General features: G+C 61.8%; 223 protein-coding genes, 2 tRNA genes and 11 pseudogenes (1 of these 236 cut by a window edge). 127 read left to right on the top strand and 109 right to left on the bottom strand.

What is annotated here, in order from left to right; genetic code table 11:
• Together LB577_RS04980 and LB577_RS04975 are read right to left on the bottom strand one after the other, a co-directional pair.
• Positions 1-34 carry the start of an ABC transporter ATP-binding protein/permease gene (locus tag LB577_RS04980; protein WP_224685784.1) on the bottom strand. 1,790 nt of this gene lie to the left of the window's left edge, so only the first 34 of its 1,824 coding nucleotides appear in the window; the start codon lies at positions 32-34; its stop codon lies beyond the left edge, outside the window.
• Between the two features lie 15 nt (positions 35-49).
• Positions 50-343, bottom strand: coding sequence for a hypothetical protein (locus tag LB577_RS04975; RefSeq protein ID WP_224685783.1), 294 nt, complete (start codon positions 341-343; stop codon positions 50-52).
• A 205-nt stretch (positions 344-548) separates the two neighbouring features.
• Here LB577_RS04975 and LB577_RS04970 point away from each other — a divergent pair, with 205 nt between their 5' ends.
• Entirely contained in the window at positions 549-1,064 is a 516-nt protein-coding gene (locus tag LB577_RS04970) for a Dps family protein (protein WP_224685782.1), read from the top strand.
• A gap of 134 nt (positions 1,065-1,198) precedes the next feature.
• On the opposite strand, the gene LB577_RS04965 is transcribed toward LB577_RS04970, so the two are convergent.
• Positions 1,199-1,825, bottom strand: coding sequence for a sensor histidine kinase (locus LB577_RS04965; RefSeq protein ID WP_224685781.1), 627 nt, complete (start codon positions 1,823-1,825; stop codon positions 1,199-1,201).
• A gap of 363 nt (positions 1,826-2,188) precedes the next feature.
• On the opposite strand from LB577_RS04965, the gene LB577_RS04960 reads away from it, so the two are divergent.
• From LB577_RS04960 to LB577_RS04950, 3 genes are all read left to right on the top strand, one after another.
• Positions 2,189-2,899, top strand: coding sequence for an SDR family NAD(P)-dependent oxidoreductase (locus tag LB577_RS04960; protein ID WP_224685817.1), 711 nt, complete (start codon positions 2,189-2,191; stop codon positions 2,897-2,899).
• Positions 2,900-2,923: 24 nt separating this feature from the next.
• Positions 2,924-3,160 carry a tautomerase family protein gene (locus LB577_RS04955; protein ID WP_224685780.1) on the top strand — a complete coding sequence of 79 codons (237 nt, stop codon included), beginning with the start codon at positions 2,924-2,926 and terminating at the stop codon, positions 3,158-3,160.
• Positions 3,161-3,408: 248 nt separating this feature from the next.
• The gene (locus tag LB577_RS04950; RefSeq protein WP_224685779.1) at positions 3,409-3,864 is read left to right on the top strand and encodes a VOC family protein; all 456 of its coding nucleotides are present in this window, start codon (positions 3,409-3,411) and stop codon (positions 3,862-3,864) included.
• 64 nt (positions 3,865-3,928) lie between these two features.
• On the opposite strand, the gene LB577_RS04945 is transcribed toward LB577_RS04950, so the two are convergent.
• Positions 3,929-4,744: a substrate-binding periplasmic protein gene (locus LB577_RS04945; protein ID WP_224685778.1), complete on the bottom strand. Its 816-nt coding sequence runs from the start codon at positions 4,742-4,744 to the stop codon at positions 3,929-3,931.
• A gap of 139 nt (positions 4,745-4,883) precedes the next feature.
• Between LB577_RS04945 and LB577_RS04940 the strand changes: the two genes are divergently transcribed.
• On the top strand, positions 4,884-6,767 hold the full coding sequence (locus LB577_RS04940) for an ATP-binding protein (RefSeq protein WP_224685777.1): 1,884 nt from the start codon (positions 4,884-4,886) through the stop codon (positions 6,765-6,767).
• Positions 6,768-6,941: 174 nt separating this feature from the next.
• Complete coding sequence (locus LB577_RS04935; protein WP_023777355.1) at positions 6,942-7,535, top strand: SOS response-associated peptidase; 594 nt, start codon at positions 6,942-6,944, stop codon at positions 7,533-7,535.
• 1 nt (position 7,536) lies between these two features.
• Here LB577_RS04935 and LB577_RS04930 read toward each other — a convergent pair whose 3' ends face one another.
• Positions 7,537-7,947, bottom strand: a complete 411-nt coding sequence (locus LB577_RS04930) for a hypothetical protein (RefSeq protein ID WP_224685776.1) — start codon at positions 7,945-7,947, stop codon at positions 7,537-7,539.
• Positions 7,948-8,164: 217 nt separating this feature from the next.
• Between LB577_RS04930 and LB577_RS04925 the strand changes: the two genes are divergently transcribed.
• From LB577_RS04925 to LB577_RS04885, 8 genes and pseudogenes are all read left to right on the top strand, one after another.
• On the top strand, positions 8,165-8,566 hold the full coding sequence (locus LB577_RS04925) for a hypothetical protein (RefSeq protein ID WP_084018490.1): 402 nt from the start codon (positions 8,165-8,167) through the stop codon (positions 8,564-8,566).
• Positions 8,460-10,910, top strand: a pseudogene (gene ligD, locus LB577_RS33425) (DNA ligase D). The gene LB577_RS04925 and the pseudogene ligD overlap by 107 nt, the downstream one beginning before the upstream one ends.
• Positions 10,911-11,085: 175 nt before the next feature.
• Positions 11,086-12,027 carry an ArdC family protein gene (locus tag LB577_RS04910; protein WP_224685773.1) on the top strand — a complete coding sequence of 314 codons (942 nt, stop codon included), beginning with the start codon at positions 11,086-11,088 and terminating at the stop codon, positions 12,025-12,027.
• A 154-nt stretch (positions 12,028-12,181) separates the two neighbouring features.
• Positions 12,182-14,313: pseudogene (locus LB577_RS04905) on the top strand (ParB/RepB/Spo0J family partition protein).
• A 93-nt stretch (positions 14,314-14,406) separates the two neighbouring features.
• Positions 14,407-14,879: pseudogene (locus tag LB577_RS04900) on the top strand (hypothetical protein).
• Between the two features lie 321 nt (positions 14,880-15,200).
• Positions 15,201-19,529, top strand: a complete 4,329-nt coding sequence (locus tag LB577_RS04895; RefSeq protein WP_224685772.1) for a strawberry notch family protein — start codon at positions 15,201-15,203, stop codon at positions 19,527-19,529.
• Positions 19,526-20,536, top strand: a complete 1,011-nt coding sequence (locus LB577_RS04890) for a toprim domain-containing protein (RefSeq protein WP_224685771.1) — start codon at positions 19,526-19,528, stop codon at positions 20,534-20,536. Before LB577_RS04895 ends, LB577_RS04890 begins: the two co-directional genes overlap by 4 nt.
• A 342-nt stretch (positions 20,537-20,878) precedes the next feature.
• Positions 20,879-21,799, top strand: coding sequence for a DUF2493 domain-containing protein (locus tag LB577_RS04885; protein ID WP_224685816.1), 921 nt, complete (start codon positions 20,879-20,881; stop codon positions 21,797-21,799).
• A gap of 337 nt (positions 21,800-22,136) precedes the next feature.
• Here LB577_RS04885 and LB577_RS04880 read toward each other — a convergent pair whose 3' ends face one another.
• Complete coding sequence (locus LB577_RS04880; protein WP_224685770.1) at positions 22,137-23,126, bottom strand: zinc-binding alcohol dehydrogenase family protein; 990 nt, start codon at positions 23,124-23,126, stop codon at positions 22,137-22,139.
• A gap of 17 nt (positions 23,127-23,143) precedes the next feature.
• Positions 23,144-24,793, bottom strand: coding sequence for an ABC transporter substrate-binding protein (locus tag LB577_RS04875; protein WP_224685815.1), 1,650 nt, complete (start codon positions 24,791-24,793; stop codon positions 23,144-23,146).
• Between the two features lie 137 nt (positions 24,794-24,930).
• Here LB577_RS04875 and LB577_RS04870 point away from each other — a divergent pair, with 137 nt between their 5' ends.
• The 30 genes from LB577_RS04870 (at position 24,931) to LB577_RS04725 (ending at position 49,227) form a co-directional block, all read left to right on the top strand.
• Positions 24,931-25,815 (top strand): LysR family transcriptional regulator, encoded by an 885-nt coding sequence (locus LB577_RS04870; RefSeq protein ID WP_023769056.1) that lies wholly within the window; start codon positions 24,931-24,933, stop codon positions 25,813-25,815.
• A gap of 159 nt (positions 25,816-25,974) precedes the next feature.
• Positions 25,975-26,388: an ester cyclase gene (locus tag LB577_RS04865; protein WP_023769057.1), complete on the top strand. Its 414-nt coding sequence runs from the start codon at positions 25,975-25,977 to the stop codon at positions 26,386-26,388.
• A gap of 358 nt (positions 26,389-26,746) precedes the next feature.
• Positions 26,747-26,914: a hypothetical protein gene (locus tag LB577_RS04860; protein ID WP_224685769.1), complete on the top strand. Its 168-nt coding sequence runs from the start codon at positions 26,747-26,749 to the stop codon at positions 26,912-26,914.
• A 134-nt stretch (positions 26,915-27,048) separates the two neighbouring features.
• Positions 27,049-27,489 (top strand): hypothetical protein, encoded by a 441-nt coding sequence (locus tag LB577_RS04855; RefSeq protein WP_224685768.1) that lies wholly within the window; start codon positions 27,049-27,051, stop codon positions 27,487-27,489.
• 604 nt (positions 27,490-28,093) lie between these two features.
• Complete coding sequence (locus tag LB577_RS04850; RefSeq protein ID WP_023731557.1) at positions 28,094-28,420, top strand: DUF736 domain-containing protein; 327 nt, start codon at positions 28,094-28,096, stop codon at positions 28,418-28,420.
• A gap of 179 nt (positions 28,421-28,599) precedes the next feature.
• Positions 28,600-28,860, top strand: a complete 261-nt coding sequence (locus LB577_RS04845; protein WP_224685767.1) for a DNA -binding domain-containing protein — start codon at positions 28,600-28,602, stop codon at positions 28,858-28,860.
• Between the two features lie 133 nt (positions 28,861-28,993).
• Positions 28,994-29,242 (top strand): transcriptional regulator domain-containing protein, encoded by a 249-nt coding sequence (locus tag LB577_RS04840; protein WP_224685766.1) that lies wholly within the window; start codon positions 28,994-28,996, stop codon positions 29,240-29,242.
• Positions 29,214-29,759 (top strand): DUF2285 domain-containing protein, encoded by a 546-nt coding sequence (locus tag LB577_RS04835; RefSeq protein ID WP_224685765.1) that lies wholly within the window; start codon positions 29,214-29,216, stop codon positions 29,757-29,759. The genes LB577_RS04840 and LB577_RS04835 overlap by 29 nt, the downstream gene beginning before the upstream one ends.
• Positions 29,760-29,899: 140 nt before the next feature.
• The gene (locus LB577_RS04830; RefSeq protein WP_008877975.1) at positions 29,900-30,181 is read left to right on the top strand and encodes a helix-turn-helix transcriptional regulator; all 282 of its coding nucleotides are present in this window, start codon (positions 29,900-29,902) and stop codon (positions 30,179-30,181) included.
• Positions 30,182-30,198: 17 nt separating this feature from the next.
• Complete coding sequence (locus tag LB577_RS04825) at positions 30,199-31,359, top strand: replication initiator protein A (protein ID WP_224685764.1); 1,161 nt, start codon at positions 30,199-30,201, stop codon at positions 31,357-31,359.
• Positions 31,356-31,844 carry a DUF2840 domain-containing protein gene (locus tag LB577_RS04820; RefSeq protein ID WP_224685763.1) on the top strand — a complete coding sequence of 163 codons (489 nt, stop codon included), beginning with the start codon at positions 31,356-31,358 and terminating at the stop codon, positions 31,842-31,844. Before LB577_RS04825 ends, LB577_RS04820 begins: the two co-directional genes overlap by 4 nt.
• On the top strand, positions 31,841-32,386 hold the full coding sequence (locus LB577_RS04815; RefSeq protein WP_224685762.1) for a S26 family signal peptidase: 546 nt from the start codon (positions 31,841-31,843) through the stop codon (positions 32,384-32,386). The genes LB577_RS04820 and LB577_RS04815 overlap by 4 nt, the downstream gene beginning before the upstream one ends.
• Before the next feature lie 70 nt (positions 32,387-32,456).
• Complete coding sequence (locus LB577_RS04810; RefSeq protein WP_140562169.1) at positions 32,457-32,792, top strand: DUF736 domain-containing protein; 336 nt, start codon at positions 32,457-32,459, stop codon at positions 32,790-32,792.
• 3 nt (positions 32,793-32,795) lie between these two features.
• Positions 32,796-33,569 (top strand): lytic transglycosylase domain-containing protein, encoded by a 774-nt coding sequence (locus LB577_RS04805; RefSeq protein WP_224685761.1) that lies wholly within the window; start codon positions 32,796-32,798, stop codon positions 33,567-33,569.
• Positions 33,570-33,812: 243 nt separating this feature from the next.
• Complete coding sequence (locus LB577_RS04800; protein ID WP_224685760.1) at positions 33,813-35,552, top strand: relaxase/mobilization nuclease domain-containing protein; 1,740 nt, start codon at positions 33,813-33,815, stop codon at positions 35,550-35,552.
• A gap of 27 nt (positions 35,553-35,579) precedes the next feature.
• Positions 35,580-37,562: a conjugal transfer protein TraG gene (locus tag LB577_RS04795; protein ID WP_224685759.1), complete on the top strand. Its 1,983-nt coding sequence runs from the start codon at positions 35,580-35,582 to the stop codon at positions 37,560-37,562.
• A gap of 7 nt (positions 37,563-37,569) precedes the next feature.
• Positions 37,570-38,025: a ribbon-helix-helix protein, CopG family gene (locus LB577_RS04790; protein WP_224685758.1), complete on the top strand. Its 456-nt coding sequence runs from the start codon at positions 37,570-37,572 to the stop codon at positions 38,023-38,025.
• 385 nt (positions 38,026-38,410) lie between these two features.
• Positions 38,411-38,758 carry a type II toxin-antitoxin system RelE/ParE family toxin gene (locus LB577_RS04785; RefSeq protein ID WP_411969195.1) on the top strand — a complete coding sequence of 116 codons (348 nt, stop codon included), beginning with the start codon at positions 38,411-38,413 and terminating at the stop codon, positions 38,756-38,758.
• On the top strand, positions 38,755-39,072 hold the full coding sequence (locus LB577_RS04780; protein WP_023707464.1) for a helix-turn-helix domain-containing protein: 318 nt from the start codon (positions 38,755-38,757) through the stop codon (positions 39,070-39,072). The genes LB577_RS04785 and LB577_RS04780 overlap by 4 nt, the downstream gene beginning before the upstream one ends.
• Before the next feature lie 215 nt (positions 39,073-39,287).
• The gene (gene trbB, locus LB577_RS04775; protein WP_224685756.1) at positions 39,288-40,304 is read left to right on the top strand and encodes a P-type conjugative transfer ATPase TrbB; all 1,017 of its coding nucleotides are present in this window, start codon (positions 39,288-39,290) and stop codon (positions 40,302-40,304) included.
• A 35-nt stretch (positions 40,305-40,339) separates the two neighbouring features.
• Positions 40,340-40,633: a TrbC/VirB2 family protein gene (locus LB577_RS04770; protein WP_246678489.1), complete on the top strand. Its 294-nt coding sequence runs from the start codon at positions 40,340-40,342 to the stop codon at positions 40,631-40,633.
• Positions 40,633-40,929 (top strand): VirB3 family type IV secretion system protein, encoded by a 297-nt coding sequence (locus LB577_RS04765; RefSeq protein ID WP_057143547.1) that lies wholly within the window; start codon positions 40,633-40,635, stop codon positions 40,927-40,929. Before LB577_RS04770 ends, LB577_RS04765 begins: the two co-directional genes overlap by 1 nt.
• A 12-nt stretch (positions 40,930-40,941) precedes the next feature.
• Positions 40,942-43,395, top strand: a complete 2,454-nt coding sequence (trbE, locus tag LB577_RS04760) for a conjugal transfer protein TrbE (protein WP_224685755.1) — start codon at positions 40,942-40,944, stop codon at positions 43,393-43,395.
• Positions 43,392-44,150, top strand: coding sequence for a P-type conjugative transfer protein TrbJ (trbJ, locus tag LB577_RS04755; protein WP_224685754.1), 759 nt, complete (start codon positions 43,392-43,394; stop codon positions 44,148-44,150). The genes trbE and trbJ overlap by 4 nt, the downstream gene beginning before the upstream one ends.
• 10 nt (positions 44,151-44,160) lie before the next feature.
• Positions 44,161-44,556, top strand: a complete 396-nt coding sequence (trbK-alt, locus tag LB577_RS04750) for a putative entry exclusion protein TrbK-alt (protein WP_224685753.1) — start codon at positions 44,161-44,163, stop codon at positions 44,554-44,556.
• Between the two features lies 1 nt (position 44,557).
• Positions 44,558-45,919, top strand: a complete 1,362-nt coding sequence (trbL, locus tag LB577_RS04745; protein WP_224685752.1) for a P-type conjugative transfer protein TrbL — start codon at positions 44,558-44,560, stop codon at positions 45,917-45,919.
• Positions 45,920-45,921: 2 nt separating this feature from the next.
• Positions 45,922-46,605, top strand: a complete 684-nt coding sequence (gene trbF, locus LB577_RS04740) for a conjugal transfer protein TrbF (protein WP_224685751.1) — start codon at positions 45,922-45,924, stop codon at positions 46,603-46,605.
• Positions 46,602-47,741 (top strand): P-type conjugative transfer protein TrbG, encoded by a 1,140-nt coding sequence (gene trbG / locus LB577_RS04735; RefSeq protein WP_224685750.1) that lies wholly within the window; start codon positions 46,602-46,604, stop codon positions 47,739-47,741. The genes trbF and trbG overlap by 4 nt, the downstream gene beginning before the upstream one ends.
• 68 nt (positions 47,742-47,809) lie before the next feature.
• Positions 47,810-48,985 (top strand): TrbI/VirB10 family protein, encoded by a 1,176-nt coding sequence (locus tag LB577_RS04730; protein WP_224685749.1) that lies wholly within the window; start codon positions 47,810-47,812, stop codon positions 48,983-48,985.
• Between the two features lie 2 nt (positions 48,986-48,987).
• Complete coding sequence (locus LB577_RS04725; protein WP_224685748.1) at positions 48,988-49,227, top strand: DUF2274 domain-containing protein; 240 nt, start codon at positions 48,988-48,990, stop codon at positions 49,225-49,227.
• A gap of 22 nt (positions 49,228-49,249) precedes the next feature.
• Here the strand turns inward: LB577_RS04725 and LB577_RS04720 are convergent, their stop codons facing one another.
• Positions 49,250-50,209 (bottom strand): LysR family transcriptional regulator, encoded by a 960-nt coding sequence (locus tag LB577_RS04720; RefSeq protein WP_224685747.1) that lies wholly within the window; start codon positions 50,207-50,209, stop codon positions 49,250-49,252.
• A gap of 11 nt (positions 50,210-50,220) precedes the next feature.
• On the bottom strand, positions 50,221-51,213 hold the full coding sequence (locus LB577_RS04715; RefSeq protein ID WP_224685746.1) for a class I SAM-dependent methyltransferase: 993 nt from the start codon (positions 51,211-51,213) through the stop codon (positions 50,221-50,223).
• A gap of 277 nt (positions 51,214-51,490) precedes the next feature.
• Here LB577_RS04715 and LB577_RS04710 point away from each other — a divergent pair, with 277 nt between their 5' ends.
• The 5 genes from LB577_RS04710 to scpB all read left to right on the top strand — a co-directional run bounded on the left by LB577_RS04710 (position 51,491) and on the right by scpB (position 56,956).
• Positions 51,491-52,378: a helix-turn-helix transcriptional regulator gene (locus tag LB577_RS04710; RefSeq protein WP_224685745.1), complete on the top strand. Its 888-nt coding sequence runs from the start codon at positions 51,491-51,493 to the stop codon at positions 52,376-52,378.
• Positions 52,379-52,485: 107 nt separating this feature from the next.
• Complete coding sequence (locus LB577_RS04705; protein WP_224685744.1) at positions 52,486-53,691, top strand: MFS transporter; 1,206 nt, start codon at positions 52,486-52,488, stop codon at positions 53,689-53,691.
• 1 nt (position 53,692) lies between these two features.
• Complete coding sequence (locus tag LB577_RS04700; protein ID WP_224685743.1) at positions 53,693-55,093, top strand: hypothetical protein; 1,401 nt, start codon at positions 53,693-53,695, stop codon at positions 55,091-55,093.
• A 184-nt stretch (positions 55,094-55,277) separates the two neighbouring features.
• The gene (locus LB577_RS04695; RefSeq protein WP_224685742.1) at positions 55,278-56,231 is read left to right on the top strand and encodes a DUF1403 family protein; all 954 of its coding nucleotides are present in this window, start codon (positions 55,278-55,280) and stop codon (positions 56,229-56,231) included.
• 2 nt (positions 56,232-56,233) lie between these two features.
• Positions 56,234-56,956 (top strand): SMC-Scp complex subunit ScpB, encoded by a 723-nt coding sequence (gene scpB / locus LB577_RS04690; RefSeq protein ID WP_224685741.1) that lies wholly within the window; start codon positions 56,234-56,236, stop codon positions 56,954-56,956.
• A gap of 38 nt (positions 56,957-56,994) precedes the next feature.
• Here scpB and LB577_RS04685 read toward each other — a convergent pair whose 3' ends face one another.
• Together LB577_RS04685 and LB577_RS04680 are read right to left on the bottom strand one after the other, a co-directional pair.
• A complete protein-coding gene (locus LB577_RS04685; protein WP_224685740.1) occupies positions 56,995-57,519 on the bottom strand; it encodes an RES family NAD+ phosphorylase in 525 nt (174 codons plus the stop codon).
• Entirely contained in the window at positions 57,516-57,902 is a 387-nt protein-coding gene (locus tag LB577_RS04680; RefSeq protein WP_224685739.1) for a hypothetical protein, read from the bottom strand. Before LB577_RS04680 ends, LB577_RS04685 begins: the two co-directional genes overlap by 4 nt.
• A gap of 957 nt (positions 57,903-58,859) precedes the next feature.
• On the opposite strand from LB577_RS04680, the gene LB577_RS04675 reads away from it, so the two are divergent.
• The 4 genes from LB577_RS04675 (at position 58,860) to LB577_RS04660 (ending at position 61,140) form a co-directional block, all read left to right on the top strand.
• Positions 58,860-59,099: a DUF6894 family protein gene (locus tag LB577_RS04675; protein ID WP_224685738.1), complete on the top strand. Its 240-nt coding sequence runs from the start codon at positions 58,860-58,862 to the stop codon at positions 59,097-59,099.
• A 349-nt stretch (positions 59,100-59,448) separates the two neighbouring features.
• Positions 59,449-59,847, top strand: coding sequence for an MAPEG family protein (locus LB577_RS04670; protein ID WP_224685737.1), 399 nt, complete (start codon positions 59,449-59,451; stop codon positions 59,845-59,847).
• A 168-nt stretch (positions 59,848-60,015) separates the two neighbouring features.
• Positions 60,016-60,372: a VOC family protein gene (locus LB577_RS04665; RefSeq protein WP_224685736.1), complete on the top strand. Its 357-nt coding sequence runs from the start codon at positions 60,016-60,018 to the stop codon at positions 60,370-60,372.
• Positions 60,373-60,672: 300 nt separating this feature from the next.
• Positions 60,673-61,140 (top strand): class I SAM-dependent methyltransferase, encoded by a 468-nt coding sequence (locus LB577_RS04660; protein WP_224685735.1) that lies wholly within the window; start codon positions 60,673-60,675, stop codon positions 61,138-61,140.
• 246 nt (positions 61,141-61,386) lie between these two features.
• On the opposite strand, the gene LB577_RS04655 is transcribed toward LB577_RS04660, so the two are convergent.
• Genes LB577_RS04655 through LB577_RS04635 form a run of 5 tightly spaced genes read right to left on the bottom strand, consistent with a single transcriptional unit; the run spans position 61,387 to position 65,503 of the window.
• Complete coding sequence (locus LB577_RS04655) at positions 61,387-62,607, bottom strand: arabinose transporter (RefSeq protein WP_224685734.1); 1,221 nt, start codon at positions 62,605-62,607, stop codon at positions 61,387-61,389.
• A gap of 48 nt (positions 62,608-62,655) precedes the next feature.
• Positions 62,656-63,399 carry an SDR family oxidoreductase gene (locus tag LB577_RS04650; RefSeq protein ID WP_224685733.1) on the bottom strand — a complete coding sequence of 248 codons (744 nt, stop codon included), beginning with the start codon at positions 63,397-63,399 and terminating at the stop codon, positions 62,656-62,658.
• A gap of 31 nt (positions 63,400-63,430) precedes the next feature.
• The gene (locus LB577_RS04645) at positions 63,431-63,826 is read right to left on the bottom strand and encodes a cupin domain-containing protein (protein WP_224685732.1); all 396 of its coding nucleotides are present in this window, start codon (positions 63,824-63,826) and stop codon (positions 63,431-63,433) included.
• Positions 63,827-63,845: 19 nt separating this feature from the next.
• Entirely contained in the window at positions 63,846-64,316 is a 471-nt protein-coding gene (locus LB577_RS04640; RefSeq protein ID WP_224685731.1) for a cyclophilin-like fold protein, read from the bottom strand.
• Positions 64,313-65,503: an MFS transporter gene (locus LB577_RS04635; RefSeq protein WP_224685730.1), complete on the bottom strand. Its 1,191-nt coding sequence runs from the start codon at positions 65,501-65,503 to the stop codon at positions 64,313-64,315. Before LB577_RS04635 ends, LB577_RS04640 begins: the two co-directional genes overlap by 4 nt.
• Positions 65,504-65,653: 150 nt before the next feature.
• Between LB577_RS04635 and LB577_RS04630 the strand changes: the two genes are divergently transcribed.
• The gene (locus LB577_RS04630) at positions 65,654-66,547 is read left to right on the top strand and encodes a LysR family transcriptional regulator (RefSeq protein WP_224685729.1); all 894 of its coding nucleotides are present in this window, start codon (positions 65,654-65,656) and stop codon (positions 66,545-66,547) included.
• Between the two features lie 473 nt (positions 66,548-67,020).
• On the opposite strand, the pseudogene LB577_RS04625 reads toward LB577_RS04630, so the two are convergent.
• The 5 genes and pseudogenes from LB577_RS04625 to LB577_RS04605 all read right to left on the bottom strand — a co-directional run bounded on the left by LB577_RS04625 (position 67,021) and on the right by LB577_RS04605 (position 71,939).
• Positions 67,021-68,212, bottom strand: a pseudogene (locus LB577_RS04625) (IS91 family transposase).
• 2 nt (positions 68,213-68,214) lie between these two features.
• On the bottom strand, positions 68,215-69,123 hold the full coding sequence (locus LB577_RS04620; RefSeq protein ID WP_224685728.1) for a tyrosine-type recombinase/integrase: 909 nt from the start codon (positions 69,121-69,123) through the stop codon (positions 68,215-68,217).
• Between the two features lie 226 nt (positions 69,124-69,349).
• Entirely contained in the window at positions 69,350-69,460 is a 111-nt protein-coding gene (locus tag LB577_RS04615) for a hypothetical protein (RefSeq protein ID WP_224685814.1), read from the bottom strand.
• A 283-nt stretch (positions 69,461-69,743) separates the two neighbouring features.
• Positions 69,744-70,622 (bottom strand): NmrA family NAD(P)-binding protein, encoded by an 879-nt coding sequence (locus LB577_RS04610; RefSeq protein ID WP_224685727.1) that lies wholly within the window; start codon positions 70,620-70,622, stop codon positions 69,744-69,746.
• Positions 70,623-70,655: 33 nt separating this feature from the next.
• Entirely contained in the window at positions 70,656-71,939 is a 1,284-nt protein-coding gene (locus tag LB577_RS04605; RefSeq protein WP_224685726.1) for a serine hydrolase domain-containing protein, read from the bottom strand.
• Positions 71,940-72,125: 186 nt separating this feature from the next.
• Between LB577_RS04605 and LB577_RS04600 the strand changes: the two genes are divergently transcribed.
• A complete protein-coding gene (locus LB577_RS04600) occupies positions 72,126-73,022 on the top strand; it encodes a LysR family transcriptional regulator (protein ID WP_224685725.1) in 897 nt (298 codons plus the stop codon).
• Positions 73,023-73,698: 676 nt separating this feature from the next.
• Complete coding sequence (locus LB577_RS33420; protein ID WP_224685724.1) at positions 73,699-74,118, top strand: peptidoglycan-binding domain-containing protein; 420 nt, start codon at positions 73,699-73,701, stop codon at positions 74,116-74,118.
• 322 nt (positions 74,119-74,440) lie between these two features.
• On the opposite strand, the gene LB577_RS04590 is transcribed toward LB577_RS33420, so the two are convergent.
• The 5 genes from LB577_RS04590 to LB577_RS04570 all read right to left on the bottom strand — a co-directional run bounded on the left by LB577_RS04590 (position 74,441) and on the right by LB577_RS04570 (position 78,380).
• Positions 74,441-74,977: a hypothetical protein gene (locus LB577_RS04590; RefSeq protein ID WP_224685723.1), complete on the bottom strand. Its 537-nt coding sequence runs from the start codon at positions 74,975-74,977 to the stop codon at positions 74,441-74,443.
• A gap of 99 nt (positions 74,978-75,076) precedes the next feature.
• A complete protein-coding gene (locus LB577_RS04585) occupies positions 75,077-76,009 on the bottom strand; it encodes an NAD-dependent epimerase/dehydratase family protein (RefSeq protein ID WP_224685722.1) in 933 nt (310 codons plus the stop codon).
• Positions 76,010-76,364: 355 nt separating this feature from the next.
• A complete protein-coding gene (locus LB577_RS04580; protein WP_224685721.1) occupies positions 76,365-77,105 on the bottom strand; it encodes a DUF4336 domain-containing protein in 741 nt (246 codons plus the stop codon).
• 134 nt (positions 77,106-77,239) lie between these two features.
• Positions 77,240-77,683 carry a DUF3224 domain-containing protein gene (locus LB577_RS04575; protein ID WP_224685720.1) on the bottom strand — a complete coding sequence of 148 codons (444 nt, stop codon included), beginning with the start codon at positions 77,681-77,683 and terminating at the stop codon, positions 77,240-77,242.
• A 31-nt stretch (positions 77,684-77,714) separates the two neighbouring features.
• A complete protein-coding gene (locus LB577_RS04570) occupies positions 77,715-78,380 on the bottom strand; it encodes a carboxymuconolactone decarboxylase family protein (RefSeq protein WP_224685719.1) in 666 nt (221 codons plus the stop codon).
• Positions 78,381-78,628: 248 nt separating this feature from the next.
• On the opposite strand from LB577_RS04570, the gene LB577_RS04565 reads away from it, so the two are divergent.
• From LB577_RS04565 to LB577_RS04550, 4 genes are all read left to right on the top strand, one after another.
• A complete protein-coding gene (locus LB577_RS04565; protein WP_181180447.1) occupies positions 78,629-78,946 on the top strand; it encodes an ArsR/SmtB family transcription factor in 318 nt (105 codons plus the stop codon).
• The gene (locus tag LB577_RS04560) at positions 78,943-79,425 is read left to right on the top strand and encodes an SRPBCC family protein (RefSeq protein ID WP_224685718.1); all 483 of its coding nucleotides are present in this window, start codon (positions 78,943-78,945) and stop codon (positions 79,423-79,425) included. The genes LB577_RS04565 and LB577_RS04560 overlap by 4 nt, the downstream gene beginning before the upstream one ends.
• Positions 79,426-79,446: 21 nt before the next feature.
• A complete protein-coding gene (locus LB577_RS04555) occupies positions 79,447-79,860 on the top strand; it encodes an MAPEG family protein (protein ID WP_224685717.1) in 414 nt (137 codons plus the stop codon).
• A 258-nt stretch (positions 79,861-80,118) separates the two neighbouring features.
• On the top strand, positions 80,119-80,832 hold the full coding sequence (locus LB577_RS04550) for a TetR/AcrR family transcriptional regulator (protein ID WP_224685716.1): 714 nt from the start codon (positions 80,119-80,121) through the stop codon (positions 80,830-80,832).
• 182 nt (positions 80,833-81,014) lie between these two features.
• Here LB577_RS04550 and LB577_RS04545 read toward each other — a convergent pair whose 3' ends face one another.
• The 3 genes and pseudogenes from LB577_RS04545 to LB577_RS04535 all read right to left on the bottom strand — a co-directional run.
• Positions 81,015-82,133, bottom strand: a complete 1,119-nt coding sequence (locus tag LB577_RS04545; protein WP_224685715.1) for a Gfo/Idh/MocA family protein — start codon at positions 82,131-82,133, stop codon at positions 81,015-81,017.
• 417 nt (positions 82,134-82,550) lie between these two features.
• Positions 82,551-84,080, bottom strand: coding sequence for an FAD-binding oxidoreductase (locus tag LB577_RS04540; protein ID WP_224685714.1), 1,530 nt, complete (start codon positions 84,078-84,080; stop codon positions 82,551-82,553).
• A 1,110-nt stretch (positions 84,081-85,190) separates the two neighbouring features.
• A pseudogene (locus LB577_RS04535) lies at positions 85,191-85,462 on the bottom strand (LysR family transcriptional regulator); the annotation flags it as partial.
• A gap of 472 nt (positions 85,463-85,934) precedes the next feature.
• Between LB577_RS04535 and LB577_RS04530 the strand changes: the two are divergent.
• Positions 85,935-86,189: pseudogene (locus LB577_RS04530) on the top strand (TetR/AcrR family transcriptional regulator); the annotation flags it as partial.
• A 54-nt stretch (positions 86,190-86,243) separates the two neighbouring features.
• Here the strand turns inward: LB577_RS04530 and LB577_RS04525 are convergent.
• Positions 86,244-87,140: a LysR family transcriptional regulator gene (locus tag LB577_RS04525; RefSeq protein ID WP_224685713.1), complete on the bottom strand. Its 897-nt coding sequence runs from the start codon at positions 87,138-87,140 to the stop codon at positions 86,244-86,246.
• Positions 87,141-87,285: 145 nt separating this feature from the next.
• On the opposite strand from LB577_RS04525, the pseudogene LB577_RS04520 reads away from it, so the two are divergent.
• Both LB577_RS04520 and LB577_RS04515 read left to right on the top strand, forming a co-directional pair.
• Positions 87,286-88,376: pseudogene (locus LB577_RS04520) on the top strand (NADH:flavin oxidoreductase).
• A gap of 61 nt (positions 88,377-88,437) precedes the next feature.
• Positions 88,438-88,929 (top strand): hypothetical protein, encoded by a 492-nt coding sequence (locus LB577_RS04515; protein WP_224685711.1) that lies wholly within the window; start codon positions 88,438-88,440, stop codon positions 88,927-88,929.
• A 115-nt stretch (positions 88,930-89,044) separates the two neighbouring features.
• On the opposite strand, the gene LB577_RS04510 is transcribed toward LB577_RS04515, so the two are convergent.
• Complete coding sequence (locus tag LB577_RS04510; protein WP_224685710.1) at positions 89,045-89,251, bottom strand: hypothetical protein; 207 nt, start codon at positions 89,249-89,251, stop codon at positions 89,045-89,047.
• 240 nt (positions 89,252-89,491) lie between these two features.
• On the opposite strand from LB577_RS04510, the gene LB577_RS04505 reads away from it, so the two are divergent.
• Complete coding sequence (locus LB577_RS04505; RefSeq protein ID WP_224685709.1) at positions 89,492-90,124, top strand: tyrosine-type recombinase/integrase; 633 nt, start codon at positions 89,492-89,494, stop codon at positions 90,122-90,124.
• A 200-nt stretch (positions 90,125-90,324) separates the two neighbouring features.
• Here the strand turns inward: LB577_RS04505 and LB577_RS04500 are convergent, their stop codons facing one another.
• Genes LB577_RS04500 through LB577_RS04485 form a run of 4 tightly spaced genes read right to left on the bottom strand, consistent with a single transcriptional unit; the run spans position 90,325 to position 92,386 of the window.
• A complete protein-coding gene (locus LB577_RS04500) occupies positions 90,325-90,663 on the bottom strand; it encodes a YnfA family protein (protein WP_224685708.1) in 339 nt (112 codons plus the stop codon).
• Positions 90,664-90,677: 14 nt separating this feature from the next.
• A complete protein-coding gene (locus LB577_RS04495) occupies positions 90,678-91,385 on the bottom strand; it encodes a cytochrome c biogenesis CcdA family protein (RefSeq protein WP_224685707.1) in 708 nt (235 codons plus the stop codon).
• A gap of 1 nt (position 91,386) precedes the next feature.
• Complete coding sequence (locus tag LB577_RS04490) at positions 91,387-91,776, bottom strand: thioredoxin family protein (protein WP_224685706.1); 390 nt, start codon at positions 91,774-91,776, stop codon at positions 91,387-91,389.
• A 1-nt stretch (position 91,777) separates the two neighbouring features.
• Complete coding sequence (locus tag LB577_RS04485) at positions 91,778-92,386, bottom strand: hypothetical protein (protein WP_224685705.1); 609 nt, start codon at positions 92,384-92,386, stop codon at positions 91,778-91,780.
• Positions 92,387-92,462: 76 nt separating this feature from the next.
• Between LB577_RS04485 and LB577_RS04480 the strand changes: the two genes are divergently transcribed.
• Positions 92,463-92,906: a MerR family transcriptional regulator gene (locus LB577_RS04480; protein WP_224685704.1), complete on the top strand. Its 444-nt coding sequence runs from the start codon at positions 92,463-92,465 to the stop codon at positions 92,904-92,906.
• Positions 92,907-92,929: 23 nt separating this feature from the next.
• Here the strand turns inward: LB577_RS04480 and LB577_RS04475 are convergent.
• The 3 genes and pseudogenes from LB577_RS04475 to LB577_RS04465 form a co-directional block, all read right to left on the bottom strand.
• Positions 92,930-93,744, bottom strand: a pseudogene (locus LB577_RS04475) (sulfite exporter TauE/SafE family protein).
• A gap of 50 nt (positions 93,745-93,794) precedes the next feature.
• Positions 93,795-94,376, bottom strand: coding sequence for a cation transporter (locus LB577_RS04470; RefSeq protein ID WP_224685813.1), 582 nt, complete (start codon positions 94,374-94,376; stop codon positions 93,795-93,797).
• Between the two features lie 1,014 nt (positions 94,377-95,390).
• Entirely contained in the window at positions 95,391-95,663 is a 273-nt protein-coding gene (locus tag LB577_RS04465; protein WP_224685703.1) for a hypothetical protein, read from the bottom strand.
• A gap of 32 nt (positions 95,664-95,695) precedes the next feature.
• On the opposite strand from LB577_RS04465, the gene LB577_RS04460 reads away from it, so the two are divergent.
• Positions 95,696-95,908: a hypothetical protein gene (locus LB577_RS04460; RefSeq protein ID WP_224685702.1), complete on the top strand. Its 213-nt coding sequence runs from the start codon at positions 95,696-95,698 to the stop codon at positions 95,906-95,908.
• 365 nt (positions 95,909-96,273) lie between these two features.
• Positions 96,274-96,576 carry a hypothetical protein gene (locus tag LB577_RS04455; protein ID WP_224685701.1) on the top strand — a complete coding sequence of 101 codons (303 nt, stop codon included), beginning with the start codon at positions 96,274-96,276 and terminating at the stop codon, positions 96,574-96,576.
• Between the two features lie 67 nt (positions 96,577-96,643).
• On the opposite strand, the pseudogene LB577_RS04450 reads toward LB577_RS04455, so the two are convergent.
• Positions 96,644-98,130, bottom strand: a pseudogene (locus LB577_RS04450) (MDR family MFS transporter).
• Between the two features lie 170 nt (positions 98,131-98,300).
• Positions 98,301-99,539, bottom strand: a complete 1,239-nt coding sequence (locus LB577_RS04445; RefSeq protein ID WP_224685700.1) for an HlyD family secretion protein — start codon at positions 99,537-99,539, stop codon at positions 98,301-98,303.
• Positions 99,540-100,794: 1,255 nt separating this feature from the next.
• Here LB577_RS04445 and LB577_RS04440 point away from each other — a divergent pair.
• From LB577_RS04440 to LB577_RS04425, 4 genes are read left to right on the top strand one after another with little or no spacing between them, the layout of a single operon-like run.
• Positions 100,795-104,592 carry a PAS domain-containing protein gene (locus LB577_RS04440; protein WP_224685699.1) on the top strand — a complete coding sequence of 1,266 codons (3,798 nt, stop codon included), beginning with the start codon at positions 100,795-100,797 and terminating at the stop codon, positions 104,590-104,592.
• Positions 104,589-105,236: a response regulator transcription factor gene (locus LB577_RS04435; protein WP_023767341.1), complete on the top strand. Its 648-nt coding sequence runs from the start codon at positions 104,589-104,591 to the stop codon at positions 105,234-105,236. The genes LB577_RS04440 and LB577_RS04435 overlap by 4 nt, the downstream gene beginning before the upstream one ends.
• On the top strand, positions 105,233-105,595 hold the full coding sequence (locus LB577_RS04430) for a response regulator (RefSeq protein WP_224685698.1): 363 nt from the start codon (positions 105,233-105,235) through the stop codon (positions 105,593-105,595). The genes LB577_RS04435 and LB577_RS04430 overlap by 4 nt, the downstream gene beginning before the upstream one ends.
• 16 nt (positions 105,596-105,611) lie before the next feature.
• Complete coding sequence (locus tag LB577_RS04425; protein WP_031258038.1) at positions 105,612-106,340, top strand: response regulator transcription factor; 729 nt, start codon at positions 105,612-105,614, stop codon at positions 106,338-106,340.
• A 239-nt stretch (positions 106,341-106,579) separates the two neighbouring features.
• Here the strand turns inward: LB577_RS04425 and LB577_RS04420 are convergent, their stop codons facing one another.
• The gene (locus tag LB577_RS04420) at positions 106,580-107,545 is read right to left on the bottom strand and encodes an alpha/beta fold hydrolase (protein WP_224685697.1); all 966 of its coding nucleotides are present in this window, start codon (positions 107,543-107,545) and stop codon (positions 106,580-106,582) included.
• A 566-nt stretch (positions 107,546-108,111) separates the two neighbouring features.
• Here LB577_RS04420 and LB577_RS04415 point away from each other — a divergent pair.
• Both LB577_RS04415 and LB577_RS04410 read left to right on the top strand, forming a co-directional pair.
• Complete coding sequence (locus tag LB577_RS04415) at positions 108,112-109,089, top strand: alpha/beta hydrolase (protein ID WP_318013411.1); 978 nt, start codon at positions 108,112-108,114, stop codon at positions 109,087-109,089.
• A gap of 176 nt (positions 109,090-109,265) precedes the next feature.
• Positions 109,266-110,015 carry a glucose 1-dehydrogenase gene (locus LB577_RS04410; protein ID WP_013896615.1) on the top strand — a complete coding sequence of 250 codons (750 nt, stop codon included), beginning with the start codon at positions 109,266-109,268 and terminating at the stop codon, positions 110,013-110,015.
• 204 nt (positions 110,016-110,219) lie between these two features.
• Here LB577_RS04410 and LB577_RS04405 read toward each other — a convergent pair whose 3' ends face one another.
• Positions 110,220-110,447, bottom strand: a complete 228-nt coding sequence (locus LB577_RS04405) for a DUF680 domain-containing protein (RefSeq protein ID WP_013896614.1) — start codon at positions 110,445-110,447, stop codon at positions 110,220-110,222.
• Positions 110,448-110,865: 418 nt separating this feature from the next.
• Between LB577_RS04405 and LB577_RS04400 the strand changes: the two genes are divergently transcribed.
• The 8 genes and pseudogenes from LB577_RS04400 to LB577_RS04365 all read left to right on the top strand — a co-directional run.
• Entirely contained in the window at positions 110,866-111,636 is a 771-nt protein-coding gene (locus tag LB577_RS04400) for an alpha/beta fold hydrolase (RefSeq protein WP_085984582.1), read from the top strand.
• 65 nt (positions 111,637-111,701) lie between these two features.
• Positions 111,702-112,460, top strand: a complete 759-nt coding sequence (locus LB577_RS04395) for an SDR family oxidoreductase (protein ID WP_224685696.1) — start codon at positions 111,702-111,704, stop codon at positions 112,458-112,460.
• A 71-nt stretch (positions 112,461-112,531) separates the two neighbouring features.
• A complete protein-coding gene (locus tag LB577_RS04390; protein ID WP_013896611.1) occupies positions 112,532-112,933 on the top strand; it encodes a cupin domain-containing protein in 402 nt (133 codons plus the stop codon).
• A 68-nt stretch (positions 112,934-113,001) separates the two neighbouring features.
• A complete protein-coding gene (locus tag LB577_RS04385) occupies positions 113,002-113,649 on the top strand; it encodes a hypothetical protein (RefSeq protein ID WP_140523156.1) in 648 nt (215 codons plus the stop codon).
• Positions 113,650-113,707: 58 nt separating this feature from the next.
• The gene (locus LB577_RS04380; RefSeq protein WP_013896609.1) at positions 113,708-114,145 is read left to right on the top strand and encodes a CBS domain-containing protein; all 438 of its coding nucleotides are present in this window, start codon (positions 113,708-113,710) and stop codon (positions 114,143-114,145) included.
• 206 nt (positions 114,146-114,351) lie between these two features.
• Positions 114,352-115,086 carry a sensor histidine kinase gene (locus LB577_RS04375; protein WP_224685695.1) on the top strand — a complete coding sequence of 245 codons (735 nt, stop codon included), beginning with the start codon at positions 114,352-114,354 and terminating at the stop codon, positions 115,084-115,086.
• A 51-nt stretch (positions 115,087-115,137) separates the two neighbouring features.
• Complete coding sequence (locus tag LB577_RS04370; protein ID WP_224685694.1) at positions 115,138-115,419, top strand: GNAT family N-acetyltransferase; 282 nt, start codon at positions 115,138-115,140, stop codon at positions 115,417-115,419.
• A gap of 43 nt (positions 115,420-115,462) precedes the next feature.
• Positions 115,463-115,642, top strand: a pseudogene (locus LB577_RS04365) (DUF1810 family protein); the annotation flags it as partial.
• Between the two features lie 44 nt (positions 115,643-115,686).
• On the opposite strand, the gene LB577_RS04360 reads toward LB577_RS04365, so the two are convergent.
• From LB577_RS04360 to petA, 4 genes are all read right to left on the bottom strand, one after another.
• A complete protein-coding gene (locus tag LB577_RS04360) occupies positions 115,687-116,604 on the bottom strand; it encodes a pirin family protein (protein WP_224685693.1) in 918 nt (305 codons plus the stop codon).
• Positions 116,601-118,169 (bottom strand): mechanosensitive ion channel family protein, encoded by a 1,569-nt coding sequence (locus LB577_RS04355; RefSeq protein ID WP_224685692.1) that lies wholly within the window; start codon positions 118,167-118,169, stop codon positions 116,601-116,603. The genes LB577_RS04360 and LB577_RS04355 overlap by 4 nt, the downstream gene beginning before the upstream one ends.
• Positions 118,170-118,273: 104 nt before the next feature.
• The gene (locus tag LB577_RS04350) at positions 118,274-119,623 is read right to left on the bottom strand and encodes a cytochrome b (RefSeq protein ID WP_224685691.1); all 1,350 of its coding nucleotides are present in this window, start codon (positions 119,621-119,623) and stop codon (positions 118,274-118,276) included.
• A 15-nt stretch (positions 119,624-119,638) separates the two neighbouring features.
• Entirely contained in the window at positions 119,639-120,115 is a 477-nt protein-coding gene (gene petA / locus LB577_RS04345) for a ubiquinol-cytochrome c reductase iron-sulfur subunit (RefSeq protein WP_318013410.1), read from the bottom strand.
• A 462-nt stretch (positions 120,116-120,577) separates the two neighbouring features.
• On the opposite strand from petA, the gene LB577_RS04340 reads away from it, so the two are divergent.
• The 3 genes from LB577_RS04340 to LB577_RS04330 all read left to right on the top strand — a co-directional run bounded on the left by LB577_RS04340 (position 120,578) and on the right by LB577_RS04330 (position 123,711).
• Positions 120,578-121,162, top strand: a complete 585-nt coding sequence (locus LB577_RS04340; protein ID WP_013896601.1) for a glutathione binding-like protein — start codon at positions 120,578-120,580, stop codon at positions 121,160-121,162.
• Between the two features lie 383 nt (positions 121,163-121,545).
• Positions 121,546-122,607, top strand: a complete 1,062-nt coding sequence (locus LB577_RS04335) for an alpha/beta fold hydrolase (protein ID WP_224685812.1) — start codon at positions 121,546-121,548, stop codon at positions 122,605-122,607.
• A 123-nt stretch (positions 122,608-122,730) separates the two neighbouring features.
• Positions 122,731-123,711, top strand: a complete 981-nt coding sequence (locus LB577_RS04330) for a Dyp-type peroxidase (RefSeq protein ID WP_224685690.1) — start codon at positions 122,731-122,733, stop codon at positions 123,709-123,711.
• 1,106 nt (positions 123,712-124,817) lie between these two features.
• Here LB577_RS04330 and LB577_RS04325 read toward each other — a convergent pair.
• Positions 124,818-125,180, bottom strand: a complete 363-nt coding sequence (locus LB577_RS04325; protein ID WP_318013408.1) for a multiprotein-bridging factor 1 family protein — start codon at positions 125,178-125,180, stop codon at positions 124,818-124,820.
• Positions 125,181-125,221: 41 nt separating this feature from the next.
• Here LB577_RS04325 and LB577_RS04320 point away from each other — a divergent pair, with 41 nt between their 5' ends.
• A complete protein-coding gene (locus LB577_RS04320) occupies positions 125,222-125,731 on the top strand; it encodes a helix-turn-helix domain-containing protein (RefSeq protein WP_224685689.1) in 510 nt (169 codons plus the stop codon).
• Between the two features lie 16 nt (positions 125,732-125,747).
• Here LB577_RS04320 and LB577_RS04315 read toward each other — a convergent pair whose 3' ends face one another.
• From LB577_RS04315 to LB577_RS04300, 4 genes are all read right to left on the bottom strand, one after another.
• Positions 125,748-127,001 carry a CapA family protein gene (locus LB577_RS04315; RefSeq protein ID WP_224685688.1) on the bottom strand — a complete coding sequence of 418 codons (1,254 nt, stop codon included), beginning with the start codon at positions 126,999-127,001 and terminating at the stop codon, positions 125,748-125,750.
• Between the two features lie 74 nt (positions 127,002-127,075).
• Positions 127,076-127,924 carry a transporter substrate-binding domain-containing protein gene (locus LB577_RS04310; RefSeq protein WP_224685687.1) on the bottom strand — a complete coding sequence of 283 codons (849 nt, stop codon included), beginning with the start codon at positions 127,922-127,924 and terminating at the stop codon, positions 127,076-127,078.
• Positions 127,925-127,975: 51 nt separating this feature from the next.
• Positions 127,976-128,725, bottom strand: a complete 750-nt coding sequence (locus tag LB577_RS04305; RefSeq protein ID WP_224685686.1) for an ABC transporter permease — start codon at positions 128,723-128,725, stop codon at positions 127,976-127,978.
• A 13-nt stretch (positions 128,726-128,738) separates the two neighbouring features.
• Positions 128,739-129,398: an ABC transporter permease subunit gene (locus LB577_RS04300; protein ID WP_224685685.1), complete on the bottom strand. Its 660-nt coding sequence runs from the start codon at positions 129,396-129,398 to the stop codon at positions 128,739-128,741.
• 270 nt (positions 129,399-129,668) lie between these two features.
• Here LB577_RS04300 and LB577_RS04295 point away from each other — a divergent pair, with 270 nt between their 5' ends.
• On the top strand, positions 129,669-130,631 hold the full coding sequence (locus LB577_RS04295) for a LysR family transcriptional regulator (RefSeq protein WP_224685684.1): 963 nt from the start codon (positions 129,669-129,671) through the stop codon (positions 130,629-130,631).
• Between the two features lie 157 nt (positions 130,632-130,788).
• Here LB577_RS04295 and LB577_RS04290 read toward each other — a convergent pair whose 3' ends face one another.
• Positions 130,789-131,883 carry a site-specific integrase gene (locus LB577_RS04290; protein WP_224685683.1) on the bottom strand — a complete coding sequence of 365 codons (1,095 nt, stop codon included), beginning with the start codon at positions 131,881-131,883 and terminating at the stop codon, positions 130,789-130,791.
• Between the two features lie 128 nt (positions 131,884-132,011).
• Between LB577_RS04290 and dusA the strand changes: the two genes are divergently transcribed.
• Positions 132,012-133,004, top strand: a complete 993-nt coding sequence (dusA, locus tag LB577_RS04285) for a tRNA dihydrouridine(20/20a) synthase DusA (RefSeq protein WP_224685682.1) — start codon at positions 132,012-132,014, stop codon at positions 133,002-133,004.
• A 6-nt stretch (positions 133,005-133,010) separates the two neighbouring features.
• Here dusA and LB577_RS04280 read toward each other — a convergent pair whose 3' ends face one another.
• Together LB577_RS04280 and LB577_RS04275 are read right to left on the bottom strand one after the other, a co-directional pair.
• Positions 133,011-133,715: a TIGR02281 family clan AA aspartic protease gene (locus LB577_RS04280; RefSeq protein ID WP_224685681.1), complete on the bottom strand. Its 705-nt coding sequence runs from the start codon at positions 133,713-133,715 to the stop codon at positions 133,011-133,013.
• Between the two features lie 62 nt (positions 133,716-133,777).
• Complete coding sequence (locus tag LB577_RS04275) at positions 133,778-134,008, bottom strand: DUF1289 domain-containing protein (protein ID WP_013895544.1); 231 nt, start codon at positions 134,006-134,008, stop codon at positions 133,778-133,780.
• A 232-nt stretch (positions 134,009-134,240) separates the two neighbouring features.
• Here LB577_RS04275 and LB577_RS04270 point away from each other — a divergent pair, with 232 nt between their 5' ends.
• Complete coding sequence (locus LB577_RS04270) at positions 134,241-135,239, top strand: nicotinate-nucleotide--dimethylbenzimidazole phosphoribosyltransferase (protein ID WP_224685680.1); 999 nt, start codon at positions 134,241-134,243, stop codon at positions 135,237-135,239.
• A gap of 25 nt (positions 135,240-135,264) precedes the next feature.
• Here LB577_RS04270 and LB577_RS04265 read toward each other — a convergent pair whose 3' ends face one another.
• Positions 135,265-136,785: a sensor histidine kinase gene (locus LB577_RS04265; protein WP_023777336.1), complete on the bottom strand. Its 1,521-nt coding sequence runs from the start codon at positions 136,783-136,785 to the stop codon at positions 135,265-135,267.
• A gap of 75 nt (positions 136,786-136,860) precedes the next feature.
• On the opposite strand from LB577_RS04265, the gene LB577_RS04260 reads away from it, so the two are divergent.
• The 4 genes from LB577_RS04260 (at position 136,861) to LB577_RS04245 (ending at position 139,342) form a co-directional block, all read left to right on the top strand.
• Positions 136,861-137,484, top strand: a complete 624-nt coding sequence (locus tag LB577_RS04260; protein WP_224685679.1) for a thermonuclease family protein — start codon at positions 136,861-136,863, stop codon at positions 137,482-137,484.
• 32 nt (positions 137,485-137,516) lie between these two features.
• Positions 137,517-138,128, top strand: coding sequence for a glutathione S-transferase (locus LB577_RS04255; protein WP_224685678.1), 612 nt, complete (start codon positions 137,517-137,519; stop codon positions 138,126-138,128).
• Positions 138,068-138,742: a uracil-DNA glycosylase family protein gene (locus tag LB577_RS04250; protein WP_224685677.1), complete on the top strand. Its 675-nt coding sequence runs from the start codon at positions 138,068-138,070 to the stop codon at positions 138,740-138,742. Before LB577_RS04255 ends, LB577_RS04250 begins: the two co-directional genes overlap by 61 nt.
• A 108-nt stretch (positions 138,743-138,850) precedes the next feature.
• On the top strand, positions 138,851-139,342 hold the full coding sequence (locus tag LB577_RS04245) for an Lrp/AsnC family transcriptional regulator (protein ID WP_006205209.1): 492 nt from the start codon (positions 138,851-138,853) through the stop codon (positions 139,340-139,342).
• Positions 139,343-139,459: 117 nt separating this feature from the next.
• Here LB577_RS04245 and LB577_RS04240 read toward each other — a convergent pair whose 3' ends face one another.
• The 13 genes from LB577_RS04240 to moaA all read right to left on the bottom strand — a co-directional run bounded on the left by LB577_RS04240 (position 139,460) and on the right by moaA (position 149,188).
• Positions 139,460-140,029 (bottom strand): DUF3299 domain-containing protein, encoded by a 570-nt coding sequence (locus tag LB577_RS04240; protein ID WP_224685676.1) that lies wholly within the window; start codon positions 140,027-140,029, stop codon positions 139,460-139,462.
• A 46-nt stretch (positions 140,030-140,075) separates the two neighbouring features.
• A complete protein-coding gene (locus LB577_RS04235) occupies positions 140,076-140,654 on the bottom strand; it encodes a GNAT family N-acetyltransferase (protein WP_224685675.1) in 579 nt (192 codons plus the stop codon).
• A complete protein-coding gene (locus tag LB577_RS04230; RefSeq protein WP_224685674.1) occupies positions 140,614-141,318 on the bottom strand; it encodes a DNA alkylation repair protein in 705 nt (234 codons plus the stop codon). The genes LB577_RS04235 and LB577_RS04230 overlap by 41 nt, the downstream gene beginning before the upstream one ends.
• A 6-nt stretch (positions 141,319-141,324) precedes the next feature.
• Entirely contained in the window at positions 141,325-142,194 is an 870-nt protein-coding gene (locus tag LB577_RS04225; protein ID WP_224685673.1) for an NAD(P)-dependent oxidoreductase, read from the bottom strand.
• A gap of 111 nt (positions 142,195-142,305) precedes the next feature.
• The gene (locus tag LB577_RS04220; protein ID WP_224685672.1) at positions 142,306-143,127 is read right to left on the bottom strand and encodes an ABC transporter permease; all 822 of its coding nucleotides are present in this window, start codon (positions 143,125-143,127) and stop codon (positions 142,306-142,308) included.
• Positions 143,124-143,843: an ABC transporter permease gene (locus LB577_RS04215; RefSeq protein ID WP_023767677.1), complete on the bottom strand. Its 720-nt coding sequence runs from the start codon at positions 143,841-143,843 to the stop codon at positions 143,124-143,126. Before LB577_RS04215 ends, LB577_RS04220 begins: the two co-directional genes overlap by 4 nt.
• 79 nt (positions 143,844-143,922) lie before the next feature.
• Positions 143,923-144,708, bottom strand: coding sequence for an ABC transporter substrate-binding protein (locus LB577_RS04210; protein WP_013895557.1), 786 nt, complete (start codon positions 144,706-144,708; stop codon positions 143,923-143,925).
• Positions 144,709-144,867: 159 nt separating this feature from the next.
• Positions 144,868-145,377, bottom strand: coding sequence for a molybdopterin-guanine dinucleotide biosynthesis protein B (gene mobB, locus LB577_RS04205; protein WP_224685671.1), 510 nt, complete (start codon positions 145,375-145,377; stop codon positions 144,868-144,870).
• Positions 145,374-146,000, bottom strand: coding sequence for a molybdenum cofactor guanylyltransferase MobA (gene mobA, locus LB577_RS04200; protein WP_224685670.1), 627 nt, complete (start codon positions 145,998-146,000; stop codon positions 145,374-145,376). Before mobA ends, mobB begins: the two co-directional genes overlap by 4 nt.
• 86 nt (positions 146,001-146,086) lie before the next feature.
• Positions 146,087-147,007 (bottom strand): DMT family transporter, encoded by a 921-nt coding sequence (locus LB577_RS04195; protein WP_023767680.1) that lies wholly within the window; start codon positions 147,005-147,007, stop codon positions 146,087-146,089.
• Between the two features lie 177 nt (positions 147,008-147,184).
• Positions 147,185-147,544, bottom strand: coding sequence for a hypothetical protein (locus tag LB577_RS04190; RefSeq protein WP_013895561.1), 360 nt, complete (start codon positions 147,542-147,544; stop codon positions 147,185-147,187).
• 117 nt (positions 147,545-147,661) lie between these two features.
• Positions 147,662-148,135, bottom strand: a complete 474-nt coding sequence (locus LB577_RS04185) for a hypothetical protein (protein WP_224685669.1) — start codon at positions 148,133-148,135, stop codon at positions 147,662-147,664.
• 57 nt (positions 148,136-148,192) lie between these two features.
• Complete coding sequence (gene moaA, locus LB577_RS04180; RefSeq protein ID WP_224685668.1) at positions 148,193-149,188, bottom strand: GTP 3',8-cyclase MoaA; 996 nt, start codon at positions 149,186-149,188, stop codon at positions 148,193-148,195.
• 199 nt (positions 149,189-149,387) lie between these two features.
• Here moaA and LB577_RS04175 point away from each other — a divergent pair, with 199 nt between their 5' ends.
• Both LB577_RS04175 and LB577_RS04170 read left to right on the top strand, forming a co-directional pair.
• Entirely contained in the window at positions 149,388-149,741 is a 354-nt protein-coding gene (locus LB577_RS04175; protein WP_023767683.1) for a gamma-butyrobetaine hydroxylase-like domain-containing protein, read from the top strand.
• A 70-nt stretch (positions 149,742-149,811) separates the two neighbouring features.
• Positions 149,812-150,423 carry a pyridoxamine 5'-phosphate oxidase family protein gene (locus LB577_RS04170; protein WP_224685667.1) on the top strand — a complete coding sequence of 204 codons (612 nt, stop codon included), beginning with the start codon at positions 149,812-149,814 and terminating at the stop codon, positions 150,421-150,423.
• Between the two features lie 17 nt (positions 150,424-150,440).
• Here the strand turns inward: LB577_RS04170 and LB577_RS04165 are convergent, their stop codons facing one another.
• On the bottom strand, positions 150,441-150,893 hold the full coding sequence (locus LB577_RS04165) for a MarR family winged helix-turn-helix transcriptional regulator (protein WP_013895566.1): 453 nt from the start codon (positions 150,891-150,893) through the stop codon (positions 150,441-150,443).
• Between the two features lie 47 nt (positions 150,894-150,940).
• Here LB577_RS04165 and LB577_RS04160 point away from each other — a divergent pair, with 47 nt between their 5' ends.
• Complete coding sequence (locus LB577_RS04160; protein ID WP_224685666.1) at positions 150,941-151,846, top strand: alpha/beta hydrolase; 906 nt, start codon at positions 150,941-150,943, stop codon at positions 151,844-151,846.
• A gap of 12 nt (positions 151,847-151,858) precedes the next feature.
• Here the strand turns inward: LB577_RS04160 and LB577_RS04155 are convergent, their stop codons facing one another.
• A complete protein-coding gene (locus LB577_RS04155; RefSeq protein WP_140569755.1) occupies positions 151,859-152,254 on the bottom strand; it encodes a rhodanese-like domain-containing protein in 396 nt (131 codons plus the stop codon).
• Between the two features lie 50 nt (positions 152,255-152,304).
• On the opposite strand from LB577_RS04155, the gene LB577_RS04150 reads away from it, so the two are divergent.
• Together LB577_RS04150 and LB577_RS04145 are read left to right on the top strand one after the other, a co-directional pair.
• Complete coding sequence (locus tag LB577_RS04150; RefSeq protein WP_224685665.1) at positions 152,305-152,454, top strand: hypothetical protein; 150 nt, start codon at positions 152,305-152,307, stop codon at positions 152,452-152,454.
• Positions 152,455-152,661: 207 nt separating this feature from the next.
• Entirely contained in the window at positions 152,662-154,548 is a 1,887-nt protein-coding gene (locus LB577_RS04145) for a murein L,D-transpeptidase (RefSeq protein ID WP_224685664.1), read from the top strand.
• 6 nt (positions 154,549-154,554) lie between these two features.
• On the opposite strand, the gene LB577_RS04140 is transcribed toward LB577_RS04145, so the two are convergent.
• Both LB577_RS04140 and LB577_RS04135 read right to left on the bottom strand, forming a co-directional pair.
• On the bottom strand, positions 154,555-155,037 hold the full coding sequence (locus LB577_RS04140; RefSeq protein ID WP_224685663.1) for a hypothetical protein: 483 nt from the start codon (positions 155,035-155,037) through the stop codon (positions 154,555-154,557).
• 184 nt (positions 155,038-155,221) lie between these two features.
• A complete protein-coding gene (locus LB577_RS04135; RefSeq protein WP_224685662.1) occupies positions 155,222-155,479 on the bottom strand; it encodes a PepSY domain-containing protein in 258 nt (85 codons plus the stop codon).
• Positions 155,480-155,725: 246 nt separating this feature from the next.
• On the opposite strand from LB577_RS04135, the gene LB577_RS04130 reads away from it, so the two are divergent.
• Positions 155,726-157,381: an HNH endonuclease family protein gene (locus tag LB577_RS04130; RefSeq protein WP_224685661.1), complete on the top strand. Its 1,656-nt coding sequence runs from the start codon at positions 155,726-155,728 to the stop codon at positions 157,379-157,381.
• Positions 157,382-157,593: 212 nt separating this feature from the next.
• On the opposite strand, the gene LB577_RS04125 is transcribed toward LB577_RS04130, so the two are convergent.
• Both LB577_RS04125 and LB577_RS04120 read right to left on the bottom strand, forming a co-directional pair.
• A tRNA-Val gene (locus LB577_RS04125) sits at positions 157,594-157,668 on the bottom strand.
• A 141-nt stretch (positions 157,669-157,809) separates the two neighbouring features.
• Positions 157,810-158,493 (bottom strand): phosphoglycolate phosphatase, encoded by a 684-nt coding sequence (locus LB577_RS04120; protein ID WP_023777315.1) that lies wholly within the window; start codon positions 158,491-158,493, stop codon positions 157,810-157,812.
• 171 nt (positions 158,494-158,664) lie between these two features.
• Between LB577_RS04120 and rpiA the strand changes: the two genes are divergently transcribed.
• The 4 genes from rpiA (at position 158,665) to LB577_RS04100 (ending at position 162,723) form a co-directional block, all read left to right on the top strand.
• Entirely contained in the window at positions 158,665-159,396 is a 732-nt protein-coding gene (gene rpiA, locus LB577_RS04115; RefSeq protein ID WP_224685660.1) for a ribose-5-phosphate isomerase RpiA, read from the top strand.
• On the top strand, positions 159,383-159,997 hold the full coding sequence (locus LB577_RS04110; protein ID WP_224685659.1) for a DUF2059 domain-containing protein: 615 nt from the start codon (positions 159,383-159,385) through the stop codon (positions 159,995-159,997). The genes rpiA and LB577_RS04110 overlap by 14 nt, the downstream gene beginning before the upstream one ends.
• 129 nt (positions 159,998-160,126) lie before the next feature.
• The gene (gor, locus tag LB577_RS04105; protein ID WP_224685658.1) at positions 160,127-161,515 is read left to right on the top strand and encodes a glutathione-disulfide reductase; all 1,389 of its coding nucleotides are present in this window, start codon (positions 160,127-160,129) and stop codon (positions 161,513-161,515) included.
• A gap of 44 nt (positions 161,516-161,559) precedes the next feature.
• Entirely contained in the window at positions 161,560-162,723 is a 1,164-nt protein-coding gene (locus LB577_RS04100; RefSeq protein ID WP_224685657.1) for a serine hydrolase domain-containing protein, read from the top strand.
• A gap of 64 nt (positions 162,724-162,787) precedes the next feature.
• On the opposite strand, the gene mgtE is transcribed toward LB577_RS04100, so the two are convergent.
• The 4 genes from mgtE to LB577_RS04080 form a co-directional block, all read right to left on the bottom strand.
• Positions 162,788-164,152: a magnesium transporter gene (mgtE, locus tag LB577_RS04095; RefSeq protein ID WP_140569770.1), complete on the bottom strand. Its 1,365-nt coding sequence runs from the start codon at positions 164,150-164,152 to the stop codon at positions 162,788-162,790.
• A gap of 272 nt (positions 164,153-164,424) precedes the next feature.
• Positions 164,425-166,317, bottom strand: coding sequence for an ABC transporter ATP-binding protein/permease (locus LB577_RS04090; RefSeq protein ID WP_224685656.1), 1,893 nt, complete (start codon positions 166,315-166,317; stop codon positions 164,425-164,427).
• 475 nt (positions 166,318-166,792) lie between these two features.
• Positions 166,793-167,473 carry a DsbA family oxidoreductase gene (locus tag LB577_RS04085; protein ID WP_224685655.1) on the bottom strand — a complete coding sequence of 227 codons (681 nt, stop codon included), beginning with the start codon at positions 167,471-167,473 and terminating at the stop codon, positions 166,793-166,795.
• 16 nt (positions 167,474-167,489) lie between these two features.
• Positions 167,490-169,307 carry an extracellular solute-binding protein gene (locus tag LB577_RS04080; protein ID WP_224685654.1) on the bottom strand — a complete coding sequence of 606 codons (1,818 nt, stop codon included), beginning with the start codon at positions 169,305-169,307 and terminating at the stop codon, positions 167,490-167,492.
• A gap of 233 nt (positions 169,308-169,540) precedes the next feature.
• Between LB577_RS04080 and LB577_RS04075 the strand changes: the two genes are divergently transcribed.
• Complete coding sequence (locus LB577_RS04075; protein WP_013895584.1) at positions 169,541-170,170, top strand: invasion associated locus B family protein; 630 nt, start codon at positions 169,541-169,543, stop codon at positions 170,168-170,170.
• Between the two features lie 91 nt (positions 170,171-170,261).
• Here LB577_RS04075 and hspQ read toward each other — a convergent pair whose 3' ends face one another.
• Positions 170,262-170,585, bottom strand: a complete 324-nt coding sequence (gene hspQ, locus LB577_RS04070; RefSeq protein WP_023767703.1) for a heat shock protein HspQ — start codon at positions 170,583-170,585, stop codon at positions 170,262-170,264.
• A 149-nt stretch (positions 170,586-170,734) separates the two neighbouring features.
• Positions 170,735-171,949 (bottom strand): UbiH/UbiF family hydroxylase, encoded by a 1,215-nt coding sequence (locus LB577_RS04065; RefSeq protein ID WP_224685653.1) that lies wholly within the window; start codon positions 171,947-171,949, stop codon positions 170,735-170,737.
• 70 nt (positions 171,950-172,019) lie between these two features.
• Between LB577_RS04065 and LB577_RS04060 the strand changes: the two genes are divergently transcribed.
• The 8 genes from LB577_RS04060 to LB577_RS04025 all read left to right on the top strand — a co-directional run bounded on the left by LB577_RS04060 (position 172,020) and on the right by LB577_RS04025 (position 180,320).
• On the top strand, positions 172,020-172,949 hold the full coding sequence (locus tag LB577_RS04060; RefSeq protein ID WP_224685652.1) for a DUF2182 domain-containing protein: 930 nt from the start codon (positions 172,020-172,022) through the stop codon (positions 172,947-172,949).
• Positions 172,950-172,963: 14 nt separating this feature from the next.
• Positions 172,964-173,578, top strand: coding sequence for a DUF1326 domain-containing protein (locus LB577_RS04055; protein WP_224685651.1), 615 nt, complete (start codon positions 172,964-172,966; stop codon positions 173,576-173,578).
• Positions 173,575-174,438: a phosphatidylcholine synthase gene (gene pcsA, locus LB577_RS04050; RefSeq protein WP_051410439.1), complete on the top strand. Its 864-nt coding sequence runs from the start codon at positions 173,575-173,577 to the stop codon at positions 174,436-174,438. The genes LB577_RS04055 and pcsA overlap by 4 nt, the downstream gene beginning before the upstream one ends.
• Positions 174,439-174,466: 28 nt before the next feature.
• Positions 174,467-175,444 (top strand): quinone oxidoreductase family protein, encoded by a 978-nt coding sequence (locus LB577_RS04045; protein WP_224685642.1) that lies wholly within the window; start codon positions 174,467-174,469, stop codon positions 175,442-175,444.
• A gap of 133 nt (positions 175,445-175,577) precedes the next feature.
• Positions 175,578-177,155: an ABC transporter ATP-binding protein gene (locus LB577_RS04040; RefSeq protein ID WP_224685641.1), complete on the top strand. Its 1,578-nt coding sequence runs from the start codon at positions 175,578-175,580 to the stop codon at positions 177,153-177,155.
• Entirely contained in the window at positions 177,152-178,282 is a 1,131-nt protein-coding gene (locus tag LB577_RS04035) for an ABC transporter permease (protein ID WP_224685640.1), read from the top strand. The genes LB577_RS04040 and LB577_RS04035 overlap by 4 nt, the downstream gene beginning before the upstream one ends.
• Complete coding sequence (locus LB577_RS04030; protein ID WP_023777300.1) at positions 178,282-179,202, top strand: ABC transporter permease; 921 nt, start codon at positions 178,282-178,284, stop codon at positions 179,200-179,202. Before LB577_RS04035 ends, LB577_RS04030 begins: the two co-directional genes overlap by 1 nt.
• A 50-nt stretch (positions 179,203-179,252) precedes the next feature.
• A complete protein-coding gene (locus LB577_RS04025) occupies positions 179,253-180,320 on the top strand; it encodes a BMP family ABC transporter substrate-binding protein (RefSeq protein ID WP_023767712.1) in 1,068 nt (355 codons plus the stop codon).
• Between the two features lie 47 nt (positions 180,321-180,367).
• Here LB577_RS04025 and LB577_RS04020 read toward each other — a convergent pair whose 3' ends face one another.
• Positions 180,368-181,474: an acyltransferase family protein gene (locus tag LB577_RS04020; protein ID WP_224685639.1), complete on the bottom strand. Its 1,107-nt coding sequence runs from the start codon at positions 181,472-181,474 to the stop codon at positions 180,368-180,370.
• Between the two features lie 88 nt (positions 181,475-181,562).
• On the opposite strand from LB577_RS04020, the gene LB577_RS04015 reads away from it, so the two are divergent.
• Positions 181,563-182,156 (top strand): hypothetical protein, encoded by a 594-nt coding sequence (locus LB577_RS04015; RefSeq protein WP_224685638.1) that lies wholly within the window; start codon positions 181,563-181,565, stop codon positions 182,154-182,156.
• A gap of 58 nt (positions 182,157-182,214) precedes the next feature.
• Here the strand turns inward: LB577_RS04015 and rimO are convergent, their stop codons facing one another.
• The 5 genes from rimO to LB577_RS03990 form a co-directional block, all read right to left on the bottom strand.
• Positions 182,215-183,528, bottom strand: a complete 1,314-nt coding sequence (gene rimO, locus LB577_RS04010; RefSeq protein ID WP_023767715.1) for a 30S ribosomal protein S12 methylthiotransferase RimO — start codon at positions 183,526-183,528, stop codon at positions 182,215-182,217.
• A 185-nt stretch (positions 183,529-183,713) separates the two neighbouring features.
• A complete protein-coding gene (locus LB577_RS04005; protein ID WP_013895598.1) occupies positions 183,714-184,403 on the bottom strand; it encodes a TerC family protein in 690 nt (229 codons plus the stop codon).
• 164 nt (positions 184,404-184,567) lie between these two features.
• Positions 184,568-184,975, bottom strand: a complete 408-nt coding sequence (locus LB577_RS04000; RefSeq protein ID WP_032927719.1) for a DUF930 domain-containing protein — start codon at positions 184,973-184,975, stop codon at positions 184,568-184,570.
• A gap of 56 nt (positions 184,976-185,031) precedes the next feature.
• A complete protein-coding gene (locus LB577_RS03995; RefSeq protein WP_224685637.1) occupies positions 185,032-185,730 on the bottom strand; it encodes a DUF2161 domain-containing phosphodiesterase in 699 nt (232 codons plus the stop codon).
• A 67-nt stretch (positions 185,731-185,797) separates the two neighbouring features.
• Complete coding sequence (locus tag LB577_RS03990) at positions 185,798-186,727, bottom strand: sterol desaturase family protein (RefSeq protein ID WP_224685636.1); 930 nt, start codon at positions 186,725-186,727, stop codon at positions 185,798-185,800.
• 274 nt (positions 186,728-187,001) lie between these two features.
• On the opposite strand from LB577_RS03990, the gene LB577_RS03985 reads away from it, so the two are divergent.
• Entirely contained in the window at positions 187,002-187,235 is a 234-nt protein-coding gene (locus LB577_RS03985) for a hypothetical protein (protein WP_224685635.1), read from the top strand.
• 77 nt (positions 187,236-187,312) lie between these two features.
• Here LB577_RS03985 and LB577_RS03980 read toward each other — a convergent pair whose 3' ends face one another.
• The 3 genes from LB577_RS03980 to LB577_RS03970 form a co-directional block, all read right to left on the bottom strand.
• Positions 187,313-187,852, bottom strand: coding sequence for a DnaJ domain-containing protein (locus tag LB577_RS03980; RefSeq protein WP_023767720.1), 540 nt, complete (start codon positions 187,850-187,852; stop codon positions 187,313-187,315).
• A gap of 294 nt (positions 187,853-188,146) precedes the next feature.
• Complete coding sequence (locus tag LB577_RS03975) at positions 188,147-188,596, bottom strand: hypothetical protein (RefSeq protein ID WP_224685634.1); 450 nt, start codon at positions 188,594-188,596, stop codon at positions 188,147-188,149.
• A gap of 319 nt (positions 188,597-188,915) precedes the next feature.
• Positions 188,916-189,005: transfer RNA gene (locus LB577_RS03970), tRNA-Ser, on the bottom strand.
• Positions 189,006-189,399: 394 nt separating this feature from the next.
• Between LB577_RS03970 and LB577_RS03965 the strand changes: the two genes are divergently transcribed.
• Both LB577_RS03965 and LB577_RS03960 read left to right on the top strand, forming a co-directional pair.
• Positions 189,400-189,660, top strand: a complete 261-nt coding sequence (locus tag LB577_RS03965) for a hypothetical protein (protein WP_023769415.1) — start codon at positions 189,400-189,402, stop codon at positions 189,658-189,660.
• Positions 189,661-189,739: 79 nt separating this feature from the next.
• Positions 189,740-190,000 carry a hypothetical protein gene (locus tag LB577_RS03960; RefSeq protein WP_224685633.1) on the top strand — a complete coding sequence of 87 codons (261 nt, stop codon included), beginning with the start codon at positions 189,740-189,742 and terminating at the stop codon, positions 189,998-190,000.
• A 134-nt stretch (positions 190,001-190,134) separates the two neighbouring features.
• On the opposite strand, the gene LB577_RS03955 is transcribed toward LB577_RS03960, so the two are convergent.
• Positions 190,135-190,293, bottom strand: coding sequence for a hypothetical protein (locus LB577_RS03955; RefSeq protein WP_023769414.1), 159 nt, complete (start codon positions 190,291-190,293; stop codon positions 190,135-190,137).
• Positions 190,294-190,569: 276 nt separating this feature from the next.
• Here LB577_RS03955 and LB577_RS03950 point away from each other — a divergent pair, with 276 nt between their 5' ends.
• From LB577_RS03950 to LB577_RS03920, 7 genes are all read left to right on the top strand, one after another.
• Positions 190,570-191,799, top strand: a complete 1,230-nt coding sequence (locus tag LB577_RS03950) for a septal ring lytic transglycosylase RlpA family protein (protein WP_224685632.1) — start codon at positions 190,570-190,572, stop codon at positions 191,797-191,799.
• 114 nt (positions 191,800-191,913) lie between these two features.
• Complete coding sequence (locus tag LB577_RS03945; protein ID WP_224685631.1) at positions 191,914-193,071, top strand: D-alanyl-D-alanine carboxypeptidase family protein; 1,158 nt, start codon at positions 191,914-191,916, stop codon at positions 193,069-193,071.
• A gap of 82 nt (positions 193,072-193,153) precedes the next feature.
• Positions 193,154-193,828: a dTMP kinase gene (tmk, locus tag LB577_RS03940; protein ID WP_224685630.1), complete on the top strand. Its 675-nt coding sequence runs from the start codon at positions 193,154-193,156 to the stop codon at positions 193,826-193,828.
• Entirely contained in the window at positions 193,825-194,880 is a 1,056-nt protein-coding gene (locus LB577_RS03935; protein ID WP_224685629.1) for a DNA polymerase III subunit delta', read from the top strand. Before tmk ends, LB577_RS03935 begins: the two co-directional genes overlap by 4 nt.
• Positions 194,881-194,963: 83 nt before the next feature.
• Positions 194,964-196,517 carry a methionine--tRNA ligase gene (metG, locus tag LB577_RS03930; RefSeq protein WP_224685628.1) on the top strand — a complete coding sequence of 518 codons (1,554 nt, stop codon included), beginning with the start codon at positions 194,964-194,966 and terminating at the stop codon, positions 196,515-196,517.
• Positions 196,517-197,311 (top strand): TatD family hydrolase, encoded by a 795-nt coding sequence (locus LB577_RS03925; protein WP_224685627.1) that lies wholly within the window; start codon positions 196,517-196,519, stop codon positions 197,309-197,311. Before metG ends, LB577_RS03925 begins: the two co-directional genes overlap by 1 nt.
• A 3-nt stretch (positions 197,312-197,314) precedes the next feature.
• The gene (locus tag LB577_RS03920) at positions 197,315-198,133 is read left to right on the top strand and encodes an MBL fold metallo-hydrolase (protein WP_224685626.1); all 819 of its coding nucleotides are present in this window, start codon (positions 197,315-197,317) and stop codon (positions 198,131-198,133) included.
• A 13-nt stretch (positions 198,134-198,146) separates the two neighbouring features.
• Here LB577_RS03920 and LB577_RS03915 read toward each other — a convergent pair whose 3' ends face one another.
• Entirely contained in the window at positions 198,147-198,941 is a 795-nt protein-coding gene (locus LB577_RS03915) for a GNAT family N-acetyltransferase (protein WP_224685625.1), read from the bottom strand.
• 214 nt (positions 198,942-199,155) lie between these two features.
• On the opposite strand from LB577_RS03915, the gene LB577_RS03910 reads away from it, so the two are divergent.
• Positions 199,156-199,833, top strand: coding sequence for a TrmH family RNA methyltransferase (locus LB577_RS03910; RefSeq protein WP_224685624.1), 678 nt, complete (start codon positions 199,156-199,158; stop codon positions 199,831-199,833).
• Positions 199,834-199,898: 65 nt separating this feature from the next.
• Here LB577_RS03910 and LB577_RS03905 read toward each other — a convergent pair whose 3' ends face one another.
• From LB577_RS03905 to LB577_RS03890, 4 genes are all read right to left on the bottom strand, one after another.
• Complete coding sequence (locus LB577_RS03905) at positions 199,899-200,780, bottom strand: aldose 1-epimerase family protein (RefSeq protein ID WP_224685623.1); 882 nt, start codon at positions 200,778-200,780, stop codon at positions 199,899-199,901.
• A gap of 157 nt (positions 200,781-200,937) precedes the next feature.
• Positions 200,938-201,654: a Bax inhibitor-1/YccA family protein gene (locus LB577_RS03900; protein ID WP_013895621.1), complete on the bottom strand. Its 717-nt coding sequence runs from the start codon at positions 201,652-201,654 to the stop codon at positions 200,938-200,940.
• Positions 201,655-201,677: 23 nt separating this feature from the next.
• The gene (locus tag LB577_RS03895) at positions 201,678-202,454 is read right to left on the bottom strand and encodes an anti-sigma factor family protein (RefSeq protein ID WP_013895622.1); all 777 of its coding nucleotides are present in this window, start codon (positions 202,452-202,454) and stop codon (positions 201,678-201,680) included.
• Positions 202,451-202,984: a sigma-70 family RNA polymerase sigma factor gene (locus tag LB577_RS03890; RefSeq protein WP_041164234.1), complete on the bottom strand. Its 534-nt coding sequence runs from the start codon at positions 202,982-202,984 to the stop codon at positions 202,451-202,453. The genes LB577_RS03895 and LB577_RS03890 overlap by 4 nt, the downstream gene beginning before the upstream one ends.
• 253 nt (positions 202,985-203,237) lie before the next feature.
• Between LB577_RS03890 and LB577_RS03885 the strand changes: the two are divergent.
• Together LB577_RS03885 and mazG are read left to right on the top strand one after the other, a co-directional pair.
• Positions 203,238-204,419: pseudogene (locus LB577_RS03885) on the top strand (aromatic amino acid transaminase); the annotation flags it as partial.
• Between the two features lie 180 nt (positions 204,420-204,599).
• Positions 204,600-205,418: a nucleoside triphosphate pyrophosphohydrolase gene (mazG, locus tag LB577_RS03880; protein WP_224685622.1), complete on the top strand. Its 819-nt coding sequence runs from the start codon at positions 204,600-204,602 to the stop codon at positions 205,416-205,418.
• 11 nt (positions 205,419-205,429) lie between these two features.
• On the opposite strand, the gene hflX is transcribed toward mazG, so the two are convergent.
• From hflX to dusB, 8 genes are all read right to left on the bottom strand, one after another.
• On the bottom strand, positions 205,430-206,836 hold the full coding sequence (hflX, locus tag LB577_RS03875; RefSeq protein WP_224685621.1) for a GTPase HflX: 1,407 nt from the start codon (positions 206,834-206,836) through the stop codon (positions 205,430-205,432).
• Positions 206,837-207,082, bottom strand: a complete 246-nt coding sequence (hfq, locus tag LB577_RS03870) for an RNA chaperone Hfq (RefSeq protein WP_006202172.1) — start codon at positions 207,080-207,082, stop codon at positions 206,837-206,839.
• A gap of 144 nt (positions 207,083-207,226) precedes the next feature.
• Positions 207,227-208,090: a D-amino-acid transaminase gene (locus tag LB577_RS03865; RefSeq protein ID WP_224685620.1), complete on the bottom strand. Its 864-nt coding sequence runs from the start codon at positions 208,088-208,090 to the stop codon at positions 207,227-207,229.
• 168 nt (positions 208,091-208,258) lie between these two features.
• Positions 208,259-209,620: a sigma-54-dependent transcriptional regulator gene (locus LB577_RS03860; RefSeq protein WP_023768848.1), complete on the bottom strand. Its 1,362-nt coding sequence runs from the start codon at positions 209,618-209,620 to the stop codon at positions 208,259-208,261.
• Positions 209,610-211,940, bottom strand: coding sequence for an ATP-binding protein (locus tag LB577_RS03855; protein WP_411969189.1), 2,331 nt, complete (start codon positions 211,938-211,940; stop codon positions 209,610-209,612). Before LB577_RS03855 ends, LB577_RS03860 begins: the two co-directional genes overlap by 11 nt.
• A gap of 82 nt (positions 211,941-212,022) precedes the next feature.
• Positions 212,023-213,483: a nitrogen regulation protein NR(I) gene (gene ntrC / locus LB577_RS03850; protein WP_013895630.1), complete on the bottom strand. Its 1,461-nt coding sequence runs from the start codon at positions 213,481-213,483 to the stop codon at positions 212,023-212,025.
• Entirely contained in the window at positions 213,480-214,622 is a 1,143-nt protein-coding gene (locus LB577_RS03845) for a two-component system sensor histidine kinase NtrB (RefSeq protein ID WP_224685619.1), read from the bottom strand. Before LB577_RS03845 ends, ntrC begins: the two co-directional genes overlap by 4 nt.
• The gene (gene dusB / locus LB577_RS03840) at positions 214,619-215,641 is read right to left on the bottom strand and encodes a tRNA dihydrouridine synthase DusB (protein WP_224685618.1); all 1,023 of its coding nucleotides are present in this window, start codon (positions 215,639-215,641) and stop codon (positions 214,619-214,621) included. The genes LB577_RS03845 and dusB overlap by 4 nt, the downstream gene beginning before the upstream one ends.
• Before the next feature lie 245 nt (positions 215,642-215,886).
• Between dusB and LB577_RS03835 the strand changes: the two genes are divergently transcribed.
• Together LB577_RS03835 and LB577_RS03830 are read left to right on the top strand one after the other, a co-directional pair.
• Positions 215,887-217,110 (top strand): bifunctional 2-C-methyl-D-erythritol 4-phosphate cytidylyltransferase/2-C-methyl-D-erythritol 2,4-cyclodiphosphate synthase, encoded by a 1,224-nt coding sequence (locus tag LB577_RS03835; RefSeq protein WP_224685617.1) that lies wholly within the window; start codon positions 215,887-215,889, stop codon positions 217,108-217,110.
• Positions 217,107-217,595, top strand: coding sequence for a CinA family protein (locus tag LB577_RS03830; protein WP_140569848.1), 489 nt, complete (start codon positions 217,107-217,109; stop codon positions 217,593-217,595). The genes LB577_RS03835 and LB577_RS03830 overlap by 4 nt, the downstream gene beginning before the upstream one ends.
• Here LB577_RS03830 and LB577_RS03825 read toward each other — a convergent pair.
• From LB577_RS03825 to LB577_RS03800, 6 genes are all read right to left on the bottom strand, one after another.
• Positions 217,592-218,050 (bottom strand): type II toxin-antitoxin system RatA family toxin, encoded by a 459-nt coding sequence (locus LB577_RS03825; RefSeq protein WP_224685616.1) that lies wholly within the window; start codon positions 218,048-218,050, stop codon positions 217,592-217,594. The genes LB577_RS03830 and LB577_RS03825 overlap by 4 nt on opposite strands.
• Before the next feature lie 8 nt (positions 218,051-218,058).
• Entirely contained in the window at positions 218,059-219,024 is a 966-nt protein-coding gene (gene lipA, locus LB577_RS03820; RefSeq protein ID WP_013895636.1) for a lipoyl synthase, read from the bottom strand.
• 136 nt (positions 219,025-219,160) lie between these two features.
• A complete protein-coding gene (locus LB577_RS03815) occupies positions 219,161-219,418 on the bottom strand; it encodes a GlsB/YeaQ/YmgE family stress response membrane protein (RefSeq protein WP_013895637.1) in 258 nt (85 codons plus the stop codon).
• A 99-nt stretch (positions 219,419-219,517) separates the two neighbouring features.
• Entirely contained in the window at positions 219,518-220,963 is a 1,446-nt protein-coding gene (lpdA, locus tag LB577_RS03810; RefSeq protein ID WP_224685615.1) for a dihydrolipoyl dehydrogenase, read from the bottom strand.
• Positions 220,964-220,978: 15 nt separating this feature from the next.
• Entirely contained in the window at positions 220,979-221,614 is a 636-nt protein-coding gene (locus LB577_RS03805; RefSeq protein ID WP_224685614.1) for an SGNH/GDSL hydrolase family protein, read from the bottom strand.
• 108 nt (positions 221,615-221,722) lie between these two features.
• A partial coding sequence (locus LB577_RS03800; protein WP_224685613.1) for a 2-oxo acid dehydrogenase subunit E2 occupies positions 221,723-221,911 on the bottom strand: 189 nt, incomplete at its 5' end.

The raw sequence follows: 221,911 nt of genomic DNA, 5'->3' as shown, positions 1-221,911 counted from the left end.
CGGCGGCCGCGTTTGTATCCAGTTCGTCAGCCATGGCCCTGTCCTTGCGTCAACAGCGTTGGTCAAACCAGATGAAGGTGCTTGAAGGCATCCGGCGCTCCAACAGCCCGCGAATACACTCGCCACAGAGAAACCGGGGACGCCGCGCAACCGCAGTTTTCATCATGATGACGTGGGCTTCATCGAGCGAGACGATACTGCGGCGCTTGATGCTTGCCCCAAGCGTTATCGGCGACAGGTCTTCGTCACTTGGACATCGGTTTAACGACGCGTACACGATGCCGGTACTGACTGACACCGTCCATAGCACCTTGGTGTCGGCAAGCAGCTTCAGCGTCACCATTTCAATGCGGTAGCTTTTCGGGGATACGGTTTGACGGTGAACGCGCCAAATCCTCCTCGCGTCAATTCACACGTGAAGCCCAGAGTAAATGCATAGCGTCGCTGCGATCCCCCCACACCTTCGTCTGATTGGATCAGAACACGGCATTTCCTATGTCGTCTATCGAAACGACGCCGGTGCGCGGCCTATAGAGGGAAGTGAGAAAATGACGCAACAGTTGAGCAAGACAGCCGGTTCGGATCGCTTCCTTCGCACTCCGACAGATCTTGGTTCCGAGGCAACCCGCGACATCGCTGCCGGCCTCGCCGGTCTGCTTGCTGACGTGTTCGCCTTGTATCTTAAGACCAAGAATTTCCACTGGCACATCAGCGGTCCGAATTTCCGGGACTATCACCTATTGCTCGATGAACATGGCGACCAAATCTTCGCGATGACCGACGCGATCGCCGAGCGTGCGCGTAAGATCGGCGGAACCACGATCCGTTCGATCTCCGATATCGCGGGACGCCAGCGCATCCTCGACAACAACGCCGATTACGTTGATCCCCAAGACATGCTCGCGGAGCTTCATGGCGACAACAAGCAGTTGGTGGCGGAGCTGCGTCGCGTGCATGAGTTGTGCGACAGCTATTCGGACGTTGCCACCGCAAGCCTGATCGAAGGATGGATCGACGAAAGCGAACGGCGCAGCTGGTTTCTCTACGAGATTTGCCGCGCCTGAGCGAAAAGTGGGCAAGGATGGCGCACTCCGTTCCGTATCGATCCGTATCGGCTCTGGCGCGTGAAATTGGCTCGACTTCCGCCGACATTCCGATGGAACGCAGACCGCGATGCTGGCAGTTTCGTGTGCAGAAGCTAGGACGTGATCAGAGGGAACCGCACACACGCAACCGATCCACGCGGGGTGAATTTCCACTGCGCAGAGCCGCCAATTTCCGCCGTCAGTGCGCGTATCAGCCGCCGCCCGCCTTCCTCTGGCCGATGATAGGCCGCGCATCCGTCGTCGCAGACAACACACCAGACGCTGTTGCCACTCCTGTTCAGTGAGACACGGATTGAACCATGGCTATCCCCCAGGCCGTGGCGTGCTGCGTTCCGGACCAACTCGGAGACAATCAGACCGACGCGCCAGCAGCGCGCGGCGTCGAGCCGGATTTCGTCCGTTGCCACGGTCAGCTGAATGCTTCGCTCGTCGAGGGAGGCGCGTGAAAGGCTGTGACACAGCTTCCCAACATGATCACCGAGGTCGATATATTCCTCAGTGATGGGCACGAGAAGCGATTGATGCGCCTCTGCCATCGTCAGCAGACGGTCCGCTGCGCGCCTTAACGCCGGCGCAGCCTCTCCCACGGAGGCTGCCAGCGACAGAATCGCGATCGCTTCGCCATATTCGTTGATCACCCGATGGCTGATCTCTTCTATAAGATGCGATGCCAGCGGCTGGCACGATGCGGATGATGGATTCGCGCGTCCTGTTAGCATGACCAGATCCTCCACTAACGCCGCCCCGCCTCGGAAACGCCGTTCGCGATGTTCCGGAAAAATCACAGCAGATCGCGCCGAAACATTCTATTGAGCCAAGGTGTCGGCAATACTTTGGGAGATACGCCGTGTGGATCGGCGCTCCGCGTACTGGCGAGCAGTGCTCGCCCCCGTCAATATTCTCGGCTCTGTGGAGGCGCCTGTCGACTACAAAGTATTGTAGATCGTCGTATGAATGCCGATACGAAAGTATATGCGACACCATTGGACGATGGCGACCGGACCCATACTGCACATACATATTGGCTTGAACATGACGGGGCGCAGTCCAGTCGTGAGGGTTCAATCTCGGCGAGGTCTGTCATGGGAACTGGTCAGAAAGTGGTTGTCATCACCGGCGGGTCGCAAGGAATCGGCGCGGCGCTGGTTGAGGCGTATCTCGGCCGGAATTGCCGCGTTGTCGCCACCTCTCGATCTATCCAACCTTCCGACAGATCGGACTTGCTCACGATCGCGGGCGATATCGGCAACCCCGCGACAGGGCCAAGGGTGGTCGAGGAAGCACTGCAGCGTTTCGGGCGGGTCGACACGCTGATAAACAACGCTGGAGTCTTCCTTGCCAGCAGTTTCACGAATTATTCGGCAGAGGATTACGCCCGCGCGGTTGCCACCAACCTGACCGGTTTCTTCTTCGTCACCCAGGCCGTGATAGCCGCAATGGAACGTCGGGGTAGCGGCCATGTCGTCAACGTCACAACCAGCTTGGTGAAGCAGGCCAGTTCGAAGGTGCCATCGGTGCTTGCTTCGCTGACCAAGGGCGGAGTTGATGCAGCGACCCGCAGTCTCGCGATCGAATATGCCCGCAGCGGAATCCGGGTGAACGCCGTGTCTCCTGGCGTCATCAGGACGCCGATGCATGCCCCGGAGACCTACGAGATGCTGGCGGCCTTGCATCCGCTAGGCCGCCTGGGTGAGATTTCCGACATCGTCGGCGCGGTCCTCTACCTGGAGGACGCCTCTTTCGTGACGGGGGAAACGCTTCATGTCGACGGCGGCCAGAGCGCTGGCCACTGAGCCATCAGTCAAGGGAGGCTCTTCATGCCTATTGTTACCGTCCAGCTCACGCGCGAGGGCACCGAGCCCGGTGTGAACCATGTAACTGCGGAGCAGAAAGCAGCCATCTACAAGGGCATGAGCGAGGTGCTGCTCGACGTCCTCGGCAAGCCCCTGGACTGGACCTGGGTCGTGTTTGAGGAAGTGGAGATGGAGAATTGGGGTTGGGGCGGGATGCCCGTCGCCGAATACCGCAAGTTGCTGGCCGCGAAGGGCGTTTGAGCCCTCATCGCGTTTCCCGAAAAGCATACTGGCGCTTCGGCCGAGACGGTTTCGTCTCCGACGTCGGCAGCCATGATGTGTGACACCGTCGAGGTGGAAATGCCCTGTACGTCGCCGGCCACGGCTGAGAGACGGATCGATACCAAAGGCAACTTAAAACCCGTGTCGGCGAAGCCATACTAAAATCTGTCGGCGCGGGCCGGGGCGGCCCGCGAAGGCCTCAAAAACTCTCTCAATAGGAGCCGCGGATGCCCGAAGTACGAGTTGAGGATCACATCTATACAATGCCCCCGCAGCGGGGCTTTACCGTCGCACATTTTCTGACAGTCGCCGACATCGAACGCTCCGCACGATTTTATGAGATGGTCTTCGGGGGCCGCGTCCTGAGCCTGGGCGATAGCAGTGGCGCGCCAGGATACATCCGGATCGCGAACACGTGGCTTATCGTCAACATCGGCGGCGGCCCCACACCTGACAAACCGTCGGTGACGCTCGGTGTTCCCCCAGATCCCGATTCGCTCAGCAGCTTCATGAACATCCGCGTTGCTGACATCCACGACTGCTATCGACGCTGGCAAGGCCGGGGCGCTGAGTTCATCACGGAGCCGATGGAAAAGTATGGCGAGACCCGCTGCTACATTCGCGATCCAGACGGCTACATCATCGAAGTGGGTCAGAGTAAGCCGCATGTCGTTTACGGTTAGTCCTGGAAGCACGCATACCTTGTCCTCGAGCCAGGCCTTGGTCTTGGGTGAGATGCTGAATGGCTCATCGCGGAAAATCGGACGGAGCGCCGTTCGGGAAATATTTTCGGTAAATCGCCTGGAACTTTTCGGTCTGCTTGAAGTGCTTCAAAGCGATCGAGAAGGCGTCGATCAGAGCGGGCGAAACGCGCGCCTTGGTGAAGCAGACATATACATTTTGTTCCGCCACGCCACGGGACAAGATTGGCTCGATCTTTCCGGACAATCTCAATTTTGTGATCTCACTCATCCCGTAGACGAGGCTCGTGACCGCGTAATCGACACGGCTGGCTGCCAGCATGCGCAAGCTGGCGTCGGTGTCGTTTGTTGGGACCATGTTTTTATGCTCGCGCAAGAAATTCCACAGCTCGGGCGACACGGTCGGTTGTTCGGACACGCCGGGGATCGGTCTGCGGACGGCGACGGTGTGTCCAATGAGATCGTCAAGCGACGAAAACTTCAGTCTTCCGATGTCGGCCGTGCGCACGAACAAAACCCACCTATCCCGGATCAGCGGCTCGTCCGGAAAAGAGCAGAACCGCTGTCCCTCGGTTCGCAACGTGGCGAGCATTCCATCGCGCTCGCCGCGGACTACCATCATCCACGCGCGCCTAGCGGGGAAGAATTCGAAGGAGGCGTCCTGTCCCAAGCCAGCAAAGACCTGCCTGAGGACTTCGACCCCGAATCCCGGCGCCTTGTCATCGGCTATGCCCTCGAAAGAACCCAAGAAATCATCATTGACAAACTGCAAACGCTTCGCCGCGGACGCTGGTCCGCCGAGCGTCCCGGCAACAGCGACAATCCCACATAGCAATCGGCTGAAGCCGGCCCATCTCGCCATTTGCGGGTGTCCCTTGCATTCCACATTCGCACGATAGTGTAGGAAGGCGAACTATGCGATGGTACCAGGTCTCCATCTCGCGCGGCCTAGCAGTCTTGCTAACATGAATTGTGCGAGTTTGTCGCCGCAAGGGTGTGTTTTGCAACCTGAATCGACATACGCCAGCACCCGCGGCGGCAAATCCGATCGCGGATCGCCGAAGCTGAGGCGCAGCGCGTCTGTTTGGCGCTTGTTGCCAGACCCTCTCCGCGGCATTGGGGGGCGCCTGCTTGTTCGCGTCTTGATCTTCAGCTCGGTGATCACGCTTCTTCTGACATTGGCGCAGCTCTACCTCGACTATCGTAGCGACGTCCAAGCAATAGATCAAAAGATGTCCGAGATTGACAGCAGCTACCGGCAAAGTCTCAGCGAGGGGCTCTGGGAAATGGACGGGCGCCAGCTTCAATTGCAGGTCGACGGGATTCTTCGCTTGCCTAATATCCGCTACGTCGAACTGCGAGAGACCACGGATCAAGCTGCCCCCCTCGTCGTAACCGCCGGCTCCCGCCAACCCAATCCACCCGAGCGGCACGAACTCAAGATTTATTATTCCAAAGGCGACGCCAGGCAGTTGCTTGGCATTCTCGCGGTCGAAGCCACGTACGATGAAATCTATCGCCAGCTTCTCAACACCGCGGCGACGATCATGGTCGCTCAGGCGATAAAGACGTTCATGGTTTCCTTTTTCATCCTCTTTACGGTCCACCGGCTGGTCACACGTCACATCACGGCGATAGGAACCTCACTCAGGGGATATGATCTTCGTGGTTCGCAAGAACCGCTTCGACTCCAGCGGCGCCCGTCTCGGCCAAGCGACGAGCTTGACTTTCTCGTCGGGGCATTCAACCAGATGTGGAGAGGGCTGCAGCAAGCGTATGACGACCTGCAGCTCCAGGTTGGATTGCTGCAGCGACTTCCGGTATCCGCCTGGACGCTCAAGCCCGATGGGACGCCGGATTTCGTGAACCAAGTCTGGCTCGAGTTTGCGGGTCAGACCCTCGACTTCGCGCGGTCGCATCCCGAGGCCTGGATGACTGCGATCCACCCCGATGATCGGGCGATGGCGGTCAAGAGCTTTTGGGAGGGGGTACATTCGGGGCAGGATTTCGCAATGGAGACCCGATCTTTGCGCGCTCGGGACGGGGCATATCGTTGGCATCTCCAACAAGCCGTGGTCTTGCGCGATTCCGAGGGCAAACTCCTCAGATTCGTCGGTACGACGACCGACATCGACGACCTGAAGCGGGCCGAAGAAGCCTTGCGCCAAGCGCAGGGCGATCTTGCTCGCATTAATCGGGTGACAACCATGGGAGAGCTGGCAGCATCCCTTGCGCATGAAGTCACTCAACCGATCACCGGTGCGCTCACCAATGCCACCGTCTGCCTGCGAGGACTCGATCGAGACCAGCCCGATTACGATCAACTGCGCACGGCCGTCAACAGAATGGTAAGAGATGCGCAACGTGCCGCCGACATTCTGAAACGAATACGCTCACAGTTCGAAAGGGGCAGCCTGGATCGTGAGGTTCTCGATCTAAACGAGATCAATCGAGGAACCGTGGCCCTATTGCGCGACCAGGCAGCGCGATACAAGATATCGGTACGAACGGAGCTGGCGACCGATCTTCCTCGGATCGCTGGAGATCGCGTGCAATTGCAGCAGGTCGCAATGAACCTGATCGTCAACAGCATCGAAGCGATGAAGAGCGTCGATGGGGTAAGAGAGATCGTCGTCAAGTCGCAGCGCGTCGACAACCACATACTTGTTTCTGTCAGCGATACCGGCCCAGGGTTCCCCCAGGACCTCGCGGAACAGATATTCGATCCGTTCTTTACAACAAAGCCAGACGGAACGGGCATGGGACTTCGGGTCGCCCGTTCAATCATCGAGTCGCATGGTGGGCGCATGTGGGCGATCGGTTCCCACGGGCGCGGTGCAACCTTTCACCTAAGTCTACCCTTCGCGATTTCAGTCAATGATTAGCCAGCCGGTGTGCAGCGGTTCGCCCCGGCGAGGGCCTGAAAGAAATCCGCGACGCTAGCAAGCCCTTCATTGAGGCCGCAAAGGAGGCAGACATCTTCTTTGAGCGCTGACACGCTTTTCAACGTGCCCTCGACAGCGTTACCATAGAGAGCCCGCCCAAGTCCGGAGCCTCCCATGTGCAACGATTACGAGCAGCATGTCGCATGGGCCGAATATTGCCGGGTGATGGCGTCGCTGGCGCTCAAAATCCCTAGCCACCAGACCGAACTCGATTTGCCACAGGCGGACGACGTCCGCATCAACGATCCAGCGCCGATAATGCGGGCCGCTGATGACACAATCGAACTGGCGTCAATGACGTTCGGGTTTCCGCCGACCGGACCAAAGGGCGGCCCAGTGTTCAACTTCCGCTCCGAAGGTCGGCAGTTCGGAAACAGCAAACGCTGCCTCGTTCCTGCGTCCGCGTTCTTCGAGTTCACGGGAACGAAATATCCGAAGGCGAAACATCGCTTCACGCTCAACGGCTCTCCCTTCATGGCCATCGCGGGGCTTTGGCGTGAAGCTGTCGGCAACAAGGCGCCCACCTTCACCATGCTGACGACCGATCCCGGGCCGGATGTCGCGCCATATCACAATCGTCAGGTCGTGGTGCTTCAGCCCGAGAATTGGGCGGCCTGGATCAACCTGACGAAGCCCGAGGCTGAGCTTTTGCGGCCGCTTCCAGCCGGCTCAATCTCGGTCGAAACAGTTCGCCCCGAAAGCTCGTGACTTAGCTGCGCAGAATCTCTGGTACGCTGAGCGGACCGAGATCGAGAACCCGCCGGTATTCGCCTGCGCGGCGCCAGACGCCTCGCACCTTTCCATTCTCCCGATCCCGCTTCGGATCAAACCTCAGCCCCTCAAAATGATCCAGAAAGGCCTGTGCGGATTCGGCATCGCTGAAGCAATGGAGCCGATAGTCCCCATCGGCCTCCAGCCAAACTGCGGCGGCCCGGTCCTCGTCCTCGGTAGGCTTGTCGTCTTCTGGGAAGCCTTTGATATCCCACCCTTCCAACGCAAACAGCCCTTCCGCTCCTTGCAAAGTTGTGATGCCAGCGCGTGCAAACACGGCTTCGGCTGCGGCGATGCCTCGTGCGAGCTCTTCGGGAGTTGCGTCCTCGATGTTCAAGCGAAGTTCCATGGTTCGCCTCCTGTGACCAAATCCGGCCAATGTGAACAAAATGAGAACAGAGAGTCAAGCGCACCCTTGACGCGAGAGGAATATGTTCCTTATTTCAGCGTGACTGGAAGCAGCATGGGACCATGGCACGGCGTCAATCGCGCTGGCCGGCGAAGCTATGGCAAAGACAGCGGAAGACAATTTTCGGATCGAGGTCTGGGATCGCGAGGAGCAGGCTTTGGCGGAAACCATTTCGCGTTCCCCCGATTCAACGGTGAGTCAGGCAGCCTGGCAAGCCGCCATCCGGCGCCGGCCGGGCATGTTGCTGATCCACTACAACAGTCGGCATGTGATGGAGAAGATCCTGACGCCGGGCGAGGTGAAGATCCCGCCGCAGACCATCATCGATGGCAGCGTCCATGCCGGCCTCGATGTGGCGCTCGGCGATCTTCGCGAATGGCATGTGTTGCGGGCCTGGTGCAGATCCTGCTCGCACCATGCAACGGTAAAGCCTGCCGGGCTGATCCAACGCTATGGAAAAGCCGCTCTGTTCAGCTCGGTCGAGCGAGCGCTTTTCTGCACGAGCTGTGACAGGGGCGGGCCTGTCCGGCTTGAAATTCACAAGCTGCCACGTAACTGAGCAGAGCCGAAGGGAGCACAACCTGATCGATTCATCAGGCAAACTCGCCGCTGTACCGGCCAATCCTATCGTCGCCGATGCGTGCGAACGATACCGGTCGCATGCATATCCTGAATGCAAACCATGCGGACCGCCGCGGACGGGGACAGTCGGTCCCGCGTCCCGTCCTGCGGCCGGCGCTATGCTGACGCTCCTACGGCTGTCCCGTCCACCGCCCGCGGCGGGGGCGAATTTCCTCCGTCCAGCGCGCGACAATGTCCGCTGTTGCGGACGCGCGCAGGACTGCGGCTTATACGCCGTTCTTCCTTGGAGCGCCGACGGTCGCCGGCGCGTAGATGCTTGGGTATGGAACCGAACCGCGGGGCAGGCTATTGAATCGGACTATGTATCCGAGTTCCGTATGTCGCCTGGAGATGGCATCCTAAGCATCAGCAAAAGGCGCACGCGGCGCAGAGACTCGAAATCTGTCCCTGCATATCCGCTGCCGGGGTTTCGATCGTTCCAGCTCTGCACATTGACAGACCACATACCGGTGGGCAGGGATTGGCTCTTCGAGATGAAGTTCGACGGCTATCGTGCCCAAGTCGCCATCTCCGGCTCGAATGTCGTCGTCTATACGCGCAATGGCCACGACTGGACCCGACAGTTCAAGGTCATCCTGCCGCCGCTTCAGAGACTGACAAAGGGCGCGGCACTGATCGATGGTGAGATCGTCGCCATCGACAGCCAGGGACGTACGAGTTTCTCCATGCTGAAAACCGGCATTGCCGCGGGTTTGCCGCTCAAGTTCTATGCCTTCGATCTGCTTGAATGCGATGGCCAAGATCTGTCGAACCAGCCGCTCCTCAAGCGCAAGGAGCGGCTTGAGTCCCTGCTGGGCACTCGCCTGCCAGACGACTGCCTGCAATTCTCCAGCCACATCGTAGACCAGGGCAAAAGGGTGTTCGACGCCATGTGCGAGGGTGGCCACGAAGGTATCATCGCCAAACGCGCCGACAGCTCCTACGTCGGCGATCGCACCAGGAGTTGGCTCAAGATCAAGTGCACGAAGCGACAGGAATTCGTTGTCGGCGGTTATCGCCCAAGTGACACAGGACATGGTATGGCCTCGCTGATCCTCGGCACTTACGACAATGGCAAGCTCATCTACCGCGGCCGCGTCGGCACTGGGTTCACGGCGGCGATGCGCAAGGACATCCTGGCGAAGCTCGAGAGACGCAGCGTTGAGAAACCGGCTTTCGCATCCGTTCCGAGAGAAATTGCCCGCCGTGCCCGGTGGGTCAAGCCCGAGCTGGTCGCTGAAGTCACCTATGCCGAAGTGACACCGGACGGCAGCTTGCGACATCCAAGCTTTGAGGTCATGCGCGAAGACAAGCCAGCCGACCAGGTCGTGATGGAAATGCCGAAGACGCCGGCAACTCTTGGCCCCGCCAATCTCGACCCGGGAATCGGGAAGGAGATCGCCGCTGCTGTCGGCGTCAAGCTGACGCATCCGGACAAGGTCATGTACCCGGGGACCAAGGTGACCAAGGCCACGTTTGCCGCCTACTACAGCGCAGTCGCCGAGAAGATGCTGCCGCACATCCAGGATCGGCCGCTGTCGCTGGTGCGCGATACCGACGGCGACCTTCAGCAGACCTTTTTTCAGAAGCATAAACTGCCAGGCATGCCCAAGGCCATTCATGACGGCTAGTTGGCGAAGATGTCCGGTAAGGAAAGCCGCATCCTTTGGGTCGGCGACCTGGCGGGGCTGATCGCGGGCGTCCAGATGAATGTGCTCGAATTCCACATTTGGGGGAGCCTGCGCCAGCAGCCGAATCTGCCGCACCGCATGATCTTCGACATCGATCCCGACGAGGGCCTGGGCTTCACCGCCGTCAAGCAGGCAGCCCTCGACATTCGGGGCATTCTTGAAGCGCTTGGACTGCAGTCATGGCCGTTGCTGTCCGGCGGCAAAGGCGTTCACGTGGTCGTGCCGCTCGTCCCGGAGGCAGACTGGGACGAGGTCACGAGCTTCTGCCAAGACTTCGCCGAACTACTGGCCCGCACAGATCCGTCACGCTTCGTTGCCAACATGAGCAAGGCGAAGCGCAAGGGCCGGATGTTTCTCGATTACCTGCGCAATGGCCAGGGCTCCACTGCAATCTGTCCCTGGTCGACTCGGGCTCGCGCAGGGGCGTCGTGCGCGGTGCCGGTCAGCTGGGAGGAGTTGCCCACCTGCGAAAGCGCCAACGGTTTCGATGTTTTCGCGGCCGCCGCGCGGGCTCAGCTGCCCGAAGCCTGGGTGGGTTATTTCGACGTCGAACAAACGCTTACCGACCGCATCCGCCACGCAGTCCGGTAGCAAGATGGTCAGCGACATTTGCCTTTTCGGCGCCCGACGTCTTTGCCCAAAATCGAGAGCGTCCTCCCTTCTGAGAGGACCCCGCAACGCCGTCTAGAGTGAGAGTACGGACCGGTTTGCCGTGACGGGTTGAGAGCTGGAGGAGGGCCTCCGGCGCCCGTCGCGGAGAACCGCGATGTCCAGACAATACGCTCGCGCCGGCGCCGACCGGGCAAGCCTCTATGACGAAATCACCAACAAGATCATCGCCGAGCTGGAGGCTGGGCGCTTTCCCTGGGTGCAGCCCTGGGGCACGACGGCGACGAAAGCTTCTCTGGCCATGCCGGCCAACGCCGCGACCGGGCGCGCCTATTCCGGGATCAATGTGCTGATTTTGTGGGGAGCGGTCGTCGAGCATGGGTTTCCCGTCCATAGCTGGCTGACTTTCCGCCAGGCGCTATCGCTGGGCGGCCATGTCCGCAAGGGCGAACACGGCACCACCGTCGTCTATGCTGACCGCTTCATTCCTGACGATGAGAAGAATCGCGCACGAGAAACCGGCGAACCAGCACAGGCGATGCCGTTCCTGAAACGCTTTAGCGTGTTCAACGTCGGGCAATGCGAAAATCTCCCCGACGATCTGGCCGTGGCTCCGCCTGCACCGGAGCCTGGACTGATAGAGCCGGCAGTCGACGCGCTGATCAAGGCGACCGGGATCGATTTCCGCATCGGTGGCGATCGCGCCTATTACGCTCCGGCGCATGACTATGTTCGGGTGCCGCCGCCGCAGGCGTATTTCGAGACCATCGACTGGCACCGCACCGCCCTGCACGAGCTCGGGCATGCGACCGGCCATGCCTCCCGCGTCGGCCGTGACCTCAGCGGCGCCTTCGGCACCAAGAAATACGCTTTCGAGGAACTGGTCGCTGAGTTGAACGCAGCCTTCTGCTGCGCCTCGCTTGGCATCGTGCCGACCGTGCGCCACGCCGACTACCTGGCCTCCTGGCTTCAGGTTCTGCGCGAAGACAACCGCGCCATCGTGCGTGCCGCCTCCCAGGCGAGCAAGGCGGCCGACTGGCTGCTCTCCTTCCTGCCGCAACCTGACGGCATCCAGGACGGGTCCAGGCGAGGTCGATGAGACCGATATCGACAGGAGGGCGGCGTGATCCTCCTCACGTGCCTCGGATCTTCCGTGCGCGGTGCGGTCCTCAGAGTGAGAGGGCTGCGCCCCGTCTTTGTGACGGGTTTGGAGGTCGGGAGAGTCTCGGCCGCCCGTCGCGGAGATAATCGACATGGCTACCGTCAAGCAGAAGATCACCCTCAATGCCTCGCGTGACATCCCTTTTAACAAGCTGACGCTGAGCCAGTCCAATGTCCGGCGCATCAAGCGCGGGGAAACGATAGAGGACCTCGCCGCCTCGATCGCACGGCGCGGCCTGCTCCAGAGCCTCAACGTCCGGCCAGTGCTGGATGGCGAGGGCAACGAGACCGGCATGTTTGAGGTGCCGGCTGGCGGGCGCCGCTATCGCGCGATGGAATTGCTGGTCAAGCAGAAGCGCATGATCAAGACCGAGCCCGTTCCCTGCGTCGTCACCGATGCTCGCAGCGCTATCCCGATGAGGAGGATTCGCTTGCCGAGAATTTTCAACGCGAAGATTTACATCCGCTCGATATGTTTCGCGCCTTCCAGACCCTGCACGACCAGGGCGCCAGCCACGAGGAGATCGCGGCACGCTTCTTCGTTTCCGCAACGTTCGTGCAGCAACGCCTGCGGCTCGCGAAAGTCTCGCCCAAGCTGCACGACATTTACGAGCAGGACGGAATGAAGCTCGATCAGCTCATTGCCTTTACCGTGACAGACGATCAGGCTCGCCAGGAACAGGTCTGGGAGGCGCTCGAGCATTCGTGGTCGAACGAGCCGCATCAAATCCGGCGCATGCTGACCGAAACCACTGTTCGGGCAAGCGATCGCCGGGCGCAGTTCGTCGGTGTCGAGGCCTATGTCGCAGCCGGCGGCGTGATGCTGCGTGACCTGTTCGAGGCCGACAATGGCGGCTGGCTGCAGGACCCTGTGCGGCTCGACCGCCTGGTTCGCGACAAGCTGAAATCGATCGCAGATGAGATCGCCGCCGAAGGCTGGAAGTGGATCGTGGTCGATATCGATCTGCCCTATGGCCACAATCACGGCCTGAGGGCGCTCGCCGGCACGCCCACCGACCTAACCGAAGCGGAGTGGGCACAACGTGAAGCGCTACGCAAGGAATACGATCGGCTGGAAGCCGAGTATTGCGAAGCCGACGAACTCCCCGACGATGTCGATCAGCGCCTCGGCGAGATCGAGTCCGCGCTCGAGGCCTTCGAGAGCCGGCCGATGAACTACGATGCGGCCGAGATCGCTCGCGCCGGCGTGTTCATCAGCATCGATCATAATGGCGATCTCGTCATCGATCGGGGCCATGTGCGCCCCGAGGATGAAGCCATACAGACGGTCGGCGGCGACTCCGCCCAGCCCTGCGGTGCGAACGGGAGTGAGGATGGCAGTGACGATTTTTCCGTTCGCCGCGCCACCATCACCATCGGTACTCAGGCGTCCGAGCCCGAGGAGGATGAGGGCGACACCATCAAGCCGCTGCCCGAGCGCCTGGTGATCGAACTCACCGCTCATCGCACGTTGGCGTTGCGCAATGCCGTGGCCGAGAACCAGCATGTGGCCATCACGGCGCTCTTGCATCGGCTCGTCCTCGACACATTCGGTCAGCGTTCCGCGACCGGCTGCGTCGAGGCGTTTGTCCGGCATATCCACCTGCCTGCGCAGGACGCCGACCTCAAAGACAGCCCGGCGGCCAAGGCGGTCGATGAGCGCCATGCGGCATGGAAGGGCGACATCCCGCTTGGTGACGACCAGACTCTGTGGGTCTGGCTTGACAGTCTCGATGAAGCCAGTCGGCAGGCGCTGCTAGCGCACTGCGTCAGCTATGGCATCAACGCCCTGTTCGAACGACCCAACCCCTATGGCAGCGGCATTTCCCAGCATGGGCAGGATCAGCGCTTGCGCGAAGCCGATCGCCTGTCTCGCGCGACCGGGCTCGACATGGTGGGTGCGGGTTGGCGCCCTACGGTCGCAAATTATCTCGGCCGGGTCACCAAGTCCCGCATCCTCGAAGCCGTGCGCGAAGGCGCCGGCGAGCAGGCGGCCCAGCTCATCGATCATCTCAAGAAGGGTGACATGGCCAAGGAGGCCGAACGCCTCCTTGCCGATAGTGGCTGGCTGCCCGAACCGCTCCGTCTGACCGCTCAGGACGCACCGGCTGTGCAGCCGGACGAGGGCGAGGAAGCTGACTTGCCCAAGTTCCTCGCCAGCGATGATGAAGACGACTCGGCGGCAACCGACGAGGTCACCGCTCACGCGGTCGCTGCCGAATAGCACCCATAGACAGCGCGGCTCCGGTCGCCACGTTCCCCTTCACCTCACGGCCCGGCTCACAGCCGGGCCATTTTCGTTTCAGGAGACACATCTATGTCCGCCCACATCGTCTATGACAACGCCCCGCTCGGTTCGCTCATCCGCTATTCGGACGGCACGCCGAAGCCGCCAGCGCGCTTCACCCGCAAGCTCGCGGATTGGGAGCGCCGCAACGGTCTCGGCCGGCTGGTCCGCAAGTCACCCCCGCGCGACCGTCCGACCTACAGCGCTCCGGCCTCAATCACGCTCAACGAAGGGAATTTTTCCTCCGGCGGCATCATCCTCGTGACCATTATGCGCACCTACTCGCTCGACAGCGCCCTCAGCTTCGAGATCGTCGAGCGGCCCGCGATCGGCATGGTCCGGGTCCTGCAGCAGATCGGCGACACGACGAGTTGCTGCACCTCGCCGAGAGCCGCGATGCGGCCGAACTCTGGAGGGCCAAGACCGGATACCGCAATGCGCGTCTAGAAGACATCACCGCCGACGAGGTCGGCGCCGATGTCGTCGAAGGACGGGCGGCCTGACCGCGCGGCGTCACACCGCACACCCACAAGCGTCGATCCTTCCACCATCGCGGCCCGGATTCGGACGAGTGCCGAGTGCTTTTCAGGATCAGCACTACGACTGCAATGGTTTCCTTCGGAAGTCGAAGCCTGACGGAGGAACATGATTGAGATCGGTTGATAAACCGGCAAGCGCTCCACCTCATGGCGGGGAGCTTGTTCATTTTGGCGTCGACCGGCGCCTGAGAGGGAGAGATTGGCCGGGATGGGTTTGAATCCGCGCGGTCCAGAGAGAGCCCCGCGCGGCTCGATCCTGTCCCCCGCTCTCCCGAGGTTCACACCATGACCATGATCTCGCCCGCTGCGACGGTTCCCGCTGCCGCGCCGCTGCCGCTCGCCGAAGCCGACGCCGCCGGCGCCATCTTCGCTGCGGCCGGCCTTTTACTTCCCCATCTCGAACGCGGCGAGCGTATCGACGCGCCAAAACTGCGCGCGGCGATGGAAGCCGCGTTCGGGGCTTCCGATGCAGCCGGCGCCTGGGACTGGAAACAGGCTTACGATGCCTGCGAGGCCGCCACGGTCCTGTTCCTTCGCAAGTATGGAAAGGCACTGTTCCGCAAAGCCGCGTCTCCGGCTCTCGGGCTTTCCGCATTGTCGAAGATGGCCGGGCTCATGCCAACGCACACCCGCCGATCCGAAGAGGCGCAGAGCTACCAGCAGTTCTCGACTCCCATCCCGCTCGGCCTGGTCGCGGCCACAGCCGCCGCCATTACGCCGGCCGACCGAGTGCTGGAGCCTTCCGCCGGCACCGGGCTGCTGGCCATCCTGGCCGAGATCGCCGGCGCCTCGCTAGTCCTCAATGAGCTTGCCGAGAGGCGCGCGGCACTTCTCTCCTTCCTCTTTCCGGCCGTCTGCGCCAGCCGCTTCGACGCCGCCCAGATCGACGACCATCTCGATCCCGGCGCCGTGCCGAGCGTGGTGCTGATGAACCCGCGCTTTTCGGTCACGGCTAATGTCGAGGGCCGCATGGCCGAAGCGGCCTGGCGGCATATCGCCTCGGCGCTGGCGCGCCTTGCGCCCGGCGGGCGGCTGGTAACAATCACCGGTGCGAACTTCGCGCCCAACCATCCGGCCTGGACCGCCGCCTTCACGCGCCTGCAGGAACGTGGGCGCGTCGTCTTTTCGGCCGCCATCGACGGCTCGGCCTACGCCAAGCATGGCACGACCTTTCCGACACGCCTCACCGTCATCGACAAGCTCCCCGCGGACGATCCCACCGTCTTCACGGATGCTCCCGGCATTGCTCCGGACGCGGCGACGCTGCTCGCGTGGATTGAGGAGCGCCTTCCCGCGCGGCCGCCGGTCGTAATGCCCGCCGTTTCCAGCGTGGCATCGGCGGTCGTCGCGCCCCGCACGGTGCACGGCTGTCTCAGACGCTCGGCGAGAACCACGCCACGCACATCGATCGCCGAGCCGGAAGCCATCGACCTCGCCTATGAGGCCGTCGACTGGCAGGCGGCCGAGGACGGCCAGATCAGCGACGCCATCTATGAGGCCTACGGGCTTCAGGCGATCCGCATTCCCGGCTCTCGGGCTCACCCCACCCAGCTCGTTCAATCGGCGGCCATGGCCTCGGTGGCGCCACCCAAGCCGAGCTACCGGCCGCGCCTGCCGAACAACGTCCTTGACCTGCTCTCGGACGCGCAGCTCGAGACCGTCATCTATGTCGGCGAGGCTCACACCGAATATCTCGCCGGCGCCTGGACGCTCGACTATACCTTTGACGTGGTTAGCGCCGCGGCCGATGACGCCGCAGGGGCCGTGCGCTTCCGGCAAGGCTTCATGATCGGCGACGGAACGGGTGTAGGCAAGGGCCGCGAGTCCGCCGCCGTAATCCTAGACAATTGGATGCAGGGCCGTCGTAAGGCGGTCTGGATCTCCAAGTCCGACAAGCTCATCGAGGATGCGCAGCGCGACTGGTCGGCGCTCGGCATGGAGCGCTTGCTGGTCACCCCACTCTCCCGCTTCCCGCAGGGCAAGCCGGTCACGCTGGCGGAAGGCATCCTGTTCACCACCTATGCCACGCTGCGCTCCGACGATCGCGGGGGGAAGGTTTCGCGGGTCAAACAAATCGTCGAATGGTTGGGTCCGAATTTCGATGGGGTCATCATTTTCGACGAGGCGCACGCCATGCAAAACGCCGGCGGCGGCAAGGGCGAACGCGGCGACGCCGCTCCCTCCCAGCAAGGCCGTGCCGGCCTGAGGCTCCAGCACGCCCTGCCGAATGCCCGCATCGTCTATGTGTCGGCGACTGGCGCCACCACCGTGCACAATCTCGCCTATGCCCAGCGGCTCGGCCTCTGGGGCGGCGAGCATTTTCCATTCTCGACCCGCGCCGAGTTCGTCGAGGCGATCGAGGCCGGCGGCGTGGCGGCCATGGAGGTGCTGGCACGCGACCTCAGGGCACTCGGCCTCTATACGGCCCGCTCGCTTTCCTTCAACGGCGTCGAATACGAGCTGATCGAGCATGAGCTGACGCCGGAACAGATCCGCATCTATGATGCCTATGCCGACGCCTTCGGCATCATTCATAACAATCTCGATGCGGCCATGCAGGCGGCCAACATCACCGGCAGCACCGGCACGCTCAATGCCCAGGCCAAGTCGGCCGCGCGCAGCGCCTTTGAAAGCGCCAAGCAGCGCTTCTTCGGTCATTTGTTGACCAGCATGAAGACTCCGACCCTGATCCGCTCCATCACCCGCGATCTGGAGGAGGGCCATGCGGCCGTTGTCCAGATCGTCTCGACGGGCGAGGCACTGATGGAACGGCGGCTGGCCGAGCTGCCGACCGAGGAATGGAACGACGTCCGAGTCGACATCACGCCGCGCGAATACGTCCTCGACTATCTCGCCCATTCCTTCCCGGTGCAGCTCTATGAGCCCTTCACCGACTCCGAAGGCAATCTGTCCTCGCGCCCGGTCTACCGCGACGGCCAACCCGTCGAGAGCCGCGAGGCGGTCGCCCGGCGCGACGAGCTGATCGCCAAACTCGCCAGCTTGACGCCTGTCCCCGGCGCGCTCGACCAGATCATCCAGCATTTCGGGGTGGACATCGTGGCTGAGGTCACCGGCCGGTCGCGCCGCATTGTCCGCAAGGGCGAGCGCCTTGTCGTTGAAAACCGTGCCGGGTCAGCCAACCTCGCCGAGACACAGGCCTTCATGGATGACCAGAAACGCGTTCTGGTTTTTTCGGACGCGGGCGGAACGGGGAGGAGCTACCACGCCGACCTCTCGGCCCGGAACACGCGGCTGCGTGTGCATTATCTGCTCGAAGCCGGCTGGAAGGCCGACACCGCCATTCAGGGCCTGGGCCGCACGCATCGCACCAATCAGGCGCAGCCGCCGCTCTTCCGGCCGATCTCGACCAATGAAAAGGCGGAAAAGCGCTTCCTCTCAACGATCGCGCGGAGGCTCGATACGCTGGGTGCAATCACGCGCGGCCAGCGCCAGACCGGCGGCCAGGGCTTGTTCCGGCCAGAGGACAATCTGGAAAGCCACTATGCCCGCGATGCGCTACGGCAACTTTATCTGCTGATCGTACGCGGCAAGGTCGAGGGCTGCTCGCTCGAGCGTTTCGAGGCGGCAACCGGCCTCAAGCTCATGGATGCCAATGGCATCAAGGACGAGTTGCCGCCGATCACCACCTTCCTCAATCGCCTGCTCGCACTGACCATCGCGTTGCAGGGCGTGCTGTTCGGTGCCTTCGAGCAACTGCTGGCGGCGCGCGTCGAGGGCGCGATCGCGTCAGGCACCTACGACGCCGGGCTGGAGACGCTGCAGGCCGAAAACTTCGTCGTCACCGATCGGCAGGTGATCTACACGCATCCGCGCACCGGCGCCGAAAGCCGCCTGCTCACGATCACCGAACGCAAGCGCAATCGCCCTGTCACGCTCAGTGCTGCGCTCGATCATCTCCGCGATCCGCGTGCCGTACTGCTCATCAACGAGCAATCGGGCCGCGCCGCCGTGCAGATCCCGACCCCCAGCGTCATGCTCGACGATGGCGAGGTCGAGCGACGGGTCCGCCTGATCCGGCCGATGGAAGGCCAGAACATGCCGCTCAAGGCCATGGGCGAAACACGCTGGGTCGAGGCCGATCGCGAGGCTTTCTCAACTGCCTGGGCGGCCGAAATCGCCGGGGTGCCGGAATTTTCGGACTCGGTCTTGCACATGGTCACCGGCCTGCTGCTGCCGATCTGGAAGCGCCTGCCCAACGAGTCGACCCGCGTTTATCGACTTCAGACCGACGAGGGCGAGCGCCTCATCGGCCGCCGCGTCTCGCCGGCATGGGCCGCCAACGCCTCTGCACCGAACGTGGTTGCGCTATCGCCGGAGCAGGCTTTTGCGGCTCTGATGGACGGCCGGACCATCCTCGATCTTGCCGAGGATCTCCAGCTTCGCCGCGGCCGCGTCATGGGCGCATGGCGTATCGAATTGTCCGGCTTCACCGACACGATGCGCGAGCGCCTCACCACCTACGGTCTCTTCCACGAGATCATTTCGTGGAAGCTCAGGATGTTCGTGCCGATCGACGCCAACGGGCTCGCCGTGCTGGAGCGCGTGCTCGATCGCTTCCCAATCGAGCGGGTCAGTGAGCGGGAGGCTGCATGATTGCGCGTCACGCTGCATCCGACCTCGCACACCGCCACTACCTCTCCAATGGCCGTCGCCAGGGCACCTATTGGACCGTCGGCGACGTCCGCAATGCGCCGGGCCGCTCGATGTTCGTGCGTCTGCAGCCATCCCCGAAGGGACCGCCAGGCAAATGGACCGACGCCGCCACCGGCGAGCATGGAGATCTGCTCGATGTCATCCGCGAATCCCTCGGACTGGTCAATTTCCGGGACGTCGCCGACGAGGCACGCGCCTTCCTCGCCATGCCGGATGTAGAGTCCGAGCAACGGCCGACGATGAAGCCACCTTCGGCTCGCACCGGTTCTCCGGAAGCGGCTCGCCGACTGGTCGCCATGTCGAAACCCATTATCGGCACCCTCGTGGAAACGTATTTGCGTGGACGTGGCATTACGACTTTGCACGGAACCGCAGCCTTGCAGTTCCATCCACACTGCTACTACCGGCCAGACGATCATGGACCGACCACGACCTTGCCGGCGATGATCGCCGCTGTCACCGACCTTGATGGACATCTGACCGGCGCGCACCGCACCTGGCTCGCATCGGACGGCACCGGCAAGGCACGCGTCAACACACCGCGTCGGGCAATGGGTGACCTTCTCGGTCACGCAGTCCGCTTCGGCGTACCCGGCAGCGTCATGGCGGCAGGCGAAGGCATCGAGACGACGCTATCGCTCAGATGCGCCATGCCCGACATGGCGATGGCTGCTGCACTCTCGGCATCCCATCTCGCCGCCATCCTGTTCCCTCCGAACCTGCGGCGGCTCTATGTCATCCGCGACAGAGATCCGGCCGGCGACGGCGCCAGAGACTGCCTGCTCGAGCGCGCGACGGACGCCGGAATCGAGGCAATCGTGCTCTCGCCGGCGATGGATGACTTCAACGAAGACCTCCGCCATTTCGGACTTGGCGCCTTCCGGGCCTCGATTGCGGACCAGCTCATGCGCAAAGATTGCATCCGCTATCTGACAGAGGCGGCATGAGCCGTGAGGGGAAGCGCGCGGCGCATGGTGCCGGTGCTCCGCATGGATGCGTGGCCCGCCGTCAGAGAACGGCGGCCCGGACTTCAAGAGGGCGATCGGGCCCACGAACTGGCCGGCCAGGCAATGGCGGCGGCCGACTATTTTCCGGCGGCGCACAACTGCTCGCGAATGGCAGCGATTGGTCGCGACGCCTTTCCATCGCGAGGCAAAATAGCCGGCCGCCGCCATCCTCCGCTGCGCTGCGGCCCTCCGCTTCGCTGCGGGTGCCGGACCGTCCCGCCCGTGCGCTCTCGTCGCCATGAAGGCCGCGGGGGTCGCGGTCAAACCGACGGGAGCATCGCAATGAGCGAGCACGACGACACCGAACTGCACCACGCCGCTTCTCCGACCGATCACATCCTCACCGAACTCCAGCTCTATGGCTGGCGCCCATTTGCGGACGAGCCCGATCCGCGACCGCTCCCCGGCGGCGACCAGGTGGCCGGAGCCGTGGCCGACATCTTTGACGCCCTTATCGCCACCTTGGCCGACACGCGCCTCGAACCCGACCTCGATGACCTTCTCTGGTCCGTCACCAATGTCTTCCACCGAGCTATACAACGGATCGAGCGGCAACTGGACGACAACGAGCAGGTCCAGCGCCGCCTGCAGCGCGAACAAGACGGCAGCGAGATCAAGGCGGTTGAACTCGAGACACTCACCGCCCAGGGCCAGACGATGATCGAACGGCGCGACGCCTTCGAGCTTATGCGTGACCAGGCCGCAGACCACTACGATGAGTACACCGGGTCGGCCTGGCGACCGCGCACGGGGTCGATGGTCAACCACCACCATCTCACCGCCGCAATGATCGATAGCCGCGACTTTCTCGCGGCCAGGGGGCGCGTGGAAACCGAGGTCGTGTTACCCGCCGGCCCCAAGATCGCCTTCTCCGGTGGCGATACCGCCGATCACCATTTGATCTGGGCAAAGCTCGACCAAATCCGCGCCAAGCACCCCGACATGGTGCTGATGCACGGCGGATCACCGAAAGGCGCCGAAAAGATCGCCGCTCGCTGGGCCGATCATCGCAAGGTGCCGCAGGTCGCCTTCAAGCCTGACTGGAGCAAGCATGCCAAGGCCGCTCCCTTCAAGCGCAACGACCAGATGTTGGCGGTCATGCCGATCGGCGTCATCATCTTTCCGGGCACCGGCATTCAGGAGAACCTCGCGGACAAGGCCCGCAAGCTCGGCATTGCGGTCTATCGGCTCGGCGGCTCGTGAGCGCCGCCTTTCCCACTCAAAGTCGCAGTCCAGGTTCGGTCAGCGCTATTGCGCAATGTTTTCTTCTCACCGAAGCCGACGTATGCCCCTAGTGACGCGAATGGCCAATTTGCGCCGCATGTCGGCCATTCGACTTCCGTCTTGATGTTCCCAAAACCAGCCGTTCTCGAAGCGCGGACCGCCGGCTGAAATGGCCGCGACGGTGTGGCGGATTGACGGGGCGATTTTTGGATACCAAAGCGCGACCACGGCTCAGCGAGAGGCTCAGGCGTCAAGATGGACGCTGTCGCGCGCCAAAGCTAACCTGCGAGATAGTCGCGTCGCGTATCGGCAGCTTTCAAGAAACCAGCAGGATCCGCCCCTTGATCCCCCTCTGTTCGAGGGCGGCATGGGCACGGGCAGCATCAGATAGTGGCATCGTTGTCCACTGGGGCGTCTGCATAGCGCATTGGGCAGCGAGGCGTGCCAGCGTTGCGACGGCAACTTCAAGTGCCGTCCCGTCAAGGCTCTCGGATGAATAACCGGTCAGCGATACCGGTCGGATCAGGTTCCATAGATCGAACCGGACATCACTACCCCCTACCGCACCAACAAGGGACATCGTCCCGCCAGGTTTCAGGGCGGAGACCGATGTTTCAAACACGGCTGCGCCCACCGTATCGAAAACGCCGTCGAGGCTTTGCGGCTCGACCAGAGACAGTTCACCGGCCTTTGAAGCCAAGACCCGTTCGGCTCCCAACGCGCGAACGTAATCGGCCTGCTCCGGCCGCGAGACGAGGCCCAGCACATGTGCGCCGAGCGCACTGGCAAGCGAAACCGCCGCCGAGCCCACGCCGCCGGCCGCGCCGGTGACCATGACGTGCCGTCCATCGAGCGGTCCGAGGCGTTGCAAGCCCTCGTGGGCGGTGACGCCGGCTAGCCCAATCGCCGCAATAGCCAGCGGATCCGTGCCGGTGGGTAGTTGAGCTGCCGCACTGGCATCGACCGTCACGAACTCGGCATAACCCCCTGGCCGATCTGCCCGGACCCCGCCGAGGCCCTGCATCATCGTGATGACCTGCTGGCCAACAAGTGCACGACCCGCGGAAGACCCCGCCTCAACCACCTCGCCGACGACTTCCACGCCAGGCACGTATGGAAAAGGCTCTGGCTTGCGGATAGGCCAATTGCCGGCCCTTATCTCAAGGTCGGTGTGATTGACCGCGGCGGCGATGGTCCTGATCCTGATCTCCGAGGCGCGTAGCGAAAGGACCGGAACGGTCCTCCACTCAAGGACCTCCGGACCGCCGTAGCGGCTGATGACGATGGATCGCATTTCGCTTTGCATGACAGCTGGTTCCGGATTCAGCCTTCATCCAGCCAGGCATCGAAGTATTCGTGTTCCTGCGTCGGATGGACCCGGACACCCTTGAGGGCTGGGACCCAGTGCTTGTACAGCTTTCGCCAGTAGGGCTGGATCAGAATACCGGCATCCTGCAGCATAGTCTCGATGTCCTTCATCAGAGCTTTGCGCTTCTCGGCATCGGGAATGGCAAGTGCGGCATTGAGCTTGGTATCAAATTCGGGATTTGACCACGCCGTTTCGTTCCAGGCCTCGCCCGTCCGATATGCGACGGCAAGGACCTGGACGCCGAGTGGCCGCATGTTCCAGGTCGTCATCGAAAACGGGTACTTCGTCCAATCGTTCCAGAAGGTTGAACCCGGGAGGACGGTCCGCTTGATCTTGATCTTCGCTTCACGCAGCTGGGCAGCGATAGCGTCGCCCGTGTTGCGGTGAAAGTCCTCGTCGGCCGTGATTAGCTCGAATTCAAAGTCCGTGAGACCGGCCTTCTGAAGCAAGCGGGCGGCCTTGTCGACGTCACGGCTGACTGGGGGCAGTTCGACATACTCGGGATGAATCGGCGAGACATGGTGGTTGTGGGCCACGTCGCCGGCGCCGCTATAGCCAAGATCGAGCACAACCTTGTTGTCAACGGCCAACTGCAGCGCATTGCGCACCCGCTGATCGTCAAAAGGTCTATTGGTGACATTCATTCGAGCCAGCAGAGTCCCCGCGGTCGCCGCCTCACCTTTTACCAGCCCAAGTCCATCCAAGCCTGCCAGCTGGTCTACCGGCGATTCGTAATTCGTGTGGATCTCGTTGGCTTCGAACGCTCCCAAGGTTGCGTTCGGGTCGGACCCGTAGTCAATGAACTCGATACCTTCGAGGTGCGGTTCCCCGCCCCACCATTTTCCATTTGTACGACGTTTCAAAACGACGCGGACGCCAACATCATAGGAAACCAACTCGAACGGTCCGGTGCCGATCGGGCATGCGCTAAAGGTCGCGCCTTTTTCGTCGAAGCTTTTGTGAACCAGCAGGGCCGGATAGCCGGCCAGAGTAGGAATGAACGTAATGTCCGGCTGTTGAAGTGTGATCCGCAGGGTCATGTCATCGAGGCGTTCGATGGCCGTCTCGCGCAACTTGCCGGTTGACTGGTCGATGAGCGTGCCCATCCGCCCGGCCATGGAGTTGCCGGCAGCATCTCGCTCGCACCAACGTCGCAGATTGAAGATAACGTCATCGGCCGTGAACGGATCGCCATTGTTCCAGGTTGCGCCGCGCCGGCAATGCATCACAAACTGAGTCGCATCGGCGTTGACTTCCCAGGATTCGAGCAGGCGGCCTTCAAACGTATAATCGGCGGTATACTTGACGAGCGGCTCGAGCGTCTGGCGCTGTGCATTGGCAATCTCCGACCAGTCCGCGGTCCGCGGGTCCTTCGGATCCTTGACGAACATCGCGACCTTCAAGGTGCCACCGCGTTTGGGCTCCGCCGCGAGGGCCGGCGTCAACGACGCACCGATAAGCCCGTAAGCCATGGGCGCCGATGCGCCGAACGCACTTGCCAGTGCCAGGAATTCGCGGCGATCCAGTTGGCCATTCAGACAAGATGCCACCGAGGCGTAGACGTGTTCAGGAACCTTGTCGGAATTGCTCGTAAACATTGGTATTTGTTTCCCTAAAGCCACAGTTCCGGCGCGCACAGTGATGCGGAATTTCAGACCGAACCGGCCGCGACACTTCCATATGAAACGTATTCGAGATAAGTGGGCGCGAGAGAGCAACACTTGAAACGAATTGTGTTGAAATGGACCGCTTCGCCGGCATGACCGTCTTCGTTAGGGCTGTGGAGCTCGGCTCCTTTTCAGCCGCGGCGGAAGCCATGTCGACCTCGCCGCAGCTCGTCGGAAAATACGTTCGCGCGTTGGAGGATCATCTTGGTGTCCGGCTTCTGAACCGAACCACACGTCGGCAAAGCCTAACGGACTTCGGCCGCGGCTATTATGAGCGAGCCAAGCACATCCTCGCCGAAGTTGAGATGGCTGAGGGATTGGCCGAGGAGACGAAGTCGGTTCCAACCGGCAGGCTGAGGATAAACGCTCCGGTCAGCTTCGGCATACGCAGCCTTAGTCCTAGTCTGCCGGAATACCTGGAGGCCCATCCGCAGATTTCGGTGGAATTGACGCTTTCCAATCGAGCGGTCGATGTAATCGACGAGGGATATGACGCGGTCTTTCGAACCGGCGAACTCGTCGATAGCGGCCTCATCGCCAGACCTTTGGCTCCCTACCGACTGGTTCTGTGCGCCTCGCCTGCATACCTCAAGACACATCCAGCCATCGAGCACCCTCTCGATCTTCAACGGCATGAGTGTCTTGGCTTCTCCTTCACGGAGTTGAGGACGCACTGGACGTTCGACGGACCGGATGGAAGGGTTGTGGTTCCGGTATCTGGCCGTGTGATGGCCGATCACGGCGAGCCCCTGCTATGCGCGGCCGTGGCAGGGATAGGCGTCTTGCTGCAGCCGAGCGAAATCGTGAGCGAGGCCATGGCAAGCGGCGAACTGGTCGGGATCTTGCCGGATTATCGCCCGCCGTCGCGGCCGCTCAATGTGATCTACGCTCCCGATCGCCGCATAACCGCCAAGCTTCGGAGCTTTTTGGATTTCGCCGTAGCCAAATTTGGACGGTAGTGCCGCGATCGCCAGACCCCTGCCTAAGGCCGCGCGGGGTGTAATTGGAGCGAATTTGTTGTAGGTCAGCAACCATTGGCGCGATTTATCCCGCCCTGTTTCCACAATACATCCGTCAGTATCGCCGCTACCGCGGCTGCAGACAATTGGACGTTTGTTATGAGCAGCACCGCCACCTCATTCATGGCCAGGTTCGTCGAATTCATCAACTCGGCGGATCAAAAGCTGGCGAACGAACTCATCTCGCCGAATGCCATCTTTCATGTCCCCGGCAGGCCAGAGCCGATGACCGGACCTGCTGGCTACATGGCGATCGTCGCAATGATGCGAGCAGGCTTTTCCGATATCCAATGGACCTTGGAAGAGGCGGTCGCCGAGGAGAACAAGATAGCGGCCCGCTTCACGATGAACGGCACCCATACCGGACCGTTCATGGGCGTGCCATCAACTCAAAAGACGATCCACGTCCAGGCGCTGAACATTTATCACCTTGAGAATGGCAAGATCGTCAAGGAATACGGTCAGCCCGACCTCCTCGGCCTCTTGATGCAGTTGGGCGCGTTTCCCTCCTAGAAACATCACTGCAGTCCATGCACTTATGAGATTGGGTCGGCTGCGGAATGTCAGCTTACCCAAGTCCTCGGGCCAGAACTGGACAGTCCGTTCACGGCCCCCCAAGTAGACGTCAGGTCATGCGGTTTGTCAGGTGGCTGAAAAGGTCTTGAGCGATCGGGGATACCCCAAGGTTAGCGGCGACGCACACTGAGAGATATCGGCAAGCCCAGGCGTCCAGTAGCGGCGTAATCGAAATTGGAAACGTTCGCGTGCCGCCGCTCCGGCTTCGCCTTCGCGGTGATTGCGGCCATCGGCCGAACACATCGGGCGCCTGTCAGCGGGGGAGGGTCCTCCGCTTCAAACAGGAGCCGGATCGATGTCCTTCGCCGACGCGCATGCCTTCGCCTTCAGCCTCGCCGCCACTCTCATGGTCACCATCGTCATCTTTCGTGCTGGCGACGGCACTCTCTCGGTCGTGCCGGCGAACGAGTATGACGGCGACGACACCGCCATCATCGGCGAAATCGACCTGTTCGCCCCATGACGGGGGACTTCGCGTCGGCCGATGCAAGAACACCGGCGGGTTTCACCCGCGCTTTTCCTTTGCTATGCTGTGCACTGCGCCAGGTGGTGGTGGAAGGCGCCAATCGCCAGAGTCATTCTCTCGGAGACACCACCATGATCATCCTCGGCATTCTCCTTTGCGTCGCGGCCATCGGCATCTTGTGCTGGTTGCTCTTCACGCTTGCTATCGTCGCCCTCCCGTTGTTCGTCGGCATCAACGCAAGTACATGGGCATTCAACACCGGTGCCGGCTGGCCTGGCGCGATCCTTGTCGGTATCCTCGCAGCCGGGTTTACGCTCGGCATCGGCCAAATCCTCCTCGGCGTTATCAGGCCCATGTGGGCGAAGCTGGTGATCGCGATGGTCTTCGTCGCTCCCGCGATGGTTCCCGGCTACCATGCCACCCATGGCATCGCGAAGCACATGATGCCTTCGGAAATCTGGCAGATTGTCTTTTCCGTCATTGGCGCGATCGCGGTCGGCGCCATGGCATATCTGCGGGTCGCGGGCATCGCCGCCGCCGACCAATCCGGTAGGGACATGGTTCAAGCTTAAGCCCGCGGCGGGTGGACCAGACCGACGAAGGCCTAGCCTCCTTGTCATGGGTGGTTGGAGCAATCGGGCTGCATGCCAAGGATCGGGCAATGGCCAAGCCGGCGCGGCCTTGTTGGTGGACTTGGACGTTCTGTCGACGCCGCAAGGCAAGCCGACCAGCCGGTGGCAGGACGGCAGCGCGACCGGTCGCCGCGTCGTTGGAGCTGCGCGCGATCCCATGCCTGGATGTGTAGGCGATGGCAGTGAAGCTCGTAGCGATCTGCCGGCGGCGCGTTGGACGCCGACGTCTCCGATGCCAATCTGTCCCAAGAGCGCTCCAAACGGCCTCTTCAATGGGCTGATCTGGCCGAACGACGGCTGAAGCCTCGACCGCCTAGGCCGCAACGCCGCGTCTCGACTTTCTTCCCCTGCCGGCTCCCACCCCATGCCGCAAGCGCATGGGGACCCCGAGCGCCGCCATTCCTCGCGAGACAAGAAAGTCGTTCCTGCGCCGTCCTCCGCGTTGCTTCGGTCGCAAGCGATGCGTCGTCGCTCGCCTCCGGCCAAGTGATCGCCATCGAGGCCGCGTGGTGCGGGCTCGGGAACAGAAAACGGAGACTTTACAATGGCTACCATCGGCACCTTCAAGAAGTCCGCCTCGAACGAGTTCACCGGTGAAATCGTCACCCTCAGCGTCCAGGCCAAGAACGTGCGCATCGTCCCAGACACCCGCGCCACTGGCGAGAACGCTCCCAGCCACCGCGTCCTGGTCGGTCGCGCCGAGATTGGCGCCGCCTGGTCGAAGACCTCCAACGAGGGCCGCGACTATCTGGGTCTCAAGCTCGACGATCCGAGCTTCAACGCCCCGATCTACGCCAACCTCTTCGATGACGAGGAAGGTGAGGGTTTCTCCCTCATCTGGTCCCGCCCGAACGCGCGGCGGGGTGACTAAGGACCCGCGCAGGCCCCCGCCGGTACGGCGGGGGCCTTCTTGCGCCGACGTCCGGTTCGGTTCACTCAAGCCGAGAGCGATGCTGAAACCGCAACGCCTGATGCCGATCAACCATCCTCAGTCTGGGCTGTTGTTTCTATAAAATGCAGGCTTTCACTCTGAGTAAGACGAGGCAAGCGATGATCGAGCCGTTTGACGAAACCGCGCCGACCGGTGACGAACTCACCGAATACGATCGGGAACACGTCAAGCTCTATGTGCGCCTGCTTGACGCCGCCGACGACGGCGCAGACTGGCGCGAGGTGGTCGAAATCCTCTTCGGAATTGATCTGACGAAGGAGCCAAAACGCGCCCGGCGCATCCACGACAGCCATCTGGCGCGAGCGCGCTGGATGACGCGTGCAGGCTACCGTCATCTCTTGCGTCGACCCGGCAACTAGCACCACAGCGCCTATGGTTCTCGGGTGATGCCGAAACGGCATCACCCGATGCGCGTCAAGGGTCTTCCGCCAATCGCTGCAACCCGGAATCGTTTGGAGCGGGGTCTACGCGTTTCTTGCGAGGAGCTCTTGGATGAGGCCGGATACGTCGCATTGGCGAGACAATGACAGCTATGACTATTTCGACACTTTACCAATCGAAGGGCTCGCCTGGGAGTGTCTGCGGCGTCACGAACCCTATCAACGGCACTACCAAGCGCTCCTGACCACAAGAGCCGAGAAAGCACCCTTCCACCCTGAGACACAGCGGCTGTGGGGGTTGCGATTTCCCGGCCAGGCCGGATTTGTCCGCCTTGGCGCAGGACGTTCTGTGGTCGCCTGACGTCGATCCATCTGTGGTTTCTCTCGTGCCGGCGCCGGAATTCCTGTCGTCGTTGCGATCGCCGCCTTTGACCGGTCTGGGGGCGGTCCACGACAGCCCGGAAGGACGTCACCTTGTCCACAGTGCAGGTGTCGCGACCCAACTTCTCCTTCTGCCCGGCAGTGATCCGCACGGCCACCTGGCGGCGCTGATCCCCTTGGATGAAGAAACGTTGGGACGGATCGAAGCACTCACCCGTTTCTGGCGTTCCTTGCAGGGGCGCCCGACGGCTTCGGACACGCGTATGACCCCACAGCAGCGCCGCCGGTTTCGTCTGATGATGCAGGCCGCTGACGGCCGTGCGAACGGCGCGAGCTACCGCGACATTGCGGTTGTGTTCTACGGGAACAAGCGCATCGCCGCCGATCCTTGGAAGACCTCGGCGTTGCGCGATGCGGTGATCGGCCTGGTCGAAGGCGCCACCGCCCTGATCGGCGGCGGCTATTTGCATATCCTGCGTCATCGCCGTCGATCGTAGCGGTTCTGGCCCCGACGAGGGGGTGGGATTTTTGCCTCCCTCAACTTCCCCATCCCTTGCGAAGTCCATTCTCCGCCACCGTGGTCGCCGTCCACCGCTGAACGCCAGCGGCTGCCCAAAACCCCACGGAGGTCCGACCCATGCGACCCGATATCGCCGTCTTGCCGCCGCGCTTCCTGCGCACCAAGGAAGCCGCGGATTTCCTCAGCCTGTCCGCCCGCACGCTCGAAAAGCACCGCACCTATGGCACTGGTCCTTCCTACCGCAAGCTCGGCGGCCGTGTCGTCTATGCCGTCGACGATCTTCAGGCTTGGGCCGAACGCGGCGCCGTCACCTCTACATCCGACCCGCGTGGATCGGTCCTACCGGCCAAGCGTCACACATCGACGCCGCCGGCGCATGGCGGACGATACGCACGCTGACCGCGCGCGGATTCCAAATGGCAACACGAAACCAATCCCTTTCGGAGCGCGGGCAACTCGACCTGTTCCGGGCGCTGCCTGGCGACTTCGCCCCACGAGACGCGCAGGATCTCATGGCCTATCCGTTCTTCTCCCTTTCCAAGACCCATCGCATCACGCCGATCGATTTTGCCGCGGGCAACGTCACGATCCGGGTCGAAGCCGTACCCGATCATGGGATGGCAAACATCTGGGACGCCGACATCCTGATCTGGGCAGCGAGCCAGATCGTCGAGGCGCGCGACACCGGGCTTCGTACCTCGCGCCTGATGGCCGCCACGCCGTATGAGATTCTCACCTTCGTCGGCCGCGGCAAGAGCCTTCGCGACTATCAACGCCTGAAGGCGGCGCTTGACCGGCTGCAGTCCACCACCGTCTCGACGACGATCCGTCAGCCCGCCGAAGGCCGGCGTCACCGCTTCTCCTGGATCAATGAGTGGCAGGAGCGCATCGATCGCCATGGCAAACCCGCGGGGATCGAGTTGATCGTCCCCGACTGGTTCTACCGGGCAGTCCTCGATGACGCGCTCGTTCTGACGATCGATCGCGCCTATTTCGACCTGACTGGCGGGATGGAGCGCTGGCTCTATCGCCTGGTGCGCAAGCATGGCGGGCGCCAGCGCGACGGCTGGCGCTTCGACTTTCGGCACCTTCACCTGAAATCCGGCAGCCTGTCGCCCTACAAGCGCTTTGCCTTCGAGTTGCGCGACATCATCCGCCGCCAGCCGCTGCCCGGCTACTCGCTCTTCCTCGAAGTGGAGGTGGGCGGCCGGACGCTGCTCGCCTTCGAGCGGATCGCCTCCTGTGGAACGCCTGTGGACGGCCTCGTGCTATCGGGAACCGGACCTGTCGTGCCATCGGGAACCCCAGGCACGTGCTATCAGGAACCCAAACAGGCTCTAACCTCCAGAAAGCAAAGCCGAAGCCGTGCCCTTAACTTAGACTCTAACCCAGAGTCTAACTTTGAAGAGCGCGCGCGCGATGTGCAAAGGCTCATCCGACGAACCAGCGATGCACTCAGTACAGACACCGACAAAGCCTCGAATGCGCCATCGGTTTCTGACGGCAGCAGCACTGCAACCAGCGTTTCCGAAGCCCCGAATCCGCCTCTTGATCCGCGCTCGGGAGCCACCCGATGATCGCCGCCACGGACCACGCTCGCGACGAACTCGTCCATGTCGAACTGACCTGGGTCGAGAAGAAAATTGAGAACTGGATACGCTTCGGCACGCACGCCCATGAACAGATCGTCGATCGTCGCCGGCGCATCCTGTCCTATCGTCCCGGCGCAGTCTTCGCGCTCGTTCGCTGGGCCGCGAACGATTTTGGAACGATCATCTCACGCATAGATATCGTGCGTGCGGTCAGACGTGGCGAAGCCTATCAGACACTGCCCTTCGTGCGCCCCGGCGGCGACATCCTTCTCAAGGTCGAGAGCTGGCCCAAGGTCGAACGCGTGCTGCAGGCGATCGACGCCGTCCAGCGCCTCGACATCGAGCCTGAGTCGGTTTCGCCTGATCATTGGCGGCACATCCAGAACCGGATAACCGCCGGTCAGGAGCCGCGCGCCTATACGCTCGACCAACATCGCGCCTTCCTGCTGCGCAAGAGGACCGAGCCGTGAGCCGCGCCGGGATCATCCTCGCTAGCGTTCTCGCAACCGTGGGCGTCGCCTATCCCGGCCTCACGCCGATGCCCACGAAGCTCATCTGGAATGCGTCGGCTAGCGCGCCGATCGGCTTCTACACGATCGATTTCGATGGACCGTTCGAGGTCACCGATCTTGTCGCCGTCGATGCGCCCGAGCCACTCGCGGCGTTCCTCGCTGATCGCGGTTATCTGCCGAGGGGCGTGCCACTCTTGAAGCGCATCCTTGGCGTTGCCGGGCAGCGTGTATGTCGCTCGAACCTGACCATCACCGTCGACGGCGTCGAGGCGGGTGTGGCGCTCGAGCGTGATCGGGCCGGCCGTGACCTGCCTGTCTGGCAGGGCTGCCGCCGCATCCCGACCGGCGAAGTCTTCCTGATGAACTCGCAGGTCCGCGACAGCCTCGACGGCCGTTACTTCGGCCTAATCTCCACAGCCCAGATCATCGGTCGCGCGGTCCCGTTGTGGACCGACGAGGGGAAAAACGGCCGCTTCGAATGGCGCGCGTCAACGCGGTGAGCGCGCGACCGGCGGGCGCGCGTCGTGCCGCCAGCCATCATCACCGCACCATCGAAAACAGGAGCCTGACATGCAACAGATCGGGGAATTCACGCGCCAGAAGACTGGCTACAGCGGGCGCATCCACACGCTCAGCCTCAACCTCGATATCGCCATCGTGGCGGCAGAGGCGAGCGAAACGGAGAATGCGCCTGACTACCGCGTTCACGCCGGAAGCGAGGACGGCCCCGAGATTGGTGCCGGCTGGAAACGCTCCAGCGAAAAGGCCGGAGACTATGTCTCGATCCAGCTCGACGACCCGACGTTCGCGCAGCCGATACGCGCGAACCTTTTTCGCAATGGCGACGACAAGTCGTCCTGGTCGCTGCACTGGGCGCGACCACGCGACCGCAGCGAGAAGGATTGAACGATGCGCGCTCGCCGTCCGTCGACGAGCCATCGCGGTGCGCCCGGGCCGCTTCGTGCTGCCCGGCGTATGGCTCTCTTCCTCCTTTGCGGCCTGTCCGTTGCGACCGCAATGCCGGCAGCGACAGTGGCGCAGGACTTGGTCCTCGCGCGGTCGTCGCAACGCGATCCGTTCGGCGCGCATATCGCAGAAGCCTCGCACCGCTTCGGCGTTCCGACCGCGTGGATACGCGCCGTCATGCGCAAGGAGAGTGGGGGTGACGCGCGCGCCGTCTCCAGCGCTGGTGCCCGCGGCTTGATGCAGATCATGCCCTGCACATGGGATGATCTACGCGCCCGCTGGTCGCTTGGCCGCGATCCGTTCGATCCTCGCGACAATATCATGGCAGGAACGGCGTATCTGCGCGAACTACACGATCGCTACGGTTCGCCGGGGTTTCTGGCCGCCTACAACGCGGGGCCTGCACGCTACGAAGCTTACCTCGCCGGGCGTCCGTTACCGGCCGAGACCCGCACCTATGTCGCGACGCTCGCCCCGCTGATCGGTGAAAGCGAGGGTAGGGGCCCTTTCGTCGTTATGCCTGTCGAGGCCGTTCCCTGGAAGCACGACTCGCTCTTCGTAGGTCAGCCGGATCGCAACCAAGCTGTCGGTCTCGTGCCGACCGAGCGACCACCAAATGACGTGAGCTCTGCACCCACCGTGCGCGATGTCTCCGCCATCGTGCCGCTGTCCGAGGGCCTCTTCGTGGCGCGACTAGGCGAAGGGACCCAGCGATGAGCGTGTATGGGCGACTTCGCGCAACCGCAAGCTCCAGCGCACCGTGGCGTGGATGGAGGCGCAAGGTGGGAAGAACGACCGGAAGATGGCGAGATAAAAGGCCGCGAGGTGCGGCGCGGATCGGTCGTGTTGTTTCAATAGGTTATGGAGGATTTCCGCGAGGTGCGAGGATTTTGCGCACCTCGCCTGAACACTGTTTTCGACGTGATTTCAAAGCCTTGATACGATGTGCGGATATTCGCAATGAACGGTGAGGATGGTTTCCGTATCCGGCCCGGCCGCATCCGCTCGCCCAGCGCCCAGCGTGCCAGGCCCTTCATCGCGCAGGCGCTTGCGGCCGCCCGGAAGGCCGGCGGCCGCATCTCTCGCTCCGGCCGGATCAGTCCGGGCAATCGCTCGACATTCGGGCGTGGTCGCTCGGCCAGCGTGCGCGCCAATCGTCTCCTGACCGAACGCTCGCGAACCGTGATCATCAAGACACGGCTGGTGCGCCATCACGCGCGCGGCGCCCCGCTTGCCGCCCATCTCACCTACCTGCGCCGCGAGGGCGTCACCCGTGACGGGGAGAAGGCAAGGCTGTTCGGGCCGGAGGCCGATGCGGTGGATGGCGGTGCTTTCGCCGCACGGTGCGGCGATGATCGGCACCACTTCCGCTTCATCATCTCGCCGGAAGATGCCGTTGACATGCCGGACCTCAAATCCTTCGCCCGCGATCTGATGGGGCAGATGGAGATGGACCTCGGCACAAAACTCGATTGGGTGGGCGTCGATCACTGGAACACCGACAACCCGCACCTTCACATCATCCTGCGCGGCCGCACTGATGACGGGCAGGATCTCGTGGTCTCCCGCGATTACATCAAGGAGGGAATGCGCGCCCGCGCGGCCGATCTTGTTACCCAAGAGCTCGGCCCGCGCACCGATCTCGACATCCATCGCAATCTGCAGCGCCAGGTCGAAGCCGAACGCTGGACCCAGCTTGACCGGCAGCTTGTTCGCGACGGCCGCGACACAGGCATCATTGACCTTGCCACCGCTGCGAACGCCCAGCCCGATGAATATCACGTGCTGAAGGTCGGGCGGATGCGCAAGCTCGAAACCCTTGGCCTTGCGGAACAGGTCGGCCCGGGCCAATGGATGATCGACGACAAGGCCGAGGCGACGCTGCGCGAGCTCGGCGAACGCGGCGACATCATCAAGCGGATGCATCGCGCCCTGACCGAACAGGGTATCGAGCGCGGCGCGGCGAACTATGTGCTGGCGGCGGAGCGCCTCGACACGCCGATCGTCGGTCGGCTGGTCGACCGCGGTCTCGATGATGAGCTGAAGGGCAGCGCCTACGCCGTGGTCGATGGCACCGACGGCCGCACACATCACATCAGGCTGTCCGACCTCGACGCCGCGAGCGACAGCGCTCCGGGTTCGATCGTCGAACTGCGCAAGTTCCATGACGTACAGGGACATCCGCGCGCAGCACTTGCTGTCCGTTCCGATCTCGACATTGAGCAGCAGGTTACCGCCGCCGGCGCAACCTGGCTTGACCGTCAGAATATCGCTCGCGAACCGATTGCACTCTCGGAAGGTGGCTTCGGCGCCGAGGTGCGGCGCGCGATGAAGCGCCGTGCCGACCATCTCGTCGAACAGGGTCTCGGCGAGCGGCATGGCCAACGCGTCAGCTTCACGCCCAACCTGATCGGCACGCTGCGTCGCCGCGAGGTGGAGGCGCTCGGGCAAAAGCTCTCGGCCGAAACCGGCCAGCCTTTCAACCGTGCCCGCGGCGGCGAGTTCGTCGCCGGTTCCTACCGGCAGCGCTTCACGTTGGCGTCCGGCCGCTTCGCCATGATCGATGACGGCCTCGGCTTCCAACTGGTGCCTTGGACGCCATCTCTCGAAAAACATCTTGGCCGCCACGTCTCTGGCGTCGCTCGCAATGAGGACGGCATCGACTGGAGTTTTGGTCGCAAGCGTGGGCTCGGCCTCTGATCTCACTGTGAAGAAAGGACCGTTTCTATGTCCGCCACCAAGATACTTTGGGGCCAGATTCTCGCGGTCGTCGCGATCGTACTTTTCACAACCTGGGGCGCAACGGAGTGGGTGGCCTGGCGCCTGGCGTTCCAGCCCGAGCTCGGCAGGCCATGGTTCCGTGTCCTGGGTTTTCCGTTCTACCTTCCGCCGTCCTTCTTCTGGTGGTGGTATGGCTTGGATGCCTACGCGCCGTCGATCTTCGTGGAGGGCGCCTTCATTGCGGCGTCCGGCGGGTTCGCCTGCGTCGCCGTCGCCATCGGCATGTCGGTCTGGCGGGCACGCGAGGCCAAGAAGGTCGAGACCTACGGCTCCGCCCGCTGGGCCGACAAGCAGGAGGTCAAGGCAACTGGCCTTCTCGGCCCCGATGGTGTGGTGCTCGGGCGATATGACAACGACTATCTGCGCCACGACGGGCCTGAGCATGTGCTGTGCTTTGCGCCCACACGTTCGGGCAAGGGTGTCGGTCTCGTCGTCCCGTCACTGCTGACCTGGCCAAGCTCCGCTGTTGTGCACGACATCAAGGGCGAGAACTGGCAACTCACCGCGGGCTTTCGCGCCAGGCATGGCCGCGTTCTGTTGTTCGATCCGACCAATCCGAAATCCTCTTCATACAATCCATTGCTGGAGGTGCGTCGCGGCGAATGGGAAGTCCGCGACGTGCAAAACATCGCCGACATTCTGGTCGATCCGGAAGGCTCGCTCGAGCGGCGAAATCATTGGGAGAAAACCAGCCATGCCCTGCTGGTCGGCGCGATCTTGCATGTCCTCTATGCCGAGCAGGACAAGACGCTCGCCGGCGTTGCCGGTTTCCTCTCCGATCCAAAGCGTCCTATCGAATCGACGCTGTCGGCGATGATGAAAACAGCGCATCTGGGTGAGGGCGGTCCGCACCCGGTCATCGCCAGCGCCGCCCGAGAACTCTTGAACAAATCAGACAACGAGCGCTCTGGGGTGCTCTCCACCGCCATGTCGTTTCTTGGCCTCTATCGCGATCCTGTCGTGGCAGAGGTCACGCGGCGCTGCGACTGGCGCATCACCGATCTTGTCGACGGCAGGCATCCGACGACACTTTACCTCGTCGTGCCGCCGTCCGACATCAACCGGACCAAGCCGCTCATTCGCCTGATCCTCAATCAGATCGGTCGCCGTTTGACCGAAGATCTGCAGGACAGGGCGAAAGGGCACCGGCTGCTCTTGATGCTCGACGAGTTCCCGGCGCTTGGCCGCCTCGACTTCTTCGAGTCGGCGCTCGCCTTCATGGCCGGCTACGGGCTGAAGAGCTTCCTGATCGCTCAATCCCTCAATCAGATCGAGAGGGCGTACGGCGCCAACAACTCAATCCTCGACAATTGCCACGTCCGGGTGAGCTTTGCCACCAACGACGAGCGCACCGCCAAGCGGGTGTCCGACGCGCTTGGAACAGCGACGGAGATGAGGGCCATGAGGAACTATGCCGGCCACCGGCTGTCGCCGTGGCTCGGTCATCTCATGGTTTCCCGCTCCGAGACGGCTCGCCCGCTGCTCACGCCTGGTGAAGTGATGCAGCTTCCGGCCACCGACGAGATTGTCATGGTCTCGGGTGCGCCGCCGATCCGCGCCAAAAAGGCGCGCTATTATGAGGATGCACGCTTCAAGGAGCGTATTTTGCAGCCTCCGGCGTTGGTGGCGGCAGTGGAGGGGAGACCGGACGACTGGACCGGACTGCCTCTGCCATCCCGTCCGCAGATTTCCGAAGCCACCTCAGCGCTGTCGGCCACAGATGACGACACAACTGATTCCGAACGTCGTCGGCAACCCGAGCTCAGCCGCGTCGAGCCGGTCGTGAAGTCTTCGACCGAGAACGAATTCGAGATCGATCACCTCGACGATGTCGAGGACGAGGTTGCCCGCAATCGTCGATTGACGCGCCTCATGCAAGGCATTGCGCGGCAGGCGTCGCTCGACCCCGGCGACGGCGTGGATATGTGAGGCTCCGATGGCAAAGGCACCCCGCAAACAACGCCTGTCCGTCTATCTCGACCCGAAGGTCATGAGCAGGCTAGCCGAACATGCGGCGCGCCGCGATCTTTCACGGTCGCTCGTCGCGGAAGCCGCCATCGAGTCGTTCCTCTCACCCGATGCCGCCGAGCGACAGGAGGCGGCGATCACCAAGCGGCTCGATCAACTCGATCGCCGTACGGCACGCCAGGAGCGCGATCTCGCAATTGCCGTGGAGACACTCGCTGTTTTCGTCCGCTTCTGGCTGGCGACAACGCCAGCGTTGCCCGAGCCCGCGGCACAGGCCGCCCATGCCAAGGCGGGCGAGCGCTATGATGCCTTCGTCACGGCACTCGGCCGGCGCCTGGCGAAAGGTCCAAAGCTTCGACAGGAAATCTCCGAGGACATCGATGGCCGCCTGGACACACTCAAGCCCGGCGGACCCGTGGGCTAATGGACCGGCGGAATGAGATCGTTCCCGCATCGATATTGCTGAAATATCAATGTGTTGGAATGATATGTTGTTGTCATAGATCACGCTTTGCCGACCTGCCAAGTTTGGCAGAAGCCGCAGGGTGGGGTCGCTTTGCACGGGAACCACCTTCAGTCATCGCTGCGGCACCAGCGGGACGCATCTGGCGCGAAATCCGCAATTGAGATCCGTGATTGCATGAAGGACCACGCCCTCAAGAGCTTCTATGATCCCTTGGAAAAAACAGCCGTTTTCATCCGAATGACCTATTTTCGGTGGCTGAGCAGTGTCAGGATTTATCGTTGAAAATTATAGTCTGTATGCTATAAGGCAAGTGAGAATGAAAAACCAAAAGCCCGCTGTATGGATGGGGTCGTCGAAGGCAGACCTGCGCGAGTTTCCAGTCGATGTTCGCCGGTTGATGGGTGTCGCAATCAACGACGCCCAGAATGGTGAGGAGCACCCGACTGTCAAAGCCCTGAAAGGGTTTGGGGGCCGCAGCATCCTCGAGGTGGTCGACGACTTCGACGGAGATACCTACCGGGCCGTCTATGCCGTGCGCTTTGCCGGGGTGATCTACGTGCTTCATTGCTTCCAGAAGAAGTCGAAGAAGGGCAGGGAGACACCCAAGCACGAAATTGATCTCGTGACAGCGCGATTGAAGGCGGCCGAGGCGCACTACCGCGAAAACTATGGGAAAGGAAAAAAGTCATGACGGAAGACATCACCGCCGAAGTGAGCAGCGGCAACGTGTTTGCGGATCTCGGCTTTGACAATCCCGAAGAGGAATTGCTCAAGGCCAAGCTGGCCCGCGAGATCCGCGCCATCATCAAGCGCCGGCGCCTGACCCAGGCGAAATCGGCCGAGCTGCTCGGAATGAAGCAGCCCGACGTCTCCGCGATCGTCACCGGGCGCACGGGCAAGTTTTCAATAGACAGGCTGGTTCGCTGTCTGGACCGCCTCGACTACAAGGTCGACGTGGTGGTTCGCCACAAGCCTCGACGGTCAACTCGTGCTGAAGCCGCTTGATCAGACGGCTTTGCCGACGAGGGCTCAATTGACGGCGAGCGCCTCCCTTGCCTGAGGATCGTCAGCCTTGATCACAGGTCGGCACCGCCAATCTCCTGTATTTGCACGCTACGCCACTACGCCTCGATATAGGTGTTGAAACCACTCGAGATGCGGCTCTTTTAATCATCCCCGTCCAGGGGCCGCCCATGTCCCCGGATCGAAACGGGGACAGGATGGCGACTTCGCAGCACAGTTCAGAAGGCCTCGCGCGCGGCGCACGCATGTTGCGTACAGCGCTGGGATCCGCGATCGCGTGCTACCTCGACGATGCGAGCATCGTCGAGGTGATGCTCAACCCCGATGGGCGTTTGTGGATCGACCGCCTGTCCGAGGGGTTGTCCGACACCGGCGAACGTTTGTCGGCAGCGGACGGCGAGCGCATCGTTCGCTTGGTCGCCCATCACGTCGGCGCTGAGGTCCACGCCGGGAATCCTCGCGTCTCGGCCGAGCTGCCCGAGACGGGCGAGCGGTTCGAGGGGCTTCTTCCTCCCGTCGTCGCGGCACCCGCCTTCGCGATCCGCAAGCCGGCCGTCGCCATCTTCACCCTCGAAGATTACGTCGGGACCGGGATCATGTCGGCGCAGCAGGCGGACGCGTTGCGCCAGGGCGTTGCCCGCCGCGCGAACATTCTGGTCGCAGGCGGCACATCCACGGGCAAGACAACGCTGATCAACGCGCTGCTGGCCGAAGTGGCCATGACCGCCGATCGCGTCGTCATCATCGAGGATACGCGCGAACTGCAATGCGCAGCACCCAATCTCGTGGCGATGCGCACGAAAGACGGCGTCGCGTCGCTCTCGGATCTCGTTCGTTCGTCGCTGCGCCTGCGCCCCGACCGCATTCCGGTCGGCGAAGTGCGCGGAGCCGAGGCGCTCGAACTGCTCAAGGCCTGGGGCACCGGCCACCCCGGCGGCCTCGGCACGATCCACGCCGGCAGCGCCATTGGCGCGCTCCGCCGTATGGAACAGCTCATCCAGGAAGCCGTCGTCACGGTTCCACGCGCGCTGATCGCCGAAACGATCGACCTGGTTGCCGTCCTTTCCGGCCGCGGCTCCGCGCGCCGGCTGTCCGAACTCGCCCGTGTCGATGGCCTGTGCCCGGACGGCGACTACCGGGTCGCGCCAGCCGTCCTCGAGGGCGACGACAGCCCGACCTTGCTCATCCAAAGCCCAGAAGGAGAAAATCCGTGATCCAACGCCTGCGCCTCGCGCGCCATCGTCTCGCCATGACCGTTTCGGTTCCCACGCTCATCCTGGTGATGGCCGCGCCCGCTTTTGCCTCGGGCTCGTCAATGCCGTGGGAACAGCCGCTGCAACAGATACTCCAGTCGATCGAAGGCCCGGTCGCCAAGATCATGGCGGTGATCATCATCATCGTCACCGGCCTGACGCTCGCCTTCGGCGACACGTCGGGCGGCTTCCGCCGGCTCATCCAGATCGTGTTCGGCCTGTCCATCGCTTTCGCGGCGTCGAGCTTCTTCCTGTCGTTCTTCTCGTTCGGCGGCGGGGCGCTGGTCTGATGGCGGGCGCTGTCGAACAGGGCGGCCCAATGCCGGATTATGCAGTGCCGGGCTATACGGTCCTCGTGCACCGCGCGCTGACCGAGCCGATCCTGCTCGGTGGCGCCCCGCGCGCCATTGCCATCATGAACGGGACGCTCGCGGGCGCCGTGGGGCTGGGGCTGCGTCTCTGGCTCGTCGGCCTCGCAATCTGGGCGATCGGCCATGTTGCCGCCGTCTGGGCTGCCAAGCGCGATCCGCTTTTCGTCGACGTCGTTCGCCGGCATCTGCGCATCCCTGCGCATCTCACGGTCTGAGGGGGCCATCGGATGATGAATCTTGCCGAATATCGCAATCGTAGCAGCCGGCTCGCCGATTTCCTGCCCTGGGTGGCATTGGTCGGCGCCGGCGTAGTCCTCAACAAGGACGGCAGCTTCCAGCGCACCGCGCGCTTTCGCGGTCCCGATCTCGACAGCGCCGTTCCGGCCGAATTGGTCGCCGTCGCCGGCAGGCTCAACAATGCCTTGCGCCGTCTCGGGTCCGGCTGGGCGATCTTCGTGGAGGCGCAGCGCCATGCCTCGACCCGCTATCCCGACAGCCACTTTCCGGATGCGGCCTCGACATTGGTCGATGCGGAGCGAAAGGCGGGCTTCGAGGAGGCCGGCGCGCACTTCGAGTCCAGCTACTTCCTGACACTCACCTATCTTGCGCCCGCCGAAGACACTGCGCGCGCGGAAAGCTGGCTCTACGAAGGGCGCGAGAAGAAGGGCCTGGACCCCAATGCGGTGCTGACCGGGTTCGCCGATCGCAGCGACCGCGTCCTGCGCCTTGTCGAAGCCTTCATGCCGGAGTGCCGCTGGCTCGATGACGCCGAGACACTGACTTACCTGCATGGCTGCGTCTCGACCAATCGCCACAATGTCCGCGTTCCCGAAACGCCGATGTATCTCGACGCCATGCTGGCCGACCAGCCGCTGACCGGCGGGCTCGAGCCGCGGCTTGGCCCGTCGCACCTGCGCATTCTCACGGTCACGGGGTTCCCGACCGCGACCACGCCGGGTCTGCTGGACGAACTGAACCGGCTGTCCTTCCCGTATCGCTGGTCGACACGCGCGATCCTGCTCGACAAGACCGATGCGACCAGGCTGCTGACAAGGATCCGGCGTCAATGGTTCGCCAAGCGCAAATCGGTCGCCGCGATCCTCAAGGAAGTGATGACCAACGAGGCGTCCGTCCTCGTGGACACCGACGCCGCAAACAAGGCCGCCGACGCCGACATGGCGCTGCAGGAGCTCGGTGCCGACTATGCCGGCATGGCCTATGTCACCGCGACGGTGACGGTGTGGGACGATGATCCTGGCATCGCTGACGAAAAACTGCGCCGGGTCGAAAAGGTCATCCAGGGCCGCGATTTTACGGCGATGATCGAAACCATCAACGCCGTCGACGCCTGGCTCGGCAGCCTGCCAGGTCACGTTTACGCCAACGTCCGTCAACCTCCCATTTCCACGCTCAATCTCGCCCACATCATCCCGCTTTCCGCGGTGTGGGCGGGGCCGGAACGGGACGAGCATTTTGCAGCGCCCCCTCTGCTCTTCGGCAAGACCGAAGGCTCGACCCCGTTCCGGCTTTCGCTTCACGTCGGCGACGTCGGCCACACGCTGATCGTCGGCCCGACTGGCGCGGGCAAGTCCGTGCTTTTGGCGCTGATGGCGCTGCAGTTCCGCCGCTACGCGGGCTCGCAGGTTTTTGCCTTCGATTTCGGCGGCTCGATCCGCGCGGCCGCACTCGCCATGGGCGGCGACTGGCACGATCTCGGCGGCGACCTCAGCGATGGGGCGATCGACAGCGTCAGCCTTCAGCCGTTCGCCCGCATTCATGATGTCCCTGAGCGCGCCTGGGCCGCCGACTGGATCGTGGCGATCCTGATGCGCGAGAATGTGACGATCACCCCTGAGGTCAAGGAGCATATCTGGACAGCGTTGAGCTCTCTGGCGTCCGCGCCTGTCGAGGAGCGCACCGTCACCGGTCTGGTCGTGCTGCTGCAATCAAATGATCTCAAGCAGGCATTGCGCCCCTATTGCGTCGGAGGCCCCTACGGCCGGTTGCTCGATGCCGAGCGCGAGCATCTCGGATCGGCGTCGGTCCAGGCATTCGAAACCGAAGGGCTGATCGGAACGGGTGCTGCGCCCGCGGTCCTTTCCTATCTCTTCCATCGCATTGAGGACCGCCTTGATGGCTCGCCAACCCTTCTCATCATCGACGAAGGTTGGCTTGCGCTGGACGATGACGGTTTTGCCGGCCAGCTCCGCGAATGGCTGAAGACGCTGCGCAAGAAGAACGCCAGTGTCATCTTCGCCACGCAGTCGCTGAGCGACATTGATGGCTCGGCAATCGCGCCCGCGATCATCGAAAGCTGCCAGACCCGGCTTCTCCTGCCGAACGAGCGCGCCATCGAGCCGCAGATCACGGCGATCTATCGCCGCTTCGGCCTCAACGATCGCCAGATCGAGATCATCGCGCGGGCGATGCCGAAGCGCGATTACTACTGCCAGTCCCGTCGCGGCAACCGGCTGTTCGAGCTCGGTCTGTCGGATGTGGCACTCGCGCTTTGCGCTGTATCCGCAAAGACCGACCAGGCGGCGATCGCCCATATCGTCGCCGAGCATGGCCGCGACGGGTTCCTCGCAGCCTGGCTGACCCACCGCGACGTGGGCTGGGCCGCTGAACTCGTTCCCGCACTAACCAGCCCCGCCCTCACCAACAAGGAGAAGTCCCCATGAAAATGCGCCCTTCACTTGCCATGCGGTTCGCTGCCGCCCTGATTGCCGCTCCCGCCGCGCTCTCGCCGATGCTGGCGACTCCGGCGCACGCCTTCATCGTATTCGATCCCACGAACTATACGCAAAACGTGCTGACGGCAGCGCGCTCGCTCGAGCAGATCACCAACCAGATCACCTCGCTTCAGAACCAAGCGCAGATGCTCATCAACCAGGCCCGCAATCTCGCAGGCCTGCCGTTCTCTTCGCTGCAGCAGCTCCAGCAGTCCGTGCAGCGGACCCAGCAGTTGCTCGGGCAGGCGCAGAATATTGCCTATGACGTCCAGCAGATCGATCAGGCCTTCCAGCAGAAATACGGCAGCGTCTCGCTGTCGGCTTCGGATCAGCAACTCGTCACCGACGCGCGCTCGCGCTGGAGCAACACGGTTGGTGGCCTTCAGGATGCCATGCGTGTGCAGGCGGGCGTCGTTGGCAACATCGATACCAATCGCAACGAGATGTCGGCGCTGGTCGGCCAGAGCCAGGGTGCGACCGGCGCGCTTCAGGCAACACAGGCCGGCAACCAGCTCCTCGCCCTGCAGGCGCAGCAACTCGCCGATCTCACCGCTGTCGTTGCCGCGAACGGTCGGGCGCAGGCATTGCAATCGGCCGAACAGGCCACCGCCGCCGAGCAGGGCAGGGAGCAGCGCCGCCGCTTCCTGACGCAGGGCTCGGGCTACCAGCCCGGCAGTGCGCAGATGTTCTATGGCAAGAACTGAGGACGGCGCGGTGGACGGTAAGATCCTCGCGCGCATCGGCGCGGTCGTCTTCATCGCGGTCGCTTTGACTGTGACCGCGATCGAGATGAGCAGCAAGAATGATGAGCCTGACGCCCCGGCGATGCGGGACCGTTCCATCGCGTCACAAGACCCGCTCGCGTCCGAATTGCGACGCTGTTCGGGGATCGGCGAGGCCAGCCCCCGCGATCCCGGTTGCTTGAGGGCATGGGCAGAAAGCCGGCGCCGGTTTCTCGGTCAACGTGACGCGGCAACCGCGCCTGATCCGGTAGCGCCGACAACGCTGTTTCCGGACGTAGCGGCGTCAGGCGACCGGAAAGAAGGAGAGCGGCCGGATGTGACCGCTCCTGAGACGCAGGTCGAGCCGCCTCGGCCGGAGGCTCGCTGACGTGGGCGGCATGGGCGTAATCGACCATTTCCTCGAAGTCTTCACGCGCTACATCGACGGCGGCTTCGGCCTGCTCGGCGGCGAGGTCGGCTTCATCGCCACGACCCTGATTGTCATAGACGTGACGTTGGCTGCGCTCTTCTGGTCCTGGGGGGCGGACGACGACATCATGGCGCGCCTCGTCAAGAAGACGCTGTTCGTCGGCGTCTTCGCCTATCTCATCTCCAACTGGAACAATCTCGCCCGCATCGTCTTCGAAAGCTTCGCCGGGCTTGGCCTGAAGGCCTCGGGAACGGGTTTTGCCGTCGACGATCTCATGCGCCCGGGCAAGGTGGCGCAGACCGGGCTCGACGCCGGCCGGCCATTGCTGGACTCGATCTCGAACCTGATGGGCTATTGGTCCTTCTTCGAGAACTTCATCCAGATCGCCTGCATGTTCTTCGCCTGGGCGCTGGTGCTGTTGGCCTTCTTCATCCTGGCAATCCAGCTCTTTGTCACCTTGATCGAGTTCAAGCTGACGACGCTCGCCGGTTTCGTGCTGATACCCTTCGGTCTGTTCGGCAAGTCCGCCTTCATGGCCGAGCGGGTGCTCGGCAACGTCATTTCGTCCGGCATCAAGGTGCTGGTGCTCGCCGTCGTCATAGGTATCGGTTCGACTCTTTTCTCCGAGTTCACCGCAGGCTTCAGCGGCAACACACCGTCGATCGACGACGCCATGGCGATCGTCCTGGCCGCGCTGTCGTTGCTCGGCCTTGGCATATTTGGACCTGGCATTGCCAACGGTCTCGTCTCCGGCGGCCCGCAACTCGGCGCGGGCGCGGCGGTCGGCACCGGGCTCGCCGCCGGCGGCATGGCAGCAGTGGGCGCCGCGGCCGCCGGCGCCGTCGTGTCCGGCGGCGCGGCTGTCAGCGGCGGTGCAGCAGCGGCGGCCCGTGGCGGTGCCGCCACCGCGGGCAGGGCATCCACAGCCTACAATCTCGGCGCGGCCGGAGACTCTGGCTTTTCTGGCGTCGCATCCGGGCTCGGCGGTGTCATCAGCGCCGGCGCCCAGGGTGCCATCTCACCGCTCAAGCGCGCAGCCAATAATGCGGCAGGCAGCATGAAGCACAGCTACCAGTCCGGCGCTCGCGCAGCCTTCGAGACGACGGGCGGATCATCCACCGCCGGCACAATCGGCGCGATCGCCGCCGAAGCCGGCTCCGCTCCCGCCGCGTCCTCCGCCACCGAGAGTCAGCCCGCCTGGGCGAAGCGCATGAAGCGCTCGCAACAGATAACGCACGGCGTCCAGGCCGCCGCCCACGCTGTTCGCAGTGGTGACAGCCATGGCGGCGGCTCCTCGATCAACCTCTCTGAACGAGACTAAGCATGTTCAAACGACCGTCCACGCATTACGGCAAACACCCACAACCCGAGACGCCCTACCAGCGCGCTGCCCAGGTCTGGGACGAGCGCATCGGTTCCGCTCGCGTGCAGGCGCGCAACTGGCGTTACATGGCCTTCGGTTGCCTGGCGCTCGCCGCCGGGTTCTCAGCCGCGCTCGTCTGGCAATCCGCCAGCGGCTCAATCGTGCCCTGGGTGGTGCAGGTCGATCGTCTCGGCCAGGCGCAGGCTGTCGCCCCCGCGGTCGGCGACTATCAGCCGAACGATCCGCAGATCGCCTTCTACCTGGCGCACTTCATCGAACAGGTGAGGTCGATCCCCGCCGATCCGGTCATCGTGCGGCAGAACTGGCTGCGCGCTTATGACTTCGCGACGCAGGGCGGGGCGCTGGCTCTCAACGACTATGCGCGCGCCAATGACCCGTTCACCAAGGTCGGCAAACAACAGGTCGCCGTCGACGTGTCGTCGGTCATCCGCGCATCGCCGGTGAGCTTCCGCATCGCCTGGGTCGAGCGCCGCTATCAGGACGGTTCGCTCGCTTCCACGGAGCGCTGGTCTGCGATCCTCACAATTGTCGTGCAGGCCCCGCGCGACGCCGACGCGCTGAGGAAGAACCCGCTCGGCATCTACATCAACGCCATCAACTGGTCGAAGGAGCTTGGACAATGACGCCCGCACTCTTCAAGGCCGCCCACTCGGGGTGTCCAACTTTCCTCATCCAGGCAGTGCCGGCGTTTCGTAGGACAGCCTTTCCAGCACTACTGCTTTTGACCTTGGCGCTTGCGGGCTGTGCCACCAGGCAAAAGCCGCCGGAGATCTCCTATGACGATCCGGTCCCGGCCGTGCAGGCCGTCGATCCGCCCCCGCCCGTCAAGGTGGTGGAGCTATCAAAGCCGCTGCCACTTCCAGGCCAGTTGAAGCCAGTCGGCAAGGACGCAAAGCCCGAGCCGGAACCGACCGATCCGACCGCGCGCGTGAACCTGGCCAACGCGGCCGCGCGCGTCCAGCCTGTGCGCACCGGCTTCATCAACTCCATGCAGGTCTATCCATTCGTCGATGGCGCGCTCTATCAGGTCTATGCATCGCCAGGGCAGATCACCGACATCGCGCTCCAGCCCGGCGAGCAGCTCGTCGGCTCCGGTCCCGTCGCCGCCGGCGACACCGTGCGCTGGATCATCGGCGATACCGAGAGCGGTGCGGGCGGAGCCAAGCAAGTCCACATCCTCGTCAAGCCGACGCGCGCCGAACTCATAACCAATCTCGTCATCAATACCGATCGGCGCACCTATCACATGGAACTGCGCTCGACGCCGTTCACCTATATGGCGTCGGTTTCCTGGCAGTACCCGCAGGACCAACTCATTGCCTTGCGCCGTCAGAACCAGCAGGCCGAAGCTGCACAGCCGGTCTCGACCGGCATCGATCTCTCTCGTGTGAATTTCCGGTACGACGTGACAGGCGATCGCGCGCCATGGCGGCCATTGCGCGCCTTCGACGATGGCAAGCAGGTGTTCATCGAGTTCCCGCGGGGCATCGCCCAGGGCGAGATGCCGCCACTCTTCGTGGTTGGGCCGCAAGGCGACACGTCCGAGCTGGTCAACTATCGCGTGCGCGGCAACTACATGATCGTCGACCGGCTGTTTGCCGCCGCCGAGTTGCGCTTCGGCGCCGGCAAGAACCAGAGGCGCGTCCGGATCTCCCGCACCGATGGGGTAAGGAGCAGTCGATTTTCATGGATGCGTGGGCCTGCTGAGACCCCACCAGCGACGTACCTCCGCACAGACAGGGGAGGGTCGTCATCGTGACCAGCAATTTCGATCCCGGGAAGGAAGAAGGCCGGAGGCCGGCGAATGACGCCCGGCCGGAGGCACCTATGGAGGATGATGACCGGCCATTGACAGGCGAACCGGCCGAGGCCATGCGGCTGCGCGCCGAGCCGCCGCGCGTGTCGCGCCTGTCGCGCAAGGCGCTGGCAGGATTAGGGCTCGCCGCAAGCCTGACTGTCGGCGGGGCGCTGATTTACGCGCTGCAGAACCGCCAGCAAGGCCAGGGACAGGAGCTGTATTCGACCGACAATCGTTCGACACCCGACGGCCTTGCCGGCCTGCCGAAGGACTATGCCGGCGTTCCGAAGCTTGGCCCACCGCTCCCCGGTGATCTCGGCCGCCCGATCCTCAACGCGCAAAATGGCGACCCCGCGCCATCAAGCGGCCTCGTTGGACCGGACCCTGAGCAGCAGCGCCGGGAACAGGAGCTGGAGGCGGCGAGGACCGCGCGACTGTTCGCGTCCACGCAAACACGGTCCGCCAGTGACGCGACTGTCCCTCGAGCCGTGACAGACACCATGCCACAGACCGATCTCGCCAGCCTTGGCCTCGCGCCGCAGCCAGCGCCGCCCTCGGCGCAGGACCGCCAGCGCGCGTTCCTCGATCAGCCGCCGGACAAGCGTACCGTCTCGCCTGACCGCGTCGCGCCGCCGGCGTCGAAGAATGTCCTGCAGGCGGGGGCCGTCATCGCGGCCGCTCTCATCACCGGCATTCGCTCCGACCTGCCGGGTCAGATTACGGCGCAGGTTACCGAGAATGTCTATGACAGCCCCACCGGCCACATTCTTCTCATTCCGCAGGGCGCGCGCCTCATTGGCCAGTATGACAATGGTGTCGGCTTCGGCCAGCGCCGCGTGCTGCTTGTCTGGACCAGGCTGATTTTTCCTGACGGCCGCTCCATCGTTCTTGAACGTGAGCCCGGCGCGGACGCCGAGGGCTATGCTGGCCTCGAGGATGGCGTCGACTATCACTGGGGCGAGTTGTTCAAGGCCGCCGCACTTTCCACGGTCCTGAGTATCGGCGCGCAGGCAGGCTCATCGGGCCAGGAGAGCGACATCATGCGCGCTCTGCGCCAGGGCGGCGCCTCGGACAGCATCAGCCAGACAGGCCAGCAGATCGTCCAGCGGCAGCTCAACGTAGCGCCGACGCTCACCATCCGACCGGGATTCCCGGTGCGCGTCATCGTCACGCGCGATCTCGTGCTCGAACCCTACGGAGGCTGAAAATGGCCAAGCTGAAACTGGGGCCAATCGCCGACGACAAACCCGTCAAGGTCATGGTGGAACTCCCCGCGGCGCTGCACCGTGACCTGACCGCCTATGCCGAGATACTCGGCCGCGACGCGGGGCAAAGGCCCGCCGATGCGCCGCGCCTCATCGTTGCCATGTTGGAGCGGTTCATGGCGACGGATCGGGGCTTTGCCAGGGCAAAGCGTTCCGAGGGTGGTCAGAGGCCAGACGACTGAGGCGGACCGGGTCAGTCGCGCGTCATGGCGTGACTTCAGAAATCGCGCTGCGGCGTTCCGTGCTTCCTGCATTGACAGGGGCATGCCCGGGTCGCGTTGAAGTCACCATGTTTCTTGCGGTCCCAACCAGCCGCAAAAGAGCACGCTTTGGGTTCGATTCCAGCCACACCGCCTTGATCGAACTGATGCTTCTCTGGCCACTGACGGGTTTCCACACCGTGGCATCAATGGCGACCGTCCTGGCAAAACCCTCGCCCGCAAGAGTGACCCCTTGACCGAGTTGCACCTTGAGGATGAGCGTTGCTTCGCTGGCGCGGCATATCTGGACAGTGGGGCCACCGCTCGCGGCGATATGCTCCAGCAAACCCGGATCCTGCGGCGATGCGCCTGAAACCAGCAGGCACGCATCTGCAAGATCTGCCCATGTGACAGCAGGCCTTTCAGCAAGCCGATGGTAACAAGGCAGGAGAACGAACAAGCGCTCGTGTGCAAATATCTCGCTACGGCATAAAGCGGCGTTCTCAAGCCCCTGCGTGAAGACGATATCGAGGCGCCGGCGGCGTATAGCCGCCAGGCACTGTTCGACTGGAACGTCTTCGATCGCGACGCACACGTCCGGATGCAAACGGCCAAAACGATCGATGAGACGCGCCACGAACGTGCGCCCCATCTGGGCGCATAACCCTATCCTGACCGTTTTGGCATCCTGGTGACCGCGGCTACCTCCGGCCATGGCATCGTGCAAGCCTTCATAATGAGCACGGACGAGGTCGACCCAGTCCCGACCCGCCTCGGTCAGCCGAACGCCATGGACGTCGCGGTCAAACAGCTGCATGTCCAGCAATTGCTCGAGAGCAACGATGTTGCGGCTGACACAGGATTCCCTCACCCTGAGAACTCTTGCAGCCTGCCTGAGGCTGCCATGGTCGACAGCTGCAAAGACATGGTCCAAACGGCGGAGCGTGTTGTTGACCTGTCTCAAGGCTCAGGAGCCTATTCTTGCGCGGCGGCGCTAACCGGCAGGGTCGGATACAGGCTGGTTTCGTAGACGTACTCGAGCGGAATGGCTGGAGCGGCCATCTGGGAAAGGTACCGGTTCAGGTTTTCCTCGCTATTGCTCGCAGCGAGGCTACAGAAATTTCCGCTGTTCCACGTCAGGGAGCAGTAGCTGAAATGCGCGCGTATTGCGTCGGCCATCTGTGCCAAAGTCACCTCATTCCCGAACATCGTGTCCAGAACGAGGGTTTGCTTCTTCTCGATTTCGTCCGGGGGAAAATAGCGCGCCTTGAAGCCGAAATCCTTCTGGTATTCGCGACGCCTGTAGTCCGGTTCCTCGACAGCCCGGAACTTCTCGACGAAGACGAAGATGCCGTCCTGCTTGAGGTGCTGGGTCACGAACTCGATCTGGCTTGCCCTGTTTGGCGAGTACATCTGGAAGGTCGTATCTTCCAGAATCATATCGAAGCCGTTGGCGAAATTTGCCAGTCGCGGATCCGAGCTCAGGACGTCCTTTGTCAACTTATGGAAGGGGCCAATGAAGAAGTCGGCGTGCGGTGGTTCGCCATAGGCCATGAAGCTTGTGTAATTCTCCGCGTTCGGGCTGCACGACAGTGTGCGTATCTGTCCCTCGGCCAGTTCCGACAACGTTCTCGCCATCGTGCCTTCCGCCGTTCCAAGGCTGTATAGCGAAAGCGGAGCGCCACGATGGCGGGCATATTTCAGCACTGCGTAGGCCATCCGGCACTCCTCTTCCAATCTGTAGGGAATGCTGCCGTGGTAGTGCTGGTCGAAAAAACCCTGTCGTGCCGCATGCAGGCTGACCAGGCCGCGCAGCAGTTCATCGCTTGGCAGAAGGCGGCCATCGGCGACGGGCTTGCGGATCGGCATCCCGCTCTTTCCGGCGGCGGTCGCCGCGAAAAAGCCGGCGAGTCCGTTGATCCGTGGGCCATTGTCGCACTCAGCCAGAAAGTCGTCGAGTCCACGCATCGCAGTATGCCTCCAGCACCGTTTCCATTGGTGAGATGCCGATACGTCGCTGGGGAAATTCGACTAGGATAAGTGTTTTCTAATATTCACCGCGCTCAAGTATTGGCGGGAGCAACTGGTAGGCCTGCCGGATACTGGCGGCTTTCCCTCGCTTGCCATTTTTTCGCTAAAGTCACATCTTCTACCAATCCAGAGTTATTTGCGTGTTGTTCAGCAACCAATGGTTCGCCACATCACGTAACGACTGGCCACTCGCCAGTAAGGAGACTGTGGATACGTGAATACTCTGGCCCTCGACCCGACCGAAAACCGCCGTTCACAGCACCAATCGCTTGCCCACAAGTATGAGAATTGGGTGAGCGTGCGGGCTGACGTGGTCAAAAGAACCGGGCTTGAGCGCCAGGAGACAAGAATCCTCCGGCCAAACCATGTGTTCCTGATGAACCTGAAGGGCACGGCGAGCCGCGGAGAAGACATTGTGGACGGGCGCCGGATTGCCTTTTCGCCGCGTCGGGCCGGTTCGATAATCTTCATTCCCGCCGGCAGTGAATGGAACGGGTGGGACGAGGGGGATGCGACCGCTTCCTACCTCCTGGTCTCGATTGAAAAAGGGTTCGCCGACGACGTATTTGTGGGAATGGCTCGCAATTGCGCGGCAGTGCTGCCGCCTTCGATCGGATTTCGGGACACCACTGTAGAGTTGGCGTTGCAGAGGATTGTCTTGGAGCTCAAGCAGCCTGACCCCATCAGCGCAACGATGGTGGAGTGCCAGGCCACGCAATTGCTCGGGCAAATGTTCAGGTTGAACGGCGTCCATCAGGAACCGGCCAAAGGCGGTCTGTCATCGTTCGATCTCAAGCGCGCGGTGGGAATGATCGAGGCCTTGTCGGGCGGCAGGCCTACGCTCGCCGATTTGGCAAAAGAGGTTGGGGTTAGCCGGTTCCATTTCTGGAGGGCCTTCAAGCAGTCGACAGGCATGACGCCGCATGCATTCATTGCGCAGCGCCGATTGGAGCATTCCGCGGACATGCTGCGATCGACCAATTTGTCGGCGACGGAGATCGCGATGGAATGCGGTTTCGGCAGTTCGAGCCATTTCACGACCGCCTTTAAGCGGGCCTTCGGCGCGGCCCCCACGGAATTTCGGCGTCAATGCAGAATCTAGGCCGCCGCTGGTCGGTTCTCGGCAAGTATCGGAAAACCCCAACATCACAGTAAAGCAGGCTTGGCGGAAGAAGGTATCCATCGGCGGTCAGCCCGGATGCGCCGTTCATGTCAAACCTGGTTCGAATTCATCATCCCAAAGGGCCGGCCGTTCGGTCCAATCCCCACTTCGGATTCCTGGCCAGCACGCTTTCGGCGGCTGTCGCCCGGAACGGCTACTACATCGCATCCGCCTGGATTCTCGTCGAACGAGGGTACGGAACTGCCGGCGTGGCGACCTTCCTTGCGATCGCAAGCATTGTCGAATTCATCGCGAGCCCTTTGGCCGGCGTAGCGGCGGATCGATTCGACAGGCGGCGCTTGAACGTTGCGGCAGACCTCAGCCGCTTCGTCGTTATGCTGGCGACCGCTTGCGCGCTCCTCTACATGAACGTGTTTCTGATTATCTGCCTGTCGGCGGCCTTGTTTTCGTTTTGCGACCGTGTCGCGCTAACGAGCTCTCAATCAATGATCCCCGTGATAGCTGACGGTCGCGATCTTGTAGCCACGAATTCCGCCGTCTTCTTCGTCATGCAGTCCGGCAACCTCGGCGCAGCTCTGCTTGCGGGGCCTTTGCTGCATGAGCGCTCGCCAGCCCTGCCATTCACCGTTCTTGCAGCCTTCTTCCTATTTTCAGCGGGCTGCCTTGCCTTGATGCGGCTGGAACCGGTTTCGCGCGATGTCCGCATCGCCAAGATCTCTGCGGCACAAATCGATCCGAGCCTGCGTCGTTTGATTGTCGTCTACGCGCTTCTCTATACAGGCGCGGTGCTTGTCAGCGTCATGGGATCAAGTTTCGTCTTCCAGGAGCAGAAGGGTACTGCCGTGGATTTCGCCTACCTCGAGGCCGCATGGTCGGCGGGCTCACTGATCGGCGCCGTCTTTCTATGCCGGATCGAAAGAGCGATGAGTGTCCACGCGCGGCATCTCGTGCTTTTGGGCCTAACGGCGCTGGTACTCATGGCGTTGGCATATCTAAGCTCGCCTTGGACAGTGGTCCTTTTTGCCGCGCTCGGATTTCTATACAATCTTGGACGCGTCAGCGTTGAAGTCACATTGCAGTCGCATGTGTCCGTTTATCTCTTGGGCCGGGTCAAAGGCATTATGCATAGTGTGGCCGTGGCGCTCGGGCTACTCGTCTTCGGCATCGGCGCCGCTGTAGGAGATCGAGCATTTCCTTCGACGATATTCTCCAGCTTCGGAGTGGTGCTCCTCATCGGTATTTCGTTTTTGAACGTCGGTGTCGTCCAGACGCAAGAAAAAGGTGAGTCGTGAGGTGGAAGAGCTAACAGCAGGTGCAGATGCGAAACAGGCAGTCCTGGGGTCGCTGACGGCACTCTACCCCTGGATGAGCCCATATCATTCCCGGCCGATCCGAGACTATGCGTTTCGCCTTTTTGAGGCGCCAGCTTCCAGGTCCGAGCCAGAAATCCGGCTCCGAGCCTTCACCAAACTCCTCGACTTCATCAGGAAGGCAGCGACACGAAACGGACTATCGACTGATGCCGCCTCGAAAATCTGCAGGGATTTCGAAAGGCGCCGTGTGATGCAGACAGGGCCTCATTTGTTTCTCCTGACCGAGCCAGAAGCCTTTTACACGCATATCTTTAGCCTTCTTGGTCTCTCGGCGCATGGCTGTTCGACCTATGTATCCTATGCCGTTTCGACGGTGAACCTCGTCGAAAAGGCACGCAAGGGGCCAGGCTGGCTCACGGTCGACGGGAAGCCGATCAACGTCTTCGGCCTCAGCCGAAGCCGGATGAACGGATACAGCCTATTAGCCGGGCAGGGACCCTATAGGTTCGAGTTATTGCCGACGGAGTCAAACACGGGGGAAGACGCACTCAGGCTGCTTCGCAGCTTTCTGCCGAAGACGCAATTCGAGCGGCCCGCGCATGCCATCAAGGCAGCCAATCAGCTCCTCTGGCCAAAAATGTTCGGAGGCCGCTTTGCCTTCCTGCAGATCGACGACGAAGATGTTGCCGACCTGGTGGCCGATCACCTGTCGGACGAAAATTCCTGGCTGCGCATGAGACTGCTGGAAGACCCGAATTTCGCTTCCAACATCCTTGCCGGCCTCGACGGGCTCGCCTCTGGCCCCTGGAGTGGCTGGCTCGCTCGGGGTACTGATTTCTTCTGGTTCTACGAGAATGGCAAACGCCGTCCGCTGCGTCTGATCGCCGGAGAACTTATCGATCCTGCGACCGGTATGAAGCTGGCATGCTTCACAGCCTCCGACATTCTCGAGCGCCTGGCAAACCGCAGCCTTGTCCCGAATCTCCTGCTGATGTTTCTGGTTTCGTCGATCCTGCCCGGCGTGCGCGCGCTTGGAGGCAGCTATCAGCCGATCTACTACCCCCTGATGCGCTATGTCGTCTGCAGGGCGCTCGAGGCCGCAGGTGTGGACGAAGATCTTCGGCAGGCTCTCGCGACCGACGACGTGCCGGGTGCCTGGGGACATCGGGTCATTGAGTGTGATGATTATCCGCTCGAGCTGTTCCTGAATGGCAGCAACGGCGCGATGAGTGATCTTATCGACCGTTTGGGCGATATTTCCTTCGCCGAGGCATGTGGGAGCATGAAAGGCTTCGTGTCAGACCCGTCGTGGCATGAACTTCACAGACGGCTGCGGCAGGGGCTGGTCACGCCAGCCGATGCGGAATGGGCTTTTTCCTGAAAGGTTTTATACGCTTCCAGACACTAGGTCTTCAGTGCCAATGGAGAGCCCTGACGGACACGATGGCATTCTGGCTAAACGATTGATATTGCAACATTATCGTTCATTATGCTGATCCGACAGGCTGTGCGTTTTGGTGCAAAACTGATGGCGCAAAGCGCACAGCCACTTTACCCTCCAAATCATGATTCGCCTCGATCCCGCGACCGCCATTGCCTCTGCGCCGCCCGCCGTCCCGGCCTGGGCGCTCGCAAACGCCGGCGCGCCGAGCGACGCTGACGCCACCTTCAACGCCGGCGCCGCCCTGGCTTCGCTCGACGGCCTCGCCCGCGCGCAAGCCAGCTGGGCCGGAGCCTGGCGGCAGCGGATGGCGCTTCGCTGTGCCGCCGCCAGCATGCGGCTCGCCGGCCGCTCAGAAGACGAGGCCGCGCTGCGCGATGCCTGGTACCTGCGCCCGGCCGGCGCCGATACCGGCCCCGCCGGCGCGGTTCTTGGTGCCTGGCGGCAGTTGGCCATGCAGCCGTCGGTCGCCGCCCCCGACCGGCTCGAAAAGATCGTCGACCAGCTCGGAGTGCATTGGGACGACGCGGCGCTCGCCGCGCTTTCCGCGGAGATCGAAAAGCTGGCGGCATCGCAGCGGCCGGCGCCGTTCGCCGCCGCGGTGATCGCCGCCCGCGTCGTCACCATGCGTCCCGATGCCGAGCTCTTTGGCTGGTGGCTCGCCGACCTGATACTGGCGCAACGCCTGGGCTGGCCGCGGCCGCTGCCGCTGCTGATGGCTCAGGCATTTGGTCCGGCTTTTCGCGAGGCCGGCGGCGGCCGTCGGATCCGGCCCGGGGACAAGAATTTTGAGCGGGCGGTTTGCGTTGCGCTGGTTCAAGCGGCGGCGGAGTCCTGCCGGTTGGCCGCCGAGTTGTCGCGTCGTGCCGAAAGACTCATCGCCATCGCGCCAAAATTGCGCGCCAAGGGCGCCGGCGAGGTGATCCAAAGACTGCTCGACGAAGACGCCGTTTCGGGCTCGCTGACGACCAAAAACCTGTCCCGCTTTGCGGCGCGGCGCTTGTTTGACCGGCTGCAACAATTGGATGCCGTGCGCGAGCTCTCCGGCCGCACCACTTTTCGGCTGTTTGGATTGTAGGGATGAGCGAAGCGTCCGCCCGCCGAAAGCCAGACGTTCAGCCGGCTTTGCTGGATGTCGAGCTGGAACATCTGCCGGCCGAGCTTCGCTGGCGCGAGTGGATGGGCCGCGTCGAAGCGGTGATTTTTTCCGCCAGCGAACCGGTAACACGTAGTGTCCTCGCGCGGGTGGTGGGAAGAAATTGCAATGTCGAGCTGATCATCGACGACATTCGCGCTGAACTCGCCGGCCGCCCCTACGAGCTGGTCGCGGTCGCCGGCGGCTGGCAGCACCGGACCAAAAAGGTTTTTGGCGACGTGATCCACGCCGCATTCGGTACACCTGCGGGGCAGGGTGCGAAGGAATTGTCGCAATCCGAGGCGCTGGTGTTGATGTGCATTGCCTATTTCCAGCCGATCACCCGCGCAGAGCTGTCGGCCTTCTTCGGCAAGGAAGTGTCGCGCGACCTGATCGGCGTGCTGCGCGCGCAGGAGCTGATCGCCTCGGGACCGCGCAGCCCGCAGCCCGGCGCGCCCTACACCTATGTGACGACCAAAAATTTTCTGTCGCAGTTCGGGCTCGACACGCTGCGCCAGCTGCCGGATTTCGAGTCGCTCGAGGACGCAGGGCTGCTGTCGAAGGAGAAGCTGCTGGCCGGGGATATACCAATCGGTCTTGGCCGGAGAGAGGGCGACGGCGAAGAGGGCGAGCCAACGACATGCGTCGTTGAGGATGAGGCGCTCTGAACTGATCGAAAAACAGGTTGCTTACGACAGCTAGCAACTCAGGGCCAAGATGACTGGTCGTGCGGCAGCCGGTCATCAGGATCGTGAACCGCGACATGGTCGCCGTCGACAAGATTGGCCGGAAAGATCACCAGATTGGTGCCGCCGGCGTGACGTAGCGACGGGAACAGGATGCCGCGAAGCCCGGCCGTGATGATCAGGTCCGCGAGCTTCCACGATGGCGGGATTTTTTTGTCGATGCGAGCGATCTGGCGCCAGGCACAATCCCATTCCTGCCAAGCGCTGTCCAAGATCTCCGGGTCGAATCCCTGCGAAAGGTCGGCCACCTCAGCGAGCGTGATCTTGTAGGCGGCAAGCGTTGCCGGCGGGACGATGCTGGCGCCCTGCTTGTATTCGTCAAGAGCCGTCTGGGTCGAACGGGACAGATAGAGTGCTTCGACGCCTGGCCGGTTGAAGCGACCGCCGTCGATCGCCGCGCCTGCACCGCTGGTGGGCAGGAAGGCCCATTTGGGTGTCAGATAGCGATGGAAGATCTCGTCCGGCCCGACGCGGGTGACCTTCACCCGCGCGCCCCGTTCTCGAGATCCCGGATGAAGGCCAGGACTGCTTCGACTTGGCCGTCCGCGACGAGTTCGGCCGCGGTGCGATGGCCATAGTCGGCGATCGGCTCATTGCGATACCAGTAGATTGCCTTGTCGACGTCGCTGGTGAGCTCCGTCGCGGCCGAGATCACCTTCACCATCTCGCGCATCCGGCCCTGCAGGCGCTCAGATGACGGATTGCGCAGCGTGTTGCGATGGACGCCGGTCAATTGCGCCAGATTGGCCACCTTCACGCCAAGCGCCTGCGACAGGCGTTTCGGCGAGATATAAGGCGTGCGCGGCTCCTGAAGGCTATCGACAAAGCCCGAGATCACCGTGGAATGTGCGAGCTGTGCGTGGGCCATGACAATTCTCCAACCTCTCGTACGCCCAATATATGCACATTTCAATGCATAGCAAGTGAACAGTGACTTGGCGCCTTCCAGCGCCCTGTATGTCCTTCCTCATCCTCGTAGCGGTTGCCAGCTGGCGGCAACAATGCGCCTCATCTCAGTCATAGAGACACATAGTCGTGTTGCCTGGAAGCCGACGTTGCTGTCGATCCCTCGGTCGGCTCGTCCTGCATCAGAGGCGACGCGGGGCTGTGCGCCGCTGGCGGCATGATCCGTTACATCCCAGTTGGAAGCATCGTCTCGGTCCGAGATACCCTTGCCACCGTTCAGTGAGGCGGTCAGCAACGAGCGCGGCGTAGCGCTTGCTTCGCAGGACGCAGAGCGCATAGCTGCGCACGTCCTCAAGCTGTTTATGAATGGCCTGACTGGGGAGGATGAACTGCTCGACGCTCAGAGGAACTGGGCTAGGCGGCCTGACCTGTCGCGACAGCAGGTTCCTGCCAACTCCGCAGACATCAGAGAGGCCGCGTGATTGATGTTCCTCACATGAAGGTGGCGGTCAAGAAAGCAGTTTGCCGGGCCGATAATCATGGGCAGGATTTCTCAGCGACCGGCTTCTGTTTTCGGCGCTTTCTCCCTGATCTCGTTCGAGGATGGACTGTTCCGATCGGTACTTGTGTCGCCAGCACGAGAGAACAGGCGGGCGCCTACCCGATTGGCGTTTAGAGGGCTCGCACCACTTGGGGGTGATGCGAGCCCGGCCAAGGGTTGCCTTTCCTTGACCAGCAGCGCTAGGCGCTGCCACCGCCGGAACGGGTTCTTGAACATGAGGTTCTACAAAGGACAAAAAAAGCGCATGCCATTGTCGACCAATGCACATGATCGACCGCCTTATGGCCGCGCCGCCGCAACGCTTCGCTCCGTAAAATCGTACAGAGAACTTTTTTCGCGATCCGAACTTAGGAGGGAATGCCCCGCTTTTTCTTCGACTTAGCCGATGACGGCGAAATTCACCCCGACACCGAAGGTGTCGACCTTCCCACCTTCGAATCCGTTGAGAACGAAGCGACCAGAGCCCTTCTCGAAATAGTCAAGGACCAGAAGTCGCACGGCTTCAGGGAAGTTGCCTTCCGCGTCCGAGACCAAGCGAGTCAACTATTCATCGTCAAGGTCACATTCGAGCTGTCACGCGAGGTACGCGATGGATGAGGCCCAACTGCAGCTATTCCTGAACGTCGCCCGATGGCGCATTCAGCGGACTTTGGGCCACATAACCGACGCTATTTTGGCAAGTGAAGAGACCCGCCTCACAATCGAGGAATCTCGCAAGCTGCTAGAGCGGATAGCTGACAGAGCGGGAGCTACCCGTAACTGACCGTTTATCAGCGGCTATCATGGAATTGTATTGCGTGGCCTTCAGCCAGTCGGTCCCGAGTCCGCCGTGATGAGCTGGGTGAAGCCGCCTGACCGTTGTTTTGTCAGGAATGACAGACAGGCAAGCTTGCCACTCGCGACAACCTTTGCTTGCCTACCTGTTCCGCAATGAAAGGAGGTAGGCATGGAACGGTATTTCTCGGTGGCTATTGTGACGTTGCTTTGCAGCCTGATGACCTTTGGCATGGCGCTGACAGTCGCCAGAACCCACAAGAAGACGGGGATTCTCGCCCCGACGATGAATGGCGATCCGTTGCTTGAGCGGACAATCCGCGCCCATTCAAACTCAATTGAATGGCTGCCGATCTTTCTGCCGTCGATGTGGCTTTTCGCAGTCTACTGGAGCGCGCCATGGGCGGCTGCACTGGGACTCCTTTGGATAGCCGGAAGGATAGCCTATTTCATCGGTTATCTGTCCGCGCCGCTGAGGCGGTACCCCGGCTTCTTTATTCAAGCTCTCGCCGCATTTGCCCTTCTCTTCGGAGCGCTTGGCAGGATCATATTCTTGATGATGCAGGGATAGGTCTGGCGCCTTGTGACGTCAGCCTCTGCTATCGAACGGATTAACGCATTCAGGTAGCTGACCACGGGAGAGTGACTTTGCCGCATCGATCCCTACCCGGCGCTCCGCGCGTGGAACCGAACCAAGCGTTCTCCCATTACAGGTCAGGCGACTGGAAGGACGCGCACAATGGAAATCCAAGGAATATACGCCGCGCTCGCGACATCGAGCATGGGCGATGCAGAGAAGTTCTATACTCACCTGTTCGGCCGGGGGCCGGATGATCGTCCCATGCAAGGGTTGATCCAATGGCGTGGCGTGGCAGGCGCTAACATCCAGATCTTCCAAGACAAAGAGAATGCAGGGTCAGGTAGACTGACCATTGTCGTGCCCAGAATAGATGATGCCCGCAAATCGCTCGAAGAAATTGGAGTGAGGCTGACCGCCGAATCGGAGGGTGACTACGGAAGGATCGCTCAGTTTGCAGACCCTGACGGAAATCGCATCACTCTTGCGGAGCCACCCTCGAGGCCCTTCAAAACATAACAAGCCGAAGCGCGCCCTCTCATGGCAACGCATCAGCATCGCGCGTTCCGGCGTGGTGACCCACTCTTGCGAGAGGTGCTTTCACAGGACTGATCGCAAACGGAGTTGCCCGTGGCAGAGGAACCGCCCTATGATCCGGCGCGGGGTGGGATTGGATGACGCCAAGGTTCATAGCCAAACAGCTTTCGTGGCCGACTGGGATCGGTGGTTGGCTTGTCCGGGCAGGCATGAACCGCGGCAATGCCCGGCTGAACACTTACGCCGTCGATCAATTGCACTTGGGTTCCGGAAGATCGTGCCGTGGAAGTCGGATTCGGCGGTGGGACGGTGCTGTCGCGACTTCTTGAGGGCGCAGTATTCGTCTGCGGTGTTGATCGCTCTGAGAGCGTCGTGGACGCCGCCGCGCGTCGGTTCGCTGATGCAGTCAATGCCGGGCGAGCCGAGTTTCGGGTCGGCACGGTCGAGAGCCTGCCCTTGCCGGATGCAACATTCGACAAGGCACTCAGCGTCCACACAGTGTATTTCTGGCAAAGCCTCAAAGCTGGGTCCGCGGAACTCGGGCGTGTACTCAAGCCAGGCGGGCGAGTCGTGCTTGGCCTCCTTCCGAAGGTACATATGGATCGGATGAACATGCCGGCCGACATCTTCACAGCACGCGAGCCGGACGAGGTCATTGCCGCATTGCAAGATGCAGGGTTCAGCGACACCGAGGTGCGGAGACCGAGCTCGGAAACCGCGTGGCTCGTTGCGACGGGTGTGCGGAGATAATTTGAGATCGCCTGTTGATCACAAGTTGTCGCTACCTCTCCTTCCGCTCATCTGCATCTCACGCCGAAGCGGACGTTCGCTCCCGGCCTCCAAGCTATCGGACGGCAATGCGCCTCAAGCCGGACCTAGAGGCCAACTTTGCCTGTTCCGAAAGCCGGCGTTGCAGGCGACCGCTCGTGAGGTCGCCGTCGCATCGCCCGCGGTCATTTTCAACGTTGCGATTGAATGGCTACTACTTTGGCCGGTTTAGCGGACGTGGTTAGCCGTGCGCCTGTTGGCCTGATGCGCGTTGTAAGCTAAATGCAAAGCAATGGCGGTTGTACAAAAGGTGACACCGGCGCTGATAAAGAACACCACGCTCAAACCTGCTCGATCGGCAGCCCACCCCAGCGCCGGGCTTCCTGGAGCCATCGCGACATCCAGAAAGGCCGTGTAGATGCCCATTGCCAAGCCGCGGTTTTGCGGGGATGTGCCACCAACCGCCTCCACGCCAAGCCCGGGGTAGACCAGGGAGTAACCCAGGCCCGCCAGCGCGGCTCCGAAGGAAGCAAGCACACTGCTTCGTGCCAACCCGATGAGCAGAAGCCCGGCGGACTGCACCAGCACGAACAGCAGGGCGATCTTTGCACCGCCGTACCTGTCAGGCAAATGACCGCAGACCACACGCGCTGCGATCAGCGCAGCTCCAAACGCCGTAAATCCAACCCAGACCGGTCGCCAATGATTGTCGGCATACAGAAGGGAGCTGAAGGCAAGGATTGAGCAGTAGCCGACACTGGCGAGTGCCGCACCAACGCCTGGCAGCCATACGTCGCGAAAAACCGCTCTCACGTCGGATTTTCTCTGCCGCAGTTGTATCCGAGGGTTTGGCGCTCGCATGAGTGATCCCAGGACGAGCAACGGCAATAGTGTGGTCAGCAGCCCTATCGCCGCAAAGCCGTAGGCTGTGAACAATATGGTTCCGAAAGGTCCGCTGAAGGCCAATGCCGCGAACATCGCAGTGCCGACCCATGCAATCACTTTTCCCGAGTGCTCCGTATCCACGAGCGCCAGGCCCCAGGCCACGCCACCTGTGATGATAAAGCTCTCGGCACCGCCCAGCACCGCGCGTCCGACGACAAGGATCGAGACGGAGAGAACGGGCGAACGCGCGACGGCAATGGACAGAAGATAGAACAGCCCGGCAGCCGCTGCGGTAACCAGGCCCAGCAGAACGGCTCGTTTTCCTCCGTTCACGTCGGCAAAGGAACCCGACCATACGCGTGAAACCAGGGACGCCGCGAACTGCGTTCCTGCCACCATGCCGACAATGACGCTACCGAATCCCAGATTGTGGCTGACGTGCAGCGGAAGAACAGGCAATGCTGCGCCGATGACAACAAACCCGGCCAACACCGCTGCCATGGGGGCCAGCAGGCTAACCGCGACCGAACGCAATGGTGTTGACGATGTCGGCAGGTGTGTCATTCGTCGAAGCAATCTGATGACGTTAGTTGGCGGAGGCTTCGGTTCGGATCACCAAGGTTGGCTGGCGGGCCCGACCGTGAACTCGTTGATCGTGGTGTCTTCAGGTGCGTCGATGGCGAACGCAACCACGTCAGCAATCCGATCGGGCGAGATTCCGTATTTGTCATAGGTATTCTGCATCGCGGCGGCCGTGCCTTCGTCGCTGATCGTTTCAAGCAGTTCCGTGTTGATCGCGGCCGGATAGATGGTCGCGGTGCGGATGTTCGTCCCTTCCATGGCGGACTCCATGCGCAGCACTTCCATGAAGTCGCGCACGAACCATTTCGTGCCTCCATAGACCGCGCCGTTCGGGTAGGCCTTGAGCCCGGCAACCGAAGAGGTCGCGATGATGTGTCCGGATTTGCGTGCGAGGAACTCCGGCAGCACCGCGGCGACGCCGTTCAGGACACCCTTGACGTTCACGTCGACCATCTTGTGCCAGTCGTCGGTCTTAAGTGCCGATAGTGGCGAGATCGGCATGAGGCCGGCATTCAGGAACATGACATCGACGCGACCGAACGCCTTCCTGGCCAGCTCGACGATAGCGTCATTGTCGGACTGCTTCGTCACGTCCACTTCCTTGTAGGCCGCCTGACCGCCGTTGTTGGCGATCTCGTCGACGATTCGCTTCAGCTTGTCAGCGCGCCGCGCGCCAAGGACGACTTTGGCGCCTTTGCTCGCGAGCAGCTTCGCGGTTGCCTCACCGATGCCCGATGAAGCTCCGGTGATGATTACGACCTTGTCCTTGATCATGGCAGTTCTCCAAAGTTGATGGTTTGGTTTCTCAGGCGCCGTATTGTGCGTCCGTCACATGTTCCATCCAGTCGACGACCTTCCCGTCCTTGACTTCCTGGAGCGCGATATGGCTCATGGCTGTCTCGGGCGACGCCCCATGCCAGTGCTTCTCTCCCGGCGCGAACCAGACGACGTCGCCGGGCCTAATCTCCTCGACCGGGCCTCCCTCGCGCTGCACACGGCCTCGGCCGGAGGAGACGATCAGGGTCTGCCCCAGCGGATGCGTGTGCCAGGCCGTACGGGCGCCCGGCTCGAAGGTCACCTGAGCGCCTTGGACTCGCGCGGCGTCGAAGGGGTTGAAGAGCGGATCGATCCGCACCGTGCCGGTGAACCAGTCAGCCGGTCCCTTGCCGGAAGGCCTGCTGCCTGCGCGAAGAATGTCCATCATGATCTCCTTTGCGTCCTCAGATGCGTTCGATGTGAAGCGGGAACTCGCCGCGCACATGCAGGGCCTGCTCGCCCCCGTCGAAGCGGCCGAGCCTGATCAGCCCTGGATGGCGGTAGTCCTCGTAGAACATCGCCAGGTTGCCCCAGGGCATGAAGTAGCAGAGGTCATGGGGCTGCTCGTTGGCGAACGGACCGCGTCCCTCTTCCGTCAGCTTGCGCGGCAGATAGGCGATCTTCTCGTTATGCGCGTAGTCCTCGATCTTGAGGTCCAGCGGCAGCATGGAGAAGAAATCGCGCGCCGACGGATTGTCGTAGAGCGTGGCGGTCATGGTGCGGTCGTTGAAAGTCATCCTTATCTTCATGTCGGTGGGCTCCTGGCTGGCTGGGGCCTTGCCCTCTTGGCTGGCGGCTGCGCGCGGCAAGACCGCCACCGCGAGCGCGGCGCCGAGCAATGTCCGGCGGCTGAGCGTCGCATGCTCGATGATCATTGCGAGGATCTCCGGGCCATATGCGATGCGGCGAAGGCGGCGAATCCTGATCCGCAGAGCAACACCGAGCCAAAAGTGAACGCTCCCCACCAGCCGACCGTATCGAAGAGCGTGCCGCCGATCGCGGCGCCGCCGGTGATGGCGAGCTGGATGACGGCGACCTGCAGCCCGCCGCCGGCCTCCGCGTCGTCCGGCAACGTGCGGCTGAGCCACGTGCCCCAGCCAACGGGCGCGGCGGTGCCGAAGAAGCCCCAGGCAATGAGCAGCAGCGCTGTAGGGATCGGCGACGCGCCGAGGGCGATGAGCGCTATCGCCAACGCGGCCATGACCAGCGGGATGACGATGAGAATGCTGAACAGGCGTGTGCGCAAAAGCCGGCCGATGCACCAGGTGCCGGCCACACCTGCCAGCCCCATCGCCAGCAGGATCGCCGAAAGCGCTGTGATGTCGAGGCGGGTAACGCTCTCGAGGAAGGGGCGCAGATAGGTGAAAAGCGCGAACTGGCCCATGAACAGCAGCATGATCGACGCCATGCCGATGGCAACAGGAAGACGGCCGAGCAGCCCCAGCGGATTGCCCGGAGGTTTCCTTTGGCGCGGGGGCAGCGCCGGCACGCTGATCCACTGCCAGACCAAAGCCAGCAGCCCGAGCGGCACGACGAGAAAGAATGCGCCGCGCCAGCCGATATAGGCGCCAAGAAAGCTACCCACCGGTGCGGCAATCGTGGCCGCGATCGCATTGCCGGCGTTCAGCATGGCGAGGCCCTTTGGAACCTTGTCTTGCGGCATCAGGCGCATGACGATGGCGGTCGACATCGACCAGAAGCCGCCGATCGCGACGCCGAGCAGCGCGCGGCCAACCATGAGGAGAGTGTAATTCGGCGCAAAGGTGACGGCGAGCCCGGAGACAATGAGGAGAACCGTAAAGCCTGTGACCACCAGCCGGCGGTCAATTCGCCGGGTGAGGTTGGCGACAAGCAGGCTGGTCACGACGGCAAAAGCCCCCGAAATCGATATCGCCTGTCCGGTGCGGCCGGCGGTGATGCCGAGATCGGCCGCGATCGGGGAGAGCAGGCTGACCGGCATGAATTCCGACGCGATAAGCACGAAGACGCACAGCGACATCGAAAGCACCGGGCCGCATGCGGAGCGGGCTTCGACGAACCTTGTGTCGTAGGTCGTTTCCATAATTGGCATCCTTGCAAGTCGACCGGGGCGGATCAGCCGCCATCCCCGTCGCCATGCCGGAATATATCGATGCAGAACCCATTCTATTAGACCGAGTAATTCGCATGGACTTATCCATTCATGATATAAATACCCGTGAGGAGGTGACCTATGCAGCGCGATGGCATGAAGGATCTGCTATGGTTCGTGGCGGTCGCCCGGGAGCGCAGCTTCACCAAGGCGGCGGCCAAACTCGGGACCTCGCAATCGACTCTAAGCTCGACAATCAAGGATCTGGAAGCTCGCCTTGGTGTCCGTCTGCTGACGCGCACCACGCGGAGTGTCGCCCCAACCGAGGCCGGCGAGCGGCTTTTCCAATCCCTTGTTCCTCGCTTCGAGGAAATCCAAGCCGACCTTGCAAGCCTGGTGGCCTTTCGCGACAAACCCTCCGGAACGGTCCGCATCACGCTGTCCGACCATGCGCTTCAGACGACCGTCTGGCCGAAGCTGCAGCCCGTGCTCAGCGACTATCCCGACGTGCGCGTCGAGCTCTATAGCGACAACGGCATGAGGAACATTGTGGAGGAGCGCTTCGACGCAGGCGTGCGGCTCGGCGAGAGCATCGACAGGGATATGATCGCAGTGCGGATCGGTCCGGACTGGAGGCTCGTGGCCGTGGCTTCGCCGGAGTACTTTTCCCGCCATCCGGTTCCGGCGGCCCCCCAGGATCTGGTCGATCACGACTGCATAAACATGCGGCAGACGACGTTCGGCGGATTGTATGCCTGGGAATTCGCCAGGGATGGCCGCGACCTTCGTGTGCGGGTGGAAGGACAACTCACCTTCAATTCGTCCATACCCATGATCGAGGCTGCGATACGCGGTTGCGGGATCGCCTATGTCCCGGAAAATCTCGTAAGCCACCACATCGCCAGCGGACGCCTCAGGCTGGTGCTTGACGACTGGAGCCCGCCATTTGCGGGCTATCACCTTTATTACCCGAGCAGGCGGCAGCTCTCGCCTGCGATGGCGGTGATCGTCGAGGCGCTCCGTCATCGCATCTGACCCCAGCCAAGCCACGCCTTGCGCTGATTTGGTGAGGGGACGACGTTCCTCCGCAGATCGCGGAGGTCTTCACCGTTCAGATCTTGCGACAGCAACGATCATCACCCAGCCATTTTGAGGTTGTTGCGATGGCTGCTCCAGGCAGTTTCACCCTGACACCGGACAGTCCGCTCCCGTGAAGAGTTTCGGGCGCCGGCAGGCGTACGAAAGTCCCCGAGGAAGGAACCCGCGGGCCACAGGCGATGGCTATGGGGATTTCGATGTTCGGCAGATGTCGGCGATGGCGCGACCGCCGCCGGGAAGCGGCGGGTTTGATGCGGACGGACCGCTTCGTTGCGCCTCCGCGCGGTGTTGTCGGAACGGTGGGCGGCTCAGCTCGGCTCTGTCGGCCTCGATGATCTCCATGGACGCGCATCGATCCGTTGCCGGAGGCTGAGTGCCTGCGGCTGAAGGCTGGACCATACCATGCCGGGTCATGGACAGCTCCCCCGGTCCGGTCCCGATGCGTTCGGCGGTCCGCGCGGCTGCCTCCACCGTTCGAACACCTCGATGACGATCATGCGGCCGCCGCAGCAGGGGCATGGCGGCCGGAAGTCGTCTGGTTCCGCGGCAGGATCGTTCGTGGCGGGAGGCGCGACCGCGAGCAGCTCGCGGGCGAGTGCGAGGCAGTCCTTGCGGGAGCCGCTTGCGAGCAAGCCGTAGTGCCGGATTCGATGTAAGCCACGCGGCAAGACATGGAGCAGGAAACGGCGGATGAACTCGTCGGTTGCGAGGGTCATGACCTGCTGCCGGTCGGCGCCGTTGCGACGATAGTCCTTGTAGCGGAAGGTGACGCCGCTCTCGTCGAAACGGATGAGGCGGCTGTTCGAGATCGCGACCCGGTGGGTATAGCGCGACAGGTAGGCGAGCACCGCTTCCGGGCCGGCGAAGGGCGCCTTGGCGTAGATCACCCAGCGCTTCTTCCGGACCAGTGACAGGTGGCGCAGGAATGCCCGCCGTTCCGCGAGATGAGCAATTGCGCCGAAGAAGGCGAGCCGGCCAGCGTCGTGCAGCGCGACCAACCGAGAGAGGAACAGGCGGCGGAACAGCTTGCCGAGCACGCGCACCGGCAGCAGGAAGGCCGGCCGCGACGACACCCAGCGCTTCCCGTCCGGCGAGATGCCACCGCCCGGCACGATCATGTGCACGTGCGGATGGTGTGTCATCGCCGAGCCCCAGGTGTGGAGCACTGCGGTGATGCCGATGCGCGCGCCGAGATGCTTCGGATCTGCCGCGATCGTCAGCATCGTCTCCGATGCCGCACGGAATAGCAGGTCGTAGACCGCCGCCTTGTTGTGGAAGGCGATGTCGGCGACCTCGGCCGGCAGCGTGAACGACGTGGAAGTAGCCGACCGGCAGCAGGTCGGCCTCGCGCCCGGCAAGCCATGTCCGCGCGGCGGCACCCTGGCACTTCGGACAGTGCCGGTTGCGGCAGGAGTTGTAGGCGATGCGCCACTGGCCGCAGTCCTCGCAGGCCTCGACGTGACCGCCAAGGGCCGCGGTGCGGCAGTGCTCGATCGCCGACATGACCTTGAGCTGGGCGAGGCTCAGGTGCCCGGTATGGGCGGCCCGGTAGGCGGACCCGGCGGCACGGAAGATGTCGGCGACCTCGACCGAGGCGCGCACGCTCAGCCGTCGGGTGAGATCTCTTCCGGCTTGAACAGGCCAAGCTTGTCGAGCGAGCTCGTGACGGTGCGCACCGTGCGGGTTGCAACCTTGGTGTAGAAGGCGGTGCTATTCAGCTTGGCGTGCCCGAGCAGGACCTGGATGATCCGGATGTCGGTGCCGTCCTCCAGCAGGTGGGTGGCGAAGCTGTGACGCAGCGTGTGCGGCCCGACCCGCTTGGCGATGTCGGCGGCCTGCGCTGCCTCGACGACCACGCGATAGAGCTGGCGGGTGCTGATCGGCTTCATCGCATGCTGCCCCGGAAACAGCCAGCCGTCGCGATGCATCACCCCCTGCTGGCGTCCGACCTTCCACCACTGGCGTAGCAACAAGAGCAGATCTTGCGACAGCATGGCGTTCCGATATCGCCCGCCCTTGCCGCGCTCGACACGCAGCAGCATGCGCTCGCTGTCGACGTCGGCAACCTTCAGCGTCGAGACCTCCGCCACGCGCAAGCCTGCGCCATAGGCGACCGACAGCGCGGCCTGGTGCTTGAGGCAGGTGGTGGCGTTGAGCAGCCGGGCGACCTCGTCGCGGCTCAGCACCACCGGTAGCTTGCGCGGATGCGCCAGACGCACGAGCTTGCGCGCCAGATCGGGGCGATCGACCGTATGCGTGAAGAAGAAGCGCAGCGCCGACACGATGCTGTTCATCGTCGGCACGGGAAGGCCGTCGTCCTGCTGCTCGATCTGGAACCGGCGCAGGTCGTCGGTTGTCGCTGTATCCGGCGACCGGCCGAGGAACGTCGCCAGGCGTCCGATGTCGCGGAGATAGTTGCGCTGAGTCTCCCGTGAGAAACGCCGCATGTTCATGTCGTCGATCAGCCGCTGACGAAGTGGACTGATAGGTGCATCAAGAACAGGATAGGGCATGGTCAGGCTCCTTGTTGAAGAAGCCCGTGATGCTCTGCCGCTGCCGAACCCCGCTCAACGCAGGCGCAACGACTGGTTCTTGATCTCTACCTCAACCGCGAGCGCCCATCCCGCGCAGCGGGTTCGTTCTGCGGCCCAATGCTGCCCGGCGGTAATGCGCCTCGCGGGCCAGCCCTTCTTTCCTTCAGTTCGGTGATCGCTTCCACCGTCGCGCCCATCCGCATGTTCACCGACGGCGAATGGACTGAAAGAGATCAACATGGTCGAGACGAAGCTTGCCGAGGCTGGCATCGAACGATCGGCGCAGGGCGTCGGGGGCGAGCTTGTCGTGCCAGATCTTGGTGGTGACGAAGAGATCCGCGCGTTTTTATGCCGGAAGTGGCGAGTGCGGTCCCGACGGCGGCTTCGTTGTCGTACATGGCTGCCGTATCGAGACCCGAGGGCAAGCCCGCTTTCGACCACGGATCGGGCGGCATCGCCCGGCATCCGGTATGTACCAAGCCCCAGACGTGGGATGGCGACGCCTTGAGTTTCAACCGTCTCCATGATCATTCCTTTCAAGTTGCGAGGGACGCGGCGGCAGAGGCAGAAGCCGTCCGCCGCCCGTTCTCCCGGCGGGCTCAGGCGGTCTCGCTCGCGGCCTGCCGGACCAGCGTTTCGATCACCTGCTCAAGTGATGTCGTGCCCATGGCACGGTTTTCGCCGGCTGTTTTGAAGTCGATCCAGCCTTTGTTGAAGCCGTCGAGCATGCGCATGCGCGGCTGTGGGTTACGCGTACCTTGGGCACGGAACAGGCCCTCCCAGCATTCCCGCGGGACGATCTCCACCCGCACCGGATGCCCGAGTGCCGACGCGAAGGCATTGGCGAGATCGTTGGGCGAGACCCGTGCGGGACCTTCCAGTTCTACGACCCGCTTGCCGATCCATTGCTCTCGGATCAGATCTGAGGCAAGCCGGCCGATATCCTGCGTCGCCACCATGGCGAAGGTTTTGTCGGCAGGCTGAAGAAAGCTGTGCAGCACGCCTTCGTCGCGGGCCGACGCGACGTCCCAGGCTGCATTTTCCATGAACCAGCCGGGCCGCAGGAAGGTGACCGGAAGATCGAGCTCGCCGAGGGCTTCTTCCAGCATCGTCCGCTGGCTCAACAGATTGTCCACTTCCGCGTCGGCGCCGATGGTGGAGAGGCAGACGACCCTTTCCGGGCGGGCAGCAAGGAGAGCGGTCGTCAGCACCTCATTCTGCTTCGCCGCTTCCGGATAGCCGGGCGCCGGGTCGAATTCCGACGGCGGCAGGATGAACACGCCAGTGGCGCCCTTGAAGGCGGCAGCAAGCTGCGCGGCCTCCTCCATCTCGGCAAAGGCGATTTCGCAACCTCTCTTGCGCCAGATTTCCGCCTTGGCGGGGTCGCGCAGCACCGCGCGGACCGGTTCTCCGGCATCGATCAGGGCTTTCGCCAGCGCGCCGCCGACCTTGCCAGTAATTCCTGTAATCGCATACATGATATGTCTCCTGGTGTTGAGGTCGGGAGTTGATCAGGCGAGGCTGTCGTAGAGGCCGCGCTCGAATGTGCCGTAGAGCTTCACGACCTTCTGGTCGTAGAAGGGCAGAAGCTGGGTGAAGATGGCGCCGGTGACCTTCCTGACCGGGTCGAGCCAGAAATAGCAGTTGAGCAGGCCGGCCCAGGAAATGCTGCCTGCCGACCGACCATTCGGACCGGGCAGCGTGTTGATGTCGAACGAGTATCCCCACTTGTGGGGCTCGCCGGGAAACTGGTCGAAGCTCTGCGAATAGGCAGGCTGGGCGGTCCTCATGGCAAGGACGTCGAGGTCGCCGATCTGGTTGCGCATCATCGACGCGACCGTTTCCGGCTTCAGCACCCGTACGCCTTTATGAGTGCCTCCGTTCAGCAGCATCCGCAGGAAGGCCATGTAGTCGCGCGGCGTACTGAAGCCGCCGCCGCCGCCCATGAAGAATTCCGGCCGTTGGGGCATTTCGAAGGGCGCGGGCGTCAGGCCGCCGTCTTCGCGTCGGTTATGGAAGGTGGCGACCCTGGCCTTCTGCTTGCTTCCGATCAGGAAGCCTGAATCGGTCATGCCGAGCGGGGCGAAGATGTTCTCGCGGAAATACACTTCCAGTGACTGGTCGCTGACCGCTTCCACCAGCTTTCCGACCCAGTCCATGCTGATGCCGTATTGCCAGTGTTCGCCGGGGTCAAATTCGAGCGGGGCCAGGAAGGCGCCGTTCTTGCACGTGGCGATGTCCGGCATGCCGGTGACGTTCTCGTAGCGGGTTAGTGCATCGCTCCAGATCGAATAGGTATAGCCGGAGGTGTGTGTGAGCAGGTGACGCACCTTGATGGCCCGCTTGGCCGGACGCAGGCGCGGCTGGCCGTCGCCATCGAAACCCTCCAACACCATCGGATTGGCGAGTTGTGGCAGATATTTCGCCGCATCGTCCTCGGCATCGATCCTGCCCTGCTCGATTAGCTGCATGCAGGCCGTAGCGGTGAAGGCCTTCGTCATGGACAACAGCCAGAATACCGTATCGGGGCGCATCGTTGCTCCGGTGACGGTATTGGCCTTTCCGAAGGTTCCTTCGTAGATAATGCTGTCTGGTCCTGCCGCGGTGGCAACCACGCCGGCGACAGTACCGTCCCGCACCGCCTGTTCCATGGCCATGTCGATGGACTTGAAGTTGCCGGACCGCGCTTGCGGTTTGGCCGCCAGTGCGTGGACCGGCGTGTTCACGGCGGCGGCGCCCGCCGCCAGCAAAAGGCCGCCACGTGCCAACAGGCTTCTGCGTGAGATCGCATTCATGGATGAATTCCTTCTCGCAAGGCCGGAGACTTCCGCGGTCCGGTGTGCCGCTGCGCCGTCCGGGCGCTCAAAAATCATCTATGGGAAGCGATGCGATGATTCACGCGCAATAAAATCAAAGATAAGATGACTCAAAATCATGATGATGGGACGGTTGAGACCACCGACCTGCAAAGGAGAGAGGGCATGAGTTTCGACACGCGGTTGTTGACCGGGGTCGGCATTTTCGGGGCGGTGATGGAAGCGGGCAATTTCGTGCGGGCCGCGGATGTTCTCGGTCTCACGCCATCGGGGGTCAGCCGTGCGGTGGCGAGGCTCGAACAACGCGTCGGTGTCAGGTTGTTCGACCGCAATCCGCGCGAGGTCACGCTGACGGAGGAGGGCGCGCGCTTCCATGCCCGGATAATGCCGCTGCTGGCCGGACTCGAGGAGGCGGCCTCCGAAGCCGCCGGTTCGGCGGCATTCGTCGGCGGACGGCTCAGGGTTTCGATCGATCCCTGGTTCGCGCGAACGGTGCTGGCGCCGAGGATCGGTGAATTCCTGGCACGCTACCCCGCACTGTCACTCGATCTGACCACCAGCAACTATCGCGGAGAGATGATGAGCGGCGCGGATGTCGCCGTGCGCTTCGGTCCGCCGGACGAATCCTCGCTGATCGCTCGCAAACTGCTGGACGTACCAGTCCTGACCTGTGCCGCCCCAAGCTATCTCGACCGTCACGGCATTCCAGCCACGCCCCACGACCTGATGCACCACGATTGCATCCTATTTCGCGACCCACAGACCGGGCGGCCGTTCACCTGGGAATTCCGAGGGGATAACGGGGCCATCGAGATCAAGGCGTCGGGGCGGTTGGTCATGGACGATCCCTCTGCCGCCGTCGCGGCCGGTCTCGCGGGGCAAGGCATATTCCAGAGCCTTGCCATCGGCCTCGACGAGTGGCTTGAAAGCGGGGCGCTCACGACGATCCTGGCGGAATGGTCCGACGAGCAGTTTCCGCTTTACGCCTATCATCCGTCACGCCACATGCCGCCGGCAAAAGTGCGGGCTTTTCTGGATTTTGTTCAAGGGATCGCGGCGTAGCGCGGGGCATTCTTGCCGCGCACGGCCCTGGCTGTCCGCCGGCAGAAATGCTTGCCGTCTCGCATGATGGTGTTGCATATCGGTCATATGAGCCGACGGGGAGCCGGTCACGCCATGCATCGAGCGGCCGATGCAATCAGCGACTCAGCCGCTGGATATCATCGCCTGGCGGCGGGTGACGCATGCTACAGCTTTGACGACGGGCACATGGTCGAGCAACTCGGCGACCGCCTTGGAACGCGGGGGACATTTGCGCCCAGGCAATTGCCTCTTGTTTTGGACAGGGTGTGAGCTTTTCGTAAGACAACGGCGCGTCATCATTGAAAAGCTGCGCCGCTGTTGCCTTGCAGCCCGCAGCAACTTGAATAAATAGGCTTTTGGGTCGATCCGGCGTTAGGCGTCTCGGCAGCGTCGGAAGCGGTGGTTGAAGACACCTATCGCTTAACGGCAGGAAACTGATCCTCGGCGCACGAAACCAGACCGTCCGAAAGCGGCCACAAGGGGGCCGTCATCGCAAGTGATTGCTTGAGCAAGGTTCGCTTTGACGGTCAGTAAAAGACGGCAGTCAAATACGCCACTAAACGTCCGCTCCCGCTCGAACTGGAAATACTTCTGGGCGAGTTCTCAAAAGAACTCATCCCAGCTATGCTCAGGACCGAAGGGCGGGGCAAACGGGATGAGGCTGCCATTTCATTTGACGGTGGCTGTCGCCTTGGCGACAGTGCTAAGCGTTTCAGACACCGCAATTGCACAGAAATCCCGATATTCTGCGCGGCAGGTTCAACAGGCACTTGCTGAACATGGGTACGATCTCGGGACCGCTGACGGGATTTGGGGACGTCGGTCCATCAGTGCACTCAAGGCTTTCCAGAAAGCGAGCAATCTTCCTCAGACCGGTACTTTGAACGAAGCGACGTCAGCCGCACTTTTTCCGCAACCCCAGGTGACGCGTGGCCCGTTAACGCCCATAGGCACGGATGAGCACCTGTCGCCTTTGGAGCAGCCTGGTGTTCCGACGAAGACAACTCCACAGACAAGTTACGGGGAAGCCAGGCAAGCTGGTGGTGATGTCCACCAGGCGCCGCCTTTTACTTGATGCGCTGCGGAACTACCGTGCTGTTCGATTTTCCCTTAGCTAGTCTAATCGACCGCCGGCTCGGCGTCAGCTTTGCGCCCAAACCTGGACGTCTGGTCAAACTTTGCCGCCGCTCATAAGCCGACGCACTGCTGGGGACGGCCAAGGGCCATCTGATTTCGCCGACTATCGCCGAGTTACAGAAGCAGCATTACCGGTTGAGCAGTTGATTCGGATTTGATGGGGTTATTGGTTCCGATAGTCGAATACAGATCAACCGTCGAAAGAACCCTTCATAAGTTCCGATAACTTGTGCTGGACGCTAATTGATTGGTCCGCACCGTCAGCCCTTTCCGAGCACGTAGCGCCTTCCAAGCAAGACCAGCGGTATCGAGCCAACGGCAGCTGCCACGACGGTGATGACAGCCTCGACTAGGCCAAACTGGGCAGCCATCATCAGGACTGAAATCACGTTGATCAGGGCACGCAGATTGTTGCCCCTTGCCAGCCGCACTCGTTGTTGCAGGAGCTCTGCGGCATCGATATTCTTCGGGTTGCCCACCCAATTATAGATCGGCTGGTTGATGATCTTGGATGCCGCTGAACCGACAAACCAAGCGACCAAACCTGCCACAAACCAGCCATGGCTCAGGCCAAAAAAATAGAAGTAGGGCACTGCGGCGATGATCGGCAGCGTGCCGACGGTGACGAGAATTGGTTCCATCATGGCATTTCGGACCAAGCTGGTCAGGAAACTCTTGAAGCTTGGCGGGCGCATTTGGTCCATGATCGGTTGAAGAACACGAGCGATGAAAACCAACGTTCCAGCGCTCATGGCATTGATGGTCAGGATGAGTACTTCGGCATCTGTCTGGTTCATCGCCGGTCTCCAAATTCGTGCTCTCACCAGGATCCAGTCAGCGCCCGGAGTCGAAGCTTTCAGCGCAACGGGCCGTTGCCGAGCAAAATGGCAAGGCCTTCATACTTGCTTCTCGTCAGCAATTGCCGCCTCGATCGCGGCGGGTAATCCCTCTGCAACGCTTGTGGCAGCCGGCGACCAGTTGGTGACAGACTTTAGCTTAGCGTTGCTTGTTCTTGTCGATCGGATCAGGGCGTCTCCGACGACACCCATCAGCTTTGCTGTCCACGCAGGAAGCATGCGCGGAGGCCGCACGTGCAATGTCTTTGCAATCACCGCAAAAAACTCTTCCCGTGTGACGGGTCGATCGTCCGACACATTGTAGGCTCCTGAAGGTGCATCTAGGGACGCAACGACAGCTGTGGCGGCATCATCATGCGAGACCGATGAAATGTAGCTATTGCGAGCGCCAGGAAGTGGCGCCCAGCCCATTCGAACCGAACGCGCCATTATCTTCGTCTGGTTGGCATCCGGGCCATAGAATGCGGCAAAACGCAACGCGACGCCTCGGCCTTTTCGAGCCGCGAAGTCCGCAACCGAGGCTTCGGCATCAAGCACGCTCTTGGCGTTCTTAGGGGGCCTGAGAGCAGTGGACTCGTCTATCCATTCTGCGCCCGATGATGGATAAGCAAGGCCGACCGACTCCTGGATCAAAGTTTTGACACCGACCGCGGCGGCAGCGTTCGCAACGGTGCGTGAGCCAACGCTTCGAATGCGGTCGTTCTCTTGCCATGCCGACCGGAACAATGCTGAAAACATGGAGCTTGGAATGTGCGTCGCGAGATTGATGACAGCTTCGTGTCCAGTAAAAGCAGCCATCAGTTGATCACGGTCGAATAAACTCGCCTTTACCGTTTGCGCTTCTGCCGGCAAGGCATGCAAACGACCCGGTTCCCTCCTCACCACCGCGGTGACCTGATGGCCCGCGGCAAGCAGCAGCGGAACAGTTCGCCGGCCGATCACTCCCGTAGCTCCGGTCACCGCAATTCGCATGTCAAGCTCCATGTTACAACCAGAAGCGACTTCCTCCGGGCGAGTGTCCTCGGTTTAGGGCAGAACGTAGGTCAATGTCTCCGCAAGCTGGGACACTCGAAAGACCGTCAGTCCATTTAGCAGACCATCGGTCTATTTCAATGCTGAGGCTGCTGTTGAGCGGGCTCCGGACGGATTTTTTCATGACTCTCGGCCCAACTTGCACAACCGCAACTGAAGCTGATGAGGATGATCACATGCGAGTTTCTCATTTACCTCTAGTCGGCCTCGGGGGCTTGTTGTCGCGCCCTCTAGCGCACCAGCGTTGGAACTTCAGCGCATATGGACCCGGTCGCCATAGCTTTCCTCCGACCTCCTAAAGCCAGCGGAACGCTCGCTTGAGCTCCTGCCAGCCATCCCGTTCGTAACAACGCCCATGGGCGAGCAGAATTCGGTCTGGTCTCCAAGCGATCATACGATCGATCGCAACGCGGTTATGCTGTCGATTTGCCCTGAAATGTCTCCGCAGTTCCCATGGCAGCATCCCATCGGGATCATTGGAACCCGCCGCCCAGGTCACCAGGCGATAGAAGATCGACTTAAAACGCTTGAGATCGAGATTTTCGATTGCGTCGGTCAGCATCAATATGCGGCTCGGCTCGTGGAAAAAATCCACTTCTGTGACCGGCCCGCCTGATATCCGCTGTTGCTTGAACGCTCCTTGCCATTCGTGAGGTGGGGCGTCGTCCGACAGCCGTCGGTGAGCCGGCAGTCGCGCCAAAACTTGCTGGGTCATTCCGGGTGCGGTCCAGAGGCGGGCGTTGCCGAACGCATGTGACCAGATCGACGTCCAAGTATAGTGAAGATTGCTGGGCGCCACGATGTCCGTTACGGGCCCCAGTTCTCCAATCTGCGCGACCAGCTTTGGTTGCAAAGCGATCGGTGAATGAAGCCACAGTCCGCCATCCGGCAATCGAACGACGATCATTCTTGTAGGAAATGGCATGCGTAGCGGGCCGAGGCGCATCCGGATTTCACCACCGTCCGCGATCCAGACATCTCGAACGATCGGCTTCAAAACGAACAGCGGCTCATAGAGGCGATATCCCAAGCTCATCGAGCACTCCAGGGAACTAGATGGTCAGTCGACGTAACAGGCCCGTGGTCTTGCAAAACCGCATCGGCATTGTCAGCTCTCGACCGCGGCGCCAATGACGAACAGTTTTGCCAAGCCAATGCGCATGCCCGTGACTATTCAAACCAGTAGGTCAGCGTTGTCTGGGCCGACCAGCCGCTCCTGGATCGTCCATCGCGCTTCGCCATGAAGGCGGCGTAGCCTTGAATGCCTTCCAAATCGCCTGTCCCCGAGTGGGCAATAATCTCCCACCTGCCATGGACATACCCGTTCGCGTCCATGCGGCCTGATGCCTCCAGCAGAAATGATCCTCTGCGGTCATCAACGGCTCCGTCGATGCGCTCATAACAAATCAGGGTCCCGGAGCCGTCCCTTCGTTCGAGGCGGACATGTTTTGCTGTTCCGACCGCCTCCAGTCCGCCCGAAAACTTCTCTTCGAGCAATGTCTCGACGATTGCCAGCTCACTGGAGGACGTCTGATCAATCACGTTGCGATCATATTTGATCACCTCGACGTCACTCTGGATCGTCTTGTGGTCGGAGGTCTTTGCTTGCAGCATTGTCAAGTCCTCTGATTGTGGACACCGGGATTCACACTTGTCTGAGTGCTTCGGCCGCCTGCCACGCGCGTGGAAGAGAGAACTCGGAGAGGATCTCAATCATCCCGCCCAACTCCTCATCGCTGAGACCGGCCTCTCGCGCAATTGCGACGTGCGCCGCAAAGGGCGAACCCAAAGTTCCCCCCACCACGTCGATTGCCAGCATTGCAAGCGCACGTTCCCGATGACCCAGTATATCGCGGTCCCACAGCTCAGCTGATATGCGCGAAACGGTACCAGCCAGACCCGGATTTGCCGACCGTAGACTTGCCAAGTCCGTCTCGCGGTACGGGGCAGCTTTACTGCCTGCCTGGTGTCTCGCGGCATCACTTCGGGTGTCGAAACCCGATTTGTGAGCGATATCGATCATCCGCTCAAAGGCCATCGAAGTGATGTTCAAGCCCGCATACGGGGCGATGTGTCGAAGAGCTTCTCTTAGCTCTTCAACGGACATATGCGCTCGTTCCAGTGCCATCACGATATGCAGCTCGAACGGGAGGCCCAGTTCGGGAATCCGAACATCGGACGCGATCAGCAAGATACACTTTTCTCGCGGCCTCAGCTTGGAGTCTGACCATATCGCGCGCCCGGCTTCGAGACCCATGGAGCCGAAGACTGGATCCAAACGTGCAACTCGATCTTCCGACAACAGTTCCATAGGCGCCTCCGGGGCTATCGCTTAAACCGTTAGTCTGATAAACCGACTGATGGTCTAATTGTTCCGAAAAAAGAAATGCGACGGTGTTTGGCACCAGAGGGCTCAGGCTAAGTTGCTCATCCCAGGCCACCACATATCTGTCAAAATCCTACTGAATCGAAGCGTGCCGATTGCCGAGGCGGCACGAGGAGATCCCTTTCCACCGAACCAAATTGACAGTGAGAACAGTTTTATGTAGGTTCGCGTTAGTGGAGACTAACGCGAATAGCTGGACGGCGCTCGGTGACCCAACCCGGCGCACGATCTTCGAACTGCTGGTCGAGCACCCGTGTTCCGTTGGCGAATTGGCTCGTGTACTTCCCGTCACCCGGCCAGCGGTCTCTCAGCACCTTAAGGTGCTTAGGGATGCTGGGCTTGTGGCCAACACGCGGTTGGGCAAGCAACGCATCTACCGCGTCGATCCGGAAGGGCTGGCTAGCTTGCGCGCCGAAGTCGACCGCTTCTGGATCAAGACCCTGGCGGCCTACAAAGTGACCGTTGAACAATCATCGAAGGGGCAGGAATGAACACAAATCAAGCACTCCCGCCGGTGAGGCATTCCGTCGTCGTGGAGGCTCCGATCGCTCGTGCCTTCAAGGTCTTCACCGAGGACTTCGGGCGGTTCAAACCCCGCGAGCACAATCTGCTGGCGGTCCCGCTCGCCGAGACCGTCTTCGAGCCTCGAGTTGGCGGTCACGTGTATGACCGGGGCGTTGACGGCAGCGAGTGCCATTGGGCGAGGGTGCTGGCCTACGAGCCGCCCAACCGTGTGCTTCTGAGTTGGGACATCAATCCGCAATGGCAGATCGAAACCGATCCCGAGCGGGCCAGCGAGTGGGAAGTCCGGTTCACGGCGGAGACGGACAACCGGACCCGGATCGATCTCGAGCACCGGAAATTCGAGAGGCACGGCGAAGGATGGAAAAATGTGCGCAACGGCGTCGGCAGTGATCAGGGCTGGCCACTTTACCTCCAGCGTTTTCGCGACCTGTTGACTGATGGGTAAGCTGTAGCGACGGAGGAAAGAATGGCCGCTTATTGGCTCAGCATCATCGGGGTGCTCGCACTGTGCCTACTGTCGGTCGCGCTTGCGGTCTACTCGGGCTTTTCCAAGGGTCGCCGGGGCGTGCTTTCAGGCCCGATAGTCCCTGCTGACGATGATAACCTGCTCTACAGGATCGACCGCGTTCACATGAATTCGGTGGAGGCGTTGGCGCCTTTTGTCGTCCCGGCCCTGCTGGCGATGATGGTCGGCGTCGCACCAGCCGCGTTGGCGGTTCTCGTTGGGCTGCATCTGGCGATCCGACTGGTTCACTGTGGAATCTACATTCGCGGCGGCAACGCCGCCAAGGGCGGCAGCATCAGGACAATCCTTTATGTCTCGGGAGCCCTCGTTACGGCTGTCCTCATCGTCGTGACCGGCTGTGCGGTGATTCGCTGACGGACGCGCCCGACCGCTTCAACACCAAGCATTGAAGCACAGGGCCGCACCCGGTATCGGCTATGGGCGCGGGCTCCGTGTCCCTGGTCGCGCACCTCAAACTCGTGAGCGCGTTGCGGTCACGAACAAATGCCCATATAGTGCTGAGGAATAGACCGTCGGTCTATTTAATTGAATATCGGTCTGTCACCGCTTCGACGGGAATGGAATGACGACAACAAGAAGCGGCAGGGATGGTCGAACACAGACGGAATTCGAATGCCGCGCGTAATTAAGCACCCGGAGATTCGGCGCGCGGAAATCCTTGATGCAGCGTTCGCGATGTTCATCGAGCGTGGCTACGACAATGTTAGCTTGAACGATATCATCGACGGGGCTGGGCTTTCCAAGGGCATGCTTTACCACCACTTCGCCTCGAAGGAGGCCTTGTTGGAAGCTCTCTTCGACAGGATAACCGAGAAAACCTATGAGGTGCTCGCGCCGATCATTGCCGCCAAGGATGTGGACCCGAAAAGGCGGCTTGAGCAGCTTTTGACAGCCAGCAGGGAGGATCGGCTCCGGTCCGTCGAGTTCAGCCGGAGCGTGTTCGTGTCACTGCTTCGACCGGAGAGCAGAGACCTTTATCATCGAATTGAAGCCGCATGGGCAAAGCGGATGCGCCCGATTCTCACGCAGTTGGTCTGGGAAGGCGTCAAAGCTGGCTCGTTCAAAACGGACGATCCGGAAGGCGCTGGTGATTTGATTCTCCAGGTACAGATGGCGGCGAAGTATCTGGTGGAGCAGGGCGCGACCGCTCGCACTTCGCGTGAGAGAGACGCGGCGGCGTCTGCCCTGGAGAAAAGGATCGAGTTCCACGCAAAGGTGATTTCGGACGCACTCGGTCTGAAACGGACCCTCACATTCGGTCCCCCAGATTTCGCGCGCAAATTCATCAAAGCGCTGAACCCTGTCGGACGAGCGCGCAAGGCATAGCTGTGCCGCTTCTAACTCGCCGATGGAAACCTCGCCACCTGACAGCTTGCGCGAGCTAGGCCACGAGCAGCAGCCGACCCAGCGCCGCGGCGCAACACCGCGGCGGTTTTCGTCTTTGACGAAGCGATGGCGTTGCGTATCGACAAGCCTTCATTGAGACGTCTTTCCTTCCCTCGGACGTTTCAGATGAGCCTGACCCGACATCCACCTTCGGCCGCGGTCTCGATCGCTTCGATGATCTGGTGCACCGCTACCGCGTCTTCGAAACTTGGCGCTGAGCAGGTACCTTCTCGCAGATCACGGCCCATCCTGGCATAGAGGCGCGCTACGTTCCTCGATTCCACATCCTTGGGCCAGCCGGCGCGGTATGATGAGGGAACCTCCAGCGGTCGGAACGCCCTTTCCTCGCCGCGCGCGCCCTCAAGGGAAAGCTGAACCATTTGTGTGTGGCCCGACGGACCCAACACACGGATATCGCCTTGCGTGCCATGGATCTCCCAGAACAGGCCGTCCCCGCCCCGCCCTTCGCCGCCACGATAGTGGAGAGAGATGGGAACGCCGGAGGCGAATGTACCGCTGATTAGCACTTGGTCCGGGGCCGTGACTGGGAGTAGTTCGCCCGTATCGAGGGCGAGCGCCGAAGGCCGCCGGACAGCCAAGACCGAAGAAACTTCTGCGAAGTCACCGAACACGTCCCGCAGAACGGCCAGAGTGTGGCCCACCGGAATCGTGAGCAAGGTAGCCCCATTGGAGCGGTCCAGCAGATATGCCCACGTCTTCTTGTCGGGGATGCTGCCACCACCCCCCAAAGCGCCGCCCCGTCCCACGAACGTGGTCGATAGCAGGTCTCCGACGTACCCCCCTGTGATCAGCTCCCGCAAATATTCGACCTCCGGAGCGACCCGCGCCTGAGTTCCGATCACACCCCGTACGCCTCTTGCTAGCGCGAGCGCCGCCATTTCCCTGGCTTCGGCCAGGCTTTTTCCAAGCGTCCATTCGCAATAGACGTGCTTGCCCGCCACAATTGCGGTCTTCACTATGTCCAGGTGAGGCGGGACCTTCACCGCAACGGTGACGATGTCGACCTCCGGGGCCGCGACCAGTTCGGCAACGTCGGCAAATGCCCGCGGCAGCCCAGTCGCTGCGGCGGCAGCCTCCGCGCTTGCTTTGCTGGTGTTGGCGACGCCGACGATCTCGAAGGTCTCCGACAGCGCGCGTAACGCAGGAATGTGGCTTCGCGCCGCCCAACTCCTGCCCGGCTCAATACCAACAATCCCCACCCCGAAGCGCCGTTTCGACATAGTGTGCTGTTCTCCTTCGTATCCTATCGCCGACCGCTTTCAGTGAACACAAAGTCTCCGCTCCTTGGGTTCCGTCCGGCGCGGCGCGGGATGATCATATTTACTCTTGCGCGGATCTTTGAAGACGCGGCTACCTGTTTTGCAGTTGCCTTTCCAAGCGCGAAAAGGCTGGAACAGCCGCGCTCAGTTAGGGCGGCAATCGGCATCGGAAAGACCATCAGTCTGTTATATGGACCATCGGTTTGTACTTCAAGAGGCACGTGCGGCACGCGAGCCGGCGTGGAAGACTTCACCGGGTTGAACAGGAGCAACCATTTCGGGCTTCGAGGGTTCACCCCCACTGCGGCCGGGCCTCGCCGGATAGCGTCTTCAACGCCACATTTGGATCGCCAGCTCACCAGTGGGCGCCACCGCCACTCAGTGGCTTGCGTCCGACCCGCCGAGACCCAGAGCGCCCGGGTTCATCAATCCCTGCGGATCGATGGCCGCTTTGAGGCGGCTTAGCAGGCGGTAGGCCTTAGGGTCCATTACCTCACGGAAGGGATAGTCGCGCGCCACCTGCCAACTGACGCCGCCGCGACCGGCGAAGAGCTTCTGCACGCCACGCCGCAGGCTGACCACCGCCTCGCGGGCGGCAAGGTCGGCCGGGCGGCCCCGCCAGGGCGCGACCACGTCGTCGCCCAGGGTGCGCACATGCAGTGGGGTGATCTCGTCCAGCCAGTAAAAGGACGGCTCCAGGAAGAAGGCGTGGCCGACCGTCATGGTCATCAGCGAATGACGAATCCCGTGAGACTGCATGAGGGCGGCGTGCGCGGCGAGGAAGGCCTGGCTGGCCTGGCAGATATCGAGAGCCTGCGAGATCGGAAAGAGCCCGTGCACCGGCACCCAGCGCTCTCCGTTTCGACCGAGGATCCCGCGCAGCAGGCCGAAGGGATGGGCGCGCAGGCCGTTGGCCACGGCCGGGTCAATTTCGACCCCCTCTCGGCCGGCCGCGGTGCGAACGGCGGCCATGGTGGCCTCAAGCTCGTCCGCCGAGCCCGTCTCGACGGAGAGATGCAGGCAGAACGCCTGGTCCTGCAGGGCCGGGGCGGCCCCGGCAATGCCCCCGAAGGAGGCTGACTGCTCGATCTTCGCGCTGTCGATCCCAAAGATCTCGGAGATGCCCGCCACGCTTGCAAGGGCCGCCTGGGCGCGCACGCCCGCGGCCACCGACGCGAAGCCGAACGACAGCCCGCGCCCGTGCTGCGGCCGGGGTGCGAGCCGTAGCGTCGCGGCGACCTTGAAGCCCAGCGCGCCGTTGTCGCCCACGAAGAGGCCGGTCATGTCGGGGCCGCCATCGCGCGTGAAGGGCGCGGCTCCGCGGTGGGCAGCGGAGCCGGTGGTCACCTGCTCGCCGTCCGGCAGCACGACGGTGAGGCCGAGGATGCTATCGCCTGCCGACCCGTGAGCTGCCGAGCCGTAGAACGCCCCGTTTTGGGCCAGGGTCCCGCCGACAGTCGCCCGGCTTCCGGAGAGAGGTCCCCAGAAAGCCGCCCGCCAGCCGGACCCCTTGAGCGCGGCCTCAATGTCGGCCCAAGTGCAACCCGCCTCAACAGTGATGTAGGCGTCGGAGAGGTTCACCTCGATGATCCGGGTCAGCCGGGTGGCCTCCACGACGATCGACCTGGTCGTGGCCGGGAGGCAGCCCTTCGTGTAGGACGTGCCGCCACCGCGCGGGATCACGGCCAAGCCCGCGTCGCAGACGAGCCGGATCGCCTCGACCGCCTCGCCGGGCGTGGCCGGACAGACGATGGCGTCCGGCAGCACGCCCGGCTGCCAGAAGATGTCATCGGCATAGAAGGCGCGGCTCACAGGATCATCCAGCACCGCACCGTCGCCAAGCGCGCCGCGCAAGTGCGTCAGGAGTTGCGGAACGGGGTCGGCGGGGCGGGGGACGAGGTGCGGCATGGGGCGGTCTCCAGTCTGTCGCTTGGAGGCGAGCGGGGGCGCGGTAGGGGCCTGAAGAGGTTCCGGCGGCTGCGAAAAAGCCGCGGGTCTGTATGACAGACCATCAGTCTGTAAAACTCAGCCGCGCAGCATTTGTTCCTGCGGTGTCCGAAGTCCTTTTAATGAGAGTGTTCCGGCGCAGCGTCAACCGAACTGAAAAACCTCTTCACCGGCCTACGCCGCTCCTTCCGGAATCCTAGCGGCTCCGTTGGCGAGAACTCGCCAGTGTCGCAAGGGAGGGTCGTCTGGTGGGAGCCACGGCCGGGTCCCTGTTTTCGGCGCATGCGAGCAGGTCGGTTCGGCTGCCAGTGGCTATTTCGTTGCAGTACCTATGCATCCGTGAAACGAGGACCGTGTGCGAACGCATGCGGTGGGCCACTCTGTATTTTTAACGAGGATCGTGTCCCGTGGCGTGGTCTAGCTGGTTGCATTGGTCGCAGTGCTGTCCGGCATGGGCCGGGCTGATCAGCGCGCCACGGCCGGCAGGCTGATGAGAGGATCAGCGCTCATTTGGCTGAACGTTTCCAGGATCATGTATCTGGCGCGTTGCACGGCCCATTCATCGTTCCGTTCGAGTACACCGCGAGCTGCGCATCCTGAAGCTTAGCTATGCCGTCGGTCATCGGTGGTCCTTCCGAAATGGGTTGGCGTCAACAACCAAACCCTGCCGATGACCACCGACACGCCGCTCCCTCGTCACAGCGCTACTTACGGCCCGCTCGCGAGCGGCTCCGTAACCGCCGAGCTACACCACCTGATGGTGCGGCGTAAGGGCAAACGCTCATCCTCATTCGGGAGTTAAATTCTCCTGCTTGTTAACACCAGCAACACGTGGTGCAGATGATCTTACTCTGAAAGATCTGCGAGTGATGAGTGCGGTGATCGGCGGCAACGACGTGCGAATAGGCGGTTTCGACTGGACACAGATCTCCATTTCTGGCGAACGGCGGCTTTGCGCCTCAATCCCGGCCGTTCCGAATCAGACCGGTCTCTCCCAGAAGCTGTCATTCGTCCATCTAGCCCACTGAGCCTGCCGTCGAAGCCAGGATCAACAGTGCGTATCGACCACAACGTCGGCGCAAAGGCTGGATGGCTTGGGCGAACCTCACCCTCGCTGGCCCACTCCGGGATGCCATGGACGCTTATAACGATGCACCGGTTGGGGTCTGTCACACCCGCACGCCATGCGGCCAACCGTTCGCGGGAGATGTAGACGCCGCCGAACAGCTCCGGTCCCTTCAGCCCGTGAAGATTGAGCGGAAGAGTCTTGCGGTCGTAGACGACGCGGATCGCGACGTCTACGACGACCAGTAGGTCAGGTTTGCCAGCTCGCCGGACGACACCCTCGGATCCCGGCTCGGTCAGGAGGCAAGGCTTAGGCAGGAGATTCCGGTAGAAGGAGAAACCGGATCATTGGGAGGAAATCGCCAGCACAACGGTGATAGTTCCTCCCGGTGACGCCAGACAGCAGCAACACATTGCCTTCGTTGTTTCGCCAAAGACCTCATGAAGGTGACAAGCCGGATCAATCGCCCGGAACAAGGCGACCAGTCGCGCGGCTCGAGTAAACCGCGTTGACGATCGTTCCATCCGGCGCGAGCACAAACCCTGTTGTCTCCAGAAAATGTCCCCGCTGCGGAGCCTGCATGTCGTAGGCCCCGGTCGCGGTAACCACCGCTTCGACCTTGGCGATGCCCCATCTTGAACGGAACAATGCTTTTCGAGGCTTTGCGTCTGTGGTGCGACGCGATCATCACCGCGAACCGAGCCCGCGGTGTCGGAGGATGTCCGCTGGGCTAGCTCGCCAATGAACTCGCCACCCATTCCGACGAGGCTCGACACCAGCTTGACCAGAGCTTTGCAGCCTGGGGCTTGGTCATCGAGAAAGGCCTATGCCGCATGAGGGAACGAGGACAGATCAAGCCCGGCGCCAATCCGAAAGCAATCTCCGTGGCGGTATTGGCCGCGATCCAGGGCGGTATTCTGCTGTCAAAGACGGCGCGCAACTCGCAGCCGTTGGAATTGGCGTTAGACATGGCGCTCAGCCACATTGAGAGCTTCGCGGCGTAGACGTCACCCGCCTCGCCCCCGCCTCTCATCCGTGGGGTGGCCCGGTTTTGCGCCTCATGGGCGGCCCTGCATCAGCGGCAGCAAACAGCGATCTCGCAACGCGTCGATGAACGCCCGCACCCGGGCGGGCATGTGCGTGCGGGTCGGGAAAACGGTCCATATCCCGACCTCGCGCGGTTCGACATCAGTGAGGACGATGCGCTGCAATTCTCCGCGCGCGACCTGCTCGTGCACATCCCAATAGGTCAGCATGGCGATGCCCACGCCCGCGATGCAGGCAGCGCGCACCGCGTCGACGGTGCTGGCCGAAAAGGGGCCAGTGATCCGAACCCGGTGCAACTCACCGCCCCGCGTGAATGGCCATGTGTTCATCGCATGAAGTTTGATACAGGGGTGGCTCACAAGGTCTTCCGCCGTGACGGGTTGCCCGAAGCGCGCGATATAACCCGGCGATGCGATCAGGATGAAGGGATTGTCGGCTACCCGTGTCGCGATCATGTCAGACGGCGTCATCTCTGCCACGCGAACGGCTACATCCAGCCCCGCCGTCGCGATATCAACGAAACTGTCGCTCAGAGTAAGATCGACGCGGAGCCCGGGGTTGTCAGCGATCAAGCGGGCGACGACGGGGACCACGACTGAATGGCCGATGACGTTCGGCGCCGTAATCTTCAACACACCCGAGAGGCCGGAGCCTCCGGACGCGACCGCGTCGAGCGCAGAATCGCGCGCGTCTATGAGGGCGACGGCGTGCGGCAAAAAGGCCTCCCCCTCGGGTGTCAGGGATAGCGATCGTGTCGTGCGGTGGAAAAGGCGCGTGCCCAGCTCGGCCTCGAGCCCTGCCAACCTGCGGCTGACCTGCATCGACGTCGCCCCCATCTGTCGCGCTGCGGCGGACAGGCTGCCCACCGACGCGATGATGCGAAATAGAGCCACATCTGCAAGGTCCATATTCTAACGCTAGGCGATATAGTGCTTATCGTCCATCCCATCTTCTGCGCTCCACCGGCAACAGATAGATCTGACCACAGCAAGCAAATGTTCGTTGGCTTCCATGCTGACAACGCCCCATTTAATGGTTTTGGAGATCTAGACGATGGATATCGATACCCGCGCGCTTTTCGCGCCAATCGTTATAAACGGCCATTGGGTGAAGAACCGCCTCTCTGTCGCACCGATGACGCGCATCTCGGCAACCGAGGACGGCCGGGCCACCGAAACGATGACCCGCTATTACGAGCGCTTCGCCCGTGGCGGCTTCGGGGCGATCATCACCGAAGGCATCTACACCGATCAGGCATTCTCGCAGGGTTATGTCCATCAGCCCGGCATGACGGACGACGCACAGGCCAACGCATGGAAGCCGGTCGTCCGCGGCATCAAGGCGCAAGGTGCGTTCGCCATCGCCCAGATCATGCATGCCGGCGCAATCAGCCAAGGCAATCGCTTCCGAGACACCACGGTCGGGCCGTCTGCGGTTCAGCCGAAGGGCGAACAGATGACGTTCTACCATGGCAGGGGCGCCTACGCTCTGCCCCGCGCGATGACAGAGGCGCAGATCGCCGACGCCATCCACGGCTTTGCCGGGTCGGCAAAGCGCGCCATCGAGATCGCCGGCTTCGATGCGGTCGAGATCCATGGCGCCAATGGCTATCTTCTCGACCAGTTCGCGACCGACTACACCAACACCAGAACCGATCGCTGGGGCGGCTCCACGCAGAACCGCCTGCGCTTGATCCTCGAAACGGTCAAGGCGGTACGGACGTTGGTCGGCGCCAAGGTTCCGCTGGGTATCCGCGTCTCGCAGGGCAAGGTGAACGACTATCATCACAAATGGGCCGATGCGGAGCGCGATGCGGAAATCATCTTCGGCAGCCTCGCCGATGCTGGTGCCGACTTCATCCATGTGACCGAGTTCGAGGCGTGGAAGCCGGCCTTCGGCCCGGGTGGTTCATCATTGATGCAACTCGCCCGGCGCTATGCGCCCAAGGCCGCGACATTGCCAATGGCAGTCTGCACGATATCGAGCATGCGGTGGCCGCGCTGGACGACGGCGCCGATATCGTCGCCGTCGCCCGTGGAGCGCTGGCCAATCCCGACCTGCCAAAGCGCTGGTCCGATCAAGGGGTACTGAACCACTTCGACCACACGATTCTCGGACCTGTTGCCAACATCAAGGACGCTTAGCTGGCGATGTGAGGACATTTCGCTCGAGAATCTCCGACAACATAGATGGGAAACGTTAGAAATGGATAACGTCGCAATATTCTGGCTGCAGCTTTTGGTGAGCTGCGTCGTCTTCGGTATCATCGCAACATGGTACGTGTGGCCGTCACTGGCCAAGCTGCCGCGCAATGCCGCTCTCGTTCCGCTGCTCTGGGTTCATGTCTTCCGCTATGTGGGGATGACCTTGCTCGTCGCGGGCATGGTCGATCCGAAGCTGCCCCGCGAGTTCACGTCCAGTGTGGCCTACGGCGATCTCTTGGAGGCGGCGCTGGCGCTCACGTCCATCTTTGCCTTGCGGGGCAACTGGCGCGGCGCTACTCCTCTCGTCTGGATCACCAACACATGGGGGTTCATTGACCTGCTGAACGGCGTGCGTGGTGTCTTGCAGTTGAACGTCCCGAGCTTCAACCTGGCGACGCTCTGGTACATCTATACGTTCTACGCGCCGCTGGTGGTCGTTTCGCATTTGATGATCTTCGGGGTTCTGATCAAATCGAGGTCTTGGAAGAAATAGGTTTCGAGATCCTCAGGAGGAACAGGCGCGCGCCATTTCAGGCGCGCGCAGCGCCTGCAGACCCGCGATATGGTCGAGCCCATGGGCGGGCCGCGCGCCCGTTTCCTCCGGCGTTTTATTCAGCAAGCGCGCAGGCAAGGGTGCGCCGCAGAGACAAGCGCCGCAATTTCGAGCCGCGGCTGGCGTTCGTCTTCGCGACTAGGGCGGCGATGCCTGCGAGGAGGACACCATAAAGTTTCTCCAGAAAATCCAAGGGCTGGTCGGCCTTGATTTCAAGACTGGCGAGAAATTCGCATGGGCGAACCTTCCTGGTGAGCGTCATTTCGGTCAGGATTGGCGTCAGCTGCGTGAGTGGGTTGATATGGCGAATATGAAGGCCGCCAAGCAGGGCAGCGGGTTGCCGCCATCTCCCTGATTACTCCGGCTGCACCTAGCCCAGTACCGAAGTCAAGAAGGGCGGCTTTCTCAAGTTGGTTGCCGGGCAGCTGCCAGTCCGCAACCGGCCCCTCAACCGTCTACCGGCGTTTCTCCGGTGGCCAATCATGGCCGAAGGAGAAACGAAATGGGACACTCGTGCTACGACCTCATCGCCTCCGATCGCCGGGCATGGAATGCAGGCAAGAAGGTCGGAACGAAACGCCCTCTGAAACCTCGACAGATATGGGCGATACGCTTCTTTCTCGATCGGGAACGGCGTCTTCGAGACAGAGCGCTCTTCGATTTGGCGATCGACAGCAAATTGCGCGGCTGCGATCTCGTCAAAATCAAAATCGGCAGCCTGGTTGTAGGGCAGGAAATCCGAACTCGCGCGATGGTCATTCAGCAGAAAACCGGCAGACCTGTTCAGTTCGAGTTGATGAGCGACGCACGCTCCAGCCTTCTCGTATGGCTGGAACGACGCGGCGGGACAGTGAATGATTACGCATTTCCAAGCAGGATTGATCCAAGCGCTCACATGAGCACAAGGCAGTATGCCCGCCTCGTCGATGAATGGGTCGAGGCGATCGGGCTTCGACCAGAGGAATACGGCACCCATTCACTGCGTCGCACCAAGGCTTCGATTATCTACAAAGCGACGGGAAATCTGCGAGCCATCCAAATTTTGCTCGGTCATACCAAGATAGAGAATACGGTCCGCTATCTGGGAGTCGATGTAGAAGATGCTCTCGAACTTGCTCAGGCAACTGAGGTTTGATCAAGAGCGGCTCCACTTCACGAGTGGAGCCGTGAACAATTTGCGCCCAATGTCGGCCGTGCAGGCACGCTCTGTCGTCGCCTGAAAGCCGACATCGCTCGTGACCATGATGGAGGTCGCCCCTTGGAACTCCCGCCAAGCGGACCGGCGTCTGCTTGCGAACGCTCCAGGACGGTGGGACGGCGATCTGCGGGCGAGACTCATGCGCTTCGAGGTGCGAACAGAATAATCCCCACCGCGAGCAAGGCCACAGCACCACCCACAAGGTCCCAGGTATCTGGTCGATGTCCTTCGGCCAGCCACAACCAGAGCAGCGACGCCGAGATGTAGACGCCGCCATAGGCCGCGTAGGCGCGACCGGCATAGTCGCTTGGGATGAGCGTCAGCAGATAGGCGAACAGCACCAGAGAGGCGATGCCCGGCACCAGCCACAGGATTGATTTCCCCTGCCTCAGCCAAACCCAGAAGGCAAAGCAGCCGGCGATCTCGGCGAGCGCAGCAGATGCAAACGTCAGGAACGTGCTCAGTAGAATAGGCATGCGGTCTGAATTTCTCACAAGCGCGTGGTGATAGCCACCAGCCAGTCCGGCAAAGTCTGTTCAAGGCCGACTTGTATAGTTCGGTCAAACCCCGACAGGGTCATGACTCCGGCCACGACAAGCAGCGCGCCGAGGGCCATTTTGATGCCACTGGACGCGCCGAGCATTCGACCCCGCCAGCGGAGCAACGCTTCGCGGGACATCAGAGCTAGAGCCAGCAGCGGCAATGATGTGCCGATGCCGAAAGCCAGCATCGTCAGCACCACCATGCCAAGGTTCTCACCCCGCGCAGCCATGATGGACGCGGCGCCGAGAGTCGGTCCGACGCAAGGCGTCCATACCGCGCCGAGAAGCAATCCAACGCCGAATTGACCAGAGATGCCGGACGTCGAGAACCCGCCGAAACGGGTCTGCGTCCAGTTGCTTACCGGACCGGCCGCCGTCGCGAACTGCGTCTGGAACCGAGGGACGAGCAGCACCGCGCCAACCAGTATCAACAGCACAGCGGCAGCGGTGCGAAACACGGTCATGTCGAGGCCGATTGAAAAGCCGATGGTGGCGACGAACACGCCTATCGCGGTGAAAGAGACGGCGACGCCTGCGGCCAGGGCCAATGGTGCCAGCCGGTGTTCGGCCACCGCCCCAGTCAGGACGACCGGAAGCAGCGGCAGCACACAGGGCGAGAGGATCGACAGGACGCCAGCAAGGAGCGCAAGCAGCATGCTACAGCGCCTCGCGCAGCAGGGCCTCGATGACCGCCGGATCGGTCTGGCCAGTCTGTCGGTCGACTTCCTTGCCACCCTTGTAGACGATCATCGTGCTTTGCATCTGCACGCGATAGCGAGCCAGGATTTCCTTTTGCGTGTCGAAGTCGACATCGAACTTCTTCATGCTCTTGAAGTCAGGCGACGCCAGCAGCGACGCCACGATTGGCTTTTGCGCCTGACAGACCTCGCACCACGGCGCCGTGATATGGATCATTACAGGGCCGCCTGCCTTGAGGGCTTCGTCGAAGCCAGGAATGGTTTCGTCGCCATTGTGGGCCAGCGCCGGCCAGACAACGGCCGCGATGCTGGCGGCAGCCGAGAGGATCAGAAAGTGACGACGTTGCATGTTATGCGATCTCCTTGAGGTTCGATGCAGCGAGTTCAGGGGCAAAGTGGTCGAACAACAGGTCGGCTGCATCGGCCGCTGCCTGTGGTGCGATGATGGTGAGAACAACGGCGCGCGGGCTCGTCTTCAGGTCAAAGGTCAGGAATGAGCAGCAAGTCTGCTCTTTGCGCATCAGCTCAGTGACCTCTTCCAGCGCTTCCCGCCCATAGGTGAGCTTGAGCGACAGCGCCGTGCGCTCGGCGTGATGCAGGGAGCGACGGGCCAACGCGCGGATACCGGCAACACGCTCCTTGAAATCGGAGGCGCCAAGTGTGCAGGCGATGGACAGAGCGTCGTTGTCGGCCGCCGAGGCACAGGACGGGCCGCAGCCACACTCGTCTTGTGCCATCAATGACTGAAACCTGGCGTTGGGCGCTGCCTTCCGGCGCGAGAGAAGATAAAGCCCTCCGACAGGGACGGCGAGCGCGAGGAGGCCAAGGCCCCAGGTACACGCGGCACCGGCGATAGCTGCCAGGCCCGTGCCGACCAGAGCTGACGGCACCACCGCTATGGCGCAGCAGGCCGCGCAAGCGGCAGTGACGGCACCGGCCCATTTCGGGGTGTTCTTCATCAAAAGACTCCTTTCGAGCTCTACCTTTGCAATGGTGTACTCCTTCAAGTAACTTGAGGTTCAAGGAGTATTTTCGATGAACCTTCACATCCGCGTGTTCACCATAGGGGCGCTGGCCAAAGCGGCGGGCGTAACGACTCCCACAATCCGCTATTACGAGGAGATTGGATTGCTGCCTCCCGCGCCGCGAACGGCCGGAGGTCAGCGGACTTATGACGACGACGATTTGGGGCGGTTGACTTTCATCAAGCAATGCCGGGACTTCGGCTTTGGCATCGATCAAGTGCGGGTATTGCTCGACCTCTCCATCAGCACCGACCGCGATTGCGTGGAAACCCGAGACATTGCCCAAGGACATCTTGACGAGGTGCGCCAGAAACTCGCCGAGCTGCGCTTGCTCGAACGCCGGCTAGAGGGCTTTGTGACCCGCTGCAACGTCGCTTGTGCGGGTGGACCTGGCCAAGACTGCGTGATCTTCAAGGATATGGCGGCGCCAGCCAAGGGCGGCTGCTGCGGTTGAAATCTAGGCGTGCACCGAACCGGTTAGCGGTGCTTCCAAATCTTCACCGCCGAGATCACCAGGATCGCAGCAAGGGCCGGCAGCAGGAATGGGCTGGGCACCACACCAAGCAGCAGGCCACCGACCAGCGTGCCGGCGATGGAGCCCGCCGCCATGACAAGCAAGAAGGTCTTGTTGAGGCCGAGGACGGAAAAGCTTTGGTCCCGGCTATAGCGGGTGAACCCCACCAGCATGGTCGGCAGGCTTACCGCGAGGGAGAGGCTGCCAGCCAGTTTGATGTCGGCACCGAACAGCAGCACCAATGTCGGGATCAGCAGTTCACCTCCGGCCACCCCAAGCAGCGACGCCACGACGCCGATGACAAATCCAGCGGCAATGCCTGCCACCGCTTGCGCAGCCCCGTTCAAAAGGGGTGCACCCGACCTCGCATCGTGGCCGAACATCAGAACCGCAGCGATCACGACAAGAAGCACGGCGATCACGCGGTAGAGATTTTCCGACTTGAGGCGTGTTGCCCATCCTGCCCCGAGCCAAGCCCCGAGCAGGCTTCCGGCCAGCAAGTTCAGGATTATGGTCCAATGGCAGCGATTTCGGAAAACGGCACCGTGCGGGCGCGGAAGGGCAGCGCAGATGCCACCACCACGAGGCTCATGGCCTTGTTGAGGATCACGGCTTCCAATGCCGCAAACCAAAACACGCCGATCAGAAGCGGCAACCGAAATTCTGCACCGCCAAGACCGATCAATCCGCCAAGTGCGCCAATGATCGTCCCGTCACCAAATGCCAACGCCCTGCTTTGTGCCGCGCGCAATTCCTGTCGTTTTGGGCAACATGGCATAGGCCGCAATATTCGACCATACATATCGGTTTTGGCATGAAAGGCGCGAATTATGCTTCGGCCCGGTGTTCCTCACGCGCCGCTTCCCACACTTCGCGCGCCGCATCCGCATTCATCGCTGCGATGCCCAGCCCCACGAACAGATCCGGCCACGCCGACTGCCACAACAAGGCCGTCACCAGGCCGGCAGCAATAATGGCGATGTTGGCGAATGCGTCGTTGCGGGCCGACAGGAAGGCTGCCTTTGTGAGGCTGCCGCCGTGATGACGGTAGGCGGCCAACATGTAGGCGCAGGAGAGGTTGACGGCGAGAGCGCCCAGGCCCGCCAGAGTCAAGGCGATCGGCTGCGGCGGCGCGGGCATGTTGAACTTCTCCCATGCCGTCCAGAGCGTAGCCAGACCCGGCACGAGCAGGATGAGGGCCAGTGCCATCCCCACACGTGCGCGAGAGCGCAACGACCAGCCGAGCGCGAGCAGGATAAGGAGATTTACGGATGCATCTTCCAGAAAGTCGATGCTGTCGGCGAAAAGAGACACTGATCCGATGGTGAGCGCTACCGCGAACTCGATCCCGAAATAGGCGAGGTTGAGCAGCGCGACAATGAGGACAACGCGACGGAGTGCTAGATTCATCGTCTGAAAGTAGACGAGACCGGTGTGTTGGGCCATCGGCTTTGCGATGTCTTTCGACAACCGGCGGACAGCCTGATTGTCCGCTCTGACGCACCCCAGACCTAAAGCCAACAGTCTGCAAACGGCCCCCTTCCGGTCATTCACAAGCCGGCCGATAGCCGAAGTTGGCCAGTACTGTTGACGTCGAAAACACATAGGCCGCGACTACATGTTCGCCTTTTGTGCTTCGAAAGTCGCATAAATGGCAGTGTGGTGTGACGTCCGGAATTATTTGGCATTTCACGGGGTTTACCAGTCCGGAATTATGCGTCGCTTGTGGGTGGCCTATGCGATTGAAAACAGGGATGTTTTCTGGCTGAGGGTAGGGGTTTCCGATCAAAGACCAAGTATACCAATGGCCTCAATGACAGTTAATTCTGGATTGGCATTAAGTGATTGGATTTGCGTAGAATATAGCCGCCCTTATTGGTAAACCCGCTCACGGTCGACAACGGATTGGTCAACCCAAGACGACAGGATTGGTAAACCTGAGCACCGAGGTTCAGCTCTATACTTCCTCCACAATCGCTTGAGACTTGAGCCAGATGGCGTCAGTATCTCAGCGTTGGCGCTTGCGCACGACGGCGACGGCCTGATTAATTCCGGACAGCGACAGATAATTCTGGACGGCACACCGTGCGGAGGCACTTCGCTTTGCGGGTGTTCCCAAACCATCACTTCTCAACCAAGCTGTTGCTCTGGCTACGAGGGCTGTGAGGTGCAGACCTGTGATTTGTCAAATGCAGGAATCCCTCGCTATTACTTGTCCCCGATGTGCAAGGAAGGCCTGCTCGTGAAGGTCGGCTACGGGCAGTATCGCGCCGCAGTGGTCGATGCGCCTGCTGCTTCAAGGGCCTCACGCATCTTGTCGACACCGCTGACCCGAGCATCTTTGCCGGCCTCAAAACGTTCCCTCCAACTCCGGGCCGCCTTGACTAGGCGAGAGTGCTCCTAAGCGCGTCATGCGCTTGCGATCTACATCGCTTTGGGGTCATGTCCTTCGACGCGAATGCAAAGCTTGCTGCGCCATATTCGTCCTTGACGCCACAGCTCATGAACGAGCGACGCCAAATGCAGGAGCAGACGCCTCAGAGTTTGGCCAGCGTAGCCAGCATCGCGATGGTCCGCAATGTGGTTGTCGACGCGAGGGAGTGAGGCCGCAGCCTCCACCTCGTGGCCCTTACGCTGCAGTTTCTTGACGGTGCGCGCTCTTATGTAACGTGAGCCGCCAATGACCACAATTTTCATGTTGCGTCTCCTTGCCAGCATTGAAACCAAACATGCTCGCCATCGTGCGTGCCGTTCTCGGTCAGCGTTTCGCCACTATCCTTTGCCGAGATCGTAAGGAAGTCGTGACCGGAAGCCATTCGTTTCGTCTGGAGGTCTATCGCCCGCGCTGGAAGGAAGCGCCGGCCCTCCTCAAGCGCCATGTGGTCAGCCAAACTGCAGGCGAAGGAACTGTAGTAGAGTTTCACGATATTTCTCTTGTCTGAATGCAGATGACGTTTCCGCAAATGGAGGGGCAGGAGCCCGTTCGGCCACTTGGCGCCGGTCGTTCCGGATAGCGCGTTGGAAGCCTCGCACTTGGCAGGAAAGACGGCTACGATGCAGACAGGTAGGTATGCCTATGCCGAGGTGTGAGCGCGCCGAGACAATTGTTCTTGATGCCGCGCGAGCCAAGCCTGGCGTGAGAAATTGTCGCCGGAAGAGCCAGGACCTCCTGTCGCCGCATGGCGTTCTCGGTTATCAGGCCAATCCTTCGCTGAGGAATTAATAAGCGAAAGTATCGGGCGCACACACTGTTGGCACAATGACTGATATCCCGCCTCGGCCCCCATGGTGCCACTTGAGCAAAAAGATGACCACGGCCGCAGACATGTGCTCGATTGCCGCCGGTGCGATGAAGCACTTTCCAGCAACAGAGACCTTCATCATGAGCAATCCTGGCGAACCCGAAAGACGGCCCGCCGAGCTGGTGTTATCTGTTGAAGACCTTGCTACGGTCGAGGTCGATTTCTCTTCGCTGGTGCCCGGCCCATCTGCGGTCGCGCAATGGCGCGGCAACGGGTGTGAGCATCGTCAGCGCTTGGCGCAGCACCTATCACGGCTCGCGAATTCACACTGCATCCTAGTGCGGCCATGCCAAAGCCGCGTCCTATGAAGCCTACTGGCCCTGGAGCTCGAACCAGCGAATTGGAGTCCAGTGGCGTTCCGGCTTCCCCAGTAGGTTAGTGGGCGCCGCCGGCTGCTATATGACCGGCTTCTTCAGCAACAGGACAGCCGCCAACGCGATCGTCAGACTGACGCCAAGCAGGAAGAAAGTGTCGTTGAAGGCCATTACGTAGGCCTGCTGGCGGGCTCTCAGCGCGATCGCAACGATCGCCTTTTGTGCGGCGAGCGCCTGGTCGTTGATGCCATGCGAGTGGAAGTAGGCGGTCAGCCGCGCGATGCGGACGCGGGTTGCCTCCTCAAACACCGATACCGACTGAACCAGCACGTTCGAATGGTACTGCTCGCGCTTGGTGAGGAAGGTCTGCAGCAGCGCGATTCCGACGGCGCCGCCGAGGTTGCGGGTCATGTTGAATAGCGCCGATGCCGAGCCGGCATTCTCATTCTCGATGCCTGATGTGGCGATCGCCGAAAGCGGCGCCAGTATAAGGGCCTGGCCGATGGCGCGTACGATGTTCGGCAAGAACAGCTGGTCGCTGGCATATGCTGCGCTCATATGGATGTTCATGAAATTAGAGGCGGCAAACAGGGCAAAGCCGATCGCGATGACGAGACGGATGTCGAAGCGCTGCATAAGGCCAGGCACCAGTGGGATCAGAAGGAGTTGCGGCAGGCCAGTCCAGGCAAGCACCCTGCCGATCTGTTCGGCATTGTAGCCCTGAATACGGGCGAGATAGACGGGCACGATGAAGACCGAGCCGTAAAGCGCGATGCCAAGCAGGAAGTTAGCGAGGGTGCCGAAGCCGAAGTTGCGGCGGACCAGCAGCCTGAGGTTCAGCAGCGGATGGCTCGAAGTCAGCTCGATCCAGACGAACAGGGTCAGCGACACGGCGGCGACGATTGCCAGCCGCGCGATAAAGGGCGAGCCGAACCAGTCGTCCTTGTTGCCTTCCTCAAGTACGGTCTGTAGGGCCGCGAGTCCGATGGCCATGGTGACAATGCCCGGCCAGTCGCCTTTGGCGAGCAGGCCAAGCCGCATCGGCTGGCGGTCGAGCGAAAACCACAGCATGCCGACCATCAGCGCGCCCGGCACCAGGTTGACGTAGAAGATGTATTGCCAGCCCCAGTTCTCGGTGAGATAGCCGCCGATGGTCGGGCCTATCGCTGGCGCGAAGGTGGCCGACAGTGCGAACAGGGCCAGGCCGATCGGCTGCTTGGCTTTCGGCAACAGCGTGATGACAATGGTGAAGGCGAGCGGGATGAGCACGCCGCCGGTAAAACCCTGGATCGCTCTTAGGACAATCATCTGACCTAGATTGGCCGCGAAGGCGCAGGCTACCGAAAAGACGAGGAACAGCACCGCGTTGGTGATCAGATAGATGCGCAGCGAGAAGACCTGAGACAGCCAGCCGGTCAGCGGGATCACCACAATCTCCGCTATGAGGTAGGACGTCGAGATCCAGCCACCGTCATCGATGCCAGCCCCAATCGCCCCCTGGATGTCGGCAAGCGAGGCATTGACGATCTGGATATTGAGCACGGCCATGAATGCGCCGAGGGCAGAGCCAACCACCGCCACCCACACCCGCAGCGAATTGGCGGCACCAGCAGATCCTGCCGCGTTCTGGACGTCGCCGACCGACGTCGGAAGCGAAGAGACGGCGGTTGTCATTGCTGCAACTCCTCGAGCGTCGGTAAGAACGGCGCCAGCGTCAGTCATCGCGAAACTGTGGAACGACCGTCGGCCAGCACGGCCGCTTTGGTGTTAATGGTCGGCTCGACGGACATGCCGGACCTGAGCAGCCCGCCGAACTTGTGATTGTCGATGGCGATCCTCACCGGGATACGCTGGACGATCTTGGTGAAGTTGCCGGTCGCGTTGTCGGGCGGCAGCAATGCGAATTCCAGGCCGCTCGCCGGCGACAGGCTGTCGACGTGACCAGTCAATTCGACGCCAGGGAAGCCGTCGACGGCGACGCGCACCGGCTGCCCGGGACGCACATGAGCGAGCTGCGTCTCCTTGAAGTTGGCGACGACATAGATGGCATCCAGCGGCACCACAGCCATCAACTGCGTGCCTGATGCCACATATTGTCCGACCCTGAGCGTGCGCGCGCCGACCGTGCCGTCGACCGGTGCCGTGATCGTGGCATAGGAAAGGTTCAGTCGGGCCTGATCGGAAGCTGCCTCGGCGCGATCCGTTTGGGCAACGGCACTGTTGCGCTCGGTGGCGAGTACGTCAAGCTTAGCCTTTGCGGCGGCTAGGGAAGCCTGGTCGCGCTGCAACCCGGCGATGAGTTGATCGGCCTGGGCGCGGCTTGCTTCGGCTTTCTGCGCAGTACCGGTGCCACTCCTTGCCAACGTCGCATAGCGGTCGGCGTCGGTGCTGGCGAACGTCAGCGAAGCTTGCGTTGCGGCGACTGTCGCCTTTGCCTGCAGGATTAGCGACTGCTGGAGCGCGATCTGTGCGTCGAGATTACGGACGGCCGCCTCGGCGGCCTCGACCTCGGCATCAGCCTGGGCGAGCGCGGCACGGAAGTCGCGGTCATCGATGCGGGCGAGAACCTGCCCGGTCTCGACAGTCTGGTTGTCATGCACCAGCACATTGGCAATGTAGCCCGAGACCTTCGGCGCGACCGTCGTGTAGTCGGCCTTCAAATAAGCGTCGTCGGTAGACTCCAGATACCGGCCTGCGGTCCAGTAGCTATAGCCCCAATCACCTCCCGCGGCTGCGCAAATCAGAAACGTCGCCGCGAATGCGATCCGCTTGAGGCGGCGGCCCCTAGATACCGCCGCAGTGACGTCGCGGGGAGTAGCTTCCGTACCAACCGGCAAGGCACTCGGCTCTTCCGCCGAGGGCCGAGCTGGCTGCTCGACGAAGGCAGCCGGCCGCGGCTGAGGCACGGCCGCGCCGGGTGCGTTGGAGAAGTTGGTGGTCGCGGGCATCTCGGACATCTCATTCGTCCTGACGTTCATGGTGCTTTGCGCAAGAGCGGAATGCCCCTGTGCTCAAAAATCGGAAGCCGGACAGGTAAGACGCTCGCCTGCCTCTTCGTTGGCTGCAGAGAGAAACCGGAAAGACCCCTGCATTCGTCATCCCCGTCTCGTCCGGTTGACACGGCTCGAAGTACAATTGAGAGAACCGAACCGAAAATCATCTGCTCTAACGTATAGGGAGAGGGCTGCGATAGGAGCGATGAAGACGGTCGTTCTGATCGTTGTCTTGCTCCTGTTTGTGAGGGGGATTGCCTGCCGGCGGGAGCGGCAGCCAGACTGGGCTCTTGCCGGGAGGAGGCGGCGCGAGCCTATGACCTGACTAGGGTGAGCAGGTCAGGATTTGATAGTGCCGGCCTGCGTCATGCACATGCCGTGCGGAAATTTCTCATAGACCTTGAGTGTTGCTCGCTTCAGTGTTCGCGAGAGCAGCGCCGAGTCATGGATCGGAACGATCTAGTCGTCGTCGCCATGCATCACGAACGGAGACAAGTCGATTGACTTGGAGGTCTTCGGTGAGAGGAGGTCTCCGAAAAGGCCTTGATGAATTGAATCTGGGCATTGGCGGCGTCCATCATGTGTGAACGACGCTCGAAATGGCTTCGCGTCCGATCGGTTGAACCCTTAGAACGGGCCGGTCGCAAAAATCGAGATAGAACTGCGCCCGACTTGCAGCGCTTGGCTCAGCCCGTCAAAAACTTCGATAGGCAAAAACACTTCGATTGGCAGGCGTCTCAAGATCGGCGGCACCGCCGGAGGCCGGCATCGCGATCACCGTGAAGCCGGCATTGCCATACACGCTGTGGATCGCCGATCTTAGCAGCTTGGAGCCGAGCGGGCATTTGGCCGTTGCCCCGAGTGTTGCGGCAAACATTACGAAAATACGGGCATGGCGAAGATGAATTTCACGGGGGAGCTCCGGGGACTGCTCAGCGTAGTTGAGGCGGGGCCCGAGGCTTTTTGTATGTCGGCGAAGGCGTGCGTTTTTAACGGCTAGGTTTATCGATTTCTCCGCGTGAGAGGCTATAGCTTCAATCGTGACGTGTAGGTGCCTCACCCGAGGTTGGTCACTCACATCTCATGGATTTCCATGAGGTGCGGCTGCGGCGTGGTCCGGTTAAGATCATGAAGCAATTCGCGAGCCCAGATGGTCAACGATGAGAGTTAAAGAAGGCGCCGATAGTCTCCGCCTTTCATTGTCCGGTAGGAGAAGACAATGACGACAGCGTTAAACTCGCTTGGCGAACCCGACGCGGAAGCGTTGCGGGCGGCTCGGCTCATCGAAAGCGTAGTCGGCAATGGGTGGGCGACAGACGGGGCGGGCAGATTCAGCTATGTTACTCCCAGCACGCTATCGCTTCTCGGCGCGACGCTGGAGGAGTTCAACACTTCGTCAGAAGGTGGCCCCGCGGGTTGGAAACGGCTAATCCACCCAGACGACTATGACCGAGCCGTGGCCGAGTGGCGTCGCTGCCTGCAGACAGGTGAGCACTACAATGTGGAGCACCGCATCTTGCGCGCGAGCGGTGCTTACGGTTGGAGCCGAATCTCGGGACAGCCGCTGTGCGATAGCGAAGGTAACGCCGTTGCATGGTATGGCACATTGATTGAAGGCGTTTCGCCGTCCGCAGCCACAGAGCGATTCGCTGACGTGGTCATTGCTGCACTCGAGAAGGAAGCCGCCTCTGACGCTCACCATTCTCTGAGTCTGGTCCATCCGGATGACCGGACAGCGGCGGCGCACGCAGTCGCCCGCGCCTTTTGGACGGGTGTCCCCCAAGTAACGAGGCACAGGCAACTGCAGGCCGACGGAAGTTATCGCTGGAACGAGACCCGATCGGAGCCCGGCTACAGTGTCAGTCTGGACATTGATGATCTGGTGACAGACGGGGAGCCGCTTTCCGGGGCGGACCTGGATCTCTTGGTTGAGAACGATGCCGGGCCAATTCGGTCGGCGAAAATCGTTGAGAGCATATTCGGGAACGGATGGGCGTTCGATGCGGCGGGTAGATGGATCTACCTGCATCCGTTCGCGCTGAGCTCCCTCGGGGTGACGCTGGAGGATCTGAACGCTCCATTGAACGAGGGGTACACCGCCTGGAAGCGTCTGCTTCATCCAGATGACTATGAGCAGATCGCGGTTGCCTGGCGCCATTGTCTGAGGACCGGCGACCATTTCAACGTCGAGTTTCGCTTTCGGCGCGCAAACGGCACCTACGTATGGGCCCGAACCGCCGCGCGGCCTGCGCTCGACGGCCAGGGTCGTATCACAGGATGGTACGGAATCGCGCTCGACAACGATGTCTACAAGAAAACCGTGGCGGAGCTACGCGGTCGGGAGGGGGAACTTTCTCAGCTCGTCGACATGGTCCCAGTCCAGATCAGACGGCTGACACCTGAAGGCGAGCCGACCTTCTTCAACAGACGTTTGCTTGACTTCTTCGGTCTCGATGGTGTGACGGATCTGGACAAGCCGGGGATGAGCCGGCAGGCGGCGGCCATAGAGTCCCTTGTCTATCCCGAAGATGCGGCACGCCTCCTGGAGACCGTCCGCCACTCTCTGGCTACCGGCGAACCGTACTCCATGAAGTATCGAATGCGCCGTGCTGACGGAGCATACCGCTGGGTGGATGGACGCGGCGAGCCGCTGCGTGATCACAGCGGCGCGATTGTTCAGTGGTATGTGATCTCTATCGACATCGACGACGAGATGCGCGCACAGGAAGCGTTGCGCGACCGGGAGCGGGAACTCTCGCAACTGGTCGACATGGTGCCGAGCTTCCTCTGGCGCCTGTCTGCGTCGGGCGAGCCGGTCTTCTTCAGCAAGCGAATGGTTGAGTATCTGGGCCTCGGCGTAGGAGGATACGAGAATGTAGGAGGAAATGGCCTGAAGGCGGCCATTGCGGCTGTCGTACATCCCGATGACGCCGCCAAGCTGGAAGCTGCGATCAACCATTCGGTCTCCACCGGCGAGAGCTTCTCCCTGAACTATCGCCTGCGTCGTGCTGACGGCGTCTTCCGATGGATGTCGGGCCGTGCGGAACCGATGCGAGACGAGTGTGGGACTGTCGTCCAGTGGTACGGTCTTTCGCACGACGTCGACGACCAGGTGAGGGCAGAAGAAGCGCTGCGGAAAGCTAACCGGCAACTGGAGCAGATGATTGACGCCGTGCCCGTGAATCTCCTGAGCTTTGCCCCTTCAGGCAGGATCACCTACACCAGCAAGCGATACCTGGAGAAGGTCGGTTCGCCACCGACGCACATCAATGACTTCGATGCCCTGGCCCGGGACCTGGCCCATCCTGAAGACTTTCCGACAATGTTTCGGAGGGCTTCGAATGGCTTCGCGTCCGGCCAGCCTTTCGTGAACCGCTTTCGTCGACGCGAGAAGGATGGGGTCTACCGCTGGATAGAAGCACGAGCGCAACCGTTAAGGGATACCGATGGCACGATCGTTCAATGGTATATGGCTTCAATCGACATTGAAGATGAGATGCGGGCGCAGGAGGCATTGCGCGAAAGAGAGCGCGAGCTTCAGCAGCTTGTCGATGCCTTGCCGGTCCACATCTGGAGCTGGACGCCCGATGGCAAGCTTGCGTACGTCAATAGGCGGTCTTTGGAGGAACTCGGCATCTCCGGGGCAAACTTCGAAGACTTCACGAGGGTGGCTCGAGATCTGATTCATCCCGAAGACGCTCTCGAGGTGCTCAATAGGTCAGCCAGCTGCCTCAAAACTGGCGACTCCTTCATCATGCGGTATCGCCGGCGTTGGAAAGACGGCAGCTATCGTTGGATAGAAGGGCGTTGCGAGCCTCTGCGCGATCGGGACGGAGCCATCGTTCACTGGTACCAGGTCTCCATCGACATCGACGAGGAGATGCGCGCACAGGTGGCGCTGCGCGAGAGAGAACGTTCGCTGTGGCAGCTGGTTGAAACGCTGCCGGTGATGATCGATTGCGCCGCACCGAATGGTGAGCCGATATATCGAAGCCGTCAGCTCCGCGAGTTCCTCGGATATGAGTTGGAGTTATTGGACGGTAAGGGAAAATCCCGCCTGTCCGGGACACTCGACGAAGGCGTTCATCCTGACGACCTGGCGGGCGTCAAAGCGAACTATGCTCATTCGTTGGCCACTGGCGAACCGTATGCGCGCAGGCACCGTCTGCGTCGCTTCGATGGCGAATATTGCTGGGTCGATACGCGCGCGGCACCGATGCGCAATGCAGAAGGGGCGATTGTTCAGTGGAACGTCGTCTGTCTGGACATCGACGGCGAAGTTCGCACGCAAGAAGAGCTGCGCCTGGCGCAAGAGAGACTTGCACGCGCGAGCCAGGCGGCGAGTCTCGCCGAGCTTTCAGCCTCTATAGCGCATGAGGTGAACCAGCCTCTGGCGGCTGTTGTCGCCAATTCATATGCCTGCCAGCGTTGGCTCACGGCCGATCCGCCAAATATCGAGCGGGCGCAGAAGACTGTGGAGCGTATTATCCGTGATGCCAACTCAGCTGCGGATGTCGTCAGCCGTATCCGCGCCTTATTCAAGCAATCGGCAGACGCGATGGCTTACACAGCACTCGACAGCGTCATCGCGGAGGCGCGCGACCTCATCGCCGAGGAGGCGGTGCGGCGCCGTGTTCGTCTGGATATCGATGTCGAAAGCGACCTTCCTATTGTCGCGCTCGATCGGGTGCAGATCCAGCAGGTTCTGGTGAACCTCATCCGCAATGGGATCGAGGCGATGGACTCTGTTACCGGTGACAAGGTTCTTGGACTTCGCGTGGGCCGTATAGGGGACGCGATCCAGATCGAGATCAGCGATTGTGGCCCGGGCATTGAGTTTCCTGACCGGATATTCGAGCCGTTCTTTACGACGAAAGAGCATGGCATGGGCATGGGACTCGCGATCTGCCGTTCGATCGTCGAGTCCCATGGCGGACGGTTATGGGTGGAGAAGAACGATCCGCACGGAACGGCGTTCGTCTTCACGATGCCAGTTGAAATGAAAGCGGCAGCATGACGCCCCACGATCAAATGGTCTTCATCGTCGATGACGACGTGCGTATTCGGGAAGCGCTTGGTGAGCTTCTGGAGTCCCATGGCATGCGCGCCGTAGCGTTCGGATCGGCCGGCGACTATGTCCTTGCCGACAAGCCGGACGTCCCCGCCTGCCTGATCCTCGATGTGGAATTGCCTGACATCAACGGTCTAGATCTGCAGAAGCAGATCGCCGAGGGCGATCATCCGCCGATCGTCTTCATAACGGGGCATGGCGACATCCCGTCCTCTGTGCGTGCGATCAAGCACGGCGCTGTGGACTTCCTGACAAAGCCTTTCAGCGATACGGACCTCATGGTCGCGATCCGGGCAGCGATCGCCCAGGACCGGGAAAGGCGATCAGAGCGCGCCGAACTCACCGTGTTGAGGCAACGCTATCAAGAGCTCACGCAGCGAGAACGCGAGGTGCTGCCGCTCGTTGTGAGTGGCCTGCTCAACAAACAGGCCGCGGCTGAGTTGGGGATCAGCGAGGTCACGCTGCAAATCCATAGACGGAACGTGATGCAGAAAATGGTTGCGGCATCACTCGCTGATCTCGTGCGCATGGCGGAGCGGTTGGAGATACCGATCAGCCACTCTCGACGAACGGGAGGGAACGGAGTGTGAGCAAGGTGCGACCTGTCGTGGCGATTGTCGATGACGACCCAAGATTGCTCGAGTCGCTCGAGAACCTTTTGGAGTCTGCGGGCTATGCTGCCCGCATCTTCTCGTCGGCGGGATCACTGCTCGTCAGCGGGCTGTCTGACGTGGACTTGCTCATTACCGATATCGGGATGCCTGGTACGGACGGCTTTGAACTTCGTGACTTGGTCAAGAAGACGCGTGCGGACCTGCCGGTGTTCCTGATCACCGGTCGTCACGAGATAGCCGATCAGCACCGCGCCAAAGGCATCAGCGGGTTTTTCCGAAAGCCCTTCGATGGCCAGGCCCTGCTTGCGGCTGTGAGCGACGCTTTACGCAACTAAGAACCGAGGGATGAACATGAGAGTTGACCAACCGCTCTTGCAGAGATCGACGCCGGTGTCACGGCAGCGGAACGCCGAGCCGCAGCAGCCGCTCGTCATCATTGTCGATGACGATGCGTCTGTTCGGGAGGCACTGTCGGAGTTGATACTGTCGATGGGCTTTGAACCGGTCTGCTTCGCTTCGACCCGAGAATTGCTGGACGCTGACGTCTTGGACAGCCCCGGTTGCTTGATCCTCGACGTCCGCATGCCAGGGGCAAGCGGCCTGGATCTACAGCACCATCTTGCGTCAAACGGCAATCCCAAGCCCATCATCTTCCTGACTGGGCATGGCGACATACCGATGACTGTCCAGGCGATGAAGGCGGGCGCCGTGGATTTTCTCACCAAACCGGTGCGCGACCAAACACTCCTTGACGCCGTGATCGCGGGCATTGCGGTGGATGCCAAGCGGCGGGCGGATGCGGTGGTCGTCAAGCGCAACATCGAGCGTGTCGAGACGCTGACCCCGCGCGAGCGCGAGGTGCTGCATGAAGTGGCGCGTGGGCGCCTCAACAAACAGATCGCTTTCGACCTCGGCATCAGTGAAGTGACCGTCAAGCTTCACCGCGGCAATGTCATGCGCAAGATGGAAGCAGCTTCCATCGGAGAGCTGATCCGGGCCTGGGAAACGCTGCCCCCGGCGATGCGCGAGGCCGGCGCGGCCAGGACTTTCGAAAGGGTGAACCTCGCCTCCGTCCGATAGGATCGCCCAGCGGCTGGCGCTTCTCCGTTAAGAGTAGCCTGCCCAGGACGATCCGGACTCAGACAAATTTTTATGAAGTTTAGAGCGATGATCGCCGCGTGTAACCTGGTGTTGAGGCTACACTGCCAAGCTCTTGCCGCGCATCGCCAGCTAACGGCGGCGCATTGGGAAAGCTTTGGAGCGGCGCATCTCCATCACGGCGACTATCGCTAATGTTGTGCTTCAGCCAGCCGCGAAGCTTAGTATGCTGGTGGCAGGAATTCGATCAGAGCCCTTGTGACGGCGGCCGGCTGCTCCTCCGGAACCCAATGGCCTGAGCCTTCGACTACTACGGCCCGTACGTTTTCGGCGACGTGGCGGAGATGGCCTTCGTACATCGATGCCAGGCCACCCGAACCGCTTATACCGAGTACCGGCATCGTCAGCTTGTGTTTTGCAAAGGCTTTGTTCTGTTCTTCGTCACGCGGGAAAGCCCGGTAGTACTCGAAGCCTGCGCGCAATGCGCCAGGCTGGGCATAAGAACGGCCGTAGACTTCGTCGGCTTCGGTGTCGAACGCGCGAGTATTTACCCCCTCTGCATTGTGAAACCACTTTAAATACTCAAGCTCGCGACCGGCAATGAGCATTTCCGGCACGTCGCGTACGGAGTGGAAGCGAAAATGCCAAGTGCGAGGGCCTTGGATCAATTCGTTCCACGGTTCGATGCCTGGCAGCGGGACGTCAACGATTGCCAGTGTGGTGACTTCCCCCGGGTGCTGAGCCGCATAGGAATAAGCGACCATGCCACCCATATCGTGACCGACGAGATTGACGACCGGACCAAGGTTCAGCTGATTGACAAGTGCTCGAATATCCTCGGCAATCGCCGCCTTTTCGTAGCCGGCCGCAGGCTTGGCGGTGTCCCCCAAACCGCGCAAATCGGGCGCAAGTACCGTGTAACCGCGCGCCACCAGTTGCGGCATTACAAAGCGCCACATGTATGAGGTCGTGCCCCAACCATGCAACATCACCACGGTTTTCGGGCCGCCTGCTGCCAGCAAATAGTGATAGGCCACACCGTTAACGTCGGCCTTGCCGTCGACGATACGTGCCGACAGGTCGGTCGATTGCCCGAGCGGCACGCCGGAGCGCGGTGCGCTGGCAGAAGTCGATGGCCCGGCAGCAAGAACCGCAATGAGGAAACCAGAAAGAAAGCTAAGGCGCATAAAGCACTCCGGGGTTGTGAGGTCCAAAGTGCTCCAAGAGCGGCAAATGCCGTGCAATTTCTATAAGGCGAAAGCGTTAAAGCCTTTGTCGTTATAATAACGCGTTGTACACCTAAGCATATTGCGCTCTGGCCGGCGGTGAGTTGATTACTCAACATGAGGACCACGTAGGCGAAACCTATCGCGGTCCGTTCGGGCGGTGACTTGCTCGCGATCAGCCGCTCCTCGTTTTGAGAAGAATCCTCATACGGCTTGATAGGTCGTGGTTGTGACAGCCGCACGCGGCACGTCGCGCACGAACCAACGTCATCGCATCATTTGCCCCATCTCAGCGACAGTTCCAGCACCTCGGCGTACCTACCCTGCACCTTGGCATCGTATGACAGATGCTTGCGTAGAATAGGTTCGCGGGGCGGATCGGCGCATCTTCTCCCTCGCAAGCCATCACGATCATCGGGCGTCGCCGCTCCTTCGCCCGCTCCTCCCCCCGAAAGCGACGGTGCAGGTCGACCCGGTGATCGTGATGGTGAGCCGACCCGAGAAGCCGCTCACCAAGGATGGACACGATGAGTATGGATGGACTTTTCACCCTCGGTGCAACCCGCCGCGACGTCTTGTTGGCCAGTTTTTCAGCGGCGGTCATAGCCGGACTGCCAGTCGCTTCGTCATCCGGCGCCCAGCAAAACCCACATATTTCCACCCCTCAATCAGGACGCAAAACAATGAGCACCATCACAACCAAGGACGGTACGGAAATCTATTACAAGGACTGGGGTAGGGGTCCGCCAATAACCTTCTCACACGGCTGGCCGCTGAATTCCGACGCCTGGGATGCACAGATGCTCTTTCTGGCCCATAATGGCTTCCGCGTGGTTGCTCATGACCGGCGGGGCCATGGCCGCTCCAGCCAGGCCACCTCCGGCAACGACATGGATGGCTACGCGGACGATCTTGCAGCCGTGATCGAGGCGCTGGATCTCCGGGACGCCACGCTGGTCGGGCATTCAACCGGGGGAGGCGAGGTCGCTCGCTATATCGGACGGCACGGGACGGAACGCGTGGCCAAGGCTGTTCTTATCGCCGCTGTTCCGCCGATCATGGTGAAAACGCCGGCCAATCCGGAAGGTCTGCCGATCGAAGTGTTCGACGGCATAAGGGCTGGCCTCCTCAAGGATCGCTCGCAGCACTATCTGGACCTCGCACAGTCGTTTTATGGTGCAAACAGGCCAGGCGCCACGGTCTCCCAGGGGGTTCTGAATCAGTTCTGGCTCTGGAGCATGCAGGTCGGTCTCGTGAATGCATATGAATGCGTCAAAGCGTTCTCCGAAACCGACTTCACCGAGGACCTCAAGAAATTCGATATACCGACCTTGATCCTGCATGGCGAGGACGACCAGATCGTCCCGGTCAAGGATTCGTCAGTCAAGTCGGAGCGGCTGATCAAGGGCGCAAAGGCCATATATTACCCCGGCGCGCCCCACGGGATCACGGCCACACACCAGGACCAGGTGAACGCCGATCTGCTCGCCTTCATCAAGGGCTAGTGCTCTCAAGCGGCGCTCATGGCTGGCCGCACAACACCGGTGCGGCCAGCCTGACTATGAAAACTCAGCATCGATGGCTCCTGGAGATGCTTCTGGTCTCAGCCGTCCGAGTTCACGCTGAGAACTGCGGTGGGCAACTGCGGCGGCTCTCGTGAAAATCATCAGAGGCAATGCAAATGGGTATACTTTCAGGAAAGACCGCGTTGATCACCGGGGGAAACAGTGGGATTGGGCTATTCGCCGCGAAAGCTTTCGCGTCGGAGGGGGCGCAGGTCGTAATCACCGGCCGGAGACAGCGTGCCGTCGAGGAGGCAGTCTCCGAGATCGGAGCCGGCGCACTGGGCATTCAGGGTGATGTAGCCGACGTGGCGCACCACGAGGATGTCGCGCGACAGATCCATCAGAGGTTTGGGGCGTTCGATATCTATATGGCGAACGCCGGCGTGAACACCATCACGCATTCGTCGGCAGTTTCCGAAGACGAGTACGATGCGCAGTTCTCTATCAATGCGCGCGGCGTCTTCTTTGGTGTGCAGAAACTGATCCCGCTGATGCGCGATGGCGGCGCAGTCATACTTACGGGATCAATCGCCAGCGAGAAGGTCTTGGAAGGCCATGCCGTTTATGCAGGCTCCAAGGCAGCCATCGGCGCCTTCGCGCGCAGTTGGGCGATAGAACTGAAATCGCGTCGCATACGCGTCAACGTGCTCAGCCCCGGCCCCGTGGATACGGCTATTCTCGACAAACTGGGTGTCCCGGCCGAAATGCGAGCATCCTTCGAGAAGTCCATGGCCGAAGCAATTCCCCTTGGTCGAATGGGCCAGCCGGAAGAACTGGCAAAAGCCGCTCTGTTCCTGGCATCGGACGCAAGCAGTTTTGTCACCGGTGTCAATCTGCGGGTCGACGGCGGAATGGCATTGCTTTGAGCTGGGGTAGCCAAGTCGCTGCCGTTTGACGGTCGAGCGTCGATCGCCATACCACCCGGCCAGATCCAAGGTGAAAGGTGGTTTTATAGCTCCCCGGTCTCAGAACCTGTGTCAGGGTCCCCACGCACTTTCAAGGTCCTTTGGAAAGCGTGAAGAGGACCGGGGCGACGCCCCGGTCCTTCCAGGTTCTACAATTTTCGGGTGCTAGTGACCCCAGATGCCCTGGCCCGGGTCCTTGCTGGGAGCAATCGGCTTGCGCACGGTCTCCTGCACGCCGGCATCGTTGCCCGTCTTCCTGATCGAGGAGGTGTGCATGCTCTCGGAAGAAGTTGCGGGTTGCTGGACCGAGTTTGATCCGTAGTGATCGCTTCCGGCGACGGCGTTTCCTGCTGCAACAAGAAGGATTGCGGCAGCAAGAGATGTGTTCTTCATTTTGGTAACTCCATGGCCAATTTTGGATCGTATTCACAATGACAATATAAATTCTGCGTCATTGCGGAACGATCAGACGATGTGGCTGTTTGATCCATACGAAAGCATGGGCTGTGAAGGCCTAAGGTCAGGGGCAATGTCGTTCGCGGTGGGAGTCTTGCCGTTACGCCGGGGCGGCAGTGGTGTTTGGAGGCAGCAGCTCCATGGATTTGTATTGGTCACGAACTCCTGCGCTGCCGGCGATCCGCGTGCGAAATACCCAGGTCACCTGATCGCAGCGATGACCCACCCTGCACCTTGGCATCGTATGACCGACCATTCCGCACAATAGGTCGGCGCCCCGGATCGGCGCATCCTTCTCCACATTGGTCAAACGGAAGGCCGACAAAGGAGAAAGCAAATGCGAAATGTCACTGGAATCCTGGCGCTGGCCGCCGCGCTTGCCGTCGCGGGTGGCGCAACGGCGCAGGCGGCCGGAGCGAAGCCCAAGCCGACGATCGTGCTGGTGCACGGGGCCTTCGCCGAATCGTCGAGTTGGGACGCGGTCATAACCAAACTCGGCAGGGACGGCTATGTGGCGAAGGCGGCAGCCAATCCCCTCCGCAGCGTCGCCAGCGATGCCGCGGCGGTCTCGGCCATCATCCGGTCGGTTCCCGGACCGATCGTGCTGGTGGGGCATTCCTACGGCGGACCCGTGATCACCGAAGCCGCCAACGGCAATCCCAATGTGAAGGCCTTGGTATACGTGGCCGGATTCGCGCCGGATAACGGCGAATCGAGCGCCACCTTGTCCAGCATGTTTCCCGGCAGCACTTTGGCAAGCGCGCTTGCTCCAGTCGCGTCGCCGAACGGCGGCCAGGATCTCTTCATCCAGCCGGACAAATTCCGAGCCCAGTTCGCGGCCGACGTTCCCGAAGAGCAGTCGTCGCTGATGGCCGCCACCCAACGCCCGATCGCGCAGGCAGCCCTGGCCGAGCCCTCGGGCGTAGCTTCATGGAAAACGCTGCCGTCCTACATGATCTACGGCACCGATGACCGAAATATCCCGGCAGCCGTCATGAGCTTCATGGCCAAGCGCGCGCACGCCGTGAAGACGGTCGTCATCGAGGGTGCTTCCCACGCGCTCATGGTCTCGCACCCCGACGAGGTCACCTCACTTATCGAGGACGCCGCATCGGCCAGCGAGTAGCTCGCCGGAAAGCCGACATTCGACCAACACCCGCAAATCAACACCCTCAACAAAGGAGATTGGAAATGAAGATCGTCGTCATCGGCGGAACCGGGCTGATCGGTTCCAAGACTGTGGAAAGACTGCGCAGGAAGGGACACGACGTGCTTGCGGCCTCACCGAATTCGGGAGTGAACACCGTCACCGGAGAAGGGCTGGCCGTCGCTCTTGCCGGGGCACAAGTCGTCGTCGATCTCGCGAACTCACCGTCATTCGAGGAAAACGCCGCGCTCGAATTTTTCGCGGCATCCGGGCGTAATCTTCTTGCAGCCGAAGCGGCCGCCGGCGTCCGCCATCACGTCGCGCTGTCTGTGGTCGGCACCGACCGGCTGCAGGACATGGGGTATTTCCGCGGCAAACTGCTTCAGGAAAAGCTGATCAAGGAGTCCGCTATCCCCTACACGATCGTGCACGCCACACAGTTCTTCGAGTTCACCGCCGCCATCGCAAACACCGGCGCCGTAGGGGATACCGTCCACATGTCACCGGCGTACTTCCAACCAATGGCAGCCGACGACGTTGCCGATGCGATGGCGGACGTCGCCCTAGCAGCGCCAGTGAACGGCACGATCGAAATTGCCGGCCCCGATCGCGTTCGTATGAGCGAGCTCGTCGGTCGCTTTCTAAAGGCCACCAACGATCCGCGTAAAATCGTCTCGGATCCTGGCGCTCTCTACTACGGTCAAGTGGCAATCGACGATCAAACGCTTGTCCCCGGCGAGAGCGCGCGTATCGGCGCCGTCCACTTCGACGACTGGCTCAGCCGATACACGCCACCGGCGTAAGTACTGAACGCCGGTTTCGCGACCCATCAGACCAGCATTCCCTAGCTCTCATTCCAACAAGGATATCGGACATGATCAGGAAACTCCTCTGTGCAGCGCTCGCCGCCGCATCCGTCACCGCAGCAATGGCCAAAGACGCGGACAGCGTGAAGCTCGTCTACGACCACGCCCTTCCAAATGTGCCCGGCAAGAGCTTGAAAGCCGTGCTCGTCGAGTACGGGCCGGGCGGGACATCGCCGGCGCATACCCATCCCAGTTCCGCGTTCATCTATGCCACGGTGCTGGAGGGGGCGATCCGAAGCCAGGTCAACGGTGGGCCCGTGAAGACGTACCGTGCAGGCGAAAGCTTCTCGGAATTTCCGGGCGACCATCACGCCGTCAGTGAAAACGCCAGCAAGACGGAACGCGCTCGCCTGCTTGCGGTCTTCGTCGTCGATACCAACGAGACCAACCTGACGACCTACGCGAAATGAACTGGTGACGCCCTTGCCAAGGTAAGGGCGTCAAACCGACACACAATCGGCGAAGGAAAGGCACTGACATGGATGCGATCGCCAGGCGCACGCTTGCAGGGGTTTCGGTCCCCGATACGCCGCTTGTCGGCCGGGCGATCGAACATGCCCGCCAGCTATGTGAACCGTATTTGTTCAACCACGTGGTTCGATCATGGCTTTTCGCCGTCCGCATCGCACAGGTCCAGAACATCGAGCACGACGGTGAAGTTGTTGCCGTCGGAACCCTGTTGCACGACGTCACGCTCAACGAGACCTTCGCCGGGCCGCGCCGTTTCGAGGTGGAAGGCGCCGATCTGGCTCGCGCCTTCGTCCGGCAAGGCGGCTTCGACGAGCGTCGTGCTCAGCTGATATGGGACAGCGTCGCACTCAACTCGACGCCGTCGATCGGCCTCTACAAGGAGGCCGAGGTGGCGCTGTGCACAGCCGGCATCTGCCTTGATGTCGTGGGCCTGCAATACAGTTTCATCTCTTCCGCCGAGATAGCCAGGATCGTCGGCGAATTTCCGCGTCTTCAAATGAAGCGGCGGATGACGCGATGCTTTTGTCACATCGCCAAGGTGAACCCGGAAACGACCTACGACAACTTTGCCCGGGATTTCGGTGAGCGCTTTGTGGCCGGCTACAAGGCGCCGTCTTCCGTCGATTTTGTGATGAACACTCCCTTCGAAGAGTAAGCGAAACCTCGAACCTGATCTCTCCGGCCGCGGCCGCGAGACACCTCAGGAGGGCACCATGCGAATTGACAGTCTACATCCAGAAACATCGGCGCGCCTTGCGGCGGTCGACCTCGACACGTCGCTGCGGGCAGCTGCGCTATGGCTGTCCAAGCCGGCCATAGGCCTGGTTGTCGTATGCCATGGCAGTGGCGAGGCGGCAGGCGTGCTGAGCAAGTCCGACCTTGTTCGTCATCTGGCGAATTCGGGACCGGCGGAAGCGCCGGTATCCACGCTGATGAGCCGGTCTTTCGTATCCTGTGGGCCCGATGACGACCTGCATTCGGTCTGGCAGACCATGACAACACAGCGGCTCCAGAACCTACCGGTGCTCGGCGCCGGCGCTAAGCCGATAGGCGTCCTTGATATCCGCGACGCGATGAAGGCGCTCTTCCAACAGGAAGAACTCCAGGAGCGGCTGCTCGCCAACTATATCGGGGGCATTGGCTACCAATAGAGGAGAATCTCGCGACGGTGCGATGAGCACGAAAGAGGGAGATCCGTCTCGCGAGATGTTGGTCCCGCACTGGCGATGGTCCGCAGATCGCGGGACATATACTGAAGTATGGTTCGGCTTCTTACTCGATCTAATCGACAACTCCCGTCCTCTATTGTACTATATTCAAGCAACTGAATTCTGCCTGAGCAAACATGAGGGTTATAATGTCTCGTCCGGAAGTGAAAGTGCATGTCTTCGACATCGCGCCCGAGATTCCCCGAGATGGCCTGCCCATCCAGATGGCGACCGCCGGCATCGTTCATGACCTTGGCAACCTCATCCAGGTCGCGTCGGCGGCGTTGAATCACCTGGCCCGTGACCCGAGCGTCTCAGCGGCTCCAACGCTTGGGCTTGCAATTTCGGGCGCCAGAACGGCCTTGGAACGAGCTGGCGCGCTTGTCCGCCAGAGTATCAGTTCCGCCCGAGAGAGCCGCAGAGAAAGCGAATATGCAAATGTCGGCGCCTGCCTGGCTGAAATCGAGACCCTCATTCGAAGCGCGTGGGACCCCAAGATTCGTCTCGAGGTTCGAGTGAGGCCGGACTTGCCGTCAGTGAGGTGCAACCGCCTGGGTTTGCAGAACGCGATTCTGAACCTGGTATTCAACGCGCGCGATGCATCCCCCAATGGGGGCCTGATCTCGATAGATACCGCAGTGGTCTTTGATGGCACCTCAGCCACTCAGGTGGATATCACCACCGCCGACAACGGTGTGGGGATGACCGCCGAGACGATTGCCTTCGCATTCGATCCCTTCTTCACCACAAAAACGGAGGGCCTCGGCGGCGTCGGCCTGCCGATGGTGAAGCGCTTTGCCGAAGAGTCAGGCGGAAGCATCGACATTCAGAGCGCGCCCGGGACAGGCACCACCGTCAGGCTACGTTTGCCCGCGATGCGATAGTGATCGGGCAAGCTACGTCCAGCCTCACGCAACGCACATCGAGAGATAGAGATGGATGCAAAGGTCACAGAGAACATTCGGCAGCATCGGTTCGAGCTCCCGATCATCGGTCAAGCCTTCGCAGTGGCCTACTATACGCTCCAAGACGGCAAGGTTGCACTGATACATACCGAAGTGCCTTCGGAATTCTCCGGACAGGGGATCGCGTCGCGGTTGGCGCAAGGCACCTTCGAACTGCTCCGCAAAACGGGCCGCAAAGCGGTCTTGAAGTGTCCCTTCATGAGCGGCTTCGTCGCCAGGCATCCGGAATACACCGATGTCGTTGCAGGGTGATCAGGCACGAATACAGCTGTTTGCAAAAAAGGTCTGAGTCGAGATGAACGACCAATATAATTTGCAGAGGTTCGTCAGCGCTCAGGATCCGGTGTACGGCGACGCGCTGGCTATGCTGCGTCGAGGCATGATGTGTACTCCATACATGGAGTTGATCTTCCCGACGTTGACTACCGGGCGAAGCGACACTGGAGCCGATCCGTACGCGATCACATCACTCGACGAGGCAGGCGCTTCGACCCGCCGATGTGGCCGCCGCCGAAACCGTCACCACTTTGTTTCTTCCTGCGGCAGAGGCATCAACCCGTGTTCCTCTGGTACGCCCGGGAAGCGGCCTTCACGCCAGTCCGCCTTTGCCTGCTCAATCCGTTCGACTGAGGAGGAGACGAAGTTCCAATGGACATAGCGTGGTTCGGAAAGAGGCTCGCCGCCGATCAGCATCAGCCGCGCGGCATGGAAGGCAGGCGCCCCGAGCACGATCTCAGCGCCGGGCGCCAGCATGATCAATTCGCCTTCACCGAACGTGCCAAGTTGGCCCATGACTTCAATCTCGCCGGCGACAACATAGATCGCACGCTCGCGATATCCGGGTTTCACCTGATATCGCGCACTGCCCGTGAGCACGATTTCGGCGCAGACTAGGTCGGAGTACGTCTTTGCAGGAGAGACCAACCCGTCGGACGTCCCTCCGATCAAAGTGAACTCGATCCCGTCGGCACAGATCCGTGGGATTTCGACAGCGTCATAGTGCGCAAAGTGGGCGGCAACTTCTTCGTGCCGGGACGGGAGGGCCACCCACGCCTGAACGCCGAAGAGATTGCTTCCCCGCGCTCGGGCTTCTGGCGACGTGCGTTCGGAATGGACGATGCCCGACCCGGCCGTCATCCAGTTGACCTCGCCGGGGCGGATGGCCTGCACTTCACCGAGATTGTCGCGATGGATGATCTCCCCGTCGAACAGGTAGGTCACGGCCGCGATCCCGATATGCGGATGCGGCCCCATGTCGAAACCACGACCCGCGTCGAATACCACGGGGCCGAAATGGTCGAACAGGATGAAGGGGCCGATCATCAGGCGGTTCGAGGAGGGCAATACGCGCCGTACCTTCAAACCGTCGGCAAAATCACGCATAGCAGGCTGCCTGACTGGATCGATGCCTATGATGTCGCTTTGGCGGATGGTCATGAATCTCTGTCCTTTCGAATGCCTGGTCGACCACGTGCTCGAGCGTGCTCCGATGGGGCGGTGTGGAAGACAGCCTGAATGGCTTTCAGGAGCGCGAATTTGGAGCTATCTTGCTGCTGGCCGGGGATGCCGGTTTCGCCGTAAGCCGAAGTCCCCCTCGACAGGGTTGCCACAAGATCATCGGCCATCTCGGGCCTGTCGAGTAGGAGCGGCGCGAAGCTCTGCTGGTCTATCTGGTAGACCACGACGTGGGTCATTGCCCGCAATGTCGACGTCTCGCCAATACCTGCGAGCAGGCCGGTCTCGCCGAAGAAGTCGCCAGGTGCAAGCCGGCCAACCTCCTGCACTTTAGCATTGCTTTGGCCATGTTGCCGGACGATGACGCCCTTCCGGACAATCATGAGGGATGCCAGCATCTCTCCTTGTTCTGCAATGACGTCGCCCTTGCGATAACTGCGAACCGAGGTCGTCGCGGCAAGCGCCTCCTGCTCGGCATCCGTTAGCGTCGAGAAGATCGGTATGGCCTTGATCAGGTCGATCGCGGCGAAGCCTTGGGAGGTCGGCGTCCCGTCGATTGGCGGGGAGGTGACTGCAATCGAAGCCGAAAGTGGCGCTGCCAGCAGCACCCCGACCGACCTTGAGTGGCGATAGACAAGATCGAAAATTTCGTTCCGAGCTGTAATCCGCTGATCAAGGCTGGCGACGCGAAATGACAGCTCGATCTCGATTGCCGCCCCATCCAGGCTTGTGATGGCTACCACGGGCGAGGGGTCCTGGAGGATCGAGTTGCAGCTCAGCAGGACCATGCGCATCGTGTCTATGATGATAGCCGGCGTCTTCGTCAGAGACATCTTTACCGTCACGGCAAGTCCATGGCTCTCGTCTGGGCCGCTAAGGTTTGTTACCCCGATTTTGGCGACAAGGCTGTTCGGAAGTGCGATGACGTTGTGGGCCGGGGTGAGGAGTTGGGTCGAGCGCCAATTGGTCTCGACGACGCGGCCTTCGGTTCCGTCGTTCAGAATGATCCAGTTTCCAAGCACATAAGGGCGGCCGAGGTTAAGTGCGATTCCCGAAAATACATCACCAAGCGTATTCTGGAGCGCCAGACCCAGCATGACGGCAAAAACGCCCGACGTGGCGATGAGCGTTCCGACCGGCACGGCAAAGACGAATGCGAGGATCGAAAGGAGCGTTCCCGTATAAACGACGCCGACCACGACATCCTGCAAGAGGCGTGCCTCGTGCGGCTTTCGCTCGAACACGACATAGATGCGGACAAACCCGATTAGCGCCCAAGCAAGATGTACCCACCACAGCAGCTTGACCAATCCGATGAGGATCGCTCCGCTGGTTGTCTCATCGCCTCGTGCGGGCTCGTACGGGACGACCCGCAGTTCAAGAACCATGATCGACATTGCAAGGAAAAAGACCAGTTGGACGATCAACCTCGCATTGGCGAAGCGTGCCGGAACGAGGTTCCAAACGACAATTCCGGCGAGGCCGAGCGACACGATGTAGATCAGCGGTGAGTTCCACGAATTCATCGCCGGACCCAGATCGACCATGATCGCAATCCCTGTTTTTCAGCTTCGGAAGCAGCGTGGTTCCTGGCGCGCGACATGAAGTTGTCTCGTCGCCTGAACGCAACGGCTCGGCCCAAAGTGTGTTGCTATCGGCGACTTTCGAGGCCGGCTGGCGAGACACGATCATCGCCTCTTCTCATCAACGTTTGGTCTCCGGCCGCCGCGATCGCGCCTTTGCCGCCGGCGATCTTGTTCTTCTCCAGAACAGCTTCGGTGATTGAGTTGGGCAGCCGCCGTGGCTTCTCGATCAAGCCCAGCACCGGCAGTGCGATCAGGAAGAAGGCGAAGTAGTAAAGCGTCGCCAACTGAGACATGACGACGTAGTTCCCTTCGGCCGGCCGCGAACCAAGCCAGCCGAGAAACAGGCCGTTGGCGACGAAGAGCCAAAAGAACACTCTGTACCAGGGCCTGTAAACGGCCGAGCGAACCTTGGACCTGTCGAGCCACGGCACGACGAAAAGCACCACGATCGAGCCGAACATGGCGAGCACACCACCAAGTTTGGAATCGATCGGCCCAACATTGAAGGTGATGGCGCGCAGGATCGCGTAGAAGGGCAGGAAGTACCATTCCGGCACGATATGGGCCGGCGTCTTGAGCGGATTGGCGATGGTGTTGTTGTCAGGATGGCCGAGATAGTTCGGCAGGTAGAAGACGAAATAGGCGAAGAAGAACAGGAACACGACGATGCCGAACGCGTCCTTGACGGTGGCGTAGGGTGTGAAGTCCACGACATCGGTTTTTGATTTCACATCAATGCCGGCTGGATTGTTCTGCCCGACGACGTGAAGCGCCCAGACATGCAAGGTCACCACGCCTGCAAGCACGAACGGCAGCAGGTAATGCAGCGCAAAGAAGCGGTTCAGCGTCGGATTGCCGACCGCGAACCCGCCGAGAAGGAGCTGCTGGAACCAGCCGCCGACCAATGGGATGGCCGTGAAAAAGTTGGTAATGACGGTGGCTCCCCAGAACGACATCTGTCCCCAAGGCAGCACATAGCCTATGAAGGCGATCGCCATCATCAGCAAGAGGTTGGTGCAACCGAGCACCCACAGCAGCTCACGCGGCGCCTTGTAAGAGCCGTAGTAGAGCCCGCGGCAGATATGGGTGTAGGCGGCAATGAAGAAGAAGGAGGCGCCGTTCGCATGAAGAGAGCGCAGCAGCCATCCCGAATTCACGTCACGCATGATCTTCTCGACTGAATCGAAAGCCAGCCCAGTATCCGGAGCATAATGCATGGCCAGCACGATCCCGGTCAGGATCTGCGAAACCAGCATGACCGTGAGAATGCCGCCGAACGTATAGGCATAGTTCAAATTGCGCGGGACGGGATAGACGATGAAGCTATCGTGCACCAACCTCGGCAGCGGCAGGCGGGCGTCGAACCAGCGTTCGATACCGGTCTTGGGCGTATAGGTCGAATGTTTGTCGCTCATCGAAATGCCCCCCTCTCAGCTGATCCGGATCCTGGTGTCGGAAATGAACCGGAACACGGGTATCGCCATGTTCTCGGGCGCTGGGCCTTTGCGGATGCGGCCGGCAGTATCGTATTGCGAGCCGTGGCACGGGCAGAGCCAGCCCCCGAACTCGCCTTGCTGACCAACCGGGATGCAGCCGCTATGCGTGCAGACCTGGACCATCACGATCCAGGCTTCCTTGCCCGGAGCAGTACGGTTGGCGTCGATTCCCGGCGCATCGGCCGGCAGATTGGCGTTACGGGCGATCGGGTCCTTGAGCCCGGCCAAGCTTACAGCTTTGCCGTCCTCAATTTCCTTCTCGGTGCGGTTGCGAACGACGACGGGTTTGCCGCGCCACTGCACGACCAGCGACATTCCCGGCATCAGCGAGGAGACGTCGACTTCGACCGTGGCCAGTGCCTCGGCGGGCAATGCGGCGGTGCCTGTTTCGGTTTGGGAAAGCTCGGTCATGATGATGACGACTCCTCTGATTGGAAAGCTGCTTCAGTGCGTCGGCGTGCAGTTGGGAAACCCGGCTGCGGCCTCTCGCCTTTCGCGTTTGCTCATTTCGGATTGAACTATGCCGGCCGTGGCGGGATGTGGGCCATCGTGCCAAGGGCACGTGCGTCCAATACTTTCGTTTATGATTCCTGAGCGAAGGAGTGCCGGACTGTCGAGGACACCAGGCGTGGTGGTTATGAATCCTTGGCTGTTGCCGTTCCGTACTTGAGTGGGATTCCGGCGTTGCACGCGGCAATCGCAGAACGATTGCTTAGCTTGATCATACCTCGGCATAGGCACGCCTACCTGTCGGTGTCGTAGCCTTCCTCCCCGGCAAGTGGGAGTTTCTAAGGATAATCGGTGCGCAGAGCTAGGCGGGCTTCCGCCCGACGAATTTGCGAACTGCGTTCGGATTCAGACAAGGGAAAAACCGTGAAACTGTATTATAGCCCGCTCGCCTGCAGCCTGGCCGACCACATCGCACTGGAGGAGGCGGGTGCAGCCTTCGAGCGCGAAACGGTCAATCTCAAGACCAAGCGAACGGGCTCCGGCGATGATTTCACCACTGTCACGCGCAAGGGGTATGTTCCCGCCCTCGTGCTGGATAGCGGGGAAACGCTGACAGAAAATGTCGCCGTCCTCGATTGGATAGCGGCGCAATACCCCGCACTCGGCGTGGAAGGGCCGATGGGTCGTACGCGCGTTCTCGAAGCGCTGACCTATGTCTCAACTGAAATACACCGAAGCTTCAAACCCATGTGGCACCAAGGCAGCGATGCTGAAAAGGCCAAGGCGCGCAGGACGATTACGTCGCAACTCGATCTCTTCGCGAACGGTCTCAAGACTGATTATCTGTTCGGCGAGAAACCCAGCGTCGCGGACTTTTACCTTTTCGTGATGCTGCTTTGGGCAGCCCGCTTCCAAGTCCCTGTTCCGGCTCCTTTAGAAGCGCTGCGCGCCCGAATTGCGGCCCGTCCGGCCGTTCGCGTCGCAATGAAGCGTGAGGGCCTTGTCTAAGTGCGAGACCGGCCGCGTGTCGTGTCACCCTTGAGCCACGACACATTGAGTTTGTCCATGCTTCCGTTGCTGCAGATCCTCCACCTGATCGCTGCCAAGCGCGGCGACGGGTTACGCCCCGAATTTCTAAGGATGCAAAGCGAGGCGGCACAAAGCGTGACCTTCCCGCGTGTTCAAACGCAACTTTCTACACTGCCCGGCAATCGCGTCATTCCAGCTCAATGTATTTCTGAACTTCAGTCGGTGGAGCCACCGACCTCTCGCCGTCCAAGGGGGTTGTCGAGGCACACAGGCTGGGAACGCCAAGCCGATGAATGAAGGTGATGCCAGTGCTGTGCCAAAAACAGGTGGCGTCCGATGGTGCCGCGAAAGGGGTTGCAAGAATGGAAAATACAAGACCGCCGGGAGAAATTGATCGCTATCGCAGGGCCTTTGTCGGCGTTGCCGCAATGGGTCTGGCTGCTACCCAGTTCACGACAGTTCGCACTGCTAAAGCACAATGCGTTTCAGAGCTGGACGGAGCAACGACAGAACGATCGACGGCTGCCTCGTTCGCTGCGCTCAGGCAAATCGACGCCGGCTTGCTGAACGTTGGCTACGCTGAAGCTGGTCCATCCAACGGTCCCGTCGTTATCCTCCTTCACGGCTGGCCTTACGACATCCACAGCTTTGTCGATGTCGCTCCCTTGTTGGCAATGGCGGGCTATCGCGTGATCGTTCCGTACTCGCGCGGTCATGGCACGACGCACTTTCTCTCCAGTCAGACGGTCCGCAACGGCCAGCAGTCGGTGCTGGCTGCCGATGTCATCAAATTGATGGATGCGCTGAAGATCGGCGACGCGATCGTCGCCGGCTATGACTGGGGCGCACGCACAGCCTGCATCATCGCGGCGCTCTGGCCGGAGCGCTGCAATGCGCTCGTTTCGGTCAGCGGTTATCTGATCGGCAGTCTCGAAGCAAACAGAATGCCGCTGCCGCCGAAGGCCGAACTCCAATGGTGGTATCAGTACTATTTCACGACGGAGCGCGGCCGGGCCGGGTATCAACAGTACCGGCGCGATTTCGCAAACCTTATCTGGCGGATCGCCTCGCCGAAATGTGATTTTGATGACGCCACCTTTGAGCGCAGCGCGGCGAGCCTCGGCAACCCGGATCACGTCAGCATCGTCATTCACAATTACCGCTGGCGGCTCGGGCTTGCCGAAGGCGAACCGGAATATGACGGCCTGGAAAAACGGCTGGCCGAAAGCCCGGTGATCACGGTGCCCACCATCACCCTTGAGGGGGATGCCAATGGCGCACCCCACCCCGAGAGCAGTTCCTATGCCAAGAAATTTTCGGGCAGATACGCGCATCGGACCATCACGGGCGGAATTGGCCACAACTTGCCGCAGGAAGCCCCACAGGCTTTCGCCCAGGCAGTCATAGACGTGGGCGAATACTGATCGGGCGAACTCGCGACCAACTGATGCGGAGATGATCCGCGAATTGGGTAAATCCAACTCCGCCCCTCCGGCCCTATGCCGGTCGACCAGTGGCGTTTCGATCAAGATTGAAAGGGATCTGTTGTGGATTCGACGTTGCCATCCGCTGTTGCTCAACCGGTCGTCGCGCAACTGACGCGGGCCGCGATATTTCTCGTTGTGACGGTCAATTCCGGACCAGAACACGAAGCGACCGTGCGCGCCTTATGTGGCGATCTTTCCGCACTTCTGCGCGCAGTCGGCTCCCGTGACCTCGAGGGTCGGCTCTCGTGTGTCATGGCGTTTGGTTCCGATGTCTGGGACCGCTTGTTTGGAGCCCCCAGACCGAAGGACCTGCATCCATTTCGCGAAATCGAAGGTCAGCATCATGCCGTCTCGACGCCGGGCGACATCCTCTTTCACATTCGTGCATCGCGTATGGACCTTTGCTTCGAACTGGCGACACAGATCATGTCGCGGCTCGACGGCGCAGTCTCCACGGCGGATGAGGTGCACGGCTTCAACTATTTCGATGACCGCGACCTGATCGGCTTCGTCGATGGCACGGAGAACCCGGTGGATGATCGCGCCGTCAAGGCCGCGATCATCGGCGAGGAGGACACCTCATTCGCCGGAGGGAGCTATGTGATCGTGCAGAAGTACCTGCATGATTTGAAAGCCTGGAACGCGCTCCCCATCGAGAAGCAAGAGGGAATTGTTGGCAGAAAAAAGCTCTCAGATATCGAACTGGACGATGACGTGAAACCGACCTGGGCGCACAATGCGCTGACCACGATCATCGAGGACGGAGAACAGTTGGAGATCGTCCGCGACAACATGCCGTTCGGCGACGTCGGCAAGGGTGAGTTCGGTACTTATTTCATCGGTTACGCCCGTTCGCCGCGCAGAATCGAGCAGATGCTCGAGAACATGTTCATTGGCCGCCCGCCAGGCAACTACGATCGGTTGCTGGACTTCAGCCGTGCGGTCACTGGCACATTGTTCTTCGTCCCGTCGACGACATTCCTGGAGAACCTTGCAACGGGGGAAGTCATCTCGACCACCGGTCCGGGCCTGTCGGGTTGACCTGTTCGGAGTAACCGTCAACAGGTTCCCCACCGAATATGAAACGCACGAACGACACCCCCACTTTGGCTTTCCAACGCTACACTGGCCTGGGCGATGAACGGGACGGTCGATGTTCCCGGTCTGTGCTCGAAAGTCGCATAAATGGCAGTGTGGAACTGACCGGAGTGTTGGCGCACGAATCGTCCTAGCTGAACCGCCAAAAGCGCTCCGACTGCTTGCGGCGCTTCGGTCAGTCAACATCACAATAGGCGTTTGGCGCAAGCGGGCCGGAAGCCAGTCTCACATTTGGACGACCGCTCAAGCTGTTCGTTTGGCGTCGTAGCTGCCGTTTGGCTAACCGCACAGGCGCGCCGCCAATAGAATTCCACACGAAGCATTCGGCGTTGTCACGATGAGGGGGATTGCGTAGCCCTCTTCGAAATCCAAAACCGTATCTCGTGAGAGGCCACAGATTCGACCGATTCAGCTTTGCTTGCCACGCGCGAGATGGTTCGACCAAGCCGCAACCTATTCTGAAGCTAGCCCAGCCTCGACCAATCGCCGGAAAGCTTCCGATCTGGTGGGGAGATCTGGCTGCCTGCGACGCCATTCGTCTACGCGAGCAAGTAAGTCGGTCGAGAGCCGCAATTCGAAGCGTTCAGTTTTGTTGTCGAGAGGATCAGGAACGTTTGACAATGGCGATGTCCGTAATGTACGGTATGTACGTAATGTGGTTCGCTCTTAGCGGCCGAACGTCGTGCTCCAACACATCGTTCGGCCTGAGCACAACCCAAGCTGTATGGAGCTCGGATCGTGGCTGATTCCGACCATAGCATGACTTTGTCTCTCGTCACCCGAACGAGGGCAATTGTGGGAACGACAATTGCAGTTGTGAGACCAAGCCTAACCGCCTTTGCTTACAGTGATCTGAGCACGAGCCGATCAGTTGGTCCTAATGTGGTGCGTTGTGTGGGTGTCGGCAGGCTCACGAAAAGACTGAAATTTAGGATCGTGCAGCTATGAAGGTGGGTCGCGCGGATGGCGAATGGCCACTCCGCAACATTGCGGAACGAAACGCGAGGCTGCCAAGAGCACCGCATCAAACAGGAAACACACCGCCACCATCAAACCAGAGGATCTAAGAGCCGAACACCTTCACCCTTTTGACCAGCGGACAAGAATTCGACACCCGCTTTTATCAAAGCCGCTTCAATGGCCTGCAAAGTGCTGATCCGGGAATCTACCTTGCCGTTTTCCAACCGGGCCAGCGCATTGAGCGATACGATTGCCTTGTCAGCAAGCTCCTGCTGCGACCAACCAAGCAAAGCCCGCGCGGCTCGAATCTGTCGTGGACTGACCATGAGTCCACAATCGACAGGCAGATTTTCTTTGCCACCTATAGGGTTATTTTGCACCCTGTAAGGTATATTAAATGGCGATTCGAATGCAGATAAATGGGCGCGAAGAGCCCGGAGCGGGCGCGACAAACTCTCTATCCGGCTGACGAGTGGAGCATCGAAAGGCCTTGTTGAAACCGCAACGCTCCGTCCTCCTTCGGACGGGGCCGAAGCCAAAGGTCGACAGTGACCCTCATCCCGCCGATCAGCATGTCGGCAGGCAGATTGCGACCGTTCGCGTCCAGTCGGACGTCTCGCAGGCCCAGCTTGCCCGATCCATCGGCATCAGCTTCCAGCAGCTTCAGAAATACGAGAACGCGCGCAATCGCGTGAGCGCTTCTATGCTCTACGAGATCGCCAGCTCGCTCGGTGTTCCTGTTGGCCGCTTCTTCGAAGGCCTGCCCGGAAACAATGAGGCTCGCGCCGAGGCGCGGCCGCTGCCGGTCGATGAGCGCCTGGATTTCATCGCCAGCGCGGAAGGCCGGCGCCTGATTGAGGGTCTTGTGAACCTTCCGCCGCGTGTGCGCGGTCGCGTTTCTTCCCTGATCGCAGCGCTAGGAGAAGAACTGGCCCTGCCAGATACGGCGGCGGATAGCGAAACGGCCGGCGAATCCGCGCCGGCCGAATGCAAGACCGTCTGACGGCCGGTCGGGGCCGTCAGCCGAATTTTCGTGCGGCGGGCAGGGCGATGCGGCCGCAATCCGAGGATACTTCGATTTCGACGCCGAACGCCCGCGAGCGGGTCGCGAATCCCTCGAGGATGTCTCGGGCCGCGCCTCCAGTGACGGCGACGGGCACCAGTTTGCTCGTTGCTGATCCGAGAGACTGAGGGTCCGCCCCGACCACAACGGGCAGGAGGTCTATTCCAGCTAGGGTTCCGCCCGCATCATAACGGCAGGCGGCGACAATGCTTTGCCAGACTTCCGGTGGATCCCATTCGGTTTCGTCGGGGTGCACATGGAAGAGGAAGTTGCCGAGGCCGTAGAAGATCGGCGAGCCCTTGTAGATTTCTATCGCCTGCAGAACCGGAGCGCCGTGGCTGACGAATAGGTTTGCGCCGGCGTCGATGCACATCCTGGCAAAGGTCTGCACCCAGCGCGGCACGTCCTGCCAACCTGGTTCCCAATGATGGTGGTGCAGATAGGCTATAACGAAATCGCCTTGTGCCGCGGCGGGTCGGATGGCGGACAGATGGACACTCGCGCTCCGCTGATCGACTTCGATCAGACGGCCGAAATCGGCGGCTTGCGTGAACACGGTTCCGTAGAAATTGATCTCCTTGCCGGCTGCCACCTCTAGCGGGTCCTCCGGTTGCGCATAGTTGGCCAGTTCAAAGGGTGAGCTTTGCAAATGAGCGCCCAGTCTTGCCAGTCTGCTGAAATGTCCGTCCGGCACCCCCATCTTGCGAACGGTGTTCAGACGATTGACGCCGGGCCGAGCCGGCCGGGAGGCCGTGCGGTCTTCGGCATACATGTTGGTCGGGCCGGGGCCTGCATCCATGGCAAGAAGCGCGACCTCGCGCGCGCCCAGCCGGCGGCGGCCCGGTTTCCTCGCCTCCGTCTCGTCGGCCCCGATGCCGGCATGGAGGAAACCGCGCGCTTCCACCTCCTCCAGCGTCGAGAGGATGCCGCCGGCGCCGAGATCGAAGGCGTGGTTGTTTGCGAGCGCAAGCGCGTTGAAACCGATGGCCTGCAATGCGTCGAGCACTTCAGCCCTGGAATATCCGAAGTATTTGCCCTTGGTCGGCCACCCGCCGTGCTTGCCGAGGATTGTCGACTCGAAGTTGGTGAAGACGACGTCGCCTTGGCGCAGGAAGTCCGTAACCGCGATGAAGCGTTCGTCTTTGACGTCACGGATGTCGTGCTTGATCAGGGATTGGCCGGTAACAACTGCGCAGAACTGGTCTTTCATAGAACTCGCCTTGAAGGAGGGGAGGGCGCTGACGTTGCGGCCAGCGCCACGTGAATGTCGAAGTCGGTTGCCGCCTATTGCGAGAGGCCTGGTGAGATATCGCTCTTGAACCACTTCAGGCTCAGCGCCTTGATCGTCCCATCCTTGGTGGCGGCGTCGATGGCCGCGTTGAACTTGGTGAGCAACTCGGTATCGTCTTTGCGCATGCCGGCGCCGACGCCCGGCCCCCAGAGGCCGCCCTTCAGTTCCGGCCCGAAAAACACCACATCCGAGCCGGCAGGCGTCTCCAGAAAATCCCGCCAGGTGAAATAGTCGGCGAGGCCGCCGTCGATGCGACCCGCGGCAAGATCAAGCTTCATATTGTCCTGGCTGTCATAACTGCGGATGGTCACGACATCGCCCAGCATTTCCTTCACGACGGCTTCCGAATTCGACGAGCGCAGGGCCCCGATCGCCTTGCCGGCGAGTGTCGATCTGAGGCGTTCAATGGTCGCCTTCTCCTTGTCCCCGATGGTCGAGAGGTTGACCTTCTCCTTGGTGTCGCCGGCGTCGAGACCAAGGTTCTTGCGCACAACGAACTGGTTGAAGCCGGTGGCGTAGGGAACGGAGAACGCGATCTTCTGCTTGCGCTTTTCCGTGATCGCCATGCCGGACATGATGACGTCGAACTTGCCTACAAGCAGTGCCGGTATGATCCCGTCCCAATCCTGCGGGACGAAGGTACATTTGATCGCGATGCGACGGCAAAGCTCCAGTCCGACATCGATATCGTAACCGTAGAGCTGACCATTCGCGTCGGTGCCGTCCCAGGGCGGCGAGGCGCCTTCAGTGGCAATCGATATGACGCTCTTGGTTTCGGCGCTCGCCGGAAATGCCGACATCAGGGATGCGATAGAAACAGCAATAGCCAGGGGTATGCGCATAATGCACCTCTTCGTTGGTTTGGATGGAAAGGGCTGCCGAAAGACCCGCGGTCAGGGCAGGGGCGTCGTGACCTCGGGGTCAGGCAATGGCGGGCGCAACCCCGGCTTTCGTCGACGCACAGGACGGCCGTCGGTCGACAGTCGCCGCTCCAGGAACTGCATGGCTTTTACGGCAATGGACGTCAGCGATAGATAGATCGCTCCGGCGACGATGAAGATCTCGTACGGTGCGAACGTGGTAGACACCATCTGTCTCGCCATGCCGGTGATCTCGAGCAGCGTTACAGTGCTCGCCAGGGACGAGCCCTTGATCATCCCCACGACCTCGTTGCCATAGGCAGGGAGCGATATCCTGAACGCGATCGGGAAGGTGACCAGGCGAGCGATCTGGAGGCGTTTCAAGCCGAGAGACGTGGCCGCCTCGGTGACACCCTTAGGCACGGACTGGAGACCGCGGCACAGGATCTCGGTGGTGTGTGCCGCGCTGTTGAGCGAAAATGTCAGAAGGGCGCACCAGAAAGGGTCGCGCAGGATCGCCCAGAAGATGCTGGCTCGCACCGCCTCGATTTGAGCGAGGCCGTAATAGAGCAGGAAGAGCTGAACCAGCATCGGCGTGCCGCGAATGACATAGGTGTATGCCAGCACCGCGAGCGAGAGGCCGGGACGTCCAAACGCTCGGACGAAGGCCAGCGGCACGGACAGCAGAAACCCGGCCGTCAGCGACAAGACCGTCAGGGTCAAGGTGAGACCAACCCCCGAAGGCAGGACAACCATTGCGTCGAACATCAAGCCGAGGTTCATGGGTCGCGCCCTCCTACCGGCCGAGTGCCGGATAGCGCCGCTCAGCCAGCCGGATCGACAGCAGCGTGACGGTGGTCAGTGAGAGGTAGAGAGCGGCGGCCGCAAGGTAGAAGGTCAATGGTGCGCGCAAGGATCCGGCTCCCAGATAGGCGACGCGCATGATGTCGGTCAGGCCAACGATCGAGACGAGCGCAGTATCCTTGAAGAGCGAAATCCAGAGATTGCCATAGGCCGGCAGCGCCAGCCGCAGCATCTGCGGTCCGATGACGAAAACCCAGCGCTGCCAGGCTTTCAGCCCAAGCGACTTTGCCGCTTCGGCTTGACCCGCTGGCACTGCCGCAATCGCGCCGCGAAATACTTCGGTCGCGTAACCACTGAAGACGACCGAAAGCGCGATAACGCCTGCGGTGAATGCGTTCACCTCCACGTACCGGCCGGCGATCTTGCTGGCGAGGCTCGTTCCGCCGAAGTAGATGAGCAGGATAATGAGAAGTTCTGGTACACCACGGACAACCGTCGTGTACGCGGTCACGACGCTGTTGAAGCGCGGCTGTGCCGTGCCCTTCGAAATGGCCAGAAACAGCCCGAATGCCGTACCCAGGCAGCCGCTGACAAGAGCCAGGCTTATGGTCACGGTGAGTGCGACAACAAACTGAGTAGTAAAACCACCCATGGGGCGCTTTCCCTGACTCGCAATACCGCGAGATACGACGGTCGTTGTCACTCAGACCAAATCGTATAACCCGAGGTTGCGAAATATTATATTTGTAATTCCGAGTTAACTTAAGATGTCGCCTAATTCTAGCGCCGGAAATTGGACACTCAATCTATAATTTTTATTCTTTTATCTATAACGTTCCGTTATATACTGGGGCGGTTCGTTGCTCTCAGGTCGGCGGTATCCGCTTCCCGGGTGGCGTTGTCGGGCAAAGGAGCGAAGGGAATGGAGTTGCTGCAGAGCGACCTGAAGCTCCGTCAACTGAGGGTCTTCCGAGAAGTTTTGCGGGCTGGTTCGACAAGGCGAGCGGCGGCAGCACTCGGGATAAGCCAGCCGGCCGTCAGTCAACATGTGAAGCAACTCGAGGCCACGCTCGGCATCACACTCTTCAAGAGATCAGCCAACCGCATCGTCCCCTTGCAGGAAGCCTGGGAACTCCTGCGGAACGTAGAACTTGCCCTGACATCCCTGGATCGGCTGGGAGCGTCGATCTTCGCGATGAAGAATGATGAAAAGCAGCGGATTGCGATTGCCGCGCCTTCTGTTTTCGGTTTCGTGACCTTGCCCAAGGTCGTGGCGATTATCCACGCAAAGACCGCTTCGAATGTCCGGTCGATTTCAGGAAGCTACGAGCAGATCGGCGAGCACATCCTGGCAGGACGTGCGGAACTTGGAATCTCGAGGTTGCCCCTGGACCCAAGTCTGTTTGAGTGGGCGCCGCTTGGGTCAGCTCGCAACGTATGCATCTTTCATCCCGACCACCGTTTCTCACAACAGACCTGCATCGAGGCACAAGACCTGGCAGGCGAAACGATCGTCGATATCGATCCCCAGTTCGCCGCCCATCAAATGAACTTCAATGCCATGCGTTTCGCTGGCGTTGAGCCGAACATACTGGTGGAATTCGATTGCAACGGTCACGAAGCCGGATACGTTTCCGCTGGCCTGGGCATTTCAATCACCAATGAGATCATTGCGCGTGAATACGCGGCGTTTCACCTGGGAATAAAGCCAGTGGAACCGTCCGCGCTGTATCACTACGTGGCGATTTGGCAGAAGGGCAGGACCTTCTCCAACGCATTGAATGTATCGCTCGAGGCGATCATCGCTGCGTTTTCCACGGAGCCGCCCGCGACAGGTTCAGAGAGGGATTCCTCAGGAAGCGCCAATTTATTGGTAGTCGGCTAGGCTGCCCTCGCAACTCGGATCGTGTGCGGGGTTTCCGGCTGAGATGCGTATATCAACGCAACATCTTCCAATCCTTGCGACCAGTGACAACATCGCTCAATCCATCCCGGATTCGTCGTTGTCCTCCCAGCAACGGCGGATGTCTGGCAAAGTGGCATTAGACGATTGCTTGCCGCAAATCCGTATTCGGCGATGTCTGTTGAAGCCTCGCTGCGATCACATGAAGTTGCTCCGGCCTCAAATGGGTATAGCGGCGTAGCATCTTCCAATCCTTGTGCCCGGTGACCATCGCGACCTGCTCGATGGAGAAGCCAGCTTCGAACAGGCGGCTTGTGCCTTCGTGACGCAGGTCGTGGAAGTGCAGATCCTCGATCTCAAGTTCATTACAGGCACGTCGGAAGGCGGTTCCGGCCGATTTCCCATTGTAGGGGAAGATGCGTCCCTTTCCCTCAGTGGAAAAACGCTGCTCTTCGAGGATCGCGCGGGCGTCGTAACCACTCACATCGAGGAGCGGGATACGCATGAGATTGCCCTTCTTGTGGCGTGGGTCCTTGCGATCTCGTATCAGCAGGGTGTTGTTGCGGTCGTTGAGGTCCTCCCACGTGGCGTTGCAGATTTCCCCGAGCCGCATGGCGGTCGCGATCGCAAAGCGGATGATCTTGTCGACGGGGATGATCTGGAAGTTGTTTCCTCTGAAGTATCGGATCAGGGCCTCTATCTCGTTAAGCGTCGGTCGCCGATCGCGCTCGTTGCCCTTGCCAACAAGACCCAAGCGGGTGAGGGCGACACGACCAAGTTCCACGGGCTCCGCTGAATAAGGCAGTCCATGCACAGCCGCGCCATGCACCAGCAATGTCCGGATGTATCCGATGTCTATTCCAACGGTGACGGGTCCGGCGCCTTCCTCGGCTCGTTGCTTGCCGAACTTTATGACCTGTTCGCGATTGAGATCCGCGATGTTGAGCCTTCCGAGCCTGGCTCGTAGCAGGTCCAGGCTGAATGCCTTCGAACGCCCGATCACCTTGCCAACTTCCGCCATATCGGCGATATGCACGTCGATCAGGTCGGAGACCGTTTTGATCCCGTCCTTGTGCTTGGGAGCAGGTTTCTGACCAAGGTCGATTTCTCGCTCAATTCTGCGCGCCCACATCTCGGCGTCCTTGCGGAGCGAGAAGCTGGTGCTGAGGTAGTGACCCTTGCAGCGAACCTGCACACGCCACTTGCCGGAAGCCAACTTGTTGATGGATGCCATGGGTGGTCTCTTTTTCGTGCACGCTGTGTGCACACGGAGGAGTACAAAATGCGAAAACTGACGGATATCGTGTCGTACAAACGGCGAACGTGTGCACGTTTTAAGGCCCTGAAAATACGAGAAAAAGCGTGATAAATCAAGCTCATAGGATTTCCGTTGCGCCTATGATGGACTGGACGGATCGGCATTGCCGCTTCTTCCATCGCAAGCTGACGGCCCGTGCGTTGCTCTACACCGAGATGGTGGTGGCCGATGCGGTCATCCAGGGCGCGCGCGATCGGCTGCTTGGCTTCGATCAGGCGGAACATCCGGTCGCCCTCCAGCTCGGCGGCTCCGATCCCGCGAAACTTGCCGAGGCGGCGCGCATTGGCGAGGCCTTCGGCTATGACGAAATCAATCTCAATGTCGGCTGTCCGTCGGACCGCGTCCAGTCGGGTACGTTCGGCGCCTGTTTGATGAAAGCGCCCGACCTTGTCGCCGACTGCGTCGCGGCCATGAAAGCGACGGTGAAGATCCCCGTCACGGTGAAATGCCGCATCGGCGTCGACGAGCAGGATCCCGAACCGGCGCTCGATGCGCTGGCGAACGGGGTTTTCGAAGCCGGCGCCGACGCGTTGTGGGTGCATGCGCGCAAGGCCTGGCTGGAGGGGTTGAGCCCGAAGGAAAACCGCGACATCCCGCCGCTCGACTACAACAGGGTCTATCGGCTGAAGGCCGGAAAACCGAACAAATTCATTGGCATCAATGGCGGTATTCAGTCGCTTGACGAAGCGCGTGGGCATCTCGACCACGTCGATGGCGCCATGCTTGGCCGCTCCGCATACCACACACCAGGTATTTTGGCTGGCGTCGATGCCGCGTTCTACGGCACCGAGCCAGCGGCATTCGATTTCGCCGCCTTGATCGATGCGATGGCGGACTATGCGGCGCGCCATATCGAACAGGGCGGGCGGCTTGGCCATGTCACCCGCCACATGGTCGGGCTGTTCCACGGATTGCCTGGCGCGCGCCGCTACCGCCAGATCCTGTCGACCGACGCGACCCGGCCCGGCGCCGGGCCGGATGTGCTGAAGACGGCTTTCGCGGCTGTGGAATTCGGCGGAGCGGCGGAAGCGGCCTGAAGCACCTCAGTCCCGGAGGATCATGCGGTCGCCGCGCACGTCGAAGCCCGACAGCGAGCCGATGAAGTTCATGCCGAGCAGGCTTTGGCTGAGCATGCCGGGTGCCGCCACCATCACCGACATGTCCTTGCGCACGATCCCGCCGATCGCCACCTCGTTGGTCTTGACGGCTGCGGCGCGCGCCATGCCGTTGGCGGTCGAAACCGGTATCGTGTAGTTGAGCACCGCCGGATTGAAGCCTGCGGCTTGTGCGTCCTGCGATGTCAGCACGGTGCTGGTCGCGCCGGTGTCGACCACGGCGCGCACCGGGTTGCCGTTGATCAGGATGCGCGCTTCGAAGTGGCCATTGTCGGCCTTGTCGAGGGTCACGGTGGCGTGGCCGTCTTCGACGCCGAGCGCCAGCGGACTGCCGGGAACGAGGCCCGCGGTCACCCGGCTGGCAACGTCCTGCAGTTCGTAGCGATACTGATAGCCGGCGATCAGCGCGAGCACGATTGCCGCCCAGGCGCCAAGATTGCGGGCCATATCGCCCCACGGGCGGCCCGACCGCAGCAGGCCGGCACCGATAAGGGCACCGAAGGCGCCAAGCCAGATCAGCCGGCCGAAATCGTCATTGTCGACGCCGAGCGTGCTGCCGGCGGAATCGTTGAGCATGAGCAGGACTGCCCCCATGCCGATCACGGCCATCAGAATCCAGAACAGCCGGCCCATCCGTGCCTCATCAAACCAAAGAGTTAGAGCAGTTCGCCGTTTCCGTGAAATGGTCAACTGCTTTAGAGTGCGTCGCGTTCGCGCGCCATGCGGGTGCGGCGCGTTTCCCGGCGCGGCCGGCGCTCGACCGTTTCCAGCCGGGCCGGCAGTTCGGCCATCACGCTGCGGCGCGTTTCCGGCGTCATCCCCATCCAGGCACCGATTTCCTCGCGCGTGCGGCCGCAGCCGAAGCAGAAGCCGGTCTTCATGTCGATCGAGCAGACCAGGATGCACGGGGATTCGATGGCCGTCATGACTTTCTCTTGAGGTTTCCGCTCGGAATCCCTCGTTCCACCTCCACATGGTGCAACGGCAAAGCCAATGCAAGCCCTCGCGATCGCGCCCTCCGCCGCCGTCTTTGCGGCAATCAAGCAAGAAGGACGATCGGGCAAGAAGGGCGACCGGGCGGAAGGACGATCGAGAGGTTGTGCCGATCACGCAAGGCAGCTATGCCGCTCACCATCTCCAGGAACGATTGCTCCCGACATGACCAGCGCACTGCCTTTCGACGATTTTCGCAACTTGCTCGCCAACCTGCCGGCAGCCGACATGACAGCCCAGGCACGCGTACGCACGCTGTTCGCCAAAGCCGACAAACCGGGGAATTCGCTTGGCCGTATAGAGGACGTCGCCGCGTGGCTTGCGGCCTGGAGCGGCCGGGCTCCGCCCGCGGTGACAAGACCGCTGATGGCGGTCTTTGCCGGCAATCATGGGGTTGTCAGGCACGGCATTTCGCCGCGTCCGGTGGCGGCGACCGCCAACGCGGTCGAGCTTTGCGCGGCCGGCGGCGCGGCGATCAACCAGATCTGCATTGCCAACGACCTCGGGCTGAAAGTGTTCGATCTTGCCCTGCACATCCCGACCGGCGACATCACCGAGGACGCCGCGCTCGACGAGCGCGGCTGCGCGGCCACCATGGCCTTCGGCATGGAAGCGATTGCCGGCGGCACCGACCTGCTTTGCCTCGGCGATCTGGGCGTCGGCAATTCGACCGTCGCCGCCACCCTGCTCGCTGCGCTGTTCGGGGGCAGGGGTGCCGACTGGGTCGGCCCGGGGTCCGGCGCCGATGCGGCGATGCAGGCCCGCAAGGCGGACGTCGTCGGTGCGGCGCTGGCCTTTCACGCCGGCCATCTCGATGACCCGTTGGAGGTGCTGCGCCGGGTCGGCGGTCGCGAGTTCGCGGCGATGGCGGGCGCCATCCTCGCCGCGCGGATGCAGAATATCCCCGTGCTGATCGATGGCTTTGCCGCGACGGCCGCCGCGGCGGTGCTGCATGCCGCGAACCCTTCGGCAATAGACCATTGTCTTCTTGCCAGCCTGTCGCCGGAGCCGGGCCACGCCCAGGCTGCCGAACGGCTCGGCCTTCGGCCGCTGCTCGAATGGGGCATAAGCCACGGCGAAGGGGCAGGGGCAGCACTTGGCGCAGGCCTGATCAAGGCGGCGGCATTGACCAGCTCGGGCATGGCGGCGGCGGTTCGGGGCTAGACGCTCCGCGCTTCGATGAAATCCGCTATCGCCGCCGTGCCGCCACCGCCGCGGTCGGCAGCGCCGGCAGTTCTTCCATCACCCGGCTCAGCGGGAAGATGGCGATCGCCTCGGTGCCTTCGCGCAGCTTGGAATGAAGTTCGAACTCGCCGCCATGCATGGCGAGCAGGCCTTGCACGATCGGCAGGCCAAGCCCCGTGCCTTGCTCGGCGCTCTTGATTGCGATCGAGCCCTGGCCGAACGCCGAGAGCACCACCGGGATCTCGTCCTCGGGGATGCCCGGGCCATTGTCCTTGATCGAAATGTACTGTCCACCGCCCGCCGTCCAGCCGACGCGCACGCGGATCTCGCCGCCGGTGGCGGTGAACTTGATGGCGTTGGACAGAAGGTTGAGCGTGATCTGGCGCAAGGCGCGCTCATCGGCGAACAGGCGCGGCAATGTCTGTTCGAAATCCTGGATCACGCGAATATCCTTGTTGCGTGCCTTCAGCTCCATCATGTGGCAGCAATCCTCGACGATGTTGAGCAACATCACCGGCTCTTCATTGAGCTGGTACCGGCCGGCTTCGATGCGCGACAGGTCGAGGATCTCGTTGATCAGGTCGAGCAGATGCTGGCCGGAATCATGCACGTCATGCGCGTAGTCGCGATAGGTCGGATTGCTCATCGGTCCCAGCACTTCGTTCGCCATCACCTCGGAAAAGCCGAGAATGGCGTTGAGAGGCGTGCGCAATTCATGGCTCATCGAAGCGAGGAAACGCGATTTTGCCAAATTGGCGTCCTCGGCCCGCCGCCGCGCCTCATCCGACATCGATTTCGCCGTCTCCAATTCGGCGATCAACGCGTCTTTCTCCGAGCGGAACGACAACATCATGAGGGATGAATCGTTGAGGTGACGGGCGACATAGGCGAAGAAAGGCAATGACAAGACCAGCAGTCCGGCCATGATCGCCTCGAGCGGCATCCACAGCTTGGCGCCGGCATAGGCATAGAGCGCCACCGGAACGGCAAAGGTCGCCAACAGTGCCCCGCGCAGGGACGAGGCCATGACCGCCGTTCCTGCCATGGCAAACAACAGCACCACCGCCTTGACCACATGGAACTGATCGACCGCGCAGGCGCCGCAGCCCAGCCAGACGAACCATGCCCAGCCGAGACCGCAAAGGAAATGGCCAACCAGGAATTCCCCGCGCGCTTGCAATGGGTTGAGCTCGGAAGCTTCCGTGCGCTCGATCCGACGCGCCATGAAGACGACGATCGTGTAGCAGGTGAGCGTGAACAGCGCCCAGAGCCCAATCTCATTGCCGACACCGGCGAGCCAGCCGGCCGCGGCGATCGCCAGGACGAGCAGCGGGATGACCACGGCGCCGCTTGTCATCGCGCGGGCGTGCAGTTTCAGGAGTTCACGGTCGAAATCGAGACTACCGGCCTGCTGGGAAAGACGGTCGCGCGTCTTGCGCACCGCGCGTGCCACATCGCTGTTGCGATGGGGTTTCCTGCGGTCCACAATGAACTTGTCCGCTGTGTTCGAGCGTTGCAAAGGCATGGAAACTTCAATTTATGCGCGCAGCGATTTCAAGGTGTTAAGCTACGTTCGAATGATTAACCAACCGTTTGCCATATGAGTCATTCCTGGTCGCCAAGACCGCGCCGGCGATACGCCGCGCCGCGCCAGAGAAGCCTGTGGCGCAAGGTGCTGGACTACGGGCTGGCTGCCATTATCCTGGGGCTGCTGATCTTGCTCGCGGCGCGCCTCGACCGGGTCGAGACGCGCAAGACGCAAGGCGCGGCCATCGTCAATGACGGCGATTCCATCACGCTTGGCACCGAACGCATCCGCATGCGCGGCATCGACGCCCCTGAATACACCCAGACCTGCCGCAGGAACGGCGCCGATTATCCCTGTGGAACGCTCGCGCGCCAGTCGCTGGTACGCCTGATCGCCGGCAGGCCCGTCACCTGCAGCGGCTGGCAGCGTGACCGCTATGGCCGGTTGCTTGGCGACTGCAAGACCGGGGGCACAGACCTCAACCGCGCCCAGGTCGAAGCCGGCTGGGCCGTTGCCTATGGCGGCTTCGAAAGCGAGGAAGCGACTGCCCGCGCGGCGAAATCTGGTATCTGGGCGGGCACGTTCGATCAGCCGCAGGACTGGCGTGACAGCCATCACGGCGAGGTCGTCGAACGAAAACACGGTAGGCTGGCGTCGATTGGCGACGCCGCTCGGGAGATTTTTCGCTTCTGGTGAAGCGTATCTGTTTGAAGGAAAAGGAGGATCGAATGAAGCTCTTCGACGGTGGCCGGGCGCCCAACCCGCGGCGGGTTCGTGTTTTCCTTGCCGAAAAGGGGATCGCGGTGCCGCTGGTGCCCATCGACATGGGTGCGCTGGAGCACAAGGGCCAGGCGGTACGTTCGCGTAACCCTTTGCAAAGGCTGCCGGTGCTGGAGCTCGATGACGGCACCGTCATCACCGAATCCGTCGCCATCTGCCGCTATTTCGAGGAGCTGCATCCGGAGCCGGACTTGTTCGGACGCGGTGCGCTCGGCAAGGCGCAGGTCGAGATGTGGCAGCGGCGGATGGAGTTCAACCTGCTCAGCAGCGTCACGCAGGCTTTTCGCCACATCCATCCGGCCATGAAGGACTGGGAAATCCCGCAGATCCCCGAATGGGGCGAGGCCAACAAGCCGAAGGCTGTCGAATTTCTCAAACTTCTCGACGGCGGGTTGGCGAACCGGGAATTCGCCGCCGGCGACGATTATTCGATTGCCGATATCACCGGCCTGATCGCCATCGACTTCATGAAACCGGCACGCATCAAGGTGCCGGAGGAATGCACCAATGTGTTGCGTTGGCATCAGGCGATCTCCAGCCGGCCGAGTGCGGCTGCTTGAGCGAGGAACTCGACAGCTTCGCGGCGGCAGTCCGCGCCTGCCGCATCTGCGTCGAAAATCCCATCGGTAAACCGCTGCCGCATGAGCCGCGGCCGGTGCTGCGGCCATCGTCCAGCGCCCGCATCCTCATTGCCAGCCAGGCGCCGGGAACCAAGGTGCACCTGTCAGGCATGCCGTTCACCGATGCTTCGGGCGACCGCCTGCGCAACTGGCTCGGCGTGACCAGCGACGAATTCTACGACACGGAGAAATTCGCCATCGTGCCGATGGGCTTCTGCTTTCCCGGACAGGACGCCAAGGGCGGCGACCTGCCGCCGAGGCGCGAATGCGCGCCCGCCTGGCGCGCGCCCTTGATGGCCCTGATGCCGCGGATAGACCTGGTGCTGACGATCGGCATCTATGCGCAGTCCTGGCACATGGGCGCCGCGCGCCGCCCCTCGCTGACGGAAACGGTGAGGGACTGGCGCGCCATCTGGGAGAATTCCGTTGGTGCCAAAGTCTTGCCGCTGCCGCATCCGTCTTGGCGCAACACCGGCTGGTTGAAGCAGAATCCGTGGTTTGAAATGGATTTGCTGCCTTTCCTGCGGTCGGAAATCCGCTATCGCCTCGGTTAGGCATTCAGCAAGAAATCACTCGCTTTTACGCCGTTCGGCAGAATTTCTTTCTTGTGAACGGCCGAAATAAGAGGGAGTATAGCCAATCCATTCCCCAGGAGCGCTTCAATGGACCGCCTCGACAGAAAAATTCTCCGCCTCCTGCAGGAGGACGCGACGCTCGCGGTCGCCGATGTCGCCAAGAAAGTCGGCCTGTCGACCACACCTTGCTGGCGCCGGATCCAGAAGCTCGAGGAGGAAGGCGTCATCAAGCGGCGCGTCGCCATCCTCGATCATGAGAAGGTCAATGTGCGGGTCACCGTCTTCGTGTCGATCCGGACCAATTCGCACAGCCATGAATGGCTGCGGCGGTTTTCCGAGGTGATCCAGGAATTTCCCGAGGTGGTCGAGTTCTACCGCATGAGCGGTGACGTCGATTATCTCTTGCGCGTCGTGGTGCCCGATATTGCCGCCTATGACGCCTTCTACAAACGGCTGATCGCCAAGATCGAGATCCGTGACGTGTCGTCGTCCTTCGCCATGGAGCAGATCAAGTACACCACCGAAATCCCGCTCGACTACATGGTGCTGGACAAGGAATCGGGTGCCAACGCGGCCTAAAGCGCGTGGCGCTGAACGGATTCATGCGACGCGCTTTAGGTCTTTGTTTTCATGCATGTCGTTCTCCCAAAACCGAGGTCACTTTTGTGCGACATGCATTAAGACGAGGCGGCTCGCTCAGTTCTTCTTTTTGTTGAGGAAACTCCAGGGCGAATTCACCGGCAAGGTGATCGTGTCCGGTACGGTGTCGACGCCGACCACCTCCGCCTTGCGCACGCTATATCCGGACTGAATGACGCTGACGCCGTCGAGAATGAACAGCTGGCTCTTCTCCATGTCCGGCCTCAGGGCGCCGGTGACGGCCACTGGCTGGTAGGCTTGCGACATCCTGTATGGATGGGCTGGCGTGACCAGCACGATCTGGTTGGGCGGTGGCGTCGGCATGTGGCTGCACGCACCCGTCCATGGCACAAGCAGAAACTGATAGACGAGGTCGCCGTCGCGATCGACCGGCAATGCATAGCCGGCCAATTCTATGGTCCTGTCCCTCAGATCGAGCGACAGCGTCTCGCCGTGATCGGGCAGCTTTGCCGCGATCATCGGCAACCCTGCGTCTTCGGCAACCGCCTGGGTCGCCGGGCGGAGATCCTTCCAGAAGATATGTGCGGTTTCGGCCGAGGCGGAAGTGATTGCGGATGCAAACGGTGCGGCCGCGAGCGCTACGATCGACTTGAGAAGATTGCTCATCGGCCGCTTCCTTTGCGGACGAGTAAAGACGCCGACGCCGACGACGTCAACGCTCCAACCGCATCACATGTCGGCGAGAACCGGCCATGCCGATCTCGTGGAAGCCGCGAACCGCAAACATATCGCGAAAGCCCATAAAACGATAACTCGGCGACGCATCCTCCACCGGATAGGCCTCGATGATGCGCGCCCCCTTGGCGAAGGCATGGTCAATGGCTGCGTCGAGCAATGCGGAGGCAAGGCCGCCGCCGCGCAGCGCCCTTGGCACATAAAAGCAGACGATCGACCACACGCCGGTCTCGCTGTCGTCCTGCCGATTTGAAAGCTTGCGGTAGGTTTCGCGGGGCGCAACCGAACACCAGCCGACCGCCTTGCCGCCTATCTCGGCGAGGATGCCGACTGGTGTGCCGGTATCGATGAGCGCCGTCATCAAGCGTTTCTTCTCGTCGCTCTGGATGTGCTCGCGGCCGGAGCGCCGCCAAGCCATGCACCAGCAGTATTTCGGCGCGCCAAGCTGTTCGAACAAGGTCTCGAAGCTGCTGCGCGTTGCCCGCGTCACGTCGGTGAAACGGATATTGGCGACGTCAAACTTTTCTGGCGGCGAGGCGTTCGAGTGTCTTGGCATCGGATAGTTCCTTCGCGGCGTCCTTGCCGATCCAGCGCGCGGTCTTGTCCGTGGCGGTCGCAAGTTTCCGCGCCAGGACAAGGGCAGGGGCATGCAAGTCCGTCGAGCGCTTGCCGATCTGCCGCAACGCCCAGTTGACCGCCTTCCTGACGAAGTTGCGCTCATCGCCGGCATGGGCTTCGATCAAGGGTAGGTAGGACAGGAACGTCGCGTCCGGCTCCTTTTTCAGATGCACAGCCGCCCATGCGAGCATGGCGAAGGCCGTGCGGCGGACGAATTCACGCTCGTCGGCGGCGAACTCCTCGATCAAGTCGCGCCAGAACGGCGTATCGACGAACAGGTCGGAGACAGTGTCGACGATCTCCCAGGAATTGAAGTCGCCGGCCCAGCGGCGGCAATCTTCGATGGTGATCCTCTTCGGCTCGCCGGTGAACGCCGCCATCAGCCGCGCTTCGCGAATGCCGCTGTTCCACAGCGCCAGGGAGCGCTCGTGGTTGCGCTTCACCTTGCGCGCCAGGGGCCGCAAATCCGTGTTGCCGACGCCGAGCGCGGTCGCGGTGTTGATGCCGAACCGCGCCATGCCGGCGCGGTTCTCCTCGGTGCCGATCGAGCGCAGATGCGTGACGATGTCCTGCGCGGTCCAACCTGGAACGGGCAGGGACATCGTCGCCTACTTCTCCAGCCGCGCCAGCAGCGAGGACGTGTCCCAACGCTTGCCGCCCATCGCCTGCACGTCCTTGTAGAACTGGTCGACGAGCGCGGTCACCGGCAGGCTGGCGCCGTTGCGGTCGGCCTCCGCCAAGCAAATGCCGAGATCCTTGCGCATCCAGTCGACGGCGAAACCGAAATCATATTTTCCGGCGCTCATCGTCTTGTGCCGGTTCTCCATCTGCCAGGAGCCGGCCGCGCCCTTGGAAATGACCTCGATCACCTTCTCGATGTCGAGCCCGGCCTTCTTGCCGAAATGGATGCCTTCGGCCAAACCCTGCACGAGACCGGCAATGGTGATCTGGTTGATCATCTTGGTGAGCTGGCCGGCGCCCACCGGCCCCATCAGTCCAACCATGCGGGCATAGGTGTCGATGATCGGCCTTGCGCTGTCGAAAGCAGCCTGATCACCACCGACCATGACCGTCAGCACGCCGTTCTCGGCGCCGGCCTGGCCACCGGAGACCGGCGCGTCGAGGAAGGAAAACCCGCTCGACCGCGCGGCTTCCGCCAGTTCGCGCGCGACTTCCGCCGAGGCCGTGGTGTTGTCGATGAAGACCGAACCTTTCTTCATCGCCTTGAACGCGCCTTCGGGACCTGTCGTCACCGAGCGCAGATCGTCGTCATTGCCGACGCAGGAAAAGACGAAATCCTTGCCCTCGGCGGCCTGCGCCGGCGTGGTGGCAAGGCTGCCGCCATGTTGAGAGACCCACTGTTCGGCTTTCGCGCGGGTGCGGTTGTAGACGGTGACGTCGTGGCCGCCCTTGTTCTTCAGGTGCCCGGCCATGGGATAGCCCATGACGCCAAGACCGAGAAATGCCACAGATGCCATGAGCTTGCCCTTCAGACTGAAAATGGAATTGTTGCGAAAGCTCTAGGCTCTGCGCTCAATTCGTCAAGACGCGCATGGTCCGATCGACTGGTACAGCCGAATCGAAAATGATCAACGTTTCAGGTGGATGGTGATCCGCCGCTCGATCCATTCGATGCCATGGCGCAACAACTCGACCATCACAAGGTACACCAGGGCAACCCAGATATAGGCCTGGATGTCGAAGGAGTTGGCGAAGGCGAGTTTTGCATTGCCCATCAGGTCGTAGACGGTGATGATGGCGACGATCGCCGACGCCTTGACCATCAGGATCAATTCATTGCCGTAAGGCCGCAAGGCGACGATCAGCGCTTGCGGCAGGACGATCTTGCGCAGCGTCTGCAATTTGTGCAGGCCAAGCGAAGCAGCTCCTTCCCACTGGCCCCTCGGCACGCTCTCGATGGCGCCGCGCAGGATTTCCGCCTGGTAGGCGGCAGTGTTGAGCGAGAAGGCAAAGACGCCACAGTTGAAGGCATCCTTGAAAAAATCCCAAAGCCCGATCATCTGGAGCTCCGGCCGGAACGAACCCAGCCCGTAATAGACCAGGAACGTCTGAACCAGCAGCGGCGTGCCCCGGAAAAAGTAGACGTAGCAATAGGCAAGGCCGGACAGGATCCGGTTCCTGGACATACGCCCATAGGCAACAGGCACCGACAGAACGGCGCCAAGCACCATCGAAATGGCCACCAGCGACAGGGTGACGCCCAGCCCCCGCATATAGGCGGGCGCATATTTGGCGAAGAAGGCGGCGTTCCAGGCAAAGAAGAGATAGCTGACGATGCCGAGGCCGAAGGCTATCCACAGGCCAACCAGCGCATAGCCGACGATACGCTTGCGTGGCCAGCCGCGCAGCTGTGGCGGCGGCCGTTCAACCATGGTGGCGGTGGCACTCATCGTTGCGCCTCCCGTTTGCCGAGCGAGCGCAAGATGGCGCTGGTGGCGAAGGACGACACGATGGCCAGACCGAGAAAGACCAAGGCCGCCACGCCATAAAACAGGAACGAATGTTTCGTCACGCGAGCGGCCACACCGGCGTTGCGCAACGTCTCCGCCAGACCGACGACCGACACCAGCGAGGTGTCCTTCAACAGGCTGAGCCAGCAATTCTCGAGACCGGGGAAGGCGATGCGCAGCAGCTGCGGCAAGATCACCTTGCGCATTGTCTGCCCGTACGAAAGTCCGATGGCGTAGCCACCCTCATATTGCCCCTTCGGGATGGCACGAAAGGCCGAAAGGAAAACCTCGCTGGCGTAGGATGAGAAGATCAGCGAGAGCACGATCATACCGGCGACGAAGCTGTTGACGTCGATCGTTGCTTCAGGCCGGAAATAGCGGATGAGGTGCTGCAGCAGGATCGGCACGCCGAAGAAGAACAGGAAGAGCGTCACCAGTTCCGGCAGGCCACGGAAGACCGTGGTGTAGATATTGGCGGCGAGGCGCAGCGAGGGCTCTTCGGATTGCTTGCCCAGCGCAATGAAAAAGCCAATCGTCAAACCAATGGGCAGCGTCGCCAGCGCAAGCAGAACCGTTACTACGATGCCATACGCAATATCGTCACTCCAGCCATCAGGTCCCCAACTGAGAAGTGTCCATATGCTCTGGGCTGGCATCGACGGATCTTATCCCCACGGCGTTCCCAAGATGAATAGAAAGACGGCGGGGAGTTCCCCGCCGTCTTGAACCAGTCTATCAGGACTCGGCGCCGTAGACGTCGAACTTGAAGTACTTGTCGTTGATTTCCTTGTATTTTCCATTGGCGCGGATGGCGTCGATGGCTTCATTGAGCTTGTTGACCAGGTCGGTCTCGCCCTTGCGCACCGCAATGCCTGCGCCCGGTCCGAAGATATCGACGGGTTGCGGCGACGGCTGGCCGAGGATCTTGCAGCAGGCGCCATCAGGCGAATCCAGCCATTGCTGCAGCACGACAATATCGTCCTCGATGGCGTCGAGACGACCATTGGCAAGATCCGCCTGCTCCTCGGGGCTGCTCGGATAGCCCTTCACGGTGCTGTCGGTGTAGGTCTTCGAGGCATAGTTGAAATGGGTGGTCGTGGTGGCGACACCGATGGTCTTGCCGGCGAGATCTTCCTTGGTCACACCCTTCAGCGTCGAGTCCTTCGGCACGGCGAGCGCCGAGGGTGTGTTGTAGTATTTGTGCGAGAAGTCGACCTTCTCCTTCCGCTCCGGCGTGATCGACATCGAAGCGACGATGGCGTCGAACTTGCCAGCCTGGAGCGCCGGGATGATGCCGTCCCAATCCTGGGCGACGAAGGTGCACTTGACCTTCATCTGGTCGCAAAGCGCCTGGGCGATGTCGATGTCGAAGCCGACGAGCTTGCCGTCAGAGGTCAGGTTGTTGAACGGGGGGTAGGCGCCCTCGGTGCCGATCCTCAGGGTTTTCTCCTGGGCCTGGGCTACGCCGAGCGTCAGCAGCGCGGCCGAAGCGGCGAGCGCGATACGCAGTGCAATACGCATGATAGTCCTCTCTTTATGGTCCCGGCCGTCGTTCCGAAACGGCTCTGTGGGGCGGTGCTTTTGACCGCCCGCTGAGGGCGATACTCCCACTCTTTCCAAGAAAAAAGCAACTGCAAAACCACCAAGATCGGCAATCGCGTTCTGCCGTTACGTTAGTTCTCAGGCAACGAGGCCGGTCGTGCGCTCGATGAAGTCGGCTATCGATTTTACGTCGTCGAGGGCGAATACCGGCAGGTTCTTGTCCGCGATGGCGAAATCCGCGGCGACAGCGACAATATTGGGATCACTTGCCGAAAGCGGCGTCCGGTCCTTTGCTTCCAGCCGCCTGGTTTCGATCTTGCGGTGGGATTCGCGCTTGTAGCCTTCGACCAGCACGATGTCGCACGGGGCGAGCCGCGAGAGGATACCATCCAGCGGCGGCTCATCCTCGCCACGCAACTCGTGCATCAGCGCCCAGCGGTTGCCGGACACGATCGCAACCTCGGTGGCGCCGGCCTGCCGATGGCGGAAGCTGTCGGCGCCCGGCTTGTCGATGTCGAAATCATGATGGGCATGTTTGACCGTCGAGACCTTCCAGCCGCGCCGCACGAACTCGGCGACCAGCTTTTCGGTCAGTGTGGTCTTGCCGGAGTTTTTCCAGCCGGTGATGCCGAAGACGCGTCTGTTCATGGCGTCATGCTCTGCATCAGGCGCGCGGCCTGGGCAAGATCGTCGGGCACGTTGATGTTGAAGAAAGGGTCGAGCCCGGCGGATTGCAGGACCGGGAATTCCACCTCGACATGACCATGGCGCTCGATGAAGGCTGAAACCCGCCGGTTGTCCTCCTCGATCAGGAAGTGCCGCAGCGCGTCACGGCATTCGACCGGCCACAGCGCGAAGGTCGGATGCCGCCGGCCAGCCGAAGAGGCGACGGCAATTGACCCTGGATGCTCGCCTGCCGCCGCCGCCAGGCGGTCGACGAGGTCAAGCGGCAGGAAAGGCGTATCGCCGGCCGCGGTGACGATCGCCTCGCAAAGCCTGCCGGCAACGGCCCATTCGAGACCGGTCAGGATGCCGGCCAACGGACCGGCAAAGCCCGGGACCGTGTCGGCAAGCACGGGCAAACCGAAACGGGAAAAGCGTTCCGGATCGCCATTGGCGCTCAGCGCCAGGGTCTCGATCTGCGGGCCGAAGCGCGACAGCACCTGGTCTAGCACGCAGCCGCCGCCAAGCGGCAACAGGCTCTTGTCGCCGCCGCCCATTCGTCTCGATTGGCCACCGGCCAGGATGATCCCGGCTACGTCTCGCTTCATGACACTCAGCCTGTAGGCCTGCCGCCGAAAATCGCAAGCAACTTCCTGGATCCCGTCTTTCCAGATCCCATCCGGCTAGATCCCATCTAGATACCATCTGGCGCCATGGCCGGCCCGGTGCTTTCGGCGACGATCCTTCGCCGGCCGACCACCCGTTCGCGATAAAGCGTATAGAGACCAGAGCCGACGACTATTGTTGCGCCGACGATCATCGGCGCGTCCGGAAAATCGCCGAAGACGATCAAGCCGAGCAGTATGGACCAAAGGAGTGCGGTGTAGCGGAATGGCGCGACGAAGGAGATTTCGCCCGAGCGCATCGCCATGATGATGAACTGATAGCCGACGAGCACCAGCACCGCCGCCAGCGCCAGCAGCGCCGTGCTTTTGCCGCTCATCGGCGTCCAGCCGCCCATCGGCGCCAGCAACGCCGCGCCGACGACGGTCATCGCAAGGGCGGTGGCGGTCGAGACGAGCATGGTCGGGATGGCCTGAGGGATGCGCCTGGTGGCGAGATCGCGCACGGTGCAGCAGGCAACGCTGGCCAGCGCCCAAAGGGAATACAGGCTGAAACCGTCAAAGCCCGGCCGCACGATGATCATAACGCCGGCGAAACCGGCGGCGATCGCCAGCCAGCGACGCCAGCCGACCGCTTCGCCGAAAAACAGCGCCGCACCCATCGTCACCGCCAGCGGCAGCGCCTGCAGAACGGCCGAGACACTGCCGATCGGCAGATGGGCCAGCGCCACGAGGAATGACACCGTGGCGCCGGCTTCGGCCAGGACGCGGATTGCCACCAAAGGCTGCAGCATCAGGCGCGGCTGGAAAAGCGCGCCACGCTGCCAGGCCAGCAGGCCGACGAAGAGCGAGGCAAACGCTCCCCTGATCAGCATGACCTGCGCCATGTTCATCGATTGCGACGAGTATTTGGTGATGGCGTCGTTGAGCGTGAAGCCAACCATCGCCACCATCATGAACAACGCGCCGCGAAGATTTGGAGAAAGAGGCAAGACATCTACCGGTTGCTTTGGCAAGCAAGCCTGTAATAGCCCGCCGCGAAACAGCAACGGCAAAGGGCTGTACCAGGGCCCGGTCACCCATCGTCCTGGTGGGAAATCATGTCCGGATTCGTCGCGTATCTGCCGGAAAGCGAATTCGCATCCCGACAAGCCGTGCCGCCGCGATGGCTATTTCTTCGGCGTCAGGATCTCGGTGCCGTTACCTTCCTTGCCGGCGATCGTCCACAGGCCATGCAGCGAGCCATCATCCTGAACCTTGTAGACGACGAGGCCGATGTCCTTGTCCATGACATAGCCGGCCGAAAAGGCATTGTCGTTGCGCATGCAGATACCGTCGGAAGAAGAGCCGCCCGTTTCCCAATGAATCGTGCAGGTGGTTCCGCTGGTCAGCGTGATGGTGGCTTCGCCGCCATAGGGCGATCCGTCGAAATTGGTGCCGGCAACGGTGTAGGTGCCGCCGATCGACTGGGCCGCCGCGGGCACGGCCGCAAGGCCGAGCAATGCGAGAGAAAGAATGAGTTTGCGCATGATGTAACCCCCTGTGAGCGACGATTCCGCCGAGCGAAAGCTAGGCCGGAACGTGCTGGCGGTAAATCCGACAACCGTTTGCGGATCAGACTTTTTCTGGGATGTGCCCGAGAATGCTCATGGCCCTTTGAGGCTGCCGGCGATCGCACCGACCAGCGGGTCGTATTTCGATCTCACAGCCGGCGGGTAATCGATCCACACCGTGCGGATGACGCCGTCCTTTCCGAACAAACGCCGCTCGTAGAAGATCTTGTCGTTCTTGACCCCCGACAACACCGCCCAGTCCTTGCCGGTCTTGCTGTAGGTGATCTTGTAGCCTGGCTCCTTGCTCACCTTCTCTTCGGCGACAAATCCTTTCGGGGTTTCGTCGTCGATGCTGGCGATGCCGGAGCAGGTCAGGCTGGCGCCGTCCGCGCTCAGCCATACCTGTCCGTCGCCATTTTCCGGCTCAGGCTGGTGATCGTTGAATATCTCATCCGGGAAGGTGCAGACCGTGCCGAAACGCTCGTTCACATAGGTGAAAGGCGCGGCAATCGCGGCGCTTGCCGAAATCATCGCGAAAGACGTCACGATCGAAAAGAACCGCCTCATGCGTTACCCCGTAGTCCAAAGGCCACGAGGCAATCCTTGCACAGATCCGTGGGAAGGTCAGCCGCCGGTGACGCTCATATGCCGGGACACCGCTGGGCGGCTGGTTCGGCGGTCGATGATGAAATCATGACCTTTGGGCTTGCGGCCGATGGCTTCGTCGATAGCGTCGGCGAGCAACTCATTGCCTTCGGACGCACGCAAGGGCGCACGCAGATCGGCAGCATCTTCCTGGCCGAGGCACATATAGAGCGTGCCGGTGCAGGTCAGCCGGACGCGGTTGCAGCTCTCGCAGAAATTGTGCGTCATCGGCGTGATGAAGCCGAGTTTTCCATCGGTCTCGGCGACATGAACGTAGCGCGCCGGGCCGCCGGTCTTGAAGGGGATGTCGGTCAAGGTGAACTGGCGCTCCAGCGAGGCACGCAGCAGCGACAGCGGCAGGTACTGGTCCGTGCGGTCGGCGTCGATCTCGCCCATCGGCATGGTTTCGATGACCGTCAGGTCCATGCCGCGGCCATGCGCCCAGCGCATCATCTCGGGCAGTTCGGCGTCGTTGAAATCCTTCAGCGCCACCGCGTTGAGCTTGACCTTCAGCCCGGCCGCCTGAGCGGCGTCGATGCCGGCCATGACCTTGTCGAGATGGCCCCAGCGGGTGATCTTGTGGAACTTGTCGGCGTCGAGCGTATCGAGCGAAACATTGATGCGCTTGACGCCGCAATCGGCGAGTTCGGCGGCGAAGCGCGCAAGCTGCGAGCCGTTGGTCGTCAGCGTCAATTCTTCCAAAGCGCCGCTTTCGAGATGCCGCGACAGCTGGCGCACCAGATGCATGATGTTCTTGCGCACCAGCGGTTCACCGCCGGTGAGGCGCAGCCTTCTGACACCCTTTTCGATGAAGACGGTGCAGAGCCGGTCGAGTTCTTCCAGCGACAGCAGATCCTTCTTGGGGAGGAAGGCCATGTCCTCGGCCATGCAATAGGTGCAACGGAAATCGCAGCGGTCGGTGACCGACACTCTGAGATAGCTGATCGTGCGACCGAAGGGGTCGATCATGTCCATGCTTAAAGCGCTTCCCGTAGCCATGAGTGGCATCGTTATATACCGCTATGTGATACGAAGCGGCCAGCCATTCAAGATAGAAGGTGTTGATCCCTGGTAACATCTCGAGGCCGACATTGCATGTCGGCTCATCTCAAACGGCCTTTTCCGCCCTGGCGAAGCAGCGTAGGGAAGGGTGGATGACACCGGATCGAACAGAATGACCGCGCCAAAAGAACTCAGGGTCTCCAAGGACCGCAAGCAGCTCACCGTGACGTTTCCCGGTCACCAGCCTTTCGAGCTGCCGGCGGAGCTCTTGCGCGTGGCGTCGCCTTCGGCGGAAGTGCAGGGCCATTCGCCCGAACAGCGCGTGACGGTTCCCGGTAAGCGGAATGTGGCGATCCTGAAGATCGAGCCGATTGGCAATTATGCCGTGCGCATCACCTTCGACGATTTCCACGACACCGGCATCTTCACCTGGAACTACCTGCACACGCTCGGACACGAGAAGGACGAGCGCTGGAATGCCTATGTCGCGGAATTGGCGGAGAAGGGCTTGAGCCGCGATCGCTGATTGGCGTGCCGGCGTCGTCAGGACGTCACATACCTGGAGTAGCGCCGGCAAAGGTTCGGAGGCGAAAACGATGTCCATCATCACCACGGTCGAGCAGCTCGAGGCGCTCTATGGAATTCCGGGCGAGGCCTCGCTGGTCAAGGAACTCGACCATCTCATCCCCGAATATGCCGCCTTCATCGAGGCCTCGCCCTTCGTCGCCCTGGCGACCAGCGGACCGGAGGGGCTCGACTGTTCGCCGCGCGGCGATCTCGCCGGCTTCGTCAGGATCGTCGATCCGCGAACGGTGATGATGCCGGACCGGCGTGGCAACAACCGCGCCGATTCGCTGAAGAACATCATCAGGGATCCGCGTGTCGGGCTGCTGTTCCTGGTGCCGGGTTCTGGCACGACGCTGCGCATCAACGGTCGGGCCCATATCACCACGGATGCAGCGCTTTGCGCGTCGTTCAGCGTCGACGGCAAGCCGGCACGCTCGGTGACGGTCATCGGTCTCGAATCGGTCTATTTCCAGTGCGCCCGCGCCATCGTGCGATCGGAACTGTGGAACCCGGCCAGGCATGTCGATCCGAAGTCGCTGCCGACGCCCGGACAGATCCTGGAAATCACCAGCCGCAAGAACATCGACGGCGAGACCTACGACAAGGAATGGCCGGAGCGGGCGAAGAAGACGATGTGGTAGCCGGTGCACCTTTGGTGCTAGGCTTCCTTCAGCACCTCATAGATCTTGCGCATCTGGTCGCCGATCATGTCGCACTGTTCCGGCGTCGATTGGCTCATCGCCTTTTCGATCAGCGCCATGTGCACTTTCAGCGCCTGCATCAGCAGTGCCTCGCCGGCTTCGGTCAGAGCGAGCCGCAGGATGCGCCTGTCCTTTTCGTCGGTCTCCCGGCGCAGCAGGCCGCGTGCCTCCAGCTGCGGCAGCAGCATGGTGATGTTGGAGCGGCCGACGAGCAGCTTGCGGGCAAGGTCGTGCTGCGACATGCCGGGATGGCGGTAGAGGTTCATCAGCACGTCGAGCTGCGCCGGCTTGAGATCGAGCGGCGCGAGCTTCACCGCCAGCGTGCGCTCCAGCACATGGCAGGCGCGCGCCACCGCGACCCAGTTGCGAAAACGCGGGTTGTCCCAGGGTAGCTCTTGTCTATTGTTCATCTTTGAACTATTATGTTCATGCTTGAACGTATGGATGGATTCTCACTATGGCATCATTCGGGCTGAAGGTCATCCGAGGTGTGTTTGGTGCGGCCGAACATATCGCGCCACGCATCACCGGGCGCGCGGCTTTCGAACTGTTCTGCCGCACGCCGAGCGCCAAGGCGCTGACAGACGGCGAGCGCCGCGCCATCGGCCGCGCCGCCGAGTTCATGACCGAAGCGCGCCATCACCGGCTGAAGACCGCGACCAGCTGCGTCATGGTGCACGAATTCAGGCCGGAGCCTGGCAGGGCGGCCGCCGGCACGGTGCTCGTCGTTCATGGCTGGCGTTCGCGCACCGAATATATGCGCGCTTTGATCGAAGGCTATCGCGCGGCCGGCTACAGGGTCGTTTCGCTTGACCTGCCGGGGCATGGCCAGTCGCAGGGCAGGCACCTGAACATGGTCAACGCCGTTGAAGCGGTGCGCGTCGCCGGCGAATGGTTCGGTCCATTCGCGGCGGCGATCGGCCATTCCTTCGGCGGCGCCGTTGCGGCCAACGCCATCGCCGGTTCGGTCAAGAACGTCCCGCCACTGGCGGCCGGACGTCTGGTGCTGATCGCGGCGCCAAGCTCGCTGCCGGCGATCTTCGCCGACTTCAGCCGCATGCTCAATGTCGGGCCGCGCTCACAGGTCGCGATGGCGGACCGTGTCCAACACCTTTCCGGCCGGCCGCTGCACGAATTCACCGGCGACCGCCAGCTCGCCCAGGCGCCCGTGCCGACACTTGTCATCCACGCGCCTGACGACCGCGAGGTGGCAGCCGATCATGCCAGGCGCTATGCCGGCGCCGGTGATCACGTGCGGCTGCATTGGGCCGACGGGCTCGGCCACCGGCGCATTCTCGCCGACAAGGGCGTGGTCGAATGCGCCGTCGCCTTCGTGGCCCGGGAGCCGTCGCTGCTGCATTGAGCGACGTCGAGACTATTTCTTCTTGTCGCCGGGCTCGACGGGCAAACCGGCCGCCTTCCAGGCAGTGTAGCCGCCAAGGATGTGCTTGACCGGCGAAAGCCCCATGTCCTGCGCCGTCTTGGTGGCCAGCGCCGAACGCCAGCCGCCGGCACAGAAGAAGACGAAGCTCTTTTCCGAGGCAAAGAACGGCTTGTGGTAGGGGCTTTCGGGATCGATCCAGAACTCCAGCATGCCACGGGTGACATGCTTGGCGCCCGGAATCCTGCCGTCACGTTCGATCTCGCGCGGATCGCGCAGATCGACGAAGATGGTGCCTTCGTCCTCGAGCAGTGCAGCGGCTTCCTCCGGCGAAACCACTTCGATCTCGGCATTCGCCTCATCCAGCAGTTCGCGATAACCCTTCTTCACAGGCTTTCCTCCCGATCGCGCATCTGGCTGCTGTTTGGATTTCCAGCACAATGGCTGGCGTTTGTCACGTCTTGTCCGCGCCGGCCATCGTCCGCCACGCGGCCATCGCCCCGGCGACCGTCGCCATCAGTGCGGCGCACGAAGCACCGTCGCGCGCCGGCGCAGCGCTGACCATCGACGACGGAGACGCCAACGCCTGATTCCAGGGCGTTGCCTGGGCTGGAGCGAACACCCTCGCTCCAGCCGTCACGATGTTGTGAAACTGTTCTGCAACAGGCTTCCGGAAATTTATGAAAGCTTAACGAAATCGGTATGAATCGGTATAGTCGCGCCTTACATCCGCCATGCGGTGAGCGGGACGGTTTACGTGCGGAACGGGAACCGGTTGCGGCCGGAGCGGGTGATCCATGAAATTCCTCGGTAAAAAAACAACCGTAGTGTCGCTGATGGCGATTACGGCGACACTTGCTTTCGGCACGCCTCAGGCAGGCGCTCAAGGGCTCTTCGACATGCTGTTCGGCGGCGGCGTCAAGCACTCGCCAAAAGGCGACTTTCCGCCTCCTCCGCCAAACAAACCCAAGCCGAAAGTTTCGGCTGGCGGCGGTGATGGCGTGAGGATCAGCAGCCCCTCCTACTATACATACAAGGCCGACAGGCTGGTGCGCGTCGACTTCTCGGCGCTGGCCGCCGCGCCGCAGCCGGCGACGCCGCAAGACGCCGCTTTCGTGCCATCGGCCACGGTCGCTGCTTTCCACGAGGCCATTGCAGGGCTTTCCGATTATGAGCTCTACGCCGAGCCGGACATCGCCAAGGCGCTGATCGCCTACTACTCGGCCAACCCTGATTTCATCTGGGTGGGCGGATCAACCCCGAACAGCCGTGCGCAGGATGCGGTGCGGGTGCTGGGCGAGGCCGCGAGCTATGGCCTGACGCCCGCCGACTACACGGTCGAGGTGCCCGCGGCCAGCGCCTCGACGGCCGACGAGGCGGCACGGCTGAAGGAACTCGTACGCTTCGAGATGGCGCTGTCAGCACGTGTGCTGCGCTACGCCCATGACGCCCAGAGCGGCCGAATCGAACCCAACCGCATGACCGGCTATTATGATTTCCCGGCCAAGCCGCTCGACCTCGTCGGCGTGCTCAAAACCTTGGCGCATACACAGGAAGTGCGCACTTATCTCGAATCGCGTCATCCGCAGAACCCCGAATACCAGGCGTTGCGCGTCGAGCTGGAATCCTTGCAGGCCAGCGCCGAAAACGAGATCGTCGTCGATCCCAAGCTGCTTTTGAAGCCGGGCGATACCAGCCCCGAACTGCCAAAACTGCTGACGCTGATCGCGCGCAATCTCGATGACGAGATGGGCGGCGCCTATGGCGAGATGCTGTCGCGGCTGGCAACGAGCGAAGTCTACGTTCCCGAGCTGATACCGCTGATCAAGGCGGTGCAGCAGAAGGAAGGCATGAAGGGTGACGGCGTGATCGGACCGCGCACGGTCGCCTTGCTGGCCGGGACGTCGAAGGCCGACAAGCTGCTCAAGGTGCAAGTGGCGCTGGAAGAACTGCGCTGGCTGCCTTCCGACCTTGGCAGTCCGCGCGTTTTCATCAACCAGCCGGCATTCACCGCCAGCTATATCGACGACGGCCAGGAAAAGCTGAAGACGCGCGCCGTGATCGGCCGGACCACCAACCAGACCGCTTTCTTCTACGACCAGATCAAGCAGGTCGATTTTCACCCCTATTGGGGCGTGCCGCAGTCGATCATCGTCAACGAAATGCTGCCCAGGCTGCGCAACGATCCCGGCTATCTCGACCGTGCCGGCTATGAGGTGACCGATTCGCGCGGCAAGCGCATCCCGTCGTCGGCGGTCAACTGGGGCGCTTATGGCTCCAACATCCCCTACAGCGTGCGCCAGCAGCCAAGCGAAGCCAATGCGTTGGGCGAACTGAAGATCCTGTTCCCCAACAAGCACGCGATCTACATGCACGACACGCCGCAGAAATCGTTCTTCAAGCAGGATATGCGCGCGCTCAGCCATGGCTGCGTGCGGCTGCAGGATCCGCGCGGCATGGCCGCCGCCGTGCTCGACACCTCGGTCGACTATATCGCCGAGAAGTTGAAGCATGGGCATTCGACGCAGGATGTGACCCGCAAGATTCCCGTCTATGTCGCCTATTTCACCGCCTGGCCCGACATGTCCGGCAAGGTCGAATATTTCGGCGATGTCTACGATCGCGATTCGCGGCTGAAGCAGGCCATGGACGCGACCGAAGCGGTGCGCTCGCCGTCGAGCTGATCATAGTCAACCTGCCGACAGGGGCCGCCGAAAGCCGGCCTCGCGGCCGGCGATCAGCCAATAGACAAGTCCGGCGAACAGGCCGGCCGCTGCGATGATGCCGATGTCGGCCCAGCGTTCAGGATCCATGTCCTCCGTTGTTCCCGGCCAGATCAGGAAGAAGCCGCCGGCAGCGGCTGCGGCGCCAAAGAACATGTGCAGCAGGTAGTTGCGCAACGAGAAGAACTCGGCAATCAGCGCGAAGATGAGCGTCTGCAAGCCGGTCACCACGATGGTCAGGAAATAGACGAACATGCCGAGCGGCGGCACCACCAGGACCGCGATCGGGGTCACGCCCATGACGTCGAAATATTCGGGCGCATCGGGCAGGGAACTGAGCACGCCGTAAATCGCCGCCACGGCGACCAGGCCGACCAGCACGGCGACCAGATAACCGGCAAGCATCATCAGGATGCGCTTCAATATGTGCTTCGCCGTCGCCATGCCCATTCCCCAATGCGGCGCCGATGCAGTCAGCCATCAAAGACGACCCAACGCAAGGGGCCGAGAGGGTCGTGTCATCATGGCAAGCGTCGCAGGCGGCTCAGGCGCCACCGCACAGATGCTGCGCCGCTGACCGCGCCGACAACTGCCGGCGCACGATCAGCCGAACGACAGGTGCTTGCGAGGAGCCTTATTTCGGCTCGGCGGTCACCGGGTCATAGGTGATTTCGACCTTTGCCTTGTCGGCGGTGTAGTAGGTGACGGTGTAGGCGCCATCATCCCAGTCGACTTCCTTCACATAGCGGAAGCCGTCGCGCTGCTCGACCTTGGCGAGGATATCCGACAGCTTCTTGGCGTTAGGCGGCGGCAGTGGCATATCGTCCGCGGCAAAGGCTGGCCCGGTAGCGAGAAGGACGGCAACGCTGGTGGCCACGAGAAATCTGGACATGGTTTTCCCTCAAGGTTCAACAAAGGAAAACTCGCTGGTGGGTTGGTTTGTTCCGCAGAGGGAATGCATGCCAGGGTATCTGCCTGGAAAGCTGACGCTTCCGAAGGTCAGCTTCAGCCAGTTTGTTATAGGCGGAGTATGTTTTGGGATAATGCACGCCCTAGCGGATTAATCTTGGCCGAGGACATGGTGGCGTGTGGCAAGGCATGAAGAATTCCGATAATCAACGATGCCGGAAGCTAGAAGATGCGGCATGTATTTTGCTACGATGGTAGTTTAGGTGACTTAGAAATCTTCGCGGGGGAACAAATGGCTACAAACGTGGTGAATCTCGACGCCCTCATTCCGCGTGAAGATTTTTTTATCGAAGGCGGTGGCGACCGGCCCGGCGCAAGCGGCCAGGAACGCATCGACATTCATCACTTGGATAACCACTTTTTCGTCACCCGGCTAAGGAAGCCGGACTTCCAGCGCGAGACTGCGGACTGGACACCGGACAAAGTGGTGGACCTTATCCGGTCATTCGTGGACGCCGAGTTGATTCCTGCGGTTATCTTGTGGTCAGCGGGAAACTTCTCATTTGTCATCGACGGTGCACATCGTCTCAGCGCACTCCTTGCTTGGGTTCTGGATGATTACGGCGACAACCGGAAATCGCTCGATTACTTCGGTGGACGCGTTTCGGATGATCAAAGGCGCATTGCCGACCGCACCCGCAAGCTCGTCAAGGCTGCCGTGGGCAGCTATGGCGAGTACGTAGGAGCGCGAAACAATCCCGCTGCGTTACCGCCCCCCATGCAAATCCGTTACAACAACCTCGCCAATCAGTATGTGACAGCACAATGGGTGCCGACTGTGGAGCGCGAGGTCGCTGAAAAGTCGTTCTTCAAAATTAATGAGGCTGCTACGCCCATCAATCCGACTGAGAAAAAGATACTCCGGTCGCGAAAGTCTCCTAGCGCCCTTGCGGCGAGAGCGGTGACACGCGCGGGTACAGGTCATCAGTACTGGTCTCCGTTTGAACCAGCTAAGCAGGAGCGTATCAAAGATCTGGGGAAGAGCATCTATCAGGCGCTATATGAGCCGCCCATTGATGAAGGTCCTGTAAGGACGCTGGATTTGCCGGTCGCAGGCAAAGGTTACAATGCGTTGCCGTTCGTGTTCGACCTCATCAATCAGGTGAACAAGGTCACAGTACCGGACAGCAAACGTAAGTCCGATCCCGGCTTGCCAGAAGAGACTGACGGCAGCGAAACTATCCATTTTCTGGAGAAGGCGAACAAGCTCGTCGAGCGCATTACCGGCGACCAATCCAGCTCATTCGGCCTTCATCCGGTCGTTTACTTCTATACCCGGACCGCTGCCTTTCAGCCGTCCGCCTTCTTCGCAACATCTCGTTTTATCGAGGGAATTATCAATGTGGGAAGAGTGAAGGAGTTTCTGGCCGCACGCGCCAAGTTCGAAGTGTTCCTGCTTCAACATAAGGAGCATATCAGCCTGACCGTTCATAAATTTGGTGCTGGCGAACGCAGTGTGCCTCAGTTGGTGCTTTACCTATCCACGGTGCTGCTGGCCATTCAGATTGGGAAAAACGACGCCGAAATCCTTGCCCAGTTTTCTGAAGACTCGAATTTCCAATACCTGTTGCCTGCCAAACCTCCCTTGCTTCGAGGGACGAACGAAGAGCCGACTGAGAAAAAGGGAGGGTTTAACAAGGGCACCAAATCGGCCGCGTTTATCAACAACGCAGTCGCAGGCGCGCCTAAGTGCGGATTGTGTGGTGCCATGGTGCATAGAAACTCTATGCACATCGACCACAGACACCGGATACGCGACGGTGGTGGCAATCAATTCGAAAATGCCCAAATCACTCACCCAATATGCGATTCACTAAAAAGCTAGCGCTTTAATCGTATCTCGCAAACTTTTGGGCACAGCCTTCTTTCGCCGGGTTCTTCCGGTCGTAGCACTTATAGCCACCCTGTTCGGTTCCTCCACCTTGATGCAGTGGCTTAGAACCCATTCGTCCCGCGTAGTTGTGTTGATCGATCTAATGTTCTGACAAGCGACGCTGTTGAGGACCGCGCCGATCAAAGCAATCTCAGGAAAGTAGATGGTGGGCGATGCAGGGATTGAACCTGCGACCCCACCCGTGTGAAGGGTGTGCTCTCCCGCTGAGCTAATCGCCCGCTCGTTGCCCGAAGGCCAAGCGAGCCGCGATATAAGGGAGGCGGGCTGGGGAAGTCAAGGCGGTGTCCGGCGTTCTGATACGGATCGGATTTGCCGCCTGTCGGGAGCCTGTCGCCGGCTTGGCGCCGAGCGCTTTTCCGTCAGTGTCCCGCGGCGGCGATCAGCCTTTGCGCCAGATCGAGCGTCAGCGCGTCGAAATGCGAGATCACGGCCGAGGGCTCGAACTCGCGCACATGCCGGTCGGTATAGCCGAAATCGACGGCGACGACGGGAATGCCGGCGGCCTTTGCGGTGTCGATGTCGGTTTGCGAATCGCCGACCATCAGAGCGCGGTGCGGATCGCCGCCGGCGAGTTTGATGGTTTCGGTCAGGTGACGCGGGTCGGGCTTGCGGAACGCGAACGTGTCCTGGCCGGCGATGGCCGCGAAATGCCTGGTCAGGCCGAGCGCTTCGATCAGCGCCAGCGAGTTGGCCTCGTATTTGTTGGTGCAGATGGCCAGCAGATAGCCAGCCTTCTCGAAACGCGCGATCGCCTCGACGACACCGGGGTAGGGGCGGGATTTGCCGGGAATGTTGTCGGTGTAGTGGTCCAGGAACAGCTTCAGCAGCCGGTCGTGCTCGGCGACCTCGAGCGATCGCTGCTGGGCGGCGTGCGCCCGCTCGATCATCACGCGGCCGCCGTGACCGACGAAGCGCCTGAAGCCAGCCTCGTCGACGGCCGCGAGCTCGCTTGCCGCCAGGCTGTGGTTGAGGCTGTCGAGCAGGTCCGGCGCCGTATCAATCAGCGTTCCGTCGAGGTCGAACACGATGATCGGGCGACTCATGATCCATCCTGCGCAGGTTTGTGCATCGGCAGGCGATAGCGGCTGCGGCGCGCCAAGGCAAGCAGACCGGTGGACAGGCTGCCAAAGGCTTTGACCACGGTCAAAAGCTTTGACCCCAGCGGCAAAAATGCTACGAGCCCAAAACACCAAGATTTCTGGGCAATAAGCGGCATGGATGCAAGACAGTTGAAGGTCGAGGCCGCGCGGGCGGCGCTTGCCCATGTCACGGATGGCATGCGGCTCGGTATCGGCACCGGCACCACGGCGGAAGAGTTCGTGCGGCTGCTTGCCGACAAGGTCGCCACCGGCATGACGGTAATCGGCGTGCCGACTTCGGAGCGCACGGCTGCGCTGTGTCGCGAACTTGGCGTGCCTCTGTCGACACTGGAGAAAACGCCGGAGCTCGATCTCACGGTCGACGGCGCCGACGAGGTCGACCCCGCGCTGACCTTGATCAAGGGCGGCGGCGGCGCGCTGCTGCGCGAGAAGATCGTCGCCGCGGCCTCGCAGCGCATGATCGTCATTGCCGACCGGTCGAAGATGGTCGAGACGCTCGGCCGGTTTCCGCTGCCGATCGAAGTCAACCAGTTCGGCCTGCGCGCCACCGAGATCGCGGTGGCGGCAGCGGCTGAAAACCTCGGCCTTTCCGGTCCGATTACATTGAGGATGACGGGAGGCCAGGCTTTTGTTACAGACGGCGGCCATTTTATCCTCGATGCATCTTTTGGCCGCATTCCGGATACAAGAGCGCTTTCGAATGCTCTCCACGCCATTCCGGGCGTGGTCGAGCATGGTCTTTTCATCGGGCTGGCGTCAGCGGCCATCATCGCCGGCGGCGACGGTATCCAAACCGTCCATGCCGCCCGAAAACCAGGGAGTTCTACCGACCATGATGTTGCATAACCGGGTTCGCAGCCTTTGCGCCGTTCTGGCGGCTTCGGCCGTCATCGCCCTCTCCTCGCCGGCGTTTTCGCAGGATGTCACGGAATCGCACCTGAAGGCTGCCCGGGCGGCGGTCGCGGCGATCCATGCGACCGACCCGTTCGACAACATCCTGCCGCAGGCGGCGGCCGCGCTCGAATCGCAGCTCATCCAGAAGAACCCGGACATGCAGGAGCTGATCGGCAAGACGATCAACGAGAAGGCGCTGGCCATGGCCTCGCGCCGCGCGGATCTCGAGAAGGAAGCAGCCCTTGCCTACGCGAAGGTGTTTTCCGAAAAAGATCTCAACGACATCGCGACCTTCTATACCTCCGAGGCCGGCAAGAAGCTGCTCGACAGCGGCCCGACGGTGACGCGTGATTTGGTCAAGGCGGCCGACATCTGGCAAAACGGCGTTGCCCGCGATCTCGCACAGCAGGTCGGCGAAACGCTGGCCGCGGCGGCCAAGGCGAAGGCGCCGGCGGCGCCCGCCGATGCTGCCGCTCCCGCGGACGGAGCCGCTCCCGCGGATGGCGCGGCGCCCGCCGATGGTTCGGCTCCCGCGGACAATTCGGCGAACTGACCAGCATCCTCAAACGGCCTTGCGGCCATTTGTGAAGCCCGGCTTGTCCGGGCTTTTCTTTTGACGGTTTGCAGCCTACCTGTGACGGGATTTCCGAAGCTCATTTCCTGAAGTTCAAGGAGCCGCGTCATGGCCGGTTATGACTACGATCTCTTCGTCATCGGCGGCGGTTCCGGCGGGGTGAGGGCGGCACGCGTCGCCGCGTCGCTCGGCAAGCGCGTCGGCATCGCGGAGGAGTACCGGTTCGGCGGCACCTGCGTCATCAGGGGCTGCGTGCCGAAGAAGCTCTATGTCTATGCCTCGCAATTTCCGGAGCATTTTGCCGACGCGGCAGGCTATGGCTGGACCGTGCCGGAAGCCGCTTTCGACTGGCAAACGCTGGTCGCCAACAAGGATCGCGAGATCAGCCGGCTGGAGGCGATCTACAAGAAAAATGTCGAGGGCTCGGGCGGCGAGACCTTTCACTCGCGGGCGGTGATCGTCGACCCGCACGTGGTCCATCTTCTGGGCGAAGACCGCACCGTCACCGCCGACCAGATCCTGATCGCCACCGGCGGCCGTCCAGCGGCGCATCCGGCGCTGCCCGGCCACGAGCACTGCATCTTTTCCAACGAGGCGTTCGACCTCAAGGAGCTGCCGAAGGCGATCATGATCGAAGGCGGCGGCTATATCGCCGTCGAGTTCGCCAACATCTTCCACGGTCTCGGCGTCGACACCACGCTGGTCTATCGCGGCAAGGAGATCCTCAGCCGCTTCGACATGGATCTGCGCCGCACGCTGCACGAGACCATGGAGAAGAAGGGGATCAAGATACTCTTGCATTCGGTGACCGAGTGGGTGCGCAAGCGCCCGGACGGCCGGCTCGACGCCCTGCTCACCAGCGGCACGACGCTGACGGTCGACCAGGTGATGCTGGCCATCGGGCGTATCCCCAACACCGAGAACATGGGCCTTGAAGGCATCGGCATCGAGATGACCCCTGTCGGCGCGATCAAGGTCGACGATTATTCCCGCACCAACATCGACAACATCTGGGCGATCGGCGACGTCACCAACCGCGTGCAGCTGACGCCGGTGGCGATCCACGAAGCGATGTGCTTCGTGGAGACGGCATTCAAGGACAACCCGAGCGCACCCGACCACGACACGATCGCGACCGCCGTCTTTTCACAGCCGGAAATCGGCACGGTGGGCCTGTCGGAGGATGAAGCCGTCAAGCGTTTTGCCGATATCGAGATCTACCGCGCCAGCTTCCGGCCGATGCGGCATACGCTGTCGGGCCGCGACGAGAAAATGCTCATCAAGCTGGTGGTCGATGGCGCTTCGCGAAAAGTGCTTGGCGCCCACATATTGGGGCCGGATGCCGGCGAAATGGCGCAGCTGCTCGGCATTCCGCTGAAGGCCGGACTGACCAAGGACGATTTCGACCGCACGATGGCCGTGCACCCGACCGCGGCGGAAGAGCTCGTCACCATGTACAAGCCGACGTACCGTGTGAAGGACGGCGAGCGCGTCTGACACGCTTCGTCCGCCGCCTGGCGCTTGCGGTAAGGGAGCTATCGATGTCCGAAACCACCATTTCCGCACCGCTTGACGGTAGTTTTGGCGGACGTGTCGATCAGGTCGTCGACCGGGCCATCGAGGACGGGCGCATCGTCGGCGCCATGATCCTTGTCGCCAGGCGTGGCGAAATCCTCCACAGCCGCGCCGCCGGCCTTGCCGATCGCGAGACGAACAAACCGATGACGGCGGACGCGATCTTCCGGCTGTCGTCGGTGACCAAACCCGTGGTCGCAACGGCGGCACTTGCCCTGGTCGAAGCGGATGTCATCGGCCTCGACGATCCCATATCGAAGTACATCCCTGAATTCCGCCCGAAGCTGGCTGATGGCAGTGAGCCCGTCATCACCATTCGGCAGCTGCTGACGCACACCGCGGGCCTCAGCTACGGCTTCCGGCAACCGGCGGACGGACCCTATCATCGCGCCGGCGTCTCCGACGGTCTCGACCAGCCCGGCCTCTCCATGGCCGACAACCTCGACCGCATCGCCTCGCTGCCGCTGTCCTACGTGCCGGGAACCGGCTGGGGCTATTCGGTGGCGATGGATGTGCTGGGCGAGGTGATGGCGAGGGCCACCGGCGTTTCCTTGCCGGAGCTGGTCGATCGCCTGGTCGTCCAGCCGCTCGGCATGCATGACGCATCCTTTGCCGTGCGCGATCGATCCCGGCTGGTGACGCCTTATGCCGATGGGCCGGGCAAGGCCGTCGCGATGGGCTCGTATCATCGCGTGCCCTTCGCCGACGGTTTTATCGCATTCTCGCCCGGCCGCGTCTTCGACCCTGCTTCCTTCGCCTCGGGCGGCACCGGGATGAATGGGACGGCAAGCGATGTCCTCAAGCTGCTCGAAGCGCTGCGTTCGGGCGGCAAGCCAGTCATCCACCCCGATATGGCAGCGGCGATGACCATGGACGCGATACCAGGTATTGAAACCACCATGCCCGGCTGGGGCTGGGGGCTCGGATTTGGTGTCCTGCGCGACCCGCTCGCAGCATCGACGCCCCAGACCGCCGGCACCTGGCGCTGGGGCGGCGTCTATGGTCATTCCTGGTTCGTGGATCCGGCATTGGACCTGACGGTGGTGGCACTGACCAACACGGCGATAGCAGGCATGATGGGCGCCTTCCCCGACGCACTCCGCGACGCCATCTACGGCAGGCAGGTCTAAGATCATTTCGGGGAGAGAGGGTTCCGCCGCCAGCGACTGCCAGCGGCGGAAAGCGTTGACGCTGCTACAGCAGCGTGCCGCGCAGGATCACCAGCGCCACCGAGAAATAGATCACCAGGCCGGTGACATCGACCAGCGTGGCAACAAATGGCGCCGAGGCGCTGGCCGGGTCGAAGCCGATCCGTTTCAAGGCAAACGGCAGCATCGATCCCGACAGGGAACCGAAGGTGACGATGCCGACCAGCGCCGCGCCGACGGTCGTGGCGATCAGCGGCCAGTGCGGGCCGTAATCGTAGAAGCCCATATATTGCCAGAGCGCGATGCGGCAGATGCCGACCACGCCGAGCATGGCGCCCAGCACGAGGCCGGTCGGCAGTTCGCGCAGCGCCACCCGCCACCAGTCGCGCAGGCCGATCTCGCGCAACGCCAGCGCCCGGATGACCAGGGACGTCGCCTGCGAACCGGAATTGCCGCCGGAGCTCATGATCAGCGGGATGAACAAGGTGAGCACGATCGCCTTCTCCAGCTCGCCCTCATAGCTTTGCATGGCGTTCGCCGTCAGCATCTCGCTGATGAACAGCGCGCAAAGCCAGCCGCCCCGCTTCCTGATCATGGCGAGGAAGCTCATCTTCATGTAGGGTTCGTCGAGCGCTTCCATGCCGCCGAAGCGGTGCACGTCCTCCGTCGTCTCCTCGATCATCGTGTCGATGATGTCGTCGATGGTGACGATGCCGAGTATCTTGCCATGGTCGACGACGGGAACGGCGAGCAGATCGTATTTGGAGATCGTCTGCGCCAAGGTTTCACGATCGGTCAACGGGGTGACGGTCACCGGCATACGATCAGGCGCCACGGACATGATCGAGTCGTCGGGTTCGCCGGTGATCAACCGGCGCAGGCCGGTCGAGCGCACCAGGAGATGCGTTTGCGGATCGACGATGTAGATCGCGTAGACGGTTTCGCGTGTCCGCTCGACCTTGCGGATGTAGTCGAGCGTGCGCCCGACGGTCCAGTCCGAAGGGACGCTGACGAACTCCGTCGTCATGATCGATGCGGCGCTGCTTTCGGGATAGCCCAGGATGGAAAGCAGGGTCGCGCGCAGCGGTGGTGCCAGCGCACCGAGGAGTTCCGAGCGTGCCGGTTCATCGAGCTCGCGCAGGATGTCGGCCGCGCGGTCGACGGACATGGCGGTGAGCAGCTTGCTTGCCTTGGGGCGGGGCAGGGCCTCCACGAGTTCGGGAGCGTCTTCAAGTTCAGGTTGGTCGAAAATCTCGACCAACCGCTCGAACGGCACCTCGCAAAGCAGCTCGGTCGCTGTTTCACGCGATTCGTGATTGAGTGCCTCGACCACGTCGGCGACATGGTCGTTAGCAAGGATGCGGGCGATGGCGACGGCCTCGTCGTCCGCTACGGGGAAAAAATCGTTCATGGTTCACTCCTTGCCGTCCGGCAGGACATGAACCGTTCAGGTCACGTCTAGGCGGACGGCGGTTGCGTTCGACTAATACTGTCGCCAGGCATGGCGCGGTGACCTTTCCGCTTGCGGGTTTGCGTTTTGACTATCTGCAAGCCGGCGCAACATAGAAGCGCGCCTTGCCGAGTCAATCATCGTGAGGGAGGAAAACGGCGCCTGACGGCTCCGATCGCGAGACTGTGATCACCGGCCGCCGCCAGGCGCGGCAAGTCACGGTGAAAGCGTCGTTATTTCTGTTTCAGCCGGCGCGGGAACCGCAGCCATTTGTCTTCGACGGGCCGCGGCTGCGCGAGGATCGTGGTGAGTTCGACAGGCAGGCTCGGAGCCAGGGGCTTCTTGGAGGCGACGCCATCGGCGATCAGCACCATCGAGTGGTAGAACTCGGTGCCGGCAACGGATCTCGGCGCCACGGCTTCGTGCATGACGCTGATCACCGTGACATCGGGGCAGTTGTCCTTGATGGCCTGATGGAACGCAATCTTGCCGTCGGGATCGAGCGCGCCGGTCGCTTCGTCGAGGAACAGCAGCCCCGGCTGCTGCAGGATGATGCGCGCCACCACCAGCTTCTGTTTCTGGCCGCCCGAGAGAACCTGATCCCAGCTTTTGCCCTCGCGGTGCTCATTGGCCATGTGCTCGATGAAGTCGCCAAGGCCGGCCTTGTGCAGCGCCGCGGCCACCTGTGCGTCGCCATGGTGGTATTCGGAGCCCGGCAGGCAGACCAGCTGTTTCAGCGACACCTGCTGAAGCTTGACCTCCTGGGCGGCATAAAAACTCTTCACCCCTTCGGGGAAGACGATCGTTCCGCGGCCATAGGGCCAGAGGCCATTGATCGCCTTGATCAGCGAGGTCTTGCCGCAACCGGAATCGCCCTTCAGGAACGTCCACTCGCCGCGCCGGAAGCGCAGGTTGGCGGCACTCAGGAACGGCGTTGCATCCTCGCCCTGATGCGCCAGTTCGAGTTTCTGGATGGTCAGGCCGAAGACCGGATTCTGGCTGGCATAGTGGAAGTCGGAGCGGCCGGTCTGGCTGTAGAATTCCTGCGGATGCTGAACCGTCTCGATCGCATTCGCGAGTTCAGTGACACGCTGGCTGTTGGCGCGCAGCGTGGCGATCGCCGGCATGACATGGATGAACCACGAACACTGGCCGATCAACGAGTTGACCAGTTCTGAGCCGGTTATGTAGCCCTTGAGGTCAAGGCCATTATGGATGAACGGCACGAGGCCTGGGCCGTAGGCGACAATGCGGGCGCCGATGAAATTGTAGATCAGCTCGAACGACATATAGACGGTGTTGACGATGTTCAGCCGCGACCAGGTTCCGTCGATGTCGACATAGAGCCGGCGATGCATGCTCTTCTGCACGCCTTCGCCATGGGATGCCGCGACATGGAAGCTGCGGCGCAGGAACGTCGTCAGCTCGCCGCGGTAGCTGCCTTCGGCCTGCTGCATGCGAACGTTGAGGCGCTCGAGCAGGCTGCCGAGCCTGACCGCGATCCATGTGTTCAACGGCACGTAGGTAGCGACCGCCAGGAAGGCCAGGACGGCACTGCCATAGCTGCCGAGGAACTCGAGCCCTTTCACCTCGACGGAGTTTTCAAGCAGCTTCTGGCCGACGAAATAGAGCGAGGTGGCGACGCCAAGCACACCCATCGCCAGCCCAATGGCGCCGCCGGTCATGTCCTTGATCGATTCCTGGATGCGCTGGTCGATGTTGTCGGGAGCGGGCGTGCTGCCGCCGGTCGACGCATGCTGGGCATGGAAATGCGTGTGGTTGCCGTCGAGCAGCGCCTCGTTGAAACGGCTGTCCAGCCAACCGCGCCATTTGCGGTGCAAGGTTACCGAGACAAGGTTGCGGACGCCCGTGAAGCCGGCGTCCTTGAGCACCACCAGCAATACGAGGATGCCGGCGTTGACCAGCAGTGTGCGCAGCGGCGTGATGTTGGCGGCGTCGTGGAAGAAGGCGATCGAATTGACCAGTTCACCGGACGCTTCGGCGAACCAGACGCCTGCCTTGCTGGATGCCGCGGTGAGCAGTGCGATCACCACCGTCAGCGTCCAGGCTTCCTTCCAGCGATCCGAGATCCAGTAGGCTCGCATGAGCCCCCAGAAACTGCGCATCGAGGATACCGGCGTCAAAAGCGACTGCCCTGCGGCGCCGCGGTGTAGTCCATCCGGTACTGACTCCTGCGATCGTCTGCCGATCCGAATCACGATCCCGCCCAAACCTTTTTTCTTTTGTTACGGATGGTAACACCAATTGATCATTTTCTATTAATTTTTGTAGGGGGTCAGCCGGATTGTGGTGGCGAGCGTGTCAGCAAGGCAACAGGACGGGCTTTCCCAGGGTCGCGCGGAAGCCGACCAAAGGGCAATTTAACGTAATAATGTCAAATGATTACCCGATGGCGAGGCGAGACGTCTCCACCTTCCCTTGGGGAAAGCATTTACACGGTATCGTTACTTCTTTTGGCTTACCCGGCAGGCCGATTTCTAGCGGCGGACCATCCGAATTTGCGAAAACACGCCGTGCTGGATGCCTGATTCCTTGCCGCCGGTTATCTTTGCTGGCAGCCGGAAATGGCCCGTGATCGGCTCAGCCGACCATATCCAACTCGCCACGCGCCTTGGCGGCCGCCACCTGACGGATCGCGTCAGCCAGGGTGTCGGCATCCTGCGCGCCCATCACGGCATATTTGCCTTCGAGCAGGAAGCACGGCACGCCTGATATGCCCATGCGCGCGGCGGTAGCGATCTCGGTGCGCACCGCCTCGACATCGGCGTCGGTCGGCAGCAGTGTCTCCGCGACAGACGCATCCATGCCGGCCTCGCGGGCGGCCTCGATCAGGACGGCATGGTCACCAATGTTGACGCCTTCCTCGAAATTCAACTGGAACAGGCGGCGCACCAGACTGTTCTGTACGGCCTCACCGGCGGCGCCGGCCCAGCGGATCAGGCGATGCGCGTCCAGAGTGTTGGGCGCCACCTTGATGGCGTTGAAGGCAAAGGAAATGCCCTCGGCCTCGCCAAGTGGCTCGATGCGGGCGTGAATTTCACGAATGCGCTCATCGCTGCCGAACTTGGCCAGCATGTATTCACGGCGATCCTTGCCCTGCGGCGGAATGGTCGGATCGAGCTGGAATGGCCGCCAGCGTATGTGCACTTCGACATCGCCGGCCGCGGCGACCGCCTTGTCCAGCCGCTTCTGGCCAATGAAGCACCACGGGCAGACGACGTCCGACACCACATCGACGGTAATGGCGTTCGCTTCGCTCATCTCGATCTCCGGATTTTCAGTTCGGCTTGCGCCACCAGCTTGGCAGTTGATAACCGAATATGGGCGTCTTCTTCGGATGTTCCAGGTAATTCCAGTAAGCAAGCCATTGCTGCGTGTTGTACTGCATCGGCACCATGTAGTTGCCCGAGATCAGCAGCCGGTCGAGCACGCGGACCGCGGCGACATAGTCCTCCTTCGAGCGAGCCCGCAGCATTGCCTCGATCGCGGCATCGATCGCCGGGTCGGCGACGCCGGCGAGATTGAACGATCCTTCGGTCTTGGCGGCGTTGGACGACCAACGCCCTATCTGCTCGATGCCTGGGGAGAGCGAATTGTTGAAGCCGCTCGAGCCGACCAGCACCTCGAAATCGAAACGCTGCTTGCGCGACTGGATCTGGTCGCCGTCGAGGCTGCGAATGGTGACGTTGATGCCGATCTTCTCCAATGTGCGCTGGTAGATACCGGCCAGGCGCTCCTCGTCTTGCGAAGAGGTCATGATCTCGAAACCGAATGGCTTGCCGTCGGGATCGAGCATCGTGCCGCCCTGCAGGTGGTATCCGATGCTTTTCAGGAGATCGAAAGCCGTCTTCAACACCTTGCGGTCCTGGCCCGAACCATCGGTCACCGGCGGTTTCCAGGTGCCGTCCATCACGTCGGACGGCACACGGCCGGGGTAGGGCGCCAGCAGCGCCTTTTCCCTGTCGTCGGCCGGATGGCCGAGCGCGGACAGCTCGGAGTTCTGCCAATAGCTCATCGTGCGCGCGTATTTGCCGCCGAACAGGTTCTTGTTGGCCCATTCGAAATCGTAAAGCATGCCGAGCGCGCGCCGAACCACCGGATTGGAGAACTTTGGCAGCCTGGTGTTGAACAGAAACCCGGTCACGACGGGCGGAATGCCGGTGTCGAAGGTTTCAGAGACCACCTCGCCCTTGTGAAAGGCGGGGAAGTCGAGATCGCGCTCGCGCTTGACCGGATCGCCGTCATCGTCGATGGCGCAAAGGCCTTTCTTGAACGCTTCGAGCTTGGCGTTGGCGTTGAGGAAATATTCGATGGTGATCTGGTCGTAATTGTCGAAGCCGCGCTTGGCGGGAACGTCCTTGCCCCAGTAGTCGGGATTGCGCTTGAAGACGACGCGCTGGCCGGGCTGCACCTGCGCGATCGTGTAGGGACCGCTGCCGATCAACGGCTTCAGCGTCGTCCTGTCGAACGTGTCCATGGCGAAAGCGTGCCTGGGGATGATCGGCGTCAGCGCGATGATCAGTGGAAACTCGCGATCGGCCTTGTCGTTGAAGGTGAAGCGTACGCTGTGGTCGCCGGTCTTTTCCAGCTTGGCGATCCTGGCCATGCGGTCGCTGTAGGGCGGACGGCCCTTTTGCGTGTAGGCATCATAGGTGAACAGCACGTCGTCGGGTGTCACCGGCTGCCCGTCGGACCATTTGGCCTTCGGGTTGAGATGGAATTCAATGCTCTTGCGCTCCGGGTCCATGTCGGCGCTGTCCGCCAGCAGCCCATAGAGGGTAAAGGCCTCGTCCGCATTGCGCTGCATCAGCGGCTCGAAGACTAGGTTGCCGAAGATCGTGTCCATCATGCCGCGCGCCGTCGTGCGCAGGCTCTTCAGGATGAAAGGGTTGAGGTTGTCGAAACTGCCGACGACGCAATAGGTGATGTTGCCACCCTTCGGCGCGTCGGGATTGACGTAGCTGAAATGGGTGTAGTCCGGCGGCAGGGCCGGTTCGCCCTGCATCGCAATGGCGTATTTTGGCGCCGAAAGCGCTGGCTGCGGCAGGGTGAGAAACGATATCGCGGTGATCAGCCAAACAAGAACGCGGCCCATGACCGTCTCCTTAACAGGTCGGCTTGATGATTCGCTGCGCACACTAGCATGAGGCGGCTGCGTGCCGGCCAATGGTGTCATCAAGAATTACAAGTGGGCGGGCTGGATTCGACACCGCTTGCAGTGTAACACGCCGTCCGAAGTCATTCTGTTGCCTCATTTCGGCAACAGGTAGCTGGACCACGCGGCGCGAAAAAGCCGGTCCCGGGATTATTTGAGAGGAAGTGCACGACATGACGAGCCTGAACAGCAATGCGTACCGCCTTTCGGTCATGGCCGCGGGCGTTGTCGGCTTTCTGGGTGCAGGGCTTCCCGCTGCTTCCGCACAGCAGCAGCCGCAGATTCCACAGGGCTGGTTCAAGGCCTGCACCAAGCAGGAAGACGTCGACATCTGCAACGTCCAGAATATCGTCACCGCGGGCAACGGCCAGCTCGTCACTGGTGTCAGCCTGATCGAGCTCAAGGGCAAGGTGAACCGCAAGGTGTTCCAGGTGACGGTCCCGACGGGCCGCCTCGTGCCTCCCGGCATCGGCCTGCAGATCGACACCGGCAAGGCGCAGAAGCTCGACTATGTCATCTGCTTCCCGGACCGTTGCGTGGCCGAAGTGCCGCTGACCGACCAGCTTGTCGCCTCGTTCAAGAAGGGCCAGGGGATCACGCTGACCTCGATCAATTTCCAGAACCAGGCCAACCCGATCAAGATCGCGCTGCAAGGCTTCAGCGGCGCCTATGACGGCCCGCCGCTGCAGCAGTCGGACATCGAGGACCGTCAGAAGAAGCTGCAGGACTTCGTCGCCAAGAACAACCAGGACTTCGCCAAGAAACTCAAGGACGAACAGGACAAGGCGAAAACCGCCAACTGATCACCGGCATCGGGCCAATACCGAAGCCAAAGAAAAAGCGGGGTCATGCCCCGCTTTTTTCGTTCCTGGCCGCATCCGGAATGCCGGAAAATCAGTGCCTGGACTGCCGTTTCGGCTCGTAGCGCCCGTCCGGCCTCTTGTCGAACATCTCCTTGATCTGCGGATGACGAACCGGCTCGCCCGACTGATCCGCCAGCAAATTCTGCTCGGATACGTAAGCGATGTATTCGGTTTCCGAATTCTCGGCGAGCAGATGGTAGAATGGCTGATCCTTGCGTGGCCGCACGTCCGCGGGGATGGCCTCGTACCATTCGTCGGTGTTGGCGAATTGTGGATCGACGTCGAAAATGATGCCACGAAACGGAAACAACCGGTGGCGAACCACCTGTCCGATCGCGAATTTGGCCGTTTTCATCGTACTCACCACTGAATTGCTTGGCTTTATTTGGCGCAGACTCCGAGTCAATTCAATCCCGAAGCGTTTTTAGCGTGTTCAAGCTACGCAGCACGCTGAGCAAAGTTTTTGCTTGAAGTCGCGAAGTCGCGGCAAAATCCGCAAGGTCGTTAGCTTCGCCGCACCGGCTTTCGCAGGCCACCCGCAAGTGCTGCAAAGCCGCTGCCGGGACGAAGTCCCTCGCGCATGAAAAAGGCACGCAGCGGTGCAACGCCCCCGAGCACGCCGAGACCGGCACCGCGCGCCATCTGCGCCGGCAGCATGTCGGAAAGCAGCGACATGTTGAGCAGATTGACAGCGCTGCTGCGCGCCAGAATGTCGGGCCGGCGTTTGAAATCGTAAGCGGCCAGCGCCTTGGCCGTGCCAGGGTCGTCACGATTTTCTATCGCGATTCCAACAAGATCGTCAATGTCCCTGATGCCCAGGTTGAGACCTTGCGCGCCGATCGGCGGGAACACATGGGCGGCCTCGCCGACAAGCGCCACCCGATGCCGGGCAAAGCGCAGGGGGGTCACGGTCGAAAGCGGATAAATCTGGCGGCCCGGCTCCACGGTCACCCGGCCCAGCATCGACTGCATCTGCTGCTCGACCCGCAACGAGAGCGCTGCGTCGTCCAATGCAGCCAGTTCCCTGGCGGTCTCCGGCTTGACCACCCAGACGAGGCTCGAGCGATCGCCGGGCAGCGGAACCTGCGTGAACGGACCGGTCTCTGTATGGAACTCCGTCGAGGTGAAAGCGTGGTCGCGGCTATGATGGAAGTTCAGGACGAGCGCGGCTTGAGGATAGGAGCGCGACGCGGTCGAAATGCCCGCTGCCTCGCGGGCGGGCGACAGGCGCCCATCGGCGGCGACCGCCAGCGACGCGCCGACCTCGCTGCCGTCGGCGAGGGCGGCATGGGTCATGTCTGCGTCGAGATGCCAGGTCTTGACCATCGATATCACCCGTTCGATCCCGGGATGCGCGGCAACCTTGCTGGCCAGTGCTGGGCCGAAGACGGCGTTGGGCAGATTGAGCCCGAACTGGTCCTCATCGATCTCGCTGGCGCGGAAGGTGACGACGGGACTGCGGATCAGCCGGCTGGTCGCATCGACGATGCGCATCACTTTCAGGGGGGCGGCCTTGGGCTTGACGTCTTCGAGCACGCCGAGCCGCTCAAGCACCATCAAAGCGGGGTTCATCAGGGCCGTGGTGCGCCCGTCGGGGACCGAAGCTTCCGGCCCGACGAGCGTTACCCGGAAACCGGCATCGGCGAAGGCAAGTGCCGCGATCAGCCCCGCCGGCCCTGTGCCGGCGACCAATATCCGTGCTGTTTGCTTCCGCTCCAAGATCGGTTTCCGGCTTGCTGTGCGAGGCTGGCCACCCGGCCTGCCAGTTGCTGAGCATATAGGTCAGATCATGCGGCTTGATCAACGCGGCGATTCGGCCCATTCGGTTGTCATGACCGGCCACCAGGACGACTTCAGCCATCTCGACCGCGCCGGCCGCGCCACGGCCGACATTGCACGCAACCCGCGCTTGACGGTCAACGTCGTTGTCGGCGCCGGCATCGCGCTTGCCTGGCTGTTCCTGGCCGCGATGGCGATCCGGGGCGCCGAGACCGGCGGCAGCGCGCCCGGCGACGCTCTGCTGCGCCACCTGCCGCAACTGCCGCTGCCAGATGTCCTGGAACGGTTCTTCGCGCTCTGCCTGTCGCCGGCGCCGCTGGAGGGAAGCATTGGCCCGCGCGCCCTAGCGCTCATCTTGATGTGGTTCCTGATGGCGATCGCGACGATGCTGCCTTCCGCGACGCCGATGATCCGCACCTATTGCGAGATCGCCGATACGGCACGGATCAAGGGGGAGCCCGTCGTCCACCCGCTGGTGCTGGTCGCAGGGTATCTCAGCGTCTGGTTCGTCGCCTCCGCGATGTTCGCGGTGCTGACGCTTGCGGTGCATGCATCCGCGACGTCCGGCCAGATGTACGATCCGGTGCTAGGCATCGCCGGCGCCTTCGCATTGCTGGTTGCCGGCCTCTACCAGTTCAGCGGCCTCAAGGAGGCCTGCCTGAAGAAATGCCGGAACCCGTTCTCGATCCTGTTTTCGAACTGGAGCGCGAGAGCCGTCCGCGTCTTCCGGCTCGGAATCACGCAGGGCTTATGGTGTTTCGGCTGCTGCTGGGCACTGATGCTGGTGATGTTCGCCGTCGGCGTCATGAACGTCTTCTGGATGGCGTTGATCGGTCTGTTCACGCTCATCGAAAAACAAGCGGCGAGCCGTCTTCCAACCCGGCTAGCCGGTGCGATACTGCTTGTCTGGGCAGCCGCGCTGCTAGTAGTCTCGCTTTGAGTGGGGGAAATTCAATGACAGATCCAGGCTGGGCAATGAAAGGAGAGCTCGTACTCTCCTGCAATTGCACGGTTTTTTGCCCTTGCGTGTTGTCGCTTGGCAGTCATCCGCCAACCGAGGGCTGTTGCCAGACCTGGGCGGGTTTCCGTATCGATGCCGGTCATTTCGGCGAGGTCGACCTCTCCGGCCTCAACCTGGGGCTGGTCATGGAAATCCCCGGCTACATGAGCCGCGGCAACTGGACCGCGGGCCTGTTCATCGACAAGCGCGCCTCGATCTACGCCGTCAAGGCGCTGACCAAGATCTTCACCGGCAAGGCGGGCGGGACAACGTCGCTGCTGTCGATCCTCGTCGGAAAATTCCTGGGCGTCGAACAGGTCCCGATCACCTATGAGACGCGGGACAAGACGCGCATCTTCCAGATACCGAAGATCATCGACGGGGCGGTGACGCCGATAGCGGGCAAGGATCGCGAGAAGGATACGGTGATCAGCAATTCAGAATACTGGATCGCGCCGGAGATCATCGTGGCCAAATCCGACAAGAGCAAGATGCGGGCCTTTGGCCGCAACTGGAATTTTGCAGGCCGCTCGGCCGAAATCTGCAAGCTGGATTGGCGGGGCCCGTGAGCAAGAACACAACGCCCAGGAATTTGGCGCCCAGGAATCTGGCGGCCAGGAATTCGGCGGCCAGGAAAGCCGCGAAGAAGATCACGGACCGGATTCCGCGGCCAAGGAAGAAGGTCACCTGGCCGCAGGCAAGGGCGTTCTCCGTCCATCTGCTGACGGCCTCGGGCTCGTTCCTTGCCTTCCTATCGCTGGTGGCGGCGAGCGAGGAGCGTTGGACGGCCATGTTCTGGTGGCTTGGGCTGGCGCTGTTCGTCGACGGCATCGACGGGCCGATCGCCAGGAAGCTCGAGGTCAAGGAAATCCTGCCGACCTGGTCGGGCGAACTGCTCGACAACATCATCGACTACGTGACCTATGTGCTGATCCCGGCCTTCGCGCTTTACCAACGCGGCTTCATGGGCGAGGGCCTGTCGTTCCTGTCGGCGGCGATCATCGTCGTCTCCAGCGCAATCTACTATGCCGACACCGGCATGAAGACGAAGGAGAATTTCTTCAAGGGGTTCCCCGTCGTCTGGAACATGGTGGTGTTCACGCTGTTTGTCATCGAGCCGGGACAATGGGTTTCGTTCGCGGTGGTGGTGGTGGCCGGCATCCTGACCTTCGTCCCGATCAATTTCATTCACCCGGTGCGGGTGGTGCGGCTGCGGCGCATCAATCTCACAATGACGCTTTTGTGGTGCGCTTTCGGCGCGCTTGCGCTTGCTCAGGCGGCTCTCGCGGCCTTCTACGACCAGATCGGCGTGCTTGGCGAACAGGTCGGCACGTTCACCAAGATCGGCATTTCCGTTACCGGGCTTTACCTCGCCTGTATCGGTGGCATCATGCAGTTCTTTCCAAATCTTGGTGCCAAGAAGGCCTGACCAGCCCACGTCTCGAGGAAGCCCATCCATGTCCAAAGCGATCCGCATCCACGCCCATGGCGGCCCGGAAGTTCTGACCTACGAGGATGCCGATCCCGGCCAGCCGGGTTCGGGGCAGATCCTGGTCAGGCATACGGCGATCGGTCTCAATTTCATCGATGTCTATCATCGCTCCGGCCTCTATCCGCCGCCGGGCGGATTTCCGCTCATTGCGGGCAGCGAGGCCGCCGGGGTGGTGCTGAAGGTGGGGCAGGACGTCGACTGGCTGAAGCCGGGCGACCGGATCGCCTATGCGGTGACGACAGGTGCTTATGCCGAGGAGCGCGTCATCGATGCCAGCCGGGTCGTCAAGGTTCCGGATGGCATCAGCGACGAACAGGCCGCGGCAATGATGCTGAAAGGCATGACCGCCGAATATCTCCTGCGCCGGACCTTCAAGGTGAAAGCAGGCGACACGATCCTGTTTCATGCCGCAGCCGGCGGCGTCGGGCTCATTCTCGGCCAATGGGCGAAACATCTGGGCGCAACCGTCATCGGCACGGCAAGCTCGGCCGACAAGATCGAGCTCGCCAGGGCACACGGCTTCGACCATGTCATCAATTACAAGGAACAGGATTTCGTCGCCGGCGTCGCGGCCATCACGGGCGGCAGGAAATGCGACGTCGTCTACGATTCAGTGGGCAACGATACTTTTCCGGCCTCGCTCGACTGCCTGAGGCCGCTCGGCATGTTCGTCAGCTTCGGCCAATCCTCGGGACCGATCCCGCCATTCTCGATGTCGCTGCTGGCCCAGAAGGGCTCCTTGTTCGCCACGAGGCCGACGCTGTTCGTCTACAACGCAAAGCGCGAGGACCTTGACGCCTCGGCGGCGGCCCTGTTCGAGGTGGTGCTGAGCGGCGCCGTCGAGATCAAGATCAATCAGCGTTATGCGCTGAAGGATGCAGGCAAGGCGCACTCGGATCTCGAAGGCCGCAGGACCACCGGAACGACAATTCTCGTTCCTTAGTCCCGCCAGCCTTGTTATCCCTTGAATTTCCGCTGAAATTCTTGAAGCTCTTTCAAGACGCGTGCCGCTTTCCGTTGAGAGCCGGCGGCGCCTACCATGCTTGCGGGAACACAGAACATATCCGGCAATACGGATGGGAGGCACTGTGAGTGCAAATCATGATGGGGCGAACCTGCTCGAGGTTCGTGGCCTGACCAAGATATTCGGCACACTGACGGCGTGCGATCATATCGATCTCAACATCGCCAGAGGTGAAATCCACGCGCTGCTCGGCGAGAACGGGGCCGGCAAGTCGACGCTGGTCAAGATGCTGTTCGGCTCGCTGGAACCCAATTCCGGTGAGATTTTCTGGAACGGCCAGGCGGTCCGGATCACCAGCCCGGGTGCTGCCAAAAAGCTCGGCATCGGCATGGTGTTCCAGCATTTCTCGCTGTTCGAGGCGCTGACGGCGGCCGAGAACATCGCGCTGTCGCTGGATGACGGCTCGCCGATCAGCAGCATCGCCGCCAAGGCGAGGGCGCTTTCCTACAGCTACGGCCTGCCGCTCGATCCTGAATCGCTGGTCGGCGACCTGTCGGTCGGCGAGCGCCAGCGCATCGAGATCATTCGCTGCCTGCTGCAGACGCCGCAACTCATCATCCTCGACGAGCCGACCTCGGTGCTGACGCCGCAGGAGGCCGACAAGCTGTTCGAGACGCTGGAGCGGCTGCGCGCGGAAGGCAAATCGATCCTCTACATTTCGCACCGGCTGGAAGAGGTCAAACGCATCTGCGACCGCGCTACCGTGCTGCGGCACGGCAAGGTGGTCGGCCACTGCAACCCGCGCGAGGAGACGGCGTCATCGCTGGCCCGCATGATGGTCGGCAACGAGGTGCAGGCCGTGGTGCGCGCACCGGTCGAGGGGATCGACACCGCGCAGCCGCTGCTCGAAATCCGCAACCTCACCCGCAAACCGGCAACGCCGTTCTCCATTCCGCTCAAGAACATCAGCTTGAATGTCCGCGCCGGCGAGGTGATCGGCATCGCGGGCGTCGCCGGCAATGGCCAGGGCGAGTTCTTTGAATCCGTTTCCGGGGAAGTCCTGCAACAGGATTCTGCCTCGGTGCGCATCCGCGGCAAGGATGCCGGTGGCCTCACCATCACCGGGCGGCGGCTGCTGGGCGCCGCCTTCGTGCCGGAAGAGCGCCTCGGCCATGGCGCGGCACCGCGCATGAAACTTTCGGAGAACCTCCTGCTGTCGCGCCATGCAACCGACGGCAAGGCCTTTGTCGGCACCGGCGGCATGGTGAAGAGCGCTGCTGTCTACGCCGCCGCCCAACGCATCATCGAAGCGATGGATGTGCGCAAGAGCGCGCCGGATCCAGAAGCCGCGGCACTTTCGGGCGGCAATCTGCAGAAGTTCATCGTCGGCCGCGAACTCGACCGCCGGCCCAGCGTCATAGTGGTCAACCAGCCGACATGGGGTGTCGATGCCGGTGCCGCCGCTCACATCCGGCAGGCGCTGATCGAACTGTCGCGCAGCGGATCGGCGGTGCTGGTCATCAGCCAGGATCTCGACGAGCTGTTCGAGATATCGGATGCCATCGCGGTCATGCACAATGGCGAACTTTCCAAGCCGCTGCCGATCGCCGAAGCAACTTTCGAGAAGATCGGCTTGCTGATGGGCGGTGCCGAGCCCGGCCACGCCGAACACACGCTGGAGACGGCATGATGCGCCTCGAACTCGTCAAACGCCCGCAGCGCTCGGCGCTGTTTTCGGCACTTTCGCCGTTCATCGCCTTCGCGCTGACCATCATTGCCGGCGCGGTTCTGTTCGCGCTGCTCGGCGTCAACCCGCTGACCGCGTTCCGCATCTATTTCATCGAGCCGATCAGCCAGGTCTGGCAGTTGCATGAGCTGGCGATCAAGGCGGCGCCGCTGATCCTGATCGGCGTCGGCCTGTCCGTCTGCTACAAGGCCAACATCTGGAACATCGGCGCCGAAGGCCAGTTCGTCTTCGGCGCCATCTTCGGCTCCGCCATTCCGGTGCTGTTTCCGCAATTCGAAGGGCCGCTGGTGCTGCCGCTGATGCTTCTGCTCGGCATGGTCGGTGGCGCGGCCTATGCGGCGATCCCGGCGCTTTTGAAGACCAGGTTCAACACCAACGAGATCCTGACCAGCCTGATGCTGGTCTATGTCGCCCAACTCTTCCTCGACTGGCTGGTGCGCGGCCCATGGCGCGATCCACAGGGCCATGGTTTTCCGCAGACGATCCAGTTCGGCGACTCGGCCATTCTGCCGGAACTGATGCCGGACGCCGGACGCGCCAATTGGGGTTTCGTCTTCGCGCTGGTAGCCGCGGTGCTGATCTGGTTCCTGATGGGCCGCATGCTGAAAGGCTTCGAGGTCCGCGTGCTCGGCTCCAGCCCGAGGGCAGGGCGCTTCGCCGGCTTTGGCCTCAGCCGGATGGTGTTCTTCGCCTTCCTGCTGTCGGGCGCGCTGGCAGGTCTTGCCGGCATCTCGGAAGTTTCCGGCGCGATCGGGCAATTGCAGCCGGTGATTTCGCCCGGCTACGGCTTCACCGCCATCATCGTGGCGTTCCTTGGCCGGCTCAATCCGCTCGGCATCGTCGCCGCCGGCCTGGTGCTGGCGCTGACCTATCTCGGTGGCGAGGCGGTGCAAAGCGCGCTCGGCATTTCCGACAAGGTGGCGCGCGTCTTCCAGGGCATGCTGCTGTTCTTCGTGCTCGGCTGCGACACGCTCATCCATTACCGCATCCGCCTGATCGGCCTGGCGCTGACGAAACAGGAAGCTCCTGCAAAGCTCGAGGCCGCGCCAAAGTTGAAGGAAGCCCGCTGATGGACATCACCGTCAACATCCTCCTGACCATCGCCACGGCGGCGACGCCGCTGTTGATCGCGGCGATCGGCGAACTGGTGGTCGAACGTTCCGGCGTGCTCAATCTGGGCGTCGAAGGCATGATGATCATGGGCGCGGTCGGCGGCTTTGGCGCCGGCTACCTGACCGGCTCGCCCTGGATCGGCCTTTTGGCGGCGATCGCCATGGGGGCGGCGTTTTCGCTGCTGTTTGCCGTCATGACGCTGTCGCTGGCCACCAACCAGGTGGCGACCGGCCTGTCGCTGACGCTGCTCGGCCTCGGCCTCTCCGGCATGATCGGGACCAGCTTCGTCGGCCAGCCCGGCGTCAGGCTGCCCAATCTCGATATTCCCGGCCTCAGCTCCATACCCATCGTTGGCAGGCTGCTGTTCGGCCAGGACCCGATCTTCTACATCTCGATCGCGCTGACGGCCGCCGTGATGTGGTTCCTGTTCAAGACCCGCACCGGGCTGACGCTGCGCTCGATCGGCGACAGCCACACCTCTGCGCATGCGCTCGGCATCAAGGTCATCCGCTACCGCTACCTCTCGGTCATCTTCGGCGGCGCCTGTGCCGGCCTCGCCGGCGGCCATCTGTCGCTGGTCTACACGCCGCAGTGGGTCGAGAACATGAGCGCGGGCCGCGGCTGGATCGCGCTGGCGCTGGTGGTGTTCGCGTCATGGCGCCCGTGGCGGGTGCTGGCCGGCGCCTACATCTTCGGCGCGGTGTGGATCGGCCAGCTTCATGCACAGGCTTTTGGCATTCCAGTGCCCTCGCAGATGCTTTCTTCTCTGCCCTATCTGGCAACCGTCGTGGTTCTCGTTCTAATCTCGCGCAACAAGCGTCTGACGATGATGAACACGCCGGCATCCCTGGGGCAGCCATTCGTTCCGGATCGTTGACAATAATAAAAAACAGGAAGCTCCAAGGCTTAACACAGAGAGGTAACACAATGAAAAAACTGCTTATTGCCCTGATGACGACGACAGCGGCTTTGTCGCTGGCGGTGTCAGCTGAGGCTGCCGACAAGTTGAAGGCCTGCTGGGTCTACACCGGCCCGATCGGCGATTTCGGCTATTCCTACCAGCATGATCAGGGCCGGCTCGAAGTCGAGAAGGCGCTCGGCGACAAGGTCGAAACCGCATATCTGGAAAACGTCTCCGAAGGCCCCGATGCCGACCGTGCCTTCGAGCGGCTGGCGCGTGAAGGCTGCAAGCTGATCTTCGGTACCTCCTTCGGCTTCATGGACGCCGAAGTGAAGGTCGCCAAGAAGTTCCCGAAGGTGATGTTCGAGCACGCCACCGGCTACAAGACCGCTGACAATCTCGGCATCTACAATGCGCGCTTCTATGAAGGCCGCTACGTGCTCGGCCAGATCGCCGCCAAGGAATCGAAGTCCGGCGTCGCCGGCTACATCGTTTCCTTCCCGATCCCGGAAGTGGTGATGGGCATCAACTCCTTCATGCTCGGCGCGCAGTCGATCAACCCGAACTTCAAGGCCAAGATCGTCTGGGTGAACTCGTGGTTCGATCCGGGCAAGGAAGCGGATGCCGCCAAGGCCCTGTTCGACCAGGGCGCCGACATCATTGTCCAGCACACCGATTCGACCGCCGCCCTGCAGGTGGCCGAGGAGCGCAAGCTGCACGGCTTTGGCCAGTCTTCCGACATGATCAAGTTCGCGCCGAACGCGCAGCTGACCTCGCTGACCGACGAATGGGGTCCGTACTATATCAGCCGGGTCCAGGCGGCCATCGACGGCACCTGGAAGCCGGACAATGTCTGGCTCGGCATCAAGGACGGCGCGGTGAAGCTTGCGCCCTACACCAACATGCCCGACGACGTGAAGGCGATGGCCGAGGCGACCGAGAAGAAGATCGCCGGCGGCTGGAACCCCTTCACCGGACCGATCGCCAAGCAGGACGGCTCGGCATGGCTGAAGGACGGCGAAGTCGCCGACGACGGCACGCTTCTCGGCATGAATTTCTACGTCAAGGGTGTCGACGACAAGCTGCCGCAGTAAGCTTGCACGGATCTCGAACGGAAAAGGGCGCCGCGCGGCGCCCTTTTTCATTCGGCGGGTTGGGTTCGGCCGGGGGCCGTCCGATATCTTGCCAGCACGGTTTCCACTGCGTGGCCAAGCCATGTCTTGAGCAGCCGTTGGGCGGGCCGTTCCCAGTAACGCCAGACCGCCCAGGAGGCGGCGAGCAGAACCGCGATGCAACCGAACGCCGCGAGCCATTTGCCAACCAACGGTGCGGCGGCATCGATGGCGAGATAGCCAATGTTCTGGTGCAGGAGGTAGAGCGGGTAGGTCAGCCCGCCGAGCGCCATCGTCAGAGCGGACGGCCTGACATGATTGCGCAGCAGGACCGCGCCGATCAACGCGCCATGCATGACGACATTGGCGGCCCAGAGAGGGCGCTGCGAAACGGCGAGGCCATATTCGTTCAGCATCCAGTGCTGCGTCACCGAAAGCGTGCCGCAGGACAACAGGAACGCTGCGCCAAGCAGCAGCAACGCCGGCCAAGACCGGCCGTGTGCATGCAGATGGTGGACCAGCACGCCAGCGGCGAAAAACGGGCCGAACTCGGTGATGAACAACAGCCTTGCCGCGTGACTGCCGACGAAGAATTCGTTCAATGCCGATATCGCCAGCCAGACGAAGATCAGCCCAAGCTTGCGCTTCTGAAAAACGCCGGTGAGCAGGGCCAGCGTGACCCATCCGTAGAAAACCAGTTCAAGCACGATCGACCAGTAGACGCCGTCCATGAAAGGCTGGCCGAGGGCCGGCGCGAACATCGACACGTTGGCGGCATACTGCCTGAGAGAGGTTGCAAACAGCGGTGCGCCGACCGAAGCGATGACGATGAAGGTAATCGTCATGCAAAACAGGAAGCCTGGATAGAGGCGAACGAAACGGGCGATCGCAAACTGGTACCAGCTGCGGGTTTCCGCCGACCACGCGATGACGAAGCCGCTGATCAGAAAGAACAGATTGACGCCGAGATAGCCGTAGATGGCGAATGGCGCGGCATCGGGATAGCCTACGGCAAGTACACCTTCGGCGGCCGCGCCACGAAAGAAATAGTGGAAGAGCACAACGGCAAGTGCCGCGGCCAGCCTGAGCAGGTCCAGCGTCGCGATGTAATCCTGCCCGGCAGGTCTGGTATCCATCCGAATTCCCGCATTTATGGTCCTGAGACCATAGTGCGGATCGCGGCTCAGCGGGTTAAGAGGCCTGAACCATCGCGAAATTTGGTAAATGGCGGCAGAAGCATCCGACCGGGAGCAATTGTCTGTTACGCAGTTCCGTGACCGCCTTCACAGACGCATTCGCCTTTTTACTTACATGCTCATCTTGCGACCCGGACAAAATTGGCCGGCGTTACGAACGTCAGCAGGAGAAAGTCTTATGCAATTGAATAAAAAGCTCCTAGCCATTATTGGCAGGCGAATTCCAGCCATCTATGACGTCATTCCGCGCGGACCACAGGGGCGGCTTGCACAAATCGCCCTCAATCCTCAGCCGCTCCCGCCTCACGAGCTGGGTGCCGCCATAGCCGACGAATTCGTGCGCCACGCATGGATCGCCGAGCGCGGCGGGCAAGACATGAAAGGGGTGCTGAGCGACCTCGATGATTGGTGCCCGACGCCGCCAAAGCTGCCGAAGCTGCCTCCGTGGTGGGGACCGTTTCCGGAGCCCGAGCCGCGGCCCGAGTGGTTCGTGGATTACCATCTGGGATTTGCCGCGAGGCTGTCGGTGATCGAAGGCCAGTCCGCCGGCTCGCGGCTGGACAAGACCCTCAACCAGGGCATCGACCGGTCCCTGTCTGCAATCGAGGACGTGAAGCTCTGACGAAAACATTGCCAAAACGAGGGCGCCGTAAAGGCGCCCTTTCGGCAGATCGAGGCTGTCAGACCGCCGAACCGTAGAGATCGTAGGCGTCGGCACGGTCGATCTTGACGGTGACGATGTCGCCGGCGCGCAACGGACGGCGCGACTGGATGTGGACCGAGCCGTCGATCTCGGGCGCGTCGTATTTGGTGCGGCCCTTTGCCGATGTGCCGTGCGCTTCGTCGATCAGCACCGGCAGGCGCTTGCCGACTTTCTTGGCGAGCTGCGTCGCCGAGATCTTCTGCTGGCGCTGCATGAAACGATGCCAGCGCGCTTCCTTGATCTCCTGCGGCACCTGTTCGAGGCCGAGATCGTTGGAGCGGGCGCCCCGGACCGGCTCGTATTTGAAGCAGCCGGCGCGGTCGATTTTTGCCTCGTCCAGCCAGTCGAGCAGCATCTCGAAATCGTCGTCCGTCTCACCGGGGAAGCCGACGATGAAGGTCGAGCGGATGGCGAGATCGGGGCACACGTCGCGCCAGCCGCGGATGCGCTCGAGCGTCTTTTCGCCGTGCGCGGGCCGGCGCATGTTCTTCAGCACCTGCGGCGAGGCATGCTGGAACGGGATATCCAGATAGGGGAGGATTTTTCCCTCGGCCATCAGCGGGATGACGTCGGCGACATGCGGGTAGGGGTAGACGTAGTGCATGCGCACCCAGATGCCGAGCTTGCCCAGTTCCTGCGACAAATCGAGGAATTTCGCTCGCACTTCGCGATCGCCGAACATCGACGTCTGGTACTTGATGTCGATGCCGTAGGCGCTGGTGTCCTGCGAGATGACGAGCAGCTCCTTGACGCCGGCCTTGGCCAGCTTCTCGGCCTCGCGCAGCACGTCGGCCGCGGGCCGCGAGACGAGATCGCCGCGAAGAGCTGGAATGATGCAGAAGGTGCAGCGGTTGTTGCAGCCTTCCGAAATCTTGAGATAGGCATAGTGGCGCGGCGTCAGCTTGACGCCCTGCGGCGGCAAAAGGTCGATATAGGGATCGTGCGAAGGAGGAGCGGCCTCATGCACGGCGGCCATGACGCTCTCATAGGCCTGCGGCCCGGTGATCGCCAGCACGTTGGGATGCTTTTCGCGGATCACGTCCGGCTCGGCGCCGAGGCAGCCGGTGACGATGACCCTGCCGTTTTCCGACAGCGCGGAACCGATGGCGTTGAGCGACTCGTCGCGGGCGGAATCGAGGAAACCGCAGGTGTTGACGACGACAAGATCGGCGCCGTCATGCTTGCGGGCGATCTCATAGCCCTCGGCGCGCAACCGCGTGATGATGCGCTCGGAGTCCACAAGGGCCTTCGGGCATCCAAGGCTGACGAAACTGACGCGGGGGGCGGACATAGGCAAGTTTCCAATGGGGGTACGGGCCGAAACGGGTCCGGCCTCAAGTCGCTATAGATGTCGGTCTGAGGCGCTTGGCACAAGCCAATACGCGCGGCGCAATAGCATGGCTTGCCTGATCAAGCAAACCGGCCGACAGGCCAGTTCGTTGCGAAACGTCGCGGGCAGGGCTGCTCTCGCAGCGGTTAGTGGCCGCCTCCCGGTCCAAACCAGGGCGCCAGGAAGGCGAAGTGATCGGGGAATTGCTGCACGGCGCCATCAAGCAGCATCTTCACCGCGACGTAGAGGATGATCGCCAGGCCGATATAGGCGATCCAGCGGTATTTGTGCAGCAGGCGCGCGACAAACGACGCGGCAAAGCCCATCAGCGCGATCGACAAGGCCAGCCCGATGATCAGCACCGTCGGATGGTTCATGGCCGCTCCGGCCACGGCCAGAACGTTGTCGAGCGACATCGAAACGTCGGCGATGACAATCTGCCACGCGGCCTGCGAGAAGGTCTTGCTCGGTCCCTTGCCGCCAATGACGCCGTCCTTGTCGAAGTCGCCATTCGACAGCGCCTCGGTCGCGTCGCGCTCCTGCTCGTGGCTGACGCGCAGTTCCCGCCACATCTTCCAGCAGACCCAGAGCAGCAGCAGGCCGCCGGCGATGAGCAGAATGGGGCCGATGGTCAGCAGCCATTGCGTGATCAGGGCGAAAAAAATGCGCAGAACCGTGGCCGCCGCGATGCCGACGAGAATGGCCTGTTTGCGTTGGTTGGCGGGCAGGCCCGCCGCGGCGAGGCCGATGACGATGGCGTTGTCGCCGGCGAGCGCAAGGTCGATAGCGATGACCTGGAGAAGAGCAGATAAGCCCGCGGCAGTGAATATTTCCATCGACCAGGAGGCCCTTGCTCGTTCGTGCCGAGTGTTCGTCGTCGACTGTCCAGACGGGCCTAAAGGCATGGTCCGCTGGCGTCAAGACGCAGCAATGGACAACGCTTGAAACCACTTTCGTGGCCGTGGCATTACAGGGGTGTCAGCAATCGGCGGCGGACGAGCTAGTCGTAGAGATTGTACTTCGCCCAGTCGGTCTCGGGAATTTCGTCACCGATCCGGTAGCGGAGCTGGAGAACTTCCATATGATCCGGCCCGGTCTGGCATTTGAATTTCAGCCGGTACCATTGTCCCTTGCTGCGGAACGCCGCACCCGAGCTCTTGATCGCGTCGGCGCTCATCTCGGGCGTCGCGAAGGCATAGGCAACGACACGGTCGGCCTTGAACTTGCGATCGTCATGCGTGATCCGGTCCAGGACCTCGGCGTCGCAGCGCTGTTCGAGGCGGGTTTGCGGATCGAGCTTCATCAGTCCGGCACGCAATGCGTTGTCCATCGCGCTGGCCGGAAAAGCCAGCGCCAGGGACGCGATGGCCATCATGCAGGGTCTATTCATGGGCGGGACTAGCAGCATATTTTATCTGACAAATCAACCAAGCGGGGCGCTTCATGCTCGGCAAGCGCCCGCTTTCAGGGAGTCGGCGCAATCAAAATCTCGTGTCGGACTTCATCATGCGAAGCCTGCGGCCAACGGACCAGCGAAGCGCGGCCGGCATCGGTGAGACCGTAGAGACCGCGGTCGACACGCGCGAACCAACCATAGACATTGTGCTGCAGAATCTTCGGCGCGATCGGTGTCAAGGTCTTCAGGTCGCGCGGCCGCTTGGGTCCATCCATCATCGCGGCGGCGCAGGTGAGGGCGCTCTGGCGGTAGGCGGTCATGATCGGATTGCGCGTTCCGCCGCCCACGACCGGATCGCCGCGACGGCGCTGGTGCTCATCGACGATCCGGGACCGTTTGCGCGCATTCTTGCGCGGCGCCATTGCGACCGGGCTGAGCAGCACCTCGACCCGGTCGTTCGCGGTCACGCCGAGCAGGCCGAAGCCGAGCCGGCGGCAGAGATTGCGGAACCTGGCGTCGCTTTCGCGCCCCTTGCCGCGCGCCGACATGCGTGCCGCCAGCCACACTTCGTCGCAGGCGGCCGCACGGTCGACGCCTTGCAGCACCAGTTCCAGATTGAACTGCAGCTTCAGCTCGCAGATGACCACGACCGGCGGTTCACCCTCGCGCAGCGCGACGATGTCGCAGCCGCCGATTTCCCCTTTCACGACGAAGTCGAGACTTTCGAGGAACCGCTTCACCGGCGCATAGAGTGAGGTCTCGTTCATGCCGCAAGACTTAGCCGATTCGACGCAAAATGCTTGCCCGTGGAAAGGCGCCCTGGCCTCGAGGCAATCAGGCGATGCCGCCAATGTCGGGCAAGACCGGCGGTAACGGGCTGTGCTCCGTCGATGTCGGCTGCCGGGCTTCGGGGCCTGGCGCCACGCGATCCGATGGTTTCTTGCGGGGCATGAACGGATAGCCGACCTGGCCGAAATAGGTGGACGGGATCGGATCGTCGACGCCGTATTTGTCGGGCACCTTGTCGCCGGTGGCATTGTAGGTGCCGAACACCACATCGAGCAAAGGCAACTGCCCGGCGAAGTTCTTGTCATAGGCTTCGCGCTGGTTGGCATGGTGCCAGCGATGGAACTGCGGGCCGGCGATCAGCCACTTCAAGGGGCCGAACGGAATCCGCAGGTTCGAATGAACAAGCATCGTGTGCCCGAGATAGATAAGCGAAAAGACGGCGATCGCGCCTTCCGAGAAGCCAAGCAGAAGGATCGGCGTCAGCGATATCGCCTTGGTGACGATTGCGTCGACCGGGTGGGAGTGGAAGGCCCCGAGCCAATCCAGTTCCTCAATGCCGTGGTGAACCGCGTGGAACTTCCAAAGTGCCGGGATCTTGTGAAAGGCCCGATGCGCCCAGTAGACGCCGAAATCGGTGATCAGGATGATTTCGGCAACCTGGAGCCAGATGGGCTGGCCACTGACGGCCTGCGGTAGCGATTGCGGGATGAGGATTGCAGCGACGCCGAGGACACCCGCCGCCATGATGACCATGGCCATTTTGATGATGAAGGCGTTGAACATCAGATAGAGCAGATCGACACCAAGGCCCTTGCGGAAGATCTTCTGCGGCCGCTCGGCGAACAGATGTTCGAACGGAATGAAGATCAGCGCGCAGATCAACAGCGTCTTGATGCCAAAGATGTCCATTCGCCCGCCTATCGCCTTGTCTTTCGGCAGCGCCTCCAGCGCTTGCGATTTGCGAGAGAACCACATCTCTCCTTTCCAAAGGCTTGATGCCGATCTCCCGGTTATGCCGGGCATGGAGCAGCCGCTCCCGCCTGCGTGTCACATTGGTGTCGCACGCGGGCGATATATGGGGAACGCGCGGTCGACGAACGCAGCGTTACGCGCGTCCTCCCAGGACTAACCCCACCGGTCCCTGCCGGCGGGGTTTTTCGTTTCAAGGCCCATGTTGATCAAGAACCATGTTGGCGGCCGCGAGTTGTCCTTGCTATCGTGGCATTGCAGTCAGCAGGGGATGCCCATCATGGACGCAAATGAAATGAGTGCGATCGGTGACACCCTCATGAGGGTCGTTACGCCCGACATGTCTCCCAAGCAGCTCGTCAAGGCTGCCAAGAAGGAGCATCCCGGCGCCTCGAAGAAGGATATCGCCAGGGCGGCCTTCTTTTCGATCATCGCAAATGCGGATCAGGACATGGGCAAGGCGAGGAACCTGCAGGCATTTGCCATCGCCGAGCGCACCCAGAGATCCGACTGAGCAAATCGGACCGTCGCCGCACCGCAACGCTCCTCATCGCCGCGGATACGCCGCCCGGCCGGCGCCAAGCGCGAGCTTCAAGAGACCGTGTGGTCCAGGAGTTTGGTGGTCGGGTCACGACGGTGTTCGGAATTGGCGCGATCGATGCCTTCGACGGTGATCGCCATCGTCCCGTTCTCGATCCTCGCGATCCAACCCTTTGCCTTCATATACCAGAGATGAAACTCGAGATGCTCTCGCGGACAGCCTGACAGTCGTTCGAGCTCGACATCTCCAATGCCGGGATTGTTGACGTCCTGTCTGCGCTTTACATAAAGGAGCGCGAGCAGCCTGGCTTGAATGACGACGTCACGCTCCATGCCCTTGGTGTTTCCGGCTTCCTCGGACAACTCCCGGCTGAGCCCCGCATGGTCCTTGTACTGAATGTCGTACTGCGCACGTTTGACAGGGTCCTTGAGCGTGTTGTGGGCCTCTACGATTTCGCTGAAGCGTGCCTCATTGCCGGTGGCCTGATTGTCGGGGTGGTAACGCATGGCAAAATAACGAAACACCCGTTCCAATGTTTCGGAGTTGGCGTTTGGGCTGACTTCGAGAACTTCGTAGTAGTCAATGAACATAGCGGCGCTCCCTCAACGCAATCATATATTCATATTGGCTAAATAAAATAACGTCCAATGGACAAGTGCGGAACCAAAGCGGTTACGTCAGACCTTTGTTTACGGCTGTCAAGACTTTGGTCCGACGTCGATAGCCGGCTACCGCCTGGTGAAGAGAACGGTGGCCAGCACTGATTGGACGCGAGCGTTGGCTCATGCGTCGGTCTCAATGCTCCCGAATCAGCACAGGGGACCGGATGGGCGGCTGAGTATCGAGGAAAGCGTCCCGGTCTCGTCGTAGCGGTCTACGACGACCTACAACTTGGCAAGTACCGGTGCGATAAACGCGACTGCTTGTTGCCAATGCGTATTTTCGGGTGGAGGTCGTTCCTCCCCGCTTTCAAAATTTTTGTCGCTCCACCCGCATACATATGCCCGGGCCTGCGGATCGCGGACAATGAAGGCGATCAAGTTGGCCTGTAATGCAAGATAGACTGGCCGCCTTGGGTGACGGATGCCCGGCTTAGATAGGGCCTCATCCATGACGAACTTAGAGTAGGACCGTGCCGACATTATCGCCGCCGCCTGCCGGTAGGTAAGATTGCCAAGGGGCGGCTCACAGATTAGGCGTTCGATCGCGTCGATCTGGTTTTTGGTGGCGGGCGTGCCGTCATCGCCAGCAATCGGGACCGCGATGTCGGATATATGTGGGCGACCTATTCGAGGTTTCGTTGCGCCGCCAAAGAGCCAATCGAACAGACCCATGCCCCGGCCTCCCTGATGACAAATCAATCACAAAACCAGAAGGCGGGCAAATGGGGTGGTGGAGTGCGGCTCACCTACAACAAGCACTCACTCATGGCCTGCACGAGATCATTGTGGCTTTCAGGTCGGCGAGGATATCGCGGCCGAACGGAATCATCGTTCCTACCCTTCGAAATACCCCGGTTTTCGAAAGGATAATACCCGGCTTTCAACGGCATCAACCAGTGTCGAAATCGATCAATATGGATGCCTCGGCTTGACAAGACCATGCTTTTCCAGCGTCTTAGCGCATCAACTTCGATCGAAAAGCATGGGTATCTGGCGGAGGGAGTGGGATTCGAACCCACGGTGAACTTGCGCCCACGCCGGTTTTCAAGACCGGTGCCTTAAACCGCTCGGCCATCCCTCCGTCGTGATTTTTCAATCACTTGGATAGTGCGCTTCCGATGGTTTTCGCCTGCTGGCACCGGATTGGCACCGAAGGCATTCCCGACCGGTCGCTGTTCATTCCTGTAAAGCTGCATTGAGGGCCGCGTCAACCACCGCTGCGGTGCCTTCCTGCTGTACCGGCAGTTGGTCGGCATAAATGTTCAGCGCGACCGGAATGTTCAACGTGAACGACGGTTCGCTTGTCCGGCGCGGTCTTACACGGCTGAACAGCGGGCAAGGCAGGGCAAGGCCGAGAGATCTGGTGGGCTTTCATATCGAATAAAGTGTTCCGGAACTATTTTAGCACATGCTGATTGAAATGCGGTTCTGGTGAGAGTTCTGTACATGCGTGTGACGTTCGTCGTGGCAGCGAGATGACCGATCCCAATCAACCCCAAAAAGAGCGCCGCTTTCATGCTCGGCAGACCGTTCTGAAGGAAGGGACGATAGTCACCGAGAGTTCGACCATAAAATGCTCGATCAGAAACCAGCATGCTCACGGCGCGGAGCTGAGGGTCGACCCGAGCGCCATTGTTCCCGAACGCTTCATCCTCCTCGTGCCGGCGGACGATGCCCGGTACCGTGCGGCGCTCCGATGGAGACGAAACGACCGCCTGGGCGTGCAGATCTATTGAACCGTCCCTTGCGGGTGCCATGGTCAGGCTCGCTAAAGCTTACCCAGCTACAATAGGGGCCTCACAAGCGGAGGTATCCATGGTCTCGGCGATTGGAAGTCAGCATCGGCAAACACCGGAAACCCTACTGAAACCCGCAAAGACAGAAACTGGCGAAGGATTTGCGCCGGGCAAAAGCGCAGATAGCGTAGGACATCGCGCCAAGGCCATGGTCGCCGAAACAGGCGATACTGATCCTGGGGCCCAGGGGCGCGCCGCATCGACGATCGCCAGAATGGATATCACCGTTTTGACGCCGCCGAGCGAAGAGCCGCCTAGCGAAGAGCCGCCTTTGGAGTAGGCCATCGGCTCGATCAACGATATCGGTTTTACCACGTCAGGCAGTAAGGCGTGCCGCAACGGCATCGTTGTTCAGTCCGCCCAGAGCATCATGCCCCATGCGGTCACCCTTTTCCCGGCCAAATGCGTCGGGCCTTACGCGATCTGAAGCCGGTCGACAGATCCCGTGCCTGACAGGGCGATCAACCGTGCGGCGGCAAACGCGGCCAAAATCACGAAAATAGCCGTCATGTTCAGGAAGGCAGACGACGCAAAAATGCTTGCGCTCTGCTCATAACAGCTTGCGAATTCCATGACGTCTTACCCCTCTGGACCCATTGCATCATGATCCTGCTTCAGACGAAATTCAAGCAGATGCTAAAATATGCCGAGGCGGTCCGAGGCACAGCAAGGGGAAGGCCACAATCTTGCCCGGTTCCGGCCACAATCGGTTAATACCGTGATAAACAATTCCTGTGCACAAAGGATCGGGGTTTCAAGGCGTCGTTAGTGTTGTCGAGTGAGTGCTTTGGCTCCTCAGATGTTCAAACGACGGCGTTTTGAGTGAGACTGTAAGGGATTTCAGGAAAAATGCAGGCTACGACGCATCAGCGTCTTCGTCGCGCTTCCACGCTCACGCTGCTTGCCGCGTCGGCCGCCTTGCTGGCTGCTTGCGCGTCGCAGCCTGAGCCGAAGGGGATGGTCAATCCCAGGCATCGCTCCAAGGAGTATTTCGCCGAAACCGAATATGGCGTGAAGGCAAGCCCGCGTGCCGCCTTCATGCGGCGCGGCGGCGGTCGCGACCAGCTCGGCAAGCCCTACCAGGTGCGCGGCAAGTGGTACTATCCCAAGGAAGACAAGCGCTACGCCAAAGTCGGCCTGGCCTCGTGGTATGGCGACGCCTTTCATGGTCGGCTGACCGCCAATGGCGAAGTCTACGACATGACCCATCTGACCGCTGCTCATCCGACCATGCCGCTGCCGAGCTACGCCCGTGTCACCAACATCGAAACCGGCAGCTCCGTCATCGTGCGCGTCAATGACCGGGGACCGTATCACGAGGGGCGCATCATCGATGTCTCGGAGCGCGCGGCGCAGATGCTCGACTATGCCAAGGTGGGCACCGCGAAGGTGAAGGTCGAATATGTCGGTCGTGCGCCGCTCGATGGCGACGACGACCAGTATCTGATGGCATCCTACCATCCAGGCAACAGGATACCGGATCCGTCGGACGGCTTGCCAACCGGTGTCATGGTGGCCATGAACGGACCGTCGCCGAGCCTGCCGGTGGGTGTCGCCGCCGCACCGTTTCCGGGCCAGCTGACGAATTCCGGAGAGGCGTTCGCGGCGCAGCCGGCCCTGTCGGCGCAAGCGACCGCGTTCGGCGACGTGGTGCTGCCCGACTTCGGACCGATCGTGCCCGAGCGACCGGAGATCAGCCTGCCGCCGCAATCGCCGTTTGCCGTGGCTTCGCTGTCCTATGCAAATGAACGCGTCCAGCGTGCCGATGTCTTTGCCGCGCTGGACGACAGCGGCATGTCGCCGGCCGACATCCTGCGGTCGTGGAAGAAATCCAATCCGCAAGCATCACCGTCCAGTTCCGATTATGTCGCCGCCGGCACGTTCGACGATGCAGCTGAAGCCAAACGCGTGGCGGCGGCACTTCAACCCTTTGGCCGAACGGAGATCCAGCGTTCCGATCTCGACGGCAATGACTGGTATGCGGTCAATCTCTATCCGAATGGCCATGGCGGCCTGGACGAGATGCTGCAGGCGGCATGGTCGCATGGCGCGCCTGATGCGCTGGCCGTGCGCAACTGATTGCGAGAGCCGGTTTTCCGCTGAACAGTTGATCCGTCACAGTTGATCCGCCTTGGAAAAAGCCCCATAGTTTCACGGGCTTGCCGGGAGGAACCGGCCAACGGGTCGAATTTCATGCAGTTTCGCTTGCTTCAGCCTTTTGCCGGGTTCCTTCTTCTCGGCCTCCTGCTTTCTCCGGCCCACGCACAGCTTTTCGAGACCAAGGCCGCACAGGCCTTCATGATCGATGCCGACACCGGCACGGTGCTGTTCTCGAAGGATGCCGACAAGCCGATCCAGCCGGCCTCGATGGCCAAGCTGATGACGATGGAGGTGGTGTTCGACGCCATCAAGTTCGGACGCCTCAAGCTCGACGACACTTTCGTGGTGAGCGAGAACGCCTGGCGCAAGGGCGGCGCCCCATCTGGAACATCGACGATGTTTGCCAAACTCAAATCGTCCATCCGCCTGGAGGATTTGATCCAGGGGGTGACCGTGCAGGCCGCGAATGACGGCTGCATCGTCATCGCCGAAGGCATGGCCGGGTCCGAGGACAATTTTGCCGCGCAGATGACCGAACGCGCCCGCCAGATCGGCCTCAAGACATCGACTTTCGTCAATTCGACCGGCCTGCCGGCCGATGGCCAGCAGACGAGCGTGCGCGAGCTGACGCAACTCGCCCTGCATCTGTGGCGCGATTACCCGGATTTCTATCGCTACTACAGCCTGAAGGATTTCACCTGGAACAAGATCTCGCAGAGGAACCGCAACCCGCTGCTGGCGATGGATATCGGCGCCGATGGCCTGGCCGTCGGGGCGAGCGAGGCGTCGGGCTTCGGCATCGTGGGCTCGGTCAGCCACAACGGCACGCGGGTGATCGCGGCCCTGAGCGGGCTGGCCAATGACAAGGAACGCGCCGAAGAGGCGCGCAAGCTGCTCGACTGGGGCGTTCGCTCCTTCGAGAAAACCGAAATCTTCGCCAAGGACGAGGTGGTCGGCGAGGCCCAGGTTTTCGGCGGGGCGAAATCCGGCGTGACGCTGAAGGCGAAAGGGCCGATCGCCATCTTCCTGCCGATCACCAACCGCGACAAGCTGACGGCAAAGATCGTCTATAACGGCCCGGTCGCCGCACCCGTGGAGGAAGGCCAGCCGGTCGGCGCGCTGCGCGTCTGGATCGGCGACACGCTGAGCCAGGAGACACCGCTTTTCGCCGCCGAGTCGATCAGCGTCGGCACCTTGCCGCAGCGCGCGCTCGATGCCGTCAAGGAACTGGCGATCGGCTGGCTGCGATAGCACCGACAGCATGGACGTTTCCCCGAACGCGGACTATCTAGAGCGCAACAATCCACTCCAACATGGACAAAGGCCCTTTCGATTGGCGCGCGGATTTTTCATCACCTTCGAAGGCGGCGAGGGCGCAGGCAAGTCGACGCAGATCGAGCGGCTGGCGAGAAAGATGCGCGCCAAGAAGTATGATGTGCTGCTGACGCGCGAACCTGGCGGTTCTCCGGGCGCCGAAGCGGTCAGGCATGTCCTGCTTTCAGGTGCGGCGGAACCCTTCGGACCGAAGATGGAAGCGCTGCTCTTCGCCGCCGCGCGTTCGGACCATGTCGAGCAGGTCATCCGGCCGGCGGTCGAGCGCGGTTCCATCGTGCTTTGCGATCGTTTCCTGGATTCCTCGCGCGTCTACCAGGGTGTTACCGGCGGCATCGACCCGGCGTTCATGGCGACGCTGGAGCAGGTCGCCATCAACGGCATGATGCCCGACATGACGCTGATCTTCGACATCGATCCGGCAGAGGGTCTCAGGCGCGCGACGCTGCGGCGCGGCAGCGATGACGGCGCCGACCGCTTCGAAAAGGAAACGCTGGCCATCCACCAGACGCGACGCGCGGCCTTTCTGGCAATCGCCGCGGCCGAGCCGGAGCGCTGCATCGTCGTTGATGCGTCCGCCAAGCCCGACGCGGTGGAGGACGTCGTCACCGCCGTCGTGTTCGCGGCGCTGGAGGCGAGGGCGCCCACGCGCAACAGGCAGGCCGCACCGGTATGATCTTCGAACGCATCGCGCCGGAACAGCACGACACGCTGGACGGCGTGCCTGAACCGTCTGAAACGCCTCGTCTGGTCGGGCATCGGCAGGCCGCGGACATGCTCGCCGCCGCCTATCGCTCGGGAAAGCTGCCGCATGCGCTGATCTTCGCCGGGCCGGTCGGCATCGGCAAGGCGACGCTGGCCTTCCACCTCGCGCATCATTTGCTGAAGCACCCGGCCTTCGGGCAGGCGCCGGAAAGCCTTGCCGTTCCCGATCCGGCCTCGCCGCTGTTTCGCCAGATCGCCACTGGGGCGCATCCGGGCGTGCTGCATCTGACCCGTCCGCTGAACGACAAGACCAAAAGCTTCAAGACCGTCGTCACCGTCGACGAAATCCGCAAGGTCAGCCGCTTCCTGTCACTGACCTCGCATGACGGCAGCTACCGGGTCGTCATCGTCGACCCGGCCGACGACATGAACGCCAATGCCGCCAATGCTTTGCTGAAGAACCTTGAGGAGCCGCCGGCACGAACGCTGTTCGTTCTCATCGTCCACGCGCCAGGCAGCCTGCTGCCGACGATCCGCTCGCGCTGTCAGGTGGTGCGCCTGACGCCGCTCGATGCCGACGAGTTGCTGGCCGTACTGGAAACCGCCGAGCCGCCACCGCCGGACGATCCGGCCGCGCAGGCGGCGCTTGTCGAACGGGCAGGGGGCAGCGCCCGCAATGCCATCCTTCTCACGCAGTATGGCGGGCTGGAGATCGCCCGGACCCTCGATGGGCTGGTGGCGGCAGGCAAGAGCGACATCGGCGGCGCCTATCGCCTTGCCGAGGCCGTCGCCGGACGCGACCAGGCGATCCAGTTCGACATCTTCAATCGCCGTGCGCTTGATTTGTTGTCGGACGCGGCAAGCCAGGCCGCCCTGGCCGGTGACCTCACGCGGGCCAAAAACCTGTCGGACACTTGGCATGAGGCGCTGGACGCTATATCTGAGACCGACACCTACAATCTCGACAAGAAGCAGCACGCCTTGACCATGATCGACCGCCTGAACTCTGCGATGCGAATGTGACGGCCCCACCGGGATGGCAATCGCCATTCCGATGCGATATCCACCGCCACAGCTTCCATTCAGACATTCATGACGGTTCATTCATGTCACGCGACACATTCTACATCACGACCGCGATTTCCTATCCGAACGGCAAGCCGCATATCGGCCATGCCTACGAGTTGATCGCCACCGACGCGCTGGCGCGCTTCCAGCGCCTCGACGGCAAGCAGGTCTTCTTCCTGACGGGCACCGACGAGCACGGCATCAAGATGCTGCAGACGGCCAAGCGCGAAGGCATTTCGGCGCGCGAACTGGCCGACCGAAATTCAGCCGATTTCAAGCGCATGGCGGCTGCCCTCAACGCCTCCAACGACGATTTCATCCGCACCACGGAAGAACGGCACTACGCCTCATCGCAGGCGATCTGGAAGGCGATGGACGCCAATGGCGACATCTACAAGGGCGGCTATGCCGGCTGGTATTCGGTGCGCGACGAAGCCTATTACGGCGAGGAGGAGACGGAGGTCCGCGCCGACAATGTCCGCTACGGCCCGCAGGGGACCCCGGTCGAATGGGTCGAGGAAGAGAGCTATTTCTTCCGGCTGTCGGCCTATCAGGACAAGCTGATCGCGCTTTATGAAACCCAGCCCGACTTCATCGGCCCGGCCGAGCGCCGCAACGAGGTGATGAGCTTCGTCAAATCAGGACTGAAGGATCTGTCGATCTCGCGCACCACCTTCGACTGGGGCGTGCCGGTGCCCGGCGACGAAAAGCACGTGATGTATGTCTGGGTCGACGCGCTGACAAATTACATCACCGGTGTCGGCTATCCCGATGAAAAAGATGAGAAATGGCGGTTCTGGCCAGCCGATGCCCATATCATCGGCAAGGATATCGTGCGCTTCCACGCGGTCTATTGGCCGGCCTTCCTGATGTCGGCGGGCATCCCGCTGCCGAAGCGCGTCTTCGGCCACGGCTTCCTGTTCAACCGCGGCGAGAAGATGTCGAAATCGGTCGGCAACGTCATCGATCCCTTCACCATGGTCGAACACTACGGTCTCGACCAGGTGCGCTACTTCTTCCTGCGCGAAGTGCCGTTCGGCCAGGACGGCAGCTACAGCCATGAAGCGATCGTCAACCGCACCAACGCCGATCTCGCCAATGGGCTCGGCAACCTGGCGCAGCGTTCGCTGTCGATGATCGCCAAGAACTGCGGCGGTGCGGTGCCGAAGCGTGGCGACCTGACGGAGGCCGACAGCGCGATCCTGGATCAGGCGGTGGCGGCTCTTGCCACGGCCCGAAAGGCCATGGTCGGGCAGGGCATTCATCTTGCATTGGCGGCGATCTTCGATGTGGTGGCGGAAGCCGATCGCTACTTCGCCGGACAGGCACCATGGGCGCTGAAAAAGACCGATCCGGAGCGCATGGAAACGGTGCTGTGGACGACCGCCGAAGTGGTCCGGCGCGTGACGGTGCTGTGCCAGCCCTTTGTCCCGGGATCGGCCGCGAAACTGCTCGACCTGCTGGCGGTGCCGGCGGACAAGCGTGATTTCGAGCATGTTCATGCCGACCATGCGCTTGTGTCCGGCACGGCATTGCCCGTGCCGGAGGGCGTCTTTCCACGCTACGTCGAACAGCCGAGCGTGAACGCCTGATGCTTGTCGACAGCCACTGCCATCTGGATTTTCCAGATTTCGCCGAGGAGCGGGCGGCCATTGTCGCCCGCGCCAAAGCGGCCGGAATCGGCCGCATGGTGACAATCTCCACCCGCGTGAAACGGTTTCAGCAAATCCTTGAAATTGCGGAATATTTCGACGAGGTCTACTGTTCGGTCGGCACCCATCCGCACAACGCCGCCGAAGAACTCGACGTCACCACCGCCGATCTTGTCCGCCTGTCGGCTCATCCCAAGGTGGTGGCGATCGGCGAGGCCGGGCTCGATTACTTCTACGACAAGGCGCCACGCGATGCGCAGGCGCAAGGATTTCGCGCCCACATTGCCGCCGCGCGCGGGACCGGGCTGCCCCTGGTCATCCATTCGCGTGATGCGGACGACGACATGGCAGCCATACTCGAAGACGAAACAGGGAAGGGCGCCTTCCCCTTCATCCTGCATTGCTTTTCCTCGGGACGCCGGCTGGCCGAGGTCGGCGTCGCGCTCGGCGGCTATGTGTCGTTCTCGGGCATCCTGACCTTCAAGAATTCAGTCGAATTGCGCGCCATCGCCGGCAATGTCCCGCATGACCGCTTGCTCGTCGAAACCGACGCGCCATATCTTGCGCCGGTGCCGTTTCGGGGCAAGCGCAACGAGCCGGCCTATGTCGCGCAAACCGCCAAGGTGTTGGCTGAAACGATCGGCGTCAGCGAGGCTGAAATCGCCACGTCGACGACCAACAATTTCTTCCGTCTGTTCGGCAAGATGCCGCGACCTGTCGAGCAAAGCGCCTGAACGATGGCTGACCTGCTGCGCCTCACCATTCTCGGCTGCGGCTCGTCGCCGGGTACGCCGCGCATCACCGGCGACTGGGGCAATTGTGATCCGGACAATCCGAGGAACCGGCGCATGCGCACCGCTGTCCTGGTCGAACGAATCAAGGCCAATGGCAGCCGCACCACCGTCGTCATCGACACCGGACCGGATTTCCGCCAGCAGATGCTGCTGGCGTCGGTCAGGCGCATCGATGCGGCCGTCTACACGCACCCGCATGCCGATCATATCCACGGCATCGACGATCTGCGCGGCTTCGTCCTCGACCAGCGGCACCGGATCGATGTCCATGCCGACCTGCCGACAATGCTGCGGTTGCGCCAGGCGTTCGGCTATTGCTTCGAGACGCCGCCAGGCAGTTCCTATCCGCCGATAGTCGACGCCCATATCATCGATCACGCAAGGCCTGTCGTGATCGAAGGCGAGGGGGGCACCCTCACCCTCGAGCCATTGCCGCAGATCCATGGCGACATCATCTCGCTCGGTTTCCGCATCGGCGCGCTCGCCTATTGCCCTGATATCAGCGACTTTCCGGACGCCACCGTCGAGCGGCTGCGCGACCTCGACGTGCTGATCATCGACGCGCTGCAGTACAGGACACACCCGAGCCACCTGTCGCTTGGCCAGGCGCTGGAGTGGATCGAACGGCTGGCGCCCGGACGCTCTGTCCTTACGCATATGCATGTGCCGCTCGACTACGCCACGGTGACGGCCGAGACGCCCGATGACGTCGAGCCCGCCTACGATGGCATGGTGATCGAAATCCCTTATGAAACAGCGTGATAAGAACGCTTTCTCATTTGGCCGCTTGCTTCTTCAGTTGGAATATCAGCAGCGTGCCGATCCGCTCATAGCCCACGCGATTGTATAGCAGCGCTCCGGCGTGGATCGCAGCCAGCACCGAGCATGTCGACCCATTGGCCCGGTCGTCGCGCAGCATTTTCGACATCAGCGCCTGACCGATGCCGCGACGCCGGTGCGAAGGCTCGACATACATGGCCGCGCACCATGTGGCGCCCACGGCGTCCACGCTGCGCACGCGTCCAACGATGTCGTCGCCATCGACCGCCACATATTGGCGGAACGGCGCGCCGTCGCCGAGCAATTCGTCCGGGATCGGCCGCCTGCGCACGATCCTTGCCAACTGCGCCGCCCGTTCGGCTGTTGTCCGCACGCGTTCGATCGAGACGACTGCCGGCGGGCCTGGAATCGGCGGGCTTGGAATCGGTGGGCTTGGAATCCGGCGCAATGGCTGGACGAAGAAGCCTTCCGTCCGCAGCAGCCGATAGCCGAGAGCCTTGTACGCGGTTCGCGTCGGCCCATCCGGATCGTCGTTCGCGATCATGACGGACACGGTGAAACCCGGCCGCGCATGCTGCCGCACGATCGCATGGGCCTCCTGGGCGGCAACGTCATGGACGACCCATTCCTCACTCCGGTACTCGCGAGGGTTCTTGCGCTCGGCATCGCGCATCAGCCACAATGGCCCGACACGGCTGGCCTCATAAGGAAAGGTGCGGCTTTTGTCGGTGCTGTATCCGTGTACGAACACCTCGATCGCCGAATCCATCTCACGCTTCGCTGTCGTCATCCGCACAGCGTAGCGTTGGCCATTCACGCAAGGCAACACGCATCGATTGCCTCAAGCCCGTGAAATCAGCAGCAATTTCCAGCTGCTCGCCAACACGTCAGTTCCATAATCTATCTTATGCGACTTTTTGTTATAACCATTGCGGAGGTGAGCTGCGGGCCAAATTGTCCCCACGGGCCTTGGATTTAGGAGCGCCTCTGGTAAGAAGCCTCTTATGGAAATCCCTGAGGCTAACAAACCCAGAGCATCGGTTCGCTGGCGCGCGACCGCGGTGAAGCCGTTTCGCTGCAAGAACTTAGTAGCCGTCGTCGAGGATCCAAATGACATCAGGAACATCGGAACGGTAATTCGAAACGCAAACGCTCTCGGTGTTGAAAAAGTCTACATCGTCGATCCCCGCAAAGCACTTCCCGATGACTGGCAGCAAATGCGCCGGCGGAAGTCACTTTCGGAAACGTCTGTATCTGCTGTCAAATGGACGTTTGTGAAACGTTTCGACAGCACGGACGCCTGCCTCAACCATCTGGAAGAGCGGGGCTTTATATCCGTCGTTACCTCGCCGCACATAAAAGGAAAGACCAGCATCTTCCTGCATGAAGGGGATTATACGCGGCACACTAAACTTGCCGTCTGGTTCGGAAACGAGAAACGGGGTATCAGCCAACTGGCGGTCGAGCGCAGCGAGATGTGCGTAGCAATCCCAATGTTCGGGATGATCGAGAGCCTAAACCTCGGAACCTGTTCGGGTATCGTTCTCTACGAAATTGCCAAACAGCGTCGCGAGTATCAGAGCGAATACCGCCGCGGTAGCCGGAAGGGAAAACGCGCGGAGCCATTACCTACTGTAATGCGTCGCGAAATTGACGGCTCAAGCGAACCCGGCCAAAAGTGACCGCATCCGGCCGGTTGTGCAATCCTGACCAGATACGTTGGGCGCTCCTTCCAGTCGTTGAGAGACTACCTAGACCCCTGCTCCAGCCCAATCCAATAGCTCAGCGCACGCTTCGCGCCCGGTTCGATCAGCATCAGGCCGGGCTTGTCTGCGAATTCGCCGTCGAAATCGGCCGGGCTTGCCACACCGTGCCAGGGCTCGATGCACAGGAACGGCGCGCCGCCTGGCTTGGACCAGATGCCGAGCTCTTCCATTCCTTGCCATGACATTTCGATCGCCGGACCGTGGTCGGCAGCGTAGCGTACGCTGGCGCTCGCGGGCCGATCCAGGATGACGGCATCGTCATCGAACAGCCGTTCGGACAGTGCAAGCGTTCTGCCCTCGATGGGCGTCGGCTGCGGCGCTGCGATCAGAAGGCCATCCTTCAGGCGGCGTACCGGCGCCGGCTCGTCTTCGGCAAAGGTCAGCCAGTAGTCCGTCTTGGCCAGGTCCGGCAGCAGCGGCCAATTGAAGGCCGGATGCGCCCCGATCGATGCTGGTAACGGCTCGTCACCGGTGTTGCTGATCTCGAAGGTCACGCCAAGCTGGCGGCTATCCAGCGTGTAGGCCACATCAAGGCGAAAGGCGAAGGGATAGCGGGCACGGGTGTCGGCATCGTCGGTGAGCACCAGCGTGCAGGACCGGGAGCTCCGCTGCGCCCATGCGAACGGCTTGTCGCGCGCGAAGCCATGCTGGGTCATCGGATACGTCCGGCCACGATGACGCAATTGGTCGCCCTTCAGCCGGCCGACGATCGGAAACAGCACCGGTGAATGGCGCCGCCACTCCGGTCCGGCCTGCCACAGGAACTCAAATCCCCGCTCGTCCCGCAGTGAAACCAGTTCGGCGCCCTGCCCGACTATAACAGCCGAGATGCCGTCGCCATGAAGCGTTTGGCTGTCTGCCACATGTCCTCGCACGGTGTTGAAGGCCGTCAGCCAGACTAGCAAAAGCTCCTGGGGACTCAAGCTCCTGGGGCGCAAAACGAATTGTGGCCGGAGGTTTCCCTCCGGCCACCCTGCATTAAGGGCGAGGATCCTCGCCCTTGCCCTTAGCGGACGGTCGTTATTCGCGCTCGCCGGTGAAATTCAGCAACAGCTGGAAGATGTTGATGAAGTTCAGGTAGAGCGAGAAGGCGCCGAAGACGGCGAGCTTCTGGCGCGATTCTCCGTCGAAATTCTCGGAATACTGCTCCTTGATCGTCTGCGTGTCCCAGGCGGTCAGGCCGATGAAGACGGCGATGCCGATGACCGAGATGGCGAACTGCAGCGCGGTCGAGCCGAGGAAGATGTTGACGATGCTGGCGATCACCACGCCGATCAGGCCCATGATCAGGAAGGACGAGAACTGCGTCAGGTCACGCCTGGTCGTGTAGCCGTAGAGGCTGGTGGCGCCGAACATGGTGGCGGCGATGAAGAAGGTGCGCGCGATGCTGGTGCCGGTGAAGACCAGGAACACGGAGGCCAGCGACAGGCCCATCACCGCGCAGAAGGCCCAGAACATCATCTGCGCGCTTGCCGCCGACATGGTCTGCATCTTGAACGAAAACAGCATCACGAAGGCCAGCGGCGCCAGCATCACCACCCATTTCAGCGGGCTGGAGAAGATCGGCACGTAGAGCGCCGGCGTCGAGGACACCATGAAGGCGACGAGGCCAGTGACCACGAGGCCAAGGCCCATATAGTTGTAGACGCGCAGCATATGCTGGCGCAGGCCCTCGTCGAAGGCGGCTCCGGTTTGGGCGCCGGTACCGACGCGATATCCCAGATTGGGCGTATTCATTTGAGTTCTCCTTTGTGGATCGGTCAGTAAAGCGTTCTGGCGAGCATCTCGGCGGCACGGTCGAGGTCGTGGACGTCGCTTTTCGCGACCACCGCGTAAGCGACCTCGCCGATCTGGAAATAGGCCGAGGCAATGTCGCCCGAGGGCGCGACGGTCGGCTTGACGACATCGAATGTTCCCGGCCGGATGGCGAACAGCGACACCAGTCCCATATCGCCGGTATCGACAGCCATCTCGACACTTGGGCCGAAGCGCGACGGATAGATCTGCACGTCGCGCACTTTCCAGTCCTTGGGCAGCGACGGCATGACAATGGCGGTCGCGGCGCGGATCTCGCCGGCGTCGTAATTGGGCGCCTCGGGCTGCGAGGGCATGGTTTCGCGCACCAGCGTCGTCCTGTGCGCCCGCACCGCCTCTTCGACATAGGCCGGCGGCTGCGGCGAAGCGACGACCTTGGTCACCGACATCGGGCCGACAATGCCGTTTGCCAGCCAGCCGGCGGCGACGAAGGCAGCCACCGCCGCCGCACGCTGCAGCACGCCGAAGATGCGCCCTCGGGCAAGCCCCCTCTCCAGCCGCCGCGCGGCGTCGGCCGTCGCCGGCCGCGCCATGCCTTTGGAGCCGGCAAGCGCCACGCGCAGCTCGTCGCGGGTCCGCAGATCAGACATCACGCGCGCCGCCGCTTCCGGACGGGCCGACAGAAAAGCCTCGACCTCGATCCGGCGGGTGACGTCGATCTGGTCGTCGACATAGGCGTCGAGATCGATGTCGGTGACGGGGTCGACTGCAGCGGTCGTCATGACTCGCCTCCCACGATCCTGAGATGATTTTTGCCGCGCGCCGGGGCTGCGTCTTCCATCTGACGAAGTGCTGCCCGGGCCCTGCCGATACGTGACATCAGCGTTCCCAGCGGCACGCCGATGGCATCGGCCGCCTGTTGATAGGAAAGGCCCTCGATGGCGACCAGATGCAGCGCCGAACGCTGCTCTTCCGGCAGGCTGAAAAAAGCGTCGCGCACTTGCGCCAGGCGCACCGAATGCTCCTGCGGCGCCGGCGTGCTGCCGTCGGCCAGATATCCTGCCTGTTCGATGCGCGCGGCTTCGGAGCGGCGCGAGCGCATGCGGTCGATGAACGTGTTGTGGACGATCGACAGCAGCCAGGCGCGCAAATTGCCGCCGGAGCGGAACGTGCCGCGCCGCTCATAGGCGCGCACCAGCGCGTCATGCACCAGATCCTCGGCGTCCGCGCCGTCGCGCGTCAGCGAACGGGCGTAGCGTCGCAGCGAGCCGAGCTGTCCAATGATGTCAAAGCGTGGCATCGAGCGTTTCATGCCCTGTTTACGGAGCATGTGGGGATTTTAATCCGGTCCCTGCCAGTTTTTCGTTGGGTCCGCCTGGGGTATCGTTCTCGGCGGCCCTCGCCTCACCGGCAAAACCGGGCAACCGTCCTGTTTGTCCGATGCCGATCTCCCGGCGCAACCAGTGGCATCGCCAAATGTCACTTCTGCCTTTGTTTTAACCGAAACCGCTGGTGAAGCGGGCTCGATTTCAGTATCAATCCGCCGCGCCAACGGAACCATAGTGATGTTCGAAGACCTGCAGCCAGCTCCCACCGACAAGATCCTTGCCCTGATCGGCCTCTATCGCGCCGATCCGCGCCCCAACAAGGTCGACCTCGGCGTTGGCGTCTACAAGGACCGCGACGGCAAGACGCCGGTGATGCGCGCCGTGCGCGAGGCCGAGAGGCGGCTGCTGCAAGGCCAGGACACCAAGACCTATCTCGGCCTTGCCGGGGATACCGGCTTCAACACGGTGATGGCCAAGCTCGCCTTCGGCCCCGGCGCGGACATGACGCGCATCCGGGCGGCACAGGCGCCGGGCGGCTCAGGCGCGCTGCGGCTGGTGGCGGAATTGCTCAAGCGGACGCGTTCGGATGCAACGGTCTGGCTGTCGGATCCGACCTGGCCAAACCATATGCCGGTGATGCGCGCCGCCGGCCTGCAGATCCGTGAATACCCCTATTTCGATGCCGCGTCGGGCGCTGTGCGCTTCGACGATATGCTGGCGGCGCTGCGGACGGCCAATAGCGGCGACGTGGTGCTGCTGCATGGCTGCTGCCACAACCCGACCGGCGCCAATCTGGACGCGGCCCAATGGGAGGCCGTCACCGGCCTGGTCGTCGAGCGCGGCCTGCTGCCGTTCGTCGACATTGCCTATCAGGGCTTTGGCGACGGGCTCGAGGCCGACGCGCTGGGCTTGCGGCTGCTGGCCGCGAAGGTTCCCGAAATGGTCGTCGCGTCGAGTTGCTCGAAGAACTTTGCCGTTTACCGCGACCGCGTCGGCGCGGCGATGGTGCTGGCCAAGGATGGCGCCCAGGCCGATGTGGCGATGAGCCAGATGCTATCGGCGGCGCGCGCCATGTATTCGATGCCGCCGGACCATGGAGCCGCGGCGGTGCGTATCGTGCTGGAAGACGCCGACTTGCGCGCCGACTGGGAAGCCGAGCTCGAAGAGATGCGCCTGCGCATGCTGAGGCTGCGTGTCCAGTTCGCCGAGGCGCTGCGCCGGCAGTCCAATTCCGACCGCTTCGACTTCGTCGCCAGCCATCGCGGCATGTTCTCGCGGCTTGGCCTCACGGAGGCGCAGGTCGAGCGGCTGCGTGCCGAGCATGGCATCTACATGGTCGGTGACAGCCGCATCAATGTCGCCGGGCTGCCAGAGGACGGCATGGACGACCTCGCCAAGGCGATCGTCTCGGTCCTCGACTGTGGCTCAGCTGTGGACAAGGCGCCCTCGCCGGCTGACGGCGTTGGCCGGGCGCCCGGCGGCAGGGTAGCATCCAATAGAGCGGTTCTGCGTTTTCGCGAAAACACAGAACCGTTCTAGCTCTCCGTTTTGACGCAATTCCGGACGGAAAACCGTTTCACACTCCTGGAATAGCTCTAGATGACGCCATCGAAAGACATTTCACGCCTGATCGAGATCATGGCGGCGCTGCGTGCGCCGAAGACCGGCTGTCCGTGGGACATCGAGCAGGATTTCGCGACCATCGCCCCCTATACGATCGAGGAAGCATATGAGGTGGCGGATGCCATCGCGCGCGGCGACCTCGACGATCTGCGCGACGAGCTCGGCGATCTCCTGTTGCAGGTCGTCTACCACGCACAGATGGCCGAGGAGGCCGGCGCGTTCGCCTTTCCGGATGTGGTCCAGGCAATCACCACCAAGATGATCCGCCGCCATCCGCATGTCTTCGGCGACGAGAAGGCGCGTGGCGCCGGCATGGCCAAGGGCATGTGGGAGAAGATCAAGGCGCAGGAGAAGGCCGAAAAACGAGACGCCCGCCTGGCGCGCGGCCTCCACCCGGAAGACAATGGCAGGGGGTTCCTGGACAGCGTTCCGGTCGCCCTGCCCGCGCTGACGCGGGCGCTGAAACTTCAGGAAAAGGCCGCTCGTGTCGGCTTCGACTGGAGCGAAGCGGCGCCCATCCTCGACAAGATCGAGGAAGAGATCGGCGAGCTGCGCGAAGCGCTGGCCAAGGGCGACACGGCGTCGATCAAGGACGAGTTCGGCGACATGCTGTTCGCGGTCGTCAATCTCGGCCGTCACCTCAAGCTCGATTCGGAAGCGGCGCTCAGCGGCACCAACGAAAAATTCCGGTCGCGCTTCCACTATGTCGAGCAGGCCCTGGAGAAATCCGGCAGCACGCTGGAGAAGGCGACCCTGCCCGAGATGGAAGCACTCTGGCAGGAAGCAAAAGCGTGAAGTAGCTCGCGCTAACCCTTGTTTTTGCGGCGCAATCGGCTTTCGATCTCTTCGCGAGCGCTGTGCGTGGCCTTGAGCGAGATCGTGGCGCTGCCGTCTTCATTGTCGGTTCGCGAGACGATATCGCCATTGCGGTAGAGCCAGTCGACAAGACCGAACTGCGCCGGCTCGATCGTCACCGTCAGGTCCTCCAGCTCGCCCGCCATCCGGGTCTCGATGATCGCCTTCAGCGCATCGATACCCTCGCCGGTCACCGCCGATACGGCGATCGGAGGGCCTTTGCCACCATTGGCGCCTCCCTTTGCCATGTCGGGGGCAAGCAGACGGCTCCTGTTGCCTTCGTCGAGCCGGTCGATCTTGTTCCAGACTTCGATGACACGCTTGGCGTCACCGGCGTCGACACCGAGGTCGGCCAGGATGCGCTCGACGTCCTCGGCCTGTGCCGCCGTGTCGGGGTCGGAAATATCGCGCAAATGGATGACGAGATCGGCCTCGACCACCTCTTCCAGCGTGGCGCGAAAAGCCGCAATCAGATGCGTCGGCAGGTCCGAAATAAAGCCGACCGTGTCTGAGAGGATGATTGGCGTGCCATGCGGCAGGCGCACGCGGCGAAGCGTCGGGTCGAGCGTGGCGAACAGCATGTCCTGCGCCAGCACGTCCGCTCCGGTCAGCCTGTTGAACAGCGTCGACTTGCCGGCATTGGTGTAGCCGACGATCGCCACCACCGGGAACGGCACCTTCTTGCGCTTGGCGCGGTGCAGGTCGCGCGTGCGGCGCACGGTCTCCAGCTCGTGCTTGAGCTTGATGATCTTTTCCTGCAGCTGCCGCCGGTCGGACTCGATCTGGGTTTCGCCGGGACCGCCGAGAAAGCCGGCGCCGCCGCGCTGGCGCTCAAGGTGAGTCCAACTGCGTACGAGGCGCCCCTTCTGGTAGTTCAGATGGGCGAGTTCGACCTGCAGCGTGCCTTCCTTGGTGCGGGCACGCTCGCCGAAGATTTCGAGGATCAGCCCGGTGCGATCCAGCACCTTGGCGTTCAGCTCTTTCTCGAGGTTGCGCTGCTGCACCGGCGTCAGCGGGTGGTCGACGATGACCAGCTCCGCGTGGCGCTCCCTGACGATTTCGGCGAACTCCTCGACCTTGCCGCTGCCGAGCAAGGTCGCCGGCCGCGGGTCGTTGACGGTCACGACCGCCGTATGGACCGGATCGAGGTTGATAGCGCGGGCGAGGCCGACCGCCTCGTCATGGCGCGCATCGGCCGAACGCGTCAGCCGCGGACGATTGGTCTCGTCGTCGCCGCGAGGCTGGCGGGTAAGCACCGGCACAATGACGACAGCCCGGGTCGGACCGTCGGCTTCCGTCCCGGGATGATGGGTTGGTTTTCCACGAACCGTAGCGTCCGCGTCCTTCTCACGTGCCAATCAGGCGCCCTGGCTTTCCTCGCCATCGAACATTTGAACCGGCTGGCTCGGCATGATCGTGGAAATGGCGTGTTTGTAAACGAGCTGGGAGTGACCGTCACGGCGCAGCAGCACACAAAAATTGTCGAACGAAGTGACCACGCCGGTCAGCTTCACGCCGTTGATGAGGAAGATGGTGAGCGGGTTCTTGCTCTTGCGAACTGAATTCAGGAACAGGTCCTGAAGGTTTTGCGATCGTTCCGCCATTGTTCTTGTCTTTCGCCGATCCCCTTCGGTTTGCAGCCAATGCGCCAAATTAGCCGGCACATGTCAAGCACGCAAACACCGTCTTGCCGTCAGTAACGACAAGCAGAACGAGATATATTGATGTTCATTCCACCTGAGCGGTTATCAGGCTGGACTTTTTTCCGCAATGTCAAAAAAGGCCTGCCGCAACGAAAGTGTTATTGAGCCGGGGTGGCCGTTGGCGATCGGATCGCCGTCAATGGCCACGACAGGCATGGCAATCGTCGTCGCGGAACTGATGAACGCCTCGCGTGCCGCCTTGGCCTCGGCGATGGAAAAACCGCGCTCCTCGATCTTCAAACCAAGCTTTGCCGCCACTTCGAACATGGTGGTGCGGGTGATGCCGCGCAGGATGCCGTGGTCGGCAGGCCTGGTGACCAGGACGCCGTCCCTGGTGACGATCCATGCGTTCGACGAGCCGCCTTCCTTGACGTTGCCGTCGGCATCCACGAACCAGGCTTCCTGCGCACCGGCCTCCTTGGCCTTCTGCTTGGCCAGCACGTTGGGCAACAGCCCGACGCTCTTGATGTCGACGCGGTCCCAGCGGTTCTCCGGCACGGTGATGACGGCGATACCGCTGTCGGCCCGTTTTGCGCCGGCGGCCGGGTCCGCCTTCCGGGCAGTCACCACCAAAGCCGGTTTGGTGTCCGCCGAAGGAAAGACAAAATCGCGGCTGGCGACGCCGCGCGTCACCTGGACATAGACCAGGCCGTTGACGACATGATTGCGGTTGACCACCTCGCGCAGGATCAGCGGCAGCACGTTGCGTGTGACCGGCCAGGCGATCGACAGCTCGGCCAGCGAGCGGTTGAGCCGGGCAAGGTGGCGCGGCATGTCGACGATGAAGCCGCGCGCCACCTCGCAGACCTCGTAGACACCGTCGGCGAATTGATAGCCACGGTCCTCGATATGCACGGAAGCATCCGCATGGGGGACGTAGCGCCCGTTGACATAGGCAATGCGCGGCATTGGCGACCCCTGGGATAACTCTCGGGCTTCTGAAAACCGTTTGGCAATTCTACTCCGGCGGCCATCTGACGGCGCCAGAGCGAATTTCGAAACGGTTTCTTATGCGATTCCGGCGTCGCCGTAACCGGCAAATACTTGGCCCAGGCGCGGCTGAATGGACGTCGTTCGTCAGACGCCCAGCGATTTCAGCTTGCGGTGCAAGGCGGAGCGCTCCATGCCGATGAATTCGGCGGTCTTCGAGATATTGCCGCCAAACCGGTTGATCTGGGCGATCAGATAGTCCTTCTCGAACTGTTCGCGCGCCTCGCGCAGCGGCAGCGCCATGATGTGCTGGTCGGACTGATTCGGCGTGCGCGGCATGACATCGCCGATCTCGGCGGGCAAGAGGTCAGCGGTGATCGGCGCATCGACATCGTCGCCGCGCGCCAGGATCATCAAACGCTCGACATTGTTGCGCAGCTGCCGAACGTTGCCCGGCCAGTTGTGCGCCTGGAGCACGGCCAGCGCGTCGTCGCCGATGCGGCGCGGCTTGATGCCTGCCTGGCGGGCGATCTGCTTCATGAAATTGTCGACCAGATAGGGAATATCCTCGCGCCGCTCGGCCAGCCCCGGCACCGTGACCGGAACCACCGCCAGGCGATGATAGAGATCCTCGCGGAAGCGGCCGTCGGCGATCATCGCCTCGAGGTTCTGCGAGGTCGAGGAAATGATGCGCACATCGACCTTGACCCGCTTGGTGCCCCCTACCCGCTCGAACTGCTGCTCGACCAGCACGCGCAGGATCTTGTTCTGCGTCTCGCGCGGCATGTCGGCCACTTCGTCGATATAGAGGATGCCGCGATGGGCCTCCTCGAGCGCGCCGACCTTGCGTTCGACACCGTTCGATTCGGTGCCGAACAGCTCGATCTCCATGCGTTCGGGCGTGATGTTGGCGGCGCTCAGCGTCACGAACGGTGCGCCCTTGCGCGCCGACAGCGTGTGGATGGCGCGCGCGGCCAGTTCCTTGCCCGAGCCCGAGGGGCCGATGATCATGACGCGGCTGTTGGTCGGCGCGACGCGCTCGATGGTCTGGCGCAGCTGGCTCATAGCCGACGACATGCCGATCAGGTCGAAGGTTTCGCCGCTGCGCAGCTTGAGGTCGGAAACCTCGCGCCGCAATTTCGAGGTCTCGAGCGCACGCTCGGCAATGAGGATCAGCCTGTCGGCCTTGAACGGCTTTTCGATGAAGTCATAGGCGCCGCGGCGGATGGCGGAGACCGCCGTTTCGATGTTGCCGTGGCCGGAGATCATCACCACCGGCAGGGTGGGATGCATGGTCTTGATCTCGTCGAGCAGCGCCAGCCCGTCCAGACGCGAGCCCTGCAGCCAGATGTCGAGGAAAATCAGCCTCGGCGCGCGATCAGCTATGGCAGCCAGCGCACTGTCGGCATCGAATGCCGTACGGGTTTCGTGACCTTCGTCGCTCAGGATGCCTGCGACGAGCTCGCGGATGTCTTCCTCGTCATCGACGATGAGAATATCAGACGCCATTACCGACCTTTTCAGTTTCTCTTTCGTGTTCCGTCCTGGCTTCACCACGCGATGGCGCGGCCGCGGCGGGCGGCAGGATGATGCTGATCATCGCGCCGCGCCCGCCATGGAAGTCCGCAGGCGCATCATGGAGCTCCAGCTTGCCGCCATGGTCCTCCACAATCTTCTTGACGATAGCGAGACCAAGTCCGGTGCCCTTCTCGCGTGTGGTCATATAGGGCTCGAGCAGCCGTTGGCGATTCTCGCGCGGCAGGCCTTTGCCATTGTCGATGACGTCGATTCTGATCGCGCCATTCTGACGGCCGGCTTGAATCCGGATTATGCCGTGCGAACCGTCCGTTTGTTCCGATCCGTCGATCGCCTCGGCGGCATTCTTGATCACATTGCCGAAAGCCTGCGCCATCAGCCGGCTGTCGAAAGTGCCCTTGAGCGGCTCATTGCCGAAGATTCGCTCGAAGGTGATGTCGGCGCGGCTGACTTCGACCAGGAACGAAGCCTCGCGCAGTGATTCGCGCAAGTCGATGGCCTTCATCTCGGGTTTGGGCATGCGCGCGAAAGCCGAGAACTCGTCGACCATGCGGCCGATGTCCTCGACCTGCCGGATGATGGTGTCGGTGCACTGGTCGAAAACCTCGCGGTCCTCGGTGATGACCTTGCCGTAGCGACGCTTGATGCGTTCGGCCGAAAGCTGGATGGGCGTCAGCGGGTTCTTGATCTCGTGGGCGATGCGCCGCGCCACGTCGGCCCAGGCGGAAGAACGTTGCGCCTGCACCAGGTCGGTGATGTCGTCGACCGTCACGACGTAGGATTTCTCCTCCGAGCCGTCATCGCCAGCCTCGACGGTGATCTGCACGTTGAAGGTGCGCTCGGTGCCGGCGCGGAAGAATGTCACCTGCTCGCGATAGACCGGCTTGCCCGACTGGCGGCCGATCTCGAAGACACGGCCGACATGCGGCAGAATGGCGGAGAGGTTTTGTCCCAGTGCGGCGCTGGCGGAGATGGCCAGCATCGATTCGGCCGAACGGTTGACGATGGTGACGATGCCGAAGGGATCGACGCCGATGACCCCGGCGGTGACGCCGGCCAGCACCGCTTCGGAAAAGCGCCGCCGCTCGTCGATCAGGTCCTTTGCCGACAGGATCTCGTTGCGCTGCGATTTCAATTCCAGCAGCATCTTGTTGAAGGTGTCGCCAAGCGAGGCGACATCGCCGTCCGAAGGCCTGACGGCAACCGCGACGTCGAGATTGCCGGTCGCCACCTCGTCGGCGGCGCCGATGAGCTGGCGGATGGGGCGCACCAGACGGTCGGCGACGGCAATACCGGTCCAGATCGCGGACAGGATGATGATCAGCGTCAGCGACAGGTAGGGCAGCGCGAAAGCCACCTGCGAGGTGCGCCTGTTGTCTTCGAGATTGCGATACTCGTCCGTATTGGACCTGACGATCTGCCTCGCCTTGATCACCTCGGGGTCCACCAAGCGGATCGTGTAGAGGTACATGCCCTCGATCTCACGCAGCTTGACGATGGCGCCCATGATGTTGCGGGTGCGCGGCTCGATCAGAACCGGCCTGCCGTCGGTGGCGCCGCTGACGGAGCCTTCCGGCGGTTCCGGCATGGCGAAATCGGCATCGGTCTTGGCGCTCATGACGAATGAGCCGTCGGACCTGATCAGCGCCGCATGGGCCAGCGAGCGGCCCACGGCCTCCTTGCTCATGAGGTCGAGAAAGCCCGTGCGATCAAGGCCGTAGAGCGTACGCGACGCATCGAGGTCATAGGCCATCGACAGTGTCGTGCCCTGCAGATTGCGGGCATTCTCCTGAACATAGGCATCGGCGATCGACAGCGAGGAATTGACGATCGTCTTGGTGCGGATCTCGAACCAGCGATCAAGACCGATATCGAGCGTGATCGAGGCGATGATCGCCACCATGATGGCCGGAATGGCGGCGACAAGCGCGAACATGGCGACGATGCGTACATGCAGCCGCGAGGCCGCCTTGCCATGCCGGCGCGCCATGACGATGCGATGCACCTCGCGCGCAACCAACGTGATGAGGAAGAGCACGAAGACCGCGTTGAGCGCGATCAGCGCCCAGGTCGTCCTGGCATCGGGCGCGATCGGCGTCGCCCCGACCAGGATGGTGAAGGAGATGGCCGCCATGATCAGCGCGCCGACGACCGCCACCACGCCGGGCAGCGCCAGCAAGCGACGTCCGTCGCGCGTACCACGTTCGCTGAAAAGCGGCTTGTTGAGGTTCGGTGCCTGCGGAGTCATGTCGCCGTATGGAGCCAATGATTGCGTCCGATCTATGCAACGCATTGTGGCGATTATGCAACAAGTGTGACAACGACGGGAATCTTTCGCCGTTCCGTCCCCTGAAAAGACCGCGTCAGATCAGCGCTCAGCCCGGGCGCGATGATTTGTAGACATTGACGCCCAGTTCGCGAATCTTCTTGCGCAGCGTGTTGCGGTTGAGCCCCAGCAGTTCCGCCGCCTTGATCTGATTGCCGCGCGTTGCCGTCATCGAGGCCAGGACCAGCGGATATTCGACTTCGGACAGAATGCGCTGATAAAGGCCAGCGGGCGGCAATTCACCGGCAAAGGAGGCGAAATAGCGCTGCAGGAAGTGCTCCACGGCCTGGCCGATCGACAGGTCGTCGGGAATGAGGTTGCCGCCATCCGGTACCACGGGACGCTCGCCGGTCTTGAGCTCGGCCTCGATGATCTCGGCCGAAATCTCGTCTTGCGAATAGAGCGCGGCGAGCCTGCGGACGAGATTCTCCAGTTCGCGCACATTGCCCGGCCAGGGATAGCGCTTCATCAGCTCGATGCCGCCGGACGAGATGCGCTTGGTCTGCAGCCCTTCCATCTCGCCGAGCTTGAAGAAATGGCGCACGAGATCGGGCACATCCTCCGAGCGCTCGCGCAGCGCCGGCAGCCTGAGCGGCACGACGTTGAGGCGGTAGAACAGATCCTCGCGGAACAAGCCCTGATTGATCAGCGTACGCAGATCCTTGTTGGTGGCGGCGACGATGCGCACATCGGTCTTGATCGGCGTGCGGCCGCCAACGGTCGTGTACTCGCCCTGCTGGAGGACGCGCAGCAGGCGCGTCTGCGCCTCCATCGGCATGTCGCCGATCTCGTCGAGGAACAGCGTGCCGCCCTCGGCCTGCTCGAAGCGGCCGGTGGAGCGGTTCTGGGCGCCGGTGAAAGCACCCTTCTCGTGCCCGAACAGTTCCGATTCGATCAGGTCGCGCGGGATCGCCGCCATGTTGATGGCAACGAACGGGCCGCCGCGACGGCGGCCATATTCATGCAGCGCGCGCGCCACAAGTTCCTTGCCGGTGCCCGATTCGCCGGAGATCATCACCGTCAGGTCGGTCTGCATCATGCGCGCCAGCATGCGGTAGATGTCCTGCATGGCCGCCGAACGGCCAACCAGCGGCATCGCGTCGGGCTGTTCTTCGGGCCGCGCGTCGATCTTCGGCCGCCGCGGCTCCGACAGGGCGCGGTTGACGATGTTGAGGAGCTCGGTCAGGTCGAAGGGCTTCGGCAGATATTCGTAAGCGCCGGTTTCGGATGCGCGGATCGCCGTCATGAAGGTGTTCTGGGCGCTCATGACGATGACGGGCAGTTCCGGCCGCGCCTTCTTGATTCGCGGCAGCATGTCGAAGGCGTTCTCGTCCGGCATGACCACGTCGGTGATCACCAGATCGCCCTCGCCCGCCGCCACCCAGCGCCACAATGTCGAGGCGTTGGAGGTGACGCGCACCTCGTGGCCGACGCGGGAGAGCGCCTGGTTGAGCACGGTGCGGATCGCCGCATCGTCGTCGGCGACGAGAATATTGCCGCGAACGGTCATTTGCGGTCTCCTTCGCCGTCTTCATCGGCACCGAACTGGGTTTCCTTCCAGGCGGGCATCAAAATGCGAAACGTGGTGGCACGCGGCGTCGATTCGCATTCGATGATGCCGCCATGTTCGCCGACGATCTTGGCGACCAGTGCAAGCCCCAGCCCCGAGCCGTTCGGCTTGGTGGTGATGAAGGGGTCGAACAGGATCGGCAGGATATCTTCCGAGACGCCGGAGCCATTGTCGCGCACGCAAAATTCCAGCGGCAGCGACACGCGGTCCTGCGTGCCCGGAACCGAAACGCGAATGCCGGGCCGGAACGCCGTCGAAAGCACGATCTCACCCTGCGGGTCGCTGCCGATCGCCTCGGCGGCATTCTTGACCAGGTTGAGGAACACCTGGATCAACTGGTCGCGGTTGGCAAAGACCGGAGGCAATGATGGATCATAGTCCTCCAAGATCTTGATTCTTTTCGCAAAACCGTTCTTGGCGATAGCCTTTACATGGTCGAGCACGACATGGATGTTGACGGGGTAGCGATCGATCGGCCGCTCGTCGGAAAACACCTCCATGCGATCGACCAGGGAGACGATGCGGTCCGTCTCGTCGGTGATCAGCCGGGTCAGCGCACGATCCTCGTCGGACGCGGACAGTTCGAGCAACTGGGCCGCGCCCCTTATGCCCGAGAGCGGGTTCTTGATCTCATGGGCAAGCATCGCCGCCAGACCGGTCACGGAACGCGCGGCGCCGCGATGCGTCATCTGCCGGTCGATCTTGTCGGCCATCGACCGTTCCTGGAACATCACCACCACCGAGCCAGGAAACTCGGGCACCGGCGCGACATAGAGATCGACGACCTTCTCGATGCCGAGACGTGGCGACGACACGTCGACCCTATACTCGTTGACTGGAGCCCGGCGCTCGCGCACCTGCTCGACCAAGGTCAGCAGCGGGCTGCCGAAGGGAATGAGCTTGGACAGGGTGTTGCGCGCCAGCATGGTGGCGCTGGAGCGGAAGAAGTCCTCGGCATCGGCGTTGGCGAAGGTGATGAACCCTTCCTCGCTGATCATGATCACCGGGCGGCGGATGGTGTTGAGCACGATCTGCGCGGCATCGGTCATTTCAGTGCCCTGGCCAGCAGTGGCGTTCATGCTGCGCTCCGCAGGTTCAAGGGTTGCGGATCGCGCGAAAACACATCCCGCAGCAAGGCAATGACGCGGACCGGTTCGAACGCGGTCAATATTGCCTTCCGGCTGTCGTCGGCGACGGCATGGCGATCGAGATACCAGCCCAGATGCTTGCGCGCCTGCCGCAAGCCGCTCTCGACGCCGTAGAGCGCCAGCATGTCCTCATAGTGGGCGACGACATAGTCGGCCAGCGCCGTGGGATCTTGCGGCACGCCAACCGCCATTTCGCCTGCGGCCGCGGCTGCGATGCCGCCGGCGATCCAGGGCGCGCCGTAATGCGCGCGGCCGACCATCACTGCATCGGCGCCGGATAGATCGAGGATCGCGGCGGCCTCGGCCGAGGAACAGACATCGCCATTGGCGACCACCGGGATCGATACGGCTTCCTTGACGCGGGCAATCGCGCGCCAGTCGGCCTTGCCCTGGTAGAACTGGCAGCGCGTGCGGCCATGCACGGTGACCATGCTGACGCCGGCCTGCTCGGCACGGCGTGCGAGCGTCGGCGCGTTAAGTGCGCCCTCGTCCCAGCCCAATCGCATCTTGACCGTGACCGGCACCTTGACCGCGCCGACCACGGCTTCGATCAGCGAGAGCGCATGGTCGAGGTCCAGCATCAATGCCGAGCCGGCATAACCGCCGGTGACCTTCTTGGCCGGGCAGCCCATGTTGATGTCGATGATATCGGCGCCCTCGCCCGCGGCTATACGCGCGCCTTCGGCCATATGGATCGCCTCGCGGCCGGCAAGCTGCACCATATGGACGGGCAGGCCGGAATGACGTATGCGCAGGTCGAAGCCGGCCCGGCCCTTGGCGAGTTCGCCGCTGGCCACCATTTCGGACACGACAAGGCCCGCGCCATGCGCATGTGCGCGCTGCCGGAACGGCTGGTCCGTAATGCCGGACATCGGCGCGAGGAACACGCGATTGCGGATACTCACACCGCCGACGTCGAGCGGCGCGGCCAATTTGGTCACATTAACCATGCACAAAAACCAAGCATGTCCATTCGTTGCACATTCTCTAGCCAGAACCGCCGCAATGTGCAACGCGGAATGACGCCACATTAAGGCGCAATTGGGAAAATGCCTGGCGCCGGATTTTTGCCGCGACGAGAGCGCCGCGCATTCCTCCGGGACCCGCAAAGGACGCTTTGGATGTTCATATTTGGCGCACGATCTTTTCCGAAAACCGATTACACTTTTCGGGATCGTGCGCTAAGCCAATCGGCATGACCGAGGGAAGTGAAAACTCGAGCGCGCAAGGCGGGGTTGCCGTGGTGATCGTCGCCGCCGGCCGCGGCGCTCGTGCCGGGCAGTCCAATGGGCCCAAGCAGTACCAGAGCATCGGCGGCCGTGCCGTCATTGCCCATACGCTGGAGATGTTCCTGGCCCATCCGAGAACCGGCCAGATCGTCGTTGCCATCCATGCCGACGATCATGAGCTGTTCCGTCAAGCGGCGGGGCCACACGCCCAGCGCGTCACCGCCGTCATCGGCGGCGCGACCAGGCAGGAGTCCGTCCGGCTCGGCTTGCTTGCGTTGAAAGGCCACGAACCGGCCCAGGTTCTGATTCACGACGCCGTGCGTCCATTCCTCGACGCGGAATTGATCGACCGCACCATCGCCGCCATCGGCGAACATGAAGGGGCGTTGCCCGCCCTGCCCGTCGCCGACACGCTGAAGCGCGAATCGGCCTCCGGCGTGGTCGCAGAGACGGTTTCCCGCAGCGGATTGCACGCGGCGCAAACGCCGCAAGGTTTTCCCTACGGGCCGATCCTTGCCGCGCATGACAGGGCCCATCAGCTGGGCAGGCTGGATTTCACCGACGACGCGGCCATCGCCGAATGGGCGCATATTCCGGTCAAGATCGTTCCGGGCTCGCCGGACAATGTCAAACTCACCTGGGCACGGGACATCGCCATGGCGCACCAGCGGCTTTCCAGCGAACGGATACACTTTCCGGACATCCGCACCGGCAACGGCTATGACGTCCACGCCTTCGAGCCGGGCGACCATGTCACCCTGTGCGGCGTCGCCATTCCGCATGAGAAGAAACTGTCGGGCCATTCCGACGCCGATGTCGGTCTGCATGCCCTGACGGACGCGCTGCTGGCGACCTGTGGCGCCGGCGACATCGGCACGCATTTTCCGCCGTCCGATCCGCAGTGGAAGGGGGCTGCGTCCCGGATATTCGTCGAACATGCGGCGAAGCTCGTGCGCGAGCGCGGCGGCCGCATCGCCAATGCCGACATCACGCTGATCTGCGAGGCGCCGCGCGTCGGCCCGCACCGCGAGGCGATGACATCGGCCCTTTCACGGATGCTGGGCATTTCCGCCGACCGCGTCTCGATCAAGGCGACAACCAACGAGAAGCTCGGCTTTGTCGGCCGCGAGGAAGGCATTGCGGCGATCGCCACCGCCAGCGTGGTGTTTCCCGGCGAGGTCCCGGAATGAGCAACGCCGAGCTCGCAAACTCTCTGCTGCTGGCCTGCCAGCAACGTGGCATCATGCTGGCGACGGCGGAAAGCTGCACCGGCGGCCTGATCATCGCGGCGCTCACCGACATTGCCGGCTCCTCCGCTGTGGTCGACCGCGGCTTCATCACCTATTCCAACGAAGCCAAGATGGAGATGCTCGGCGTTTCCGCCGAAACGCTCGACGCGCATGGAGCCGTGTCGCGCGAAACGGTGCTGGAGATGGCGGCCGGCGCGCTGGCGCATTCACGCGCAAGCCTTTCTCTTGCCGTTACCGGCATTGCCGGTCCAGGCGGAGGTTCGGCCGACAAGCCGGTCGGTCTCGTCTGGTTCGGCCTAGCCCTGGCCGGCCACCCGGTCGTCGCCGAGCGCCAGCTGTTTGGCCACAAGGGCCGCGAATTCATCCGCCACGAGACGGTGAGACACGCCCTGAAGCTGGGCCTGCAAGCGCTTAGTCAGAATTAGGCCTGCCGCGCGACACCGTAGATGACGTCGGCGCGTTTTTCGAAAGCCTCGGCGAACATGCGAAAGGCGCGGTCGAACATGGTGCCCATCAGCGCGCCCAGGATGCGGCTCTTGAACTCATAGTCGATGAAGAAACGCACGGTGCAGCCGGCGCCATCGGGTTCGAAACGCCAGACATTGCTCAGATATTTGAACGGGCCATCGATGTATTTCACGTCGATGGCGTTCTCATCGGGCTTCAAAAGCACCTGCGTCGTGAAGGTTTCGCGGATCGCCTTGTAGCCGATGCTCATGTCGGCAAGGAGAACGGTGCGTCCGTCACGCTCCTTGCGCGAGCGCACCGTCAGCGCTTCGCACAGCGGCAGAAACTGCGGATAGGCCTCGACATCGGCGACCAGTGCGAACATCTGCTGCGGCGTGTGGGCGACGCGGCGAGTGGCTTCGAATTTCGGCATAAGACCGGCTAGAGCGACTTCTGGAGCTGCGCTTCCCGCGCTGCGCGCAGCCGGGCGAAATCGTCGCCGGCATGGTGCGACGAGCGCGTCAGCGGGCTCGATGCCACCAGCAGGAAACCCTTGGTCCTGCCGATCGTCTCGAAGGATTTGAACTCTTCCGGGGTGACGAAGCGGATCACCGGATGGTGCTTCTTGGACGGCTGCAGGTACTGGCCGATGGTCATGAAGTCGACATTGGCCGAACGCAGATCGTCCATCAGCTGCAGGATTTCGTTCCGCTCCTCGCCCAGACCCACCATGATGCCTGACTTGGTGAAGATCGACGGGTCGAGTTCCTTGACCCGCTGCAGCAGTCTGATCGAGTGGAAATAGCGGGCGCCTGGCCGAACCTTGAGATAGTTCGACGGCACGGTTTCCAGATTGTGGTTGAAGACGTCGGGCTTGGCCGCCACGACGATCTCCAGGGCGCCGTCCTTGCGCAGGAAATCGGGCGTCAGGATTTCGATGGTGGTCGAAGGCGTTGCCGCGCGGATGGCGCGAATGACTTCGGCGAAATGCTGTGCGCCGCCATCGGCAAGATCGTCGCGATCGACCGAGGTGATGACGACGTGGCTGAGGCCCATCTGCTTGACGGCATGGGCGACGCGAGCCGGCTCATCGGGGTCGAGCGCCGTCGGAATGCCGGTGGCGACGTTGCAGAACGCGCAGGCGCGCGTGCAGATCTCGCCCATGATCATGAAGGTGGCGTGCTTCTTTTCCCAACACTCGCCGATGTTGGGGCAGCCGGCCTCTTCGCAGACCGTCACCAGCTTGTGGGATTTCACGATCTCGCGTGTCTCGGCGTAACCCTTGGAGACCGGCGCCTTGACGCGGATCCAGTCGGGTTTGCGCAGCACTTCCTGGTCGGGCTTGTGCGCCTTCTCGGGATGCCGCAGCCGCGGCGCGTTGGCGATCGTGTCGAGGACAGTGACCATCTGAACCCTGGCTTTTCTTGCGACCGCCCGTCGGCGATCGTCACTTTTACGTCATCTAGGACTTTTCGGCACAAAGAAAAAGGCCGCAGCGGCGCATGCCGCTACGACCGTTTTCGCATAGCCGGAACCATATCGATTAGCGGCGCACCAGGCGACCGACCCAGATCAGCAGGCAGGCGCCGATGAAGCCGGTGATCAGATAGGCGATCCAGCCGACGCCGAATGGGCCGAAATTGAGCGCCTGCAAGATCGCGTTCAGCACCACCGCGCCAACGATGCCCATGATAATGTTCATGAAAATGCCGGTGTTGCTCTTCATGAACATTTCGGCCAACCAGCCTGCCAGGCCGCCGATGATGATGGCTGCGATCCAGCCCACGCCGTTCAAGTGCATATGCCTTCTCCTTGCGTGCGTAAAAATGCATCCGGAAACGAACTGTCTTGCCGCCGAGATCCCGCAGCCTTCGGGGCTGAGTCTCTTGCGGCGAATCTATCATGCGTTCAGCGCGCGACCATAGGCGTCGAGCACGCTTTCCTTCATCATCTCCGACAGCGTCGGATGCGGGAAGATGGTGTGCATCAACTCTTCCTCGGTGGTTTCGAGGTTCATCGCCACGACGAAACCCTGGATCAACTCGGTCACTTCGGCGCCGACCATGTGGGCGCCGAGCAACTGGCCGGTCTTCTTGTCGAAGATCGTTTTGATGAAGCCCTGGTCCTCGCCGAGCGCGATGGCCTTGCCGTTGGCGGCGAACTGGAAGCGGCCGACGCGGATATCCTTGCCTTCGGCCTTGGCTTTCGCTTCCGTCAGGCCGACGGAGGCAACCTGCGGATTGCAGTAGGTGCAGCCCGGAATCTTGAGCTTGTCGGTGGCGTGCGCGCCGGGGAAATTGGCGATCTTCTCGATGCACACCACGCCTTCATGCTCGGCCTTGTGGGCAAGCATCGGCGGGCCGGCGACATCGCCGATGGCATAGATGCCCGGTACATTGGTCTTGCCGTAGCCATCGATGACGACGCAGCCGCGATCAGTCTTCACACCAAGCGCCTCCAGGCCGAGGTTCTCGATGTTGCCTTGCACGCCGACGGCCGAGATCATGCGGTCGGCGGTGATCTTCTCGACCTTGCCGTCCTTCATCTCGACATGCGCGGTGACCGAGTTGGCACTCTTCTCGACCTTGGTCACCTTGGCTTCGAGAATGATCTTCATGCCTTGCTTTTCGAACTGCTTCTGCGCGAATTTCGAAATTTCGGCGTCCTCGACCGGCATCACAGCGGGCAAGAGCTCGACCACGGTCACCTCGGCACCCATGGTGCGGTAGAAGGAGGCGAATTCGATGCCGATGGCGCCCGAGCCCATCACCAGCAGCGACTTCGGCATCTCCTTCGGCACCATGGCCTCGAAATAGGTCCAGATCAGCTTGCCGTCCGGCTCGATGCCAGGCAGCGCGCGCGGCCGGGCGCCGGTTGCCAGGATGATGTGCTTGGCGGTGTAAGTGCCCTCGCCCTTGATGCCTTTCGGCACCGGCGGCTGCGGTTCCATCGGCTTCTTGCCCGTCTCGGAGACGACGATCTCGCCCGGTTTCGAAAGCTTGGCCTCGCCCCAGATAACGTCGACCTTGTTCTTCTTCATCAGGAAGCCGACACCGCCATTGAGGCGCAGCGAAACCTTGCGGGAGCGATCGACGACAGCCGATGTGTCGACGCTGACCTTGCCGTCGAGCTTCAGCCCATAGTCCTTCAAATGATCGGAATAGTGCATGATCTCGGCCGAGCGCAGCAGCGCCTTGGTCGGGATGCAGCCCCAGTTGAGGCAGATGCCGCCGAGATGCTCGCGCTCGACGATCGCCGTCTTGAAGCCAAGCTGGGCGGAACGCACTGCCGTGACATAGCCACCGGGACCGGAGCCGATGATGATGACGTCGTAGTTCTCAGCCACGATTTTTCTCCTTATTCACAGTTCCAGCATGACGCGCACGACCGGCGTCAGCGCCTTGCCGATGTTCCGCGTGTTTTCGGCGTCGAGGTGGACGCCGTCGAGAGGGGTGGTTTGCGCGACCGTGCCGGCGTCGAAGAAGCCGCAGCCGGCTTCGTCGGCGAGCCCGGCATATTGCGGCGCCAACAGCTTCGAGGCGTCGTCGCCGCCGGCAAACATTTCCTTGAAGTCGGCATTTTCGGTGCGGCTGACGAGAGGCGGCGAAACAATCAGGATCTGCGGCGCGGGCCAGTCGAATGGATAGTCGTGGCCGCGTATGATGTCGATCAGCCGCTGGATGCCTTGCTTGGCGGCAACCGGATTGCCGTGGATCCACGGCTTCATGTCGTTGGCGCCGAGCATGATGACGATCAGGTCGATCGGCGCGTGCGTCGTCAGCACCGTCGGCAGCAGCCGCGCGCCGTTACGATCGGCACCAGCAAGGTGATCGTCGAAGGCCGTGGTGCGGCCATTGAGACCATCGGCGATGACCTGAACGCCGCCGCCGAGCCCTGCCTGCAGCACGCTGGGCCAGCGATCCTCAAAGGCGTGGCGGCCGCCTTCGGCATTGTAGCCCCAGGTCAGCGAGTCGCCGTAGCAAAGCACCGTCTTCATCCGATCAACCCGCCTATGTCTGCTTGCTGTGTTTCACCCGCCGGCGAATCCCGAAATGATCAGGACGAAAAGGCTGGTGACGAATTTCCGCACCGCCCTTTTCCTTCCCTAGACCAGCATGCCCATCGGGTTTTCGATCAGCCGCTTGAAGGCGACCAGCAGTTCGGCGCCGAGCGCGCCATCGACGGCGCGATGATCGGTCGACAGCGTCACCGACATGACGGTGGCGATTTTGATCTCGCCGTTCTTGACCACCGCCCGCTCCTCGCCGGCACCAACCGCCAGGATCGTCGCATG

The sequence above is a fragment of the Mesorhizobium sp. B283B1A genome (genome assembly GCF_020165735.1).
Taxonomy (GTDB): domain Bacteria; phylum Pseudomonadota; class Alphaproteobacteria; order Rhizobiales; family Rhizobiaceae; genus Mesorhizobium; species Mesorhizobium opportunistum.
This window is presented reverse-complemented; position numbering and strand designations above follow the sequence as displayed.

What these genes read in the sequence shown, in the direction of transcription:
- LB577_RS04975 (WP_224685783.1), bottom strand. Translation starts at nt 343, where the DNA reads ATGGTGACGCTGAAGCTGCTTGCCGACACCAAGGTGCTATGGACGGTG.
- LB577_RS04970 (WP_224685782.1), top strand. Translation starts at nt 549, where the DNA reads ATGACGCAACAGTTGAGCAAGACAGCCGGTTCGGATCGCTTCCTTCGC.
- LB577_RS04965 (WP_224685781.1), bottom strand. Translation starts at nt 1,825, where the DNA reads ATGCTAACAGGACGCGCGAATCCATCATCCGCATCGTGCCAGCCGCTG.
- LB577_RS04960 (WP_224685817.1), top strand. Translation starts at nt 2,189, where the DNA reads ATGGGAACTGGTCAGAAAGTGGTTGTCATCACCGGCGGGTCGCAAGGA.
- LB577_RS04955 (WP_224685780.1), top strand. Translation starts at nt 2,924, where the DNA reads ATGCCTATTGTTACCGTCCAGCTCACGCGCGAGGGCACCGAGCCCGGT.
- LB577_RS04950 (WP_224685779.1), top strand. Translation starts at nt 3,409, where the DNA reads ATGCCCGAAGTACGAGTTGAGGATCACATCTATACAATGCCCCCGCAG.
- LB577_RS04945 (WP_224685778.1), bottom strand. Translation starts at nt 4,744, where the DNA reads ATGGCGAGATGGGCCGGCTTCAGCCGATTGCTATGTGGGATTGTCGCT.
- LB577_RS04935 (WP_023777355.1), top strand. Translation starts at nt 6,942, where the DNA reads ATGTGCAACGATTACGAGCAGCATGTCGCATGGGCCGAATATTGCCGG.
- LB577_RS04930 (WP_224685776.1), bottom strand. Translation starts at nt 7,947, where the DNA reads ATGGAACTTCGCTTGAACATCGAGGACGCAACTCCCGAAGAGCTCGCA.
- LB577_RS04910 (WP_224685773.1), top strand. Translation starts at nt 11,086, where the DNA reads ATGTCCAGACAATACGCTCGCGCCGGCGCCGACCGGGCAAGCCTCTAT.
- LB577_RS04895 (WP_224685772.1), top strand. Translation starts at nt 15,201, where the DNA reads ATGACCATGATCTCGCCCGCTGCGACGGTTCCCGCTGCCGCGCCGCTG.
- LB577_RS04890 (WP_224685771.1), top strand. Translation starts at nt 19,526, where the DNA reads ATGATTGCGCGTCACGCTGCATCCGACCTCGCACACCGCCACTACCTC.
- LB577_RS04885 (WP_224685816.1), top strand. Translation starts at nt 20,879, where the DNA reads ATGAGCGAGCACGACGACACCGAACTGCACCACGCCGCTTCTCCGACC.
- LB577_RS04880 (WP_224685770.1), bottom strand. Translation starts at nt 23,126, where the DNA reads ATGCAAAGCGAAATGCGATCCATCGTCATCAGCCGCTACGGCGGTCCG.
- LB577_RS04870 (WP_023769056.1), top strand. Translation starts at nt 24,931, where the DNA reads ATGGACCGCTTCGCCGGCATGACCGTCTTCGTTAGGGCTGTGGAGCTC.
- LB577_RS04865 (WP_023769057.1), top strand. Translation starts at nt 25,975, where the DNA reads ATGAGCAGCACCGCCACCTCATTCATGGCCAGGTTCGTCGAATTCATC.
- LB577_RS04860 (WP_224685769.1), top strand. Translation starts at nt 26,747, where the DNA reads ATGTCCTTCGCCGACGCGCATGCCTTCGCCTTCAGCCTCGCCGCCACT.
- LB577_RS04855 (WP_224685768.1), top strand. Translation starts at nt 27,049, where the DNA reads ATGATCATCCTCGGCATTCTCCTTTGCGTCGCGGCCATCGGCATCTTG.
- LB577_RS04850 (WP_023731557.1), top strand. Translation starts at nt 28,094, where the DNA reads ATGGCTACCATCGGCACCTTCAAGAAGTCCGCCTCGAACGAGTTCACC.
- LB577_RS04845 (WP_224685767.1), top strand. Translation starts at nt 28,600, where the DNA reads ATGATCGAGCCGTTTGACGAAACCGCGCCGACCGGTGACGAACTCACC.
- LB577_RS04840 (WP_224685766.1), top strand. Translation starts at nt 28,994, where the DNA reads ATGAGGCCGGATACGTCGCATTGGCGAGACAATGACAGCTATGACTAT.
- LB577_RS04830 (WP_008877975.1), top strand. Translation starts at nt 29,900, where the DNA reads ATGCGACCCGATATCGCCGTCTTGCCGCCGCGCTTCCTGCGCACCAAG.
- LB577_RS04825 (WP_224685764.1), top strand. Translation starts at nt 30,199, where the DNA reads ATGGCAACACGAAACCAATCCCTTTCGGAGCGCGGGCAACTCGACCTG.
- LB577_RS04820 (WP_224685763.1), top strand. Translation starts at nt 31,356, where the DNA reads ATGATCGCCGCCACGGACCACGCTCGCGACGAACTCGTCCATGTCGAA.
- LB577_RS04810 (WP_140562169.1), top strand. Translation starts at nt 32,457, where the DNA reads ATGCAACAGATCGGGGAATTCACGCGCCAGAAGACTGGCTACAGCGGG.
- LB577_RS04805 (WP_224685761.1), top strand. Translation starts at nt 32,796, where the DNA reads ATGCGCGCTCGCCGTCCGTCGACGAGCCATCGCGGTGCGCCCGGGCCG.
- LB577_RS04800 (WP_224685760.1), top strand. Translation starts at nt 33,813, where the DNA reads ATGAACGGTGAGGATGGTTTCCGTATCCGGCCCGGCCGCATCCGCTCG.
- LB577_RS04795 (WP_224685759.1), top strand. Translation starts at nt 35,580, where the DNA reads ATGTCCGCCACCAAGATACTTTGGGGCCAGATTCTCGCGGTCGTCGCG.
- LB577_RS04790 (WP_224685758.1), top strand. Translation starts at nt 37,570, where the DNA reads ATGGCAAAGGCACCCCGCAAACAACGCCTGTCCGTCTATCTCGACCCG.
- LB577_RS04785 (WP_411969195.1), top strand. Translation starts at nt 38,411, where the DNA reads ATGGGGTCGTCGAAGGCAGACCTGCGCGAGTTTCCAGTCGATGTTCGC.
- LB577_RS04780 (WP_023707464.1), top strand. Translation starts at nt 38,755, where the DNA reads ATGACGGAAGACATCACCGCCGAAGTGAGCAGCGGCAACGTGTTTGCG.
- trbB (WP_224685756.1), top strand. Translation starts at nt 39,288, where the DNA reads ATGGCGACTTCGCAGCACAGTTCAGAAGGCCTCGCGCGCGGCGCACGC.
- LB577_RS04770 (WP_246678489.1), top strand. Translation starts at nt 40,340, where the DNA reads ATGACCGTTTCGGTTCCCACGCTCATCCTGGTGATGGCCGCGCCCGCT.
- LB577_RS04765 (WP_057143547.1), top strand. Translation starts at nt 40,633, where the DNA reads ATGGCGGGCGCTGTCGAACAGGGCGGCCCAATGCCGGATTATGCAGTG.
- trbE (WP_224685755.1), top strand. Translation starts at nt 40,942, where the DNA reads ATGATGAATCTTGCCGAATATCGCAATCGTAGCAGCCGGCTCGCCGAT.
- trbJ (WP_224685754.1), top strand. Translation starts at nt 43,392, where the DNA reads ATGAAAATGCGCCCTTCACTTGCCATGCGGTTCGCTGCCGCCCTGATT.
- trbF (WP_224685751.1), top strand. Translation starts at nt 45,922, where the DNA reads ATGTTCAAACGACCGTCCACGCATTACGGCAAACACCCACAACCCGAG.
- trbG (WP_224685750.1), top strand. Translation starts at nt 46,602, where the DNA reads ATGACGCCCGCACTCTTCAAGGCCGCCCACTCGGGGTGTCCAACTTTC.
- LB577_RS04730 (WP_224685749.1), top strand. Translation starts at nt 47,810, where the DNA reads ATGGAGGATGATGACCGGCCATTGACAGGCGAACCGGCCGAGGCCATG.
- LB577_RS04725 (WP_224685748.1), top strand. Translation starts at nt 48,988, where the DNA reads ATGGCCAAGCTGAAACTGGGGCCAATCGCCGACGACAAACCCGTCAAG.
- LB577_RS04715 (WP_224685746.1), bottom strand. Translation starts at nt 51,213, where the DNA reads ATGCGTGGACTCGACGACTTTCTGGCTGAGTGCGACAATGGCCCACGG.
- LB577_RS04705 (WP_224685744.1), top strand. Translation starts at nt 52,486, where the DNA reads ATGTCAAACCTGGTTCGAATTCATCATCCCAAAGGGCCGGCCGTTCGG.
- LB577_RS04695 (WP_224685742.1), top strand. Translation starts at nt 55,278, where the DNA reads ATGATTCGCCTCGATCCCGCGACCGCCATTGCCTCTGCGCCGCCCGCC.
- scpB (WP_224685741.1), top strand. Translation starts at nt 56,234, where the DNA reads ATGAGCGAAGCGTCCGCCCGCCGAAAGCCAGACGTTCAGCCGGCTTTG.
- LB577_RS04680 (WP_224685739.1), bottom strand. Translation starts at nt 57,902, where the DNA reads ATGGCCCACGCACAGCTCGCACATTCCACGGTGATCTCGGGCTTTGTC.
- LB577_RS04675 (WP_224685738.1), top strand. Translation starts at nt 58,860, where the DNA reads ATGCCCCGCTTTTTCTTCGACTTAGCCGATGACGGCGAAATTCACCCC.
- LB577_RS04670 (WP_224685737.1), top strand. Translation starts at nt 59,449, where the DNA reads ATGGAACGGTATTTCTCGGTGGCTATTGTGACGTTGCTTTGCAGCCTG.
- LB577_RS04665 (WP_224685736.1), top strand. Translation starts at nt 60,016, where the DNA reads ATGGAAATCCAAGGAATATACGCCGCGCTCGCGACATCGAGCATGGGC.
- LB577_RS04655 (WP_224685734.1), bottom strand. Translation starts at nt 62,607, where the DNA reads ATGACACACCTGCCGACATCGTCAACACCATTGCGTTCGGTCGCGGTT.
- LB577_RS04650 (WP_224685733.1), bottom strand. Translation starts at nt 63,399, where the DNA reads ATGATCAAGGACAAGGTCGTAATCATCACCGGAGCTTCATCGGGCATC.
- LB577_RS04645 (WP_224685732.1), bottom strand. Translation starts at nt 63,826, where the DNA reads ATGGACATTCTTCGCGCAGGCAGCAGGCCTTCCGGCAAGGGACCGGCT.
- LB577_RS04640 (WP_224685731.1), bottom strand. Translation starts at nt 64,316, where the DNA reads ATGATCATCGAGCATGCGACGCTCAGCCGCCGGACATTGCTCGGCGCC.
- LB577_RS04635 (WP_224685730.1), bottom strand. Translation starts at nt 65,503, where the DNA reads ATGGAAACGACCTACGACACAAGGTTCGTCGAAGCCCGCTCCGCATGC.
- LB577_RS04630 (WP_224685729.1), top strand. Translation starts at nt 65,654, where the DNA reads ATGCAGCGCGATGGCATGAAGGATCTGCTATGGTTCGTGGCGGTCGCC.
- LB577_RS04620 (WP_224685728.1), bottom strand. Translation starts at nt 69,123, where the DNA reads ATGCCCTATCCTGTTCTTGATGCACCTATCAGTCCACTTCGTCAGCGG.
- LB577_RS04610 (WP_224685727.1), bottom strand. Translation starts at nt 70,622, where the DNA reads ATGTATGCGATTACAGGAATTACTGGCAAGGTCGGCGGCGCGCTGGCG.
- LB577_RS04605 (WP_224685726.1), bottom strand. Translation starts at nt 71,939, where the DNA reads ATGAATGCGATCTCACGCAGAAGCCTGTTGGCACGTGGCGGCCTTTTG.
- LB577_RS04600 (WP_224685725.1), top strand. Translation starts at nt 72,126, where the DNA reads ATGAGTTTCGACACGCGGTTGTTGACCGGGGTCGGCATTTTCGGGGCG.
- LB577_RS33420 (WP_224685724.1), top strand. Translation starts at nt 73,699, where the DNA reads ATGAGGCTGCCATTTCATTTGACGGTGGCTGTCGCCTTGGCGACAGTG.
- LB577_RS04590 (WP_224685723.1), bottom strand. Translation starts at nt 74,977, where the DNA reads ATGAACCAGACAGATGCCGAAGTACTCATCCTGACCATCAATGCCATG.
- LB577_RS04585 (WP_224685722.1), bottom strand. Translation starts at nt 76,009, where the DNA reads ATGCGAATTGCGGTGACCGGAGCTACGGGAGTGATCGGCCGGCGAACT.
- LB577_RS04580 (WP_224685721.1), bottom strand. Translation starts at nt 77,105, where the DNA reads ATGAGCTTGGGATATCGCCTCTATGAGCCGCTGTTCGTTTTGAAGCCG.
- LB577_RS04575 (WP_224685720.1), bottom strand. Translation starts at nt 77,683, where the DNA reads ATGCTGCAAGCAAAGACCTCCGACCACAAGACGATCCAGAGTGACGTC.
- LB577_RS04570 (WP_224685719.1), bottom strand. Translation starts at nt 78,380, where the DNA reads ATGGAACTGTTGTCGGAAGATCGAGTTGCACGTTTGGATCCAGTCTTC.
- LB577_RS04560 (WP_224685718.1), top strand. Translation starts at nt 78,943, where the DNA reads ATGAACACAAATCAAGCACTCCCGCCGGTGAGGCATTCCGTCGTCGTG.
- LB577_RS04555 (WP_224685717.1), top strand. Translation starts at nt 79,447, where the DNA reads ATGGCCGCTTATTGGCTCAGCATCATCGGGGTGCTCGCACTGTGCCTA.
- LB577_RS04550 (WP_224685716.1), top strand. Translation starts at nt 80,119, where the DNA reads ATGCCGCGCGTAATTAAGCACCCGGAGATTCGGCGCGCGGAAATCCTT.
- LB577_RS04545 (WP_224685715.1), bottom strand. Translation starts at nt 82,133, where the DNA reads ATGTCGAAACGGCGCTTCGGGGTGGGGATTGTTGGTATTGAGCCGGGC.
- LB577_RS04540 (WP_224685714.1), bottom strand. Translation starts at nt 84,080, where the DNA reads ATGCCGCACCTCGTCCCCCGCCCCGCCGACCCCGTTCCGCAACTCCTG.
- LB577_RS04525 (WP_224685713.1), bottom strand. Translation starts at nt 87,140, where the DNA reads ATGGACCTTGCAGATGTGGCTCTATTTCGCATCATCGCGTCGGTGGGC.
- LB577_RS04515 (WP_224685711.1), top strand. Translation starts at nt 88,438, where the DNA reads ATGGATAACGTCGCAATATTCTGGCTGCAGCTTTTGGTGAGCTGCGTC.
- LB577_RS04510 (WP_224685710.1), bottom strand. Translation starts at nt 89,251, where the DNA reads ATGACGCTCACCAGGAAGGTTCGCCCATGCGAATTTCTCGCCAGTCTT.
- LB577_RS04505 (WP_224685709.1), top strand. Translation starts at nt 89,492, where the DNA reads ATGGGACACTCGTGCTACGACCTCATCGCCTCCGATCGCCGGGCATGG.
- LB577_RS04500 (WP_224685708.1), bottom strand. Translation starts at nt 90,663, where the DNA reads ATGCCTATTCTACTGAGCACGTTCCTGACGTTTGCATCTGCTGCGCTC.
- LB577_RS04495 (WP_224685707.1), bottom strand. Translation starts at nt 91,385, where the DNA reads ATGCTGCTTGCGCTCCTTGCTGGCGTCCTGTCGATCCTCTCGCCCTGT.
- LB577_RS04490 (WP_224685706.1), bottom strand. Translation starts at nt 91,776, where the DNA reads ATGCAACGTCGTCACTTTCTGATCCTCTCGGCTGCCGCCAGCATCGCG.
- LB577_RS04485 (WP_224685705.1), bottom strand. Translation starts at nt 92,386, where the DNA reads ATGAAGAACACCCCGAAATGGGCCGGTGCCGTCACTGCCGCTTGCGCG.
- LB577_RS04480 (WP_224685704.1), top strand. Translation starts at nt 92,463, where the DNA reads ATGAACCTTCACATCCGCGTGTTCACCATAGGGGCGCTGGCCAAAGCG.
- LB577_RS04470 (WP_224685813.1), bottom strand. Translation starts at nt 94,376, where the DNA reads ATGAATCTAGCACTCCGTCGCGTTGTCCTCATTGTCGCGCTGCTCAAC.
- LB577_RS04465 (WP_224685703.1), bottom strand. Translation starts at nt 95,663, where the DNA reads ATGAAAATTGTGGTCATTGGCGGCTCACGTTACATAAGAGCGCGCACC.
- LB577_RS04460 (WP_224685702.1), top strand. Translation starts at nt 95,696, where the DNA reads ATGCTCGCCATCGTGCGTGCCGTTCTCGGTCAGCGTTTCGCCACTATC.
- LB577_RS04455 (WP_224685701.1), top strand. Translation starts at nt 96,274, where the DNA reads ATGACCACGGCCGCAGACATGTGCTCGATTGCCGCCGGTGCGATGAAG.
- LB577_RS04445 (WP_224685700.1), bottom strand. Translation starts at nt 99,539, where the DNA reads ATGTCCGAGATGCCCGCGACCACCAACTTCTCCAACGCACCCGGCGCG.
- LB577_RS04440 (WP_224685699.1), top strand. Translation starts at nt 100,795, where the DNA reads ATGACGACAGCGTTAAACTCGCTTGGCGAACCCGACGCGGAAGCGTTG.
- LB577_RS04435 (WP_023767341.1), top strand. Translation starts at nt 104,589, where the DNA reads ATGACGCCCCACGATCAAATGGTCTTCATCGTCGATGACGACGTGCGT.
- LB577_RS04425 (WP_031258038.1), top strand. Translation starts at nt 105,612, where the DNA reads ATGAGAGTTGACCAACCGCTCTTGCAGAGATCGACGCCGGTGTCACGG.
- LB577_RS04420 (WP_224685697.1), bottom strand. Translation starts at nt 107,545, where the DNA reads ATGCGCCTTAGCTTTCTTTCTGGTTTCCTCATTGCGGTTCTTGCTGCC.
- LB577_RS04415 (WP_318013411.1), top strand. Translation starts at nt 108,112, where the DNA reads ATGAGTATGGATGGACTTTTCACCCTCGGTGCAACCCGCCGCGACGTC.
- LB577_RS04410 (WP_013896615.1), top strand. Translation starts at nt 109,266, where the DNA reads ATGGGTATACTTTCAGGAAAGACCGCGTTGATCACCGGGGGAAACAGT.
- LB577_RS04405 (WP_013896614.1), bottom strand. Translation starts at nt 110,447, where the DNA reads ATGAAGAACACATCTCTTGCTGCCGCAATCCTTCTTGTTGCAGCAGGA.
- LB577_RS04395 (WP_224685696.1), top strand. Translation starts at nt 111,702, where the DNA reads ATGAAGATCGTCGTCATCGGCGGAACCGGGCTGATCGGTTCCAAGACT.
- LB577_RS04390 (WP_013896611.1), top strand. Translation starts at nt 112,532, where the DNA reads ATGATCAGGAAACTCCTCTGTGCAGCGCTCGCCGCCGCATCCGTCACC.
- LB577_RS04385 (WP_140523156.1), top strand. Translation starts at nt 113,002, where the DNA reads ATGGATGCGATCGCCAGGCGCACGCTTGCAGGGGTTTCGGTCCCCGAT.
- LB577_RS04380 (WP_013896609.1), top strand. Translation starts at nt 113,708, where the DNA reads ATGCGAATTGACAGTCTACATCCAGAAACATCGGCGCGCCTTGCGGCG.
- LB577_RS04375 (WP_224685695.1), top strand. Translation starts at nt 114,352, where the DNA reads ATGTCTCGTCCGGAAGTGAAAGTGCATGTCTTCGACATCGCGCCCGAG.
- LB577_RS04370 (WP_224685694.1), top strand. Translation starts at nt 115,138, where the DNA reads ATGGATGCAAAGGTCACAGAGAACATTCGGCAGCATCGGTTCGAGCTC.
- LB577_RS04360 (WP_224685693.1), bottom strand. Translation starts at nt 116,604, where the DNA reads ATGACCATCCGCCAAAGCGACATCATAGGCATCGATCCAGTCAGGCAG.
- LB577_RS04355 (WP_224685692.1), bottom strand. Translation starts at nt 118,169, where the DNA reads ATGGTCGATCTGGGTCCGGCGATGAATTCGTGGAACTCACCGCTGATC.
- LB577_RS04350 (WP_224685691.1), bottom strand. Translation starts at nt 119,623, where the DNA reads ATGAGCGACAAACATTCGACCTATACGCCCAAGACCGGTATCGAACGC.
- petA (WP_318013410.1), bottom strand. Translation starts at nt 120,115, where the DNA reads ATGACCGAGCTTTCCCAAACCGAAACAGGCACCGCCGCATTGCCCGCC.
- LB577_RS04335 (WP_224685812.1), top strand. Translation starts at nt 121,546, where the DNA reads ATGGAAAATACAAGACCGCCGGGAGAAATTGATCGCTATCGCAGGGCC.
- LB577_RS04315 (WP_224685688.1), bottom strand. Translation starts at nt 127,001, where the DNA reads ATGAAAGACCAGTTCTGCGCAGTTGTTACCGGCCAATCCCTGATCAAG.
- LB577_RS04310 (WP_224685687.1), bottom strand. Translation starts at nt 127,924, where the DNA reads ATGCGCATACCCCTGGCTATTGCTGTTTCTATCGCATCCCTGATGTCG.
- LB577_RS04305 (WP_224685686.1), bottom strand. Translation starts at nt 128,725, where the DNA reads ATGAACCTCGGCTTGATGTTCGACGCAATGGTTGTCCTGCCTTCGGGG.
- LB577_RS04300 (WP_224685685.1), bottom strand. Translation starts at nt 129,398, where the DNA reads ATGGGTGGTTTTACTACTCAGTTTGTTGTCGCACTCACCGTGACCATA.
- LB577_RS04295 (WP_224685684.1), top strand. Translation starts at nt 129,669, where the DNA reads ATGGAGTTGCTGCAGAGCGACCTGAAGCTCCGTCAACTGAGGGTCTTC.
- LB577_RS04290 (WP_224685683.1), bottom strand. Translation starts at nt 131,883, where the DNA reads ATGGCATCCATCAACAAGTTGGCTTCCGGCAAGTGGCGTGTGCAGGTT.
- LB577_RS04280 (WP_224685681.1), bottom strand. Translation starts at nt 133,715, where the DNA reads ATGGGCCGGCTGTTCTGGATTCTGATGGCCGTGATCGGCATGGGGGCA.
- LB577_RS04275 (WP_013895544.1), bottom strand. Translation starts at nt 134,008, where the DNA reads ATGACGGCCATCGAATCCCCGTGCATCCTGGTCTGCTCGATCGACATG.
- LB577_RS04270 (WP_224685680.1), top strand. Translation starts at nt 134,241, where the DNA reads ATGACCAGCGCACTGCCTTTCGACGATTTTCGCAACTTGCTCGCCAAC.
- LB577_RS04265 (WP_023777336.1), bottom strand. Translation starts at nt 136,785, where the DNA reads ATGCCTTTGCAACGCTCGAACACAGCGGACAAGTTCATTGTGGACCGC.
- LB577_RS04260 (WP_224685679.1), top strand. Translation starts at nt 136,861, where the DNA reads ATGAGTCATTCCTGGTCGCCAAGACCGCGCCGGCGATACGCCGCGCCG.
- LB577_RS04255 (WP_224685678.1), top strand. Translation starts at nt 137,517, where the DNA reads ATGAAGCTCTTCGACGGTGGCCGGGCGCCCAACCCGCGGCGGGTTCGT.
- LB577_RS04250 (WP_224685677.1), top strand. Translation starts at nt 138,068, where the DNA reads ATGCACCAATGTGTTGCGTTGGCATCAGGCGATCTCCAGCCGGCCGAG.
- LB577_RS04245 (WP_006205209.1), top strand. Translation starts at nt 138,851, where the DNA reads ATGGACCGCCTCGACAGAAAAATTCTCCGCCTCCTGCAGGAGGACGCG.
- LB577_RS04240 (WP_224685676.1), bottom strand. Translation starts at nt 140,029, where the DNA reads ATGAGCAATCTTCTCAAGTCGATCGTAGCGCTCGCGGCCGCACCGTTT.
- LB577_RS04235 (WP_224685675.1), bottom strand. Translation starts at nt 140,654, where the DNA reads ATGCCAAGACACTCGAACGCCTCGCCGCCAGAAAAGTTTGACGTCGCC.
- LB577_RS04230 (WP_224685674.1), bottom strand. Translation starts at nt 141,318, where the DNA reads ATGTCCCTGCCCGTTCCAGGTTGGACCGCGCAGGACATCGTCACGCAT.
- LB577_RS04225 (WP_224685673.1), bottom strand. Translation starts at nt 142,194, where the DNA reads ATGGCATCTGTGGCATTTCTCGGTCTTGGCGTCATGGGCTATCCCATG.
- LB577_RS04220 (WP_224685672.1), bottom strand. Translation starts at nt 143,127, where the DNA reads ATGAGTGCCACCGCCACCATGGTTGAACGGCCGCCGCCACAGCTGCGC.
- LB577_RS04215 (WP_023767677.1), bottom strand. Translation starts at nt 143,843, where the DNA reads ATGCCAGCCCAGAGCATATGGACACTTCTCAGTTGGGGACCTGATGGC.
- LB577_RS04210 (WP_013895557.1), bottom strand. Translation starts at nt 144,708, where the DNA reads ATGCGTATTGCACTGCGTATCGCGCTCGCCGCTTCGGCCGCGCTGCTG.
- mobB (WP_224685671.1), bottom strand. Translation starts at nt 145,377, where the DNA reads ATGAACAGACGCGTCTTCGGCATCACCGGCTGGAAAAACTCCGGCAAG.
- mobA (WP_224685670.1), bottom strand. Translation starts at nt 146,000, where the DNA reads ATGAAGCGAGACGTAGCCGGGATCATCCTGGCCGGTGGCCAATCGAGA.
- LB577_RS04190 (WP_013895561.1), bottom strand. Translation starts at nt 147,544, where the DNA reads ATGCGCAAACTCATTCTTTCTCTCGCATTGCTCGGCCTTGCGGCCGTG.
- LB577_RS04185 (WP_224685669.1), bottom strand. Translation starts at nt 148,135, where the DNA reads ATGAGGCGGTTCTTTTCGATCGTGACGTCTTTCGCGATGATTTCGGCA.
- moaA (WP_224685668.1), bottom strand. Translation starts at nt 149,188, where the DNA reads ATGGACATGATCGACCCCTTCGGTCGCACGATCAGCTATCTCAGAGTG.
- LB577_RS04175 (WP_023767683.1), top strand. Translation starts at nt 149,388, where the DNA reads ATGACCGCGCCAAAAGAACTCAGGGTCTCCAAGGACCGCAAGCAGCTC.
- LB577_RS04170 (WP_224685667.1), top strand. Translation starts at nt 149,812, where the DNA reads ATGTCCATCATCACCACGGTCGAGCAGCTCGAGGCGCTCTATGGAATT.
- LB577_RS04165 (WP_013895566.1), bottom strand. Translation starts at nt 150,893, where the DNA reads ATGAACAATAGACAAGAGCTACCCTGGGACAACCCGCGTTTTCGCAAC.
- LB577_RS04160 (WP_224685666.1), top strand. Translation starts at nt 150,941, where the DNA reads ATGGCATCATTCGGGCTGAAGGTCATCCGAGGTGTGTTTGGTGCGGCC.
- LB577_RS04150 (WP_224685665.1), top strand. Translation starts at nt 152,305, where the DNA reads ATGGCTGGCGTTTGTCACGTCTTGTCCGCGCCGGCCATCGTCCGCCAC.
- LB577_RS04145 (WP_224685664.1), top strand. Translation starts at nt 152,662, where the DNA reads ATGAAATTCCTCGGTAAAAAAACAACCGTAGTGTCGCTGATGGCGATT.
- LB577_RS04140 (WP_224685663.1), bottom strand. Translation starts at nt 155,037, where the DNA reads ATGGGCATGGCGACGGCGAAGCACATATTGAAGCGCATCCTGATGATG.
- LB577_RS04135 (WP_224685662.1), bottom strand. Translation starts at nt 155,479, where the DNA reads ATGTCCAGATTTCTCGTGGCCACCAGCGTTGCCGTCCTTCTCGCTACC.
- LB577_RS04130 (WP_224685661.1), top strand. Translation starts at nt 155,726, where the DNA reads ATGCGGCATGTATTTTGCTACGATGGTAGTTTAGGTGACTTAGAAATC.
- LB577_RS04120 (WP_023777315.1), bottom strand. Translation starts at nt 158,493, where the DNA reads ATGAGTCGCCCGATCATCGTGTTCGACCTCGACGGAACGCTGATTGAT.
- rpiA (WP_224685660.1), top strand. Translation starts at nt 158,665, where the DNA reads ATGGATGCAAGACAGTTGAAGGTCGAGGCCGCGCGGGCGGCGCTTGCC.
- LB577_RS04110 (WP_224685659.1), top strand. Translation starts at nt 159,383, where the DNA reads ATGATGTTGCATAACCGGGTTCGCAGCCTTTGCGCCGTTCTGGCGGCT.
- gor (WP_224685658.1), top strand. Translation starts at nt 160,127, where the DNA reads ATGGCCGGTTATGACTACGATCTCTTCGTCATCGGCGGCGGTTCCGGC.
- LB577_RS04100 (WP_224685657.1), top strand. Translation starts at nt 161,560, where the DNA reads ATGTCCGAAACCACCATTTCCGCACCGCTTGACGGTAGTTTTGGCGGA.
- mgtE (WP_140569770.1), bottom strand. Translation starts at nt 164,152, where the DNA reads ATGAACGATTTTTTCCCCGTAGCGGACGACGAGGCCGTCGCCATCGCC.
- LB577_RS04090 (WP_224685656.1), bottom strand. Translation starts at nt 166,317, where the DNA reads ATGCGCAGTTTCTGGGGGCTCATGCGAGCCTACTGGATCTCGGATCGC.
- LB577_RS04085 (WP_224685655.1), bottom strand. Translation starts at nt 167,473, where the DNA reads ATGAGCGAAGCGAACGCCATTACCGTCGATGTGGTGTCGGACGTCGTC.
- LB577_RS04080 (WP_224685654.1), bottom strand. Translation starts at nt 169,307, where the DNA reads ATGGGCCGCGTTCTTGTTTGGCTGATCACCGCGATATCGTTTCTCACC.
- LB577_RS04075 (WP_013895584.1), top strand. Translation starts at nt 169,541, where the DNA reads ATGACGAGCCTGAACAGCAATGCGTACCGCCTTTCGGTCATGGCCGCG.
- hspQ (WP_023767703.1), bottom strand. Translation starts at nt 170,585, where the DNA reads ATGAAAACGGCCAAATTCGCGATCGGACAGGTGGTTCGCCACCGGTTG.
- LB577_RS04060 (WP_224685652.1), top strand. Translation starts at nt 172,020, where the DNA reads ATGCGGCTTGATCAACGCGGCGATTCGGCCCATTCGGTTGTCATGACC.
- LB577_RS04055 (WP_224685651.1), top strand. Translation starts at nt 172,964, where the DNA reads ATGACAGATCCAGGCTGGGCAATGAAAGGAGAGCTCGTACTCTCCTGC.
- LB577_RS04045 (WP_224685642.1), top strand. Translation starts at nt 174,467, where the DNA reads ATGTCCAAAGCGATCCGCATCCACGCCCATGGCGGCCCGGAAGTTCTG.
- LB577_RS04040 (WP_224685641.1), top strand. Translation starts at nt 175,578, where the DNA reads ATGGGAGGCACTGTGAGTGCAAATCATGATGGGGCGAACCTGCTCGAG.
- LB577_RS04035 (WP_224685640.1), top strand. Translation starts at nt 177,152, where the DNA reads ATGATGCGCCTCGAACTCGTCAAACGCCCGCAGCGCTCGGCGCTGTTT.
- LB577_RS04030 (WP_023777300.1), top strand. Translation starts at nt 178,282, where the DNA reads ATGGACATCACCGTCAACATCCTCCTGACCATCGCCACGGCGGCGACG.
- LB577_RS04025 (WP_023767712.1), top strand. Translation starts at nt 179,253, where the DNA reads ATGAAAAAACTGCTTATTGCCCTGATGACGACGACAGCGGCTTTGTCG.
- LB577_RS04020 (WP_224685639.1), bottom strand. Translation starts at nt 181,474, where the DNA reads ATGGATACCAGACCTGCCGGGCAGGATTACATCGCGACGCTGGACCTG.
- LB577_RS04015 (WP_224685638.1), top strand. Translation starts at nt 181,563, where the DNA reads ATGGCGGCAGAAGCATCCGACCGGGAGCAATTGTCTGTTACGCAGTTC.
- rimO (WP_023767715.1), bottom strand. Translation starts at nt 183,528, where the DNA reads ATGTCCGCCCCCCGCGTCAGTTTCGTCAGCCTTGGATGCCCGAAGGCC.
- LB577_RS04005 (WP_013895598.1), bottom strand. Translation starts at nt 184,403, where the DNA reads ATGGAAATATTCACTGCCGCGGGCTTATCTGCTCTTCTCCAGGTCATC.
- LB577_RS04000 (WP_032927719.1), bottom strand. Translation starts at nt 184,975, where the DNA reads ATGCTGCTAGTCCCGCCCATGAATAGACCCTGCATGATGGCCATCGCG.
- LB577_RS03995 (WP_224685637.1), bottom strand. Translation starts at nt 185,730, where the DNA reads ATGAACGAGACCTCACTCTATGCGCCGGTGAAGCGGTTCCTCGAAAGT.
- LB577_RS03990 (WP_224685636.1), bottom strand. Translation starts at nt 186,727, where the DNA reads ATGTGGTTCTCTCGCAAATCGCAAGCGCTGGAGGCGCTGCCGAAAGAC.
- LB577_RS03985 (WP_224685635.1), top strand. Translation starts at nt 187,002, where the DNA reads ATGGACGCAAATGAAATGAGTGCGATCGGTGACACCCTCATGAGGGTC.
- LB577_RS03980 (WP_023767720.1), bottom strand. Translation starts at nt 187,852, where the DNA reads ATGTTCATTGACTACTACGAAGTTCTCGAAGTCAGCCCAAACGCCAAC.
- LB577_RS03975 (WP_224685634.1), bottom strand. Translation starts at nt 188,596, where the DNA reads ATGGGTCTGTTCGATTGGCTCTTTGGCGGCGCAACGAAACCTCGAATA.
- LB577_RS03965 (WP_023769415.1), top strand. Translation starts at nt 189,400, where the DNA reads ATGACCGATCCCAATCAACCCCAAAAAGAGCGCCGCTTTCATGCTCGG.
- LB577_RS03960 (WP_224685633.1), top strand. Translation starts at nt 189,740, where the DNA reads ATGGTCTCGGCGATTGGAAGTCAGCATCGGCAAACACCGGAAACCCTA.
- LB577_RS03955 (WP_023769414.1), bottom strand. Translation starts at nt 190,293, where the DNA reads ATGGAATTCGCAAGCTGTTATGAGCAGAGCGCAAGCATTTTTGCGTCG.
- LB577_RS03950 (WP_224685632.1), top strand. Translation starts at nt 190,570, where the DNA reads ATGCAGGCTACGACGCATCAGCGTCTTCGTCGCGCTTCCACGCTCACG.
- LB577_RS03945 (WP_224685631.1), top strand. Translation starts at nt 191,914, where the DNA reads ATGCAGTTTCGCTTGCTTCAGCCTTTTGCCGGGTTCCTTCTTCTCGGC.
- LB577_RS03935 (WP_224685629.1), top strand. Translation starts at nt 193,825, where the DNA reads ATGATCTTCGAACGCATCGCGCCGGAACAGCACGACACGCTGGACGGC.
- metG (WP_224685628.1), top strand. Translation starts at nt 194,964, where the DNA reads ATGTCACGCGACACATTCTACATCACGACCGCGATTTCCTATCCGAAC.
- LB577_RS03925 (WP_224685627.1), top strand. Translation starts at nt 196,517, where the DNA reads ATGCTTGTCGACAGCCACTGCCATCTGGATTTTCCAGATTTCGCCGAG.
- LB577_RS03920 (WP_224685626.1), top strand. Translation starts at nt 197,315, where the DNA reads ATGGCTGACCTGCTGCGCCTCACCATTCTCGGCTGCGGCTCGTCGCCG.
- LB577_RS03915 (WP_224685625.1), bottom strand. Translation starts at nt 198,941, where the DNA reads ATGACGACAGCGAAGCGTGAGATGGATTCGGCGATCGAGGTGTTCGTA.
- LB577_RS03910 (WP_224685624.1), top strand. Translation starts at nt 199,156, where the DNA reads ATGGAAATCCCTGAGGCTAACAAACCCAGAGCATCGGTTCGCTGGCGC.
- LB577_RS03900 (WP_013895621.1), bottom strand. Translation starts at nt 201,654, where the DNA reads ATGAATACGCCCAATCTGGGATATCGCGTCGGTACCGGCGCCCAAACC.
- LB577_RS03895 (WP_013895622.1), bottom strand. Translation starts at nt 202,454, where the DNA reads ATGACGACCGCTGCAGTCGACCCCGTCACCGACATCGATCTCGACGCC.
- LB577_RS03890 (WP_041164234.1), bottom strand. Translation starts at nt 202,984, where the DNA reads ATGAAACGCTCGATGCCACGCTTTGACATCATTGGACAGCTCGGCTCG.
- mazG (WP_224685622.1), top strand. Translation starts at nt 204,600, where the DNA reads ATGACGCCATCGAAAGACATTTCACGCCTGATCGAGATCATGGCGGCG.
- hfq (WP_006202172.1), bottom strand. Translation starts at nt 207,082, where the DNA reads ATGGCGGAACGATCGCAAAACCTTCAGGACCTGTTCCTGAATTCAGTT.
- LB577_RS03865 (WP_224685620.1), bottom strand. Translation starts at nt 208,090, where the DNA reads ATGCCGCGCATTGCCTATGTCAACGGGCGCTACGTCCCCCATGCGGAT.
- LB577_RS03860 (WP_023768848.1), bottom strand. Translation starts at nt 209,620, where the DNA reads ATGGCGTCTGATATTCTCATCGTCGATGACGAGGAAGACATCCGCGAG.
- LB577_RS03855 (WP_411969189.1), bottom strand. Translation starts at nt 211,940, where the DNA reads ATGCGTTGCATAGATCGGACGCAATCATTGGCTCCATACGGCGACATG.
- ntrC (WP_013895630.1), bottom strand. Translation starts at nt 213,483, where the DNA reads ATGACCGTTCGCGGCAATATTCTCGTCGCCGACGACGATGCGGCGATC.
- LB577_RS03845 (WP_224685619.1), bottom strand. Translation starts at nt 214,622, where the DNA reads ATGAACGCCACTGCTGGCCAGGGCACTGAAATGACCGATGCCGCGCAG.
- dusB (WP_224685618.1), bottom strand. Translation starts at nt 215,641, where the DNA reads ATGGTTAATGTGACCAAATTGGCCGCGCCGCTCGACGTCGGCGGTGTG.
- LB577_RS03835 (WP_224685617.1), top strand. Translation starts at nt 215,887, where the DNA reads ATGACCGAGGGAAGTGAAAACTCGAGCGCGCAAGGCGGGGTTGCCGTG.
- LB577_RS03830 (WP_140569848.1), top strand. Translation starts at nt 217,107, where the DNA reads ATGAGCAACGCCGAGCTCGCAAACTCTCTGCTGCTGGCCTGCCAGCAA.
- LB577_RS03825 (WP_224685616.1), bottom strand. Translation starts at nt 218,050, where the DNA reads ATGCCGAAATTCGAAGCCACTCGCCGCGTCGCCCACACGCCGCAGCAG.
- lipA (WP_013895636.1), bottom strand. Translation starts at nt 219,024, where the DNA reads ATGGTCACTGTCCTCGACACGATCGCCAACGCGCCGCGGCTGCGGCAT.
- LB577_RS03815 (WP_013895637.1), bottom strand. Translation starts at nt 219,418, where the DNA reads ATGCACTTGAACGGCGTGGGCTGGATCGCAGCCATCATCATCGGCGGC.
- LB577_RS03805 (WP_224685614.1), bottom strand. Translation starts at nt 221,614, where the DNA reads ATGAAGACGGTGCTTTGCTACGGCGACTCGCTGACCTGGGGCTACAAT.